Origin of the sequence: Sorangium sp. So ce887, from assembly GCF_051521455.1 — a bacterium.
In the GTDB taxonomy this organism is placed as follows: domain Bacteria; phylum Myxococcota_A; class Polyangia; order Polyangiales; family Polyangiaceae; genus Sorangium.
On record NZ_CP150354.1, the window covers coordinates 10580687 to 10811372 of the forward strand.

Sequence of the window (230686 nt, forward strand, 5' to 3'; positions counted from 1 at the left end):
CTCGATCGCGGCGGAGCTCAGCTCGTGGATGGCGTGCGGCCGCGACACCGCCGTCCAGAGCGAGGTGTCGTGCGCCGTCGCGTAGGCGCCGAGCTTGGCGACCGCGGCGTCGCCGACGCCGCGCGCCGGGTAGTTCAGGATGCGCCTCAGCGACATCTCGTCGTTCGGGTTCATCGCGACGCGCAGGTAAGCGATGAGGTCCTTGACCTCCTTGCGCTCGAAGAACTGCTGGCCGCCGATCATCCGGATCGGGATCTGCCGCTCCTTGAGGGCCGACTCGATCGCGGCCGCCTGGAGGTTCGAGCGGTAGAGCACGGCGATGTCCTTCGGCCGCGCGGCTTCGCGCTCCAGGAGGCGCTGCGCCTCCGTGGCCACGAAGCTCGCCTCGACGTCGGGGTCGGCGCAGATGATGGACCGCACCGTGTCGCCCTCCTCGCGGGTGGCGATGAGCGACTTCTTGTGCCGCCGGGCGCCGGACTTGGCGAGCACCGCGTTGGCGACGTCGAGGATGGGCTTGCGCGAGCGGTAGTTGTGCTCGAGCTTGACGACCTTCGCGCCCGAGAAGTGCTCCTCGAAATCGAGGATGTTGCGCACGTCGGCGCCGCGCCAGGCGTAGATCGACTGGTCGTCGTCGCCGACGACGCACACGTTGCGGTGCTCTCCGCAGAGCAGGCGCAGCAGCTCGAGCTGGGCGCGGTTCGTGTCCTGGTACTCGTCGACGATCACGAAGCGGTAGCGCATCCGCCAGCGCTCGAGGACGTCGGCGCGCGCCTGCCAGAGGCGGACCACCTCGCAGATGAGGTCGTCGAAGTCGAAGGCCTGGAACGAGCGCAGCGCCGCGATGTAGCGCGGGTACACGAGCATCGAGATCTCGTCGTAATCGTCGATGCCCTTGCCCTGCCGCTGCGCCTCGGCCCACGTCTCGGCGTCGAGGAACGCGTTCTTGGCGTTCGAGATGCGAGAGAGGATCGCGCCGACGTCGTAGCTCTTGCCGGCGCGGAGCTCGCGGAGGATCTCGCGGATGACCCCCAGCGCGTCGGACTGGTCGAAGATGGCGAAGGAGCCGCCTCGCAGGCCGAGGGCGCGGGTCTCGGCGCCGAGCACGTCGAGGCCGAAGCGGTGGAAGGTGCAGACCTTGAGCTCGCGCGCGACCTTCGAGCCGACGAGCTTGCCGACGCGCTCGTGCATCTCGGCGGCGGCCTTGTTGGTGAAGGTCATCGCCAGGATGGAGCGCGCCGAGACGCCGCGATCGAGCAGGCGGGCGATCCGCGTGGTCACGACCCGCGTCTTGCCGGATCCGGCGCCGGCGAGCACCAGCATTGGCCCGAGCTCGTGCTCGACGGCCGCACGTTGAGACGGGTTCAATGAGCTCGACACCGTGCCGTGGACTAGCCCGGAGGGCGCCGGAGCGGGAGCTTGATTTTACCGGAGCGCGGCGCTGGCGCGGAATGCGGCAGGAAAGGCTCAATGTCCCGGTGGCGTGGCGAACTGCCCCGGGAACGGGTTCGCCTCCCGGCGGCGCCGGACGTCATCGAGCGTCCAGGGCGCCGTGCCGCGCTCGTGGAAGAGGGCCACGCCGATCACACCGACGTTCCTCGTGTCGCCGTGCTTCTGGTTGGCGTAGGAGCCGCGGACCGAGCCGAAGCGGAACGCCGCGACCGTGTCCTGGCTCTGACGGAAACCGTCGATCTCGAGCTCGCCGTGGGGATCGACCAGGTAACCGCGCTTGCCGAACGCCGCGGGCTGGCCGTCCATGACGTCGAGGCCGTCGACCGAGACGACGCACTCGACCCGGTTCGGCGTGAGGTTGCGCAGCACGATGCTGTAGCGCTGGCCGGCCTCGCCGACGACGTGGCTCGTCTCGCCGGCGACGAAGCCGCTCAGGAAGCCGCCGCCCTCGCCGCGCAGCCCGATCGCGACGGCGCCGCCGGCGAGCGTGAAGGCCTGCGGCGACGTGCGGCGGAAGCCGGACGCGCTCGCCATGGCGCGGGCCCCCTCGGCGTCGTTGTAGAACAGGCTCGCGGCCACGAACGGCCGCGCGACGTCGGCGCGGACGAACGGCGCGGTCGAGATGCGGGACACGCGCGTCTCGCCCCACTCGGTGCCGAGGCCCGGGCGGTCGATCGGCTCCGGGGCGACCTGGCGGCTCGGCGCCTTGCGCGCCGCCCCCTCGGCGCGGCCTTCGCTGTGCGTGGACGAGGGTCGCTCGAGCTCGGCGGAACGCGCCATGGGCGAGGCCTCGGGCGGCGTCGGGGCCGGCGCGCCCGGATCGGAGGCGGCGCCGTCCGAGAGCCCGGGTGCGCCGGAGGCGGCGAACCCGGGAGCGCTGGCGGTCGCGCCTGCGCCCTTCGGCGCGGAGTCCGCCGGCCGCGTCGCGGTGCTGCCGCCGCACGAGGCGGCGCCCGCGAGGAGCGATATCGCCAAACAAGCCAGCCCGATTCGTCGCGTCCGGTTCATGGTCCCTCCACTCCGCATTGCGGCGTCGACAGGAGAACGGGCTCGACGAGGCTACCTTACAGCCGAGCGCGCCTGCGCCGCGGCGTGCGCGGACCGCGGCGCAGGCGCGGGGAGATCGCCCGCCGCGATCCAGCGCTGCGCGAGCGTGAGCCCGAGCGCGGCGGACGCGAGGGCGAGCGCGCAGACGCCGAGGGCGGCGGCGCGCGACGCGGCGCGCGCGACGTGCTGCGCCGGGCATGCGCGCTGCTTCGAGCGCGCCCGCGGGCGGCGGGGGAGGAGCGCGGCTCCGGCGCCGCCGCGGCCCGGCGAGGCGAGCGGCGGCCGGCGCTGCGCGGCGGCGGGCGCGACGGCGCGGGCGCCCGCGAAGGCGTCGAAGGCGGTCGGGGTGAGCTCCGTCGCGCTGGCCGCCGGCGCCGCGCACGACGGCGCTCCGTCGTGCAGGCGGCGCACAGCGGCCTCCATGTCAGCGGCCGTCTGGAAGCGATGCTCGGGCGCCTTCGCGATGGCGCGAAGGATCAGCGGATCGAGGGCGGCCGGGATGGGCTGCGGCGCGAAGCGCGACGGCGGGGGCGGCTCTCGCTCGCAGTGGGCGAAGCGGAGCTCATCGCGCCGGCCGCGCAGCTCGTCGAACGGGCCTCGGCCGGCGACGAGCTCGTAGAGGACGAGGCCCATCGCGTAGATATCCGCGCGCGGATCGATCGGCCCGGCGGCGTATTGCTCGGGCGCCATCGTCCTCGGCGTGCCGATGACCGCGTCCGGGGCGGTCAGCGAGGCGCCGGCGTGGAGGAGCTTGGCGACGCCGAAGTCGAGGACCTTGAGCGTGCCGTCGTCGCACAGAAACAGGTTCTCCAGCTTGAGGTCGCGGTGGACGATGCCGGCCGCGTGGGCGAGCGACAGCGCGGAGAGGGCCTGCAGGACCAGGCGGAGCGCGGTCGGGACGGCGATCACGCCGAGGCGCGCGAGCTCGGTCCTTAGGTCGCGTCCCTCGAGCAGCTCCATGGCGAAGTAGGGGCGGCCGCCTTCGGTGGTGCCGAGATCGAACACCTCGGGCAGGCTCCGGTGGCGCAGGCGGGCGATCGAGCGCGCCTCGGCGCGCATGCGCGCCGAAAGATCGCTGCGGCCGGCGTGGATGCGGTGCAGCAGCTTCACCGCGAACCGGCGGCCGAGCTCGCGGTGCTCGACCTCGTACACCTCGCCCATGCCGCCCTGACCGAGCAGGCGCACCACGACGTACGGCGTACCGGGGAGCGATTCGCCCTCGATGAGCGCGCGGAGCGGCCACGCCTCCTCGGAGGGCTCGACCTCGCCCAGCGCGCAGAGCAGCCGCGCGCGTTCGGAAGGCTCCACCTCGCCGAGCGCGTGGAGCGGCCGCGCGCGAGGAGCCTGCGGCGCGCGCAACGCGCCGCCCGCGTACAGGAGCGTGCGGCCCTCAGCGGACGCGCCGTTCATCGCGCCCCTCCGTCCGCGAGCTGCGCCCGCGCGCTGCCCGCGCCACCGGGCGGCGCGGGCCGCCCCGGGTCGTCGTGAGCGGGCGTCTCCCTGCCTCCGTCTTCTCCCTGCGCCTCCGCGAGCGCGGCGGCCATCGCGTCCGCCGTTTGCCAGCGGAGCCCCGGGTCCTTCTCGAGGGCGCGCGCGACCGCGTGGTCGAGCGCCGGAGGTACCCAGAGGAGCGAGCGGAGCCGCGGCGCCGGCGTGCTGAGGTGCGCCCGCATCACCGCCATCGAGTCGACCACCGGAAACGGCCCTCGCCCGGTGATCGCCTCGAACAGCAGGAGCCCCACCGCGTAGACGTCGGTGCGCGCGTCGACCTCCTCGCCCCGGATCTGCTCGGGCGACAGGTAGCGCGGCGTGCCGAGGACGTTCGAGCCCGTCGGCGGCTCGAGCGCCTCGCAGCTCACCTTGGCGATGCCGAAATCGATCAGCACCGCGTGCTCGGCCTCGGGCGCGCCGGACGCGCTCTCCAGGTCGGCCGCGCCCTGCTCGGCGCCGCTCGCCTGCACGAGAAAGACGTTCGCCGGCTTGATGTCGCGGTGGACGATGCCGGCGCGGTGGGTCGCGGCGAGCCCGCCGAGCACCTGGATGGCGATGCGCACGGCGGTGGGCGCCGCGAGCGGTCCGTGCGCGTCGAGCCGCTCGCGCAGCGTCTCACCGAAGAGGCGCGGCATGACGAGGAAGGGACGGCCGTCGCTCGTCACGCCGACCTCCTCGACCTTCACGATGTGCGGGTGGCTCAGCGCCGAGAGCGCGCGCCCCTCCTGGACGAGGCGCGCGCCGACCTCGCTCGACCCCTCGTGCATGGCGCGGAGCAGCTTGAGCGCGCGCAGCTGGCCGCGGCGGCCCGTCACCTCGAAGACCTCGGAGCACGAGCCTGCCCCGATCCTCCGGAGCAGGCGGTAGGAAGTCCCCGGGAGCGGCTGTCCGTCTTTCTTCTGCACCATGTCCGTCGACCTCCCTCGCGGGGGCGCGCGGCGGAGCGCCGGCGCCTTCGTTCGGGAAGGGAATCGTCGCTCTCGCGGCGGGAGTTGCGCGCAGAAACCGCTCAGCTCATCAAAAAACGCGCAATCAACGGATGTGCAGTGGGGCGCGGCGGGCCGTTCAGGGCTGTACAGGGGCGCGGCGCGCGCTCAGTGATAGAGAAACCACCGGACGCCCGGCTTGATCTCCATATGGTAATGGTCGGCGTGCGGCGCGTTGTAATTGGGCGTCAGCACGTACGTGAAAATCCCGAGATCCGCCGCCTCGCACACGATCGACCGGAGCTCGCGCGCCTCGGGGAGCTCGGGCTGGGGCGCCCCCTCGCCGCAGGTCTTGTCCCCGATGCGGCCCTGGAAGTGGCGAGCGACGCTGATCCAGGTGCCGTCGCGCTTCTTGAGCGCGCCGACGTCGATGGCCAGGCCCGCGGGGTGACGCGTGCCGGGCGGAGCCCACGCGCCGCGGGGCTTCTGGCCAGCGTCGCTGCGCAGCGCGACGTCGCCGCGGGGCTTCTGGCCAGCGTCGCTGCGCAGCGCGACGTCGCCGCGGCGCTTGGCCGGAGACGCCGTGGCCCGGGTCGACGCCACGGGCTTGCGGCGGGCGGCGCGGCGCGCGCCGGTCTTGCCGGCGGCCTTGACCGGCGCACTGCGCGCGGCGGTCGTCCGCGCCGCTTTGCCCGGAGCGCTGGACGCCGCGCTTCGAGTGGCCGCCGTCGCGCCCTTCTCCTTCGCGCCGTCCTCCGTCGCGCCCTTCTCCTTCGCGCCGCCCTCCGCCGCGCCCTTCTCCTTCGCGCCGCCCTCCGTCGCGCCCTTTTCCTTCGCGCCGCCCTCCGCCGCGCCCTTCTCCTTCGCGCCGCCCTCCGCCGCGCCCTTCTCCTTCAGGCGTCGCGGGCGCTCCTCGGGCGCCTTCGAGGTCCCGTCGAGCGCGCCCTTCTCGCCCAGCTCGACCGGCGGTGCAGACCTCGTCGATTCCTTGCGAACGTCGCTGTCCGCGGCCTTTGCCTGCGCGGTCCCGTGCCCGTGCGCTCCCTCGTCGTCGCCCCCCCCGCGGCCCGGCATCGGCACGTTGGGTCGATACATCGTGTAATGGACGACCTCGTCGATATCGTGCCGCGAGAGCACGGCCGCGAAATCGTCGAGGGCGAGCGCAAGGCGCGCGTCCAGGATCTCGAACATGCTCGTCACGCGCTGCTCGGGCGGGAGCACAGAATGGAAGTACACGCCGTTCAGCCGGCCCGTGAGCCGGATCGGCGCGCGCACGCCGGGCGCGTGGTCGACCCTGAGGTACAGGATCTTCCGGCGATCCAGCTCGGCCAGCGCCTCGTCGTCCGTCATGTTGGCGTAGCGGTACGCCGGGGAGGCCTCGGCGACGCTCGCCGCCGGTGTCATGAGGAACGGCGATGCGGCCAGCGCGGGCGCCGGACCGAGCGCCACAGAGGACGCAAGCAGCGCGCAGGCCAACGGCTTCAGCAGACAGCGAAGTCGGGAAAACGCCACAGCGGCCGCACTCTAACGTGACCGGGCGGGAAGGCCAGAAAACGGGCGATGGCTGGACCTGTGAGCAGCGCCGGCGCGCGAGCCCGCCGCGCTGGCCGTCGCGCAGCGCCGGGCTCGCGGTTACGCTGGGCGCGCGCGGCCGCGACGCCCGCGGCGCCGCCATCCCCGCGCGTATCCCTCCGCGACGAACACGCCTTGCAACCGCCGACGCCCATCGAACCGAGCCACGACGTGCACCCCCGAGCCGGCGCCGAGGCGCCCGGCGCGCCGGCCGACGTGGACGCCGCGGGCGCGCTCCACGGCGAGCGCCCACGGCCGCCCGAGCCGACCGCCGCGCGCACGCTCCTCGCCGCGGCCATCACGACCGCCGCCGTGACGGCGGTGTCCTACGCGGCGCCGAAGAGCTACGCCGGCACGCTCGTGGGCCTCACGTTCCTCGCGGCGACGTTCTGGCTCGTGCTGCGGTACGACGAGGTGACGATCCGCGCCCACGGCCTGTCGCTCGGGGGGATCCTCGAGCCCGTGCCGCTGTCGGCAGAGCGGCTCGCCCGCGCCGCGCTCCACGCCGTCGCCTGGGCCGCCCTGGCCGCCGCGCTCGTCTTCCCGCCGTTCTGGCTCGGCTACCGGATGTACTGGGGCGTGACCTCGCCGTTCGTGCTGCGCCCGCCGTCCGCCGACGAGATCGCCGCGCAGCTGCTCGTGGTCGCGCTGCCCGAGGAGGCGTTCTTCCGCGGCTACCTCCAGAGCGCCCTCGACCGCGTCTTCCCGGCGCGCGTCCGCGTCCTCGGCGCGACGCTCGGCCCGGCGTGGCTCATCTCGTCGGCGATCTTCGCGCTCGGCCACGTGCTCACGATCCTGCACCCCGCGCGGCTCGCCGTGTTCTTCCCCGCGCTCCTCTTCGGGTGGCTGCGGGCGCGCACCGGCGGCATCGGGGCGCCGCTGCTGTTCCACGCGGCGTGCAATCTCTTCTCCCTGACCCTCGCCAACGGCTACGTTCAATCGCCGTGAGCACCTCGTTCGACGAGACGGCGCCCGGCCCCGCGCGCAGCGCCGTCCCGCCGGCGCAGCAGGACGGCGCCGCGCCGCGGGACGGCCGCGCGGTGCGCCGGCGCGCGGCGCTGTTCGACATGGACCGCACGCTGCTGCGCAAGGAGACGGCGAGCCTCTACGTGAAGTACCAGCGCCAGATCGGCGAGGCGACGGCGCGCGATCTCCTGAGGACCCTCTACTGGGTCGGGCTATACACGCTCGGCATCCTCGACGCCGAGAAGGTCGTCGAGCGGGCGCTGATCGCGCTCCGTGGCGTGCCCGAGACCGTCCTCGCGGCCCGCTGCGACGACTGGTTCCGGCTCCACGTCGAGCCGCACATCGCCGACGCGGGGCGCGAGGCCGTGCGGCGGCACCAGGCGGCAGGAGACCTCTGCGCCATCGTGACCGGCGCGTCCCTCTATGCCTCGCGCCCGCTGGCCAGGCGGCTCAGGATCGAGCACCTCGTCGCGAGCGAGCTCGAGATCGACGAGCGCGGGCACTTCACCGGCCGCGCCGCGCCCCCGCTCTGCCTCGGAGAGGGCAAGGTCGCGCGCGCGGGGGCGCTGGCCGAAGCGCAGGGCTTCCGGCTGGAGGACGCGACGTTCTACACGGACAGCATCAGCGATCTGCCGCTCCTCGAGCTCGTGGCAGAGCCGGTCGCCGTGAACCCCGACCCGCGGCTGCGCCGCGTCGCCGAGCGGCGGGGCTACCGGATCGAGCGCTGGTGAGGGCGCCGCGCGCGCCGTCGCCTCACGCGGGCGGCGGTCGAGAGCCCGGCGGCGGCCGCGAGCCCGGCGGCGGCCGCGACGTCGGCGAGCCCATCGAGGGCGGCGGCTGCGAGGTGTGCGGCCCCAGCGGGAGGCTCGGGCGGGAGAGGCTCGCGCGGGTGTTGACCGCCCAGAGGACGAACGCGGCGACGACCGGACCGATGAAGATGCCTGCTGCGCCGAACAGCTCGAGCCCACCGAAGATGGAGAGCAGGGCGATGAGCGGGTGCATCCCGCCGTGCGAGCTCTGGACCCACGGCCGGATCACGTTGTCCGAGAGCCCGACGAGGACGGCCGCGGCGCACATGCCGATGCCCCCGCCGATGCGCCCGATGACGAACAGGTAGATGGCCGCGCCCAGCGTCACCGGCGTGGTGCCGATCATGGGGACGAGCGAGAGCAGCGTGGCGAGGAGGCCGAGCAGGAAAGCGCCCGGGACCTTGCAGGCGAAGAGCGCGATCGTCGTCAGCGTCCCCTGGACGGCCGCCGTCGCGAGCAGGCCGAGGACGGCGCCGTTCACCGTGTCCTGGATCGAGGCAAAGAGGACGTCGGTCTCCTCGTTCCTGAACGGCGACTGCTTGAGCAGCCAGCGCAGCAGCAGGCCGCCGTCGCGGAGCAGGTAGTACAGCGCCACGATGAACAGGAAGGCGTCGACGATCGTCTGCGGCACCGCGGCGACCATGCCCCCCGCGAAGCCCGCCATCGAGCTGCCCACCCGCTGGAACAGGTTGCTCACGTACGCGCGGACGTCGTCCCCGGACAGGCCGGCCCTGTTGAGGAGCCCCGTCAGCCGCCCGTCGTTCAGGAGGCCCTGGACGCCCTCGATGGTGCTCGACCAGTCCCGGGAGAAGAAGCGGCTGATCGAGGCAGAGGCCTCGATGATGATCACCGCGAGCGGGATGCACACGAGGATCACCACGCTGACCGTGGAGATCGCGGGCGCGAGCTGGCGGAAGCGGCCGAGTCGAGGCGCGAGGCGGCGCTGGAGCGGGGAGACGAGGAGCGCGACCAGGCCGCCGAGCAGGACGGGGACGAGCAGCCCCTTCACCATCCAGAAGAACAGCGCGATGAGCCCCGCCCGGAGGGCGAACGACAGCCATCGATCGGACTGGGTATCTTGGTTCATCGCCGGTTGCGCTCGCCTGTTACGCCGCGCTCAGCGGCGCGCTGGGCGCCAAGGTAGGGTGGGCCCCCGGCAACCACCAGCGATTTCCGCGTTGCACGAGCGCAGCGCGGCGGTTCCGGGATACAGTCAAGCTCGGCCGACGACCGCGGAGGCTCTCGGCAGCCTTCACCGCCGCGTCAGCTGGAGGGAGCGAGCATGAGCACGAGCGGTGGCGGGGTTCCGCCCGGGGGCGGAAGCTGGGGAAACGGAGGCGGAGGCTGGGGAAACGGCGGAGGCTGGGGCTCGAGCCCTCCGGGCGGCCAGGGCGTGGCGCCGGGCGGCGGCGCATCCTCGGCGGGCGGAACCCCGCCGCCGGGCGGGGGATACCCACCGCCGGGCGGGGGATACCCGCCTCCTGGCGGAGGATACCCGCCGCCAGGCGCAGGATGGGGCGCACCGCCGGGAGGGCAGGGCGGGCCGCCTGGGGGCGGCTGGGGCCCGCCGCCTGCTCACGGCAGCGGACCGCCCCACCCCGGCGCGATGCAGCTCTACTCCGACAAGGACCAGGCGACAGCCTTCCTGCTCGCGGCCTTTCTCGGGATCTTCGGCGCCGACCGCCTCTACCTCGGCCAGACCGGCCTCGGCCTCCTGAAGCTGTTCACGTGCGGCGGTTTCGGATTCTGGACCCTCATCGATCTGGTCCTCATCGGCACCGGATCCATGCGAGACGCCCAGGGCCTCGTGCTCAAGCGCGACGCGCCCGTCGGTTATCCGACCAAGAGCCAGTCCACGCTCTTCTTGCTCTCGTATTTCCTGGGGACCGTGGGCGCGGATCGCTTCTATCTGGGACAGACCGGGCTCGGCATCGCCAAGCTCTTGACGTGCGGCGGATTCGGCATCTGGTCGCTGATCGACATGCTCATGATCGGCATGGGCCGCTTCCGCGACGCCGAAGGCAACTCGCTGCGGTTCGAGCGCTGATCGCGAGGCAGCGCGTCGCCAAAGCTCGTTCCTGGTTCCCTGATGGGAAGAATCAGGACCACAGAGAGGCACAGAGGACACAGCGTGTCTTTATTCTCTCCTCTGTGCCTCTGTGGCTTCTTCTCTCACGAAACCAGGGACGTGCTTAATCGATGCGATACTCGAGAGCCGAGACGGGCGAGCTCTCTCCCTCGCGCGCCGTCACTCCAGCGCAAGCATCCGCACCGAGCGGGGCACGAGACGAACCTCGAGCGCCCCTCGCCGCGCCTCGAAGTGCGCGTCGTCCAGGACGTCGCGCGCGCGCGACGCGCTCACGGTGACGCGCGCCACCACGTCGGCGTCCCCGGGGTTCAGCAGGAAAAGCACCCGCGGCGTGCCGGACGCGTCCTCGTGCAGCGTGGCGAACACGCTGTCGGGATCGCACGCGAAGGTCGGCAGGCCGAGCGCGTCGATGGCACGCGCCACCGCGGAGTCCGCCGCAGCCGGGTCGTCCTGGAGGAGCGCCGGCAGGTTCTGCCCGGGGGCGAGGAGCCGCCGCAGGTCGTACGGCTGCGGGAGCGGGCGGAAGGCGCCGTCGAACGCGGGCTCGCGCGGGCCGAGCGTGATCAGCGTCCCCTGCCCTGCCGTCGCCTCGAGCCACGCGAACAGCTCCGGGCTCAGGCCGCCCGAGGTCGCGCAGATGACCCAGCGCGCCCCCACGAGCGAGATGTCGCGATCCTCGCCCCCCACGTGCGCGTAGGGGACGCCGCGCGCGTCGAGCGCCTCCTCGAACGCGCGCACGAACGTGTCGGGCTCCACCGCGAGCGGGTAGCCGAGCCCGAGATCGTCCTCGAGGCAGCGGTCGCGCGCGCCGAAGTTCATGATCGAGAAGAAGGCCCCGGTGAGCGGGCCGAAGGCGTGCATCACGCGGGTGAGCCGGCGCTCGGTGCGCGGCGTGACGATGCGCACCGGCGCCGGGCGGCGGAGCGCGTGAAACCTCGTGGCCTCGAGCGCCATGGCGAGCTTCCGCCAGAAGGCGGCGAACGGGCGCGGGCGGCCGTGCGGATCGATCGGCGCGCCGATCCAGCGATCGCGCTCGACCGCCATGTAGATGTTGTATCCGCGCAGCCCGTAGGCGAGCGCGGCCATCATCACGAAGATGCTGTCGCGCTCGTCGAGCGGCGGGAAGAACGGCGGGAAGCCGGCGCCCATCTCGCACGCGAAGGGCGGCAGGGAGAGCGCCTCGCAGCGCACGGCGAGCTCGCTCGTCCGGCGGGCGATGATCTGGCGGCTGCTCGGGCTCGCGACGCTGTAATAGTCGAGGCCGACGAGGTCGACGACGCGCGAGATGCGGGCCGGGTTGAGCGGCGTCGCGTCCTGGCCCATCGGGAAATTGTGCATCGTGGGCAGGCCGTCGAGGCCGGCCGCGGCGAGCGCCTTCGCGAAGCGGCCCATGGCGACCTCGAGGAGGTGCTCGTGGAACTCGCTCCAGTCGAGGTGGCGCGCGAGATCGGCCGGCGCCTCGGCGTCGAACGCGACCGGCGGCGTGATCTTGGCGAACCGCAGGCCGCCCTCCTCGACGGGCGCGCGCTCGCGGGCCACCGCGCGCAGGAGCGCCGCGCCGGCGTCCTCGGCCGCGGCGCCCTCCAGCGGGGGATCCGCCCGCCGCGCGTACGCGCGCTGGAGCGCCTCGATCGTCCGGTACTTGTCGCGCAGGAAGTCGCGGTACAGGGAGATCGCGTCCGGGTGGTAGTCCTGGTCGTACGCCCCGTCGCGGAAGTAGAGCGCGCCCTCGTTGTCGATCTGGAGGAGCACGATCGGCCCGTCCGGATAGAGGTACGGCTTGAGCACCGGGGCGAGCGCGTGGAAGTAGCGGGCGACCTCGTCGTGGAATGCGTTGCTCGCGTAGCTCGGGACCGGGAACCCGTAGGGGAGCATCGGGAGCACGACCGGGTTGTTCCGCGCGGAGCGGGCCTGGCAGCTCGGGTCCCAGATGACGCGCTCGGGGATGCCGAAGCAGGTGAGCTCCGCGTTGATGTGCGGGCCCGGGCGGGCGATGACGTAAAAGCCGAGCTCGTGCGCGAGGCGGAGGAAGGCGCCGACGTCGCGGCGCAGATCGACTTGGCCGAAATCGAACTGGCCCGGACCGGTCTCGTGAACGGCCCAGGGCACATAGATGTCGATCAGATGAACGCCGAGCGCCCGCGTGGCCTCGAGGCAGGCGCGCCAGTCCGACGGATCGAGGCGCCAGTAATGCAGGCTGCCGGCGTACAGCGGGACCAGCTTGCCGCCGATGTCCAGGCCGCCCGGGACAAGGCGCACCCCTCGCGTGAAACGGTCCTCTGGAGAGCTCGAGTCCTGCGTCGTCGCCACGCGCGCGCACACTAGCAAGGATCGCAGGGAGATCGATACCGCCGCGTGCGGCCGGGCGAGCGCGCGCCCGTCGAGGAGGGCGGCCGCCGCTCGGCGCGCAGGTCAGCGCAGCATCGAAAGCGAGCTTGCCACGAAGTCGTAAACGGGCCCCCAGTAGACGCCGAGCAGCAGGGTCGGAACCGCGAGCGCGCATGTCGTCGCGCCGAGCAGCGGCCGCACGGCGACGGGCTCGGTGCGCTGGCCCTTCTCGAGGTACATCGCGCGGAGGACGCGCGCGTAATAGAAGAGCGAGATCACGCTGTTCACCACGCCGACGATCGCAAGGACCCAGCGCCACGCGCCCCCGGCGGTGAGCAGCGCCGAGAAGAGGTAGAACTTGCCGACGAAGCCGGCCGTCGGGGGCAGGCCGGTGAGCGAGACAAGGAACACGGCCATCGCCGCGGCGACGAGCGGCGCGCGGCGCCCGAGCCCCCGGAAGGCGGAGAGCGTCTCGTCTCCGCCGCTCTGCTCGGCCACGGCCATCACCACCATGAACGCGCCGAGGTTCATGAAGCAGTAGGTGACGATGTAGAACGCGATCGCGGCGACGCCGGCGTCGCTGAACACGGAGAAGCCGAGCAGCATGTAGCCGGCGTGCGCGATGCTCGAGTAGGCGAGCATGCGCTTCACGTTCTCCTGCCCGAGCGCCGAGAGGTTGCCGACGGTCATGGTCGCCATCGCGAGGCACCCGGCGAGCACCGGCCACGGCGTCGCGACGGCCGGCGACGCGCTCCCGGCGCCGAGCGCGTCCGAGAAGAAGCGGACCAGCACCGCGAAGCCGGCCGCCTTGGGTCCGACCGAGAGGAACGCGGTCACCGGCGTCGGCGCGCCCTCGTACACGTCCGGCGTCCACATGTGGAACGGCGCGGCGCTGATCTTGTAACCGAAGCCCGCGAGCATGAAGGCCGTGCCGACGAAGACGACCTCGGGCACCTTGCCCTGCTGCGCCGTGAGCGCGGCGATCCGGGCCGCGCACTCGCCGAGGTGCATCGACGCGGTGATGCCGAAGATCCAGCTCATCCCGTAGAGCATGATCCCCGACGCGACGCCGCCGAAGATGACGTACTTGAGCGCCCCCTCGCTCGATCTCGCGTCGTTGATCTTGAAGCCGGCCAGCACGAAGCTGATCACGCTGACGAGCTCGAGCGACAGGTAGATGAGCAGCAGGTGGCGGCTCGCCGCCATGAGGTTCATGCCCAGCGAGAGCACGAGGATCAGCGTGAAGAACTCCCCCTGGTCGCGGCGGAGCTCGGGCTCGACGCCCGGCCCCCGCGGGGGCACCGAGAAGAGGACGATCGCCCCGGTGACGAACGCGAAGATCACGCGGAACAGGTTGGAGAAGCGATCGAACGCGAGCAGCCCGTGAAAGAGCTCGTGGGGGCCGGCGTCCTTCGCCAGGAAGTAGGCGCCCATGCCGCCCGACCAGGCGAGCGCCGCCAGGCTGATGACGACGAGGCCGGCGATCTTGAGGCGCGCCGGCGACGCGAGGTCCCACACGACGAGCAGCAGGACGGCGGCGATCAGGCCGAGCTCCGGCGCGAAGTACGCGAGGCTCGCCACGTTGTCGAAGGTGCGGGTTTCCACGGCTTATCTGGCGCTGGCGAGGACGCCCCGGCCCGCCGCCGCGCCCGCCTCCGGGGCGGCCGCGCGGGCGGGCGCGCCGCTGTCCACGCCGGGCGCGCCGGCGATCTGGGACGGCCCCGGCCTGTCGACGAGGCGGTGCACCTCGAGGGCCCCGCGATCGATGAGGCGGAGGAGCGGGCGCGGCCAGAAGCCGAGGAGGAGGACCAGCACCGCGAGCGGCGCGATCGACGCGATCTCTCGCCCGTTGATCTCCGGGAACTTCCCGCCGAACGGCTCGAGGTACTTGCTCTGCCGCCACGAGGCACGGAACGTGCCGAGGAACATCCGCTGGAGCGCCCAGAGGTGGTAGGCCGCGGTGAGGATGACGCCGACGGCGGCGAGGATCGTGAGGGCGCGGTAGCGCGGGAAGGCGCCGATGAAGGTCAACGCCTCGCCCCAGAAGCCGGACAGGCCGGGCAGGCCGAGCGACGCCATGAGCGCGAAGCCCATGAACGCCGTGTAGAGCGGCATCTCCGAGGCGAGGCCGCCGAACTTGTCGATGTCGCGCGTGTGGACGCGGTCGTAGACGACGCCGACCAGGGTGAAGAGCATCCCGGTGATCAGGCCGTGGTTGAACATCTGGACGAGGCAGGCCTGGATGCCCTGCGGCGTCATCGCGCCGAGCGCGAGCAGCGCGAAGCCCATGTGGCTGACGGAGGAGTAGGCCACGAGCTTCTTCAGGTCGCTCTGCGCCATGGCGCAGAAGGCGCCGTAGAGGATGTTGATCACCCCGAACGTCGCCATGGCCGGCGCGGCCCACTGCGTCGCCTCGGGCAGCAGGGTGAAGTTGATGCGGAGGATGCCGTAGGTGCCCATCTTGAGGAGCACCCCCGCGAGGATCACGCTGATCGCCGTGGGCGCCTCCACGTGGGCGTCCGGCAGCCAGGTGTGGAACGGGAACATCGGGATCTTGATGGCGAACGCGACGAAGAGCCAGATCCAGACCACCTTCACCGCGGCGACGCCGAGGATCTCGAGACCCTGCGCCGCCCAGGCGACGCGCGAGAGCTCCGGGATCGAGAAGATGCGCTCGGTCGCCTGGCCGTCGACCAGGTAGGTGTGGCCGGCGTTCAGGTAGAACCAGATGAACGCGAGCAGCATGAAGACGCTGCCGGCGAGCGTGTAGAGGAAGAACTTGATCGCCGCGTACTCGCGCCGCGGGCCGCCCCAGATGCCGATGAGGAAGTACATCGGCAGGAGCATCACCTCCCAGAAGACGAAGAAGAGAAACAGGTCGAGGGCGATGAAGACGCCGAACATCCCCGTGACGAGGAGGTTGTACATCGCGAAGTAGCCCTTGAGCTGGTCATGGACGCTGTAGCTCGCGAGGGCGCCCACGAACGAGATCAGCGCCGTCAGCAGGACCATCGAGATCGACACGCCGTCGACGCCGACGAAGTACTCGACGTTCAGCGAGCGGATCCACACGCCGTGCTCGATGAACTGGTAGCCGTCGTTGCCGTCGGCGCGCGTGAAGCTCCGGTCGAACTGGGCGTAGAGCCACCCCGCGAGGACGAGGTTCACGCCCATCAGCACGACCGTCATCAGCCGGAGCTTCCGGTCGTCCTTGTAGCGCAGGAGGTGCGCGAGGAAGATCGCGACCACGCCGAGCAGCGGCAGGAACGTCAGGATCGACAGGATGTGGTCGCCGACGAAGCCGAGGCCGCGCCCGCGCTCCGCGTGGATGCCCATCGCCAGGGTCCGCCCCGGCGCGACCGCGCCGGCGGCGACCGCGTCCGACTCGACGATGACGTGCCCGTAGAGCTCGCGCGCGCGCACGCCCTCGGTCCTCCACCGGACCACGACCTTCCGGCGCGCGCCCGGCGGGAGGCTCGCCGCGGTGCCGCCGCCCTCGAGCTCCGCGCTGACGCCCGGCGGGACGCGCGGGTCCTCGGGCGACGTGCGCACGATCACCCGCGTCACCTTGAGGGGGCCGTCACCGCGGTTCTCGATCGTGAACGAGCCGGCATAGTCCGGCCCGCTCGCGGCGAGCTCGACCGGCGCGCCGGGCGCCTCCGCGCGCAGCGCGATCTGGCCGCGCGGCTCGAGCGCCCGCGGCGCATCGAGGGTCTGCGCCGCCGCGGGCAGCGCCGCGCCGAGCACGAGGGAGAGCGCGGCCAGGAGGGGAATCAGGAGCTTCATCGAGGTGGACCTGGCCGGGCTCGCGACGGCGACGCCACGGCGCGTGTTGACGAAGGAGAGGTTCGACATCCGCCGTTCACCGCAGGAAGTAATGAACGATGCTGATCAAGGCGACCCCGCCCAGGAGGAAGTAGACGTAGCTCTGGATGCGCCCCGTCTGCAGGGTGCGGAGCCTCGCGCCCGCGCTCAGCGTGCCCTCGGCGACGAGGTTCACGACCCCGTCGACGAGGTACGTGTCGATGGCGCCCGTGACCCAGGCCGCGGCCCGGGCCAGGACCGCGACCCCATTGACGATGCCGTCGACGATCCACCGGTCCATCTCGGCGAAGAAGAGGCGCAGCGAGAGGACGGCGCGCACCACCGTGGCGCCGTAGATCTCGTCGACGTAGTACCTGTTCGAGAGGAGCCGGAAGCCCGGGAACCGCCGCTCCTCTTCCGCCCAGCGCGCGGAGCGCCGCTCGCCGTAGCGGGCGCGGGCGCGCGAGAAGGCGAAGATCGCGCCGCCGACGGAGAGCGCCATGAGCGCGAGCTCGAGCCCCAGCCCGTGGCGCCGGAACGAGGCGTCCGCGTGGGCGAACACCGGATGGAGCCACGCTTCGAGCAGGGGCTCGCCGTGGCCGCCGACGAAGTGGCTGGAGAAGCCGAACACCGCGCCCGCGCACGTCGACAGGACCGCCAGCACCGCGAGCACCCAGGTGATCGCCGGGGGCGACTCGTGGACCTGGGTCTCGATCTCCTTGCGGGCGTGCGGCCCCTCGAACGTCAGGTAGTAGCTCCGCCACATGTAGAACGAGGTGCAGAGCGCCGCCGCGAGCCCCATCCCGTAGATGAGCAGCCCCGGGATCGGGCCGGTGTTCTCGGTGCCGAACGCCCTCCAGAGGATCTCGTCCTTGGACCAGAAGCCGGCGAAGAACGGGATGGGCGCGGCGGTGATGGCGAAACAGGCCACCTGGTACGTCCGCGCCGTGAGCGGCATGACGCGGCGGAGGCCCCCCATGTTGCGCATGTCCTGCGCCGCGGCCTCGTCGTGCTCCACGGCGTGCATCCCGTGGATCACCGAGCCGGAGCCGAGGAAGAGGCAGGCCTTGAAGAAGGCGTGCGTCATCAGGTGGAACACGGCGGCCCAGTACGCCCCGACGCCGACCCCGATGAACATGAAGCCGAGCTGACTCACCGTGCTGTAGGCGAGCACCTTCTTGATGTCGTACTGGAAGAAGCCGATCGTGGCCGCCAAGAGCGCCGTCGAGGCCCCGATCAGCGCGACGACCCCGCCTGCGACCGGGCTCAGCGAGAACAGGAAGCTGAGGCGCGCGATCAGGTAGACGCCGGCCGTGACCATGGTGGCGGCGTGGATCAGCGCGGAGACGGGGGTCGGGCCGGCCATCGCGTCGGGCAGCCAGACGTGGAGCGGGATCTGGGCGCTCTTGCCGGCCGCGCCGACGAACAAGAAAAGGCAGGCCAGCGTGATCAGCGCGACGCCCCACACCGTCTTCGACTCGAGCGCATCCTTCAGGAACGCCTTGCCGCCCGCGTCCTTGATCAAGAGCTGGTCGTGGATCTCGCGGAACGTCACCGTCGAGCCCACGGTCGCCAGCACGACCTCCTTGCCCGGCTCGACGCGCATCCGCTCGATCGCGGCGATCTCGATGCCGTCGCCCCCGACGACGGCGCCGTCGCCCGGCACGATCACCACGGAGTGCACCCCGGCGTCGATCTCCCTCCGGATGAAGGGAGATACGCCGAACGGCCGCGGGTTCGAGGCGAGCTGCGCGGCGTCGGCGATACCGAGGTACACGCGCGCGCCGGGGTGACCGGTGAAGGTGAGATGGCCCTTCGCGCCGGCGCGCGGCGTCCTGCGCTCGCCCGGCTTGCCCGTCGGCCCGCCGTTCGTCCCGGCGGCGGCGCCGTGATCGCCGCGCGCCTCCGCGGCCACCGCGATGAAGCGCGCCCGGTAATCGGACAGGAACCGGCCGTCGTCGAGCCACCTGGCGCCGAGGCCCCAGAAGAGGAGCATGAGGCCGCACACGAAGCCGAAGTCGCCGATCCGGTTCACGACGAAGGCCTTCATGCCGGCAGAGGCCTTCTTGTAGTCGCTGTACCAGAACCCGATGAGCAGGTAGCTGCAGAGGCCGACGCCCTCCCAGCCGAAGAACATCACGATGAAATTGTCCCCGAGGACGAGGAGCAACATCGAGAAGACGAAGAGGTTCAGGTACGTGAAGAATCGCCAGTACGAAGGGTCCGCCTCCATGTACGACGCGGCATAAACGTGGATGAGCGCGCCGACGCCGGTGATGATCAGCGTCATGAGGCCGCTCAGCGGGTCCATCAAGAACGCGAAGTTCGCGTCGAGCGACCCGATGCGGACCAGCTGCCAGGCGAAGCTGTAGAGAGCGCGTTCCCCCGGATCGAGCCCGGCGAGCTGGATGAAGTTCGCGAGCCCGAGGGCGAAGGCGCCCAGCATGGCGCCCACCGCGACGAGCGTGACGCCGAAGCTCCCGATGTGGAGCCGCTTCGACAGGCCACCACCGAACGCGCTCCGCTGCAGCGCGCGGCCGAACAGCGCGTTCGTCACCGCGCCGAGCAAGGGCAGGAGCGGGATCCACCAGAGCGGCGTCAGCGACGCGTGGACGTGCGTGACCTGGCCGGAGTAGTCGGGCATCGTAGGGTCAGCCGGTGAGAACGTGGGCTGGCGCGCGCGCTCTGCGCTGCGAGACGCGGCGCGACAGCGGGACTGTCGGCTCTGGTGACTCCCCCGCGAAGCCGGAGGAGCCGCACGTTAATGGAGGGCCAGAGGGCGGGTCAATACCTCCATCGGACCCGCACCGGGGCGAGACGCGCCGTTTCTCCGCGCGTCTCGCACCTCGGGCGAGGTCATCCGTCGGTCGTCCGTCGGTCCTCGTCCTCGCCCGCCGCGCCGCTGTTCGGCGGCGGCGCCGCGCCGCCGAGCTGCGTCGCGCGCCGGAGCGCGAGCCACAGATCCCGCCTGCCCTCTCCGGTGATCGACGAGAAGCCCACCGCGCGACGGAGCGCGCCGCCCGCCGCCCGCGGCGCCGCGGCGGACACCTGGTCGAGCGCGCGACGGACCGACGAGCGAGGCACCTTGTCGATCTTCGTCGCCACGAGCAGCAGCTCCACGGGCCGCCGCGCGACGTCGCGCGACGCCTCGACGAAGCGGATGAGCTCGAGATCGTCCTCCTCGATGCCCCTGCGCGCGTCGACCAGGAGCAGCACCGCGGCGAGCGTGATGCGCCCGCGCAGGTATCCCTCGATCAGCGACGCCCACGCCGCCTTCTCGGACTTCGAGCGCCTCGTGAAGCCGTACCCCGGCAGATCCACGAGCTGGAACACCACGCCGTCGCGCGCCCGGGCCTCGTAGAGGTTGATCTGCCGCGTCGAGCCGGGGTTCGAGCTCGTCCGGACGAGCCCCTTGCGCTCGACCAGCGTGTTGATGAGGCTCGACTTGCCGACGTTCGAGCGCCCCGCGAACGCCACCTCGGCGCTGACGGGCGGAGGGAGCGACGCGAGCGAGCCCGCGCCGGCGACGAAGGAGGCGTCGACGATCTGGAACGGATCGAGCTGCCGCTCGGCGCGCGCCGGCGGAGGAGCAGCTTGAGGCTTGTGTGCGCGGCGGGTGGTCACTTGGATCGGGGAGGTTGGAACTGCGGCTTGCACTCGTCGCACTGGCAGAGCGAGCGCAGGTACCGGAAGGTGTAGATCCCGGAGTCGTGCTGGTCTCCCCACGTGAACTGGATCGCGTAGTTGCCGACCTGCTCGATCTCGCGGACGTTCAGATCGCCTCCGGGCACGAAGTTGATCGTGCCGCCATGCCCCTGGCAGCTCGCGCACGGGCAGTACCCGCGCAGGATCTCGTGCGGAAGGACGCTGCGGTGGCCGTCAGCCCAGTGGATCTCCATCACGCGCGCTCCGTGCGGCGCCTTGAGCTGCGTGGGTGTGATCTTCGGATCCTGCGGCATCGTATCCTTCCAGCGGACGGCAGTACCACGCCGATCCGGCGCTGCAAAGCGCAGCGGGGCCCCGGCCGCACGCCGCGCGTCTTTTCGCGCGGTCTTTTGTTGTGATCGCCTGTGATCGCCTGTCCTCGCCTGTCCTCGCCTGTCCTCGCCTGTCCCCGCGGCGGCCACCGGCCCCGGCCGCCGGCCTCGCCGCGCCTCCCGGGCGCCCCGAGAGCGGCGCGCGGCCGCGGCTACACGGCTACGCAGCTACCCTACGGCGACGGCCCGCGCCTCGACCGGCGCGAGCGTCGCCTCGATGCGCTCGAGGAGCCTCACGACCGCGGCGCCCTCGTCGAGCGGCGTCAGCGGCGGCGCGCGGTCCTCGACGCAGCGGAGGAAATGCTCGATCTCCACCGAGAGCGGCTCGCGCCACGGCACCTCGAGCTCGTGCTCCTCGACGGGCGCGAGCGCGTCGCGAGCGCCGACCACCGCGCCGCGCCCGTCGAGGAGCACGAGCCGGTCGGGCGCGCGCACGTCGTCGAAGACCGCGACGCGCGCGCTGCCGGCGAGCCGCAGCCGCCGCTCCTTGGTCGGGCTCGACGAGCAGAGCTCGATCTGCGCGGCGAGGCCGCTCTCGAGGCGCGCCGCCAGCGTGACGTGCTCGCCGCCCGGCGAGAGGTGGGCCCGCGCCTCGACGAGCGGGCTCGGGTCGAGGGCCGAGAGCACCGAGAGGTCGTGCGGCCCGAGCGTCCAGAGCGCCGAGCGGGCCCCGCCCAAGGCGCCGCCCGTCGAGAGGCGCGCCGCGCTGAAGCTCACGAGATCGCCGAGGCGCCGCTCGCGCGCGAGCGCGACGAGGTGCACCACCGAGGGGTGATAGCGGAGCAGGTGGCCGACCATGCCGATCCGGCCGAGCGCCGCCGCTCGCGAGGCGCAGCGGTCGGCCTGCGCCGCGGAGAGGGCCAGCGGCTTCTCCACGAACACGTCGGCGCCGGCCTCGAGCGCGCGCAGCGCGAGCTCGCCGTGGCTCGACGGCGGCGTCGCGACGAGCACCGCGTCCACGCGCGCGGCCAGCGCCTCGTCGACCGTGCGCACGAGCCGCGCCCGCGGGGCGAGCGCGCGCGCCCGCGCGAGGCGCCCACGGTCGACGTCCGCCACCGCGACCACGCGCGCCCGCGCGTTCTCCGACAGCGCGCGGAGGAGCTTCTCCCCCCACCGCCCGCAGCCCACCAGCGCCACGCGGACGCTCACGGCGCCCCCGGCGCGGCGGCGGACTCGGCCGGCAGACGGGTGAGCTCGCCGAGGACCGCCTCGCCCTCGCGGTTCCCCGGGTGGATCGACGGACCGTTGATGTCGACAAGGAAGTCGTACGCCGCGCGCGGCTCTCCCTCGATCGTCGCGCGCACACGGACGTGCTGGAAGCAGGCCGACTCGGTGGCGGTGCTCCACACAGGCGCCTTGCCCGGGTGCCGCGCGCCGAGCGCCTCTGGCACGCTCCGGCCGCCCTCCGGCCGGTACTGCTGCACGATGCCGAGCGCCGCCCTGCGATCCGAGGCGTTGAACCGCGACTGCACCTGGAGGACCACGCCGGCGGCGACGGCGCTGGTGCCCACGAGCAGCAGCGTCCGCATCGCCTTGCCGTAGTCCATCCGCGAGCCGTATAGCCCCGGCGCCCGGGGAGAGCCAGCCGGAGCGCCCGGGCGACGCGCCGCCTAACCCACGAACGACCCGAGCCCGCGGAACCTGCGGTACCGGTCGTCCACGAGCTCCTCCGGGCTGAGCCCGTCCATCGACGAGAGCGTCGTCCAGAGCGCCTTGTCGAGCCGCACCGCGGCCTCGTCGTGGTCCTGGTGCGCGCCGCCGGTCGGCTCCTCGACGATGGTGTCGACGACGCCGAGCTGCAGGAGGTCCGGCGCGGTGATCTTGAGCCGCGCCGCGGCCTCGTCGGCCCGGGACCCGTCCTTCCAGAGGATGGCCGCGCAGCCTTCGGGCGAGATGACGGAGTAGCAGCTGAACTCGAGCACCAGCACGCGGTTCGCGACGCCGAGCGCCAGCGCGCCGCCCGAGCCGCCCTCGCCGATGACGGTCGCCACGATCGGCACCCCGACCCGCGCCATCGCGGCGAGCGCGGAGCCGATCGCCTCGCTCTGGCCGCGCTCCTCGGCGCCGATGCCCGGGTACGCCCCCATCGTGTCGATGAACGTCAGGATCGGGAGCCCGAACCTGTCGGCCATCTCGTAGAGCCGTATCGCCTTCCGGTAGCCCTCCGGGTTCGGCATCCCGAAGTTGCGCTTCACGTTCTCCTTCGCGCCGCGCCCCTTCTGGTGGCCCACGACCACCACGCTCCGCCCGTGGTACGTCGCGAGCCCGCCGACGATCGAGCAGTCGTCGGCGAAGCGCCGGTCGCCCTTCAGCTCGACCCAGTCCGTGAACAGCCGCTTGATGTAGTCGAGCGTGTACGGCCGGTTCGCGTGCCGCGAGAGCAGCACCTTCTGCATCGGCGTGAGCCCGGCGAAGATCTCGCGCGCCAGCCGGCCCGTGTTGTCCTCGAGCTGGGCGAGCTCCGGCTCGAACCGCGGGTCGGCCGCGGCGAGCGACCGCAGCTCCCGCACCTTCTCGATCAGCTCTGCGACAGGTTTCTCAAAAGGTAGAATCGAAGCAGCCACGGCGCGGACCCTAACGCTGCAGCGGGCGGACGGCTACGGGGCTGTGCTGCCGCGCCGCATCGCGTCGTTCACGCTCGCACGCTCGCGGGCACCCACGCGCGCGCCTCGCCCGCCCGGGGCGGAGGCGCCGCCTCCATGGCGCTCATTCCTGGGCGGCGTTGGTCGGCTCGACGTTGGCGAGGGCGTTGGCCGGGACCTGCGCCATCGGCCGGCTCCGGATCACGTTGTAGATCGGGATCGGCTTGTCCTTGCCCTTGACCTTGGCGGGCTGGAGCTCCTCGGTCTCGAACCTGCCCCCGAGCTGCGCGTACGTGGTCTCGCTGATGACGATCTGACCGGCCAGCGCGATCGAGCAGAGCCGCGCCGACGTGTTCGCCACGTCGCCGATCACCGTGTAGCTGAGCGCCTTCGAGCTGCCGATGTACCCCGCGACGAGCGGCCCGGTGTGGATCCCGATGCCGACCGCGAGCGGCTGCTCGTCCCGCTCGAGCCGCTCGCGGTTGAACTCGCCGAGCACCTCGCCCATCTTCAGCGCGCACTCCACGCTGCGGACCGCGTCGTCCCGGTGGGCGACCGGCGCGCCCCAGAGCGCCATGATCCCGTCGCCCATGAACTTGTCGAGCGTGCCCTCGAACTGGAAGAGGGTATCGACCATCCGCTCGAAGTACTGGTTCAACATCACGACGAGCTCCTCCGGCTTCTTGCTCTCGGCCATGCGCGTGAAGCCGCGGATGTCGCTGTTGAAGACGGTGCACTCCTCGACGTGCTGGCCGCCCTGCTTCACGGCGAGCTGACCGCTGAGGACGCGCTCGGCGATGTTCGGCGAGAGCAGCCGGCGCAGCTGCTCGCGCGTGACGATCTCGTTCTCGATCTTCTTCCCGAGGATGTTGATCTCGATGAACATCGCCGCCTGGTAGGCGATGGCGGTCACGAGCTCGAGGTCCTTGGGCTGGAACTGGGCGAGCGTCTCCGAGTCGAGCCAGAGCACCCCGAGCACCTCGTTGTTGTGCTGGAGCGGCGCGACGAGCGGGGCGACGATGGCCGAGCTTATCCGGTTCAGGATCATGCTCTTGCCCTTCGACGCCGCGAAGTCCATCGCCGCGTCGTGCGTCAGCACCGCGGCGCGCTCGTGCACGACGTGGTTCAGGATCGTCGAGGACACGCTGATCGGCGCCGTCGTCCCGTCACGCCGCTGCATGGCCTGGGGCGTGAGCTCGCCGCTCTCGTTGCGCAGGAAGATCACCCCGCGGTCGGCGCGGATGAACTTGAAGACGCTCGTGAGGATCTTCTCGAGGAGCTTCGTCGTGTCGCGCTCGGCGGCGATCTCGCGGGACAGCTCGTGCGACAGCCGCAGCCGCTCGTAGTCCGCGCGCAGCTGGTTCATGTCGTTGGCGATCCGGTCGAACGCCAGGAACCCCTTGTCGACCGCGGCGATCTGCGTCCCGATCTGGCGGGCCTGATCGTTCACGTCGATGCGGGTGCCCTGCGCGACGTACGAACCGCCGTGCGCCCCCGAGCGCCCCGGCAGCGGCGCGGTCCCGCCCGGCCCGGCGACCAGCGGCGGCGCATACGGCGGCTGCCGCGTCACCGGCGGCGCCGCCGGCGTGCCCGGCAGCGGCGCCGGCTGCTGCTGGCGCGCGTACGGAGGCTGCGCCGGCGCCGGATAGGAGGCTCCCTCGCGCGGCGGGTGTCCGTAACCCCCCGGAGGCTGCGCCGGCACCGCGCCCTGGTGGTTGACCGCGGGAGGCCAACCCGGGACGAGCGGCGAAGCGACCGGGGCGCCCGGGTCGTCGAAGCGGCCGCGCGTGGACCCCAGCGCGATCTCGTCCCCGTGCTTCAGCGGCGCTTCGCCCCGGACACGCTCGCTGTTGATGAACGTGCCGTTCAGGCTCCCGAGATCGCGCAGGACGAAGTGATCGCCCCGCTGCTCGATGATGCAGTGCTCCTTCGAGACGATCTTGTCGAGCAGCTGGATGGAGTTGTTCGGGTGGCGCCCCAGCGAGTTCACGGGCCGCAGCTCGATCGCCTGCTGGCCCTCAGCGGTCTGCAGGATGAGGCGGGCCATCGGTTCTGGGAGATTACTCAGCCGAGCACGGACCGACAATCTTTCCGGGCGGAGTCCAGCACCGGCCAAGGTAAGCGACCGCGCAGATCCGCGAGAACGCGCTCGGGCCCGGCGCGATCGCCCAGGGCGGCCTCCGACGGCAAACACTGTTCAATTGATCAGTATTCCAAGCCGGGATCCGTGTGGAAGTGTCGCCTGGAACGGCTATGCGCCCACGGGCCGCCGCGTTAGTCGGCCGCATGGATTCCGTGTACCTCCTCGCGATCGATCAGGGCACCACCGGAACGACATCTCTCCTCATGGACACGGCGGGCGCGACGGTGGCCCGCGCCACGCGCGAGTTTCACCAGCATTTCCCGGAGCCCGGGCTCGTCGAGCACGACCCGGAGGAGATCTGGCAGAGCGTTCAGGACGCCGTGGGCGAGACGCTCCGGGCGGCGGGCGTGGCCGGCAGCGCGATCAAGGCCATCGGCATCACGAACCAGCGCGAGACGACGCTCGTCTGGGACCGCGCGACCGGCCGGCCGATCCACCGCGCGATCGTGTGGCAGGACCGCCGGACGGCGGCGCGCTGCGCCGAGCTCCGCGCCGCGGGCCACGAGCAGGCGGTCGAGGAGACGACCGGCCTCGTGCTCGACCCGTACTTCAGCGGCACGAAGCTCGAGTGGATCCTGGACAACGTGGCCGGCGCCCGCGCGCGCGCCGAGCGCGGCGAGCTCTGCTTCGGCACGGTCGACAGCTTCCTCGTCTGGCGCCTCTCGGGCGACGTGGCCGGCGGCTCGCCGGTGCACGCGACCGACGTCACCAACGCGTCGCGCACCCTGCTCATGAGCCTCGCGTCGCTGAGCTGGGATGACGCGATGCTCGCGATGCTCCGGATCCCGCGCCCGCTCCTGCCGGAGATCGTCGGTTCGGCGGGCCGCGTCGCCGCGACTCGCGGCTTCCCTCACCTGCCCGACGGCATCCCGATCGCCGGCATCGCCGGCGACCAGCAGGCGGCCCTCTTCGGCCAGGCCTGCTTCGCGACGGGCGACGCCAAGTGCACCTATGGCACCGGCGCCTTCGTCCTGGCCAACATCGGCGATCGCCCGCTCCGGAGCCGCTTCGGCCTGCTCACCTCCGTGGGCTGGAAGATCGGCTCCGAGGTGGTCTTTGCGCTCGAGGGAAGCGCCTTTATCGCCGGGGCCGCGGTGCAGTGGCTCCGCGACGGCCTGGGCCTCATCAAGAGCGCGGCGGAGGTCGAGGCGCTCGCCCGCAGCGTGCCCTCCAGCGAGGGCGTCACGTTCGTCCCGGCGCTCTCCGGCCTCGGCGCGCCCTACTGGGATCCGGACGCCCGCGGGATCATCTCCGGGGTGACGCGCGGCACGACCGCGGCGCACCTCGCCCGCGCGACGCTCGAGGGAATCGCGCTCTCCGTGACGGATCTCGTGCAGGCCATGGCCGACGACCTGGGCCACCCCGTGCGCCGGATGCGCGTGGACGGCGGCGCCGCCGTGAACGACCTGCTCATGCAGTTCCAGGCGGACGTGGCGAACGTCGCTATCGAGCGCCCCACCGACCTGGAGACGACGGCGCGCGGCGCCGCAATGCTCGCCGGCGTCGGCGCCGGCCTCTTCCGGACGAAGGAGGACTCGGCCCGCATGTCCCGTGTCGGGCAGAGCTTCCAGGTCGCGATGAGCGAGGCGGATCGCTCCTCCCACCTCCGCCGCTGGGCCGACGCCGTCGCCCGCGCGCGCTCGCAGCGCGAATGATGAAGCGCCGATTCTCCGAATTTTCACGCTGTTTTCCGCTTGAACCAGGTCTTCCGAAGCTCGCTCCCGAACCGTCATCGCGCCCCGGCTCGGCGGCCGAACGGGCTTCCGGATCAAGGAATCAACCCTAGGTTGCGAGAGTTAGGCCCAGAAGCCCCCAACCAGCGTAGAGTGCTATGACGACGGCGCATTTCCGTTCAAACTTGGTGCACTTGAACCGAGGCGCGCGGCCAGCCCACCGCCGCCTCGCTGCTTTCGATGGAGACGAGGAGGACATGCCGACTACCGAGAATGCTTCAGCCGGCGGGACGGCCGTTCGCGACATCCCGATCGACTGGGAGGCGCTGGAGGACGCCTTCGAGAACAACGCCCCAGAGGTGCACTCGTACCTGCACCTCGGCACGGGCGACGTGCTGCGAGTGGTCGACGGCGTGGCCGATCCGCAGATGCACGCGCGCATCGCGGCCGATGCCAACTACCTCCGGATCGATCCCGTGAGCTCCCGCGAGCAGTACCGGTGGATGGAGCGCTACATCCCGATGGTGGAAGACATGGAGCTCCAGGCGAAGCTCAGCCAGGCGATCGACGGCAAGGGCGCGTTCCGGCGCTTCAAGGATGTGTTGATGTCCTACGGCCCGGAGCGGGAGCGCTGGTTCGCCTTCCGGAGCGAGCGGCTGCGCATCTTCATGGAGGCGTGGCTGAGCGCCCACGCGCTGAACCCGGTCCCCCGCCCGCTCTGGGTGCCGGAGGCGCCGGCTCGCCCGGAGGCGGCCGCGCCCGCGACCCCTGCGGTCGAGGCGCCGCCGCACGAGCGCGAGCGCGAGGAGGTGCGGGAGCCCCGCCGCGGCAAGAGCGTGGAGAGCCTGCGCAAGAACCTCCGCGACATCGCCGAGGCGCTCGGCCCGCGGGATCTCGACACGCTCACGGCGTTCGCGGAGTTCCTGAAGGCGCGCCGCGCGGCGCGCTCGTTCGCGCACCACTACCACGAGGCCCAGGGCCCGGCGGACGAGGAGTCCGGGCCCGCCTCGCAGGAGATCGCGAGCGAGTCGCGCAGCGACACGGCGTGAGGGCGCGCCGCCGGCGCCGCGATCGCGGCGCCGGGGCGCTGGCCTGAGGGTGGGTACGGAAGAAACGGAGGGGAGCGGCGGCTTCGATCGCCGAGCGGTCTAGAAGTACCAGTCGGTGCGCGCGCCGATGTACTGGCCGACGTTCGACCCGGTGGTCGCCGAGGCGCCAACCCGCGCCAGGTAGCCGGACATCGCCTGCTCCTTCGCCGCGTCGTTGTAGATGGCCAGCGAGTAGATGAGCTTGAAGTGCGGCCGCGCGCCGACGCTCAGCTCGCCCGTCGGCACGAGGGTCGGGACGACCGAGACCTTGACCGCGGTGCCCAGGTCGCGCTCGCCGTCCTTCCGGCCCTGGAACGAGGCCTCGACGACCGGGTGGAAGTTCTTGTGCGCGAAGATCGTGGCGTTCGCCTGGACCGAGAAGTCCATCTGCTTCTCGAGGAGGGGGTCCGCCGGGGTAGCGGCGCCATCGGCCTCGTACGCCGCCTTCGTGTAGTGGAAGGTGGCGAGGCCTTCCAGGGCGACGGCGTCGCCGAAACGGAAGCCGAGGTGCTCGACCGCCTCGATGCCGAACGAGCCCGCGAACGTGCCTTCGTCGTTCGGGGCGCCCCAGGTCTGGTACGTCTTCGCGCCGCCGGCGGCGCCGTTGGCGATGCCGGTGCCGAAGCGCACCGCCGTGTCGCTGAAGTTGCCCTGGCCGAGGCCGAGGTGGAGCTTCGCGCCGATGACGCCGCCGAAGTCCGCCGGCGCGGTCTCGGGCACGGCGAACCCCTCGCTCAGCTTCGCGGCCGGCAGGACGTGGAACTCGCCGTGGACCTTGACGTGGTGCTTGGCCTCACCGCCGAACTCCGCCTTGTAGTTGCCGGCGAAGATGGTGCGGAAGCGCTCGAGGCTCCCGCCCGGCGCGTCCCCGTTCACGTCGACGTTGTAGGGGGGCGTGGTGGCTCCAAAGCCCCGATACCCGAGGATCGCGAGCTGCAGGCCGCCGTACTTGATGCCGCCGCCCTGGCCGCTGAGGTCGTCGAGGTAGAAGTAGTCGCCGATGGGCGCGTACTGCTCGCGGAAGAACTTCGCGCCGCCCCAGACGCTGAGGCCCGGGACGAGGAAGTTGCCGGCCTCGATGTACGCCTGGTTGAACTGCACCGTGATCGACTGGCCACCGTTCGAGGCCGGCTGCATGAACGGCCCGCCGTACTGGTTCCAGATGGCGAAGGTCATCTCGGACTTGACGTAGAAGTCATCCGGCGTCGCGCCCTTCACCACGTGCGCGACGAAAGACGGCTCGGAGTAATCGCCCTCTTCGTAGCGGCCGCCGATGCCGTACTGGAGCAGGTTCAGGGACGCGCCCTGGACGTTCTGCCCGTAGACCGGGGACCATGCCATGCCGAGGCGTGAGTACCAGTGCCACTCGAAGTTCTCGCTCCCCACCGCGTGGGCCGACTTCGGCGCCGCCGTGAGGCAAATGGCGGAGACGGTGACCAGCCCGAGGGCTCGGACTGCGGCGCGCCGACCCGCGATTCGCATGCTGGGAACCGACGACCTGTCTCTCTTAAGTGATGTCATCGAACGACGCTCCTATCCATGTCTCTGGAGTGTGCTTGTGGTGATGGGGAGGTGATTTGGCCAGATGGCCAGCGGGGCAGAGGAAGCGGCCTATCAAGAGAATCTAAGGTTGGCTCTGTGCGACAGAGCCGCCCGCTGCCACACACGTGGGGCTCGCGGGGGGCACAGTTAACAGGAACGTTCTGTTCATGTCAAAGGTCTCCGAAGCACCCACAGCAGTTTGTTGCCTTCCGCGATGCGTTATTATTAAGTAACCGAAATCACTTGTGTTAGCCCAACCTCGGCCGCTCCCTGGGCCAGGAGCCGAGGCGCAGGATGACGCGTTGCACCAAAAGCAGCTCGATCTGGATGAAGCGCTGCCGAAAGAATTTACGCGGCGCCTCGCACGTTGCGGGGAGTGCGGCGCGCGCGATGCGGACTGGAAGGCTGCATTCGCGAGCCTAGGCGACGCGGGTTTTCGTGCGGCGGCGGAGCCACGTCGAGCGCCCTGGCGCGGATTGTTTCGGGACCTCGAACTTGGTTTTTCGTTTCGAGGCACCGAGGAGCGTCATTGACGATCGCGGGCGCGCCGCGCGCGGCGACCGCGAGAGGCCCCTGCGCGCGCGCGCAGGGCCGGGCGGCGCCGCGCGGCCGCGGGAGAAGCCCGCTCTGGGTACGCAGTATAACGCAATGCGCCGTAACAGCGTAGCGCGCGACGCAGATCGCGAGCGGGTCAGTCGCGACTGCAGTGCAGCGTGGGGTGGACGCGTTTTCGTCCAGGAAGGGCGTTACGCGGTCGCCTCGATACACGTCATGTCGTTCGCCGTGTGCGGGCGGCGGCGCTCGGAGGACAGGCACGGTCCCAGGCGCGCGGGCGCATTGGCGCGGATCGCTGGTCGGGAGGGCCTGTTGCGGGCCGCGCCGGGCGCTCAGCACGCGTCGGCGACTGCGACGCTCACGTCGGTGCTGTCGAGCAGGCGGTTCCAACCGATCTCGTCGAAGAGCTCTGGCAGGCCGTGATTCGTTGTCCCTCGATCTCAAGGGATAGAGTCTACCTGCGTTGTCGCTCCTGCTTGCTTCGAGCAGCCCGGCCCGTGCCCCGTGGGCTCTGTACCTGCCGCAGTCGCTGTAGGCGCTCTCTGTAGGCGCTCTCTAGACGCGGCGTCCTTTCGCTCACGCGTCACTCGCGCGCACGCGCTCGCGTGCTCAGCGCGCGGACACGATGCTCAGGGAGACCCGGGCCCGCGCGTTCTGGTAGTACGTGTCGAGCGCCTGGGCGAGCCGCTGTGCCACGTACCAGCGCTTCAGCGCCGGGGCGACGTCCTCGTAGCGCTGCTCCTTGAACGGCGTGGCGCCGGAGCGCAGGACGAGCTTGAGCTCGAAATCGCTGGGCTCGAGCATCGGCGCGACCATGCGGTCGAGGTACAGGCTCGCGCGCGCCTGGCGGCGCAGCAGCGCGTCCAGCTCGTCGGAGCTCACCCCCTCGGCGGCCGCCGCGGCGAGGAGGCGCGCGCGGCCGCGGGCGCGCAGCTCCAGCGCGAACCGGGCCGCCTCGGCGCGCTGCGCCACCTCCACCGAGGTCGGCGCCGGCGAGATCGGCAGGCTGGCGAGCAGCGTCTCGGCGATGTGCCGATCGAGCGCGGCGCGGACGTGCCGGTCCCGGTAGAGCCCGGGCTCCGCGTCGGGATCGGCGAGCGCCTCGATGCGCGCCTCGAAGGCGAGCTCCCGCTCGAAGATGAACTGAGGACGACGCACGCCGCCCGTCTCCGGCGCATGCCAGCGCACGACGACGCGGTCGAGCGGCACGGGAGCCGCCGCGGGCGCCGGCGGCGCGACCGCGGCGCCCTGACCGTGGGCGCTCCGCACCGGCAGTGCGAGCGCGAGCAGCGCGGTCAGCGTCGAGAGGAGCCCGAGGCGGCGCACGGCGGCAGGCTAGCGCAAACCGCGCCGCGCGTCCCAGGCGCAACCACGGCTCGCGGCAGGATCGTGGCGCAGCTATAGAAGGGAAATATGTACAGGCAGTTCGCGCTCGAGGGCGAGGTCCACGCCTCGCTCGACTGTGTGCCGCTCTCGGTGCGGCGGAAGCTGGACCTCGCAGAGCTCAAGATCTCGCTCGCGGGATGGCAGGCGCTGTCGCGCGCGGAGCGGCTCGCCCTGTGTCACCTGCCGGTCGACACGGACGAGGAGCTCACCGTCTACGCCGACGTGCTCCGCGGCTTCGCGGCGCGCGCCGGGGTCGACCTCACCCCCCTCGCGGGCGCGCCGGTGCGCCGCGCCGCCTGGGACGCGGAGAGCGTCAGCGCGCGGCTGCGCGAGCGGCTCGGCCCGGACGGCGCGCTCGACGACGCCGCGCTCGGCCGGCTGGCGGGGCTGACCGAGGAGGAGCGCTACGCGATCGTCAAGCTCGCCGATCCGAAGCGCGGGCCCGAGAAGCTGCGCGCGCTGCTCGGCGAGCTCGGGCTGCCCCGGGGCGACGGCGGCGAGGGGCCGTCCGGCTGAGCCGCCGCGCGGCGCCGCCGTCGCCGCTCGAGCCCATGCCCGCCGCGCTGACCTCCGCCGGGGCGGAGCGTCAGCGCGTCGCGCTCACCACTTCACCATGACCTTCGCCGGGTTGACCTCGGCGGTGACGCGGGGGACGTCGACGAGCACGTCGAGGAAGTCGCTGCCCGGCTGGCTCATGTCGAGGTGCGCCGCCTTGGGCTCCACGCGCGCCATGATCGAGTCGGGGTTGACGGCGCTCACGTCCTCCGGCGTCCCCGTGATCCTCACCTGCACCACGGCCGGCGCGACCGTGGCGCGCGGGATCCCGACCACCTCGACCTTGCGATCGAAGGTCCGCGTGGCGAGCTCGCGCCCGATCTCGAGCGTCGCCATCACGCTGTCGACGTCGTACGTCACGAGCTTCGGCGGCCGATCGAGGGCGAGCTGCCGCTGGTAGGTGCCCTCCGTGAGCCCGCTGATGTCGAACGGCGCGGTGCGCGCGAGCTGCATCACGTCGACCACCGAGCGCGGGCCGCGGGCGTTGACCGCCGGCGGCTCGACCGAGACCATCCCCTTCACGAGGAACCCCTGCGCCGCGTCCCCCGTGCGCGGCACGTGCACCGGGATGGCCCGCACGACCACGTCGTCCCAGCTGAGCTCGATCGTCGACGGGTAGATCTGCTCGACCACCAGCCCCGCGGGCACGTGAAAATCCGAGGGCTCGAGATCGTAACGCGTCACCGTGCCGTCGCGGAGGTCGAGCCGCAGCGTCCCGAGGCTCTCGGCGCGCAGGTCGTCGAGCTGGGTTCGCGGGCCCTGCACCGTGATCGCGACCTCGTTCGGGATCTGCGTCATGAGCTGCCGGTTGCTCGACTCGGGCGGGAGGATCGAGACGACGCTGAGCATCAACGTGCGCTGCGCGTTCTCCGCGCCGTGGATGAAGGCGTAGAGGCACAGCGCGAAGGTGATCGAGAGGAGCTTGAGGCCGAGGTTGTCGAGCAGCGCCGAGCGGAGCGCCTCACGGATGCCGGCGAGCGTCATGGCTCATCTCGCGGAGGCATCCCCTCCGCGCTCCCCTTGGACGCGGCGGTCGTCGCGACCTGCCCCGTCGGAACGAAGGTGCGCTGCGATGGAACCGGGGAGTCCGTCGCGGCCGCCGCGGTGGCGTCGACCAGCGCCGGCCGGCCGCGCTCGGACGGGCGATCCCCGTCCTGCGAGGCGGTGGTGCTCCCCGGGCTCCGCGCGTCGGCGCCGGACCCCGCCGCGGCGCGGAGGTCGGCGCTGGACCCCGCCGTGGAGCGCGCCTCGGCGCCCGAGCGCATCGGCGTGGAGGTCGACATCCGCGCCACCGGCCGCGCGTCGGCCTCGGCGGGCGGCTTGATCATCGACGACGTCTTCGTGACCGGCGCCGCGGGCTTGGCCTCCATCGGCGCCGGCTTCGCCGCGGCGGGCTTGCCGGGCTCGCTCCCCTGCGCGGCGGCGCCTTGCGCGGGGCTCACCGCGGGGCCGCGCGACGGCGGCGTCGGCAGGCTCGTGCGGCCGCTCTGGGCCACCTTCTTCGCGAAGCGCCGCCTCCGCGACGAGCGGCCGAAGAGCCCGAGCAGTGCGTGCCGCAGCGACTGGCCGTCCAGGTTCGAGACGATGTTGCCGCTGAAGCAGAAGCTGATCGTGCCGCGCTCCTCGCTGACCACGACCACGACCGCGTCGGTCTCCTCGGTGATGCCGAGCGCGGCGCGGTGCCGGGAGCCGAGGCTCGCGTCGAGGATCTTGGTCTCTGGCATCGGGAAGAAGACGCCGGCGCGCGCGATCTTGAGGTCGCGGATCAGCACCGCGCCGTCGTGCAGCTTGTTCACCGACTCGGGGACGAAGAGCGAGACGAGCAGCTCCCGGGTCACCACCGAGTCGATGTGGATGCCGTCGCTCTTGACGAACTCCAGCACGTTGGCGTCCTGCTCGAAGGCGATGATCGCGCCCATGCGGTGACGGGCGAGCTCGGTCGCGGCCGCGACGACCTCGTCGATGACCCGCGACTGCTGCTCGCGGCCGCTCGTGAACCAGTTGCTGCCGCCCACGCGGATGAGGGCGCGGCGGATGTCGTTCTGAAAGACGACGACCACGATGAGGATGATCGACGAGAGCAGCCACGAGAGGAGGTTGAGGAGCGTTGTCAGGCCGAAGATCTTCGCCCCGAGATAGATGAGGAAGACGATGCCGAGCCCGAGGCCCATCTGCATCGCGCGGGTGCCGCGCAGCACGAGCAGCGCGCGGTAGACGACGTAGGCGACGATGAAGATGTCGACGAGGTCCCGGATGACCTGCGTCGCCGGCCTCGCCGAGAAGAGGCGGAGGAACCCCTCAACCATCGCCGCGCGCCCCCTGGGCGAGGGGTGCGCCGGCGCCGCGGCTGTCGCCCGGGCCCGCGCGCTCGATCGCGCGCATCACGTCGAGCGCCTGGCGCACGGGGCCGACGTCGTGGACGCGCACCGCCGCGGCGCCGCGCGCGGCGCAAGCGAGCGCGGCAGCGACGGTGCCGCCGAGGCGCTCCGGCGGCGGCGCGAGCGCGGCGCCCGCGCGGTCGCCCCGCGCCGAGGCCTCCGCCGCCGCGGCGCGCGCGAGGAACGACTTGCGGCTCGGCCCGACGAGCACCGGAAAGCCGAGGGCGCACAGCTCGTCCAGCCTGGCGCACAGCTCGAGCGACTGCCGCGCGTTCTTGGCGAAGCCGAGGCCCGGGTCGAGGACGAGCTCGCCCTTCGGCAGGCCCGCCTCGAGCGCCCGCTCGGCGGCGCGCGACCACTCGCGCGCCACGTCGGCGACGACATCGCCGTAGGCGTCGTCCGGGTAGGCGGAGAAGCCGGCCATCGCCGACATCGGGCCGCGGCTGTGCATGAGCACGAGCGACGCCCCGCGGCGCGCGCAGAGCGCGCCGAGCTCTGCCGCGCTGTCGAGCGAGATCGTGTTGACCACCGCCGCGCCGTCGTCGAGCGCGCGCGCCGCGACGACGGGAGAGGTCGTGTCGACGGAGACGACGGCCCCCCTCCTCACCGCGTCGCGGACGCTCCCGCCGATGCGCGCGATCTGCTCGTCATCCGCCACGGGCTGCGCACCCGGCCGCGTCGATTCCGCGCCGATGTCGATCATGTCTGCCCCCTCGGAGAGCATCGCATCGATCTGCGCGAGAGCCGTCCCTTCATCCGCGAAGAAGCGACCGCCGTCGGAGAACGAGTCCGGCGTGCGGTTCAGTACCCCCATGATCACCACGCTCCCGCGGCGTTCGAGCAGCATGCGCAGCGGGGACATTTCCTGTGGGTAGCAACTTTTGCGCCGAACGGCAATTGTCTGCTCGAATCGATGTTTACCGGGAGCAATTGGAACATCGTGAGGGGAGTCCGGCGTCGCGCTCGGCGTCGCTGGCGTGGCCGGCGGGCGTGCGCCGGCGTTGGACGGCGCGCCGGCGCCGACATTCGGCGCCCGGGGTCGCGCTCCGCGCGACGCTGACTCGGCCGCGCTTCTTTGCTAGGGTCCCGCCCACACCTTGACATCGGCGACCGCCCGCGGCCGTCGGTGGCGGCGGGGCGACGCGCGAGCGCGCCCCGTCAACCGTTTCTCAAGCTGTATCCAGCGGACGAGACCGAGCGGTTCCATGCTGCGCACGCGTATCCGGGCAGGTCCCCTCGCCGGCTTCGTCTTGAGCGTCCTCTTCGCGGCGCTCTTCGCCGTGCTCTGCGTGGGCGAGCTCTTGATCCCGTCGCTCGCGCCCGAGATGGGCGAGCCCGCGCCGTTGACGCTGCGGGTCCCGTACGGGCCGCGGATCGTGCGCGACACGCACGACGGGAGCTTCACGCTCTCGTACGAGCACGCGCGCGTCATCGTGCCGCGCGGCACGGTCCTCTCGGAGCACAACGAGGACCACGACGCCGCGATGGCGTACGAGACGGTGCGGCGCATGCGCCAGCCCGGGCTCGGCGCGCGCGTCGCGAGCACGTACGTCATCTATCTCATCGTCTGCCTGATGCTGACGGTCTACCTGCGTCGCTTCGGGCAGAACCGGGTGCGGCTGCTGCGCACGCAGGTGGGCATGTTCGTCCTGATGACGGGCTCGCTCATCGTCGCGAAGCTCCTGTTGCTCTTCACGGCGCTGCCCGAGTTCTGGATGCCCGTCGCCGCGCTCCCGCTCTGGGTTGCGATCGCGTTCGATCGGCGGACCGCGTTCCTCGTCGAGGTGGGCGTCGCGTTCATCGCCGCGTCGCTGCTCCGGTTCGACGTGGTCCTCCTGTCGGTGCTGCTCGTGCGCGGCATCGCCGCGACCATGTTCTTCTTCAAGCGCAAGGGCTCGCGGCAGCTGCTCGTCGCAGGCAGCCTCGCGGGCCTCGCGGGCGCGATCGGGTTCGTCGCGCTGACCGTGCTGTTCGAGGGCGGCTTCGACCTCGTCGCGGATCTGAAGCGCTGGCTCGGGTCGAACGTGCTGGCCTGCATCGGCGGGGGGTTGATCGTCGGTGTGCTCGGGCGGGGCCTCAGGGAGCCGGCCGAGCGGGCGATGGGGCACGTGCCCCGCGACAAGCTGCTCGACCTCACCGATCTGGAGCAGCCGCTGCTCAAGAAGATGGCGGCGGAGGCGCCGGGCAGCTGGGAGCACGCGCGCGCGATGGCGAACCTCGCCGAGGCGTCGGCCGCGGCGATCGGCGCCGACGCCCTGCTGACGCGCGTGGGCGCCTACTATCACGACCTCGGCAAGACGGTGCAGCCCAAGTATTTCATCGAGAACCTCGCGCCCGGCGAGCGCTCGCCGCACGAGGATCTCGATCCGGAGGTGAGCGCCGACGCCATCATGGCGCACGTCGTGATGGGCACGAAGATCCTGCGGGAGGGCAACATCCCCGAGCCCGTTGTCGAGTTCGCGTACACCCACCACGGCACGCAGGTCGTCGAGTATTTCTGGCACAAGTGCGTCGAGCAGGGGAACCCGAAGGACCTGACGCAGGAGCACTTCCGTTACCCCGGCATGAAGCCGCAGACGAAGGAGACGGCGATCCTGATGCTCGTCGACTCCATCGAGGCGGCGTCGCGGACCATCTGGCCGCCCGAGCACAAGAAGTTCGAGGAGATGATCCAGCGCGTGATGTTCTCGAAGCTCGCGTCCGGCCAGCTCGATCAGTCCGGGCTGACGATCGAGGACCTGCGCATCATGACGAGCCGGATGGCGTCGACGCTGGTCAACATGTACCACGGGCGCATCAAGTACCCGTGGCAGCGCGAGAGCGATCGCGCCGGGCACACGCCGGCGCCGCCGACGGCCACGCCGCGCCCCACGACGCCCACGCCCGTGCCGCCGTCCGGCGCGGTGGGGCGGGACGGGAGCGCTGCCCCGCCGCCCGCCTCGACGGCGCGGGGCGCGGCCGCGGCGGCGCCCGCGGTCAGAGACGACGCCGGGGGGGCCACGAAGGACGAGAGCCCAGCGGAGTCCGTGCGGACGCCGAAGAAGACGCACTGAGCAGGCCGCGCGGCTCGCGCGGAGGCGCGACGGCCTGCCCCTTGAAAGGACGGTCCGATGCCCCCGACGATCGAGCAGAGCTTCATGAAGGCCCTCTTCCACGGCATCATCGCCGAGGACATCATCTTCCCGTACCCCGAGCTGCCCGCCGAGGAGCGGGAGGCGACGTCGATGATGCTCGACAGCGTGCGGAGGTTCTTCGCGTCGAGCGTCGACAGCACCAAGATCGATCGGGAGCAGGCCATCGACCCCGGCCTCCTGGCCGAGATCAAGAAGCTCGGCCTGATGGGCCTGCAGGTCCCGTCCGAGCACGGCGGCGTCAACCTCAGCAACATGGCGTACGCGCGCGTGATGCAGGAGGTCGGCGGGCTCGACGCGTCGATCGCCGTCACGCTCGGCGCGCACCAGTCGATCGGCTTCAAGGCGATCCAGCTCTTCGGGACGGAGGAGCAGCGGCAGCGCTACCTCCCGAAGCTCGCGACCGGCGAGTGGATGGCGGCCTTCGCGCTGACGGAGCCGGGCGCCGGCTCCGACGCGGCGGCGATCAGGACGCGCGCCGAGGTGTCGGCCGACGGCTCGTACTACACGCTGAACGGGTCGAAGATCTGGATCACGAACGGCGGCCTCGCCGATGTCTTCACGGTGTTCGCCCGGACCTCCGCGCTCGAGGAGGGCAACAAGCCGAAGCTCACGGCCTTCATCGTGGAGCGGGGCATGGGCGTGAAGAACGGCCCGGACGAGCACAAGCTCGGGATCCGGGGCTCGTCGACGACGGAGCTCTTCTTCGAGGACGTGAGGGTGCCGCGCGAGAACGTGCTCGGCGACGTCGGCAAGGGCTTCAAGGTGGCCGTCGAGGTGCTCAACAACGGGCGGCTCGGGCTCTCGGCGGGGTGCGTGGGCGCGTGCAACACGCTCATCCGCCTGGCGCTCGACAGGGTCCAGGAGCGGCGCGCGTTCGGCCGGAGCATCGGCGATTTCGGGCTCATCAAGGACAAGATCGCGACGATGCTGGCGCACACGTACGCGCTCGAGTCCATCACCTACCTCACGGCGAGCCTCGTCGACGCCAAGGTCCCCGACTTCTCGATCGAGAGCGCGATCTGCAAGGTCATGGGGAGTGAGACGCTGTGGTTCGTGGTCAACGAGACGCTCCAGATCGCGGCCGGCATCGGATACATGCAGGACTATCCCTACGAGCGGCACCTGCGCGACGCGCGGATCAACATGATCTTCGAGGGGACGAACGAGATCCTGCGCTGTTTCATGGCGCTCTCCGGGATGAGCGGCCCGGGCAAGGCGCTCGCGGACGTGGCGAAGGCGATGCGAGAGCCCATCAAGGGCTTCGGCCTGCTCAGCGACTTCGCGATCCGCAAGGCGAGGTCGGTGCTCGGGCGCGAGCGGATGTCGAAGGCGCACCCGCTGCTCAGCCGGGAGGCGGTGATCTTCGAGGACTACACGGCGGAGCTCGCCACGCACAGCGAGGACATGCTCCGGAAGCACGGGCGCGAGATCGCCGAGATGCAGTATGCGCAGCGCCGCATCGCGGAGATGGTCATCGACCTCTACTGTATGGCCGCCTGCATCTCACGCACGACTCGGGCCATCGAGCGGCGCGGCGAGGAGGGGGCGCGGCGTGAGATCGATCTCACAACCGTGTTCACCGGCATGGCGCAAAAGCGGCTCAGGCAGCATGTTGCGGACTTCCAGAAGAACGACGACGAGCTGCGCAAGGCCATCGCGGTGCGAGCCTATGCGGATCGCGCCTACCCGTTCGATATTCTCTGATCGCCTCCCGGCGCACCTCGGCTGACATCCAGTTACATGGAGTCACCTCCAGGGACACGAGCGCCGCGCCGCTCCGGCGCACGCCGTCGACGCGCTCGCCCGCGCATCCAACGCAAGATGCGTATCGAGCGAGTCCGAACGATACGCTCCGTTTCGGGAAGTTTTCACCGCACGACCTGGACGGATTGCGATATCATCTACTGGGAGTAGCGTTGGCGTAGACGCTTCGACAGGAATCGGGTGATCACTTGTCCCAGGCCTGGGCATTGGGTGGCAGGGGCGGAGCCATGAAGGAGACTGCTGAAGGTCGGGCCGTCATGGAGAAGTATCGCCTCGAGCGCAGGCTCGGCGGCGGTGGCATGGGCGACCTCTGGCTGGGCTTTGACATCAAGCTCAGGCGGCGGGTGGTCATCAAGTTCATCCGGAGCTTCGCCGCCACGGAGCCGGAGCTGGTCGCCCGCTTCGAGCGTGAGGCGCGCGCGTCCGCCCGTGTCCGGAGCCCCTACGTCATCGAGACGTACGATTACGGGGTCGATCGCGGCTGCGCGTTCATCGTCATGGAGTACCTCGAGGGGGAGGACTTGAACCGCCGCCTCGAACGGGAGCCGAAGCTCCCGCTCGCGCAGGCGGCGCTCCTGTTCACGCAGCTCGGCAAGGCGCTCGATGCGATCCACGCCGCGGGGGTGATCCACCGCGATCTGAAGCCGGGGAACATCTTCCTCACGTGCTCGGGCGGCGATGAGCTGCTCAAGGTGCTCGACTTCGGCGTCGCGAAGTCGTCTTGCTCGCGCGACCGGATCACGAAGACAGGCATGGTCCTCGGGACCCCCCGGTACATGAGCCCCGAGCAGACCATGGCGCCCAGGCAGGTCGATTACCGGAGCGATCTCTGGTCGATGGCCGTGATCCTCTACCGCGCGATCACCGGCCAGTGTCCTTTCGCCGGCACCAACATCAATGAGCTGGTCAGGCACATCTGCCAGACCTCGTTCCCCAGGGCCACCGAGCTCGCGCCGGAGCTCCCACCCGGGGTCGATGCGTTCTTCTCCCGGGCGTTCGCCTTCGATCCCGACGCGCGGCACCAGTCGGGCAGGGAGATGATGGAAGCGTTCACCGCGCTCCTCCCTGCGCAGACGCTGGCCTCCATGCGGTCGCTGGAGGCGCTGCGCGCGATCCCCGGCGCGCCGCCGTCCGAGCGGAGCGCCATCATCAAGCGGGCCGCGCTGGGCGTGCCCGCGGCCCCGCCTCGCTGCGCCATGGATCAGACGACCATGGCCGCCATGCTGGCGACACCGGCGAACGATCTCGGCGGCGCGCCGGAGACGGGCGAAGCCGACCCCGCCCCGGACGACCGGCAGAGCGAGGTCGTGCTGGACAGCCGTGTCCTGCCGCCGCTTCGGGTCCCCTGGCTGGTCGCGATCGCGCTGCTCCTCGCGGCCGCTTCGGTCGTTTGCCACAGCATGGCCCAGGGCGCGTCCTGGTCGCCGGATACCGCGGAGAGCCCGGCGTCGATGGCTCCGTGACCCGGCGGGGCGTCGCGCGCCCGTCGCGGCGGTCGCCGCGCCGACCTCGCGACGGCGAGGCGGATCGCCAGGCGCTGTCGGCCCCACGTGATGACGTGCGGACCGCGCCTTAGCGCGCGTCGGTCTTGGGTGCCTCGGTGATGCCGGACATCCACCGGAGCCTCGGGGCGCCCTCGTCGATCCAGCGGTCGCGCACCCGGCGCGCGAGCTCGGGGTGCTCGCTCGCCTTCACGGCCAGCACGGACACGAGGCACGTCCCCGGCCACGACTCGTAGACGGCGATCGCTCCGGCGTACTCGTCGCTCGCGAACACCGACGCGATGCTGCCGTCGAGGACCTTGAACACGAGCGGCCGCACCTCGCCGTCGATCTCCTGCGTCGTCCGGATGATCTGCGCCTCCCCGAGCCGCACGCCATAGCCGTCGGCGAGCGCCGCGTTCTTCGCCCAGAACTCGTCGAGGCAGCTGTCGGGATCGCTCGGCCCCGCGGTGCTCGAGTAGAGGACCGTCAGGGCGGCGTAGTGCTCGTCGCCGTACCGGAAGGTCGCCCGCGTCGGATGGCTCCAGACCCGCACCCGGCGCCAGCTTTGCCAGTCGACAAGCGGCACCTCGAGCGTGTTGAACCGGTCCCGCCGCCTCCCCCACGGCTCGGCCAGCAGCCGCTCGAGCGCGGCCCGCTCGGGGTCGGCCGCGTCGCCCCCCGGGTTCTCGCGGGTGATCGACGCGGGCGTCGGGGGCAACCCCGGCGGCCTCGACGGGGGGGTGCTGCTGCAGGCGGTGACGGCGAGGAATGCGAGGAGAGGGACCGCCGATGCGGTCCCCCACCCTGTGGAAGAGCGCGCGGTCGGCCTGGAGCAGAGCATGGGCAACACGAGCCTCGGCAAGCGGTTCTCAGCGACGGCAGTCCCGCGAGCGGATCCCGCAGCGCCGCTACAATCGGACCTCGCGCATCGCGATTTTATTCTTGTCGAAGACGCCCAGCCCGAGCTCGCCCGCGATGCGGATGTACGAAGGCTCCCGGCTCGCCTCCTTGAGCGTGGGCAGCCCGTTCTCCTTGCGCCATGTCTCGACCACGCCCCAGCCGATCACATCCATGGCGACCGGATCGGTCGTGGCGTACACCGACTCGTGAAGGACGCGCCGCTTCGGGTTCTTGTCGAGCGGGCCCTGGTCGTAGATGAGCTTGAAGCCGTCCGTGATGTGCAGGCGGACACGGCTCTTCACGACGTCCTGCGCGTAGAGCTCGGCGATCTGCGGGCTCGCGGTGTGCTGGTGGAAGGCGTGCGGGTTGATGGTCGCGCCGTGGGTGATGTTCTTGAGGCAGCCGGTGTAGCCGCAGATCGAGTGGTCCTTGATCAGCGAGACGTTGATCACCGCGGTCGCCTCGGTGAAGGGGCGGACGAACTTGGTGGGGATGCCGAAGACCGTGATGCTCGGCATCACCGCGTCCTTGTTCTCGTGCACCGCGGCGCGGATCCCGTCCGGGAACTCGGCGGCCGGCTTGGCGGTGCGGTCGGCGCAGCGGGTGCCGGCGAGGAACGAGGGGTACTGCTCGAAGATCAGGACGTTCTCGGCGGGGACGCCCGCCGCGATCACCCCGCGCACGATCTCGAGCACGAGCTCCTTGTTGGTGGCCATGGTCGCGCCCTTCTGGCCGGCGATCCCGTTGGCCTTGATCGCCACGCGGTCGTCCTTGTGGACGAAGCGGCCGAAGGCGGCGCCGAGATCGCTCTTCCCGGTGAGCTCCGCCATGGCCCGCTCGAGCATCACCTTCGCCGCGGACGCCTCGGGCCAGAGGCCGTTCGGCTGCATCGAGTTCGACTTCGTGACCTTCACGATCTTCCCGGGAATGGACAGCGGCGTGAAGCCGGGGGGCGGCGTGGCCGCGAGGCTCGGCGGCGCTTCCGCGAGCGCCGCGGTCGGGCCCAGGAGCACGGCGCCCGCGGTGCCGGCAGCGAGGCCGCCGAGGAAGGCTCGGCGCGAGCGACCCCCAGGGCCGGGATCAACAAAGCGACGGGGATCGTGGGGCATAAGACCTCGTGGTGAGCGCCTTGCGGCGGGGTGGATGCCACCGGGTCGCCGGGCGACCGGGGCGCTGATAGTAGCCGAGCTTCTCGCTCGAGACACGGCGCCCGTCCTCCCCCGGGGGCGCCGGCCTGCCGGCGGCGGCGCCCATCCCCCGGGGGGCCGCCAGAGCTCCCGGAGGCGAGTTCGACCCTACCGTGCGCCTCCGCCATGGCGGCGCCACGCCGGGGGGCGCCGGATGCCCGCGATTTGCCGGAGTTTCAGGGGATCGCGCGCCGGCATGCCGCTCGCTTGGCGGCGTCGCCGAGGAGACGAACGCCGCTCGCGTGCGCGGAGGCGACGTCCTTTGCACCAGGAAGGAGGCGCGGCACGATGCAAGCGACATCGAAGGGGACGGGCTCGCCCGACGGGCGGGCCGATGCAGGGCAAGACACCGAGGCGTGTCCCCCGTGGCGGGAGCGGGCGCTGGCAGCGCTGAAGGACTCGGCCTGGACCGCGCTGGGCGGCAAGGTCGCGGCGTACGTCGCGGGGTTCTTCGCGCTTGCGCTCGTGGGTTCCGGGCACGCGCTGAGCCTGCTCCCGGAGCGCCCGGCAGATCCGGCCGCCGGGCTGGCGATGGTGGCCGGCGACCCGGCGCCGTTCGGCGCCGCCGGGAGCCCGACGCCCCAGGCCACCGCCGCGCCTGCCGCCGACGCCGGGGCCGCAGCGGCAGAGCCGCCGTTGGCCGGCGATGGCGGAGCGAGCGCTCCGGCGGGCGGCGGCGTGACCGCGGACGGAAAGATCGTGCTGAACCTCGCGACCGAGGCGGACCTCATGCGCCTCCCGGGCGTCGGTCCGGCGAAGGCGGCGGCGATCCTGGCGCTCCGCGCCAAGCTCAAGCGTTTTCGGAAGGTCGACGACCTGCTGCGGGTCAAGGGGCTGGGCCGGCGGTCCCTGAAGCGGTTGAGGCCGCTCGTGCTCGTCGATCCACCTTGATTCAAGCATTGCACCATCGAAGCGCGGCTCGCTCTCCCGGTCGCACCGCACCTCGTGCACCGCAGGAGCCTGCCAGGACCGGTGAGCGCGGCGAGCGGCGGATTGCGCGGAGCTCCGCCTGGCGCCCGCGGGCGGCTCCGGACTCATGACCTGCGAGCACGCCGGGCTGCGCAGAGTCGATGTTTGATGACGCGGAGGCCCTGTGCGGACACGGCGGGAGCCGCGGCCTGGCGAGCTCTCGCGCTGGAGCCCCCTTGCCCTCCGAGGGCGCTCGGGCACACTGCGCCGCGATGCACGTCCACTTCGTCGCCGTCGCGGGCACCGGCATGGGTGCGCTGGCGGGGCTCTTCCGGGCCGCGGGGCACGAGGTCTCGGGGTCCGACGTCTCCTTTTACCCGCCCATGGGGCCGGCCCTCGAGCGGTGGGGCATCCGGCTCATGACCGGGTTCGACCCCGCGCACCTCGACCCTCGGCCCGATCTCGTCGTGATCGGCAACGTCTGCCGCCCGACGAACCCCGAGGCGCGCGCCGCGATCGACGGAGGCCTGCGGGTGACCACGATGGCGCACGCGCTCGCTGACCACATGCTCGCCGGCCGCTCGCCGCTCGTCGTGGCCGGCACGCACGGCAAGACGACGACCAGCTCGATGTGCGCGTGGCTCCTGCACGAGGCCGGCAGGGATCCCGGCTTCCTCATCGGCGGCCTGCCGAAGAACTTCGAGGCGAGCTTCCGCCTGCCGCGGAGCGCCTCCTCGGCGAGCGACCGCCGCGGCCTGCCGCTCCTCAACGAGGCGGGCGCCGATCGCCGCAGGACGCCGTTCGTCGTCGAAGGCGACGAGTACGACACCGCCTTCTTCGAGAAGACGCCGAAGTTCTGGCACTACCGACCCGAGGTCGGCATCGTCACGTCGGTGGAGCACGATCACGTCGACATCTACCCCGACGCCGCGTCGTACGAGGCGGCGTTCCGCGGGTTCGTCGAGCGGATCCCGGAGACGGGGCTCCTCGTGGCGGCCGCGCACGATCCGCGGGTCGTCGAGGTGGTGTCACGGTCGGCGCGCGCAGAGGTCGCCTGGTTCGCGCTCGAAGGCGACGACACGCACGGGAAGCCGCCGCACTGGCTCGCCGCGCCCGCGGAGGCCGGCGCCGACGGCCAGTCGTTCGATCTGTACGCCGGCGGCGTCATGGCGGGGCGCGTCGCCCTGCAGATGCCGGGGCACCACAACGTGCGCAACGCCGTCGCCGCGATCGCGGCCGCGGCGCAGGGCTTCGGCGTGCCGCTCTCGACCGTGACCGCGGCGCTCGCCAGCTTCGAGGGCGTGCGGCGCCGGCAGGACCTCCTGTTCGAGGCGCGCGGGGTCCGCGTCTACGACGACTTCGCGCACCACCCGACCGCCGTGGACGAGACGCTCCGCGCGCTCCGGTCCCGGCACCCGGAAGGCGCGCTGTGGGCGGTGTTCGAGCCGCGCAGCGCGACCGCGTGCCGCGCCCTCCACCAGGAGCCCTACGCGCGCGCCTTCGGCGCGGCCGACCGCGTCGTGCTCGCGCCGCTCGGGCGGCCGGACATCGCCGCGGGCGAGCGGCTCGACCTCGACCGGCTGGTGCGCGACCTGGAGCAAGCGGGCAGGCGCGCAGAGACGGCGGGCTCGGTGGACGAGATCGTCGCCGCGATCGCGCGCGACGCGCAGGAGGGCGACACGGTCGCGCTCCTGTCCAACGGGGCGTTCGGCGGCATCTACGACAAGCTCCGCGGCGCGCTGTCGGCGAGGTCGAGATGATCGGGCGCGGGCCAGCGGAGCTGCTCGAGCTCTCCGGGATCGCGCTGCGCGTCGCCGAGGAGGCAGCGGCGCTCGTGCAGGCCGGGTTCCGCGCGGACCCGCGCGGCCTGCGCGTGGAGGAGAAGGCGCCGCGCGATCTCGTGACCCAGTTCGACCAGGCGAGCGAGGACCTGCTCGTCGCGCGGCTCGGCGCGCTCACGCCGGGCATCGCCGTCGTCGGCGAGGAGCAGAGCGCCGCGCGCGCCACGGAGCCGCGCGGCGGGCTCGTCTGGTACGTCGATCCGCTCGACGGCACGACGAACTTCGTCCACGGCCACCCGTTCTGGTGCGTCTCCGTCGGTCTGATGGAAGACGACACGCCCGTCGCCGGCGCCGTCGTCGCGCCCGTGCTCGGGATCCGCTGGACGGGCTTCCGGTCGCGCGAGCCGCAGCCGCGCGGCGCCGCGCCGGAGCGGCCCGCGACCGCCGGAGAGGCGCGCCGCAACGGCGAGCGTTGCACGGTCAGCGCCACGGCGTCGCTGGACCACGCGATGGTGGCGACCGGCTTCCCGCCGGTGCGCGACCGGGCTCCGGACAACAACTTCGACGCCTTCATGACCGTCAAGCGCAACGCTCAGGCCGTGCGGCGCTGCGGCAGCGCGGCGATCGATCTCTGCATGGTCGCCGACGGGACCTACGACGCCTACTGGGAGCGCCGGCTCCACGCCTGGGACGTCGCCGCCGGGAGCGCGATCGTGCGCGGTGCGGGCGGCGTGATCACCGCGCTCGACGGCGGCCCGCCGGACTACCACGCAGGCGACATCATGGCGTCGAACGGCCTCGTCCACGATCCCATCGTTGCCCTCTTCTCGCATCCCGGCCCGCCGACCCGCTAGGCGGCTCGACGGCCGGCTCAGGGCCAGCCGTAACGCGCGTCGGGCGCTCGCGCAGGAGCGGCGTGAACACGAGGGGGCTACAGACGCAGCAAGCGCAACAAGCGCGACAAGCGCAACAACAAACGACAGCGACGCTCGCGAAGCGAGAAACGCAAAACGTCGGCACCGTGCGGAGGAGCGGTTGACTGAGCCGCCCAGGGAACTATCCTATGGTCGTTCCCTCTGCCGACTTCGTGAGGCGTTGGACGATTGAATCCCGAGTAAGCGAGAACCAGGGAGCCAACAACGATACCGTGGTGAGCTAGGCCCGGAACCATTCACCGGGAAGCCTGAAGCGGTACTTAGGCTCCCACCTAGCAGCGATGCTAGGGGTTCATGTCCTTCTGCCCACGTCCTCGGCGGTACGGAACATCTCTCCCCTGCGGGCCGCCCACGCGGCCCGCAGTTTTTTTGTGCGCGCGACACGCGCTGTGCCCTCGACATGGGTCCAGCGGTCGCCGCACCGCGGCGTCGCCGGGGGGGCGCGGCGCCGGCGTGCGGACCACGGCCCGGCTTTTGTTTCCGTTCTCATCCCCCTTCCGGTAGCTTCGGGCCCGCGATGGACACGAGATCCCCTCGATCTGCAGGAGCGCAGCACGACGAGCAGCGCCCGCTCGCCGGCGCAGCACGGTTTGGGTCGTCGAGCCACCGCGGGCGCAGCACCCCCGGCCGCTCGCGCTTCCTGCGGCGTCTTGCCCTGACGCTCGCGATCCTCACGGTGCCCGGGGCGGCCCTGGCTGCGGTGACGATCAAGGGCAGGACCACGGGCATGCCCAAGCTCCTGAACCCGGTCTGGAACGAGGCCAAGGACCCGAAGGCGAACCGGTACACCTTCCGCGAGCCCTCCCCGACCGTCCGCGCGGATGTCCGGGCGCTCGTCGGCTACGTCCCGAAGGAGCTGTGCGTCGTCGCGCTCGGCGAGAAGGGCGAGCCGCAGCAGACGCCGCGAACGGTCGTCATCTCGGGCGGCCGCACCACGCCCGTGACCCTCGTCGTCGCCCCGGGACAGCGGATCCAGTTCGAGAACCACGATCCGTTCCCGCACAAGATCCACGACGTCGGCAGCAAGGCGCTCCCGCCGATCGAGATCGCCGCCGCAAAGACCCGCGCCTGGACGCCGCCGGGGCCAGGCAAGTACGAGATCCGCGATCAGCTCGCCCCGAGCGTCCGGTCGTGGATCGTCGTCGAGCCGAAGGCCGTGGCGAGCGCCTACCCGGATCGTCAGGGGAACTTCGCCATCGAGGTCGAGGCCGGCACGTACACGCTGCAGGGCTACTTCAACGGCGAGCCGGTCGGAAAGGCCGTCGAGGCCGTCGTGAAGCCCGGGCCGGAGCAGCAGCTCCTCAGGGAGCCGGTCGTCGTGGGCGAGGCCGGTGGACCGAGCGCGGAGGCAGGAAAGTAGACCATGCTGCTGTCGCGTTTCTGGTACGGGGTGCTCGCGCTCGCGCTCGGCGCCGCGATCTTCGTCCTCTTCGTCGCCGCCCAGCTCTACAACCGCTCGAGCCACCGCGCGATGAGCGAGTCGCTCAGCGCCGACTCCAGCGCCGTCGAGTGGTTCCTCAACGACGACGCCCGGAAGCGATCGAGCGCGCTCATCCGCGTGGCGCTGACCCCGGCCCTGCGGACGGCGCTCGCCAAGTCGTCGGCCGAGGCCAAGCCGGGCGCCGACCTGCGCGAGAAGGCCCGCGCCGCGCTGCGCAGCGCGGTCGCCGAGGTGCCGCCGGAGCTCAAGTTCGATCACGTGTGGGCCGTCGACGCGGCCGGCCGGGTGGTCGCGTCGGTGGACTTCGAGCACCGTGAGGACTGGGAGCTCGGCGGCTACCCGGTCGTCGCCGACGCCCTCCACGGCTGGATCCGCGACGACGCCTGGGTCTGGAAGGGCCGCATCCTGCGCGTCGTGGCGCGCCCCGTCGAGCAGGACGTCAACGGTGAGCCGGTCGGGGCCGTGATCGGCGCCAAGATCATCGACGACACCTTCGCCCGCGCGGTCACGAAGCGCACCGGCACGGCCGTCGGCTTCTACGCCGAGGGGGCGCGCGTCGCCTCCGGCGCGCCCGAGGGGTTCGACAAGGCAAACCTCGACCAGATCACGCAGGATCTGAAGCTGCTCGACGACAACAAGGACTACGTCGAGAAGGGGCGCTCCGAGGTCCGCGTCATCGGCAAGCACCTCGGCGTGGTGTACGCGCGGCTGCCCGGCGAGGCGTGGGAGCTCGGCGCCGGCTACGCGGTCGGCCGCCTCGCGGCGTCGGTCGACTCGCCGCTCAACTTCCTCGACAAGGCGAACAACGACGACAAGAGCCAGGTGCCCACGGCGCTGATCCTGGCGGGCATCCTCGCCCTGGCCGCGATCGGGCTTGTGTTCTCGTTCCTGGAGCACACGCGGCCGCTCCATGTCTTCCGCAACGAGGCGACGCGCTTCGCCAAGGGCGAGGTCGACGTGCTGGCGCCGAGCCGGTTCCGCGGCGCCTACCGGAAGATCGCGGCCGACATCAACGACGGCGTCGAGAAGGTGGCCGCGAAGGGCGGCGCGCCCAGGAAGGCCGCCGACCTCGAGCAGGTGCTCGGCCCGATCCCGGCGCAGCCGGCGATGAGCGCGTTCTCGGTGCCGCTCGGCCCCGGCGAGCCGCGCCCCGATTCGCGCCCGTCGTACCCGAAGCCCATGGTGAGCCCGCGCAGCCCGACGCGGCGGCCTGGCTCGCACCCGCTCAGCGGCCCGCCGCCGGCTCGCGAATCCGAGGAGCCGGTCGAGGCGATCGAGGAAGTCTCGGACGCGAACATCGCGCTCCCCTCCCATGGCCCCCCGGGCGCTCCGGGGCGCCCGCCGCCGCCGCGGCGCCCGCCGCCGCCGCCGCCGCCCAGGGCGCCGGCCGCGCCCGCCCTGGCGACCACGCTCCCTGAAGCGACGAGCGCGCCGGAAGCGCCGGCCGCGCGGCAGGACGGCGCGGGAGATCCGGACGAGCTCACCGAATGGAACGCCGTCTACGAGGAGTTCCTGTCGGTCAAGCAGCAGTGCGGGGAGCCCACGAACGCCCTCACCTTCGACAAGTTCAAGGGGACGCTGCAGCGCAACAAGGACGCGCTCGTGGCGCGCCACAACTGCTCGCGCGTGCGCTTCACGGTCTACGTGAAGGACGGCAAGGCGGCGCTCAAGGCGTCGCCGGTGAAGTAGCCGCCGAGGGATCGCCGCGCGGAGACGGAGGCCCATGAAACGAGGAGCTGCGGGCGCCGCGGGCGCCGCGTTCGCTGCGATGGTGGCCGCCGGCGCGGCGCGCGCGTCGTCGGGGCTCGACTCGCCGGACATCGGGGTGCTCCAGCTCGGTCGCGGCGGGGCCTGGGTCGCGCGGGCCGACGATCCGCTCGCGGCCTACTTCAACCCGGCGGGGCTCGCCGCGCAGAGGAGCAGCGCGCACGGCGGCGTGCACTTCATCCAGCTCGCGCAGTGCTTCACGCGCCTCGGCCCCGATGGACAGCCCGTCCCGCCGAGCTACACGACGGCGATCCCGGCGCCCGGCAGCGAGGGCGGCCCCGACCCCGAGGTGTGCGCCGAGGGCGGCCTGTTCCCGAACCCACAGCTCGCCGCGACCCTCCGCGTGAGCGACGCGCTCGCCGTCGGCGTCGCGGTGCTCGGCCCGCACGGCGTCGGCGAGCGGTCCTGGCCCGAGTCGCTCCCGTACACGCACCCGAGCTTCGGCGAGATGACGCAGCCGTCGCCCCAGCGGTACCTGCTCACGTCGCTCGACGCCCTGATGCTGATGCCGACGCTCTCGGTCGGCTTCACCCCCGCGGAGGGGGTCTCGATCGGCGCCGGCTTCATCTGGGGCATGGCGGTCCTCGATTTCGTCAACTTCGCCGAGGCGACCTCGGCCCCAGGCGGCGACGACTTCAACGCGCGCGGCGATCTGCGCACGCGCGCGAAGGCGGACGATCTCTTCATCCCGGGCTTCGTCCTCGGCGCGCGCTGGGCGGCGACGGCGCACCTCGACCTGGGCGCGTGGTTCAAGTGGCAGGACGCGGTGCGCGCGGAGACCGACCTCACCATCGAGTCCCGCTACTGGACGCCCGCCGGGGTCAAGAACGCGGACCCCTGCAAGGGCGAGCCGCCGGGGTGCAACGTCACCGAGGAGCGGAGCGCGGGCGAGCTCACGATGCCGATCCCCATGGAGGCGAAGCTCGGCCTCCGGTACCACAGGCCGCGCGCCGGCGCCCTGCGGGCCGCGCGGTCCTCCGCCGCCGAGCCCCGCGTCCGCGACCCGATGGTCGACGACCTGTTCGATGTGGAGCTCGACTTCACCTGGGCCAACAACAGCGCGGTCGATGCGATCGAGGTCCGGTTCCGCGAGGGCATCCCGGTGCGCGGCACGGTCGTGGGCACCGTGCCGCCCAACGCCGACGTCCCGCACCGCTGGCGCGACGTCTTGGGAGTCCGGCTCGGCGGCGATTTCGTCGTGCTCCCCGATCTGCTCGCGCTGAGGGCCGGCGGCTTCTTCGAGACGAAGGGGCAGGACGACGCCGATCTGAACCTCGATTTCCACCTCGGCTATCGGGTCGGCGTCGGGGCCGGCGTGACCACGCGCGTCGGCCCGGTCGACATTTCGGCGGCGTTTCAGCACACGTTCTTCGGCCCGCTGGACAACGGCGGGAAGGGGCGCATCAAGGCCGTATCCGGCGCTGTCCCGAGCGGCTACCGCAGCATCCAGAGCGTGAACGGCGGCCGCTTCGAGAGCAGCCTGGACGAGTTCGGTCTGAGCGGAACGATGCGCTTCTGAACGGGCGGCCGCTCGGCGCGGAGGCGGCAGAACGCGCGGCGCTGCAGCGCGGCGGGGGGGCGCGGCGGAGCGCCGGGGCGGTCGACGCGGAAGGCGGTCGCGCCTATAAGATGGCTCCACCATGAGCGAATCGAACGTCCGTAACCTGGTCATCATCGGCTCCGGTCCTGCCGGGCTCACCGCCGCCATCTACGCGGCGCGCGCCAACCTGAAGCCGCTCCTCATCGAGGGCTTCAGCGCCGGCGGCCTGATCCCGGGGGGCCAGCTCATGTTCACGACCGATGTCGAGAACTACCCCGGCTTTCCCGAGAAGATCACCGGCCAGGAGCTGATGCAGCGCTTTCGCGACCAGGCCGCGCATCAGGGCACGGAGATCGTGACGGCGGACGTGACCCGGGTCGAGCTCACGGGCCACCCGTTCAAGGTGTGGGTGGATGACACGCTCTACCTGACGAAATCGGTGGTGATCGCGACGGGCGCGCGCGCCAACTACCTCGGCCTCGAGAGCGAGGAGAAGCTCAAGAACAAGGGCGTCAGCGCCTGCGCGGTCTGCGACGGCGCGCTCTTCCGCGGCCAGGACGTCGTGGTCGTCGGCGGCGGCGACACGGCGATGGAGGAGGCCTCCTACCTGTCCGGGCTCTGCAGCAGCGTCACGCTGGTGCACCGCCGCGACGAGTTCCGGGCGTCGAAGGCGATGATCCAGCGCGTGACCGAGAACCCGAAGATCAAGATCCTCTACAGCCACGTCGTGGAGGAGGTGCTCGACGTGAAGGCCGACATGGTGACGGGCGTCCGCGTCAAGAGCACGAAGACGGGCGACAGCCACCTCGTGCCCGCGGCGGCCATGTTCGTCGCGATCGGCCACACGCCGATGACGGATCTCTTCGTGGGGCAGCTCGAGACGCACCCGAACGGCTACCTGAAGACGGTCCCGGGCTCGACGCGCACGAACATCCCGGGCGTCTTCGCCGCGGGCGACGTGCAGGACTGGAACTACCGCCAGGCCGTGACGGCCGCCGGCACGGGCTGCATGGCCGCGCTCGACGCGGAGCGCTGGCTCGCGCAGCAGGGCGGCCACTGAGGGACGGCGATGGTTGAAGCGCTGCGCGAAGAGCTCGCCGATCTGACCGCCTCGGTCCGGGCGTTCCTGGAATGGCACGCAGCGACCGGCGCGGACGGGCTGCCGGGCCATCCTTCAACGCTCCACGAGGCGCTGGGCGCGTCGTCTCCGGACGGCGGTCCGCCGGCCCCTCGCCGCTCGGAGCGGGGTTTCGCCGGGCTGGATGCGCCTTCACCGCCGGCATCGCGCGGGGGCAGCGGCGCGGCCTTCGCGCCGCCGGCGCAGCGCAACGACGCCGGCGGCGTCTCCCCGCCGCAGCCGGAGCAGCGCTCCGCCGCTGCCGCCGCCTCCCCGCCGCAGCCGGAGCAGCGCTCCGCCGAGGTCCAGGCGGCGCGGTCTCCGGTGCAGGCGCAGCGGGGTCCCGAGCCGTCCCCCCGCCCTGCCGTGAGCGCCGCCTCGGCGCCGCGCGCGAACGCAGCCCAGCCGGTCACGCCGGAGGAGCGCGTGACGCGGCTCGCGCTCCTCGCGGAAGAGGTCCGCACCTGCCAGAAGTGTCCGCTCCACGAGGGCCGCACCCACGCGGTGTTCTCGCGCGGCAGCCCGCTCTCCGAGATCGTGTTCGTCGGCGAGGGGCCCGGGGCGGAAGAGGACCTGCAGGGGGAGCCGTTCGTCGGCCCGGCCGGGCAGCTGCTCGACAAGATGATCGCGGCGATGGGGTACCAGCGCGACGGGGTCTACATCTGCAACATCGTGAAGTGCCGGCCACCGAAGAACCGCAAGCCCGAGCCGGCCGAGATGGCGGCCTGCAGCCCCTACCTCGCGTCCCAGCTCGCGCTGATCAAGCCGAAGGTGATCGTGGCGCTCGGCGCCACCGCGGTGCAGGGGCTGATCGGCACGACCGAGGGGATCACGAAGCTCCGCGGGACATGGAAGCTCTACAAGGGCTCGATCCCGATCATGCCCACGTTCCATCCGGCCTACCTGCTGCGCCAGCCGAGCGCGAAGCGAGAGGTCTGGAGCGACCTGAAAGAGGTGATGCGCCACCTCGGCAAGAGCGCGCCCGACCGAGGCTGACGTGACCGCGTGCGCTTCCGGGCGCGAGGCCCCGGCGGCGCATCCGGCCGAGCCGTCATCGCGGCTCTCGGCCGTGCGCTGCGCGCTGGCGCTCCTCGGCATCCTGCCCTGGTGCATCGCCCTGGCGCGGAGCCACCTGCCGCTCGGCGAGCTCGGCGCCGCGCTCGATCGCCTCTTCGTGCCGATATGCCACCGCATACCCGGGCGGTCCCTCGCGCTCGAGGGCGTCGTGATGCCGCTCTGCAGCCGCTGCGCTGGCATCTTCGCCGGCGTCGCGGCGGGCGCCGCGATCGCGCGGCCTCGCCTGGGGATGGCGACGTGGCGCCCGATCCTCATCGGCCTCAGCGCGTTGATGGTGCTCGACGTGGCGACCCAGGATCTCGGGTTGCGCCCGGTCTGGCATGCCACCCGCCTCGCCACAGGCCTGGCCTTCGGCTACGCCGTGGCCGCGGCGTTCCTCACGCGGCTCGCTCGCCGCCCGGGCTGAACGCAGCTCGCCTGGCGCCCGGGCCGAGCGCTATTTCCGGCCCCCCATGGCCCTGCACTCGTGCACGGGGCCCTTCGTGGCATGGCGAACACACTCGCTGTACGCCGCGACGCCATCCTTCCACTTGCCCGTGTCCTGGAGCGCCGAGCCCAGGTAGAGATAGGGCAGCGCGTCGGTCGGATCTGCCGCGATGGCCGCGCGAGACGCCTCGATCGCGTCCTTGTACCTGCCGCGGTTGAGGAAGCTCAGCGCTTCCTTCTTCAGCTTGCCTGCGTCCTCAGGGCTGACCGCGGGCGCCGCGGCCTTCGCGGCCTCGGCTGCCTCGGCCGTCTCGGCCGCAGCCTTCTCGGCCTCGGCCTTCTCCGCGGCTGCCTTCTCCGCCTCGGCCTTCTCCGCCTCCGCGGTCGCCTTCAGCGGATCGGGAGCGGCCTCCGCCCCCTTTGCCGCGGCCTCCGTCCGCGCCGGCTCGGCCTGCGCAGGCGCCTTCTCCCGTGCGGGAGCAGGATTCCCTGCCACGGCCAAGAGCTTCGCCTCCATGTGCGCCGGCTTCGAAGCAGGCGCTGCCATCGCGACCGGCGCAGGCGAGGACGGCTTGCCCGAGAGCACCGACTTGGCGACCACCGCGACGGAGATCACCCCGGCGAGCCCCGCGACCGCCGCGACGATCCGGCGAAGGCGCGCCCGGCGGGCGAGGGTCTCGGGCGACAGCTGATGCACCACCACGAGGCGCTCGTCAGCGTGCTCGTCGGGATGGCTGGCCACCTCGGTGAGCGGCGGGAACGACTCCTCCTCGCGCCGGAAGAACGCCGCCGTCGGCGAGGAAGGGTCAATCAGATCGAGCGCGTCCGAGTCGGGCGACGGCTCGTCGGGTGAGGACGCCGGGCCTGCCGGCGGCTCCGAGGCGCCGGCTCGTTCAGACGCGGTCGACGGGTCGGAATCCAGCGCCTTGAGAGGCGTCGCGTCGCTCGTGCTGCGTGGAGCGGCCGACGGCGCGGCGGGCGCCTCGGAGATCCTCGAAACAGCGGGCGCCTCTTCAGCCAACCGAGCAGCGGGCGCCTCCGTGGCCAGCGGAGCCGCGGCCACTCGGACAACCGACGGGGCAGCGGGCGCCGGCGCTACCGACGGGGCACCGGGCGCCGGCGCTACCGACGGGGCATCGGGCGCCGGCGCTACCGACGGGACAGCGGGCGCCGGCGTTACCGACGGAGCGGCAGGCGCCTCGACGGCCGGTGGCGCAGCGGTCGCACCGACCTCGGCTGCCGGCGCAGGAGCAGCGGAGAGCTCCGCAACCGCCCCGGCGGCGACGTCCTGGCCGCTCGCCACCGGCTGCGCCGCATCCTGGGTCGCGAAGGCCGGCCCCTCAGGCGCCGCCGACATGCGGGGCTGAGAAGCCCGAGGACGGAGGCTGCGGCCCCTGTTCGCGCGGGCCGATGCAAGAAGTCGCTTCGACATGTCCGAACCATCCTCCCGTGATCGTCACGCCCCCGATGGCGCAGGGGACCGGCGACTCGCCCTATTCATGATCCAGGCCGGCCCCAACGGCGAGCGCCCGCCCGCGGTTTCCGTGCGCTCGCAGCACCCCCCGTGTGCCGGATCGTGCCGCGCTGCCCTGCCCCGCCATGCCCGCGCGCAACGAGACCCCACAGAGCCTCTCCCCACAAGAAATTGACAGTCTTCTCGCAACGGCGCGCGCCGGGCGCCGGGCGCACCGGACGTTCCTTCCGGCGGACGCGCCCCTGAGGGTGCGGCGATCCAGGGTGATGGAGCCCCCGGCGCCGCGCACGTCAGCCTCCACCGAGCTGCACCGGCCGCCCCGCGACCGGGGCAGCGCGGAGCAGGACGAGCGTGTCGAGCTTCTTCTTGGCGTCGGAGCCGATGATCGTGCCCGCCAGGTTGTGCGCCATCTCCCAGGGCACACCGTCGTCCGCGGAGAAGAAGGCCACCGTCGCGCTGCACGCGGCGATGTCCTTCGTGAGCTGCTCGCCGGTGTGCGACAGATCCGGGCCGGCGAGCCCCTTCCGCTGGCGCTTGCCCATGCCGCCGCCGAACGGCCAGATCGCCGTCGCGAGGTCCTTCAGCACCATCGCGCTGACGGCGCAGGCGGGGGGCTTCGACACGCGCCCCTCCGGCACCACCGTGATCTCCTTCGGGAGGTCGTCGCGGCCGTCGGTCTTGATGATGACCTTCGGCGCGCCGGCCGCGCCGAGCTCCGTCACGACGGCGGCGACCGCGCTCGGCTTCGCCTTCTTGTCGGCCAGCAACGTGACGGGCTTGCCGTCGATCGGCAGCGCGCGGACCACCTTCGCGAGCTTCTCGGCCCCGTCCTTCTGCGCCAGATCCACGCGCTGGCCGAGGTAGGGGCCCATGGAATCGACGAGCAGCTCGGGCATGCCCTTCGGCTTCGGCGGCTCGGCGGGCGCCTCGACGACCGGGGCCGCCGTGGCGGCGGCGCCGGGCTCGGACGGCTTCGGCGCGCTCTCGCACGCCGCCGCGGCCAGGATCAAGCCGGCGACGGCCGCGAGGCGGGGCAAGGCGCCGGAACGGAGGCAGGAGGCTCGCATGGCGCAGCAGTGTAACCAACCGGCCTGGCTCCGCGCACCTCCGCTGTGCGAGAGTTCGCGCGATGGCTTCACCGCTCGTCGAACGGCTGGCTCAGCTCGGATCGTCCGCTCGAATCGCCGTCGAGGACGACCGGGGGCCGACGACCTTCGCGGCGCTCACGGAGCGAGCCCTCCGCGTGCGCGGCGCGCTGCTCGCCGACAGCGGGCGGCGCGGCGTGGACGGGCGCGCGAGCCCGAGCTCCCTGGCATCCCTGGACGGGGAGCGGATCCTGCTCCTCGTGCCGCCGGGCGCGGCGTGGATCTCGGCGTTCCTCGGCGCCATCCTCGCCGGCGGGATCGCGCTGCCGCTGTCGCCCCTCTATCCGCCGGCAGAGCTCGAGTGGCTCGCGAGCGACGCCGGCGTGCGGCGGATCATCGCCGGAGATCATCGCCGGAGACGAGCTCGCCGCCGTGGTCGCCCCGATCGCGCAGGGCCGCGCCGTGCTCCGCGTGGAGGACCTCGAGCGCGCCGCCCCGGGGCCGGAGGGGGCGATCTCCGACATCGCCGCCGACGATCCGGCGCTCCTGCTCTACACGAGCGGCACGACCGGCAAGCCGAAGGGGGCGCTCCTCACGCACCGCAACCTGGCCGTGCAGGCGGAGCTCCTGCGCGCGGCCTGGGGCTTCTCCGAGCACGACGTGCTGCTGCACGCGCTGCCGCTGCACCACCTCCACGGCGTCGCCATCGCGCTCACGACGTCGCTGCTCGCGGGCAGCGCGACGAGGATGCTGCCGCGCTTCGACGCCCAGCGCGTCGCCGCCGAGATCGCGCGCCGCTCCGCCACGGCGTTCATGGCGGTGCCGACCATGTACCAGCGGCTGTTCGAGCAGCTCGACCGCGGCGACGCGCTCGGCTTCGCCGCGGGGGCGCGGGCCCTCCGGCTGGCGACGAGCGGCTCCGCGGCGCTGCCGGTGACGCTGGCCGAGCGCTGGCGCGACCTCACCGGCACGATCCCGCTCGAGCGCTTCGGGATGACCGAGATCGGCGTCGGCATGAGCAACCCGCTCGATCCGGGCGGCCGGCGGGCAGGCTGGGTCGGCTCTCCGCTGCCGACCGTCGAGGCCCGCATCACGGACGACGCGGGCAACGCGTCGGAATGGGCGCCGGACGAGGTGTCGGGCGAGGCGGTGGCGCAACGCGGCGGCGCCGCGGTCGCGCGGGGCGAGCTCTGGATCCGGGGGCCGAGCGTCTTCAAGGGCTATCTCGGGCGCGAGGACGCCACCGCCGCGGCCTTCCAGGACGGCTGGTTCCGCACGGGCGACGTCGCGGAGCGCTCCGGCGACGGGTGCTTCCGCCTCCTCGGGCGGACCTCGGTCGATATCCTCAAGAGCGGCGGGTACAAGCTGTCCGCCCTCGAGATCGAGGAGGCGCTGCGCGAGCACGGCGCGATCGCCGAGGTCGCGGTGATCGGCGTCCCGGACGAAGCATGGGGCGAGCGCGTGGTCGCGGTCGTCGTCGCCGCGCCGGGGCGAGAGGCGGAGTGCGCGACCGGACCGCTCCGCGCCTGGGCGAAGGAGCGGCTCGCGCCCTACAAGGTGCCGCGCGAGTCGATCGTCGTACCGAGCCTGCCGCGCAACGCGATGGGCAAGGTCGTCAAACCGGAGATCGCGAAGGCGATCGCGGCGGGCATGTCCGGCGGAAGGGCCCCGAGCGCGCGGTAGACGTCGCTTGACCGAGGCGCTCCGCTCCGGCCTACTCGGCCCCGATGCAGCCTGCCACCTCCATGGGCCCCGCCGCGTACGGCGGCCTCGCGGTTCAACCCTTCGCGCACCCCACCTACACCATCAAGCGGCCCTTCTGGTCGCTGCTCGGCCGCAAGTTTCACGTCTATGCGCCCGACGGTTCCCTCGTGTGCTTCGTCAAGCACCCGCTGCTCAAGCTGCGCCAGGAGTTCACCCTCTTCGCCGATGAGTCGGAGTCGCAGCCGCTGCTCACGATCCGATCGCGGCAGGTCATCGCCCTCAATCGATGTCTGGACGTCCTCGACGCGCGCACCGGCGAGCGGGTCGGGACCCTCCGCTCGCGCGGCCTCAAGTCGCTCCTCCGCGACACCTGGGACATCCTCGACCCCTCGGATCAGCCGGTCGGGCTGATGCAGGAGGACGGCGCCGCGCTGCTCCGCCGCATGTTCCCGCTCCTCACCGGCAAGTGGCATATCGAGCTCCAGCAGCAGGAGGTCGCGAAGGTGACCCAGGTGTTCCGGTTCTTCGTCAAGGAGTTCACGCTCGACCTGTCGATGAACCAGGGGAGGGTCGACGCCCGGTTCGCCATCGCCTGCGCCCTGCTCGCGCTCATGGCCGAGACGGCGCGCGAGTCCGGCTGAGTCCGCGCCCCCGCGGGCGTCCCCCGGCGGCCTCCGCCCGCCCGATCGCCGAAACTTGGCCCCTTTCGGCGAGTTCTGCGAGGTTGCCGCGCGATGCGCCTCGATCCTGTCTCCCGCCTCGATGTCGCCTCCGAGGAGGGCCGATCGCCGTCCCCCCCTGTGCCTCCGTCCGGCATGATCCGCTTTGCCCCGAGCGGGCAGGGCGCCGACTCCGAGCGTGAGCTCAGGGCGCGGCGCTTCCTCTGGGCGAGCGCCCCGGCGGCGCCGGACGGGCAGCTCCGCGCGGCGCTCGACGAGGCCGTCGAGCTCGCGCTGGCGATGCGCGGCGCGCTGCCGCCGCGGGTCCAGGCAGGCGACCCGCTCGAGGCGGTGATCGCCGACCAGATCTTCCGGGCGAGGGCGCTCGGCGCCGCGGGGCTCGCCGTCGCCCTGCCACGGCTCGCGGGCGGCGCGCGGGGCGCGCTCCCTCCGGAGGACAGCGCGACGCTCCTCGCCTGGCTCGGCGCGGCGCGCGAGGCGCCGGTCGCCCTCGTCTTCGACGAGGACGACAGGTCCGCGCAGGTGCTCGCGCCGGTGCCCCTCGCGGACCTCGTCGCGAGGAACGCGCTCGAAGGGCCCGGCGCCATTTCCCACGTGCGCGCGCCGGCGCGCAGCCTCGCGGCGCGCGAGCCGGAGCGCAGCCTCGCGGCGCGCGAGCCGGAGCGCAGCCTCGCGGCGCGCGAGCCGGAGCGCAGCCTCGCGGCGCGCGAGCCGGAGCGCCCCGTCGGGCCGGCGCAGCAGGGCGCCGCAGCGCTCGCCCCGGACGAGGCGCTCCCGGCCGAGCCGACAGCGCCCGGAGCGCCGGCGCCGCCCTCCGCCGAGGGGAGGACGGAGGCGAGGCCGCGCGGCGTGCTGCCCCCCCGCTCGTCGAGGATCCGCCGCCCGGACGCACCGGCGGCCGTCTTCTCCGCCGGGAGAGGCCCAGGCGCCGCGCCGGCGCACGGGGCGGGCTCGCCGCCCGCCGCGAACGAGACGCTCGCGATGGCCCTGGCCAGCGCCGATCCGGGCGCGCCGGCCGAGGCGCGGGGCGCGGCAACGACGCTCAGACCACCGCGCGCCGCGCACGAGGCCGCGCCGAGCGCGCACGCCGCGCCGATCCTCGACGCCGCCCAGGCGGACGCCGACGCGATGCCGCCGGCGCGGACGGAGCGGAAGGCGCCGCGCAACCGGGTCCTCAGCGCGGCCGAGTGGAGAACGCTCGCCGTCGAGCTCGACAACGCCCGCGGCCCGAAGCCGGTCCGGGTCATCGAGCAGCTGTTCGCCACCCACTACACGCCGCTGCTCGGCGCGACGCTCGCGGGCGAGACGGACGCGGCCGTGCGCGGCGTGGTCGACAGCTGGAGGACCAGCTTCGAGCACAGCTACCGGGAGGCGTTCTCGGCGCTGCGCGTGACCGGCAAGCGGCCGCCCATGGTGTTCGATGCGCCGGACATCGCCGCCCGCATCGGCCGGCTCAACGGGGCGCGCGGGGTGAAGCTCCTGCTCGTGGACGCGATGCGCTTCGACCTCGGCGAGCGCGTCGCCGCCCACCTGAAGGAGATCTTGATGGATCGGGCCATCCTTGTGGAGCGCTCGCTGCTCTGGGCGGCGCTGCCGCCCACGACGACGGCGCAGATGTCGCTGCTCGCCCGCGGGCCGGACGGGCTCCGCGAGACGATGCCCCCGACCGAGGCGGAGCCCGCCATCGCCCGCGGGCGCGCCGTGGCGACGCTGCGGCGCGAGCGGGTCGGGTCGCGCGAGCTGATGAAGCTCGACCTCGTGGAGGCGCGCCTGCGCGCCGCGGGGCCGCCGCTCGCCGAGCGGATCGAGGCCATCGCGGAGGAGGTCGCCGACGTTGTCGCGCGGTTCATGGCCAGCCTGCCGCCGCGGACCCTGCTGCTCGTGTTCGGCGACCACGGGTTCCGCATGACGTCCATGGGAGACGGCAGCGCGACCGGCCCGGCGTCGCAGGGCGGAGGCTCACCGGAAGAGGTGCTCGTCCCGGCGCAGGCGTGGCTCGTCGGCGGCGTGCACTGAGCGACCGCGGCTTCAGGTCGATCCGTGCCGGCGCGGCCGGCGCTGGCCGGCGCGCCGCGCCGGCCCATCAAGCGGCCGGCGCGCCGCGCGGGCCCGTCGCCGCGCGGGCCCGTCAAGGCGATGTGCGGTAGGGGCCTCCCGTCCCCTCGCTCCGCGCCTTCGGGCGGAGGAGCCCCGTGAGACGGGTCGCGACGAGCGCCCCGGCGCCGATCAGCGCGACGGCCGCGCAGAGCGCGCCGCCGATGTACGGGATCGCGCTGACGATCAGCACGCCGAGGCAGCCGATCGCGAGGTGAACGTAGGGGTTCTTGGTCCGGTGACCGAAGAGCCCCGCCCCCGCCGTCTCGAGCACGGCGCAGCCGCCCGCGACCACGGCGACGACGGCGAGCAGCAGGCCGATCACCGCGAACGGCACGCCGATCAGCGTGACGCAGAGGGCGACGGCGATCGCGAGGGCGCCGAGGACGCCCACCACGCCGAGCGCGAACGATCGCATGGGCCGGGCGGCGATCTCGACCTTGAGCGTCTCCATGCGCCTCGGCCAGAGCGCCAGCATCACCGCGCCGAACGCGAACAGGAACGCCGTGCGCGTCACCGCGTGGCCGGCCCTGCGCGCGAGCGTGGACGCTCCCTGCGCGCTCGCTCCGTCGCCTCCCGCGGGGCTCAGATCGTTGTTCACGTCGCCCCGGATGCGCGCGCGCTCGCCCCGGTGGAGCGGGCCGCCCACGACGTCGACGTCGCCGTCGATGCGGGCTCCGTCGGCCACGGTGAGGGGGCCGCCCACCGTCGACACGTCGCCGCGCACGCGCGCGCCCTCGTGGAGGTGCGTGGAGCCGCCCATCACGTCGATGTCGCCGGTGACGGTGCCCCACACGTCGAGCGAGCCGCCGATCACCGACACGTCGTTGACCACCTCGCCCTTCTCGACCCGGAGGCTGCCCCCGGTCACGAACCGATCCCGGCCGCGCGAGGAGGGCGGCGCCTCCTCGGCGTCCTCGTCCTCCGCGTCGCCGGGCGACGCCGAGGGCGCGAGCGCCGCCGGGGGCCCGGGCGCGGGCGTCTCCGGTGCCAGCGTCGGCTGCGGCGTCGCCGGGGCCGGGGCGATCGCGATCAGGTCACCGTCACGGGTCGCGACGTAGCTCCCGTCGGCGAGCAGGAGCTCCAGCACCCGGTCCGCCGGCTGGTCCTTCACGTGGAGATCGACGGCGTTGCCGGGCGGCACGTTGAGCACGAGGCTCCACCCGGCCGCCTGGGCGACGCGCTTCAGCGCTTCGCTGCGCGGCTCGTTGCTCAGCTCGACGCTCACCTTCGGCTCGACGTCTGGCCAGGACCCCTTGCGGAGGATCTCCGCCGTGGCCGCGCCGCTGGTCGAGACCCCCAGCGCGGCGCCCAGCGCAGCGGCGCCGAGGCGCGAGGAGGAAAAGAGACGAGTCGAGACGATGCGCATCACATCCCTCCGTTCAGCGAGAGCTGGTTTCCCCGGGTCCACGCGACACCGACCCCCACGAGCAGGAGCAGCGCCGCCGAGAGCCATGGCAGCGCCGTGAGCCACCCGGACAGGGCCCCGCTCCCCGCGAAGGCGCAGCCGATGCTCACCACCACCGAGCAGGCGTGCCAGAGCCCCGCCCAGCCCTCCCGCAGGCCGCCGGCCCCGGCCACGAGCGACGGCGCCGCGCCGAGCGCCGAGATCGCCAGGGCGAAGGCGAGCGCGGGGACCGGCAGCGGGGCGCGCGCCGCGGCGGGCTCCCTCGCGCCGCCGGGCGCCGCCTGGGCGCGCAGCAGCTCCCCCGCGCGGAGCGACAGGAGCGCCGCCTGGCCGAGCTCCGCGGAGCAGCACTGGCAGCGAGCGACATGCGCGAGCGCGCCCTCGGGCAGGATGGCCTCCTCGCCGTCGCCGAGCGCGGTGAGCGCTATCTCGGTCAGATGGCCGTCGGCTTGCCACACGAGGTCCGGCGCGAGCTTGTCGTCGTTCTGCATCATCACTCCCCGAGCGCCTCGGCCAGGCAGCGCCTGCCTCGCGCGATCCACGTCGCCACCGTCCCGAGCGGGATGTCGAGCCGGCGTGATATCTGCTGGTAGTTGAGCCCTTCAACATGGAAGGCCAGGAGCGCGCGGCGCTGGGGCTCGGCCAGCTTCTGCAGGGCCAGCTCGATCCGGCAGGCGCGCTCGGTCTGCGCGGCGCGCTCCTCCGGCCCGGGCGCCGGATCCGCCACCGAATCGAGGAGCTCGCCTTGCTCCTCGGCGCTCGCCTCCGGGAGCGCCTCGACGCGCCGCGTGCGGCGGCGGCGGCGCAGCACGTCCAGCGCCACGTGACGCGCGATCCCGAGCACCCAGGGGCGCAGCGGCTCGCCGTCGCGGAGGCGGCTGCGCCCCTCGAGGGCCCGGGCGAGCGCCTCGTGGGTGCAATCCTCGACGTCGGGGTGGTCGGCCCGCTCACCGAGCACGCAGGCGATCGCCGCGCGCACCACGGGCCGCAGGGCGGCCGTCTCGTCGAAAGACGCCCCCACCGTCACAAGCGACGCCGCGGGCAGCCCGTCGGACGCTTGGAAAGACGGCGGCGTGGTGGCTGGAATCATGCTGGACCCAGACAATTCGCGCGGACCCTCCCCAAAATTTCACGGGCGGGTCGAGAATGCGCCAGCCGCATCGAGATGGCCGAGGGCCGCCGCGGTCGGAGCGAGCGCATTCTTCGTTCCTGGACGGCCACCCTCGGTTCCTGGACGGCGCTCCTCTCTTCCTGGACGGCGCCCCTCTCTTCCTGGACGGCGCCCCTCTCTTCCTGAACGGCGCCCCTCTCTTCCTGGACGGCCACCCTCGGTTCCTGGACGGCCACCCTCTCTTCCTGGACGGCCCCCCGCCCTTCCTGGACAGCCACGGCGGTGTCACGGCGCCGCACGAGGGCTACGGGCAGGGGGCTGCTCCGGGCGCGAGGAACGCGATGAGCTCGGGAAGCACGAGCGCCGGGTCCTCCAGGTGCGGCGCGTGGCCGAGCGGCACGATGCGCAGCGTGGCGCGAGGGATCGCGGCGGCCGCGGCGATGCCGAGCGGCGCCGGGAACACGTCGTCGCGCTCGCCCCAGAGCACCAGCGTCTCCGCGTCGATCTCGCCGAGCCGCGCGAGGCGATGGGGCACGGGGCCGACGGCGGGGAACAGCGCGTTGAACGCGGCGACGGGCGCGACCCGGCCGTCGGGCACGGCGTAGAGCTCGCCGTGCAGGGCCGCGAGGCGCTCGCCGAGGGGCGTGGGCCGCGGCGGGTGGATGCGGCGGAAGAGCGCGGCGCCGAGCACCCGCGCGAGGCGCTCCGGCGGGGCGCGGAAGTAGGCGCGGCTCCGGGCGGTCATGACCGGCCCGACCCCCATCGCGCCGAGGAGCGCGAGCTTCCGCGGACGCACGCGCCTGCGGAGCGCGATCTCCGCCGCGACAAGCGCGCCGAGCGAGTGACCGACGAGCGCGGCGTCGCCGAGACCCAGCTCGAGGAGGAGCTCCTCGACCGGATCGGCGAAGAAGCGGAGGCCCTCCTCGAAGCCGCCACCCTCGAACGGGGGCGACGAGGCGTGGCCGAACCCCGGCAGATCCACGGCGACGACGCGGTGGCGCCGCGCGAGCTCGGGGAGCAGCGGGAACCACGTCGTCGCGGCGTTCCCGCGGCCGTGCAGGAGGACCACCGGCGAGCCGCGGCCGCCCTCGAGGTAGCGGAGCGCCGAGCTCAGCGCGGCGCGGCGGTGCACCGCGAACGGCGGCTCGCCCGCGGCGAGCTCCGCGAGGATCGCGCTCTCGGCCGGGCCCAGGCGGGAGACGACGGCGTGGACATTCGTCACGGGCGCTCCCCGTAGCGCGATCGATACGGCGCGGAAATGCTGCAGCCCGCAGGGCCGCCGTCGCGCGCCGCCCCTGCGTCAGTACCGGCTGTGCCCGGGCCCGAGGATGAGCTGCATCTTGGACATGGGCTCGAACCCCTCGACGTGCGGCGGGTGGTGACACTGCGTGACGCAGCTCTCGGGCGCGGGCGAGAGCACGATGAGCCCCTTCGTCTCGGGGTCCTTCGCGTGCAGCGAGCCCGGGCCGTGACACTCCTCGCACTGCACGTTCTGCAGGGAGGCGTTGTGCGTCACCGTGGAGCCGCCCGGCTTGCCGTAGCCGGTCACGTGGCAGCTCACGCAGTCGAGGTTGTACTCCTTGAAATCCTGCTGGAGCGTCGCGTAGGCCCGCGCGTGCGCGGTGCCGTCGAAGACCTTGCGCTCCTCCTCGTGGCAGTTCGTGCAGGCGTCGATGCCGATGTAGCTGGCCTGGCCCTTCGCCGGAGGCTCGGGGACGCGATCCGCGAAGGCCTCCTTGTTGTGGGCGTTGACCCGCTTGTAATAGGCGAGCAGCTGCCCGGCGACCTCCTTGTCGGCGCCGAGCTTCTCGCGCACCTCCACCGAGCTGTAGCGGAAGAAGCTGCCGGTCACCTTCGTCTCCGCCGCCTCGAGCTTCGCCTTCTCGGCCCGGAGCTTCTCCAGATCGGCCTTCCGATCGGCGACGTCCTTCTCGGCGACCGTCTTGCTGCCCTCCCAGCCGTTGAGGCGGATCTCGAGCTCCCGGATCCGCGCCGACAGGCTGATGAGCTCCTCGGCCTTCGCGACGCCGCCCGCGTCGGCGAACACGAGCGGGCCGTCGCCCTCGCCGCGAACGAAGAGATCCACGACCGCCACCGACTGGAGGTGGTTCGGCGTCTCCACGACCAGCGTCGTTCCGATGAGCACCGGCGGCTTCGGGCCGTCGTTGATGTCGCCGCGCTCGCTGGGCTTGCCCAGCACGAGCACGTGCAGCTCCGGCGCGTTGTCCGCGAGCCGCAGCGCCTCGCCCCGCGGCAAGGCCGCGAGCCCCACGAACACCGTCGCGCCCTGCTTCTTCGCCTCCTCGACGCCCGCCTTCACCGCGTCGATCGCCGGACCGGCCTTGACGCCCTCGGGATAGGCGCCGGTGCGGCCCTTCGGGTCGCTCACGCCGATGAGGCCCACCTTCACGCCGGAGACGTCGCGCACCACGACACCCTGGACGCCCCCCGCGCCTTCGAGGTTCCTGGCGAGCAGGGCCGCCCCGGCCTGCGCCTTGTACTTCGCGAGCGCCTCGGCGCCGAGCGCCCAGTCGTTCTCGCCGGGCGCCCACGCCGCGAGCCCGATCTCCTTCGCCGCCAGCGCCATCGCCTCGGCCTTCCAGGCGTCCTGGGAGCGGCGCTCCGGCTTCACCTCGGGCTCCATGAAGAGCATCGGCCCCGCGCCGACCACGAGGCGATCCGGCGCCTCGTCGCGCTGGCTCTCGATGAGGGCGGCGAGGTGGTCGATGCCTCCGAGCTGGTCCTTCGTGCAGCCGCACGGCTCCAGCGCGCCGGCCACGGTGCTGAGCACGTAGAGCCGCACCGTCGGCCGGGTCGCGTCCGCATCGGCGCCCGCCTCCGCGCTCGCGGCGCCCGTCGCAGGGGGCTTGCACCCCTGACAGGCCGCCACACCGGCGGCCGCGGCGATCGCGAGGAAAGGAATCAAGAATGCGTATCCCCGACGCACTCTGCGAAGAAGCAAGCGCTTCATGCCCGCGCTATAGCACACGGGCCCGGGCGCACCGGCGGAGGCCGCGCCGAACGTCGGCGACGTGCTCAGAAGCTCGTCGGCGCGAAGGGCAGGACCGTCTTCAGGTCGGCGTCGTTGAACCGGAGCTGCAGGCCGATGAAGTAATCCCGGCGATCGGTGTTCAGGATGTCGTCCATGCCGCCGAGCAGCCACAGCTTGCGGATGAACTCGTAGGCGAGCGCGACCCGCCAGCGCGGCGACAGCTCCTCGCCGAAGCCGAAGAGGTCCTGGCGGAGCTCGAACCGGTCGTCGAGCAGGTGGAGATCGAGGCCGAGGCCGCCCGTCGACTCCTTGATGCCGAACCGGCCCGTGAACGGGCCCATCCGCTTCGCGAACTGGAACGAGAAGCGGAAGGCGTTCGTCGTGATCGTGCGGACTTCCCGGTAGTGCGCGGGGTCGTTCGGGTTGGTCGTGTCGACGTCGATCTGCTGGAAGTCCGTCTTGCCGCGCGGGTCGTTCACCAGCTCGACGACGTAGTACTTGTCCTCGGTCGGCTGGAGCCTGAGCTCGACATAGCTCTTGATGGTGTTGGCCAGGAAGTTGTAGTCGGTCCGCAGCCCGACGACGGTCTGAAACCGGCTGATCCCGCCGACGAGCTCGCCGACGTCCTGGACGACGGTCTCGACCTCGTTGATCAGCGTCTCGTCCTTGGTGAGGCGGCCGAGCGTCCCCTCCCCGCGGTCGACGCGCGCGGCGATGCTGTCCGCGTGCTTCAGCGCCGACTCGAGGTTCTCGGTCGCGCGGCCCACCCGCTCCGCGGCGCTGCGGAGCTCGCCGGGCTTCCCGTCGCGGCCGGGCACCTCGGCCGCGGCCGTCATCGTGCGGATGTCGCGGCTCACCTGCTCGACGTTGCGCAGGATCTCGCGCAGGCGCGGGCCCGACTCGCCCGTGATCTGGTTGATGTTGCTGATCGTCTGCGTGACGCCCGCGCGGTTCTCGCGCACGGTCGCGTTCATCTGCTCGGTGACGTCCGCGAGGTTGTCGAGGATCTGCGCGAGCCGCTCCTGTCCGTTCTCGGAGCCGACGGTGTTCTTCAGGGTCTCGGTGACGGTCTTGACGTCCTTCAGGATCTCGGCGACCTGCCCCTGCATCGACTGGATCGTCGGCTCGTCGATGTAAAACAGGACCCTCCCCTCGTCGGGGATGCGCGGCTTGCCCTCGGTGCCGGGCGAGAGCACGACGAACGACTCGCCGATGAGGCTCGTGGCGCGCTTGCCGATGGCCGCGTCCTCGTAGAGCGGGACGTCGGGGCTCATCTTGATGTCGATGCGCGCCTGGCCGTTGTAGAGCGAGATCTTGTCGACGACGCCGACCTGGATGCCCGAGATCATCACCCGCGATTGCGGGGACACGCCGATGGCGTCCGGCAGCGTGGCCCAGACCCGGTAGCCGTTCCCGCCGCCCACATCGCGCGAGACGAAGCGGTACCCGCCGTAGGCTGCGCCTGCGAGCACGATCGTCATGACGCCGACCTTCGCGGCCTTGGAGACCTCAGCCATCCTGCGCGACGCCACGCTAGCACGAGCTGACCGCGAGACCGCGCGGCTTTCGTCTCGATCGCCTCGATGCGAGGAAGCGCGCATCCGACAGGCGCGCGCCTGTTGGATGCGCGCCTGTCGGATGCGCGCTGCGGGGCGGCAGGAAAGAGGCGCCGGGTCGGGAAATCTGCTAGCCGAGGCGCATGAGGTCGTGGTGGGCCGCAGGGGTGTTCGGCGCGTCACTCACCTTCGCCGGGGCGGCGGCAGCGGAGCCGCCGGCGCTCACGTGGGCGGCGACCACGCGATCGCCGCAGCCGACCGCGGCGCTCGCGCCGGAGATCGCCGCGCTCGCGTCGCGCTGCGGGAGCGCGGACACGGCGCTCGCCGACGTCGCCCGGCGCAACGTCGAGCGGCAGCTCCAGGGAGGGGAGATCATGCCGCCCGATGAGCTCGCATTCACCCTGCGCGCCGCAGGCGCGCCGCACGCCTGGCCGCGGGGCTGGTCCATCTCGGGCCGAGGGCTCGGGCCGGCGGACATCGGCGCGCGGCTCGACGGGTGGATCGCGGGCTGGACCGCGCTCGGGGTGCGGCGATGCGGGGTGGCCCAGGCGAAGAAGCCGGATGGGACGGTGATCGTGGCCGCGGTCGGGGTGGACGCGCTCGCGGATCTGTCGCCGCTGCCGACGAAGGCGCGGGTGGGACAGTGGGTGACCCTCGAGGGGACGATGCGCGTGCCGGCGACCGCGGCGAAGGTGGTGCTGCTGGGGCCGCGGGGCGCGCCCAAGACGGTGCTGAGCTCGCTGTCGGGCGCGCGGCTCCGCTCGAGCTTCGCGGTCGACCAGCCGGGGAGCTGGCTCGTGCAGGTGCTGGCCACGGTGTCGACCGGGCCGAGGCCCGTGCTGGAGGCGATGATCTTCGCGGGGAGCGCCCCGCCGGGCCGCTTCGTCCGCGCGACCGCGCCCGGCGAGGAGGCCGCGAAGGGCGCGCAGGGCGACGAGCACGCGATGCTGCGGATGATGAACGCCGCGCGGGCCTCGGAGCGCCTGCCGGCGCTCGCGCGCGACGCGGCGCTCAGCGCGCTGGCGCGGGCGCACTCCGAGGAGATGATCAAGGCGAAGCTGGTGGGCCACGACGTGGGCTCGGGCGACCCGGCGGTGCGCCTCAAGGCGGCCGGCTACCAGGCCACGATCGCGGGAGAGAACGTGGCCAGCTCGAGCACGACCGAGGGAGCGCACCGCGCGATCTGGGCGAGCCCGTCGCACCGGGGCAACCTGCTCGAGCGGCGCTACGGAAGGACCGGCGTGGCCGTCGTGCGCGACCCGAGCGGCCGGGTCTGGGTGACGCAGCTGTTCGCGGGGTGACCGCGGCCGTCAGGCGGTGGCAGCGCCGGGTCAGGCGCCGCCGATGCTCTCGACGGAACCGGCCGAGCGCCGCCGGCGCGTCCGCGAGCCGGCGCTCGGCTTCCAAGGCGAGCAGGCGCTCGGAGCCCGGAGCCGCCAGCCCGCGGCCTCGCCCGGTCTTCGGTCGGCTCGCCCGGGCGGCCGCCGTTCCGCGCGTGTATCCTTGCACGCGATGGCTGCACGCCCGCTTTACGTCGGTATCGACCTCGGCACCACGAACTCGACCGCGGCCGCCTTCGACGGCGAGAAGGTCACCCTCGTCAGGAACTCCCAGGGCGCGACGCTCACCCCGAGCGTGGTGCGGATCGACGCGCGCGGGACGACCACGGTCGGCGCGCGCGCGCGCCGGTTCCTCGAGAGCGATCCGCAGAACACCCGCGCGGAGTTCAAGCGGCTGATGGGGACAGCCCAGCCGATCGAGTTCGCGGCGGCGAAGGTGACGAGGAAGCCCGAACAGCTCGCCGCCGAGGTGCTCCGCTCGCTGCGCGCCGACGTCGCCGAGCACCTCGGGGCCCTGCCCTCGTCGGCGGTGATCTCGGTGCCCGCGCTGTTCGAGCTGCCCCAGAGCTCGGCGACCTCGGAGGCGGCGCGGCTCGCGGGGTTCGAGCGCGTCGAGCTGATCCAGGAGCCGGTCGCCTCGGCGCTCGCGGCCGGCTGGACGGCCGAGGAGACCACGGGCAGCTGGCTCGTCTACGACCTCGGCGGCGGGACCTTCGACGTCTCGCTGCTCGAGACGCGCGACGGGCTGCTCCGCGTCGTCGGGCACGACGGCGACAACTTCCTCGGCGGGCGCGACTTCGACTGGGCCATCGTCGACTGGGCGCTCGCCGAGATCGCGCGCGCCCAGGGCGTCACCGTGAGCCGCGCCGACCCGCGGCACGCCGCCGCGCTCCGCAAGCTCAAGCTCGCGGTCGAGGACGTCAAGATCGAGCTCACCCGCGCCGAGGACGCGGCGCTCGCGATCCCCGCGGCGTTCGAGGTGGACGGCGCGCGCGTCGACGTCGATCTGGTCCTGCAAAGGTCCACGCTCGACGCGCTCTGCGCGCCGATCATCGACCGCTCGATCGAGGTCTGCAGGCGGCTGATCGCGGCGCACGGCCTCGACGCGTCGCAGCTCGCGCGCGTCGTGCTCGTGGGCGGACCGACCGTGATGCCGGCGCTGCGGGCGCGCGTCAGGGACGCGCTCGGCGCGCCCTTCGGCGAGGGGCTCGACCCGATGACCCTCGTCGCGCAGGGGGCCGCCATCTACGCGGCGACCGCCGGGCTCGACGCGCGGGTATCCGCCTCGCGCGGGCGGGCGAACGAGGGCAAGGAGGAGGGCCGGCGGCTCTGGCTCCAGTACCCGGCGATGTCGTCCGACCTGACGCCCCACGTGGTGGGCCGCGTCATGGAGGGGCCGGGGGCCGCGCCCGAGCGGATCCGGCTCGCGCGCGAGGGCGACGGCTGGACGAGCGCCGAGGCGCCGCTCGACGCCGAGGGGGCGTTCGTGGTCACCGTCGACCTGCTCCCGCGCCGGCCGAACGTGTTCCGCGTCGAGGCGACCGCGGCCGGCGGCGCGACGGTGCCGGTGCACCCGCAGGCGATCACCATCGTCCAGGGGCTCACGATCAGCGATCCGCCGCTGTCGCGCACCGTCGGGGTCGCGCTCGCGGACAACTCCGTGCGGGTCTACTTCGAGCGGGGCGCGCCGCTGCCGGCCCGGCGGACGTTCGTGCACCACAGCGTGGAGAGCGTGCCGAAGGGCTCCGGCGCGTGCGTGCTGAAGATCCCCATCGTGCAGGGCGAGCTCGACGTCGCCCACCTCTGCCGCGTGGTCGGGAACCTCGAGATCGACGGGAGCGGGCTCACCCAGGCCCTGCCGGCGGGCTCGGCGATCGAGCTCACGCTCGAGCTCGATCGGGGCGGGCACCTGTCGGCGCGCGCGCTGATCCCGTCGCAGGGGCTCGTGTTCGAGCGCGTCGCGCACCTCCTCGTGCCCGAGGCGGCGCCCGAGGTGCTCGACGCCTCGCTCGCCGCCATGCGCGAGCGGCTCGCCTCGGTGCGCGAGAGCGCCCTGCGCAGGGACGCGCCGCACGCGCTCGGCAAGGTCACCTACGTCGAATGCGCGCTGGTCGAGGTGGAGCGCGACGCGGCCGCGGCGCGCGGCGGCGACGCCGACGCCGGGCAGAAGGCGCGCCGCGCGCTGCTCGAGCTCGACGTCCTGCTCGAGCAGGCCGAGGCCGACAAGCGCTGGCCGGAGCTCGAGGCCGAGGCGCAGGCCTCCGTCGCGAACGCGTCGGTGTGGATCTCGCAGCTCGGGTCGAGCACCGAGAAGGCGCTCCTCGAGGAGGCCGCGCAGGGCGTGGCGCGGGCGCGCGCCGAGAAGAACCAGGTCGAGCTCCAGCGGCAGCTCCGCCTCGTCCGCAACCTGAGCAGCGCGGCGTTCCAGCGGCACCCGAAGGCGTGGGTGTGGATGTTCGAGGACGCCGCCTCCGAGGCGCACCAGGCCTCGGATCTGGTCCGCGCGCAGAAGCTCGTGCGCGACGGGCGCGGCGCGGCGGAGCGCGGCGACACGGCCGCGCTGCGGGCGATCACCGAGGAGATCTGGCGCCTGCTGCCGATCGACGCGCAGAAGCGCAGGCTCGGCCACGAGTCGGGGGTGCGGTGATGGACGGCGCGCTCGGGCGCATCCGCGACAACCCGTTCTACGTGCTCGGCCTGCGGCCGAGCGCGAGCCGCGCGGAGGTCGAGCGCGAGGGGCAGAAGCTGCTCGGGATGCTCGAGCTCAAGCTCGCGAGCGCCGCGACCTACCCGACGCCGGTCGGCCCCGGCGCGCGGACGGCCGACAAGGTGCGCCAGGCCATGGCGGCCCTCCGCGACCCGGAGCGGCGCCTCGCGCACGAGGTGTGGGCGCGGCTCGATCCGAGGCCCCCGCCGGAGGACGACCTCGACGACGACCTCGGCGAGCTGCCGCCGCCGGAGCCGCCCGGCGAGGATCCGCGCGCGCCGTGGCCGGAGGCGCTGGCCGCGCTCGGCTGGAGGGCGCGATGAGCTGGGGCCTCCTCCTGGCCCTCGCGATCGCCGTGCGGATGATCAGCGAGGCGACCGCGCGGAGGGCCTCTCCCGGAGCGCCGCCGCGCCCCGGCGCGCTCGGCGCGGGCACCTGGCACGCCGCCGTGCGGCTCGTCCTCGCGCCCGCGGCCGTCGTCCTCGCGATCGGCCTCGCCGCGGGTCAGCTCTGGTGCGCGCTGCTGCTCGCGCCGCTCGTGCCCTTCATCGCGCCCTGGCTCGTCGCGCGATACGCGTTCATTCCGCTGGGATTGCCGCGCGTCGCCTACCACGTGACGCTGCTCTCGGACTGGACCTGGCGCGCCGACCGGAGCGGCGGCGCGGCGCTCGCGGCGGCGTGGGCGCTCTGCCGCGCGCGGAAGCCGGACCCCGCAACGGAGGCCTGGGTCAGCGAGCGGATCGAGGGCGCCGGCGAGCGCGGCGGGGCGGCTCCCGCGGCGCGCCCGGAGCCGCTCCGCGGGGCGGGCGTCGTCGCCGGCGCGATGCTCGCGGCGCACCGAAGCGACCTGGAGGGCGCGCGGGCGCTCTTCGACAGCGTCGCCGGCTTCGATGAGCGCGCCTGCCCCCGCGAGGCCCGCCGCATCGCCGCGGGCTGGCTCGCCGCCGACGCGGCCTCCCGCGGCGACTGGACGGCCGTGCTCGATCGCGCGCGCGAGGGGCGCGGCCGGGCGCTGTCGCTGCTCGGCGCCGTCGCCGCGCGGGTGCTCGGCGAGGAGCCCGCGCCGGGCGCGCTCGAGCTGTGGCTCCGCTGGCTCGCCGCGCCCCGCCGCCGCGCCACGCTCCCGCTCTTGCGCCGCGCCCTGGCCGCGGGCGAGGGCGCGGCGCGCCCGGAGCCGGAGGAGCCCGAGCCGTGCGCCGCCAAGGTGGCCGAGGGCGACCTGTGGAGCCGCGCGGTGCTGCGCCACGCGACGCTGCTGCTCCGGCCGCGCGGCGAGGTCTCGGGCGACGAGCTCCGGCGGCTGGGCGGCGCGTGGGACGCGGCGCTCGACGACGAGCGCGCCCAGGCCGAGCTCCGCGAGCGCGCGCTGTCGCTCGGCGCCTCGGGCGCGCAGGCCGCGCTCGGCCCGCTCGCGCGCGCGGTCGAGGAGGACCTCGCGGCGGCGCTGCGCGCGGCGCGCGTGCCGCACACGGCGTGGGACGACCTCGGCGCGACCCTCGGCCGCACGCGCCGGCGCCTCCGCGACGAGCTCCTGTCCGAGGTGGAGCTCGCGTGCGACGCCCTGCGCCGCCGCGTCGACGAGAAGCGCGAGCTCCCGGCGCTCTCGGAGTGGCGCGAGTGGACGTCGCTGCGCGCGCAGTACGAGGCCGCGGCCGAGCTCGTCGGCACGGAGCTCCGCCGCCTCGCGTTCCCCAAGGTGCACGCCGACGTCTGCCACGCGGCCGTCTGGCTGTTCAACGCGCGCAAGGAGCGCGCGATCGCGAACGCGATGTTCCGGTGGCTCCTCGCCGAGGCCGAGGCGCTCGAGGACGCGCGCCTCGCGGGGCTCCAGCGCGCCAACGTCGGGTGCGGGGTGTGACGCGGAGGTCACGCCCGCGCCGCGCGCCGGGGCGCGGGCGAACCGCCTTGGCGCAGCCGGGCTGACCGCATGATCGAGCTCGACAAGCTCACGAAGCGCTACGCCGGCACGATCGCGGTCGACGGGGTCTCGCTGCGCGTCGAGGAGGGCGAGCTCCTCGTCCTCCTGGGCGGCTCGGGCTCGGGCAAGACGACCACGCTCAAGATGGTGAACCGCCTCATCGAGCCCACGTCGGGCGCGATCCGGATCGGCGGGAAGGACATCACCGGCGAGCCGCCGCACGCGCTGCGCCGGCGCATCGGCTACGTCTTCCAGCGGCTCGGGCTGTTTCCGCACCTCACCGTGGCGGAGAACATCGGCGTCACGCCGTCGCTGCTCGGCTGGGACGCGGCGCGCATCCGGGCGCGCGTCGACGCGCTCCTCGAGCTCTGCGAGCTCGATCCGGCGGCCGTGCGCGATCGCCGCCCCGAGCAGCTCTCGGGCGGCCAGCAGCAGCGGGTCGGGGTCGCGCGGGCGCTCGCCGCCGAGCCCAGGGTGATGCTCCTCGACGAGCCGTTCGGGGCGCTCGATCCGCTGACGCGCGACCGGCTCCAGCAGTCGTTCCTGGCGATCCGGCGGCGGCTCGGCCTGACCGCGATCTTCGTGACCCACGACCTCGTCGAGGCCCTCCTGCTCGGCGACCGCATCGCCGTGATGCAGGGCGGGCGGCTCGCGCAGGTGGGGACGCCGCGGGAGCTCATGACCGCCCCCGCGGACGAGTACGTGGCGCAGCTCGTCGGGACGCCGAAGCGGCAGGCGGCGGTCATCGATTCGCTGCTCCGGGAGGGGGAGCGCCGGCCGTGAACGAGCAGCTCGCCCTGCTCGCCGGGCGCCTCCTCGCGCACCTCGAGCTCACGCTCGTCGCGCTCCTCGTGGGGACGGGCGTCAGCGTGCCGCTCGGCGTGCTCATCTCGCGCACGCGCCGGCTCGAGCAGCCGGTGCTCGCCGTCGCGAGCGTCATCCAGACCGTGCCCAGCCTGGCGCTGCTCGCGTTCATGGTGCCCGCGCTGGCCGCGATCGGCGCTCCGAGCATCGGCTACCTGCCGGCGCTCATCGGGCTCGTGCTCTACAGCGTGTTCCCGGTCCTCCAGAACACGGTGGTGGGGCTCTCCAGCGTCGATCCGGCCCTGATCGAGGCGGCCGAGGGCGTCGGCATGACGCCGGGCCAGCGGCTCCGCCGCGTGGAGCTGCCGCTCGCCATGCCCGTGATCGTCGCCGGCATCAGGACGGCCACGGTGTGGACGGTGGGGACCGCGACGCTCTCGACGCCCATCGGCGCGGAGAGCCTCGGCAACTACATCTTCAGCGGGCTGCAGACGCGCAACACGACGGACGTGCTCGTCGGGTGCGTGGCGGCGGCGGCGCTGGCGCTCGTCCTGGACGGCACGGTGAGGGCGCTCGAGATCGGCCTCCGCCGGCGTCGCCGGGGGCTCGTGGCGGCGGCGATCGGCGCGCTCGTCCTGCTCTACGCGATCGCGGCGGTCGGCTTCGCGCGGGGGGCGCTCGGGGGCGGCGCGCGGCGGATCGCCATCGGATCGAAGACCTTCACCGAGCAGTACATCCTGGGCCGCGTCCTCGCGGGGAAGATCGAGCGGGACACGGGGCTGCCCACCGAAGCGGTGGAGTCGCTCGGGTCGATGGTGGCGTTCGACGCGCTGAGGACGGGCCAGATCGACGCGTACGTGGACTACTCCGGGACGCTCTGGGTGGCGGTCATGAAGCGGAGCGACGCCCCGACCGACCGGGCCGAGGTGCTCCGCGGCGTGAAGGAGTACCTGCTCGAGGAGCACGGGATCGTGGTCGCCGCGGCGCTCGGCTTCGAGAACACCTACGCGCTCGCGATGCGGCGCGAGCTCGCCGAGCGGCTCGGCGCGCGGACCCTGAGCGATCTCGTGCCCGCGGCGCGATCGATGTCGATCGGGGCAGACTACGAGTTCTTCCAGCGCGCCGAGTGGAAGACGGTCGAGCAGCGCTACGGGATCGCGTTCGCGAAGCAGCGCAGCATGGATCCCTCGCTCATGTACGAGGCCGTGCGGGCGGGCGAGGTGGACGTCATCAGCGCGTTCTCGACGGACGGGCGCATCGTGTCGTTCGACCTGCGCGTGCTCGAGGACGACCGGCGGGCGATACCGCCCTACGACGCTGTCGTCCTCGCGAGCGCCCGGCTCGCGCGGGAGCACCCGGAGGTGATCGAGGCGCTGCGGGGGCTCGAGGGCAAGATCGACGCGGAGCGGATGCGGGAGCTCAACGTGGCCGTCGACGAGCAAGGGAAGTCCCCCGCCGAGGTGGCGGAGGCGCTGCTGCGGGGGCTCTGACGGGCCGGCGCGAGCCCGCCCCGCTCACCCGCCGCTCCGGTCGCCCGGGGGCGCGTCGCCGCCCGGCGCCCCGGCGCGCGGCCGCCTGAGCGTCACCAGGCGCTCTTCCTGGAGCGGCTCGGGCTGGATCGTGCAGTGGGTGAGCGCGTGCCGCTCGCGCAGCCGCCGGCTCACGGCCGCGGCCACGTCCGTCCCGTGGTGGCCCTTGGCGAGCACCACGTGCACCGTGAGCACGTTGAAGCCGTCGGAGATCGACCAGACGTGCAGATCGTGGAAGTCGAGCACGCCGGGCACGCTCCGGATCGTGTCCTCGACGTGGGCGAGATCGATCTCGATCGGGCTGCCCTCCATCAGCACGCGGGACGTGTCGCGCACGAGCCGCCAGCCGCCCCAGAGCACGAGCGCGCCGATGCCCGCGCTGATCGCCGGGTCGGCCCGCGTCCAGCCGAAGGCGAGGATGAGCACGCCGGCCGCCATGGCGCCGACCGAGCCGAGCGCGTCCGACAGCACGTGCGCCAGCGCGGCCCGCGTGTTGATGTTGTGCCCGCCCTCGCCGGTCGAGAGCAGCACCGCCGCGACCACGTTCACGAGCAGCCCCAGCGCCGCGGTGATCGCCAGCGCCTCGGCGTGCACCGCCTGCGGCTCGCGCCACCGGTGGACCGCCTCGAAGAAGATCCAGATCGCCGTCAGCGCCAGGGCGATGCCGTTGGCGAACGCCGCGAGCACCTCGGCGCGCCGGAAGCCGTACGTCCGCGCGCGCGTCCGCGCCTGCGCGGCGATGCGCTGCGCGATGATGGCGAGCCCGAGCGCCGCGGCGTCGGCGAGCATGTGCCCCGCATCGGCCAGGAGGGCGAGGCTCTTCGACCACCACCCGACCGTCGCCTCGACGACAAGGAACGACGTCGTGAGCGCGAAGGCCGCGATCAGGCGCCGGAGCGGCGTGCCCCGGTGGTCGTGGTCGTGGTGCCGCGGGTCGCCGTGGTCGTGACCGTGATCAGGGTCGTGACCGGGCGCGCGGGGGTGGCCGTGCTCGTGCCCGTCGCCGTGCCGAGCGCCGCGCCCGTGCGGGTGCTCGTGGGCGACGCCCTCGTGCTCGTCGGGCATCTCCATCGCAGCGCCGGCGCGGCTCACACCCGCTCGATGAGGGTCGCCACGCCCATCCCTCCGCCGATGCACAGCGTGATCAGCGCGGTCGCCTTGCCGGCGCGCTCGAGCTCGTCGAGCGCCGTCCCGATCAGGCAGGCCCCGGTCGCGCCGAGCGGGTGGCCGAGCGCGATCGCGCCGCCGTTCACGTTGACGCGGTCGAGGTCGATGTCGAGCTTGCGCGCCGTCTGCAGCGGCACCGCCGCGAACGCCTCGTTGATCTCCCAGAGATCGATGTCGCGCGCCTGCATGCCCGCCTTCCTGAGGGCCCGCTCCGACGCGGGCGCGGGGGCCGTCAGCATGATCACCGGCTCCGCCCCGGCCGTCGCCGCGGCGCGGAGCCGCGCCCGCGGCTTGAGGCCGTGCGCCTTCACGTAGTCGCCCGACGCGAGCAGCACCACCGCCGCCCCGTCCACGATGCCGCTCGAGTTGCCCGCCGTGTGGACGTGCTGGATCGACGTCACCTGCGGGTACCGCGCGAGCGCCAGCGCATCCACGGTCTCGCCGCCGGGGCCCATCGGGGTCGCCCCGAGGCCGGCGAACGCCGGCTCGAGCTTCGCGAGCGCCTCCATCGTGGCCCCGGCCCGCGGGTGCTCGTCCCGGTCGAGCAGCGGCTTGCCGTCGAGATCGACGACCGTGAACAGGCTCTTCGCGAACCGCCCCTCGCGCGCGGCCCGCTCGGCCTTGTGCTGGCTCTCCAGCGCGAAGCGATCGACGTCCTCGCGCGAGAAGCCCTCGATCGTCGCGATGAGGTCCGCCGAGATGCCCTGCGGCACCATCGCCAGCTTCTTGCGGAGGGCGAGGTTGTTCCCGTCGAGGGGCGCGCCGTCCGAGCCCATCGGCACGCGCGACATGCTCTCGACGCCGCCGCCGACGGCGACCTCCTGCTGGCCGGACATGACCCCCATCGCCGCGAAGTTGACCGCCTGCGCGCCCGAGCCGCAGAAGCGGTTGACGGTCACGCCGGTCACGACGTCCGGCCAGCCGGCCGCGAGGACGGCGGCGCGCGCGAGGCATGCCCCCTGCTCGCCCGCCTGGGTCACGCACCCGACGACGACGTCCTCCACGTCGTCCTTGCGGATCCCTGTCTTCTCGGCGAGGCGATTCAGCGCCTGCGCGAGGAGCTCCTGGGGGTGCACGCCGGAGAGCGCTCCCTTGCCTGCCTTGCCGCGCCCCCGCGGCGTGCGAACGGCATCGACGATGAAAACGTCTCGCATGTCAGGCCTCCCGCGCTCGGTGTCCGGCCCGTCCTTAGCACACGACCCGTTCCCGGGGCAGCCCGCTCGCGCCGGGTCTCGGTGGACCTGAACCGGCGCGGATCGGCTATGCTCGCCGCCGATGACGGACCGCTCGCAGCGCATGGTTTGGGTCGATCTCGAGATGACGGGGCTCGACGAGAGCTCGTGTGCGATCGTGGAGATCGCGACCATCGTCACGGAGCCCGACCTGACCGTGGTCGCCGAGGGGCCGTGCCTCGTCATCCACCAGCCCGAGGACGTCCTCGCGGGGATGAGCGACTTCGTCCGCGATCTCCACGAGCGCTCGGGGCTCCTCGCGCGCATCCGCACCGCCACGCTCTCCGTCGGCGACGCCGAGTCCGAGACGCGCGCGTTCCTCGAGGCGCACTGCGACAAGGGCACGGCCGTGCTGTGCGGCAACTCCGTCTGGAAGGACCGCGCCTTTCTGCAGCGCTACATGCCGGATCTCCTCGCCTTCCTGCACTACCGCATCGTGGACGTGTCCACCCTCAAGGAGCTCGTGCGCCGCTGGTACCCGACGCGCTCCGCGCCCAAGAAGCGCGAGATCCACCGCGCGCTCGACGACATCCGCGAGTCGATCGAGGAGCTCAGGTGGTACCGGGCGAACGTGTTCCAGCCGCTCCCGGGCGGCGAGCTCCGCTGAGCGGGCACGGCGACCCGCCATGCGCTCGAGCGCGAGCGCATCCCCGAGCTCGCAGCGCATCCCCGAGCTCGCAGCGCATCCCCGAGCTCGCCTCCCTGCACGCGCCCCCGCATGCCCACCCGGGAGGCGAGCTGCGCGCTCGACTGCCGTCCGATGTCCTCAACCGTCCGAGGTTGCTCCCAGCGGCCGACGCATCCGCGTTGACGGCAACGAGGAGAAAAATATCGGCAACATGAGAAAACTAGATCGATCGAGGGAATGCATTTAGTAGGGTGGCCATGCGTCCAGGCCTCCGGCACGAGGTCTGCGGCGCGGACGCCCCGGCGGCCCCAATCCGCCGGGGTGTCGTTTGCCAGCCGGGCTGCGGCTCGCCTCAGAAAAGCTGGTCGCCGTACCACCGCTGCCCGGGGCTGCGGTTGACCTCCACGGCCGGGGTCGCGGCCATGGACGCGGGCCCGGCGCGGTGTGTCACGCGGGACCTGAGGGCTGGCCTCTCGACGGCAGGGCTCACCGCCTCGGGAGCGCCGGGATCGCAGTGCACCGGCGGGGCCAGCGCGGAAGCGTGCTCCACATCACCTGAATGAGCCGACGGATCGGCCGGCTGCGGGGACGGCGCCCCGCGGCGGGCGATGTACGAGCTCAGCGTCACCGCGACGCCGGCGCTCGCCAGCGCGACGATCAGGAGCGCCCCGCCGAGCCGCAGGAGGCGGCGGCGCCAGCGCGGGGCGGCGATCTGGACCGCGGGGTGCCGCATGGCCTCGGGGGGGAGGGTGCCGGTGGGCAGCGTGTTGCGCGACGCCGGGGCGGGCACGCTCCGTTCGGTGTCCGGCGGCGGCGCCTGGGCTCCGCCGGCGAGGGGCGCCGGGTCGACGAAGAGCAGCGGTCGCACGGCGGTCATGAGCTCCTGGACGGTCTGGAAGCGCGCGTCCGGGTCCTTCGCGAGCGCTCGGGCCAGCGCCTCGCTCACCGCGGCCGGCACGCCCTGGAGCGGCGGCGGCACCTCGTCCAGCGCGCACACCTCCAGGTCGTCGCGCCCCTCGAAGGGGCGCCGGCCCCCGAGCACGCAGTACAGCAGCATCCCGAGCCCGTAGACGTCGGTGCGCTGGTCGATCGCGCGTGCATGCGTGTCGTCGAAGAGCTCCGGCGCCCGGTACCGCGCCGCATCCGCCACGGGGTCCGCGGGCGACCCGAACAGCCGGTGCAGCCCGAAAGCCCTGAGGACGGCGGCTCCCTGGCTGGTGATCCCCACCGTGTGCGGACCGACATCCCCGTGCGCGAGGCCCAGCACGTGCGCCGCGCCGAGCGTCCGCGCGACGTCGACGCCGATGTCGTACACGACGGCGCGGAGCCGGGGCAGCAGATCCTCCACCGAGGGATCGTCGCTCGGCTGGGCGGCAATCCACCCGGCATTGCCCTCCATGCCGCCCGCGATCCCAGGCACGATGCCGTGCATCGCCGGAGGCAGCGAGAGGAGCCGATCGAGCTCGCCGCGGAACGCCTCCGCGTCGAGGCCGACATCCTCCTGGACATAAAGCGTCACCTCGCGGCCGTCCGCGTCGAGCGCGCGATAGGCCTCGGCCGGAGCCGGTGAGTCCAGGCTGGCGACGATGGTGTACCCCGCGAACTCCTGGCCCAGGATCACCATGGGCCCTCCGCCGCGAGCCCCTCGAACGCAGCGGTTTCCACCCTTCCGCGCGGAGAGACAGCAGAGCGAAGCGCGACCTGCGATGTTGGATCAACCCAAGAAATTCTGCTCACTGCGTCGGACCTCCGGCACGAGGTTCGAGTCCATGACACCCCCGGACACCGCTCGGGGAACATCGATTGGCGCGAGGGTAACAGAGGTCACCGGCGCGCGGAAGCCGTCGCCAGCCCGGATCGAGGATCACGAAGCGAGCGAGACGGCGGGCTCACTTTCCGGAACGACGGCTCGACGACGGGGTACGCCCGGAAGCGGCCCGCTCCGGCGGGCGCGACCTGGGCGGAGCCGCCAAGCGAGAGCGCTCGGCATCCTCGCCGGCCAGGGCGAGCATTGCTTGCTTTCTCGTCGAATCGTCAGGCTCCATGAGCAGAAAGAGGATCGCGTTCTGGAGCGTCTCCTGGGCCTGGTCAAAGAGCTCTGCCACGACGGACGCGACCGGGCTGCGCCCGTCGCCGGGCAGGAGGAGGCGCGGCTCGCACTGGAGCCCCTGGGCGATGAGGCCGAGCGCGCCGATCCCGAGATCCCGCTCGCCTCGCTCCACCTGCCGCAGGTACGTGGCCGAGAGCTGCGCGCGCTCGGCGAACTCCTGCATGCTGAGCCCGCGGAGCCTCCGGAGGATGTGGATCGCCTGACCGACCTCCCTGGGGAGCGTGTCGCGCATAGGAGCGCGAGCCTAGCAGGCAGAGCTCGCCCGAGCCGGCGAGAAGGACCCGGGGGCGCTACAGGTACCCTTCGGCCTGCAGCGCGAACATGCGCGCATAGCGCTGGCCGCGGGCGACGAGCTCGTCGTGGGTGCCCTCCTCGACGATGCGCCCGCCGTCGAGGACGAGGATGCGGTCGGCCATGCGCACGGTCGGGAAGCGGTGCGAGATGACGATCGTCGTCCGCCCCTTGGACAGCGACCGGAACCGCTGGAAGACCGCGTGCTCGGCCTCGGCGTCGAGCGCCGCGGTCGGCTCGTCGAGCACGAGGATGTCGGCCTGCTCGCGCATGAAGGCGCGCGCGAGCGCGATCTTCTGCCACTGCCCGCCGCTCAGCTCGACGCCGTCCTTGAACCAGCGCCCGAGCTGCGCGTCGAGGCCCCCGGGCACGGCGGTCACGACCTCGTCCGCGCCGCCCTCGGAGACCGCGCGCTCGATGCGCGGCTCGTCGACGAGGTGCTCGAGGCTGCCGAGCCCCACGTTCTCGCGCAACGTGAGCTGGTATTGGTTGAAGTCCTGAAACACGACACCGATCCTCCGGCGGAGCGCGTCGAGCTCCCAGGCGCGGAGATCCTTGCCGTCGAGCAGGATGCGCCCCTCGGTGGGCTCGTAAAGCCGCGTGAGCAGCTTGATGAACGTCGTCTTGCCAGCGCCGTTGTGCCCGACGAGCGCCAGGCTCTGCCCGCTCGGGATATGGAGATCGATCCCCCGGAGCGCCCAGCGCGACTGGCCGGCATACCGGTAGCCTACGCCCTCGAACCGCACGCCCCGCTCGAGCGCGCCGTCGTTCAACACAGAGGGCAACACAGAGGGCAACACAGAGGGCGACACCGCGGGCGACACCGCGGGCGCGCCGCCGCTCGGCAACGCGGGCGGCACGTCGGTCGGGATGCTCAAATACTGAAAGAGATTCGACATGTAGAGGTTGTGCTCGTACATGCCGCCGACGCCGGCGAGGACGGCCTGGAACGCCTGCTGGCCCTGGCGGAAGGCGGCGACGTAAAGGACCATCTCGCCGAGCGAGAGCCGCCCCGCCGCGGCGGAGACCGCCATGGCGCCATAGCAGCCGTAGAACGCGGCGGTCCCGAGCAGCGACAGGCCATAGGACCACCCGGCGCGGCGGACCGCGAGGGCGCTGTCCTCCCGGTAGAACGACGCGGCGAGCGCCCTGTACCGCTCGAGGAACATCGGACCGAGCCCGAAGAGCTTCACCTCCTTGGCGTGGCCGTCGTTGGCGAGCACGTACTCGAGGTAATTGAGGCGGCGGGCCTCGGGAGAGCGCCAGTTCCGGAGGCGGAACGCCGCGCCGGAGAAGCGCGCCTCGGCGACCGTGGCCGGGATGGCCGCGAGGACCAGCGCGAGCACCGCGAAGCCGCTGAAGCTGACGAGCATCGCGGCGTACCCCGCGAGCGTGATCAGGTTCTGCACGAGGGAGAAGCTCTCGGTCACGATGGACGCGGGGCGCGACGAGGCCTCGCGCCGCGCGCGGGTGAGCTGGTCGTAGAACTCGGAGTCCTCGAAATGGCGGAGCTCCAGCGAGAGCGCCTTCTCGAGGATCAGCGCGTGGATGTCGTTCGAGAGCCGGGCGCCGAGCAGCTGCCGCGTCAGCGAGAGCCCGCGCTGCGCGAGCGCGAGCGCGGCCACGAGGCCGAGCTCGACCGAGACCCACACGAGCGTCGCGCGCTCGTCGCGGGCGACCACCGCGTCCATGATCGTCTTGCCCACGTAGGCCACCCCGAGGGGCAGCACCGCCGCCGCGAGCGTGAGCGCGCCGAGCGCGAGGCTGGCCGCCTTCGACGAGCGCCAGACGAGCTTGAGCGTCCGCGGGGTGTAGGCAAAGCTGTCCCGCAGGCGGGAGAGACCGAGCATGAGGGCGGATTCTAACCACGCCGCCGCGCTCCGCCCGCACAGGCCCGCGCCGCCGGTCACGCCTGGCCGCAGGGAGGGCGCGCGGACGGCCGCGGTGGCGGGCGCGCGCCGGGCGCGGTATCTCGGGGGCTCCGAACCAGGAGGTTCTGCATGTCGAGCATGTCCAATTTGACGATAGGCTACGGAGCGCTGCTCACAGCGCTCGGCGTCGGCGGCTTCGCGGCGACGAGCGCGCCGACGGCGCTCATCCCGGCCGGCTTCGGGGTTGTCGCGCTCGGGCTCGGCCTGCTCGCGAGGCAGGAGAAGTACCGCATGCACGCCATGCACGCGTCGGCGCTGGTCGGCATCCTCGGCTTCCTCGGCTCCATCCGCGGCCTGTCGCAGCTGCCGGCGCTGCTCTCCGGCGGCGACGTGGCGCGCCCGCCGGCCGTCATCGCCCAGTCCCTGATGGCCATCTTGTCCGCGGGCTTCGTCGCCCTGTGTGTGCGCTCCTTCGTCGCGGCGCGCCGCGCCACCGCCCGCCCCTGAGCGCGGCGCGCACCCCCGAGAGCGCCGCCTGGGCCGGGAGCCCAGGCGCCCTCGCAGAACCCCTCTCCCCCATCACCCCCGAGCCAGGGCGCTCCGAGCGATCCTGTCGGCCGCGCGCTCCACCGGCGCCGCCGGACGATCGGCTCCTGTCGAATCCGTAGAGAACGGCCGGTGCGGCGCCCCCTGCGCGCCGATGAGCTCCCCTCCCCTCCCCTTACTCTGCACGTCCCATCTCCGCATGTCCATCTCCGGGCGTCGGATCCAGACTCCGCGCCGCCGGCGAATCTCTTCATGTCGATTATTTGGCAATCTGATCCAGCAGTCCGGAATGCTAGAAATCCGCGCGCAAACGGCCAGATCGGTGCCCTCGATGGCCGTGCATGATGTACTGTCGTCGTTACCAGGCCATCAACTACGAGAAGAGCGAGCACCATGCTTCGACGCATCATTGCATTGGGGCTGACGGCGCCTTTTTTCCTGTCGTGCGGGGAGGATGGTGCCATCATGATCTGGAATTGCAACGAATGCCCCGAGAGCTGGACCTGCACCGAGAACGCCTGTATCCCGCCTCACTGCAGCAATGGCATCCAGGATGATCATGAAGGCGAGACCGACACCGACTGCGGCGGTTCGTGCGGGGCTTGCCGCTTCGGGGCCTCCTGCGAGACGGGAATCGACTGCAAGGAGGGCGTCTGTCGCCTCGGGGCGTGCCAGGCCCCGACGTGCGTGGACGGCGTGGCGAACGGCTTCGAGACCGGCGTCGACTGCGGCACGCGCTCGTGCCCGCTCTGCCCCGCGGGCGAGGGGTGCCTCGCCGGGGAGAACTGCGGGTCCGGCGTGTGCAGGGAGCGTGTCTGCCAGGAGCCCTCGTGCGACGACGGGGTCCTGAATGGAAGCGAGCTCGACGTGGACTGCGGCGGGGCGTGTCGGGCCTGCCGGTAGCGCGAGGAGCGCGGCGAGGCGACCGGGGCCCGCGGCGCTCGCGACGCAGCAAGAGGCCGATGCGACGGGGGAGCGCCTCCTGCTTCAGCGGGGATCGACGGCGGGCGCGGTCTCCAGGCTCACCGTGCCGCCGGTCGCGATCCAGCGGAATCCGTCGATGAGCGCGGTGGAGTCGAAGCGATCGTCGCCGGTGTCGAACAGGATGAACCGGAGCGAGATCTCCTCGCCGCCGCGCACCGGCGCCCGGGTCTTGAGCCACCGGGTGCCGCCGTCGTGGCGGGGGCTGAAGCCCGTCCCCACGAGCTCGCCCGAGCCGAGCGGGCATCCGTCGCAGACATCGAAGAACGCGATATTGACGCTGACCGGCCTGCCCTCCCCGTCGAACGAGAGATTGCCGTTGTACGATCCGGGAGGCGCCGGCGTGGCCAGCGCGACGAATTGGTCGTTGAAGTCCTCGCAGACCCACTCCGGATATTCGTACGTATAGAACTTGAAGAGGAACTCGTAGCCGGTGGCGTTCCGCGGCGCGCGGAGGACGACCTCGAGGCCGATGTCGTCGTTGATGAAGTCGGAGGGAGGACAGTCGGGGTTGTCCTGGGGGAACCCGGGCGGCGCGGCGCCGGCGCCGTAGCTCGAGCAGCTCTCGGACCAGCAGGCGTCCGGGTGGTCGGGCAGGCGGGCGCGCCCCGTCGAGAGCGCGAGCAGGCGCGCGCCGCCCTGCACGCGCACGTTGGGCCCGAACCCGTCGAAGAGGCCGACGGCGGGCGACCGCGCCGCGGGCGAGCCGTCCCCGCGGACGTACCTCGCGGAGAGCACGCCCCAGCGCACGTCCTCGCGGGAGGTGAACGCGCAGAGGTCGATCGCCCTGGCCCCGTTCGCCGGATCGAAATCCTCGAGCGAGAGGCCGTCGTCGCAGGGAGGTGCGACGTTGTCGATCGCGCCGTCGCAGTCCTCGTCCGCCGGCGCGGGGATCTGGCCGCTCGCGTCGGGCTCGGTGACCTCGACCTCGATCGCGCCGGGGTTCACATTTCCATCGACATCGTTGCAATCGCCGCCCGCGGGCGTGAACCCGTCTCCGTCGCTGTCCGCGTTGGGGTCGGTGACGGGACCGGCGCCGTCGCTGCCCGACCCGGGCCCACCAGGCTCGTCGAGCCCGCCGGAGTCGTCCTCGCCGGCGGTACCCGGCGGCCCCGTGCGCCCGTCGCCCGCGCCGCCCTGCGCAGACGAGCCCCCGACCGCCGAGCACCCGAGCGCGACAAGGAGCACCGCCAGGGCGGCGACGCCGGGAGCGGGGGGAGCGAGCCGTCGTTCAGTCATGCTGCACTTTGCCACGAGGTCGGCCTCGAGCCCGAGCCCGCGCGCAACCCCGGTCGGGCTCAACCCCGGTCGGGTCGACCGGTCGACCTCAACCCCGTCGGGTCGACCTCAACCCCGGTCGGGTCGACCTCAACCCCGGTCGGGTCGACCTCCGGTCGGGTCGACCTCAACCCCGGTCGGGTCGACCTCCGGTCGGGTCGACCTCAACCCCGGTCGGCCGCGTTGTCGGCCGCGTTACATCCGCTCCGGAGCCTCGATCCCGAGCAGGCCGAGGCCCTTCGCGAGCACCTCCGCCGTGAGATCGCACAGCGCAAGGCGCGAGCGGCGCACCTCGTCGGTCTCGGCCCGGAGCACCGGACAGCGCTCGTAGAAGGTCGTGAACGAACCGGCGAGCTCGAACAGATAGACGCACAGCCGGTGCGGCTCGAGCGTGGCGGCCACGTCCTCGAGCACCGCGCCGAACCGGAACAGCTCCAGCGCGAGCGCCCGCTCGGCCGGCTCGCCCAGCGCGATCCCGGCACCGCGCGGCGACTCCACGCCCGCCTTCCGGAAGATCGACCGGATGCGGGCGTGCGCATACATCAGGTAAGGCGCCGTGTTCCCCTCGAACGCCAGCATGCGATCCCAGTCGAACACGTAGTCCTTGATCCGATCGCTCGAGAGATCCGCGTACTTCACCGCCCCGACGCCGACCGCCCGCGCCACCGCGCCCGCGGCCTCGACGTCGAGCTCCGGGTTCTTCTCCCGCACCACCTTCGTCGCGCGCTCCACGGCCTCGTCGAGCAGATCCGAGAGCTTCACCGTGTCGCCGCTCCTCGTCTTGAACATCTTCTTGTCGGCCCCGAGCACCGACCCGAAGGCCACGTGCTCGGCCCGCGCCGGCGGCCTGAGCCAGCCCGCATCCCGCGCCGTCGCGAAGACCATCGCGAAATGCTGGCTCTGCGGCGCGCCGACGACATAGATGAGCCGCTGCGCGGAGGCCGTCGTGAGGCGGTGGCGGATCGCCGCGAGATCCGTCGTGGCATAGCCGTAGCCTCCATCCTGCTTGCGCACGATGAGCGGCAGCGGCTCGCCGCCCTTGCCCGTGAAGCCCGCCGGGAAGACGCAGAGCGCCCCCTCGCTCTCGCGCGCCAGCCCCTTCTGGCCGAGCTCCGCGAGGACATCGACGAGCATCGGGTTGTAGAAGCTCTCGCCCGCGAAATCGGCCTCGGTCAGGGTCACGCCGAGGCGGCGGTAGACCGACTCGAAGTAGCGCGTCGACTCGCGAACGAGCTGCCGCCAGAGCCCGAGGGTCTGCTCGTCGCCGCCCTGGAGCCGCACGACCCGCCGGCGAGAGCGCTCGGCGAACGCCGGGTCCCCGTCGAATTTGGCGCGCGCCTGCCTGTAAAACGCGTCGAGATCGCCGACCGAGAGCTCCTGCGAGGCGGCGGCCTCGCCGAGATCGAGCATGTGCTCGATCAGCATGCCGAACGGCGTGCCCCAGTCGCCCAGGTGGTTCTGGCGGATCACCCGGTGGCCGAGCGCCTCGAGCACGCGCGCGAGGGCGTCGCCGATGATCGTGCTGCGCAGGTGACCGACGTGCATCTCCTTCGCGGCGTTGGGGCCCGAGTAATCGACGATCACCGTCTCGGGCTGCGCCGCGGGCGCGATCCCGAGCCGCCCGCCGCCCGCCGTGTCGGCGAGCTCGCGCGTCAGGTAAGCGTCCTCGAGCGTCAGGTTCACGAACCCCGGGCCGGCGATCTCGACCTTCCGGCAGATCCCGCCGAGCTGCAGCGCCCCCACGATCGCCGCCGCGACCTCGCGCGGCGGCCTGCCGAGGCGCTTGGCGAGCGCCATGGCGGCGTTCGCCTGGTAGTCGGCGTGGCTGGAGCGGCGCAGGGAGGGATCGGTGGCGGCGTGCTCGGCGCCGAACACGGCGGTGATCGCCTCCTGGAAAGCGCGGGAAAGGGCGTGGACGGGATCGGCCATGGCGCATCCTTGGCCCGAGCGCGCGGCCAATTCAATAGGCAAGCCGGCGCTCCACGGCCGCCCCGCGGAGCGGCGCGCGCGACGCGAGCCCCGGCGCGACCGTCTCGGCCGAGCGCTCGAATCCTCGCGCGGTCCTCACGCGGTCGACGCGCGTCGACCGCGCGGCAATCGACGGATCCGCCGATGGAAGCGGGCCTTCCTGCGCGCGCGCCGGCGCGGCGCGCGGCGGCGATCCCCCTTTGACAAAAATCGGGCGAGGTCGGACAGTTCACGCCTCCCGTGAGCGCCTCCCCGCCCCCCGCCCCCGGCGATCCGCCCCCCGCCGCGAGCGACGCGCCCGCGGAGAGCGCGGCGGCCCAGATGGTGGGGGCGATCCTCTCGGACCGGTACCGGATCGTGGAGCTCGTCGCGACCGGCGGGATGGGCGCGGTCTACAAGGCCGAGCACCTGCTCCTGCGCAAATGGCTGGCGGTGAAGCTCCTCCTGCCCGCAGCGCAGGGCTCTCCGGAGCTCACCGCGCGCTTCGAGCGCGAGGCGATCGCCGGCGCGCACATCCAGCACCCGAACATCGCGTCGGCGACCGACTTCGGGACCCTCCCCGACGGCGCCCGGTTCCTCGTGCTGGAGTACGTCCGCGGCACCACGCTCGATCGCATCATCAAGAAGGGCCCCCTGTCCGCCGCGCGCGCCGCGGAGATCGCGCGGCAGATCGCGGCGGCGCTCGCCGCGGCGCACGAGCGCGGCGTCATCCACCGCGATCTGAAGCCGCGCAACGTCCTGGTCGAGCACGGCACCGACGCCGTGAAGCTCATCGATTTCGGGCTGGCGAAGGTGCCCCTGGAGCGCTTCTCCACGACCGACGCGCAGAGCGGCGACGCGCGGCCAGAGCCCGCCCGCATCACGCTGAGCGGCATCGTCTTCGGCACGCTCGCGTACATGGCGCCGGAGGCGGCGCAGGGCATGGAGGCCGTCGACGAGCGCTCCGATCTCTACGCGCTCGGGCTCATCCTCTACGAGATGCTCGCCGGGAAGCACCCGTTCGACGCGATCGTGCCCGTCGAGCTCTTCCGGGAGCAGTGCAACACGGCGCCGCCGCCGCTCCGTCTGCGCGCTCCCGGCACGACGGTGCCGCGCGAGCTCGAGGCGCTCGTGATGCGCCTCTTGCGCAAGGACCCGGCGGAGCGCCCCGCGACCGCGCGCGCGCTGCTCGCCGCGCTCGACGCGGCCGTGCCGAGGTCCGAGGCGCTCGGCCTCCTCCCGTGGAAAGAGCCGCTCTCGAGCGGGGCGTGGCCGCTCGGCGATCCGCTGCGCGCGCTCCAGCCCGCCACGCCGCCCGAGCCGCCGGCACGGCAGGACCGAGCCACCGCGACCGGAGGCGCGGCGGCCGGCGATCCCGCAGCTGGCGGCGTTGCAGCCGGCGGCGCCGCGACCGGGGCGCTCGGCGCGCCGCGCGCGACCGCGGGCGCGGGCCTCGCTGCGCCCGGGAACGAGGCGCGCGGGGCGGCGGAGCGACGGCCGCGGCCGCGGAGGGGCGCCCGGGGCTGGCTCGTCGCGATGGCCGCGGTGGTGGCGGCCGGCGCGGCGGGCGCGGTGCTCCTCGGCCGCCTGCCGGCGGGCGCGCCGGCGCCGGCGGTCGCCCCGCCGGAGCTCCGGGAAGCGACCGCCGCGATGCACGCGCCGACCGCCGCAGCGCCGGCCGCCGCGGTGCCAGCGGCCCTCGGCGCACCTCCGCCAGCCCCCCCGGTGATGCCGGCCGCGAGCGCATCGGTCCCCGGGCCGGCCGGCTCCGGGGCGGCGCCGACCGCCGGGGCGGCGCCGGTTGCGGGCGCGGCGCTCGCCGGTCCGGGGCCGCTCGACGGGGCGGAGCTGCCGGCCGAGCGGGAGCGCCTCGTGGGGGCGGTCCAGGCGAAGCGGTGGGAGGACGCGGAGAGCGCGCTCTTCGTGCTGCTCGAGAAGGATCGCTCCGCCTTCGAGCAGCGCGACGTGATGACGGCCGCGGCCGCCGTCGCGGTGAAGAGCTCGTACCGGATCGACGGCCGCGCGGACGCGATCTTCGAGGCGCTGGAGAGCCGCCTCGGCGAGGATGGCCTCGACATCGCCTACGAGATCGTGAGCGGCTACGGCGGCACGCAGGGCGGAAAGCGCGCGGCCGCGCTGCTCCGCCGCCCCGAGGTGCTGGAGCGCGCGAGCGTCCCGCTGCGCATCGCCGTGGCGCTGCGCGAGGCCCCCTGCCGGCGCAAGCCGGCGCTCTTCGAGCGCGCGGCGCTCGAGGGGGACGCGCGCGCGCTCGTGTTCCTGGAGATGCTCCGCTCGTCGCAGTGCCAGCCGCGCATCGGGCAATGCTGCTTCCACCACCACGCGGGGCTGGAGCGCGCGGTGCGCGCGCTGCGCGACCGGCTGCGCCACTGACCCCGGCCGCGCCCGCGCGGATCCCGCTGCGCCCGCGCGGCCCGGGATCCCGGCGGGACACGGACCCTCCCCGACGGCCGCCGAGATGGGCTACGCTCGCGCCCCCGGTCCCGAGCGCCCAGCAGGAGGCCAGAGCACGGCAGCGGACGGCGCGCGGCGCGGACGACAAGGACGAAGGAAGAGGAATGAGCGACAAGACGAATGAGGAGATCTACAGGGCCTATCTGCTGGCCTATGCGTGCAGCGGCGACACGTCGAAGGTCGCGGTGCTCCAGGACGCGCGCCCGCTGACCGCGACGGTCGCCGCCGCGTTCGCCCTCGCGGAGCGCGACCGCCACGCGGGCGAGCCGCCGGACACGTGGGACTCGCTGACCGAGCGCCTGCAGGCCATGTTCGACGAGTTCGATCCGCACGGGTACGACCTGGCGAGCGGGGACGACGACGAGCCGCTCGACGAAGAAGAAGAAGACGGCGACGAGCCGATCGCCTCCTGAGCCGCGCCTCCACGGCCGCGGCCTCCCCTCGCGCTGCGGCGGCTCCCGGGCAGGCACCGGGAGCCGCCGCCCGCTCACCCCGCGAGGGTCGCGCCGTTCGAGGCGATGACCTCGCGGTACCAGTGCGCCGAGTCCTTGAGCACGCGCTTTCCCGTCGGATAGTCGACGAAGACGAGGCCGAACCGGTGCTTGTAGCCGTGGGCCCACTCGAAGTTGTCGAGGATCGACCAGTGGAAATAGCCGTTCACGACCGCGCCCTCGGCGATCGCCCGGCGGAGCTCGATCAGGTGGCGCGCCATGAAGTCGATGCGCTGGGGGTCGTGCACCTTGCCGTCGAGCGAGATCCAGTCCCGGGTCGACAGGCCGTTCTCGGTGATCACGATGGGGCGCCTGTACCGCTCGTAAAAGAACCTCGGCCCCCAGTAGAGGCACTCCGGGGTGACCGACCACTCGAAGGCGGTGATCGGATGTCCCACGGGGTGCGGCACGACCTCGGCGGCGCCGCTCGCCCCGGCGCGCACGGGGACTCCCCAGTAGACGTTCACGCCGCAGAAATCGACCGGCTGCGCGATGATCTCCATGTCGCCGCTCCGGACCTCGGGCAGCTCCTTCGCGAAGAGGCGGAGCCCGTCCTCGGGGTACCTGCCGAGGAACACGGGATCCATCCACCACGTGTTGGTCCACGTGGTGCGGGCGTTCACCGCCCACGTGGCCGCGCGCGCGGCCTCCAGATCCTCGGGTGACGGGCTGGCGGGGTATTTGACCTGAGCGACCGGCGCATAATAGACGTTGCACTTCCCCGGGCTCGCCGCGCGGATGGCCTGCACCGACCTGCCGTGCGCGAGCAGGACGTGGTGGCACACGCGCAGGACCTCGGCGAAGCGCAGCCGGTCGCCGGGCGCGTGGCGACCCTCGTAGTGGCCGGCGCCGGCGAACACCTGCGGCTCGTTGAGCGTCATCCAGTCCTTCACCCGGTCGCCGAGCTTCTTGACCACGACGCTCGTGTACTCGGCGAACCACTCGGCGCTGTCGCGGTTCAGCCAGCCGCCCTTGTGGTAGAGCGCGAGCGGGAAGTCCCAGTGGAACAGCGTGACGTGCGGCTCGACGCCCGCCTCGAGCAGCGCGTCCACGAGCCGATCGTAGAACGCGAGCCCGCGCTCGTTGACGGCGCCCGTGCCCTCCGGCAGGACGCGCGGCCACGAGATGCTGAGTCGATAGGCGCGGAGGCCGATGTCGCGCATGAGGGCGACGTCCTCCGGATACCGGTGGTAGTGGTCGCACGCGACATCGCCGGTGTGGCCGTTCCACACCGCGTCCGGCTTCCTGCAGAACATGTCCCACACGGACGGCCCCTTGCCGTCCTCGTGCGCGGCGCCCTCGATCTGGTACGACGCCGCCGCGGCGCCCCACAGGAACCCTTCCGGAAAGCCCTCTTCGCTCTGTGCTCGCGTCATGGTGGCCGCCACCCTACCAAAGGCGGCCGAGCACCGCGACGTCAGCCAGCGTCTCGCGCCTCGTAGCCGGCCTCGCGCACGGCCGCGAGCAGGGCTTCGGCCGTCGCGCTCCCCTCGACGACGGCCTCTCCACGCTCGAGGCTCACCTCGTTCACCCGCGTGACGCCGGGGACCTTCGCGAGCGCCTTCGAGACCGCCTGGACGCAGTGGCCGCAGGTCATTCCTTCGATAGCGAGTCTGCGCATCTCCCCCCTATGCCCGCGCGAGGCAGCAGCGTCAACGCGGGCGCAGCACGGTCAGCGCGGGCACGCCGGGCACGCCTGACCGCCGCAGTCGACGCCGAGCTCGCCGCCGTTCCGCAGGCCGTCGATGCACGTCGGCTCCTCGCACACGGCCGCCCAGCAGACGCCGGCCTCGCAGTCCGCGCCGGTCGCGCAGCCCTCGCCCGGCGGACAGGGCGACCACGGACCGCCGCAGTCGACGCCGGTCTCGGAGCCGTTCCGCACGCCGTCCGAGGTCGACGGGCTCTGGCAGGTCCTCGGGCTCCCGAGGCACACGCCGGAGATGCAGTCCTGCGGGACGGCGCAGAGCGACCCGCTCTCGCAGGGTCGCCTGCAGATGCCGCCGCAGTCGACGTCGGCCTCGTCCGGATCGCGCCGCAGGTTGATGCAGTGGCTCGGCGCGCAGAAGCCCCCGCCCTGCTGCGCGCCCACGGTCGGGACGCAGATGCGGCGGGGCCCGCACTGGTCGTCCTCGACGATGCAGTCGAACGGCTGCGCCTCGTAGCAGATCTGGTCGACCTTGTAGAGATCCATGAGGCTGATCCCGTTGTCGAAAGGCACGTGGACAGGCCTGTTCTCCGCCGAGCAGACATCCGAGGTACACAGGTTGCCGTCGTTGTAGACGTCGGCTGGATCCGCCCTGGAGACGACCTCTCCTTCTTGCGTGCACTCCAGCTGCGCGCAGTCGCCGCGCAGCTGGGAGAACAGCGGGCCCGGGTAGATCTCCACCTGGCACACCCTGTCCACGCACTGCCCGACGCCGCAGCGGGAGTCCGGCGGGCCGGCGCATTTCGCGTCGTTGTCGCACGCCGTCCCGGCCGTCCCCGGCGCGCAGCTGAACCAGCCCTCCTGGCACTCGCTGCACGGCCGGCAGGCAAGAAAGCAGTCAGGCGACGTGTCCTCGGGCCCGCAGCACAGCGTGTGGCCCTCCTGGACGCAGGTACACTCGTTGTCCGTGCACTCCGTGCCGGGCGCGTACTCGGTGTCCGATTCACAATCGGCGGTCGACTCGCACCTCCCTCCCAGCTGGCTCATCCGCTCGCAGGAAGAAATCGCCACGACGATGAGAAATATGGAGGCGAAAATGTAATGCTTAAGAAACCTGTCCATGCGTCCAGTCCTCCGGCACGAGGCCATGGCGCCAACACCCCGACGGCCCCAATCCGCCGTGATGTCGCTTCCAACTGGGCGAGGATCCTACTCGGACCCGGCGCAGATCTGCCAGCCCTGACGACAGTTTTCGCCAACTCGGATCCGCCGGGCAGGAGGCGCCAACGTGGTTACGGGCGCGCGCCTCGTTCCATTTCGGATTCAGGCGCTCGTGGCGGATCTCGGCGGCTGCCGCGCTTGCGCCGGAGTGAAGAGAAGAACCACAGACGCACAGAGGGAGAGAGGGAGATTCTATATCTCCTCTTCTCTCCCTCTGGGTCTCTCCCGGGCGGGCGCGCACGCGCCGCAGCGGCGCGCTACGGCGGGCTTTCCTGGAGCACGCCGTCGGGCACGAGGCGGAGCGAGCGCACCGCGCCCTCGCGCGCGAGCAGGACGGCGCCGAGCAGGCCGGCCTCGCTGCCGAGCGGAGAGGCGACCACCGGCACTTCCCCGGCGCGGACGGCGTGGCGCGGCAGCTCCTCGCGCAGGCCGTCGATCAGGATGTCGGGCGCGGCGAGCATCTCGCCGCCCAGCACGATGAGCTGGGGATTGAGCAGGTTCAGCAGGACCCCGATGCCGCGCGCGAGCTGCGCGCCCGCCTCGCGGAAGATCGCGCGGGCGCTCTCGTCGCCGGCGAGCGCCGCGCTCGCGATGTCGCCGACCGCGTGCGGCCGGGAGAGCGCGGCGAGGTGGGGAGAGCGCGCCGACGCTTCCTCCGAGGCGCGCCGGAGCGCCATGACCGAGGTGAACGTCTCCAGACAGCCGCGACGGCCGCAGCCGCAACGCGGGCCGTCCTCGGCGATGCGGCAGTGGCCGATCTCGCCGCTGTACCCCTGCATCCCGAAGAACAGGCGCCCATCGACGACGAGGCCCGCGCCCACGCCGAGCCCGACGTACAGCCACACGTACGAGGCGTGCCCCCGCGCGGCGCCGAGCTCCCCCTCCGCCACCGCCGCCGCCTGAGGCAGGTTGTACACAGAGACCTGCATGCGGAGCGCGCGGCTGAGCTCCGCGCGCACGGGGAACCGCTCCCAGCCCAGGTTGGGCGCAAGCACGCAGATGCCGCTCGGCCGCTCGATGAGCCCGGGCATGATGGCGCAGGCGCCGCGCAGCCGCTTCCGCGGCACCCCGCTCAGCTGCAGCACCTTCGGCAACAGCTCGACAACGTCGCGGACCGTCCGGTGCGGATCGCGCAGGACGGTGGGCTGCTCCAGGCGCGCCCGCATCCGCCCGCGCGCGTCGGCCACGGCCACGGCCGTCTGCTCGACGCCGATCTCGATACCGAGGAACGCCGCGCTGTCATCGTTGAACTCGAGGAGCCGCGCCGGGCGCCCGCCGCGCGACTCGGCCCCGACATCACGGACGCTGCCGCTCTCGAGCAGCTCCTCGATGATGGCCGAGACCGTCGGCTTGGTGAGGCCGCTCAGCCGCGCGAGGTTCGTGCGGGAAATCGGGCCGTGCTGCTGCACGAGGTCGAGGACGAGGGAGCGGTTCAGCTCCCGAGGGGTGCGGTTGCTAGCCGTCTTGTCGTTCGCACGGACCATCGAGCAGACCGAGACTTAGCCGTTCTCACGCGGTGAAAGCAAGGGGCGTCACCACCGCGCGGCCAGGAAACGCGCGCGGGGCCCCGCCGGTCATCATCCTCCTCCGCCAACCCGCGCGCGAGCGCTCCCGGTCGCCCTCGCCTCCCCGCGTCGTTCTCCACCCTTCTCCACCGGCTTACTTCCGTTGATTTCCTCCTCGCTCACCGCGCACCACTGCGCTCCACACCCCCGGCACCCGCGGATCGCCGGAGCAGTTATGTCAGCACCACACGCGCTGTGACCCCGAAAACGACCACGGCCTCGGCGGCGCCCCTCCAGGTCTCGCGCGTAGCAAACTGCCTCGCAGCAAGGGAAGGAATCGTACGATGAGCACCCCCGTGTGGCGGAACGCCTCATCCTCGCGTGTGAGGTGGGAACAGGGTGTACGCGCGGTGTCCTCGCCGTCCGACCCGTCCGGAGCCGACGATCGCCGCGCTCCGCGCTGCCGTGACGTTGCAAAGTTCAGCGACGAGCGGGCTCATCTCTTCTCGCGGGGAACGCTGATTGCAAACGGCCCACGCGGGAGGCGACCAGACGCTGAGTCGATGAGAGCTGACGGCGTGGATGAGTGAAGGAGAGCGATCGTCAAGGCGCTGGAGTGCGGACGTACCGACGCACAACCGCCCCAGGTCGGGCGTGGGCTCGACGACATGGAGGATACGGCGACATCGCAGAGAGACGCGAGACGCAGGGCAGCCGTGGCGCGAGGGCCGGTCGGCGCGCTCTCTCAGGGGCGATTGACGGGTCCTTGACCGGGTCCTAGCAACCGCCTGCCTGGGATAGCAGGCCGAGGCAGCTCGCCCGGCGGTTCGGCGTCGCCCTGCTCGCACGCGATTCGCATTTCCGAGGAGACGCCCGGAGCGCTGGGCCTGTCTCTTCACGAGGAGTTTGCACGATCATGAAGATGGCAGATGTTCTGGGTGCTGTTCTCGCTGTAACGCTCGCTGGCTGCACGGCATCATACGACAATGCCGAGGCCGAGGATCTAGAGGAGACCGGGACAGTCGAGGGTGCGATCAGGCTGAGCGACGTGGCGGTCGTCCCGGCGTATTTCGATCACGAGAACCGCTTCACGGTGGACCGCGAGCGATCGGTTCATGCGCACTTCACGAGCCACCCGGGCAGGACGATCACGCTCGAGCTGCAGTCGATCGCCGGGGGCAGGAACGCCGCGGTCGACTTCAAGCTCCACGAGGTCACGCGCGACGGGAGGCTGAGGCACGTCCGGCGGGCCAGGGGCCCCCGGGGGCAGGCGATCTCGACGTGGGAGAGCCGGGGCACCGGGGCGTATGTCGTGCAGATCCTCTCGCCGCGGACGCTCGTCGAGGTGGAGCTCCGGCTCTCCTGCGGCGCCGACGTCTGCTCGCCCGTGGCGCAGCCGGGCGACATGTGCGCCGGCATCGCGGGCATCCGCTGCGCCGAGGGCCTGTATTGCGACTTCGCCCCCGAGGCGAACTGCGGCGCTTACGACCGCAGCGGCACGTGCGAGTTCGTGCCCGAGGCGTGCAGGGAGGACTACGATCCGGTCTGCGGCTGCGATGGCCGGACGTACGGCAACGACTGTGTCGCGGCGACGGCCGGCGTCTCGGTGAGGAGCCTCGGGGAGTGCGGTCCCACGGTGGTGGGGCTCGGCGAGAGCTGCGGCGGCTTCACCCTCGGCGGGCTGCGCGTGTGCGGCGAGGGGCTTTACTGCAAGTACGCGCCCGACGCGATCTGCGGGCGCGCGGACGCGGCCGGCAGCTGCGCGGACAAGCCCGAGGTCTGCACGAAGGAGCTCGCGCCCGTGTGCGGCTGCGATGGCCAGACCTACTCCAACGCCTGCATCGCGGCCGCGAGCGGCATGTCCGTCGATGTGCGGGCCGCGTGCGACAGCGCACCTGTGGAGTGAGCGACATCGGCGCGCCGCTCTCCGCGCCCGATCACGCGTCCCTTCCGGGCGCCTGGCCGTAACGATGCCGGGCGCCCAGCTCGACGACGCCGGGCGCGCCGGGCGCTGAGGAGCGCCGCTAGAGCACCAATATCATGTTGAAATCCGGAGAATTTTCACAGGGAGGCGGGGAGGCGGGGAGGAAGAGAAAAAAGAATCTCTCCCTCTCGCCGTCTCTCGCTCCCCGCCTCCTCGCCTCCCTGTGAAATTCCTGCTTTTTTTCGGGGTTTCAACCCGGTTGTCGCTCTAGTACTACAGCCGCACCTCGACATCGATCTGGTTGGACCCAGGATCCGGCCATGGATCCGGGGGCAAGCGAGCTGCCAGCAGCGGCCGCGTGGGACGCGTTGGCAGCAGATTTTGAGGCCTTTCACGCGCGATTTGCGGCGCTGTTCGCGCGCAGCGAGCCGCGCGAGCAGGCGATCAAGTACGTGCGCTCGCTGATGGGTCCGGCAGCGCGGCGGAACGGTTGGCAGCTGGCCGAGGCCATCGGGGACCCGACGCCCGATCGCGTGCAGCGGCTGCTGTACAGTGCGGACTGGAGCGCGGATGCGGCGCGCGATCTCCTGATGGACTTCACGATCGAGCAGTTCGGCGATCCGCAGGGCATCGGCGTACTGGACGAAACGGGCTTCCTCAAGAAAGGCACCAAGTCCGTCGGCGTGGCGCGGCAATACAGCGGGACGGCAGGCAAGATCGAGAACTGCCAGATCGGTGTGTTCCTCAGCTACAATGGCCCACGTGGACATGTGATCCTTGATCGTCGTCTTTACTTGCCAGAAGCGTGGTGCAGCGATCCGGAGCGGAGGCAGGACGCTCACGTTCCGGAGGATGTCGCGTTCCAGACCAAGCCGCAGCTGGCGATGCAGATGCTGCATGGCGCCTGGCAGCGAGGTGTACCGATGGCGTGGGTCGCCGGCGATGAAGTCTACGGGGACGACCCCGTGCTTCGCGACGGCATCGCCGCGCAGGGCCATCGGTATGTTCTCGCGGTCGTCTCGAGCACGCCGGTGTGGCCCGAGCGACCCGAGGTCGCGGAACCCCCTACCGAACGCGAACACCCTCGTGGTCCGCTCCGCACGCGCCCTCGTCTTGCACCGGGCGCGCCACACGCCTCCACCGTGGCAAAGGTGGCGGCGCAGTGGTCGCCGCAGCAATGGCATCGCCTTGCCGTCCATCAGGGCGAGAAGGGACCCATCGAGTACGACTGGGCCCGCGCGCGCGTCGTCGACAGCCGTCGGCGCTTGCCGGCCGACGAGGTCTGGCTACTGGCCCGCCGCTCTGTTTCGAAGCCGTCGGACGTGGCCTACTACCTGTCCAACGCCGAAGCCGACACGCCGCTGACAACGCTCGCGCACGTGGCCTCCACGCGTTACACGATCGAGCAGTGCTTCGAGGAGGCGAAGGATGACGTCGGCCTCGACCACTACGAGGTCCGCTCATGGCCGAGCTGGCATCGGTACATCACGCTCGGGATGATGGCCCTTGCGTGGTTGGCTTTCGTACGCGCGAAGCTTCCCGCGGAAGGCGCCTTCCCGTACGCCCCGGCGATGAACCCCGAGCTCGTGCCCAAAGCGGCGCGCCCGGGGCCGGGGAAGAAGGCCAAGTCCATGCGGGAGACGGCGCTTGACGCGTCGGGGGAAAAAAGCCTGCCGCGCCCGAAGAAAGCGACGGTCCGCCGACGCTGGCGCCCTGGAGCATTCCCGAAGTCCGTCGCCTGATGGAGCTGGTGCTTCCGCTGCCCGCCCATTCGCCCGAGTTCCGCTGGGCATGGTCGAGGTGGCGACGCCGAAAACGCGCCCAGGCTCGCGCCTGTTGCTACCGGCGCCGCCGCCCCCGGCCGCTTGCCCGAGCCCGGGCTCCCTAACCGCGGCTGTAGTACTAGATCGTCTCCCAGCGCCCGCTCTCGGCGGAACGGTAGAGCGCGTCGATGACCCGCATGTTGCCGACCGCGACCTCGATCGAATTCTCGACGGGGCCACCCGTGCGGATGGCGCGCGAGAACGCCTCGCTCTGCAGGTGGTACTGGTCGACGGCGGGGATCGAGGTGACCTTGGCCGAGCTGCAGTTCAGCGTTGAGCCGTCATCGAGGAAGAGCTTGCACGGCTGGTCGGCGGGGGCGTTGACCGGAATCTCGATCTCGATGCGGCCCTTGACACCGAACGCGTTCACGCGCTGGTAAGCCACCGCCTGCGTGCTGCACGTGAACGTCATGTGCGCGCCGCCGTAGTCGAGCAGGCCCGAGGTCAAGCGATCGGTGCCGAAGTCGGGATCGCGGGCGATGAGCGCCATCGCCCGCGCGGGCTCGCGCCCGAACAGGAAGCGCGACGTGTTCACCGCGTAGCAGCCGATGTCGTAAAGCGCGCCGCCCCCGACTTCCTTCCTGTTGCGGATGTTGGCGGCGTCGCGGTTGAAATACGAGAGCGCCATCTGGACGCTGACCAGGTCGCCGATCTGGCCGCTTCGCACCCACTCCCTGGCCTGCTGCCACTGCGGGTGGTTGCGGATCATGAACGCTTCGGTGATCAGCTTGCCCGTTTCGCGCTGGACGGCGACCAGCGTCTCGGCTTCTTTGGCGCTGAGCGCGATGGGCTTTTCGCACAGGACGTGCTTGCCGGCGCGGGCCGCGCGCGCCGTCCACTCCACGTGCAGGTGGTTGGGCAGCGGGTTGTAGATGGCATCGATCTCCGGGTCGCCGAGCAGCTCTTCGTAGCTGCCGTACGCTCTGGGGATCCCGAACGACTGCGCGGCGGCGCGTGCCTTGCCGAGGTCGCGCGATGCCAGCGCGGCGAGCTGGGTCAGGGGCCCCCGCTTCATACCGGGCAGGCTGACATGCATCGCGAAGTGGCTCACCCCGAGAACGCCCCAGCGCACAGGGGTGAGGGTTTCGTCGGGCTTCGGACCTTGGGCAGATGTGGACATGGGCACCTCGCTGCTCGCGAAGCTAGAGGCCCACGGCGCGTCTGTAAACGCCCTCCACGCCACGATCGCAGCGCGTTCGAGGAGGCGCTGCGCCGCGCGCTGCACCCGAGCTGACGCGGAGCAGCTCCGTTGTCGCCCAGGCTCGTCCCCGAGTCCGCACGCTGGATAGGCCCCGGGGTCGGCGCCTCGACGAGACCTCCCGCGCGACGCGCGATTCGGGAGGGGCTAGGGCTCTCCCCCGGCGCTCCCCTCGCCGTGCCGGTGCGCCCGCGCCCGCCGCTCCCGGTTCTTCGCCACGCGCGCCGCCCGGCTCGCCAGGAGCTCCGGCGACGGCTTGCGCCCGCGGTGCGGCGCCTGCTCGGCGTGGTGCTCGTCGAACGACCCCGGCTCGCTGCCGAGCTCGAAGATCGCGACCTCGCGCTGGCCGCGCTCGCCGAGCCGCAGCGGCATCACCGCCGCGCCGATCCCCGCCCCCACGTAGACCGCCCCCTGGCCGGGCTCCCCGCGCTGGCGCGTGCCGTAGAGGCCGTGGATGTACCGGTGCCCCGCGATCTTGCCGATCGAGAGCTCGTGCAGGCGCGCGACCGTCACCTGGCCCGCGTGCGTGTGACCCGAGAGCACAAGCGGGATGCCGTGACGCCAGAGGCCGTCCGCCTCCTCGGCGATGTGCGACAGGCCCAGCGTCGGCAGGTCGCGCCGCATCCCCTTCACCGCCTTCTCGCGCGACGCGTGGCCGGTATAGGCGTCGTCGAGCCCCACCACCTGGAGCCGCTCGTGGCCCAGCGTGATCACCGTGCTCGCGTTGCAGAGCACCGCGACGCCGCCCCGCTCGAGCGCGCGCCTCACCGCGTCGGCGCCCGACCAGTGATCGTGATTCCCGAGCACCGCGATCACCGGCGCCTCGAAGCCGCGCACCACCTCTTCCAGCTGATCGAGGTAGAGCTGGCTGTGACACACGAAGTCGCCCGTGAGCACGACCAGATCCGGCCGCTGCTGGTTCGTCAGCGCCACGGCCGCGCGCTGCACCCGCACCGACGTCACCCGGCCGACATGCTGGTCCGTCAGGTGGGCAATGCGAAGCGACGACAGCTGCTCCAGGTAAGCCGCCGGCCCGGCGAAGCGCCGGAGGCGAATCCCCAGGGTCGGGTCCGCTTCCCCGGCATCCGGCACCCCACCCGAGGCGTCCGCGCCTCGCCTGAAGAGCCCCCGCCACCGCTCCCTTGCATCCCTGGCAGGTACTGCGTCGCTCACCGTCGCCGAGTGTACGGGTGAGGTTGAGTGGCCGCCACCTTTTCTTTCGTCGAAGACGCCTTGATGCCGGGGAGCGCAGCAATCGGCCTACCGGCCTGCCTGCCGCCGGCCTGCCTGCCTGCCCGCGACAACCCTGGAAAACTCCGCGCTCGTGCGACTCGGGCCTCCCTCATCGAGCCTGAGCTCGGCGGATCAGGTCGCGATCGATGGACGCCAGGGTGGGACAGCCCGCGAGCGCCATGGCGATCGACAGCTCGTCGCGCAGGCCCGCCAGCACGCGCGCGACCCCCTCGCCGCCGAGCGCGGCGAGTCCCCACAGGACTGGCCGCCCGACCAGCACCGCGCGGGCGCCGAGCGCGAGCGCCTTCAGCACGTCCGTACCCCACCGGACACCGCCATCCATCAGCACCAGGCACCGCCCGGCGACCGCATCGGCGATGGCCGGGAGGACCTCGATCGTGGCGGGGGCGCCGTCGAGCTGCCGCGCGCCGTGGTTGGAGACGATGACGCCGGCCGCGCCGGCGCCGAGCGCGCGGACCGCGTCGTCGGGCCGGACAATGCCCTTGAGCAGGAAAGGGAGCCTCGTGATCGAGCCGAGCCACTCGACATCGCGCCACGTGAGCGAGGCGTCGTGTCGCGAGGCGACGTAGGCCGCGAGCAGAGAGCCCTGCTCCGCGGCCGGCGCGGCCGCCACGGCGTCGACGAGGTTCGCCATCACGAGCCCCTCGGGCAGCGCGAAGCCGTTGCGCACGTCCGCTATCCGGCGGCCGAGGAGCGGTGTGTCGACGGTGAGCATCAGCGCCCGGTAGCCGGCCGACTCGGCCCGCTCGACGAGCGCGCGCGTGAGGCCTCGGTCCTTGTGGACGTAGAGCTGGAACCACTTCGGCCCCGGAGACGCCTCCGCGACCCCCTCGAGGCTCGTCGTCGAGAGGGTGGAGAGCGTGAAGATGGTGCCGAGATCGGAGGCCGCCCGCGACGAGGCGAGCTCGCCGTCGGGGTGCGCGAGGCGCTGATAGGCGGTCGGCGCCACGAGGATGGGGAACGGCACCGTCGTGCCGAGCAGGGTCGTGCTCATGTCCCGCTCGGCCACGTCGACGAGGACGCGATAATGAATCTCGAGGCGGCGGAAAGCGGCGCGGTTCTCCCGGAGCGTCCTGCCCTCGTCGGCGCCGGCTCGGTAGTAGTCATAGGCCATCTTGGACAGGCGCGCGCGCGCTGCGCGCTCGAAGTCGTCGACGGTGAGCAGCGACGGGGCGGGGCGAGGGTCTTGCACGGCGATCTCCTGGAGAGCCCGGCGATGCGTCCAGTCAGTCGCAGGCGGGGAGCTGAGCGCTCGCGGGCTGGGCTCCAGCCTTGAGGTCGAGCATCGCTTCCACGGTGGAGCCGTTGATGTCGGTGGCGCGGACATGGTACGGCGCAGGCCCCATGTCCCCGTCGCCGACGAGGAAATAATTGTACGACTGTCGCGTGGCCGTCTGCCACGTGCCGTTGATCTCCACCTCCACCTTCTCGATCGGGTGCGCGTGGCCCTCGACGACGATCTCGTTCCAGTACCGGTTTGTCGCGTCCTTGAGTCGGAAGGTGACGGGATCCGTCGCCGGGCACGGGATGTACCGCCAGGAGATCTTCCCGGCGGCGCCGCCGTTGGTGGTCCCGAGATACCCCTCGCGCTCCTCGCCGATCTGGAGAAAGGCGTTCTTGCTGAGATCGATGTGGCCCTTCACGCACTTCGGGTTCGTGGCGATCGGGCACTGGTCCACGACCATGGCCTGCACCTTGCGCCCGTCGTCCCGGGAGACCTCCACGCACGCGCCGCACATCCCAGCGCTGTCGTAGTCCGTGGTGTTGATGGCGGCGAAGTACTGGCCTCCACCGAAGGGGACGTGCGCGACGACGTCCGGGTTCCGCCCCGTGATCTGGTAGCTGCAGTTCACCTCGGTCGAGCCCATGTCGAGCGTGTAGAAGGTGATGGAGCCGTTCGCGGTCTCCGCGGGATAGTTGCAGCTCACCGACGGGCCGCCCGTCCCCGTCGTGGTGGTGGCGGTGGCGGTGGTCGTGGCGCCGGGATCGCCGCTGCTCGTCGAGGCGCCGCCGGTCGTCGCGGAGCTGCTCGGGCCAGCGCCGGTGCCCGTCGTGGCGCCGCTCGCGCCCCCGGCGCCGGCCGCGCCCGCGCCGCCCTCCCCGCCGGCCGCGGTCGAGGTGCTGTCCGTACCGCCGGCGTCGCCACCGCCGTCGCCGCCGCAGCCGGCAGCGCCGAGCGCGATCAGCGACAGGAGCGGCCATAAAATGCCCGTGGGCACGCAATCCAGCTTCATCTCGGCTCCTTAAGATTTATGATAGGGATGGATCCGCGAGTCGACGCGACTGGCTTACGCCAGGAGGGCCAACCGCGCAACAGCCTCGGCGCGCCGCCGACCGAGGAGAAAAGGGCCCTGGCGGACGTCGCGCGACCTGCGGGGCAGTGGCCTTGCGGACTGCCATGTTCAAACGCGGCAGCGGGCCTCACGGCCCCAGGGCGCGCTGCTCGATGAAGGTGCCGGCGCCCGTCGTGTACGCGATCCACAGCGAGCCGTCGCGATCCGCCTCGATCGCTACGTGGTTGAACGATTTGCCCTCCACGGCGAGGCAGCGCGGCTGAAACCGCCCTTCGCCGTCGAGCTGGCCGAGCTCGAGCGCGTGCCGCGACCCGGGCTCGCGCGCGATCGGCCGGACCCGGGCCACGTGGATCGGGGAGACGCCCCGCGTGGCCGCGATGGGCGCAGGGCTCAGCCCGTTGGGGTAGAGCGACCACGCCGCCGGCATGTCGTCGCGCGGCGCCTCGTCGATGCGGATCGCCGCCATGCCGAACGCCGACATGTCCCTGGCCGCCGGGAGGAGCACGTACGCCGGACCCCCGGCGCCGACCGCGAGCGCGCCGCCCATCCGCGACTCGCCCGCGTCGCCGACGAACAGCACCGCGTCCGGCCCGAGCTCGATCTTGCCCTCCGGCGTGAGGCCGAGCGTGCGGGCGTGCACCGGCGTCAGCGCCGAGCGCGCGTCGATGTACATCGCGAGCGCCCCGCCCTTCCACGGCGACAGCGCGACGAAGGTCGCGCCGCTGCCCTCCTCGGAGAGCGGCACGGCGGGCCTGTCGTCCAGCACCGCGAAGGCCTGGGTCACGACCCCCTCGGTGGTCTTCCGATCCGAGAGAAAGGCGAGGAGCGTGTGCCCGCCGGGCAGCGAGACGGCGGAGATCTCCGTGCCGCGACGCCCGGCGCCGATGGGCGGCCCCTCCGCTCCCCAGAGCGGGGTCCTGCGGATCGTGCCGCCGTGATCCATGCAGAACACGAACCGCGAGGCCACCGTGCACGCCGGCCAGGAGGCGCGCGCCGGCTCTCCGCCGGCGGCCCCGGCGTCGGGCGCGGCCTCCCGGGGCGGCGAGGCCGGCGCAGCGAGCGCGCCGAGCGCCTGCGCGGCGTCCCGGGGCGGCGAGGCCCCCGCGGCGAGCCCGAACGACGGCGCGGCGAGCCCGCCGAGCGCCGGCGCGACGTGCTGCGCCACGCCGTCGCGGTTGAAGATCACCCGGAAGTCGGCGCGCGCCGCCTCGTCCGGGGTCCACAGCAGCGCCGGCCCGCGGAGCGAGAGCGAGAGCGGCCCTCGGCGCAGCTTGCAGCCCGCGCCAGGAGCCGCCGATGCCGCGTCCGGTGCCGCCGCATCCGCCGCTGCCGCGTCCACCGTCGCCGCGTCCACCGTCGCCGCGTCCGCCGCTGCTGCGTCCGGCGCCGCCGCGTCCGCCAACCCCGCGTCCAGCGACGACGCGCTCGCCGCGCTCGCGGTGGACGCAACGGAGGGCGACGGCCCGGCAGCGCCCGCGTCCGGCGCCGGCCCGGCGCCCGGAGCCCCCGAGCCGCCACGGCAGGCGGCGAGCGTTGCCAGCACGACCGCGCACGCGCGCAGGGGCGGAGAGCTCATCACCGCAGCCCGACGCCGAGCCGTGCCAGGATGTTCCCCGGACAGGTGGAGGCCCGCGACCATGATGTGGAGACGCGCGATCCTGACAGCCGCGCCGAGCATGTGTCGGGCCTACTGCTCGAGCACCGTGATCGACCGGTCCCAGTACGACGCGACCGCCGCCCGCGCGCCGTCCTTCGAGACCGCCACCGCGCACGCGCCCTTGCCGGTGGGCAGCGACGCGACAACCCGCGGCGGATCGCCCGCGATGACCGCCACGCCGCTGCCTTCCGGCGGCCACTGGGTCCCGCCGAGCGCCACGAAGAGCGTCTTCCGATCGGGCGACGTCACGCCCGTCCGCGGGACCCCGCCGAGCGGGAGCGTGCTCTTCACCGTCATCGTCGAGAGCTCGATGACGCTCGCGGTCCGCGCCTCGGCGTTGAGCGTGATGCCATACCGGTCGTCATCGAGCAGGAAGCCCGCTGTCGGCCCGACGCCGACGGGCGCCTTCCGCGTCTCGGTCACCCCGGCGACGCTCAGCAGGATCGCCGTGTTGGACAGCCGATCCGGGAAGAACACGGCGCCTCCATCCCGGGTGATGTCGCCCTCGCGCGGCTCGCGGCCGACCGCGATGCTCCGCCGCGTCGCGCCGAACGGCGACTCGCTCGGGTCGAACAGGTCGATCCAGGCGCCGGCCGGCCGGCCGGCGTGCGTCAGCGCGCCGAGCGCCGCGATGTAGGGGCGCCCCTCGGCCTGCACGAGGAACAGCTGCCCCGTCGCGTGCGGGAGCGTGATGTTCGCGAGCCGCACCCCCGTCGGCAGCTCGAACTTCGTCACGCGCTTCGTGTCCGTCGTCGCCGCGACCACCGTCCTGCCGTCCGGCAACGCCACGATGTCGCCCGGCGTCCGGCCGACGTCGAGCAGCACCGGATCGCGGTCCCACGCGGTCGTGTCCATCACCGGGATCCGCGCGGCGTCCTCGTGCCGCAGCACCGCGACGTAGCGGTCGAACAGGAGCCGGATGTGGTCTCCCTGCGCTGGCATCGACGCCTTGTGGACGATCTCGCCGCTCTGGAGCGTGTACTCGCGCAGCGAGGCGTCGTCGGCGCTGACGTAGATCGACGTGCCGCTCGGGTTGAAGACGACGTCGAGCGGGTGCACGTCCCCGATCCGGATCTCGCGGGCGCGCCAGCGGCCCTTCGGATCGAGGGGCGGCGGCGGCGCCGGCTCCGGGCTGTCCGGGCCGAACGCCGCGGGGTTCGGCGCCTGGTCGGACGCGTCGACCGCGCCGGCGCCCTCCGGCGTGAGCGCGGTCAGCGGCGGGGCCTCGCCGACGGGCGACTTCAGGCTGGTCAGGGTGGCGATGATCACGGCCGCGACGCCGCACGCCACCGACACCGCGGCCCGCGCCAGGCGCGGCTCGCGGCCGGAGAGCGAGGCGGACGACCCGCGGGGACGCTCGCCGAGCCACGCCTTGCAGGCGCGGCACTTGCGCGCGCCCTCGACGATGCGGGCGCCGCAGCTCGGGCACGGGACGCGACGCTCGCTCATTGCAGCACCCACGCGACCTTGGCGCGATCGCCGAACACGAGCGCCGAGCCGCCGTCCGGGGCGAGCCGGATGCGCGTCGGCTCGCCGCCGAGCGGGTGGACCTTCGCCGCGTAGCTCTTCAGATCGACAAGCGCCACCGAGCCCCCGCCGTCGCCGCTCAGCGCCACGACCGCCTGCGTCCCGTCCGGCGCGATCGCCATGTCGAGCGCGCGGCCGGGGAACGTGACGGCGCGGATCAGCTCGCGCTCCGACAGGTCGAAGATCTGGAGCGCGCGCCCCTCGTTGCACCGCACGACGGCGCGCCGGTCGATCCGGACGAGCTCGATCTGCTCCGGCTCGCGGCACGTCGTGATGCGCGCCTCCTGCCGCACCGCGCCCGACGGGAGCCAGGTGAGCGGCACCAGGGTGTTCTCGGCCCGGAGGGCGACGAAGGCCGCCGAGCCGTCCGGGGCCATGAGCGCGCCGACCGGGTCGCCCACCATCGAGGTGCGCACGCGATCCTGCTCCGAGCCGAGCCGGCTCGGGTCGAACGGATAGGCGACACCACCCGACGCCGGCTCGCGCTGGCCGTGCAGCGGGAGCTGGCCCGTCGTCGTGATCGCCCGGGTGCCGCTGTCGTCGACGGCCACGGGGCCCACGGCGTCGTCGCCGAACTGGATGCGCTCGATCTCCGCGTGGTACTCGGTCGCGAGGATCGCCACCGCGTGCGCCTCCGGCAGCGAGGCGAGGGCGCGCCGGCCCGAGGCGCCGACCTGGATGTCGCCCACGGCCTCGCCGAGCTCGATCGTCTTGAGCAGCCGCGTCGTGGCGGCGTCGATCACGTAGATGCGCGAGGGCGACGTCGCGTAGACGACCTCGCCCACGCGGTGGAGGCGCCGCACGTTGGGCGCCTCGGTGACGAGGCTGAGCGCCTCGCCGGTCCGCGAGCTGCGCACCTCCAGGCCGGAGGACAGCGCGACAGCGAAGCGGTCACGGTCGAGCGGGAGCGCGTCGAACGCGTCCTTGGGCAGCGAGAAGGGCCCGGCGATCGAGGGCGCGTCGACGAGGTGGCCGACGTCGTTCGGGCGCTGCCAGACGCAGCGGCCGAGCTGGCACGACTCGCCGCTCCAGCACGGCGCCCCGCACACGGGGGTCGGAGGAGGGACCGCCGTCGCGGCCCGGGACGGCGCGAACCGGTGGGGCGCCAGGTAGCGCAGCGCCCCGCCGGTGCTGATGAGCCCGAGGATGGCGCCGATCGTGACGAGCGGGCGCCAGTGCAGGGAGAGCCAGCTCGCGTCCGGGGCGGCGTCGGGGATCGAGGGGGCCCGCACCGAGGGCTTCGGCCCGTCGGTCGGCTCCCCGCACTCGGGGCAGAGGACGACCCCGGCGGCGATGCGCTCGAGGCAGACTGGACAGCTCGCCGCGCCGGCGGCGGGCGACCGTCGCGACGGCGGCTCGATCCACTGGGCGGGCAGCGGGCTCGCCTCGGCGGCGTGAAAGGCCTCCTGCGCGTCAGCGGCGCTGGAGCCAGGCTCGATATCGCTCCGCGTCTCGTGATCCACTGCGCACCTGCGTCTCTTCCGTGACGAGCGGTCCCCCCCGAGTACTCCGAGTGTGCCCGGATGTCGAGTCCCTCGTGGCGGCGCAGCCGGCGCGGCGACGCGGGCCCGCCGCCGCGAACGGAGGACGATCGTGGAGAAATCGCGCTGCTGCCGGGAAGGCCCGCGGCGCGCCGAGGGTTGCAGGGGGGCTCAGGCGAGCGTGGCTGTGGCCGCCAGCTCAGGAGTCGGCCGGCGGCCGCTGGATCGCCGAAACATCGGTGTAGTCGGATTGCCCGACGGGCTCGCGACCGTCCTTTGGCGCGGACGGCGAGATGCCGGCGGGCCGGTCCGCATACGCCTCGTCGCCGGGCTCGGCGTCGGCGTCGTCGTCGGGCGGCGCGCTCGGCGGATCGAGCCCCGGGCCGTGCCCGATGTCCTCCGCCGGCACGTCCTGCGCGGCGCGCTCGCCCGCCCCGGTCTGCGCGGCCGTCCGCTTCGCGGCGTCTCGCTGTTGATCGCTCATCGTAGCTTCCTCCTTCCGCATTCCGCGTCTCGCGTTCAACAAGCAATCTAGCACCCACGCTCGCGGGCGCTCCCTGCGGGCGAAGCGCGCTCGCAGCGCCGGACACAGCCGTTCATGCGCGGTCGAGCCCGGTCCTTCGAGTTCGGCTGTGCAGCGTGCGCTGTCCACCGGCGTCGTCCGTGCCCCGCGCCGGCAGCCTGCGCCGAGCGAGCCCTGGCAGCCGCGACGGCCCCCCGGGCGCCGACGAGCCGGTTCAAGCGCCGGTTCAACACCGGTCCTCGTCGCCATGAGCCATGAGAAGGAACGACTGTATGGGATCAAACAATTTTGACCCTTGGTCGCGCTGCCCTCTGGCGATGATCGCTCAGCGAGCGGCGATGGCAGAAAATGCCAGCCTCAACACATGGAAATGCGCCTCTGCTGCGTAAGATTCCACCGGATGACGCATTACGTCAGCACACAACCAGCGTGCCCTCGTGCTATTTTGCAGCCCGGGGTATCGGGACGGCATCTTAAGGCGAGGTTGGCAATGAAGAAGACACTTGGTTGCTTGGTGGCACTTGCGTTCGTGGGCTTGCTGGGTGCGTGCGGAGCGACGAACGACGGCGAGCCGAGCGGAGGCAACACGTCGTCGGGCGGCTCCGGCGGCCCGGGGGGATCTGGCGAGCCCGGGGGGACCACTGGATTCGATGAAAGCTTCGGCTCGGTCAATCCCAGCACCAGCGCCGGCAGCGGCGGCGGCGGGGGCCCTGGCGAGGGGGATCAGACACAGGGCGAGTCGTGCGACGGCAGGTTCACCGGCCGCGTGCGCGACTTCAAGGTCGATCACCCGGACATGGAGCCGCAAGACTCCGGCAAGTGCGTCGGCTGCGACGACCACGAGATCGTCACCGACGCCCTTGGAGAGGACCAGAAGCCCGTCTACGCCGGCGGGCCCGAGGGCACCAGGAGCACGACCGGCAAGGCGGCCTTCGACATGTGGTTCCGCGACATGGAGGGGGAGAACATGCCGATGAACATCACGCTCCAGTTCGAGGACCCCGACAACGACGGCGTGTGGTCGTACAACAACCGGGCGTTCTTCCCGATCGACGATGCGCTGTTCGGCAACGAGGGTCTGGAGCACAACTACCACTTCACCTTCGAGATGCACATGGGCTTCGAGTACAAGGGCGGCGAGCGGTTCACGTTCGCCGGCGACGACGACGTCTTCACGTACATCAACGGGCAGAAGGTCGTCGACCTCGGGGGCGTGCACGTCGAGCAGACCGAGGTCGTCGACCTCGACACGCTCGGGCTGGAGATCGGGCAGAAGTATCAGCTCGACTTCTTCTTCGCCGAGCGCCACGTGACCGACTCCCATTTCCGGATCGACACGTCGATCGAGTTCATCGACTGCGGCGTCGTGGTCAACTGACGCCGGGGACCGAGCTCGACCCGAGGACCGCCGCGAGCATCAGCAGGTGGCTTGCGGTGTTCGCGAGGCAGTGGACCCACAGGGATATCCTCAGGTCCTCCTTGCGCCACGTGGCCCATACCGTGGGCAGGAAGTAGCAGATCCTGGAGAGCACCTGCCAGGGCGACCACAGGTGGTAGAGGGCGAAGAGGACCATGTTCAGGACCGGCGCCCACCTTCCGAGGTGTGAGAGCCGGGGCAGCAGGTAGCCCCGGAAGTAGAGCTCCTCGACCACAGGCAGGATCAGCCCGCTCAGGACGAGGGAGACCAGCAGCGTCGTGACCGCCACGGAGGATGCGTGGCCCGCGAGGAACTCCCCGGTCCCCCCGACGCCGACGAAGTACCGCTCCGGCACCCAGAAGAAGAGCCTCTCCAAGAGCCAGAAGTCGAGCGGGGCAAGGCTTGCCCCGACGGCAAACGTCCAGACGAGGAGCGCGGCCACGAGCGCGACGAGGACGCCCCGCCGCGTCGGGCTCCCGCGGTAGAGCACCACTCCCTCGAGGGAGGGCCGCCCATTTTTCTTCCATCCCAGGTAGAGGAGCAGCCCGAGCTCCGCCGGCACGAGCGCCAAGGACATGGCGACCACGATGCCGAGCAGCGGAGGGTAGCCGAGGGCGTCCGCGACGGGGGCCGCCACAAGCATGTAGGCCGCCCCGATCAGGACGCCCGGGACGAGGTGCAGGGCCACGGAGAGCGGGACCGTGTGCTGCCTACCGATCCAATGCCCTGCAAGCCCCCCGACCTGGGCGTCGCCCGTCCCCCCGTTCGCCACAGCGCTCATCCGCCCGCTCCCTTCGCTCAAAGACCTGACCTGCACCGAGTCGACCCCCTCGTCCGTAGGTCTTCAGATAGGAGTGAACGCTACGTTGCGTTTTTCATTACGTCAACGACATCGGCCCGCATAACTGCTTGTTTCTCAGATAAATATCGATATCGTTGCAATGACATGTGAGCAAACGCAACCTCGGTCCCATCGGTCGTTGCAATGTGCTGAGCGTGAACGCACACTGGACCGACCCTTGGGCCACAGGAGGCAGGCACGGATGCCGGGAGGCAGGCTGACCCACCAGGACCGCCAGCACATCGCCGCGGGATTGGTCGAAGAGCTCGGGTACGCCGAGATCGCCAGGCAGCTGGGCAGGCCAACCTCCACCATCAGCCGAGAGGTGGCCCGGAACGGCGGACCTGACGGCTACCGGGCAGACCAGGCCCACCAGGCCACCGGGCGGCGCGCCCGCCGACGCAAGCAGGCCCCGACCCAGGAGCTACCGGCCGCGGTCGAGATCTACGGCCGCGACCCGGACGCAACGCGCGGCTTCGTGGAGCAGTTCGCGGCGCTGATGGTCCAGACAGGGCTTCCACGGATGGCGGCCCGGGTGCTCGCCTGTCTGGTCACGACCGACTCTGGCGCCCTGACCGCCGCCGAGCTGGTTCAGCATCTGTGGGTCAGCCCCGCGTCGGTGTCCAAGGCCATCGGCTATCTCGAGGGGCTTTCGTTGGTCCGGCGCGAACGCGATCCCCGGCGGCGGGAGCGCTACATCATCGACGACGACGTCTGGCTCCGGACGTGGATGACGAGCTCTCGAACGAACGCGATGTGGGCCGATGCCGCGGAGCAGGGAGCCGCGATCTACGGCGCCGGCACACCCGCCGGAGCGCGTCTGAACCATATGGGCCAGTTCTTCGCGCGCCTCGGCGAGGACATGGCCGGCGGCCCCACCGAAGCCGCCATCGACGACTCGCGCACCGTGCTCGCCGCGCTCGTGCACGCCGGCGAAGCGCTCACCGTGGACCAGCTGGCCATCGCGTTGGGCTGGCCGCCGAACCGCGTCACCAACGCTCTGCACGACGCCGAACGACGCCCGGACATCACCGACCCTGTCGCGCTCCAGCGCGCCGAGCCCGACGCCTACACCTTCACCGCCAGGCCCGACCGGCTCACCACAAGACAACGCGAGGCGCTCAGAGCCTGTCCGGCAGCTGAGTAAGTGCAACTGGAGTACTAGTCCTGGCAGGCGAACTGCGGGGGGAAGCTCTCGAGCACGGCGCAGTCGTCGCCGCACTCCAGGTGACAGTCCATGCAGTCGTGGTACGCGGCCTGGTCGGACGTGGCGACCTGGCCGACCAGGGCGTCGCACGCCGCCCTCGCCTCTTCCTGGTCGTAGCCGCCGCCGCAACCGAGCACGGCGCCCCCGAGCGCGCCCGCGACGAGGACCGCGACGACCCACGAATCTGCTCTGCTCTTGCTCATGATGCTCCCTCTCATTCTGCGCAGGTGAATGTCTGCGGGCAGGCCCCCGACGGCTCGCAGGCGTCGCCGCACTCCTCGTAGCAGCTCACGCACGCGTCATGGCTCTCGTCGGTGGCGCAGGACGGCACCGCGGCGCGCAGCTGATTGCAGCGCTGCTGCGAGTCCTCCGTCGAGAGCCCCCCGCAGCCGGACGCGAGCGTGACAAGCGAGAGCAGCACCGTGCCAATACCCAGTCTTCGAGCCATGGTCGCCTCCCTTCGAGCTCCCCGAGCGTAACCGAAATGCCGCGGTGAGGCGCGGCTTTCGGCGCCGCGCGCTCAGTCTGCCGGCGGCGCGGGCCGCGCCGGCCGCGCCATCGGGGCGAGGCCGTACGTGCCTGCGCCGCTCACCTGGATCCACGCGCGCATCACCTGGATGGGGCGCCCCGCCCGCGCCACGGCGGCGGCCGCGTCGTCGAGGTCGCGCGCGCACGCGGCGTGCAGGTCGTCGGTCGTCTCGTGATCCTCCGCCGAGCGGCGGATCCAGACCGCGGTCGACGGCATCGCCGCGCCCTCGTGCCTGTCCTGCCAGCGCCTGCCGACGAGGTGCGCCCGGAGGAGCTTCCGCGCGTCCGCGGGGGTGTCCGGGTGAAGCTCGTAGACCATGGTCGCGATGAATGACCTCATGCGCCCGAGCCTGCCGGAGCGGGGCCGGCCCGTCCAGGAGTCGGGCGCTGGGCCGCGCGCGGCGGCTGGAACGGCGGCTGGCGCAGCGGCCGGAGCAGCGGCGGCTGTTCAGCTTGCTTGAGCGCCTGGTTGCATCCGAGCGTGAGCGCGCTTATGCGGTGATGGCCAGCGGCCATGTTGCGCCCGAGGGTCCCCATGATGCTTGATGAACGCCTCGGCGAGGTCTCTCGGAGCATCTGGTCTGCTCTCACGACGGTATCGCGAATGATAGAGCTCGCAGTTGCGAAGCCATATCGGCCCACATGCCCTTGTCATTCCGATTGAGCAAGACCGAAGATCACTTTGCAGGGGGCAGCCTGCGCAATCGAAACAAGCTGCTCAGTCGTCTTTTTCCGGCTTCGCGCACGATGACTTCGCAGCTTGGTTTTTCTGCTCTGACGATTGATATCAACGGGTCCGTGGTCTTGCTGGAATCTACGATCACGCCTCCGCCAGCCCGAACGATGCTGGCGATTGGTAGTGCTTGTGCTTGCTCGCTCGCCCCTGCTGATGGGCTCTGCGCGTCGCAGACTCGGACCCGGGGTCGGCCCCATCGACTGGGTGCCCGCCTGGTACCCGCCGTGGAGCTCCGTGGAGCCCCATACCCTGGCGTCACCCGCCGCGCCCGCTTCCGGTGGCCCCGCTCGCGCCGGGCCACCCCAAATCCAGCGTCGTCAAATCTATCAGGTCACACGCAGGGCACACAAATAGCAGAAGCCACAGCTCTCGCCGTGTCTTCTGGTGGAGGCGCCGGGAATCGAACCCGGAGCTGAGTCTGCGGGCCGCATGCGCGAAAGACATGGCAGACGCCGCGTCTGAGGCCTCGGAACGGTGTCATAGAGCATCGAGGGCTCGAGTCCTCTCGTACCCTCTCGTGGAGCCCCGTGCCCCGGCGTCGGGCACACCGAGGTCACACGGCGTGACGAATCCGGGAAGCTGGCCGGAATCTAATGGTGGGAGGCGGCTGATCCGGCCCCGCGGTCCCCGCTGCATGAGCCTGGCACGCCGTTAGAAATCCAGTATGGCTGCAACCACCCGAGAGACGACTCGATGCCCTCAGTAACCCATGAAGCCCTGGTGGAGCTGTTCAAGAACCGGCCGACGCTGGCCGCCGAGATGCTGCAAGACGCGCTCGGCCAGCCGGTCCCGGCCTTCACGGAAGCGCGCGTCGAGTCCTCCGACCTGACGGAGGTGATGCCGTCGGACCGGAGGGCGGACGTCATCGTCGTGCTGCTGGTCGGCGAGCAGCAGCGGCCCGCGATGGCGATCGTCGTCGAGGTCCAGCTCGGCGTGGACCCGGATAAGCCCTACGTCTGGCCGGTGTATGTCACCCAGTCCAGGGCCCGGCACCGCTGCCCGACCCGACTGCTCGTCGTGACGATCGACGCGGCTATGGCGCGGTGGTGCTCGCGGCCGATCGACACGGGCCACCCCGGCTGGATGCTGACGCCGCTGGTGCTCGGGCCCGAGGGCGTCCCGGTCGTCACGGACGCCGAGCAGGCGAAGGAAGCGCCCGAGGTGGTCGTGCTCTCGGCCATGGCGCACGGGCAGGGTGAGGCGGCGGAGGCGATCGGCGTGGCGTTCCTGGCGGCGGCAGCCGGGCTCGATCAGGAGCGCCGCGACCTGTACGCGGACGTGGTGCTATCCTCGCTGAACGCAGCGGCGAGGCGGACGTTGGAGGCGATGATGAAGAGCGGATACGAGTTTCAGAGTGAATTCGCGCGCAGCTACGTGGCGAAGGGTCGGCAAGAGGGGAGCGTCGAGACCAAGGCACACGACGTGCTCGCCGTCCTCGAGGCCCGCGGGTTGGAGGTGCCCGCCGAGGTGCGGGAGCGCATCCTCGCGAGCACCGACCTCGCCGAGCTGGAGGGCTTGCTCCGTCGTGCCGCGGTCGTCAGCAACACCAGCGAGCTCCTCGCCACGACCGCCTCCTGAGCGCGCAGGCATCGGGAAAAGGCGTCGAGCGCGCCTCCCGCCCCGTACCTTCGAGAGCTGGGCTTCTCCGACCAGGCCCACCTGACGCGGCTCTTCAAGCGCGAGCTCGGCGTGACTCCCGGACGCTACGTGCGCAGTCGCCCCCGGTGACGCGAAGCACGTCCAGGCCATAGGAGCCCAGTTCAGCTCGCTTCTCTGCCCGGCGTCATCCGCGCACTCAGGGATGAAATCTTTTCCCCTCTTCCCCTTGCGTCCCTTGGCCCTCGCGGTCCTCTTCCCGTCTGCCGATTTTCTCGGGATTTTGACGCGATCGCTGCTCTAGCATGGCGCCGATGTCGCTCGACCCCCGGCACATCCTGCCCATCGCGGACCGGCTCCACGCGGAGCCCGGCTACGCGGGCCGGGATGTGACCATCGCCTTCATCGACGCCGGCTTTTACGCCCACCCGGACCTCGTCACGCCGCGCAGCCGCATCCTCGCCTACCACGACATCTCCGCCCCCGAAGCGGACCTCTCCGCGCTCGAGCGCCCTGACGTCTCGTCGTGGCACGGCATGATGACCTCGGTGGTCGCCGCGGGGAACGGCGCGCTCTCGGACGGGCGCTTCCGCGGGCTCGCCTGGGAGGCGAACGTCGTGCTGGTCAAGGTCGGCTCCGCGCACCGCATCGTCCACGACGACATCCGCAAGGGCATCGCGTGGGTGATCGCCCACCGCGAGCAGTACGGGATCCGCGTGCTCAACCTCTCGTGCGGGGGCGATTACGAGGAGTCGTACCTGACCGGCAGCCTGTCACGCGCGGCCGACGACGCGACCCGGGACGGCATCGTGGTCGTGGCGGCCGCAGGCAACGCCGGGCACGATGCGGCGCACAGCGTCCTCCCGCCGGCCAGCGCGCCGAGCGTCATCGCGGTCGGGGGGCTCGACGACGGGGGCGCCGGGGACCGGACGTGGCACTACCACTCGTCGTACGGGCTCACCCTCGACGGGCTGCAGAAGCCGGAGCTCATCGCGCCGGCGATCTGGCTGGCGGCGCCCATCCTGCCCGGGACGCCGACCGCGGCGCAGGCGCAGCTCCTGTCGCTGCTCGACGGCGCGCCGGACGACGAGCTGCCGGGGCTGCTCGTCGAGCACGCGTGCGTCGATCCGGACCTCGACGCCGTCGCCGGGCGCGAGCCGTACCTCGTGCGCCAGCTCGCGGCGGCCAAGCTGCGCGACCAGAAGGTGATCTCCGGCCACTACAAGCACGTGGACGGGACGAGCTTCGCCGCGCCCATCGTGAGCAGCGTCGTGGCGCAGATGCTGGAGGCGAACCCGCGCCTCTCCCCGCAGCAGTGCCGGCGCATCCTGATGAAGACCGCGCGCGGGCTGCCCGGCATCCCGCTCGAGCGGCAAGGCTGGGGCGTCGTGCAACCCCGCGCGGCCGTGGCCGCGGCGCGCGCCGCCTGAGCGGGGCCGCCCGGCACCGGTCGCAGCGCGCGCCGCTCCTCCAGGTTGAGCGCCGGAAAGGCAGGCCACCCTGCCCGGCTGCCGGCACCCCGGCGGAGCCCTCGAGCACGGACGACGGCACGAAGAGGCCCCGGAACCGTGCGTCCACAACACATCGGCGATCGCCTCGCGAGGGCGCAAACGCGGCCGCGAGGCCCGCACGCCGCCTCATCGAGCGCCCCCGCCGGCGCCGGGCGCGCGTCCTCGGGCGCGCACGCCCGGTCCCGGACGCGCGCCCGAGCTCGATCATCGTCAGCCAGACGCGGCCAGCCTGGGGGAATACCTTGCGTACCCCGTCGCCGGCCGGTAGCTTCCGAAGCGCCTCAAGGCTCGTTCGTCCTCGACCTCTGATCCGGCCGCCTGCTGCAACGTGGTTGCCTCTTCCGAACGTGGGGTGACGGCTGGTCGTCGGGGAGTGTTTTCGCGTGCGGCCCGCGGCACGATCCGGGCCGTTTGCGAGGGAAGCGGGGATCGTGCAACGGGATTGGCGGCAGACATGAGCAAGCGGCTTTATGTGGGGAACCTGGCGTTCCATTCGACGGAAGACAGCCTTCGCAGCGCGTTCGAGGCGGCAGGTGTCGAGGTTCTGTCGATTCAGTTGATGACGGACCGGATGACCGGGCAGTCTCGCGGTTTCGGCTTCGTGGAGGTGGGCGATGCCCAGGCGCAGGCGGCCATCAACGCGCTGCACGGCAAGGACCTCGACGGCCGCACGCTGACGGTCAATGAGGCGCGCGAGCGCACCGGCGGCCCCGGCGGCGGGGGTAGCGGTGGCGGTGGCGGCTTCCGTGGCGGTGGCGGCGGCGGAGGTGGCGGCCGTGGAGGCGGCGGCGGCCGAGGAGGTGGCCGCGGCGGCGGCGGCGGCGGCGGGCGCGACCGCTGGTAACCCCAGCGCGATAGGGGCCCCCCGGCGCACCGCCGCGGGGGCCCGTACTGCGTCCTCTGCATCGGCAACATCGACGACGCGGGGGACGGCCATGCCGGAGAGGCGCCCCGGGGACGCCAGGAGACGCGAGGACCTCGCGCGCTCCCGGCGCCTCGGCGCGCTGTCTCTTCGGGCCGACGTGCGCGCTGGGCCCGCGCGCCGGGGATCCCTTGCGGGATCCCTGACGGGTGGAGCTAGCTGGCGCGCTGCGCCGCGGGGCGGCGGAACGGCGAGCGGCCGGCGAAGACCTGGCCGTCGCCGAGCGCGTACGCGATCCGGAGCAGCTGGTTGTACTTCGCGACGCGATCCGAGCGGGACGCGGAGCCGGTCTTGATCTGGCCCGCGTTCGTCGCGACCGCGAGGTCGGCGATGAACGTGTCCTCGGTCTCGCCCGAGCGGTGCGAGATGATCGACCGGTAGCCGCCCTCGCCCGCCTGGCGGATGCAGTCGAGCGTCTCCGTGACCGTGCCGATCTGGTTCAGCTTGATGAGGATGGCGTTCGCGAGGCCGTCCTCGATGCCCTTCGCGAGGCGCGCCGGGTTCGTCACGAAGAGGTCGTCGCCGACGAGCTGGATCTTCTTGCCGAGCCGCTCCGTGATCAGCCGCCAGCCCTTCTCGTCGTTCTCGGCGATGCCGTCCTCGATCGACACGATCGGGAACGCCTTGCAGAGCTCGTCGTAGATGGCGACGATCTCCTCGCGGGTCTTCTGCTGCTTGTCGAAGGTGTACCGCTCGGTCTTCGCGTCGTAGAACTCGCTGAGCGCCGAGTCGAGCGCGACGCCGACGTCCTCGCCGGGGCGGTAGCCGGCGGCCTCGATGGCGCGCACGACGTACTCGAGCGCCGCCCGGTTCGACGGGAGGCGCGGGGCGAAGCCGCCCTCGTCGCCGACGGCCGTGACCATGCCGTCCTTCTTGAGCAGCCCCTTCAGGGTGTGGAAGATCTCGGTGCCCGTGCGCAGCGCCTCGGCGAACGACTGCGCGCCGTAGGGGACGATCATGAACTCCTGGATCTCGAGGCCGTTGTCGGCGTGCATGCCGCCGTTCAGGATGTTCATCAGCGGCGTCGGCAGGACGCGCGCCGAGGTGCCGCCGAGGTAGCGCCAGAGCGGTAGGTCGACCGTGTCCGCGGCGGCGCGGGCGGCGGCCATCGACACGGCGAGGATCGCGTTGGCGCCGAGCTTCGACTTGTTCGGGGAGCCGTCGGCCTGGATGAGCACCTGATCAAGCTCGGCCTGATCGAGCGCATCCATCCCGAGGACGGCCGGACCGAGCACGGTCTCGATGTTCTTCACCGCGGTGAGCACGCCCTTGCCGAGGAAGCGCTTCTTGTCGCCGTCCCTGAGTTCGACGGCCTCGTGCTCGCCGGTCGACGCGCCGCTCGGCACGGCCGCGCGGCCCGTGCCGCTCAGCGTGGTGACCTCGGCCTCGACGGTGGGGTTGCCGCGCGAATCGATGACTTCGCGCGCGATGACGCTCTGGATCTCCGACATGACCTCTCCTCAAGGGACCGCTTCCTCGCGACCCCGGCAGCTCTCGAAGGGGGCTCGAGAAGCGGCGGGAGCATAGGCGCGCGCCCCCCCGGTTGTCGACGCTCCGGTGCACCTGCGGCGCACGGCGCCGCCGGGCCGCGGGGCGCGCCTCGCCGTTGACACGGGGCCGACACGCGCCTGGACGGGGCCCTCGCCCCACCGATCCGGGCGCGAGCGCAGGTGCGCACGCGCGCCCGGGTCGACGGTCGGTGCGCGCCTGGCGTAAGCTCGCGGCCGCGTGGAAACCTCCATCGGCGTCTTCGGTGAGGAGATGCTCCTCTGGCTCTGCATGCTCCGCCAATCGCCGCGGCGGCCGCCGGCCGATCACGTGCTGCGGCAGGCGAACCTGCTGCTCGAGGAGCTCAAGGGGTCCAAGCTCGCGCGGGAGATGCCGATCGCCTCGGTCGACGACGGCATGTTCGCGCTCGCGGCGTTCGCGGACGAGCTCGGGATGTCGCTGCCGGACCTGCGGCCGGTCTGGGCCCAGCGCCCGCTCCAGGCGGCGCGGTGGATGACGAACAACGCGGGGGTCGAGTTCTTCGAGCGGCTGGAGCGCGTCCGCAAGGGCCCGCTCGTGGTGATGGCGACCTACGCCTGCGTGCTCGGGCTCGGCTTCCGCGGCCGCTACGCGCTGCCGGGGCAGAACCCCGACGACCTGCTGCGGATCCGCCGCGACCTCTCGCTGAGCCTCGGCGTGGATCCGGACCGGGACTGGAGCGGCGGGGTGCTCCGGCCGGCGAGCGTCGAGGGCGTGGCGGTCCAGCACCTCCCCAACCTGCCGCTCTGGCAGTCCGCGCTGGTCGGGCGGACCCTGGCGGCGCTCGTCGCCGTCGCCGGCGCGGCCGCGATCGCGTGGACGATCGCCCAGAGGGTCGGATGAGCGGCTCCTTCGTCTACGAGCTGGCGAGCGTCCACGCGCTGGTCCAGCAGGCGAACCCGGACAGCGACCAGGGGATCTACGCGGTCCCCTGCTACCTCGTGCTGGGCGAGCCCGGCTCGGGCCGCTCCACGGTGATCCGCTCGATGAACCTCACCTGGTCCCCGGGCGGCGCCCCGCTCCCGATCGGCGTGCCCGGGGCGCGGTGCTCGTACTGGCTGGCGAAGGAGGCGCTCTTCATCGAGCCCGAGGCGTCGGTGCTCGGCCCGCGGCGGGAGCCGGCCGAGCTCGCGCAGCTCTGCGACGAGCTGCTCCGCTCGCGGAAGCGCGAGCCGATCGACGGCATCCTCCTCGTCCTGAGCATCGCGGAGTTCATCGAGCTCGACGAGCCGGGGATCGAGGCGTACGCGAACCGCATGCGCGCGTACCTCATCGAGGTCGGCCGCGCGCTGCGCGCCGACGTGCCGGCCTACGTGGTGCTGTCGCGCTACGACACGCTCTGGGGCTTCGCCGAGGTGTTCCAGTGGACGCACGAGCGCGGGCGCGAGGAGCCGTGGGGCTTCACGCTCCCGCTCGAGACGAGCCCGGACAACGCGGTCCCGCGGATCCTCCAGGAGCTCGAGGGGCTGAACGCGCGGCTGGAGTCGTACTGCCTGGCGCGGGTGAGCTCGGAGGACCCGCCCGACGCGCGGATGCGGGCGTTCCAGCACCTGGCCGAGGTGCGGGCGCTGATGGCGCGGCTGCGGCAGCTGTTCGGGGCGCTCGCGATGGCGAACGCGTTCGAGCGCGCGCCGTGGCTCCGCGCGGTGGCGATCGGCAGCGCGCTGCCCGGCATGGGGGACCGGCTCCGCGCGGGGGCGACGCGGTTCATCAACATGGGGCTGGCGCAGCCGCCGAACGCGGCGGTCGCGCCGCGGCCCGGGGGGCTGCCGATCCACGCGACCATGAGGGCGGTGGTGCTGCCGGAGCGCGACATCGTGCCGCTCCGGCCGCGGTGGCGCGACGACCGGTTCACGCTGTTCTGCTTCGTGGGCGGGCTCTTGCTGCTGCTGGCGGCGGGGGTGACGGAGCTTGTCCTGAGGCAGCTGGGGTGATCGGCGTGGCTCAGGGGGCCCCCTCTCCGCGCCGCGCCTGCTGAGGCGGAGCGCCGCCCGCAGCAGCGCCGCCTGCGCCGAGCGTCCGGTTGACAGGGCGTGTGGACGGTTCATACCGCACGCTATGGGGGGGCGCGTCCCACGTACGGAATCGACCTGCCGTTCAGTGTGCTCGCTGCATTGCGCCCGGGCGCGCGCGATGCGGACGGGCCGTAGCGGCTGCAGCGCGAGGCTCCCGGCGCGGAGCTGTCCAGGCGGGACCGGGGCAGCGAGCGCAAGGACAGCCCGATGACACACGCTCCGATCCAGCCGAGAACAACGCACATCAGAGGGCATCACATCACGGCGAAGACCGGCGAGGGCGCGGGCTCCGCCACGTACCGGGCGCGCCGCGACGCCGACGGGCTCGAGGTGGCGGTGAAGATGCTCTACGCCGATTACACGCGGATCGGCGACATCCTGCGCTTCAAGCACGCCTACCGCGTCATCGAGCGCATCGACTCGGCGAGGGTCCTCAAGGTGCACGCCGTCGAGGAGCACGGGGATGGCCTGATGCTCTTCACCGAGTATTTCCCGGGCGCCCCGCTGTCCGCGACGATCTCCGCGGCGGCGACAGGCGAGCTCGACGCCTGCGCGGCGCTCGACACCGTGATCCCGGTGGCCGAAGCCCTGGCCGACATCCACCGGCTCGGCCTCGTCCACGGCGACGTGAGGCCTCCGAACATCCTGCTCGGAGACGGCGGTCAGGTGAAGCTCACCGGCTTCGGGGTGGATTCCCTCGTGACGCGCGAGAAGGAGGCGATCTATTCCCACCGCGTCCTCTCGGAGGTGCTCCCTTACGTGTCGCCCGAGCAGACAGGCCGCATGAACCGCGGCGTGGACTACCGCACCGACTTGTACTCGCTCGGTGTCGTGCTCTTCGAGATGCTCACCGGGCGGAGGCCGTTCGAGGCGATGGACCCGCTCGAGCTGATGCACGCCCACATCGCCGTGGAGCCCGTCCCGCCGTCGGAGATCAACCCGGAGGTGCCCGGCGCGCTGTCCGCCATCACGATGAAGCTCCTCAGCAAGAACGCTGAAGACCGCTACCAGTGCGCCGAGGGGCTGAGGGCCGATCTGGAAGAGCTCCGGTCGCGGTGGCGAAGCGGCGGCGAGGTGGGGGCGTTCAGCCCCGGCCAGCGCGACAGGAGAGACCTCTTCCGGCTCCACCAGAAGCTCTACGGTCGCGAAGGGGACATCCAGGCGCTCATCGATTCATTCGACGACGTGCTCCGGGGAAAGCGCACGATCGTCCTCGTCTCGGGCTATTCGGGCATCGGCAAGTCGTCGCTCGTGCAGGAGATCCTGAAGCCGCTGGCCCGCGAGAAGGGCTATTACATCAGCGGGAAGTACGATCAGTACAACCGCGACACGCCGTACAGCGCCATCGTCCAGGCGTTCGACGCGCTCATCAAGCAGCTCCTCTCTGAGAGCGAGGAGCGGATCACGACGTGGCGCGGCGCCATCCTGGACGCGCTGGGGAGCAACGGGCAGGTCCTCTGCGATGTCCTCCCGTCCTTGAAGCACGTCATCGGCGAGCAGCCGCCCGTCCCCGCGCTCGGCCCGGTCGAGTCCCAGCATCGCTTCATCCTCTACTTCCAGAACTTCGTCTCCGTGTTCGCCCGGCACGCCCACCCGCTGGCCCTGTTCCTCGACGATCTGCAATGGGTGGACTCGGCCAGCCTCAGCCTGATCGCGAGCATCCTCGCGAAGGAGAGCGTGGAGTCGCTCTTCTTCTGCGGCGCTTACCGCGACAACGAGGTGAGCCCTACCCACCCCTTCCTCGTCGCGCTGGAGGAGCTCGAGAGGAGCGGCCTCGGGGTGCGGAGCATCGTCCTCGAGCCCCTCGCCCTCGCCCACCTGATCGAGCTCGTCAACGACAGCCTCCAGATCAGCGACGGAGGCGCCCTCGCGGGCGCGGTCCTGAAGAAGACCGGAGGCAATCCGTTCTTCGTGAAGCAGTTCATGAGGCACCTTTACGACGCGAAGGTGCTGGTCTTCGAGCCGGCGAGCGGCTGGGGCTGGGATCTGCAGCAGATCGGGCGGCTGGAGTACACCGACAACGTCCTGAGCCTGATGACGGAGACCCTCCGGCGCTTGCCGCAGGCGACGCAGCGGGTGCTCCGGCTGGCCTCGGCGATCGGGAACACGTTCGAGCTGGACGTCCTGAACACCGTCAGCGAGAGCGCCCCCGAGGAGACGTACGCGAGCCTCGACCACGCCCTCGGCGAGGGCTTGATCGTGAGCGCGAACGAGCAGATGCGCTTCGCGCACGACAAGATCCAGGAGGCCGCGTACTCGCTGATCCCGGGGCGCGACAGGCCGGCGTTCCATTACCGGATCGGGCGGCTCTTGCTCGGCAAGCTGCGCTCCGACACGGGGCACGACCTGTTCGACGTCGTCAATCACCTGAACAGCGCGGGCGAGCTGATCCACGCACCGGAGGAGCGCATCGAGTCGGCCAGGCTCAACCTGAAGGCCGCCGGGCGAGCCGAGGAGTCGGCGGCCTTCACCGCGGCCCTGAAGTACCTGGAGCACGGCATGGCCATGCTGCCTGACGACGCGTGGATCTCCGATTACGATCTGGCGTTCGTCTATCACACGAAGAAGGGGTTGCTGGAGTCGCTGTGCGGGCGGCACGACGACGCGCTCGCGACCCTCACGGGCACCTTCGACAGGGCGGCGGGGCGCCGTCACAAGACGGAGGTGCGGCGCCTGAAGATGAAGGTGGAGATCCTGAAGAACGATCTGCCTGCCGCCATGGACGAGGGGCTCGTCGCGCTCCGCGCGTACGACATCCACCTGCCGCCCTATCCGGACGACGGCGCGCTCGCCGCCGAGCTCGATCGGACCCTCGCGATGATCGGCGACCGGCCCATCGCCTCTCTCGTCGATTTGCCCGCGCTGGACGACCCCGAGATCGCCGCCTTCCAGGACCTCCTTCAGGAGATGTTCTCGCCGACCTACCAGCTCGGCACGAACAACTTCGGCATCACGGTGATGAAGGCGCTCCAGAGCTCGCTGAGCCACGGCATCTCGAAGAGCTCGACCTACGCCTACGTGAATTTCGGGACGTTCCTCTGCGCCGGGCTCGACATCGAGAAGGGCTACGAGTTCGGGCGGGCGGCGATCCGCCTGAACGAGCGCCACCCGGACGCGAAGACCGAGTCCATGCTGTGCAACATGTGGGGGGCGTGGGTCCAGCACTGGATGGACACCTACGAGAGCTCGAAGGCCTCCCTGCGCAAGGGCATCCACGCCGGCATCGAGACGGGGCAGTACATCTGGGCCTTCTACAATGCGTGCAACGCGAGCATGAACGGCCTGCTTCGCGGGGCGCACCTCCACGACGTCATCGAGGAGGCGAGGCTGTACGTGCCGCTCTGCAAGCTCGACAAGTTCAACACGATCACGTGGATGGTCGGGGCGGTCGCGCAGCTCTGCGAGCACCTCGGCGCGCCGTCCGGGGGCGACTGGACGCGCGGCGCATGGGTCGACATCGACGCCGTCGCCGAGGAGGCCCGGCGCATCGACAACCGAGCGTCCCTCTACTTCCTGAACATCTTCAAGGTCCTCGCCGGCGTCTTCGAGGGCGCGTACGAGGAGGTGGCCGGGCTCTGGGGCTCGACCGATCCGGGCAGCCTCGGAATGCTCGCCGCGTGGCACGCGAGCCCTTGCTATTATTTCTACGGCGGCCTGGCCTCCTCGCGGGCCGCCGGGACCGCCGCCCCTGCGCTCAGGGAGGTGTACCTCGCGCGGCTCAGGGAGTGCGTGCGCAAGGTGGAGTCCTGGGCAGCCCTCGGCCCGGAGAGCCACCGTCACCGCGCCTTGATCCTGGAGGCCGAGCTCGCCCGAAGCGAGCAGCGCGAGGACGCGGGCGCCCTGTACGATCTGGGGATCACGGCCGCGCTGGAGGGTCAATTCCCGCACGACGCGGCGCTGGCCAACGAGCTCTGCGCCCGCCATTACCTCGATCTGGGCAGGACCTTCGTCGCGTGTGCCTACATGGCCGAGGCGCACAGGCTCTACGGGCGCTGGGGCGCCGCGCGGCCGATGCGTCGCCTCGAGAGGGACTTTCCGCACGCGCTCCGGCCGGAGGCGATGCGCAGGCAGGCCGCTTCGGGGCCTGCCCCTCCGTTCGACGCCTCGCACGCCCCGCACGCGCCGCACCCGGAGCTCGACGTCACCACCGTGCTCAAGGCCTCGCAGGCGGTCTCGGGCGAGCTGATCCTCGACCGGCTCATCGAGACGCTGCTGACGATCGTGGTCGAGCACGCGGGCGCCGAGCGAGGCCTGCTGATCCGCCCCCGCGGCGCCGAGCACGAGATCGAGGCCGAGGTCGTCACCCGGCGCGACCGGGTCGAGGTCGCCCTCCGGCAGGCGCCCATCGCGCCGGCCGATCTCCCGCTCGCCATCTTCCACTATGTGATTCGCACGCGCGAGAGCGTGATCCTGGACGACGCCGCCGTGCCCAACCAGTTCTCGGACGACGCCTACGTGCGCGAGCGGCGCCCCCGCTCGGTGCTCTGCCTCGCCATGGTGAAGCAGGGCACGCTCGTGGGCGTGCTCTATCTGGAGAACAACCTGACCCCGCGCGTCTTCACGGCGGATCGGATCGCGATGCTGGAGCACCTGGCCTCCCAGTCCGCCATCTCGCTCGAGAACGCTCGCCTCTATACCCAGGTCCAGCAGGAGAACAGCGAGCGCAAGCGGGCGGAGCAGGCGCTGCGAGAGAGGGAGGCGCGGATCCGGCGCCTTGTGGAGTCCAACATCATCGGGATCGCCTTCTGGGACCTCGACGGCAGGATCACCGACGCGAACGACGCGTTTCTGTCCATGCTCGGCTACGACCGGCAGGAGCTGGTCTCGGAGAAGATCCAGTGGTCAGCGAGCACGCCACCGGAGTTTGATGCGATAACCCAGCGGGCGCTCGACGAGATCCACTTGACGGGTCAGTTCCAGCCTTTCGAGAAGGAGTTCTTCCGGAAGGACGGCAGCCGCGTCCCGGTGCTGCTCGGCGGCGCGCTATTCGAGGGATCGGACAACCAGGGGGTGGCCTTCTTCCTTGACGTGAGCGAGCGCAAGCAGGCGGAGGAGCGCCAGAGGCTCCTGCTGAACGAGCTGAACCATCGGGTGAAGAACACGCTGGCGATCGTGCAGGCGATCGCCGTGCAGACGCTCCGCATGGCGGACTCGCCCGGGGCGTTCACGGACGCGTTCCTGCCCCGGCTCCTGGCCCTGTCCCAGACCCATAACCTGCTGAATGAGACCTCCTGGCAGGGCGCCGGCCTCCGCGACATCGTGTGCGCCGAGCTGGCGCCGCACGCCGGCGGCGACGCCGAGCGCGTCCGTGTGACCGGCGAGGACGTGCGCCTCCGGCCGGAGGCGGCGGTGACGCTCGGCATGGCCTTCCACGAGCTGGCGACCAACGCGGCCAAGTACGGGGCGCTGTCGCAGCCGTCCGGCCGCGTGGCGGTCACATGGAACGTGAGCGCACAGGGGAACGAGCTGCTGCTCCGCCTGGAATGGCAGGAGACGAACGGACCACCTGTCCGGCCGCCGCGCCGCAGGGGCTTCGGCTCGCGCCTGATCGAACGAGACCTGCAGCGCCAGCTCGCCAAGGAAGTGCACCTCGACTTCCTGCCCGAGGGCGTGCGCTGCGTGATGTACCTGCCGCTGGAGCGCGTGATCGCAGGATGATCCCGGATCCGGAGAGCCCGAACGAGCTGCAGGGGCTGCGTATCCTCATCGTCGAGGACGAGCCCATGATCGCCTCATCGCTGGAAGATGTCTTGACCGATCTCGGCTGCGTGGTGATCGGCCCGGCGTTGAACATGCGGGACGCGATCCGCCTGGCCCGCGAGGCGGAGATGGATGGGGCGAGCCTGGACATCAACATCGCCGGCGAGAAGGTCTATGCCGTGGCCGACATCCTGAGAGAGCGAGGCATCCCGTACGTGTTCATAACCGGGTACGGGAAGGCAGGGCTGCGCGAGTCCGATCTCAGCCGCCCGGTGCTGCAGAAGCCGTACAGCCTCAACCGTTTCGTCGAGATCGTCCTGCGGTGGCGATAGCCGGGCTCCCGGGCGCGGCGGTGGCCGGATTTGAACATGAAGGCGGGAAGGCGGGAAGAAAGGATCAAGGATCTTCCTGCCTTCCTGCCTTCATGTGGAATCTCTCTGAGCAGATGACCGCATCACCGGCAGACGGGCTCCTCGTGGCTTTTTGCTGCGGCGCGTGCGTGGCCGTGTGGCCTCGCACGGCAGGGGCGCATCGCATCGGCGTGCCCTTTCGCGAGGGCGATGGCGGCATTACATTTGCTATGGTTCCTGATTGAAAGGAGGTTCCCATGGCGGAACAGCAGCGTCAGCAGACGGGTCAAGACGTTCCTGTGGCCAGGTCGCAGCAGGGCAAGCCCAGCAGCCAGGCGACGGGCCAGACATCGTCTCAGGAGGCCGGTGGTCAGTCCACCGAGCTGCAGCGCCAGCAAGGGGGTGGTCAGCTGGGGCAGTACGGCGCGGCGGGCGGGATCTTCAGCCCGTTCACGATGATGCGCCGGGTGATGGAGGACATGGATCGCATGTTCGAGGACTTCGGCATCGGTGGGATTCTGTCGCCGTTCAGGCAGTCCCGTGCGATCGAGCAGGGCGGCGGGCGGGGTCTCTCGTCCTTCGGTGGCGGCCTCTGGTCGCCGCGCATCGAGGTGGGCGAGCGCGGCGGGCAGCTCGTCGTGAAGGCCGATCTCCCGGGCGTGACGAAGGATGACATCCGGGTGGCGCTCCAAGACGAGGCCCTGATCATCGAGGGTGAGCGCCGGCAGGAGCAGCAGGAGCAGCGCGAGGGCGTGAGCTACAGCGAGCGCAGCTATGGTTCGTTCATGCGCTCCATTCCGCTGCCCGAGGGCGTGCAGCCCGACGACGTGGACGCCAGGTTCGAGAACGGCGTCCTCGAGGTCTGCCTCAAGCTGCCGCAACAGCAGCAGCGCGGTCGCACGGTAGAAATCAAGGCCGGCGGCGGGTCCACGGCGCAGATGGCCGGCGGACAGGGGACGAGCGCGGGCGGCGGCCAGACGGCGCCCGAGAAGGCGAATCGGCCCAGCTGAACGGGCCTGTGTGCCGGGCAAAGGGGATCGAGAAGGTGACGCCGGCGGCGGGGCCGGCGGAGCTCACGGCGCGCCAGGCGCTCCGGCAGCCGCGGCCGCCGCTCCCCTGCCCCCACCGAGGATCGCGAGCTCGGTCTCGATCCACCGATCGAGCTCCCCCTGCAGGCTGAACAGCGCCAGATCGAACTCCCGCCCATTGACGACGATGAACGGCGTCCCCGAGAGCCCGGCGCGGTCGGCCTCGGCCTTGTCGCGCGCGATCACCCTGGCGGCGGCCTCGCCGGCCATGTCGGCGCGGAAGCGGGCCATGTCGAGGCCGACCTTCTGCGCATAGCCGAGCAGGTCCTTCTCCTCGAGCCGCTGCTGGTTCTCGAACAGGAGGCGCTCCATCTGCCAGTAGCGGCCCTGCGCGTGCGCCGCGATGGCGGCGCGCGCCGCGGGCTCGGCGTGCGCGTGCGACCGCAGCGGATACACCTTGTGGACCAGCCGGACGTTCGGCGCGTGGCGCTCGAACACCTCGTCGAGGAGCGGGACCGCGCGGCCGCAGGAGGGGCACTCGAAGTCCGACCACACGACGATCTGGACCGGCGCGCGCTCCGGCCCCCGGGACGGTGAGTCGGCGAGGTCGATCTTCTTCACGTTCGGACCGAACCGCACGCCGTACGCGGCCTGCGCCTCGGCGGCGCTCGCCCCGCCGCGGATCTTGTCGGCGACGAGCTGCGCGGCCGGCACGCAGGCCGCGCAGGGGCGCGACTCGCGGACGCACTGCGCGAGCGACACCGCCTGATCGGAGCAAGGCGCGTAGAGCTGCGAGACGAGCTGCCACCACGTGTGGCGCTCGCGGCGGACGAGCTCGGTCGTGTTCACGCCGGGCAGCTCCTCCGGCTCGCCGCCGGAAGCGTCGAGCGGGGCGGCGCCGGGCGGGCCGGGAAGCGGGACCGAGGAAGCATCCGCGAACTGGGGATCTTGCCGCTCCGCGCCGCCGCATGCGGCGAGCGCGGTGAGCGCGGCGAGCGCGAGCCGTCGTGCACCTGATCTCGGAATGAACACGCGCGGATGCTACACCGCCGCCGCGGCCGAGCCAGGTCGAAGCGCCGCCCGGGGCCCACGCGCCTCCCCCGCAGGCGCTCACGACGCCGCGCCGGCGGCGCACGCCCGGCGCCGCTGCCCCCTCAGAAGGCGCCGCCGAGGCCGAAGGTGGCACGGTCCGGCGCGAGGCCGACGTGCGGCGCGAGCCGGAGTCGCGGCGAGCGGAGGCGGATGTAATCGTAGCTCTCGGTCGTCGTGGGCTCCTCGTGCTGGAGGACGGCGATGTCGATGATGTTGGCCGTGAGCAGCCCGAGGCTGCTGCCGATGAGCATGCCAGCGATCTCGTCCCACCCGCGGCTGGAGTCCGAAGAGCTGCCGATGAGCAGGCCGACCATGCCGCCGCCGAGCGTGCCGCCGGCGTTGAGGCCGAGGCTGGCGAAGCCCTTGCCGAGGTGGCCGTTGGCCCAGTGGGTGACCGGACCGCCGAGCACGAAGGCGCCGGCGGCCAGCCAGGCGAGCGGCTCGTTCTCCGTGGCGACGGCGAGGGGCACGAGCCCGAGGGTCCCGCCGAGCACGATGAGGTGCTGCCAGCCGTACCAGACGCGCTTCGGCCTGGGCTGCTCGAGCGCGGGAGCGCTCCCGGGCTGCCACGGGTAGGGGGCCAGGCTCCTCGACCACTCCGGGGGCGGCGGGGGAGGTCCGGGCGGCGAGACGCCGGCCGGCGGCGCGGCGCCGGGCGCCGGCTGCATGGCGGCCGCCTGCGCCGCCGTGAACACCACGGTCGCCGCGCAACCGAGCCGCAGCACCTCGCGAAGCATGCCTGTCATCCAGCGCCCCTCTCTTCCTTCTCTCACCCCTTGAGCCCCGCAGCCTCTTCTACTTCCTTTCGCTCGGCTGCTGCACTCAAATCCGGGCCCGCATCCACGCGAGCGGTGAGGGACGGCCCCTCCGGCGGCGCGCGCCGTCAGACCCAGCGCCGCGTCGACCGAGCGTAGGTCTCGTACGCAACGCCGAACCGGGCGCGCATTCGCCGCTCCTCGAACGCGATGTACCAGCGATCCACGACCGCGACGAAGACGGCCGCGAGCAGGAAAGACGTCGCCGCGCCGCTCAGCATCGACATGCCCACGGCGGCGAGGCCCATCCCGAGGTACATCGGATTCCTGGACCACCGGAAGAGCCCATCGGTCACGAGCCGCGTGGGCTCGGCAAAGGTGTTGATCTCCGTCGCGGCCCGCGCGAACTGCGCGCGCGCCGCGATCGCCACGGCGACGCCGGCCGCGAGCGGCAGGAGGCCTGACAGTCGATACGGCGCCGGGAGCACCGACGCGCGCGGCAGGAGGGCGTGCGTCAGCCACATGAACGCCACCACGACGAGAAGGAGGACCGGCGGGAGCAGATTGCGCGGGAATGCATTCGAGGTGATCATGAGCCGCCAGTCTAGCGATCCGCAGGATCACGGTGACTCGCGTTGGGAAGAGCGACGATGAAGAGCCCGCAGAAGCCGCGCAAAGAGCCTCGCCAGGCGCGCTCACGCTTCCTCGTCGAGACCATCGTCGAGGCCGCAGCTCGCGTTTTCGACGCGCACGGCTACGACGGGGCGAACACGAACGAGGTCGCCAGGGTCGCGGGGGTGAGCGTCGGGTCGGTTTACCAGTACTTCCCGAACAAGGACGCCCTCGTCACCGCGCTCCACGAGCGCCACGTGCGCCACATGGTGCGAATCCTCGACCAGGTCGACGCGGCGGCCGGCGCCCTCTCGCTGCGGGAGGCGACGGAGAGGCTCGTCGCGAGGAGCCTCGAGGTCCACCGGACAGAGCCGCGCCTGCAGCGGCTCCTCCACGCCGATCTCCCGACGCTCGAGCAACAACGCGCGCTGAGCGAGGCCAGCCGGGCGGTCCTCGACCGCACCCGGCAGCTGCTGTCGCGCCATCGCTCCGAGATCGCCCAGCCGGATCTCGATCTCGCCACCTACGTGGTCCTGCGCATGTTCGAGGAGCTCGTCCACGCGGCGGCCCTCGATCCGCCCCCGGGCGTCGAGGACGGCGCGCTCCGGCGGGCGATCTCCGACGCGCTCCTCGGCTACCTCACGCTCGCCGCAGGACCGGCGCGGGCGGCGAGCCCCGCGGACCGACCGTAGCGTGACGCACGCTCCTCGCGGCGCGGACGCGCGCGCGACGCCGGGCCATGCGGCCACGCTCTGTCCCTGTCGACGATGGGCGTGCGACAACTTGCCACATATTCCGCGCACGGCGGCCGTGCCTAGATGTCCTGCATCGGGCAGCCGGCGAACGCGCGCAGCGCGTTCCTCGCGCGCGGCCCATTCCTTCGGAGGCAGGACGACCCTCATGAGCCAATCGCCGGGATCCACCTTGCTTGCGCTGGCGCTCGCCAGCTTCGCCGCCTTCGCACCGGCCTGCGGTGACGACGACGGCTCGCCCCCCGGCGCCGAGCCCTCCGCCGGCACCGGCGGCTCCGGCGGCGAGTCCCCCGCCGGCACCGGCGGCTCCGACACGGCGGGCGCAGGCGGCGCGCCCGTGGACGACGAGGACAGCGACCACGACAGGGACGGCGTCACCCCGCGCGCGGGCGACTGCGACGATTTCAACAACACCGTCCACCCCGGCGCCGAGGAGCGGAGCCTCGATGGCATCGACTCGGACTGCGACGGGTCCGACGCGCCGGCCAAGACGCTGGTGTGGAGCGCCGACCCAGCTTCCGATTTGGTGGACGCGCTGGCCCTCATGGACGCGGACGGCGACGGCCAGATCTCGCTCGACGAGTTCTCCGCGGCGTGCGCCGAGTCCGCCATGCTGGCGGGCACGGCGCGCCCCGGCATCGTCCAGGTCCACGCGTCCTGCTCCGGGACGAACAGCTGTCGCGGCATGGTCTATCAGACATGGAACGAGCTCTACGAGCACTCCTGCCGCGCCGTGAACGGCTGCTCGGGCTGGAGCTGCGTGGAGACCGCCGAGGACCAGGATCGAGACGGCCCCGCGGCGTTCGACGCCGCGACGTGCGACTCCTGCCACAGCGGCCCGGAGGGCACGTTCCACGTGAAGGTGCCGCCCGGCGAGGACGTGAGCGCCTTCCTCGCCGACTTCTGGGACCGCCGCTCGGATCTGTTCCTGCAGTCCATCATCGCGTTCGGGATCGACGGCGCCACCCCCGAGGGCACCGCCTACTCGAACATGCCCGGCTCCTATCACCTGCTCTCGCGGTCCGAGATGGACGGGCTGATCGCCTACCTGCGCACCCTGACGCCCGAGGGCGAGAACTTCGAGCAGCTGCCGACGGCAGATCCGATCGACCCGGGCAACTAGCCGGCCGATGAGCGCGCCGCGAGACGCCGCCGGCGATCGGGCGCCCGGCGCGCGATCCTCCATCCCGCGCGAGGCGCTCGGCCTCGGGCTGCGCCCGCCGCACCACGAGGCGATCGAGCGGCTCCGGCCCCGGCTGGGGTTCTTCGAGATCATCGCGGAGAACTACCTCGGCGCCTCTCCATTGCCCCGGGAGCGGCTCCGGCGCATCGCCGAGCGCTACCCGATCGTCGCCCACGGCGTCTCCCTGAACCTGCTGGGCGAAGCCCCCCTCGACCGGGATCACCTGTCCCGGCTGAGGGATCTGATCCAGGAGCTCCGCATTCCCTATTTCACCGATCACCTCTGCTGGACGGCGTTCGAGGGCGTGACGCACCACGATCTGCTCCCGGCGCCCTGTGATCCAGAGCTGATCCCCTACGCCGCCGGCCGCGCGTTCGAGGTCCAGGAGGCCCTCGGCGTCCCCTTCGGGATCGAGAACCTGTCTTCCTACGTCGCCTGGGAGCGCGACACGGTGCCGGAGTGGGTGTTCTACCGCCGCGTGGTGGAAGAGTCCGGTTGCTGGGCCATGCTGGACATCAACAACGTAGTCGTCTCCAGCAAAAATCACGGATTCGATCCACGCGAATACCTCGACAGCGTGCCCTGGCACCGTGTCTTGCAGGTTCACCTGGCCGGCCACCAGGTGCTGCCCTCGGGCCTGCGGCACGACACGCACGATCGTCCGGTCTGCGACGAGGTGTGGTCTCTCTACGAGGAAGCGTGGCGCCGGGGCGGCCCGTTCCCGACGCTCCTCGAGTGGGACGCGGAGATCCCGCCCTTGTCGGTGGCGCTCTCGGAGCTCGACAAGGCGCGGCAGGTGCGGTCTTCATGAGCCCGGGAGGCGGAGATCCTCCGGGCTGGCTGCGGGAGATCCAGCGCGACTTCACCGCTGTCCTTCGCGCGCCGCTCGACTCGGATACGGGGCGCTTCGAGGAGCGGCAGGAGCTGTATCCCGCGCGGCTCGTGGCGCAGCTGAGGAGCGGCCCCGGGGGCCCCGCTCCGGCGGAGCGGCTCGCGCTCTATCACCGGCAGTACTGGATGCGGCTGTTCACCGCCCTGCAGACGAGCTTCCCCCGCGTGTCGCGGGCGATGAGCTGCTGGCACTTCAATCACCTGGCCGCGCTGCACCTCGCCGAGCGCCCGCCCCGCCACGCCGACCTCGACGAGGCAGCCCGCGGGTTCGCGGAGCGGCTCCACCGCGCCCTCGAGCGCCTCGAGGACGCGGGCCCCCGCCGCCCGCCGGAGCGCCCGCCGCACGGAGACGCGTGGTGCCGGCGGCTCCAGCTCTCCCGGGCTCCGCTCGCCATGGTCCGCCAGGCGCGGTGCATGGACGAGGCAGAGCGGCACGCCTACGAGTCGCCGTTCGAGGGGCTCTGGCGACCGACGCCGGAGGAGCTCGCCAGGCTGGCGCTGGGCGAAGCGCGGCTGCGCTTCGCTGTGTCGTGCACGCTGGCCCAGGAGGACTGGGACCTCGCCCGCTTCTCGCGGCTCGCGGGGGCCGATCAGGACGAGGGCGCGCCCGCGGCGATACGTCGCCATCCGTCGACCCGGACCTGGGTCTTCGCCCGGAGCGCCACCGGCACGACCACGACGTCCGTGGATCCGCTGTTCGCCCGCCTGCTCGACCGCTGCCGGGAGCTGCCGTTCGGGCAGGCGCTTGCCGCCGTCGAGCAGGGCTGTACGGCGGCGGAAGCAGCGCAGTTGCGCGCGAACCTGCAGGGCTGGATCGCGCTCGCCCTCGCGAGCGGCTGGTGGGCGGGCCTCGCCGGCGCCGAGCCCCGCGCGCAGGAGAGCCCGATCGACGATCCGAGCCGGGCGTGAGCCTCCGCGGCTACCCGAGCAGCGACGCCGCGACGCGCGGCGCCTCCCGCGCCGGGCACCCCATCCAGCCCGAGAGCCGCTCCGCCGGCTCGCCGCTCGCGAGCGCGCGGTGCACCCGCTCGGCCACGTCCGCGCGGAGCGCCCGCGTCCCGAACACCGGGTAGCCGATCGCCGCGTACGCCCTGGGATCCACGCCCCGCGCGACGGGCACCGACACGGCGCCGGGCGCCGGGCACGCGGGCACGCAGCCCCGGCCGAACCAGGCCGCGCACAGCGCGAGGCGGCGCTCCAGCGCGCCGCGCCGGAGCAGCTGCTGCACGTAGATCACGCGCTCGCCCACCTCGATGCCGCGCGCCTTCAGCAGCGCGAGGTCCTCCGGCGCGAGCTCCGCGATCTGCTCCTCCGCGTCGCGCGCCGCCGCCGTCCCGAGCCCCTGCTCCAGCTGGTAGACGATCCCGCGCGCCGCGCCGGGGAGCGCGCGCACCTCGGGCGATCGCAGCGGCCCGAGGAGCTCCTCGACGAGATCGCGCGCGAACGCCACGAGCCGCCGGAGGACGCGCGATCGCGCCCCCGCGCCGAGGTCCTCGATCTCCGCGAGCCGCACGTCGGGCAGGAGCAGCGTCGGGCCGCGCGCGAGCTGCCCGAGCGGCTGCTCGCCGTCGGCGATCCGCCCGCCCGCGTCCACGGAGAAGCGCTCGTGCGGCGCCCCCACGATCGCCTCGACCCAGCGCGCCCGGTCGTCCTCGGGCGCCGTCGCCGCCGGCCCCGGCGCGAGCAGCGCCCGCAGCGCCGCGATCCGCGCGAACGGGTGCCCCGCCTCCACCGCCGGCGGCGGCTCCGCCTCGGCCCGGCGCGGCGCGGGGCGCGCGCCCGACGGCGCCCGCGCGCCCCGCACCGCGCCGCCGCCCCGCTCGACGAAGCGCTGCACGAGCCGCTCGTGGAGCGCGTCGCTCAGGCGGTCCTCGATCGCCCGCGTGCGGTCCTGCCACGCCGCCGCGTCGCGGACCCAGCGGCCGTGGTTCGAGATGTAGGTCCACGTCCTGATCGACGCGATCCGCGTGATCAGCGTGTCGATGTCGCCGCCCGCGTCATCGATCTCGGCCACCCGCGCGGCCATCCAGTCGGTGTCGAGCGCCGCGCTCGGGCCCGAGAGCTGCCCGTAGATCTCGGCGAGGAGCGCGACGTGCGACTCGAACAGGAGCTTGCGAAAATCGGGGATGCGGCAGACCTCCCAGAGCAGCCCCACCGCCTCGCTGCCGCGCGCGCGGGCTCGAACCGCCGGGTCCCCGGCGAGCCGCGTCAGGGCGGCCGTGTCCTCGGCGTCGTCGACGAGCTTCAGGCTGCGGGCGCGCGGCCGCTGCCGGAGCGACGCGAGGAGCGCGTCGATCGAGCTCCGATCGAGCTCGCTGCTGCGCCAGAGCAGCCGCCGCAGCGGCGGGAAGCGGTGCGCCTCGATGGCGGCCGCGACGCCGTCGGGGAGCGACAGCGGCGCGACCGTGCCGAAGGTCCCGTCCGCGAGGTGCCTGCCCGCGCGGCCGGCGATCTGCGCGAGCTCGGCGGGGTCGAGGTCGCGCACGTCGCGCCCGTCGAACTTGCGCAGCGCCGCGAACGCCACGTGGCGCACGTCGAGGTTGAGCCCCATGCCGATCGCGTCGGTCGCGACGAGGTAGTCGACCTCGCCCGACTGGAACAGCGCGACCTGCGCGTTGCGCGTGCGCGGCGACAGCGCGCCGAGCACGATCGCGGCGCCGCCTCGATGCGCGCGCAGCCGCTCGGCGATCTCGTAGACCTGGGCGGTCGAGAACGCGACGACGGCGCTGCGCGGCGGCAGCCGCGAGAGCTTGCCGGCGCCGGCGCTCGCGAGCCGCGAGAGCCGCGGGTGCTGGACGACCCTGGCGGTGGGCACGAGCTCGGTCATGAGGGGCCGCATCGTGTCGGCGCCGAGGAACCACGTCTCGCGCCGCCCGCGCGAGAGGAGCAGCCGCTCGGTGAACACGTGGCCGCGCTGGTCGTGCGCGGCGAGCTGGATCTCGTCGATGGCGAGGAAGTCGACCTCCAGATCGGTCGGCATCGCCTCGACGGTGCACACCCAGTAATCCGGCCGCCTCGGCACGCGCTTCTCCTCGCCGGTCACGAGCGCGACGCGGGCCTCGCCGACCCGGGTGGTCACCCGATCGTAGACCTCGCGCGCGAGCAGCCGCAGCGGCAGGCCGATCATGCCCGAGTCGTGCGCGAGCATGCGCTCGATCGCTCGGTGGGTCTTGCCGGTGTTGGTCGGGCCGAGGACCGCGGTGATCGGAGAGGCGTCCACCATGCCGCGCGCAGCTTAGTACCGCGACAGCGGACCGCTCGCGCTCGGTCTTCGTCGCGTCACCGCGCCCGTGGCATGATGGGGCGAGATGCCAGCCGTTGTAAGAATCGCGACACTGGGCCCCGCCTCTGCTAGACCCCGGGGGCCCGGACGCATGGACACTCGGACGCGGAAGGCTCGTACGCATGCTGTCGCTTGAAGCGGGGAGCGTCGTCGGTGGGAAGTATCGCCTGGAGCGGCCGCTGGCGGGCGGCGCCATGGGCCTGCTCTGGGTGGCGCGGCACCTCCAGCTGGAGGTCGAGGTCGCGATCAAGTTCATGATGCCGCAGCACGCCGACTCCCCTGTCGCGCGCGCGCGGTTCGAGCGCGAGGCGAAGGCGTCCGCCCAGCTCCGGACGCCTCACGTGGTCCACGTCTACGATTATGGGCTCGAGGGCGACACGCCCTATCTCGCGATGGAGCTCCTCGAGGGCGAGGACCTCGCGGCGCACCTCGGGCGCCGCGGGCGCCTCACGCCGGCCGAGACGCTCGGCATCATGAGCCAGGTGTGCAAGGCCCTCCGCCGCGCGCACGAGGTGGGGCTCATCCACCGCGATCTCAAGCCGGCGAACATCTTCCTCGCGCGCCAGGGCGAGGAGATCGTCAAGATCCTCGATTTCGGGGTCGCCAAGACGATCGGCACCGGGGTGGCCGCCGACGCGACGAAGACTGGCACGCTCATCGGCTCGCCGCATTACATGAGCCCGGAGCAGGTGCGCCGGAGCAAGACGATCGACTTTCGCAGCGATCTCTGGTCGCTCGGCGTGATTATTTTTCAATGCCTGACGGGCCAGCTGCCCTTCCCCGGCGAGGAGCTCGGCGACGTGCTCGTGGAGATCTGCACGGGCGACATCCCGGTCGCCTCGCAGCTCACGCCCGAGCTCTGGCCCGAGCTGGATCGTTTCCTGGAGCGCGCGCTCAAGCGCGAGCCCGCAGAGCGCTTCCAGAACGCGAACGAGCTCGCCCGTGCGTTCGCCTCGGCCGTGCAGCGCACGGCGGTCCCGGAAGCGCGCGACGCGCTGGATTCCGCCGAGGCGCTGGCACAGGGCGGCCTGCTGGCTCACGGCAGCGCGCCGGCTCACGGCAGCGTGCCGGCTCACGGCGGCGCGCCGGGCTCCGGCGGCGCGCCGGCTCACGGCGGTTCGCCGGGCTCGGGTGGTTCGCCGGGCTCGGGCGGCACGGTGGCCCTCGATGACGCGGTGGTCCCCGGCGGCACGGTGGTGGCGGGAGGAGGGACGGTGGTCGCGGACCGCATGCGGGTCCCGGGCGGCATGCCAGGCCCGGGCGGCACGCTGACGGCGGGCGGCACGCTGGAGGCCGTGGGAGGCGCCCTGCCCCCGCAGGTGGACCGCCGCTCCTCGTCGTCGCGGACGCTGCTCGCCGTGGCCGCCAGCGTCCTGACGGTCGGCGTGGGGATCGCCGCGGTTGTCCTGCTCCTCTCGCCTGCTCCGGACCTGCCCGCCACGCCGGCGGCGACGCCCTCGCTGGGCGCCACGGAGGCCGCCGAACCGCCCGCCCTTGTGGCGGAGGAGCCCGCTCCGCCGCCTCCAAGCGCGAGCGCTCTCCCCACCGCCTCGGCATCGGCGGTCCCGGCCGCCGCGGACCCCTCCCCGACCGCCGCGGACTCCTCCCCGGCCGCCGCGGACCCCTCCCCGACCACCGCCGACTCCTCCCCGGCCGCCCCGGCCCCCCCACCCGGCGCCGCGAAGGCCACCCTCAAGCCGGCGCGCCCGCCCGCCAAGCGGCCCTCCCCGGCCACGCCCTCCAACAAGGGCGCTACCGAGAAGGATCCCACCTTCGGCTTCTGAACGAGACGAATGCCCGGGATTCCGCTGTTCGCCGGCTTCCGGGGCTGCGTGCAGGCCGACGCGTCGAGCAGCTCGCGGAGGCTCACAGCGCAGTCCTCGGCCACCGTTCCGTCGCCGCCGCGCACGTCGGCGGCCGGATCGCGACGCAGCAGGTCCTCGTCGCCCGCGTCGCCGCCGCCCACCCCCAAGCGCAGCGCGTCGCCGTCTTCCCCGCGATGCTCGGCGTGACGACGTGGCGCTTCATCGCGACGCACGAGGACGCTTACGCCGCCGGCACGGTCGACCTGCTCGGCGGCGCGCCGACCGAGGAGCGCCGGGTCGCGCGCGCGCCCAGCGGCCCTGTCCCCGCCCGTGGTGAGGAGCGCGCCCCGGCGGGCGCGGGCGGCGTCTGAGCCGGCGCGCGCGGCGCGACGCGCCCGTCCAGCGCGCCCCGGCGGGCGCGGGCGGCGTGGTAGCGGCGGCCGAGCTCGAAGGCGGCGGCGAGCCGGGTCGCGTCGAACAGCGCGATCTGGGTGCGCTCGGCAAGCGCGGCGGGAGAGAGGCGGCCGAGGGAGGGGAGAGCGGCCGTGCCGAGGATGCGCGGACCGACGCTGGGCAGGCCGAGCACCATCTCGAGGAGGGCGGCCTCGGTCGCGGTTGGCAGCTCGGCCGCCGTCTCGATGGGGGCGCGGCTTCGGGCGCCGTCCCGCGTGGAGGAGAACTCGGCAAGCCGCGACAACCTGAACAGCCCCGCCGCTGATCGGCCGGGTCGTTGCAGGGGCACTCCTTCGCTTCCGAGGGGTAGGGCATCGAGGGCCCGCTCGCGCCTTCGTCCGGTGTAGCGACCGAACGGTCCTGCGCTGGCCTCCTTGACAAGGTGGGGCATCCTTCGGATACGCTATCTTTCCACGATGCATGGGGGCGGCACGTGGGGGTGGGGTCGGAGTTCAAGGCGCTCCACGCGGAAGCGGCGATCAGCGGTCGAGAGGACTGATCACGCCGAGAGGGCCGCGGTCGACGATGTGGGTGTAGACCATCGTGGTCCGCACATCCTTGTGGCCGAGCAATGCGTCCGAAGCCCATCAACGGGGATACGTAGTTATGCAGCGGCGGCCTATCTCCGGAGATGCGAAGATAGCCTGCGGAAGATCGCGACCTATCCTCGGGAATACGAAGATCTGCCATGGGGCGCCGCGACTCATCTGCGAGAATACGGGGATAGGGCGCCACTGTTCGCAGCCTACATGCGAAAACGCGAAGATATGTCGAGCAGCACAGCTGATTGCGACGTTGGGCCGGCAGAACGTTGCGCGGCAGGAGGCTGATTCGATATGTTGTTCGGGGATCGGCTGGACTTCGCCATCGAAGCGGACGAGGAGCCCAACCTGGAGCCCCCGAGCGCGGTGTGGGGGCGCATGTGCGTCTGGTGTCGCGGGGTGGCCCTCGGAGACCTCGGGGAGTCGCACTGTGCGCTGTACTCGGCTTACCTCTCTTTTCGCTGGCTGCCCTCCAACCTCGACCGCCTGTGGTCCGAGAAGCTGGCCGGGCTGGACGACATCGCTGCCTGGAACTTCCTCGACGGGCTATTGTACGGCCATCATGGAGACGTCGAAGTGCCCGATACTCGAACGGCCGAGGAGCACCGCCGGGACTGGGCGTTCTGGAGCGCCCACAATTTCCTGACCAACTGGGGCGAGCAGTTCAACGGGTGCAAAGCATTCATCCTCTGTCCGCCCGACGGCTCGGTTCGCATCCTCTCTCGCGAGCTACCCGGGCACATGGGCCGTGGCGTGGATGTGTCGCGGGCCGGGCTCGTTGCAGCCGTCGAGGGGTTCACCCGCTGGTTCGAGCAACAGGCGCGGCGTCTGGAAGGCGGTCGGGCCTAATGCATGCCGATGCGGCCCAACAAGGGCTTGCTGACCGACGCGTGGGTGCACTGCGCGCACCCACGCGCGGCAGAAGCCCAGGGCGTTGGGCAGGCTGCGAATGACCATTTTCGAGCCTCAGCTTCGTCGTACTGGTCGCCCTCCATGGATACGTGGCGACTCGTTCACGGAGGGCTCCCAGGACCGCGAGGCAATCCATGAGCATGCATTATTCTCATCTGCTCGTCCCGCTCGATCCGGGTTTGGCCTTCAAGGCGGAGGCGATGACGGCGTTTCTCGAAGCCGCAATGAGTGCTGAGTTCGTCGGGAAGAACCCCGAGCGGTTTGTGCGGACGGACCCCGAGCCCGTTGGGTCCTTCGTGTTCACTGTGTCGCGCGGGATGCCCAAGGCCGGCAAGGATCGCGGGCGCAATCCGGGATCGTGGCTGCGTCCCCACTCAGCGGAGGAGCTCTGCCATTCCCTGGAGAATGATGACAACGTTCAAGCTACGATCTGGAGCGAGTTCCGACCGAAGCGACCGCCTCTGCTTGCGCTCGAAGCGCTTCAAGACGGGGCGCGGTTCGACATGACGCAAGCGCAGTTCGACGACGTCTACTACGTCGCGATCACATGCCATCGTACCCAGGTGCCCGTGTCGATGTCCGCCGACCGCTACTCCGAGGACGCGGCGCTCGAATTCGGAGCGCGCATGGCTCTCGTGGACGTTCCGCCGTATGCTATCGCCAATTACCCATACAAGGCCGGGCACATGGAGATCGCCGGAATCGCTGCCGCTCGATCATGGGTGAGCATCACCTTTGGCAACTACGTTTTTCCGCCTGCCCAGCTCTTCGAAGACCTGTTCTCGCGCGAGGGAGGTCTTCCATTCGCTGTGCCCGACCTCACGACGCTCGCCGAGCGATGCCTCGGCTGCGATCTTCGCCAAACGTGCCATTGGTGCTGACGTGCCTCCCCGTGTCCAGAGATCCGGCTCCGCAGCTGCCCAACCAGCGCAGCAGCCGACGCCGCTACGCGGCGCGGCGCGGCTGACCCACAGGTCGTTGGACAGCATGTTTTCGAGCGAGGTAAGGCGCTGATGGAGGCCGGAATCACGCTGCTGACGTCCCCAGACTTGGCTACGTACGTGGACCATCGAATCCGCCAATCGCGCGAGTCCGGTCAGGGTGGGACGCCACCGTCGCACTTCTTCACTGCCGACGAGGGACCAACGGCGGAGAGACTGCGTGCTGAGCGCGCGGACGGGTGGAGCAAGCCAGTGTCGGATCCCTGTTGGCTGCGAACGTGGGGTGCCTGGGTGGACGGAGCCCTTGTTGCACATATAGAACTGCGCGGGGCGACGTACAGGGCAGCTCTTCATCGCGCTACGCTGGGCATGGGCGTGGAGCGCCGTTTTCAGCGAGCAGGCATCGGAACACGGTTGATGGAGACGGCTCTTGCCTGGGCACGAGCGGAGGCGTCACTTCACTGGATCGACCTCGGGGTCTTCTCTGACAATCATGCAGCCCTGTGCCTCTATGACAAGCACAGCTTCAGCGAATGTGGTCGGGTCGACGATGCGTTTCGTATCGATGACAGAAGCATCACCGCGCTGCAACTGCGCCTTCGAATCAAGGGCTACGCACCTTGAGCCAAGGTTCTCTTCTCGATGTACGATGCTGTCCAACAAGCCGATGGATCCGACGGGCCTTCGGCCCGCGGCTCATCGGCCATCCGTTGCGCAGGCGGAGCGGCGCGGGACGCCGGGGGGCGACCCCCTCGACGTCGCCAGGGATCGGGGACATTTCGCCTGCCGCACAGGGATCGAGCATGCGGAAGACGGTGAGCTGCGCGGCGTCGGCCCCCCTCCGCGCGCGCTTCCGGGATGCCCCGCTACCTCTGCCCGCGACGGCGCCGCGAGAGGGAGAGGCCAAGGAGCGCCGCGGAGAGGAGGGCGACACCGCGGCCCGAGCAGGCTGCCTGACCGACGCTGCACGCGGCGGCGGCCGACGGCTCCTCGTCGGGCGCGCCGGTGCCGGTGTGCGTTGCGGCTCGCGGATCGCGAAATGACGCCGGCGAGGCGTCCGGCTTGTGGAGGAGGTCCCCCGCTCGCGTCCATGGATCCAGGGGCTCGCCCGGGGCGAGCGCGGTGAGCGTGAGATCGTACCGCTCCTCGTCCTCGGCGTCGACGGGCGCCGCCTCGCCGGGCGACGCGGCGAGATGGAAGGCCGGCGCCTCTGTGCTCGCCACCTTGAACAGCGTGTCACCGAGGGTCACGTACCAGTCCCCATCGAACCAGCGCCCGTGTCCGAGGTCGCTGCCGATCTCCTCCGGGGCGGCCCCAGGCCGCCCGATATAACGCTTCTTGTTGTTGAGGAACATGACCTCGCCGGTATCGCTGATGCCGTCGTGCCCGACGCGCAACTCCTGCTGATCGAACTGGCTCGGCGTTGCGAAATCGCTCAGCTGGTACTCGTCGCCCGCGGGGGTCCGCAGCCACACCTGGTTGACGGCCCCGTCGCGCTTCAGGTAGGCCGCATACCCTGCGTGCAGCAGCAGCCCTGCAGCATCGCCGGTCCTGGAGTCGCCGAGGAACACCTCCTCGCCATCGGCCGTGTAGAGGTAGCTCGAGCTCACCGGTCCATTCCACCACCGGCCGGCGACGTTCGTCCCGTCGGTGATCGGCCGTTGCACGTAGCCAGGATGGCTCCCGAGGCGGATCTCGCCCGGCCCGTGGATCCACGGCTCTTCATACGTGCTGTAGTAGATGCCGCCAGACGCCGCGATGTCCGCCTGGAACTGCGACGCGCTGCCGGGATCGAGCCCCAAGCTCGTCGCGATGCCTGTCGATATCGTGTGCACGATGGTCTCGTCGTCGTCGGCCCCCGTCCACAGAAACGTATCGCCGTTGACCGCGTCGAGCCGCCCCTTCCTGCGCGTCTGGTCCCGCGCGCCGTCTTTCCACATGAAAATGTATCCGTACCAAGCTTGCATGACGACGCCGGACGGCGTGAGCGCCCCCTGACCGGGCTTGTGCATCCACTCATGGTGGAGCGTGAGCTCCGCGAGCCACGTCACCTGCTGAGTCATGCGATCGACGACGCCGACCTGGAGCCCGTGATCGATGAACAGGACGCGCGTCGCGTCGAAATCGATGATGGCGCCGGGGGTGCGCTGGACGGCGGTGAGCTTCGGGCTCCGCTCGACGTAGGCGCGCGGGAGCGACCCGTCGTAGAGGACGGGCGCCCCGCCGATCGGCGTCCCGCTCCAGGCGGGTCCCACGCCGTCCATGGCTTCGAGCCTGACCGTGAGCACCTCGCCCGACTGAAGCGGCGATGACAGGTATTGCAGCACGTCCATCCTCCCTGGCACCGACGACGGGACGCCCACCAGCACCTCATCGCGCACCTGGCTCCGGACGCGCGCCTTGAACTGCGTGCAGGAATAGGGAGGGACCCCGACGCACGTCGCAGCGATGCGGGTGTCCCCGGTGAGCGCGCGGTTTGGCCGCGGGCTCGTCACCCAGACTCTGGGCGGCGCGTACTTGTGCACGGTATACTGCTTCGTCCGCGCTTGTCCGAGCTTGTCGTACGCGATGAACGTCAAGGTGTGAGGGCCGTAGGGTACCGTGCTCGTGTCGATCTTTGCGTAGTAACGATGATTGTAGTCGTTGAATGTGAGCGGGGTCGTCACCCCTGCGTATTCCGCTTCGACGAAGGAGACATCTTCGTACGGTATCGCGGCGATGCTGACGTCGATGGTGTTGAGATCGGATATCGCGCTCTTGTAATCTTTTCTCCAGGTGGTTCGCCCATAAAACTGGATTTGGTCCAGGACCACCTCTGCCAGCGCGGTCGTGGTCGAGAGCAACATCCACGATGCAACGGCACAGCCGATGAGCGTCCGAGAAGAATGCATGGGGCCTCCATGGGTAGCACGAGGCTCTGATGCAGCCGCGGCTCGCCCCATTCAGCCGGCCGGGCTCAGATCTTCGCGGTCGTCAGCCAGTGGGGGTTCTTCGTCGTACCGTCGAACCGCTCCGTGGTCTTGAACTGCTCGTGCTCGCCCTTCGCCCCGAGCGGGGCGGTGCGCGCGAGGATCGCGGAGATGCGCTCCTTGCTGAGCGGCTGGAACGTGTACGCCGCCCGGATCGCCTGCTTGAGGACACCCAGGGTGTCGCAGCCGGTGATGACCACCGAGGTCGGCAGGCTCATGGGATAATGCAGGCAGTCCATCGGCGAGACCACCCCGGTCTTCGCGATCGCCCCGCTGGCGAACGGCTTCATCCCAAGCACCCCGATGCCCTGCTGCGTCAGCGCCGGGAGGACCTTCTTCTCGAAGCTGCGGTAATGGGGATCCAGGACGTTGAGCGGCATCTGCACGGTGTCGAGCGGGACGCCCTGCCGCTCCGCCATCTTCAACATGGCGAGGTGGATGTCCGGGTCCTTGTGGCCCGTGAAGCCGATGAACCGGATCTTGCCGGCCTTCTTCGCGGCCACGAGCGCCTCCATCGCGCCGCCCGGCCCGTAGATCTGCTCGGGATCGCTCATCCGGATGATCTCGTGCATCTGCACCAGATCGATGACGTCGGTGCGCAGCCGTCGGAGCGACTGCTCGAGCTGCGCCTCGGCGGACGCGCGGTCGCGGCCGTCGAGCTTGGTCATCAGGAAGGCCTTCTGCCGATATCCATCCTGGAGCGCCTTGCCCATCCGCTCCTCGCTCTCGCCGTCGTGGTAGTCCCAGCAGTTGTCGAGGAAGTTGACCCCATGGTCGATCGCGAAGCGGACGAGTCGAATGCTCTCCTGCTCGTCCTCCGGGATCGCCATGTGGTAGCCGCCGAGACCGATGAGGCTGACGTTCACGCCGGTCCGCCCGAGAGGCCTCGTCGGCATCACGCCGCCGGCCGGCAGCTCGACGTCCTTCTCCCCGGGCGCCCCGGGCGCAGGCCCCTGAGGCGGCTCCTGGGAGCCCTCACCCGGAGACGTGGCGTTTTGCCCCACCTGCGCGCTTCCTGCGCACGCGCCGAGCGCCACGCCTGCACCCACGGTATGAAGAAATGCCCGCCGGGAAGGCTGCTTCGTCATAAAAGGCAACACTCCTTTTGAAGACGAAGCCCATGTGCAGTCGGTGTGCCACCCGGCCCGGGCGCGGCGCAACGCGGGCGCCGTGCCCGGCTTGAGGCCCCCTGCCCAGGACGGCAGATGCGCCGCTCAGGCCTTGAGATCGTCGAGCTCGCCGGGCTTGCCGAACGAGCCGAAGTTCGTGATCGGACCCCCGCCCTCCTCGGTGCAGCCGACCGCGTTCGCGAGCGTCGTGAGCAGCTGGTTGTGAGGCGCGTCCTCGTCCTGCAGCGTGTCCGGCTCCCGCGTCACCTTGATGTACTGCCCCATCTTGAAGTAGCCGCCGCAGCTCCCCGCGATGAGGTACGGCAGGTCGCGGAAGTCGTGGACCTTGCCGTTGGAGACCTCGTTCATGAACACGACAGCGCTGTTGTCGAGCACGGTGGCCCCGCCCTCGTCGTAGCCCGCGAGCCGGTCGAGCAGATAGACATACTCGCCGATGTACCAGCGATCGATGTCGTGAATCATCTCCTCGTAACCGTCGACGGCGCTCCCTGAATCGTCGTCCTTCGTGTTCCCGTGAGAGAGCTTGTGGTGGTTGTACTCGTGGCTCATCCCGTCCCACTTGAAGATGGGCCCGTGCGCGCCCGAGCCCCACTGCAGCGTCGCCGACCGCGTCGCGCCGGTCGCGATCGCCAGCGCGAGGACGTCCATCTGCATCCGGCCGATCTTCTTGAACTCGGCGTCGAACGACACCGTGGCCGGGTCGATCGCCTCCATCTCCGCCGTCCGCTCCGGCGGGAGCTCGCGCGGGATGACCCCCGCGTTACCCATGTCCACCTCGAGGTCGCGCACCGTCTGGAAGTGCATCTCGAGCTTCTCGCGATCGGCCTTGCTGAGCTTCTTCTTGAGCAGGCCCTCGTACTCGGCCCCGACAAGGTCGAGCACGCTCTCGCGCCGCCTGGCGAGCCGCACGAGCGCCTCCTCGTCGAGGTCCGTCACGCCGATCAGGTCCTTGTAGGCGAGCCACGGGTTGTTCTCGCCGCTGACGGGCTGCTCGCTGCCGCTGTACGAGATGTGCCCGCGCACGTTCGGCGTCTTCGCGCCGACCATCAGCGTGAGCGCGGGCGTGCCCGGCGGGTTGATCCTGTTCGCGATGAACTGATCGAGCGAGATCCCCGCGGCGTACTGGCTGCCCTGGACGAGCGGCTGCGCCGTGAGCTTGCAGCCCATCCCCTTCGCATGATCGTCGCCCGCGCTCGGATCCCACCCGAAGCCGCGCGGCGCCATGTGAATGCCTCGCGGGATCAGGAGCCTGTCCCGGTACGCGGCGAGGGGCGCTATCGCCCGGTCCGCGCCGAACGACGCGGCCGTCAGCGCGCCGTACCGCGTGCTCGGGAAGAACCTGTCCATGTTCACGCCGTTGCACATGAAGAAGGCGATGAACCGGCGCGGCGTCGTCGCCGGATCGGCCTTGGCGTCGCGCGGGCGCAGCGACTCGAGGAACGGGAGGCCGAGCATCACCCCGCACGCGCCTCGCAAGAACGTTCTGCGATTCATTGGTCCACCTCTTCCACGGCTCGATACCTGAACGTCTTCGTCTGCGTGAGCGCGACGAGCAGCTCCTTGATGTTGTACCCGGACGCGCCGAGCCTCACGTCGAGCTCGTCGATCGTGCACGCGTCCTCGCGCGACAGCTGGCGGGCGTTGCCGTAACGGTACCAGTTCGTCAGATAACACCGCTGCGCGACCGGGCTCTCCGCGAGCTGCGTCACGAAATCGATGGCGCCGTCGAAGCGCATCTCGGTCTCCCCGACCGTCATCGTGCCTGTCGCGTCGATGGGCTCGCCGCCCTCGTCGGCGCGGTACCGCCCGACCGCGTCGAAGTGCTCGAACGCGAAGCCCGGCGGGTTGATGATGTCGTGGCACGAGCTGCACGACGCCGGCGACGTGTGCACCTCCACCTGGTCGCGCGTCGTCCTGATCTCGCCCTGGAGGGGCGGCAGCTCCGTGTTGATGTTCGCCGGCGGGTCCCGGAGGTCCGCGCAGAGGAGCTGCCGCTGGATGAACACGCCGCGGTGGATCGGCGAGCTCTTGTCGAAGAACGCGTGCGAGCTCAGGAAGCCTGCCTGCGTGAGGAGCCCTGCCCGCACCGCCGGATCGAGCGGCGTCTCCACGAGCTCGCCCGTGAACGACCCCTCCACGCCGTAGATCGGGGCGAGCTTGTCGTTCACGAACCCGACCGACGAGGTCATCAGCGTCCGGTAGTCGCCTTCCATTTCGAGGATGACGTGCCGGATGAACTCCTGCGTCTCGGCCAGCATGGCCGAGGACACGCTGGCGTCGAAGCCCTCGTAGAGCGCGGGATCCTTCGAGAGATCCGCGTAGCGGCTCATGTGGAGCCACTGGCGGTGGAAGTCGGAGAGCGCGCTCACCGCCCTGGAGTCGGCGAGCATGCGCCGCGCCTCGGCCTCGATCCCCTCGGGCGTGCCCAGCGCGCCGCCCGCCGCCGCCGCGAGGAGCGCGTCGTCGGGCAGGCTGTTCCAGAGCAGGTACGAGAGCCGGGTCGCGACCTCGTGGCCGTCGAGCGGGATGATCTGCTCGCTGTCGAGCTCCTCGCTGAGCTCGACGCGGTAGAGGAAATGCGGCGACTGGAGCATCGCCTCGATGACGTGGCGGATCCCTTGCTCGAACGGCGTGCCCGAGTCGAAGAGGCCATCGCCGCGCGCGTAGGCGGCGACGTACGCCTCCTCCTGCTCCGCCGAGAGCGGCCTCCGGTAGACGCGCTTGCCGAGCGCCTGGATGAGCTGCCGGGCGCACGCGGCGCCGTCGCCCTCCGGCGCGCACGGCAGGACCTTGCCGAGCACGGCCTGGTCGACCACGGCGTCGGCCGCGATGGCCTCCGCGGCGCGCCGGTAATCGCGGGCGAGGCGGTCGGAGACGATGAGCCCCTTGGCGTTGTTGTCGAACCCCTCGAACGCCGGGTCCGCGAGGAACAACGCCGAGGCCTTCATGTCCTTGCCGAAGAGATCCCGGATCGTGTTGTCGTATTGCGCGTGCGTGAGCCGCGTCAGGCGCGGGGTCGGGCCGGGCGCGGTGACGCCGGGCGCGCACTGGACCTCGGCGCCCGGATCATCGACCGGGCCCGGTCCGCCATCTCCAGTCGGTCCCGAGCACGCGGCCGCGCTGGAGAGCGCGAGGGCCACGAGCAGCATCCTCGGGGTGCTTCGGTTCACGGGCAGCTCCCTTCGTGAAGAGCTCGAGGATGTAAGAAGTTACAAGCTCTTCAAGCGAAAAGCCTATCGGGCGCAGGCGTCCAGCGTCAACGCGAGGCGACCGTGCGACGGGCTTTTCCCACGTCTCCCACGTCTCCCACGTCTCCCACGCATTTTCTGGATCCGTTCAGCGGCGAGAGCTCGGCGTGGCCATGACGCGCCGCGCCCGGGAGGACGCCGCGGGTGGGTGCCGGGGAGAGCTGGTTCTACGATTCACGAGATGGCGCCTGTTGGCGCAGGGCGGGAATGCCGGCGTTCACGGCGCGGGCGTGCTCGGCTGACACCTGCCCTCGACACAGACCGCCGTCATTCCTTCCGGAAACACGGGCGCGCAGGGAGGGCACGCGCCGAAGCCCTCGGGGCAGACGATGGCGCGCAGATCCGCGCTCTGGTTGAGGGCGACGATGCCTTTCCCGCCGCACTCCTCGCAGCACCCGACGCCGTCGCGCAGGGCGCAGTCGGTGTCTTGCGTGCACTCCGTCAGGGGGGATTCGCGCACGTCGAGGACGACGCAGCGCCCGCTCTCGCACGCGGCGGTGAAGTACTGGGAGGTGCGCTCGGCCTCGCTGACCTCCTGGCACGGCGAGCACGACACGTCCACGCACATGGTGGCATTCCAGAAATCCGTTGTCGCGTCGCGGTGGATGGCGACGAACGCCTGGGCGTCGACCCCCGGGTCGCACGCGGCGCAGCAGCGCGGCGAAGCGAGGACGCAATCGCCCGCCGCCTCGCACATATCCATGTCGGGGACGGTGTCCTGACAGGCCTCCTGGCACGCCTCGAGCGACTCGAAGCGGTTCTCGTTGCCCTCGCAACCACCATAGGTGAACGGAACGCAGACGCCGGTGCTGGGGTCGTGCCAGTAGCTCGGGAACGCCCCGTCGCAGGGCCCGGTCTCCTGCGGCAGCGCACACCGGTTCGGCAATTCGCCGCTGGCCGTGCTGGTCGTGACCGAGCCGCCGCCGCTGCCCGCGACCGAGCCGCCGCCGCCGCCCGGGTCCCCGCCGCCCGAGCCGCCGCCGTCCTCCGCGCCGATGCAGCCCGCCGCGAGCAGGAGAGAGGTAAGCAAGCCAAGACCGAGGGATAAGCGCCGATGCGTCCCGGAGGCATTGCAATCGGCGTGCCCTCGGCCGCCCGAGGAAAAAGCAACAGATCGTAGGGTATTCATCCGTACTCGATGGCATGCCAGGTGGCGGTGTGCCAGGCGGCGCGGCACACCGTGACGACGTCGTCGAGGTCCGGCGCGCCCGTCACACGGTGACGTCGAGCGACGGGAGCTGCTCCCGGAAGAACGCGTTGTACTTGGGGTCGTTGTACCGCTCGTACTCGATCACGAAGGGCGTGAGCTGGCTGACTCCACCCTTGTAGCGGATGGTGAGGGCCATCGGCGTGACCTCGCGGTAGTTGCTGGCCTTCGGCAGGTCGTCGTTGGTCTTCCCGCCCGCGGAGAACAGGGTGAGGAGCACGCCGTCCGGGTCGTCGTAGACGACGCGGAAGCCCTCCGGGATGCGCTCGTGGCCGCGGATCAGCGTGGTGCAGCCGAGCTTCTGCATGAAGCTCTTGAACTGCCGCTTGCCGAAGGGAAAGCGCGCGGTGGACTTCTGGAGCTCCGCGGGGATGGTGTCGACCTCGCTCGGGTCGCTCCAGAGCATCTGGAACCGGATCTCGGGGTCGTTGAGCGACGACACCGACGTCCACCGGGCGGCGAGGGTGTCGTCGCGCGGGATCCCCGCGTGGACGAAGAGGATGCGATCGAAGACGAGCATGTTGGGCAGCGCCTCGAAGAGGCGCATGTACGCGGCGAACACCTCGTTCGGGGCGATGGCCGCGAGCGAGCTCATCGCCTCGGAGGGCCGCACCGGCGCGAGCACGCGGCCGTTCAGCTCGACGTAGTACTCGTGGTTGCCGCGCAGCACGAAGACGTTGTCCGGCGCGGCGAGGAAGAGCTGCATCACCGTGCGCAGGATGCCGTTGTAGCTGAACCTGCCGCGATCGATGTAGTCGCCCAGGAACACGAGCAGGATCCGCGGGTTGTGGGCGGGGTCATCGCGGTGCGCCTGCAGCTTGGCGAAGAAATCCGCCTGCATCAGCGCCGCCTTGAGGCACGAGTAGCAGCCGTGCAGATCGCCGATGACGAGGAGCTCGACCTCGTGCGCGGGGTCGGGCGAGGCGACGTAGATGTGGCCGTCGAGGAACGGCGCCTGCCCGGCGAAGCCCGCGAGGTCCGCCGCGCCGTCGAGCCGGCCCGCGCCGCGCGCGCGCTGCTCCGCGAGCTTCTCCTCGAACCGGCGCATCAGGTCGAGATCGACCTTGGACTGCTCGGCGAACGTGGCCGCGTCGGTCGCGTAGTCCCACTCGAACGCCTTGAAGAACGGGTGATCGACCTCGCGCGCCTGCTTGCGCGTGGCCGGATCGATCACCACCGCGCCCTGCTCGATGGTCTCGATGTCCACGTCGTCGATCTCGGTGGGGGTCGAGAGCAGCGCGGAGAGCTCGTCGCGGAACTTCTGCTCGCTCGGGTGGACGACGCCGTCGGCGAGCATGAGCCCGTCGACGGTCGCGAGCAGCGCCTCGCGGTTGACCTCGTCGAAGCCGTCGAGGAGCTCGAAGCAGCGGAGCTTGACCTTGGCGAGGACGAAGTCCTTGGGGTCCTCCCCGTCGGAGACGCTCTCGGTGAAGTGGCTCTGGATCTGGTGATCGATCTCGGAGAACACCTCGTGGAAGTGCGTGGTCCACCGCGCGATGACGTCCTGGTCCGCCGGGGCCTCGCCGAGGGCGTCGCGCGCGCGCTGCTGGACGAGCTCCTGGATGTAGCCGCGGATGAAGGACTTCTCGGTCGGATCGAGCTCGCCGTCGATGTACCCGAACCCCGTGAGATAATAGATGATGGCGTGCATCTGCTGCTCAGCGATGCGTGGATCAGGGCTGAACGACATCATCAGGCAGCTCTCCTCTCGCGGTGGGGCCCCAGGGTAGCGCAAGACGAGCGCGACGCGTCTCCGGGCGCGCACGTCACGGGCGCAGGAACGGGCGCGCGTCACGGCGCGCGGGCGGCGCGCATTACGGCCGTACGGGCGGGCGCGCGACACGGCTGTACGGGCGGGCGCGTCGCGGCGGCGCGGGCAGGCGCGTCATGGCCGCGCGGGCGGGCGCGTCACGGCCGCGCGGGTGGCCCGATGCGCTCGACGAAATCGCGGATCCGCGCGCGATCGGCCTCGGAGAGCGCGTGCCCCGGGGGCGGCATGGTCCGCTCGCGGACGACCCGATGCGCGATGGCCTCCCGGAGCGACGCCCACGCCGCGCGCGTGGAGAGGTCGACGCCTCCCTCGCCGCGCGGGAGGTGACAGCGCGCGCAGGCCCGGTCGAACACGGGCGCGATGTCGCCCCAGGCGGGCCCGGCGCCGTCGTCGTCCGCGGCGAAGCGCCGGAGGGCGCCCGACGCGAGCAGCCAGACGTCGCCGCTCGGCGAGCCGACGAGCCTTGCGGCCTGCGGGACGCGCGCGCCGCGGGTCGCGCGCGCGCCGGCCTCGTCGAGCACGCCGAGCTCGCCGCCGTCGGCGAACCACACGCGATCGCCGGAGACGGCGAGCCCGTGGAGCGCCGCGCTCGCCCGCAGCCGGAGGCGCAGCACGCCGGCGCCGTCCTCGGCGTAGAGCGCCGCCGGCGTGGCCGCGAGCAGCGCGCCCGCGCCCGTCACGGCGAGGAGCGGCGCGGGGCCGTCTGCCGCGAGCGGGTACGATCGCAGCGCCCTCGCGGCCACGTCGAGCGCGAGGAGCCCGTCGCTGCCGGGCGCGAAGGCCACGCGCCCCCCGCCCGCCGCGAACGCCGCGAGCGGCCCTGTCGCGTAGCGCGTGACGCTCTCGCCGTCCGCGACCGCGATCTCGCCGTCCAGCGCGAAGGCGGCGCCGCCGTCGAGGCCGAGGCCGGCCGCGGCCCGGACCGCGGCGCGCTCGAGGCCATAGCGATCGGAGACGAGCTCGAACGCCCCCTGGCCCGGCAGCCTGAGCAGCCGACCCTCGGCGTCGACGCCGACGATCCACGTGCCGTGGCCGTCGGGCGCGGGCAGGGCCGCGGCGCTCACCCAGCGGTGGGTCGCGCGCTCCACCCGGTCGAGCGCGCCGTTCACGAAGACCGCCGCGGCGCCGTCGTGAAACAGCACGACGCGGTCGCCGTCGTCGGCGACCGCGCGGACCGGCCCGAGCCCCCCCGGGGCGGGCCAGACGACCGGGCGCACGACGAGCGACGGGCGCGGCGCCGCGGCCTGGGAGGCGCAGCCGGCGAGCGTGAGCGCGAGCGAGGCGCAGCCGGCGAGCGTGAGCGCGGCGAGGGACGCCGCTCGGCGCAGGAGCGTCACGGCTGCCGGAGCAGCTCCGGCACCACCTCGCCGTCGCGCACGTGCTCGCGCGGGGGGATGCCGAAGGCGAACAGGAAGGTGGCGAGCAGGTCCGGCGGGGCGATCGGCCTCGGCCCGCGCTGGAACGCCTTCGCCGGGGCGGGCAGGAGCTGCTCCGGGTCGGTCTTGCCGAACGAGAAGCCCCCGCGGAAGCGCGGGGAGATCACCATCGCCGAGTTGTTGGGGTAGTGGTCGCGGCCCATCGCGGTGTTGAGCTGGGGCGTGCGGCAGAAGTCGCTCGTCACGAGGAGGTGAGTGTGATCCGAGAGCTTCTTGCCGGCCCGGGTCGGGTGCGGGGTCCTGTCGAGCGAGCCGAGGAGGGCGGCGATCAGGTCGAAGAGCTCCTGCTGCGTGGCCGCGTGCTGGCGGTAGTTGCTCGTGTGCGTGTCGAACCCGTTGCTCGCGAAGCTCACGCAGCGGACCACGTTCCGCCGCATGGCCTCGATCGCGAACGCGGCGTTGACGGCCGCCTGCCTGGCGAAGCGGGCCCTGTGGTTGAACTCCGGGTGCGCCTGGATGAGCTTGCCCCTGGAGAACACCTCCTGGAGCTCGGCGCTCAGCATCTTACCCAGCCCTTCCGCCTGGATGGCGAAGCCGTTCAAGGCGTCGGTGTAGCTCGATCGCGCGGCGAGGGTCCTGGCCTCCTCGGAGAGGAGCGCTGTCACCGCGGCGCGGTCCTCGTCGGTGTCGTACTGGCGCGCGCGGGACAGCGAGCGGCTGATCGCGCCGACGTCCCCGACCATGAGCGGGGCGGCGCGCCGGTCGAGGCGGTCGCCGACGAACGCCGAGGGGAACTGCACGGAGACGACGGGGAAGGTCTGGCCGGCGCCGAGCGCGCTGGCGCAGATGGCGTCGACGCTCGAGGCCACGACGCGGCCGCCGCTCAGGTGCCTCCCGGTGGTCGCGAAGGCGGTGCCGTCGGGGTGGCTCACGGTGTTCATCGCCAGCCCGTTGATGATGCACAGCCGGTCGTGGAGGTCGGCGAGGCCGCCGATGCCGGGGCCGAAGGCGAGGCTCGATCCCTTCGGCGTGACGTGCGCGAAGCTCCTCGCGCCGCCGGCCGCGGGCGCGTCGACCCAGAGGCGGAGCGGCGCCGTGTCGGTGTTGTCGGTCGTCGCCGGGCTCACGAGCCCCTTGCTCTCGTTCCGCGGGTCGGCCCAGAGCGTCACGTCCCAGCCGCCGGACGCATGGATGAAGAGGAAGAACTCGTCCTCCGCGGCCTTGCCCTGCGCGGCGAGCGCGCGCGCCGGCAGGCCGAGGACGCCGGAGAGCGCCGCGCCCGCGGCGGCCTGGAGCAGCGCGCGGCGCGGGAGATCATGACAGCGGAGGCAGGGGTCATGACGGGGCATCGCGGGTGGTCCTCAAGATATCTTCTGGCGCCGCCCGCGCCCGCACGATCCTGCCACGAACGCGCCGGCCAGCGCGTGCACCGGCGCTGCACGAACGAGCTCATCGGGGTCGACTCACCGCTCTCCCCAGCCATCACGCTCCGTGGCGAGCGCGGCGTCGAGCTGGTCCTTCGAGAGAAGGCGATCGGGGTTGTCCTCGCGCCACGCATCGACGGCCCGGCAAGCGGCCAGGAGCTTCTCGTTGCCGTCAGCTTCCACCGAACGCGGCGCTCGCTGCTCCTGGACCAGTACGATGACCTCGACTTCTCCTTCCGGCACATCCTCCGGAAGGCTGATCTCGACGCGTCGCGACCTGGGAACGTGGACAGTGAGCTTGTGCGCGTGCATGGACTTGCGCTTGGAGCATACGCCGGCGCCATCCGCCCGGCTCGACGCCACGCGACCTGCGGCAGCAGCCCGCGTGGATGGACAGGTGAGCGAGCCCGTCTGCCAGCTCATCCCGGACGCCAGCCAGCGGCTCGGGCGCGCGTGCCGGCGGTCGCTGGGCACGCTCCACGGAGCTGCTGGGCACGCTCCCCGGCGCTGCTGGACGCGTTCCCGGAGCTGCTGGGCACGCTCCCCGGCGCTGCTGGACACGTTCCCGGAGCTGCTGGGCGCGCTCCCCGGCGCTGCTGGACACGTTCCCGGAGCTTCTGGGCGCGCTCCTCGGCGCTGCTGGACACGTTCCCGGAGCTGCTGGGTACGCTCCCCGGCGCTGCTGGATGCGTTCCCGGGGCTGCTGGGCGTGTTCCCCAGCGCTCCCCGGGCGGCTGGCGAGCTCGAAGGTGCGCTGGTGTCCCCCTTCGCTTGATGCCACGCCACCGCGTCCGGCGGACCGCGGGTGCCGGCACATCCGGCCTCCCCAGCCACGGGCCGCTCGACAGGCTCCTCAGGCGTCGTCGCTCCGCGTGGGGTAGGCCAAGCGCCCCAGACGAGAGATGAGATCCTGGAGGAAGGCCCGCAGGTCCGGGACCGGGATATCGCCCGGGATGGAGGCATCATCGCCGATCTCGATCTCCGAGAGGATCCACGCCAGAGAAGCAGGCGTCACTCCACCATCCTTTTGCTTGGCGAGCGGCAGCGCGTCCTCCAGTTTGTAGCCGGCACGCTCCAGCGCATACACGTCGACCAGATCGCGGATCTCCGAGCGGGATAGCAGCGTGCAGAGCTTGTTCGCGAAGATTTCCTCCGGCGGATCGACCCGGATGTCGCCGAAGAGGCGCTTCTCCGGGTAGGCCTGGAAGGCGCGATCGACGACCAGATCGACCATGACCCGGTCCTTGCCCCGCTTCACCAGGCGGCGGCGAAAACTGGGCGCTGTCTCCTTGTTCTCGATCGCGCCGCCGATCTCCTGCGCGACCGCTCGCAGCGCCTCATCTGCATGATCGAGATCCACCGAGGTCGTGAAGAGATCCAGATCCGCCGTTCGCCGGTGATGGAGGTGAAAGCCGGCGAGCGCCGCGCCCCCCGTCACGAAGAACCGCCTTTCGCGACGGAAGAAGGCCGCGAGCACCTCCTCCTGCAGCGGGCTAAGCAGGCTCTTGCTCAAGTAAACCCTCCTTGTGCCATAGCTTCAGCAGAAACTCCCAGAAGCGCTTGCGTCGCCCGAGATGCCGGGCCAGCTGGCTGAACCGCGCCGCGACCTCTTCGGGCGTGGTGAAGCGCCAGACGTCCGGGTCCTGAGCTTCGCGCAGGATCTTACCGAGCAGCCGGTCGCGCTCGGGCGGTGAGGCGCTGCTCAGCCGACGCCGGACCTCGCCGACGGGGATGGGATCGTCCCAGAGAAAATAGGGGATGGCCTGATCGTCATCGAGATCGCTGGAGAGCGGTGTGGCCAGCTCCGGGTCGCCGGGGCCGATCGGTGCCTCGGAAGTGCTGCGCGGATCCGGGGCTGCTCGGCTTGCAGATTCGGGCTCGTCGGCCCCGATAACGCTGCCTGAACCGGGCAAGGATACGACGTCGATCCTCAGGTCGCTAACGCTCGGGTCGCTCATGACCGCGAGCCAGAGCCAGTAGCGAAGCGCAGATGGCGCGTCCCTCGAGAGAGGGTCGATGATCCCGGGGGCGGGCTCACGGAACAGCCTGACGCTCCAGACGAGGCGTTGACTCCGGGCGTCCAGCGCTCGCTCAAGGGCGCGGCGCCTGACCACCAGCGCCTTCTGCCACGTGATTTGTTCCGTGGAATGATGAGAATAAATGGCCTGTGCGCGCCCTTCGCGATCCATGAAGCACCAGTTCGCTCCTCCTCCCACGGGCCTCGCCTCGACGAGGCCGAGGAGGCCGCGGAGCCATCCGGCCGGGAGCCTGCAGGACCTCCCGATGCCACGAGGCCCATTGTAGCCGGCCTCAACGGAGGCGCTCATGAGCTCGACCGTTCGACCGCTCACCGGGATCGGGTACGTTCCGATGCGTTCTTCCGCCCAGGGAGCCCACATGGCCTCCGCAGGATCGACACCATGACATCCCGACTCGTCATCCTGGCACAGGCGAACGAGAGTCGATGTGTCCACGGAGCGCGCATGAGCCGCCAGCAACCCGACGTCGCGCCCTGCCGTCACGGCGGATCCGATCCATAGGGTGGAGTCGGCCTGACTTTCCCGTTCACGTGCGCGAACTTCTCCCCAGAGGGTGATCCACTCGTCTTCTTCGTCCCGTCCAAGGCGCGGGGCCGCGCCTCTCGGAATGCGAAGCCACGGCTCGATCGCGGGAGGCGGGGCCGTCGTCACCCACTCAATGGCTCGATCCACTTGATCCTGGGAGCGTAGAGCGCACGGGGAGACCAGGCCGTCATCCGCCCGGAACACCCATGGCTCCTCATCCCCGGAGGACTGCAGGGCGGCATCGCTCGACGGATTGGGATCGAGCAGGTCGATGAGCACTGGATCCACAGGCGGCTCGATCAACCCGTTGGCCCCGCCGAGCACGTCCGCAGGCGCGCGCGCCGCGAGATACGCTTGCAGCTGACGGCAGCCGGTCCTGATGTACTTCTCGGCCACCGTACACACCGGGCTCACCTCCGCACGTACCCTGGCATCGCCGCAGTACCGCGCGATCGCCACATCCATCCCGACGGTCGCGACCGACCCCTCGTCACGCGAGTCGCCGTAGAACTCAGCCTCATTCCAACCCACCGCGCGCAGGTGTGCCACGAGCGCACCGAACGCGAACCGAAGCGGAGAGAGCGCGGGGAGCTCCGCATGCTCCGCATGCGCGCGCAGGATTCCGTAGGCGCGCGGGTCAAGCCGCGCTGCCTGCGCCGGCGACCACATGTGAAGATCGCTCGTGCCCCGATACCGGAAGAACGGATCGATCGCCGGAGGCACGACGTACCAGGCGAATCTCGTCGAGACGGGCTCCACCCCGTGATGATCGCTCGCCGCTCGTGCGGCCTCGACGTCAATGGGAAGCGTTTCCCCGGTCGGCGCATAGAACCGACGCGCGCGCTCGAGGATGACAGGATCCACGACGACGCCCACGGCGCGCGCGCGCTCGACGATGCCGCGCGCTGCATGAAGCACCGCAAGATCCTCGCGGCGATGTGAGGCGTCCGGGGCGAGCCAGTGCTGGTCGACCCACCCGACGAGCCGCGCCAGGCTCGGATCAGCGCCGGTCAGGCAGGCGGCCCCAAAGGCCACCATCGAGACGTCCTCGGCCATTTGAGGATCATTAGTGCGAATCACCAGATCCAGCCACCGGATGAGCTCGCCGAGCTCTCTCGAGGCCCAACGCGCCAGCTCGGCGCGGAGGCTTCTGCGCCAGGCCGTGACCACCGACGTGAGCGCCCAGGCCAGGAGCAGCGGCGGACCGTCCGCCGGGTCGTCTTCCGCGAGCGTGAGCGCCTCCAAGGCCCGATCGCCGCTCCCCTCCCACGGCTGCCCGCTGTCTCCGGGCAGATGCTGCGGACCTGACCAGAACTGGTCACGCCTCGCCGGCAAGAGGGGCAGGAGCGCCTCATGGACGAAGCGGGGACCGAAAGGGTGCGTCACGTCCCGAGCCACCGGCACGCAGAGCTCGACCAGCACCCGCCGGCACGAGGGCATGCTGGCCCGCAGCCGCTCGAGCACCCATCCGTGGTAGGTGCGGGCCGCGCCGTCATCCACCGCGGCGATAGCCCGCAGCTCCAGGCGTTCGATCTCCTCCTGCGGCAGATGATCGCGCCAGAGACCCGAACGAATCAGGCTGATACCCTTCTGCGCGAGCAGGATCGCCGTCTGCGTCAAGGCGTCGCGCCGATCCCGCAGCACCTCGGGGAGCGGCGGCTCCTCGCCTCGTGCCAGCGCGTCCTGCGCCGCATCGCATGCTCGGCGGGCGATCAGGTGGTCGACGAGGGGCTCGAACGCCAGCTCGACATGCTGGACCGGCGGACGGAGATCGCCCGACTCGGCCGCCCACTCGGTCACGAGACCGTGCTCCTTGGCCTGATCGAGCAGCCAGTGGGTGTCGTCGATCGAGAGCTCCTGCGCCGGCGGGACCGCTGCGCGAATCACTGCCACTGCGTCGTCACGGCTCATGGCATCGCCCGTCATGCGGGCCTCGGCGATCGCCGTGAGCGCCTCTCGCAGGGGGACACGCCGGCTCCCCCCGCGCCTGTCTCGCAGCGCTTCTTCGATGCGCCGGAGCTTCTCGCCGAGCAGCGCCGTGAGGGACACGTCCTGAGGCCGAGAGCCCCAGGCTGCTGGAGGCGCTGGCACCTGGCGGCGCAGCTCGCAGTAGAGCCGCACGCTCAGGGGCTCCCGGATCGCCCACCGAACTCGCCTGTCCGGGAGCGCTATCTTCATCGCTCGACAGGTTTCCCGCAGCAGCGTCTCGACCTCGCCGCCCGTGGGGAGCGCGATCTCGTGGAAGAGGTCGACGCGTAGACGACCCAGGATCGCCTCGCGGCTGGCCGTTCGCAGGGTGACCGCGACCCGCACGCGGGGGTGGCGCTCGAGGTGCGTCGAGAGCTCGCCGAGCAGCTCGGCCCAGCGGCGGTGCTTCCCCGACTCCTCCAGACCATCTATCGCGATCAGAAAGCAGACCGGCTCGGGCTCCACCCCGTCATCGTGGCCCGACGCGGAGCTGGACGGTTGGGCCGAACCCTGGACGTCAGCGGCGTCATACGGGGTTTGCACCGACCTCCGCGCCCGTCGCACATCCGCGCGCGTCGCCGTTGCTTCCATCGCATTCAGGATCTCGGAGAGCCGGGAGCGCGGTTGATCCAGCGCCTTACGAAGGATCACGTCCCACCCGTCCTCGACAGGGCAATCCCAGGCGCGGAGGATCACCGCAGGCATCCCGCGGCTCAGACGCTGCTCGACCGCATGCGCGAGGCCATAGGTCTTCCCGACGCCCGGCGCACCGACATAGGCGCCGAGGAGCCGCGCTCCGCGCCCGCGTGCCCATGCAGCGCGAAGCAACGAGGAGGGATGCCCTATCTCGTCGACACAGCGATCCAGGTGCTCGCGGATGGCGCGCGTCGGGATGTGGAGGAAGCGGTCGCGTTCGAGATCGCGGAGCACCGTGGCGAGCCGCCGGAGGTGCTCCTCGTCGTGCTCGCTCGGCTCCATGGGCTCCGGGAGGGGTGTGGCGTGACAGAGCGCGTGTGCCAGCGCTTTACCCGCATCGACCATGCGGCCCAAGGCGTCGAGGGCTACCCCGCGGAGCTGCTCCGCGTCGGGGACATCGCGCCGGAAAGTCGACAGCCGCTCCAGGCGAGCCACGTCCTCGCGAAGCGCCTCCAGCTTGGTCGTTGCCTCCTTCACATAGCGGAGGATCTTCGCGCGCGCTTCGGGCTCCCCCAGACGAAGCGCGAGATCTTCCTCCAGCCGGCCGGTTGCGTGCAGGTCCGGATCGTAGCGCACGTTGTTGAGCCAGCCACGGCATGCGGCCTCGAAGCGCTGGGTCAGATCGTTCAGTGTGAGGACGCTGTCGGTGAACCAGTACGCGTGCAGCCCCTCGTTTTCGTTCTCGCCGAGCAGAGCCTCGAGCTTCGCCCTGTCCCACAGAGCGACTTCAACGTTCGGCGCAATCGCTGTCGCCTTGGCGATCCAGTCATCCCACCGCGCCCGTTCTGTCTCCTCCTTGCCTCCGCGATCGTCGGTCAGAGCACGGGGCATGGCGACACAGTAGCGCACGAGGCTCGGGCGTACGTTAAGTGCCCGCAGAAAGGAGTGGTGAATCTGATCGATCCGGTTTCGATCGAGGCGTCCGGAAAAACACTTCGCCTGCAGGCCTACGATCTTCCCGGACGCCAGCACGGCGTACGCGTCCACGCCGCCATCGCCCCCCCGCCCGTCGGGGATCCGGACCTCCCGGAGCTCACCCGCGTACTCCTTCCGGCACCAGCGCTCGAAGAGCTGGCCGGCGAAGGCCTCGAAGGCTTCGGGCTCGTCCTTCCCGTGCGCGTCGAACCGGCTCCAGTCCATGCCTCTCGTGAGCAACATGCCCCTCAATGCCCCCCGTGCGCAAGCCGGCCCGAGCCGCTTCGACCCCGCGCGCTGTCTCGGCGCCGGGCGCGAGCGGCTCGGTGGTCGAGGTCGGCGCTCGCGAGAGCGTCGCGTCGTGCTCACGACCCCGGCCGAGCAGGCGCCCTGCGCGCTCTACCGATCCAGCGGAGTTTCCGTCCCAGCCATGCCAGAGCGAACGGGGGCGCTGCCGGATGTCTAGGACGACAGGAGACCCCGCGGCGCGCCCTCGTGCCAGCCGGACGTCAATACAGGTGAAACTCCGGGTGCCGCACGAGCCCGTAACACACCGCGGCCCACCCCGCCTCGCCCGGCGAGAACCGCGACTTCGGCGCGCCCTTCGCGCGGTGCCGCGCGACCGTGCCCTCGTAGAGCGCGAAGAACCTCGCCTCCCGGTCCGGCGGCGCGAGGCGCGCCGGGTAGCTCAGGAACGTCCGGTGCAGCACGTCGAAGCGCGGGGCGAAGGCCGCCGCGTCGAGGTCCTGCGCGGGGAGGTCGAAGGCGAAGATGAGCCGGCGCTCGATCGGGACCGGCGCGCTCGCCTTGAGGTCGTGCTCCAGGGCGCGGTCGCAGAGCGCGATCCCGAGCCGCTCGAACGCCGCCATCATGAGCGCGTTCGTCTGCGCGCCGCGCGGGAGATCCAGGCCGTGATCGGGGAGCCCGAGCGCCGTGAGGTAGTCTTCCCAGGTGTCGAAGAGCGCCGACTTGTCGTCCCCCCGCGCGCGGCGCTCGACCTCGGCCGGCGACAGGCCGCCGAAGAGCCGGAGATACGTCCTCAGGTACGCCTCGGCCGGGATGAGCCGCAAATCCTGCTTCGGGTTACGGCTCTGCGCGACGCGCCCCGTCTCCCGGAGCGGCGCGGCAGGCCGCGGCGCGACCGCCTCCGGCGGGGCGCACGCGCCCGCCACCGCGGCCATCCCGGCAAGGGCGAAGGCCCTCACCCGGCCGCGCATCACCGCGCGCCCCCGACGCGCGCTGCACCGCCGCGCTCGGCGCCGCCGCGCTCCAGCGCAGGCCGCACGTTGCTCGCGCGCGCATAGGCCGGCGCGCGGACGATCGCCTCGACCAGAGGCCGCATCCGGTAGCCGCGCGACACGAACCGCTCGCGCAGCGCGCGGAGCAGGGCCCCGTCCTCGTCGCGCAGCGGCCGCCCGAGGAACGACTCGGTGACGCGCTCGACGGCGCACGACGCGAACTCGGGCATGCGCGTGAGATCGGCCGCGGCGCCGGCCGGGCCGCGCTCGGCGTGCTCCGGCGAGGCATAGGCGCCCCGGAGCACGCCGCGCTCCCGGCTCGAGAAATCAGGGTCGTAGAAGCGCTGGCACGCCTGGCCCGTCTTGCCCTCCGCGTTCAGCTTGCAAACAGGGTTCTCGATCGGGAACCGGGAGGCGGGGAGATAAGTCCACGTCGTCTCCTCCACCCGCGTGAAATACGCCGCGAGCGGCTCCAGCGTCGCATGACAGCTGGAGCAGCCCGGCCGGACCATGAGATCGGGCTCGTTCGACGGCGGGAGCTCCGCGTGCTCGGCCGCGAAGCTCTTGCACAGGAACGCGCTGTAGAGCGCGGCCGCGCGCGCGCGGCGCGAGGCATACTTCGTGAGGAACACAGGCGTCGTGACGATCCCGGCCGCGCGCGGCCCGCGATCGGGGATGAATGTCCAGTCGGAGACGTCGTGCGGCGCGACGACCGGCGGCACCGCGCCCGACAAGAACAGGGGCGCCTCGTCCTCGCGCATCGCAAAGGACTTGTGCAGCCCGCAGCACGCCGCGGGCGCGCTCGATCGATAGAACTGCGCGAGCGGCCCGTTGATGAACGTGTAACGCCCGGTGAGGATCTCCCGGAAGTCGCGGTCGGCCCGGAAGACGTGCTGCATGAGGTGAATCGCCTCCTGCGACCACCAGAACCTGTTCCAGCCGGAGGCGGTGTGCGGCGCGGCGCCGATCGGGGCCTCGATGCCGAGCGGGACATGGGCCGGCAGCGCGAAGGCGCGCGGATCCCTGCCGGAGTTGTCGCCCGGCAGGCAGTGCTCGAGGCCGATGCCGCAGCCGCAGTCGACGCTCATCGCGAAGGCGAGCGCGCTCCGGCACGAGATCGGCTCGCCCCGGTGCTCCCTGGCATAGCGATCCTCGGGCACCGGCGGGCGCGCGCGCCCCGGAGGCAGCGGAGCCCCCTTGGGCAACGGGGGGATGTCGCTCGCGTAGATGCGGCCGACCTCGGCGGTCTGCGCCTCTTCCTTGCAGACCCGGACCTCGACCGTCGGCGTCTTGCCGTCGGGCTCGACCAGGAGCTGCGGCAGCGGGACATAGGCGCTGTCAGGGTCCTTCCACCCGGCGCCGTAACGCTGCGTCGGCACGACCGAGAGGTAATCGCGGTAAAGCCAGAACGGGCGCACGACCGTGGTCCGCTCGTCGAGCAGCCGCTGGGAGATGGGTTTGGGCGTCCCCGTGAAGCCGGCGAAGCTCCCGCGGAGCCCGCTCTCGGCCTCGGAGAAGCAGAAGTCGCCGTCGATCAGCGGGAGCAGGCGGCGCTGGTTGTAGCGGAAATAGACATAGAGCCGCTCGCCGTCCGGGCCGAGCACCTCGGCCCGGCGGAGCGTCGTCTCCGGCGGCGCGAACAGCCCCACCGGGCCGAGCTCCAGCCGCAGGACATCCATGTAGAGGCGCGTGAGCCGCTCGACGTAACCCGGGCCGTCGAGGTGGCGCTCGATCCACGCGTCGAGGTCGAAGCCCGGCGATTCCATCTCCGCGAGCTCCTCGCGCGTCGGGAGCCGCCCCCTCAGGTCGAGCGAGAGCGCGCGGTAATACCGGTACTGCTCCAGCGTCGGCGCGGCGCCCCCCGCGGCGGCGGACGGCGGCGCGAACGAGGCCGCCGCCGCCGCCGCGAGCAGCGCCGCCCCGGCAAGCGCGCCGAGCCCCCTCATGCCTCCTCGACCCCGCCCGCAGCGCTCGCCGGCGCCGCCTCCTCGCCGACGCCGGGCGCCGGCGCCGCCTCCTCGCCGGCGACGGGCGCCGGCGCCGCCTCGCCGGGGAGCACCCCGGCCATCAGCATCCCGAGCTCGGTCCGCGAGACAGCGCCCGCGTCCCGCGTCGCCACGATCCCGCCCCGGTACATGACCGCGATCCGGTCCGACAGCGCCAGGATCTCGTCGAGCTCCGCCGACACGAGCAGCACCGCCGCCCCCGCGTCGCGCGCCGCCACGATCTCGCGGTGGATGTGCTCGATCGACCCCACGTCCACGCCCCGCGTCGGCTGGCTGGCCACGAGCAGCTCCACGGGGCGGCTCATCTCGCGGGCGAGGATCACCTTCTGCTGGTTGCCGCCCGAGAGCGCCGAGACAGGCGTCCCCGGGCCGGGCGCGCGGATGTCATAGGTCTTGATCAACCGCCGCGCGTTCTCCTCGCGGGCGTCGTCGCGGAGCACGCCGCGCACGGCGAACGGGGCCCTGTGGTAGGTGCAGAGCACGAGGTTGTCCGCGACCGAGTACGAGAGCACGAGCCCGTGACGCTGGCGGTCCTCGGGCACGTGCGAGACGCCGCGCTCGATGAGGGCGCGGGGCAGCGCGCCGGTGACGTCGCGGCCGCGGAGGAGCACGCGCCCGTCGCGCGCCGGCGAGAGGCCCGTGACCGCCTCGACGAGCTCGGTCTGGCCGTTGCCCTGCACGCCGGCGATCCCGAGGATCTCGCCGGCGCGCACCGAGAAGCTCACCTCGCGGACCGCGTCGCCGCCCGACCCGCGGCGGCCCGCGACGCCGAGGCGCTCGACCTCGAGCACGACCGCCTTGGGGCGCGCCGGGGCCTTGCTCACCTGGAGCACCACCTCGCGGCCGACCATCATCGCCGCCAGGCCGCGCTCGTCGGTCTCGGCCGGGATCGCGGCGCCCACCACCTTGCCCGCGCGCATGACCGTCACCCGGTCCGCGACCGCGAGCACCTCCCGGAGCTTGTGCGTGATGAACAGGACCGAGACCCCCCGCGCCGTGAGGCCCCGCAGCACGCGGAACAGCTCGTCCGCCTCCTGCGGCGTGAGCACGGCCGTGGGCTCGTCGAGGATCAGGATCTCCGCCTTGCGGTAAAGCGCCTTGAGGATCTCCACGCGCTGCTGCACGCCGACCGGGAGGTCCTCCACGCGGGCGTCCGGGTCGACGTCGAGCCCGTAGCGCGCCGAGAGCCCGCGGACCTCGGCGCTCGCGCTCCCGCGGTCGAGCAGGCCGCGGCGCACCGGCTCGGCGCCGAGCACGATGTTCTCGGCGACCGTGAACACCGGGATGAGCATGAAATGCTGGTGCACCATGCCGATCCCGAGCGCGATCGCGTCGCTCGGCGACCGCAGCGAGACGGGGCGCCCGCTCCGGCGGAGCTCCCCCTCGTCCGGGCGCACCAGCCCGTAAAGGATGTTCATCAGGGTCGATTTGCCGGCCCCGTTCTCCCCGAGCAGGGCGTGGATCTCGCCCTCGCCGAGGTCGAGATCGACCCGGTCGTTCGCCAGGACGCCGGAGAACCGCTTCGTGATCCCCCGGGCCTCGAGGACGGCCTTCACCGCCGTCCCTCCGGCTCGTAGGGCTGGCCGTCGGCGGCCGGCGGCGTGGTCTTGCCGATGACGCCGGTGAGGATGAGGAGCGTCAAGAGATACGGCACGAGCCCGACGACCGACGACTGCTGCAGGAAGGACCACGACGGCGGGATCTGGTCGCGGAAGAGCTGGAGGTTGATCTGGAACGCCTGCGCCGCGCCGAAGACGAGCGCCGCGGCCCACGAGCCGAACGGCGTCCAGTCGCCGAAGATCATCGCCGCGAGGGAGATGAAGCCGCGCCCGTTCGTCATCATCGGCTCGAAGGACGGGACCGACTCCAGGGTGAAGTACGCCCCCCCGAGCCCCGCGATCGCGCCGCCGATGACGACGTTCACGTAGCGCACGCGGACCACGTCGATCCCGACCGTGGCGGCGGCGCGCGGGTGCTCGCCCACGGCGCGCGCGCGCAGGCCCCACCGCGTGCGGAACAGCACGAGGTGCGTGAGCCCGACAAGCACGACGGCGGCGACGGCGATCGGCTGCTGCTCGAACACGGGGCCGACGACCGGGAGGTCCGCGAGGAGCGGGACGTGGAGGCGCGGCAGGACGCCGGGCGCGTGGGGCACCTGGCCGCCGAACGCGCTCGCGGGCCCGAAGAAGAGCTGTCGGTTGAAGAAGCCGGTGAGCCCGACGGCCAGCAAGTTGATCACCGTCCCCGCGAGGATCTGGTCCACGGAGAAGGTCACCGCAAGCGCGGCGAGCAAGAGGCCCAGCAGCGCGCCGGTCGCGACCGCGATCACGACGCCGAGCAGCAGGCTCGGCAGCGGCGGGATGCCCAGGACCGCGCTCGCGTAGATCGACCCGAACCAGCCCGAGAACGCCGCCGCGAGCATCATCCCCTCGATGCCGAGGTTCACGACGCCGGAGCGCTCGCAGAAGACGCCCGAGAGCGCCCCGAGGGTGAGCGGCGTGGCCACGGCGAGGGTCGTGGCCGCCATGCTGGCCACGATCGTCAGGGGCGGCACCTGCGACGCGCCGACGAGCACCACGACGAGGACCAGCACGCTGACGACCACCGCGATGAATGCGTAGCGTCGATAGACCATCTTCGCCCTCTAGCCGCCCCACCCGCGCGTGAGCACGAGCCGCTCGCCGCGGGCGCGGACGCGGTAGATGCGGCGGACCAGGGTGTCCGCCGCGACGAAGAGCAGGATCAGCGCCTGGATGACCGAGATCACGTCGATGGGGACCTGCGTGAGGTACTGCATCCGGGTCGCGCCGCTGCGCATCGCGCTGAACAGGAGGGCGGCGAGCACCGTCCCGCCGGGGTGCGCCTTGCCGAGGAGGGCGATGGCGATCGCGTCGAAGCCGTAGCCCTGCGAGAACCCGAGCTCGTGCCGGTGGTGCAGCGCGCTCACCTCGATGGCGCCCGCCACCCCGGCGAGGCCGCCCGAGAGCGCCATGGTCACGATCACGGTGCGGCCGACCCGCACGCCGGCGTAGCGCGCGGCGTCCGGGCTCTGCCCCGCGGTGCGGATCTCGAAGCCGAACGCCGTCCGCTGCAGCACCCAGCCCACGAGCGCCGCCGCGAGCAGGGCGAGCGGGAAGCCCCAGTGCAGCCGGAAGCCGTCGACGAGCACGGGGACGCGCGCGCTCTCGTCGATGAGGGGCGTGCGGGACAGCACGTTGGCCGCCGTGGGATCCTTCATCGGGCCGTTCAGCAGGAAGCTGACCGCGTTGAGGGCGACGTAGTTGAGCATGATCGTGCTGATCACCTCGTGTCCGCCGGCGCGCGCCTTGATCCACCCGGGCACCGCGGCCCACAGCCCGCCGGCCAGCGCGCCGAGGAGCAACGTCAGCGGGACGTGCAGCGCCGCGGGCAGGCCGCCGCCGACGAGCCGCGGCAGCCAGTGGCCGGCCCAGGCGGCGGACAGCGCCCCGAACGCGAGCTGCCCCTCGGCCCCGATGTTGAACAGGCCCCCTCGGAAGGCCAGCGAGACCGACAGGCCGGCCAGGATGTACGGCGTCGCCCACACGAGCGTCTCGCTCACCGCCCGCGGCGACCCGAACGCGCCCTCGAGCATGCCGGCGTAGGCCTCGAGCGGGTTGCCCCCGGCCAGGGCGATGAGGACGCCGCCCAGGACCATCGCGGTGAACACCGAGAGGGCCGGCAGGAGCAGCGGCGCGAACAGCCGGTTCAGCTTGTCTCGCATCCTCGGCAGCTCGGGGCGATCACGGTTGCCCCTTGGCGTCCTTGGTGGGCGGCACCGTCGTCTTGAGCGTCCCGTCAAGGAGCCCTCTCCGGAGCTCCTCCATCTTCGCCTTCACCTCGGCCGGGACCTTGCTGTCGAGATCGTGATACGGCGCGTACCCCGATTTGCCCTCGAAGTTCCCGGCCGGCAGCTTGCCTTCCTTGGCCATCTTGACGAGGTCGAAGGTGCCCTCGGTGATGAGCTTGACGGCGCTGGAGAGGAGGACCTTCTGGGCCTCGGGCACCGTGTAGTACTGATCTGTGTCGACGCCGATGGCATAGACGCCCTTCGTGGCCGCGCCGAGCAGCGCGCCGTTGCCCGTCTTGCCGCCGCCGCCGAAGACGATGTCGATGCCCTTGTCGATCATCGAGACGGCGGTCGTCTTCCCCCACTCGGGATCGGTGAACGTCTTATCGAAGCCAACGTCGTTGTGGTAGACGACGCTGATCTCGATGTCCGGCTTGACGTGGCGCGCCCCGGCGCGGAAGCCCTCGCCGAAGCGATAGACGGGCGGGACGGCGTCGGTGGCGAGCACGGCGCCGATCTTCCCCGACTTGGTCATCATCGCGGCCAGCGCGCCGACGAGGAAGCCGCCGTGGTCCTCCGGGAAGACCAGGCCCACGACGTTCGGCTTGGAGGTCGCCTGGAACTGGTCGATGCCGATGAACTTGACGCCCTTGAACTGATCGGCCGCGGCGTGCGTCGCCTCGGTGAGCCCGAAGCCCGACGTGATGACAACGTCGTACTGCTCCTCGGCGAAGGTCCCGATGTTCTTTGGGTAATCCTTCGGATCCGTCGTCTCGATGTACTGCGTCGTGGCGCCGAGCTCCTTCTGCGCTCGCTGGATCGCCTCCCAGGCCGACTGGTTGAACGACTTGTCGTCGATCTTGCCCATGTCGGTGACGAGGCCCACGCAGAACACCTCGGGGCTCGCGCAGTCCGCCCTCTTGCTGCGGGTGCACGCCGGGAGCGCGCTGGCGAGGGCCAGCAGGACCGCGATCGCGAGGCGCCGCTTCTTCAACATGCCGGATCTCCTTGTGGAAGGCCGCATTGGACACCGGGCAGCGCACCAAGGCAACCCGGCGATCGAGCTCATGCGCGCACCTTTGCGCACATCGACCCGGCGGACCGAGCCGATGTGCGCAGAAGATGGCGCGATCGAGGAGCAACTTTTTTTTGCTGGGCGTTGTCACAGCCGATCGGTGGCGCCCGACATGCGACGGGGCGCGCCGACGCAGCCTGCCCGAGGAGGTCCTTCCATGAATGGTCCCGCCGTTCGACTCACGCTTTTTTGTGCGCTCATCGCGTCCGCCCTCGTCCCTTCGGGGGACGCGTCGGCCTGCGGTGGTGAGGAGATCATGCCCGCGATCGATCACCGGGTGATGGGGGTCGCCCAGGCCGAGCAGGCCCTGCGCGACGGCCGGGTCGCGGCGGCCGCGGGGAGCGTGATCCGGATGTTCCCCGAGATCCGGCGGATCTCCCATGACAGGGACCCGCTGCTCAACCGGGCCTTCCGCGTCCTCGCCGTGGCCACCGCGCGCGCGGACGGAGCGCTGAAGGTCCGCGCGGAGCTGCCGCGCGAGCTGCTCGAGACGTGGGGCGGGGCGTCGGCCGAGGAGCGCAAGGCGAACGTCGACTGGTCGATCCGCGCGCTGCGTCGGCTGAACGAGCAGCGGAAGAACGAGCCCGCGCTCCAGACCGACCTGGGCGAGGCGCTCGCCAGGGCGCCGGAGCACCGCGGCGAGGCGCTGCAGCTGCTCGCCGGCCTGGCGGAGAAGGACCTCCTGGCGAGCCCCGAGGCGTACGCGGCGCTGGCGCGGCTGCGCGCGCTGTCCGGGGACAGCGCGGGGCACGACGCGGCGGTCGGCCGGTGCGAGACGATGGCGAAGGACACGGCCCTCTGTAGAACGAGCCGCGCGATCGACCCGCGCCCGCAGAGCTGACGCCGATGCGCGCCCGTCCGCTGCTCGCCGCGCTCGTCGCGCTCGCCTCGGGCGCCGCCGCGTGCACCTCCGAGGACGCGCGGGGGCCCGAGCCCGCCGCGCCGCTCTCCGCGGGCGGCGGCGTCGCGGCGGCCGCTGCCGGCGCCGCGTCCGCCGTCAGTGCGGCGCCCGCCGGCGACCCGGGGCGCGGGCAGCGGCTCGTCGCCGAGTACCAGTGCAACCGCTGCCACGACGGGACCGGGCAGGCGCCCGCGCCGCGCGACGCCCACTGCGTCCAGTGCCATCAGGACATCGCGGCGGGGCGGTTCCAGGCGCCGGCCGCGGCGATGAAGCGGTGGAACGAGAACCTCGTGCAGCTGCGCGACGTCCCGTCGCTCGCCGCCGCCGGCGACCGGCTCCGGCGCGACTGGATCCGCGGGTTCCTGCTCTCGCCGCACGACCTCCGCCCGCGCCTGCACGCGACGATGCCGCGGCTCGCGATCGGGCCCGAGCAGGCGAGCGACATCGCGGCCTACCTCACGCGCGATCGCCGCGAGCGGCCGCGCGAGCCGCTCGGGGGCGCGAGCGCGGCCCGGGGGCGCGAGCTCTACGAGGCCAAGGGGTGCGGGACCTGCCACGCCTTCACCGGGGCGGCCGGGCTGACGGCGGTCGCGCCGGTGAAGGCGATGGAGAAGGAGACGCGCGCCGCGGTCGCCCTGGCGCCGGATCTGCGGCACGCGCGCGACCGGATGGAGCCGGCGGACCTCGTCGCGTGGGTGCTCGATCCCGGGGCGATCAAGCCGGGCACGCCGATGCCCCAGGTCCCGATGTCGCCCGCCGAGGCGCGGGACCTCGCGGCCTTCCTCGTGACCGCACAGCTCTCGCCGCGAGCGCCGGCGAGCGCGCCGGCGAGGCTGCCGCCGCTGTCGCGGCGGGTGACCTACGACGAGGTGGACCGCAGGGTATTTCGCGGCACGTGCAGGCACTGCCACTCCGAGCCCGACTACGCGCTCGGCGACGGCGGGCCGGGGAACACGGGCGGGTTCGGGTTCAAGCCGCGCGGGCTGAACATCGCCACGTACGAGGGGATCGCGGCGGGCTACGTCGACGATCAAGGCGAGCGGCGGAGCGTCTTCTCCCGCGGGCCGGACGGCGTCCCGCGCCTTGTCGCCGCGCTCCTGGCGCGGCAAGCGGAGGAGGCCGACCGCGCGGATCCGGCGGTGCGCGGGATGCCGCTCGGGCTGCCCGCGCTCGGTCCGGAGGAGATCCAGCTCGTCGAGAGCTGGATCGCGCAGGGGCGCCCGCAGTAGCGGCGCGACGGGGCGCAGCGAGGCGAGGCGAGGGACCGGCGTCAGGCGGGGATGCCGGCCTGTCACGCGCGCCCGGCCGCCCGCAATTGCTCCTGACAGGTGTGGACGACCGCAGTGAGAGCGACCCCTGCGCCGTACGGCGTCGATGGATGGACTACGCGGCGAGCGACCGGGGCCGGGCGATCGCGAAGGCCGGTTCGACGTTGCCGGTTGCCGTGGTGCCCACCTTGCTTTCACGGCGACACCGAGGAGCTGGCCGATGTCTCGGTGGTCTCAACGTGCTCAGCACGCGGGCTCGCCTCCGAGCGGCGGGGGCAACGCGCATCCGATGAAGATGTCCATCGGCAGGCGCCTCTCCCTGCTCGTGCTGAGCCAGCTGCTCCTGGCCGCCCTGGGCATCATCACGTCCATCGTCGCGTTCAAGCGGCTGACCGCCGAGGCCGCCTATCTGCGTCACTACATCTTCCCGCCGCTCGTCGTCATCAGCACCGGCATCGAGTCATCGAACGCGCTCTACGCCCTGCTCGCTCGGCCCTCATCGGACGTCTCGGAGGACGCCCGGAAGCCGATCATGGGGCTCCGATCCTTCATCGATCGGTACCAGCAGGACTGGTTGACGGCGACCTCGACCCTACCGGACGCCGGCCAGCTCCGCGCCGCGCTCAAGCGAGCCGGGGAGCTCAAGCTGCTGGAGAAAGAGCGCCAGGCGGTGAACATCATCGCCTCCGTCGTGACGAGCCTCGAGCGCACGACCGGGCTCGTCGGTCCGGCGCCGGCCGCGCCCGCCTTGCGGCGCACCGACGTGGAGGACCTCAGCGCCGCCCTTGTCCAGCTGAACAAGATCAACCTGCGCTACATGGAAGTCGCTTACGGCGCCTACGACGACAACCGGCGGCTCATCCTCCTCCTTTTCCTGGCCGTCGGCCTCGGGGGTATCACGGCGGCGTCGCTCTTCGGCCTCGCCGTACGCCGCGCGATCGCGCCGCGCGTCCGCCGGATGGTGGCCGCTGTCCAGCGCTTTCGCGAGCGCGGCGTCTACGAGCCGCTCGGGGATTGGGGCGACGACGAGCTCGCCGTGCTCGCCCACACGCTGAACACGAGCTTCAAGGCCATCGCCGAGCGCGACAAGGATCGCGACCGGTTCCTCGCCGTCGCCGCGCACGAGCTGAAGACGCCGCTCACCATCATGAAGGGGTTCTCGCAGGTCGCGCTCACCCACCGGCACGACACCGCCGTCCGCGAGCGCGCCCTCGCGATCATCGATCGCCAGACGACGCGCCTCGGCCGCCTCGTCCAGGATCTCCTGTGGTCGGCGCGCATGTCCGGAGGCGAGCTCCCCTTCAAGCCCGAGGCGATCGACCTCGAGGACCTCGCCCGCCGCGTGATCGGAGAGCTCGAGCTCGCGGCCAAGGATCACATGATTCACCTGGTACCCCGCGGAGACGCGCAACTCCTGGGCGATCCCGAGCTCCTCGAGCAGGCCCTCTGGAGCCTGCTCGTTCAGGCGGTGGCGGTCGCGCTGGAGCACGAGCCGGTGCTGATCACGATCGACGCCGCCTCCGCCTCGCGTGTGCTCATCACGATCGAGGTCCGGGGCGGGAACGATCTCCCGGAGGACCTCGAGAAGCTGCTGGAGCCCTTCGCCGTCGTCGCGTTCGAGGGGCGGCGTGACGAGCCGCGCAGCACGGGCATCGGCCTCTACCTCGTCCAGGGGATCGCCCGGCTCCACGGCGCGAGCTTCTGGATCGAGCGGAGGCCCGGTGAACTCATGGTCTTTTCGCTGGAACTCCGACGCTAGCTGGCAGAGGGAACATGCTGCGAAACCGCGTGCTGGTGATCGACGATGACCCTGATTTCCGGGAGCTCATCGCCCTCAGCCTGAACGAGTGGGGGCTCCAATGCATCCAGGTCGCCGACTGTGCCCAGGCGCTCCCGTTGCTCGAGCGCGAGCGCGACCGGCTGCGGGTGGTGCTGTGCGACTACTTCATGCCCGGGCTCTCTCCCTGCGATTGCGTGAAGGCGATCCGTGAACGGGTCGATCCGGGGGTGTGCGTGGTGCTCGTGAGCGCGGCGGTGGACATCTCGGAGCTCGCCGCGGACCTCGGGCTCGCGCGGTTCCTCGCCAAACCCTTCGATCTCGACCAGCTCCACGACGCGGTGCTCGGCCCGCGCGCGCCCTCGGCGTGAGCGGCCGCGCGAGCAGCGCAGCTGGATCGCGCGATGGCGCCCGCAGGTGCGGCGCCGCCCGTGGTAGGCTCCCGGCCCGCGCACGCGCCCGCGCACGCGCACGGGCGGATCGCACGAGGTGCGGCTTGCGGAGGACGGCGTCATGACAGGGCAGCTTCTGGAAGAGGGCTTTACCACGCTCGGAATCGACCCGCGGCTCACGTGGCGCAACCCGCCGGCGCGCTGGGCGGTGGATCCGGAGCGGAGCGTGCTCGTGGTCGAGCCCGGCGCGAAGACGGATTACTGGCAGCGGACGCACTACGGCTTCCGCACCGACAACGGGCCGTTCCTCTTCACCCGCACAGGCGGCGACTTCGTGATGACCTGCCATGTGCGGTTCCGGCCCGCGCACCAGTACGATCAGGCAGGGCTCATGGTGCGGATCGCGGCGTCGTGCTGGCTGAAGACGTCGGTCGAGTTCGAGCCGGACGGCCCGAGCCGGCTGGGCGCGGTGGTGACGAACGCGGGCTACAGCGACTGGTCGACCCAGCCGTTCCCCTCGGATCGGCGCGAGATCTGGCTGCGCGTCCGGCGGGAAGGGCCGGATTACATCGTCGAGAGCTCGGACGACGGCGGGGCATGGACGCAGATCCGCGTGGCCCACCTGCACGAGGACGACGGCGCGCGCGAGGTGGAGTGCGGCCTCTACGCTTGCAGCCCGACGGGCGAGGGCTTCGTGGCGGAGTTCGACCTGCTCCGGATCGCGCCGGGGCGCGCGGCGTGAGCCCCCGCGGCGCGGGCCCCCCCGTCCTCACCGGCCGGCGCTGACAGCTCAGCCGGCCGGGCAGCGCAGCGCCCCGTCCGCGGGGACGGGGGCGGCCTGAGCGTCCGGCGCGGGGAACTGATTGCGGAAGGTGAACGCGCGGGGCGTCGGTCCGTGCTGGCGCAGGTGATCGAGCCGCTCCTCGGCCTCCGCCACGGTCGGGATGTGCCCGGCCGGGATCCACCACAGCACCGAGATGGCCTCTTTCATCGAGACGAACCATTCCCGGCGGCGGCGCATCACGGCGGCGTGCTCCGGATTGCGGAACACGAAGTCGGACAGGGCCTCTGCCGATTCCCATACCGACATGTTCACGAGGATCCGGTCGTCGCCGAACGCCCGCACCGCGGTGGCGTCGCCGCCGTAGGTCTCCAGCCGCCACACGAACCCCGGCGCGGCGTCGGCCAGCGCGTTGACCGGGGCCAGCGCCGACACGAAATCGGCCAGCCGCGCCGAGCCCAGCGGCTCCAGCGGCAAGGCGATGTTGACCTGCGCGAGGTGGTGGGAAGGCATCCAGGGAGGATACCATGCCCCGGTGATGGGCCGCATCCAGCTGCGTGCGGGGGACGTCTCGCGGCTGCGCGAGCGCGTGCTGCTCACTTGTTACGGAGAGTCTTCATCGCACCGGCCCACGCGAGCAGCTGGTCGAGCAGCTTGCCGACGGACGCCTCGTGGCGGGGGTTGGGCTTGAACACGCTGAAATTCTCGAAGTCGTCGAACAGAGAGAGCGTGACCTGCGCGCGGACGTCCGCGACCTGAAGCTCGGCCATCACGAGCCGGAGGTGCTCGACGGCGCGGACCCCTCCCGCGCTGCCATAGCTCACGAAGCCAGCCGCCTTGTTGTTCCACTCCTTGTACAGGTAATCGATCGCGTTCTTGAGCGCACCCGAGGTGCCGTGGTTGTACTCCGGCGTGACGAACACGAAGGCGTCGAACGAGTCGATTTTTGCCGCCCACGCCTTTGTGTGAGGCTTCGTGTACTGCCCCATCGACGGGGGCGCCGGCTCGTCGAGCAGCGGCAGGTCGAAATCCTTGATATCGACGAGCTCGTAGTCGGCGCCGCCCTTCTTCGTCGCCACGCCGTGCGCCCACTTCGCGACGGCCTCGCCGTTGCGGCCCGGCCGCGTGCTCCCCAGGATGATCGCCACCTTCAACATGTCTGCGCTCCAGGCAATGGCCCCTCTCCGATCGAGCCAACGGGCGGCGTGAGGCTCATTCCCACGACACCCCGGTGGAGAGGAGGGACCGTTCGAGGCTACTACCAGCTCGAGGTAACTCCCCGCCAGGTTTCGCACCAGCCAGGTTTCGCGTGAGTCGCGTGGTCCGCGTGGGTGCACATCCCGTACCGCCCACGTGTCGCATGGGCCGGCCGGAGCGTAGCAGGCAGAACAGTGATGCTGGCGAGCTCGACCGCGTCACGGCGCGCGCGGCGATGAAGCAGCAGCCTTGGCCCTGCGAGCGAGGGTCACATACTTGATGAGCAGGCTGATCGCTGACCACAGCGCGAGCACGGCGAGGGGCCAGGCGAGCAAGCGCGGAAAGCACAGGGCGACCGCCGCGCCGCCGAGGAGCAAGAGCGCTCCGCCGAGCAGGATCGCGCCGTCGGCCGCGCCGAGGACACGGCGGTTCGTCATCGCCGCGCCCACGGTGTTCGCGAGGCGCAACGCGCCCGCGGCGGAGCGCCCGGTCCCGGCTCCCTGCAGGCGGCGCTTTCTGTCGTGGCGCGCGCGACGCCGCGCGTGGAGGACGATCTCGGTCGCGCCGCGGAGATCTTCCTCGTACTGCGCCTGCATGCGCCCGGCGAACTCCTCGTCCTCGATCGTCACGTCGATCTCGCAGTTTTCCAGCCAGCTCGCGACGTTGAGGTTGCTCGATCCCACGCGCGCCCAGCGGCCGTCGGCCACCGCGGTCTTCGCGTGGAGCATCGAGCCATTCCACTCGTAGACGCGCACCCCGGCTTCGAGCAGCGGGCGATAGCCGGCCCGCGACAGCGCGCCGATGGCCGGAACATCGCTCGTGCCGGGGACGAGCAGGCGCACGTCCACGCCATCGCGTGCCGCTGCCGTGAGCGCCTGGACGTATGGCGCGACGCCGACGAAGTACGCATCCGTCAGCCAGAGTGTCCTCTGCGCCAGCGCGGCGACCAGCTGATCGAGCCGGTAGAGCCCGGTCGTGCTCGGCAACTTCGCCACAACGCGCAAGTCCACATGGCCGACCGCCGGCGGGATCCCTGCGAGGACAGGCAGATCGGCGGGCAGGCTTTCACCGAGGCTCGCCCAGTTGTCGGCGAAGGCATCGGCGAGCGCGCGCACCGCAGGCCCCCGCACGGCGATGCCTGTGTCGCGCCACGGCGGCACGCCGCGCGCCGCATCGCCGAGCCATTTGCCGCTGACGCAGACGCCGGAGACGAAGCCGACCTCGGCGTCGACGACGAGCAGCTTGCGATGATCGCGCGCCACCCAGCCGAACGGGCTGGTGAAGCTGAACGGGTTGTAGGTGCGGACCTCCCCGCCCGCCGCGCGCAGCTGGGTCCAGAAGTGGTCCGTCGACGCGCCCAGGCACCCGAACCAGTCGCGGACCACGCTGACGTGGACGCCCGCCGCGGCGCGCTCGCTGAGCGCGTCGCGGAGCTCGCGCGCCAGCGCGTCGTCGTCGAAGATGTAGTTCTCGAGCAGGATCGAGGTGCGCGCGGCCCGTATCCCGGCAAGCCAGGCGTCGAAGTTCGCTCGGCCGTCGATCAGCAGATCGACCGTGTTGCCACCGATGAGCGGCGCGCCGGCGACGCGACTGAAGGTCTGCCGTGCGACGGCGCGCAGCGGTGCGTTCGTCGGGGGGATGCGTGCGGGGACGCGAGCGGCGACCATGGCACACATTCAATGCCAGAGTTTCGGTGCCCCGTCGCGCGCCGCGGCGACGATGTTCCCCCCGGGCGGGCCTCCACGTGGAGGGGGCGAGCCACGTGAGGGCCTCGACGTCCAGGCCGGTCAGGCCCCTCTCCACGGCGAGATCATCGACCCTCGGCGCGCAGGAGGGCGCCGCTTCACCTTGGCGTGCACGCCTGCGAGAGCTGCAAGAGCGGTCCCGGCGTACAGGTGTCGAGTCCCAGCTTGAGCTCCTTGACCAGACGGTCGAGGTTCTCCAGAGGCGCCGGTGCGTTCGGGTACTCGTACTGGTGCGATGTCAAAAGGTCGTCGCGCTGCAGGCTCACGCGGGTCGCGCCGCCGTCGGCGCAGTCGGGGCAACCGTAGCGCGCGTCGAGCGGCACTCCGCCCAGCGCGCCCTCGGCCTCCGCGACGTGGCGCGACCCTTTGTCCGTCAGCGTCGCGGAGTTCGAGCGGCGGCAGTCCCCCTGGCGCGTGCAGGCCTTCAACTCGAGCGCCGCACCGTCTCGGGACACCGTCGTGATGCACTCGCCCGCGCAGAACCCGAAAGAGAACTCCGTGGAGAGCCACACCCCGTCGGCCCCCGGCGCCGCGCCTAGCTGCTGCTGTGCAGACGCTTGCTCCTCCCCGGAGCTGGCAATGCAACCGGCGCCGAACGAGAGACCCAGGACCAAAGCAACGACGCTGACCCTCGTGAACGTTTTCATGCCCTACACTGAAGCAACCACCATGCCCGAGCGGGCACATCTCCAGCGGCCAGCGCTCTGCCGCACACCGAGCTGAGCAACAGCGGAGTGACTCCCCTGAGCTCAGGAGGATATCGAACAGGCCAACCTGTGGCTCGGTTCGACACATCTCTCACGGCCTGCCACAGGCCTTCAGACCTCCACCGCCCGAAGACGACCCCGAGCCGAGCGGCCAGTTGGAGTTACCCACCGTCGGAGTCGGTGGCCACCGGCTCGCCTCTCCCGCGGACACAACGCCGGCGCCTCAGCCGCCCGGATCGCTCGGCTCATGGTCGGACCCCGAGCGGCACCGCATCACCATGTGGATCTCGTTGCCCTTCTCGTTGTGCCGCACCTCGTCCATGAAGGTGCGGATCAGCATCAGGCCGCGGCCGCTCGGCTTGTCCAGGTTGGCGAGGTCGGTCGGGTCGGGCAGGTCGCGCGGGTCGAAGCCGGGGCCCTCGTCGCGCACCACGTAGGTCGCCTCGGTCCGCGTCTCCCGCGCCATGACGTGGACGCGCCGGTCCCGGTAGGGGCTCTCGGTCCGGCGCCGCTCGACGAGCGCCGAGAAGGCGCTCGGATCCTCGTCGAGCAGCGTCGAGCTGACCTCGAGGTTGCCGTGCACGATCGCGTTCACGAGCGCCTCGCGCAGCGCCACCGCGACCTGGATCCGGCCCGTCTCGTCGCACAGGCGCATCCGGCCCAGGCTCTGCTCGATGTGGCCCACAAGCGCGGGCACCTTCGCCACGTCGTTGTCGAGCTCGAACTGGGACTCGGTCGCCGTCAGGCACGAGAGGAGCTGCTGCTCGCGCCGATCGAGCCGCGCCACCGCGAGGACGTTCTCGACCGTGTTCACGAGCTCCGCCGCGAGGTTCCGCTTCGCGACGTAGCTCGCGGCGCCGCGCCGGAGCGCCTGCACCGCGATCTCCTCGCTGCCGTGCGCCGTCATCAGGATCACCGGCAGGTACGGGTGCTCGCGGCGGATCGCCTCGACGAGCTCCAGGCCGTCCATCTCCGGCATCTGGAGATCGGTCAGCACGATCTCGGGCATCACCTTCGCGATCGCCTGGAGCGCCTCGACGCCGTTCTCGGCGTACATGGGCTCCATGCCGGCGCGCTTCTTCAGCAGGCTCCCGGAGAGGCGCCGATCCATCGGGGAGTCGTCCACCACGAGCACCCTCACCATCGCGTCACCTCGCCCTCGGAGCGCCGCTCATGCTGCACCGTCCGCCGGCGGCGCGGCGTCCGCCGGCGAGGCCTCGCGCACGAACGCGGCGAGCTCGGGGATCAGGCGATCGACCTGCGCCCGCAGCGCGAACTGCGCCTCGGCCAGGCTTCCGAGCTCGTTCGCGCGCGCCATCTTCTCCAGCGCGAAGGCGGCCTCGAACGCGCCCCGCGCGCCGAAGCTGTCGACCCCGCCCTTCAGGCTGTGCGCCGCCCGCTGGAGCCTGCGGGCGTCGCCGGCGGTCACCGCCTCGTCGATGTCGGCCATCCACCGCGGGCACTCCTCCAGGAAGACCTCGGCGAGCTCGCGCAGCAGGTCGGCGTCGCCGCCCGTCCGCTCCAGCGCCCGGGTGCGGTCGAACATCGGCCGGCTCGCGATCGAGGAGGGCGTGCCCTGCGGCCGCTCGTCCGCCGAGCGGGTGCTCGGCGGCCCGCTGTCGACCGACGATGAGGGCACCGGCGAGTACGAGCTCGGCGCGCCGAGCGACAGGCGCGCCGGGTCCTCGACCTCCAGGGAGGAGGGCCCGGCGGCGAGCCGGTCGATCATGTCGTAGAGCTCCTCGACCTGCACCGGCTTCGACACGTAGCCGTCGAAGCCCGCCCGGAGGCAGCGCTCGCGGTCGCCCTTCATCGCGTACGCGGTCACGACGATGAGCGGCATGTGCCCGCCCTCGCGCCGCTCGCGCGCGCGGACGACCCGCGCGGCCTGGAGGCCGTCCATCTCGGGCATCTCCACGTCGAGCAGGGCCACGTCGTACTGGCCGGTCGCGATCTTCTCGACGGCGAGCCGGCCGTTCTCGACGATGTGCACGTGGTGGCCCTGCCGCTCCAGCCAGCGGCGCATCAGCTTCTGGTTGATCGCGTTGTCCTCGGCCACGAGGACGCGCAGGCCGCGGGCGCGCGGCCCGGGCGCGGCGCGGCGCACGTCGGCCGACCGGAGCGCGCTCCGCGTCGGGACGCCGAGGGCGTGGAACACGGCCTCCTGGAGGTGGGACGTCTTCACGGGCTTCGTGACCATGGCGAAGACGCCGAGATCGCGGCAGCGCGCGGCGTCCGCCTGCGCCGACGTGGAGCTGAGCATCATGAGGGTGCGCCCCTTCAAGATCTCGCGCCGCCGGCAGTGCTCGACCACGGCGAAGCCGTCGACCTTCGGCATGCGGGCGTCGACGATGGCGAGGCCGAACGAGGAGCTCGGCCCGACCGCGTTGCCCCCCGGCTTGCCCCAGGGCAGCGCCCACACGCCCGAGTCCTCGGAGAGCGCCGCGATCGCCGCCGCCCCCGAGTCGACCGCGACCGGCTTCATCCCCCAGCCCTCGATGGTCTCCGCGAGGATGCGCCGCGCGGTCGCGTTGTCGTCGGCGATGAGGACCCGCGTGCCGAGCAGATCCCGCGGCATCTGCAGGCGGCGCGACCGGGCGGCGCCGTCGAGCGCGCGGACCTGGAGCGTGAAGTGGAACACGCTGCCCTTGCCGACCTCGCTCTCGATCCAGATCTTGCCGCCCATCATCTCGACAAGGCGAGCGCAGATCGTGAGGCCGAGCCCCGTGCCGCCGTACTTGCGGGTGGTCGAGCCGTCCGCCTGCGCGAACGCGTCGAAGACGAGCCGCTGCTTGTCGGGGGCGATGCCGATGCCCGTGTCGATCACGCGCACGTGGAGCACCAGGGCGTCGCCGAGCGCCTCGCCCGCGTAGAGGCTGGGCGCGCTCTGGCGGTCCGCGCCGGCGTCCTCCTCGGCGGTGACGGGCGCGCGCGAGTCGACCTCGGCGCGGACGACGATCTCGCCGGCGTCGGTGAACTTCACCGCGTTGCTCACGAGGTTCACGAGGACCTGGCGCAGGCGCAGCGGGTCGCCGACGAGCGCCTCGGGCACGTCGGAGCCGACGTCGTAGGCGAGCTCGAGCCGCTTCTCGTGCGCGCGGAGCGCGAGCGTCTTCACGGCGTCGCCGATGATCTCGCTCGGGTCGAAGACGACGGGCTCGATCTCGAGCTTGCCCGCCTCGATCTTCGAGAAATCGAGGACGTCGTTGATGATGGCGAGGAGCGCGTCGGCCGAGATCTTGACCATCTCGAGGTACTCGCGCTGCTCCTGGCTGAGCTCGGTCTGGAGCGCGAGCGACGTCATGCCGATGATGCCGTTCATCGGGGTGCGGATCTCGTGGCTCACGCTGGCGAGGAACTCGCTCTTCGCGCGGCTCGCCGCCTCGGCGGCCTCCTTGGCCTGCTGGAGCTCGGCCTCGACCGCCTGGCGCTGCATGAGCAGGGCGCGCAGGCTCGCCGAGTGCTCGCGCTCGTTCTCGAGCGAGGCCTCGCCCATGGCGTCCGCGCGGCGCTTCGCGATGCTCGCCATCACCGCCATCGCGGGCGTGGTGACGGCGAAGACGATGACGCGGAGCAGGTTGTCTTCGTGGTACGAGAGCGGCGCGCCGGGCTCGGAGAAGTAGAGCGCGAAGTAGACGCACGAGACGAGCGCGGAGACGATGCCGCTCCACATGCCGCCGCTGAACGCCGCGAAGACGATGACCATCGAGAGGATCGCCGGCGGGTTCGGGACGCTCCAGTCGAGCGCGGCCTCGAGCGTGGCGACCGCGACGATGACGAGCAGCGCGAGCAGGGGCCCGAGCAGCGGCAGCCAGACCTTCTCCCAGGAGGGCCGGCCGAGGCGCCGCTGCAGCACGGCGGGGGCCGGCAGGAAGGTGCCGCGGCCGTCGAGATCGCCGCCGAACGACAGGCGAGCGTCGCCGCCGAGCGACGGGCGCGCGTCGCCGCTCAGCGAGGGCCGGGCCTCGCCGCCCTGCGAGGGGCGGGGCTCCGCGTGGGGGGTCCCCGGCGCGGCGGCTGGCGAGGGAACCTCGGCCTTGGGCATGGCCTCCTGGAGATAGCGGGGTCGCGATCGGGCGTCCATGGGCGCGAGGGTGGGGTCAAGCGGACGGGTGCGCCGGGGCGGCAGGGGGTAGGCGGGGGGGTGCCGCGCGACCCCGAGCGCCGCGACGCCGCCGAGCAGCGCGGGTCGCGCCGCCGAGGGGCGCAGCCGCTCCGGCGGACCGCTCCGCAGGGGCGCGGCCGGGTCGCGCGCTGGCAGGCTCACCCCTCCCTCACCCCTTCACGCCGCCCGTCGTCAGCCCCGCCACGAGGTGCCGCTGCACCAGGTAGAACGCCCCCATGACCGGCAGCGACACGAGCAGCGCCCCCGCCGCGAACCGCTCCCACTGCGCGTCGTGCTCGCCGATGTACCGCTGCAGCACCACCGGCAGCGTGAACATCTCCTCCTTGGAGAGCAGCGTCGCCGCGAGGATGAACTCGTTGTACGCCGTCATGATCGCGAACAGCGTCGTCACCGCGATCGCCGGCCGCGCCGCCGGGAGCACCACCCGGAGGAAGGCCTGGAAGCGCGTCGCCCCGTCGACCATCGCCGCCTCCTCCAGGTCGACCGGGATCGCCTCGAAGGCCGCCCGGAGCTGGAAGATCGAGAACGGCACCGCCGTCGACGCGTAGCAGAGCACGAGCCCCGTCCGCGAGTTGAGCAGGCCCAGCGCGTCGAGCAGGAGGTACAGCGGGATCGCGCTCGCCACCGTCGGGAACATCTGCGTCGCGAGCAGCGCCCGCAGGCCGCGGTCCTTGCCGGCGAACCGGAAGCGCGCGAGCGCATACGCCGCCGGGACCGCGATGGTGACGCCGACGGCCGCGGTCGCGAGCGCCACGACGACCGAGTTGGCGAGCTGGCGGGGGAACAGCCAGATCCGCTCGCCGCCCACCTTCTGCGACGTCGTGACCACCGCCTCGAGGTGCTCGAGCGTCGGCTGGTTCGGGATCGGCAGCACCTCCGGCACCGGCGGGCGCACCCCCGAGAAGGCGATCGAGGCGACCCAGAGCACCGGGTACAGCGCGAACGCGACCGCCGCGAGCAGCGCGACGTGCACCGCGATCGACTCGACCGGAGAAGGCTTGCGCGTCATACGGCCTCCGTCGCCGCCACCGGGGCAGGCGTAGACCCGTCCGCCGCCCCGCCGCCCCGCGGGAGGATCGACCCGGGCGTCCGCCGCCGCCAGCCCGACGCCCGCGTGGCGAGGGTGAGCAGCAGGAAGATGAGCACCGAGTACGCCGCGGCATAGCCGTACTGGGCCTCGCGGGTGAACGCCCACCGGTACGCCTCGGAGACGAGGATGTCCGTGGTGCCGTCCGGATCGCCGCCGGACACGAGGAACACCACGTTGAACATGTTGAACGTCCAGATCGCGCCCAGCGTGACCGCCGGCGCGAGCACCGGCCGGATCAGCGGGAGCGTTATTTTCCAGAGACGCTGCCAGCGCGAGGCGCCGTCGACCTCGGCGGCCTCGAGCACCTCCTCGGGCACGGCGGTGAGCGCGCCGAGCGTGACCACCATCATGAACGGGAAGCCGAGCCAGACGTTGGTGGTCACGTTGGCCGTGAACGCGGTCGTGAAGCTCGAGAACCAGGCGATCGGCGCGATGCTCGTCCCGAACGCGGCGTTCACCGCCTCGATGAGGCCGGTCACGGCCCCGAACTGGCGGTGGAACATGCCCTTCCAGGACAGCGCGGTCACGTAGCTCGGCACGGCCCAGGGCACGATGAGGAGCACCCGGTAGACCGCGCGGAGGCGCAGCGTCGGGCGGTGCAGGAGCAGCGCCAGCGAGACGCCGAGGAGGACGTGAAAGAAGAGGTTCACCGCCGTCCAGAGCACGGTCACCGCGAGCACGAGGTAGAACGAGCCGCTCGAGAAGAGCGGCCCGCCGCGCGCCGTGAGGATGCTGATGAAGTTGGCGAGGCCGACGTACCGGAGGCCCTCGCCGCTGCCGGCGAAGAGCGACGTCGCCGCGCCGATGACGAGCGGCACGAGCACGAGCACGCCGATCGCGACGACGGCGTGCGCGACGTACCTGTAGGCCGGGAGCGATTGCCGGAGCGTGGGGCCGCGGACGGCGCCCTTCGCGGCGGAGACCCACCGGAGCACGAGGACGAGCGCGAGCGCGCCGAGCGCGACGAGGAGCGGCGCCGGCGAGGCGGGCGGGGGCAGCGGCCGGCGCACGTCGTCGAACCGGTGCTTCGCCTCGGAGAGCGCGACGTCGGGGGGCGCGTCGCCCCGCAGCACCTTGCGGATCGCGCGCGCGGACGGCTCCCAGGTCGAGCGCATCGCGGGCGAGGTCGGCATCGGGATGGCGACCTTGGCCTGCTCGGTGAAGGCCGCGATGAAGGCGTCGTCGGCCGGGACCGCCACGTCGTTCCGCACCGGCGGCGTGCGCGCGACCTCGAGCCGCGTGGCCGCGGCCGCCGTCCCGGCGAGGTGGCGCGCGAGCGCCCGCGCCTCGGCGCGCTGCGCGCCCTGGGGCGAGAGCATCACCGCCTCGACGGTCATGAACGGCCGCATCGGCCGGCCGGTCTCGCGCACCTTCGGGAGCGGGACGACGCGCGAGCTCCGCTTCGCCTCGTCCTCGAGGCCGCCCACGAACCACGGCCCGCTGATCACGAACGCCGCGCGGCCCGCGTTGAACAGGTCGGTCACGAGCGCGCCGTCCGCGTCCTCCGGGACGACCCGCCGCGCGATCAGCGAGCGGACGAGCTCGAGCGAGCGCTCCGGCCCCGGGCCGAAGAGGCCGAACTGGTCGTCCTCGTCCAGCATCGCGCCGCCGAAGGCGGCGAGGATCGGCATGTGCGCGTAGGCGTTCGACGCCTCGTACACGAGCGGGTACACGCCCTGCGGCAGGGTGCCGGCGAGCGCCGCGATGTCCTCGAGGAAGGCCGGGGCCTCCTGGACGAGCGCGGTGTTCATGTAGAGCGCCATGCACTTCTGGCTGATCGGCAGGCCGAGGATCTCGCCCCCCAGCCGGACCGCCGCGAGCGCCGGCCCCTGGAACACCGCCTCGCCGTCCGCCTCGAGCGCGTCGCCCACGGGCGCGACGAGCTGGCGGGCGTGGTAGTCGCCGAGCCGCTCGTGGGCGTCGATGAACAGGTCGGGCCCCTGGCCCCTCGGGATCGCCGCCTGGAGCTTCGAGGCGTAGGCGTCGAACGGGACGGCGAGGAGCTCGACCTCCTCGCCCTGGAAGGCCGCGACGATGGCGCCGAGGGCCCTGGCCTCGTCGTCGCGGTAGGCGTGCCAGAGCCGGATCGGCGCCGCGACCGCGAGCGCGGGCACGAGGAGGACCAGGGCCAGCGCGGCGAGCGCGGGGCGACGGCGGCGGCGGCTCGGCATGGGTCGACTCACGCCTCCCGGAGGGTCAGCCCGGAGTCCGCATCGAACAGGTGCACCTGGCGGAGCGCGATCGTCACGGTGTCCCCCTTCGCCACGCGCGTCGCCGGGTCGAGGCGCGCCACGAACGGCGCCCCCGCGACGGTGCCGTGGGCGTACGACTCGGCCCCGAGCGCCTCGACGATCGTCACCTGGAACGGGGCGCCGCCCTCGCCCGAGGCGAGATCCACCTCGTGCGGGCGCACGCCGACCGTCACCCGCCGCCCGGACGAGAGGGCGCCCGGGAACTCGGCCGGGTCGACCTCGACAGCGAGCTCGCCCTGGGCCGCGACCCACCGGCCCTCGCGGCTCTCCATGCGCGCCTCGACGAAGTTCATGGCCGGGCTGCCGAGGAAGCTCGCCACGAACTGGGTGCGCGGCCGGGCGAACACCTCGAGCGGCGGCCCCGACTGCTCGACGACGCCCTTGTTGAGCACGAAGATCTCGTCGGCGAGCGTCATGGCCTCGACCTGGTCGTGGGTGACGTAGACGCTCGTCGCGCCGAGCCGGTCGTGCAGCTTGCGGATGTCGACCCGCACCTGCGCGCGCAGGGCGGCGTCGAGGTTCGAGAGCGGCTCGTCGAACAGGAAGAGCTGCGCCCGCCGCACGATGGCCCGGCCCATGGCGACGCGCTGGCGCTGGCCGCCGGACAGCGCGCGGGGGTGCCGGTCGAGGAGCGGGCCGAGGCCGAGCATCTCGGACGCCTCCTTCACGCGCGCCTCGATCTCGGCGGGCGGCGTCTTCCGGAGCTTCAGGCCGAACGCGAGGTTCTCGCGCACCGTGAGGTGCGGGTAGAGGGCGTACGACTGGAACACCATGGCGATGTCGCGATCGCGCGGCTCCAGCCGCGTGACGTCGCGCCCGCCGAGCGCGATCGAGCCGTCGTCGGCCTCCTCGAGCCCGGCGAGCAGCCTGAGCAAGGTCGACTTGCCGCAGCCGCTCGGGCCGACGAGGACGGCGAACGAGCCGTCGGGCACGTCGACGGAGACGCCGCGCAGCACGTGGGTCTGGCCGAATCGCTTGTTGAGTCCGCGCACTTTGACAGAGGCCATATTCTAAAGACTCTCGAAGAGGGAGGAGGGCTTCTGGGGGTCAAAGACCCTGGATGACCTGGTCTTCCGGGATGAGCACCGCTCCGCTCACCGGCGGCAGCTTGACGGTGACGGCGCCGTTCGCGCCCACGCTATATGTCGTTTTCTCGGGCGAGAGCACGTCGACGAGCACGGTCCCCGGCCGGAGCTCGGTCGTCATCGCCGCCCCCTCGAAGCTCGTGGAGCTCGGCTTCCCTGGGTGCGTGTTCAGCACGACGAGCGCGTAATCGCCGTCGGACTCGCCCCGCTCGAAGGCGAAGATCCCCGCGTCCTCGTCCCCTTCGCCCGTCCGCTCCGTCGACCAGCGCACCGTCTGCTCGCCGACCGTGAGCGCCCGGTAGCCCCTGCGCAGCGCCGTGAGCCGCTTGATCCACCGGAAGAGCGGGTGCTGGGTGTCGTAGCCGCTCGTCCAGAGATCCTCGCGGTTGGCCGGGTCGTTGCCGCCGCTGAAGCCCTGCTCGGTGCCATAGTAAAGGCACGGGATGCCGTCCTCGGTGAAGAGGAACAGGAGCGCGTTCCTCAGGGCCGCCTCGGGGTCGGCCTGGAAGGGCGAGACGCCCGGGCCGTCGTAGAGAAAGCGCGGGACATCGTGGTTGTCGATGAAGTTCACAAGCGTCTTCAGCGGCGGCAGGCCCGTGCCGTTCGCGTTCGGCTTCGCGCCGTAGTTGGCCTCCCGCGCCGCCCAGAGCTGCTCGATCCGCCGCGTGCCCTGCGCGTCCCGGAAGACGTCGCGGAAGGCCTGGTAGTACTGGGAGAAATAGAAGACGCCGTCGACCATATCCCCCGTGATCGGCGCGGCGCCCGGACAGCCCCCCTCCGCCTCGCCGCCGTTCTCGCGATCGAGATCGCCGCCGAGCGCCTCGTCGTGCGGGTGGGCCGGGACGTCGTGCCTCGTGAAGCTGCCGATGAGATCGTCCCTGCCGTCGAAGGCCTCGCCGAACATGAAGAAGTGGGTCTTGCCCTTCTCCTTCAGCCGCAGCCGGACGTTCTGCGTGAAATAGCGCCAGAACTCGTGCTCGACGTGCTTCAGCGTGTCGATGCGGAACCCGTCGACGTCGGTGAGCTCGACCCATCGAACGAACACGTCGACCATCGTCCGCTTCACGTCGCAGCGGGCCGTGTCGATGTCCTTGAGCCCCCCCGGGAAGTCGCCGTGCACGAGCTGGTCGACGTCGTCGAAATCGAGGATGCGGCCCTTGCGGTTGTAGACCTCGGGGTCCTGGAAGAGCTCGGGCTGCGGCGGGAGGTGGTTTGTCGCGGGCTCGTGGCGAAAGACGATCGGCGCCGGGCCCGACGCGCCGAGCGACGTCCGCGCCTGGACGCCGCGGGGGTCGAAATCGGGGTCGTACTCGCTCACGTGCACGATCTGCGACTGCCCGCCCTTGCCGCTGCCGTGGACGGCGTCGTCGGGGAGGCCGTTCTGGTTGATGTCGTAAAAGAACAGCTGGCCGACGTGGTTCGCCACGATATCGAGGATCACCTTCATCCCGCGGCCGTGGGCCGACGCGACGAGCCGGCGCAGCGACGCGAGGTCGCCGAAATGGGGGTTCAGCGCGGTGAAGTCCTGCGTCCAGTAGCCGTGGTATGCGTCGAAGCCGGCGTCGGTCTCGACGTTCTTGACGATCGGCGAGATCCAGAGCGCGGTGACGCCGAGCTCCTCGAGGTAGGGCAGCCGGTCCTCGAGCCCCTTCCAGTCGCCGCCGTGCCACCTGCCGAGCGCCGACGAGACCCGGGTGTTGTTACCCGCGTCGCCGTCGGCGAAGCGGTCTATCAGCACCTGATAGATGATCTCCTCCCGCCAGTCGCTCACGTGCACCGCGAGCGAGACCTGCTGCGCGAGCCCCTCGTCGAGCTGCATGCACCCCGCCGCGGGGAGCGCGAGGAGCGCGGCCCCGGCCACCCCGGCGAGGGCCGCCGTTCGCGCCGTTCGCGCGATTCGCCAGACAATTCCGTGTTTCAGCGCTCCCTGGCCGGACTCCTGAAGGGCGGAGCTGAGGTGTGTCGATCGCTGCGGGTCCATCGTAACCAACCTTAGCTCGGGGCGTTGAACCACCACCCCGAGATGGCCGCGGCCTCATCGGGCAGCCCGGGCCGGGCGACCGCCGTCGACGGAGGGGCCGCCTCTGCGGCTGGCGGCGGCGGTGGATTCTGGGTCTCTCCGGCAGGTGCTTCAGGCGCATCAGGCAAAGCCGTAGTATCGGCAGGATTCTGCTGAGCCGCAGAGCGCAATGCGCACCCCAGCAGCGACATGGCCACCAGCGCGGCCACGACGCGATGCTCCCCCGCCCTCAACGCGCCTCGCACGGCGCGAACGCTACACCGGCGGCAGTGGCCGGGTCCACGATTTATGGACCTGGCAAGTGGGTTTTGCGACGCAACACAACGGACGCATACGCCCTCGCCGCGCGGCGATGAATGAGCCGGGGCGCACGGCCACGGCCGAATCACGCGTCGCGCGCGCCGACAGCCGACAGAGGCCTCCGGCAGCGCCCGAACGCGTGTGCTCTGGCCCCCCTGTCTGCGTGACACTCTCGTGAAGTCCAAGGCGCCGTTGCGAACCCTGTTGTTTCACCACGGACACGAGCGACGCGAAATATCGTTTCGTTGACGGTCCCCGCGCAGCATGGCACCGTCATAATCGTGACCTTCTCGGCGCCTCCCGACCTCGATCTGGCGAAGGCCAGCGCCGGAGAGCACGGGCGCCGGTTCCAGGCGGGCGGGACAGTAGGCGACGGCGCGATCTATATCGAGCGCTCCGCGGACACGGAGCTCTTCGAGGCGCTGCTGGGCGGAGAGCTCTGCTATGTGCTGTCGACCCGGCAGATCGGGAAATCCAGCCTGCGACTCCGGGTCTCGACGCGGCTCCGCGCCGAGCAGGCGGAGTGCGCGAGCGTCGATCTCGGGGCGCTCGGCACCGACACCACCACGCCGGTGGGCTGGTACCTCGGGATCGCCTCGGAGATCGCCGAGCAGCTCGGGCTGGAGCCGCCGGACGAGTTCTGGGATGCGCACTGGCACCTCGGGCCGGTGCACTGCTGGCTGCGCTGGCTCGAGGACGTCGTGCTCGTGGAGATCTCCTCCAAGATCGTCCTGTTCATCGACGAGGTCGACGCCACGCTGTCTCTTCCCTTCTCGCGGGACGACTTCTTCGCGGTCATCCGGGCGTGCGTGAACCGGCGCGCCGAGCGCCCGGCCAACGCCCGGCTGACGTTCTGCCTGCTCGGGGTGGCGGCGCCGTCGGAGCTCGTCTTGGATCCGGCGCGCACGCCGTTCAACATCGGCCGCTCGATCCGGCTCGACGACTTCACCCGCGCCGAGGTGCGGGAGCTCCGCGCGGGCCTGGAGGGGCTCGTGCCCGACCCCGACGCGCTGCTCGACGCGATCTTCGCGTGGACCTCGGGGCACCCCTACATGACCCAGCGGCTCTGCGCGGATCTCGTCGGAGAGCGGCGCGGCCTCGGCGTCGACGAGGCCGTGGAGCGGCGCTTCCTGGACCCGGGGCGGACCGAGGACCCGACCCTGCGCCACGCGGAGCGGTGCCTGGAGGCGCACGGGCCCCACCACGCGCACGCGCCGAAGCTCCTCCGCCTGTACAAGCAGCTGCTCGACGGCCACCCGGTGCCCGTGGACAGCGGCGATCCGGTCCAGGTGCTGCTGCGGCTGTCGGGGCTCTCCGCCGAGCGGGCGACGGCCGCGGGCGCGCCGTCCCTCGACGTGCGCAACCGCATCTTCCGCCGCGTCTTCGACCGGGCGTGGGTCGGGTCGCGCGAGGCGGAGCGGGGCGTCACGGAGCCGCTCGTGCGCTGGCTCTCGAACGGGCGGAACGACGATTTCCTCGTGGGCGGGGCGGCGCTCGCGGAGCTCACGTCGTGGTGCGACGGGCGGTGCGACATCTCGGCGGAGGAGCGGGCGTTCCTCGCCGCCTGCGCGCGGGCCGAGGGCCAGAAGCGGTCGATGCGGCGGCTCCTCACCGTGCTCGCCGTCGCCGTCACGCTGCTCGGCGGCCTGATCCTCGTGCTCCTCTGGCAGATGGGAGAGGAGGAGCACGCGCTGCTCCGGGCGCAGCAGGAGTCGCGCGAGAAGGACGCCCGCCGCCTCGCGGCCCAGTCGGCGAAGGAGCTGTCCGACGGCCTGCAGGCGCGCGCGCGCCTGCTCGCCGTGGAGGCAGGCCTCGCCGCCAAGGCGAGCGGCCGCCCCGCGGGCGCCACCGTGGTGCAGGCGCTCGGCGACGCCGTCTGGGGCCCCGCCGTCCGCCAGGAGGTGCTCGGCGGGCACGGCGGCGCGGTCCACGACGCGACCTTCAGCCCCGACGGCCGCTTCGTGGCCACCGCCTCGGCGGACGGGGCCGCGCGGCTCTTCCGCCGCGGCGCGCGCGACGAGCCGGTCGTGCTGCGCGCGCACGACCCCGGGGGGGTCGTCGCCGTCGCCTTCAACCACGACGGGAGCCGCCTGGCCACCGCATCGACCGACGGCACGGTGCGCCTGTGGCACCCCGACGGCCGCCAGGACGGCGCGCTCCGCACCCGGGACGCCGCGCCGGCCAGCGTGGCGTTCAGCCCGGACGGCAGCCGCGTTGTCGCGGGGACCACGAACGGCGCGATCTACGTGTGGCGCCCCGGCATGGGGGACGAGCCGCCGCTCGTCGTGCCCCTGGGCGAGCGGCTCATCCGGCGCGCGGTCTTCAACCACGACGGCACCTGGATCCTCGCCACGGCCATCAGCGGGACGGTCTACGTCGTCCGCGCCGACGGGCACGGCGCCCCCGCGGCGCTGAAGGGGCACGGGCTGGGCGTCGAGGGCGCGAGCTACAGCCCCGTGGACGACCGCATCGTCCTCGCGGCGGGCGACGGGACGGCGCGCATCCTCCGGCCCGGCCACCGCGAGCCCCTCGTCCTCCGCGGGCACCAGGGCGCCGTGCGAAGCGCCGCCTTCAGCGCCGACGGCACGTCGGTCGTCACGGCCTCGGCCGACGGGATGGCCAGCATCTTCCGCTCCGACGGCAAAGGCACGCCGACGGTCCTCCAGGGCCACGAGGGGACCGTGAACAGCGCCGCCTTCAGCCGCGATGGCAGGAGCATCGTCACCGCCTCGGACGACGGCACCGCGCGGGTGTGGTGCCTCGACGCGCCGGGCGAGCCGCTGCTCCTCCACGGCCACACAGGGCCGCTGACCGGCATCGCCGTCAGCCACGACGGCACCAAGATCGCCACCGCCGGGACCGACAAGACCGCCCGCATCTTCCGCGCCGACGGCTCGGGCGAGCCGGTCGTGCTGCGCGGGCACGCGGAGCACCTGCTCAGCGTCGATTTCAGCCCCGACGGCAATCGCCTGGTCACCGGCTCGGCCGACAAGACGGCGCGGGTGTGGCGCACCGACGGAAAAGGCCAGCCGGTCGCGCTCGGCACCCACGACGACCGGGTGGTGGGCGTCGCGTTCAGCCCGGACGGCACCAGGATCGTCACGACCTCGTGGAACGGCATCCTGCGCGTGTTCGAGGACGGGGTCCCGGGCGAGCCGGTCGAGCTGCGCGACGAGCGCGCGGGGCTGCTCAAGGCGGCGTTCAGCCCGGACGGCAAGCACATCGTGGCGACGTCGGGGCCCAACGTGAAGGTGTGGCCGGCGGACGGCCGTGGGGTCCCTCGCGTCCTCCCGTCGGGGTACGAGGACCGCGCGATCGCCGCGCTGGCGGTGAGCCCGGACGGGAGCCACATCGCGATCGCGGCGCTCGACGATGTCGTGCGGCTGCTCCGCACCGACGGCCAGGGCCAGCCGCTCGTCCTGAGCGGCCTCGGTGCGTCGGTCCGGACCGTGTCGTTCAGCAGCGACAGCGCGCGGGTGGTGGCCGTCTCGAGCGACGGCATCGCGCGGGTGCTCCCCGTCGACGGGCAGGGCGAGCCGATCACGCTCCGCGCCGGGGGGGTCACGCTGACGGACGCGGTGTTCAGCCCGGATGCCACCCGCGTCGTGACCGCCACGAACGACGGCGCCGCGCGCGTCTTCACGATCGCGGCCGAGCCGCTGATGACCCGCGCGTGCGCCTACGCCGGGCGCAACTTCACGCGCGAGGAATGGGCGCTGCTCATGCCCGACATCGACTACCGCGTCACCTGCCCCGAGTGGCCCGGCGCTCCCGAGCCGGACGCCGGCGCCGCGCCCGAGCGTGCGCTGAAGCGGTGATCGTGGGTGGCTGTCCGGGGTTGTCCGGAATGGCCCCCTATCGCCCATTGTCGGCTGCACGCGTGAGTCGCACGCAGCCTCGCTGCCACCTCACGAACGCTTCGCCCACCTTTGTTCCGTGGGGGCGGACGACCGTGTCCTGGTTCGCGCTTGCACCGGGAACCATGTATGCTCGGCCTGGCTTACTCGCCCTCTGCCGCGCACGGCGCGGCCCCTGTCCGCCGCCCGGTCTATGGCCCCGCTCGACCCGCACGCCGAGGAGCCGAACCTCGTAGATACAGCCGCTGCGCGGATAGGGACGGCCCTGAACGCCAAGTGGCGGCTCAACGACCTGCTCGGCGTCGGCGGCATGGGCGCGGTGTTCGCGGCGACCCACCGCCGGGGCTCGCGCGCCGCGGTCAAGGTCCTCCACATCGAGTTCGCGCGCAATGCCGAGCTGCGCGATCGCTTCCTGCGCGAGGGCAAGATCGCGAACCGGGTCGATCACCCCGCGCGCGTCGCCGTGGTCGAGGACGACCTCAGCGACCGCGGGGAGCCGTTCCTCGTCATGGAGCTGCTCACGGGCACCACCCTCCAGCGGCTGGCGAGCGGCCATGGCGGCACCCTCCCCGTCGCGCAGGTGCTGCCCGTGTTCGACGTCGTGCTCGACCTGCTCGAGAAGTGCCACTCGATCGGCATCGTCCACCGCGACATCAAGCCGGCGAACATCTTCGTCACGAGCGCCGGCCACGTGAAGGTCCTCGATTTCGGCATCGCCCGGATGCGCGACCCCGAGCGGCAGGCGACGCGCGCGGGGCTCACGTTCGGCACGCCGGCGTTCATGTCGCCCGAGCAGGCGATGGGCGTGTCCGGCATCGACGGCCGGTCGGATCTCTGGTCGGTCGGCGCGAGCCTGTTCACCCTGCTCTCGGGCAAGCGGCTCAACCGCGGCCGGAGCGAGTCCGAGTCCTATTTCCTCGCGGCGACGCAGACCGCGCCGTCGATCGCGACCGAGGTCGCCGACCTGCCGGTCGAGATCGTGGCGTTCGTCGACAAGGCGCTCGCCTTCGAGCGCGGGAGCCGGTTCCAGAGCGCCGCCGCGATGCGCACCGAGCTCCGCCGGCTGAGCGCCGCGAACGCCGCCGGCCAGCTGACCCCCTCGCGCGAGAAGAAGGCGCCGCGCGTGCTCGTCCGCGGCAACGACGCCATCGACGAGGAGCAGGAGCCGCCGTCGACGGCCGTCGTCGAGCAGACCTGCCAGCGGCTCGTCGGCGTCTGGAAGCAGCTCGCGCTGGTGCTCAGCAATATCCGCCAGTACGGGTGGAACCACCCGCATGTGAACAAGGGCATCCACTTCGCGTTCGACGAGATCACGCGCACGCTGTCGCAGAACCCGCTCGGCGTCCGCTGGGAGGTCACCCCGAGCGCGTTCACCTCGGGCGGCCAGCCGATCTGGCAGCCGGACAGGCCGCCGTTCGATCGCATCCCCTACCAGCTCTTCGCCGACGGCATCCGGAGGATCCAGATCAAGGCCGGCATCACCGAGGCCGAGCTCCGCGACTTCGCCGCCATCCTGCTCCGCGACCAGAGCTTCGGCATCGGCGAGGACGACGACGCGGTGACGGCGCTCTGGGACCGCCGCTTCGAGCACATCGCCTACATGGCGATCGATCAGTTCGCCGAGGGCGACGTCGACCTGGAGGATTTCGAGGAGCAGTGCCGCGAGATCGCGGTCGGGGCGCGCGCCCTCGCGCAGATCGAGAGCCTCTGGGACGAGAGCTCGCTCGCGGGCAGGGCGCTGCAGAGGAACGTCGAGGCGGCGCTGGCGGAGACGGGCGCGGCCGCCTCGGCGCTCGCCGTCGACCCGCTGACCCGGAGCACCCTCGGCGCCCAGATCGCGCTGCCGTCGGAGCAGTGGACCGAGCGCTACATGGAGGCGTTCGTCGACGGCTACGTCGACGCCGTCCGGCACGGCGACGCCGATCGCATGACCGGGGCGCTGACCGCGTGGACCGCCGACCAGATCGTCCTGCACAGCTACGAGCTCGCGTTCGAGGTGCAGACGATGCTCCGGCGCGCGTTCTCCACGCGGCTCGAGGGCGTCCAGCGCGGCGGGGCGGGCGCGGCGAACAGCCGGCGGAGCGCCGCGCTGCCGCAGCTCATGCCGCGCGCGATCGACAGGGCGCTCGCGCAGGCGATGTTCCCGGTCGAGGCGCTGAAGGCGATCCTCGACGACCTCGCGACGACCCACCCGGAGGAGCCGGCCGCGACCGGCGCCGCGGCCGCAGGCGTCGCGGCGCAGCCCGGCGCGGGCCGGGGCGCGGCGCAGCCCGGCGCGGGCCGGGGCGCGGCGCAGCCCGGCGCGGGCCGGAGCCTGGCGCCGCTCGACCCGGCGATCGTCGAGGGGCTGGCCCACGCGCTCGACGCGCTCGATGACGGCTCGCTCTTCAGCGCGGCCTGCCAGTGCCACGGCGCCATGCAGTCCGAGCGCCTGCGCGAGATCCTGTTCGCGTACATGCGGCGGTGGGCGCCCGGCCGGGAGGCCGAGCTCGGGGACCTCGTCTCGCGCGCCCCGGCCCCCCTCGCCCTGACGCTCATCCAGCTGCTCGCGCAGCTCAAGACCCTCGAGGCGCTCGCCGCGCTGGAGGCCGGCTTCGCGAGCCCGCACGTCGAGGTGCGCATCAGCGCGCTCGCCGAGCTCCCGGACGCCGCGGGCAGCGAGGGCGCGACCGGCCCGGGCTCCGCCGCCGAGCGCGTCCGGGAGGAGCTCCAGAAGCTGCTCGACGACCCGGCCCCGCCGGTGCGCCGCGAGGCCCTGCGCCTCATCGGCAAGCTCGGCGTCCTCGCCGCGGGCCCGACGCTCGTGCGGCGGATCGTCGCGCCGTCGTTCCACGACCTGCCGGGGTCGGAGCGGCGGCAGTGGCTCGAGACCGTCGCGCAGCTGAACCCGGCGCGGGCCGAGAAGCTCGCGATCGAGCTGCTCGAGAAGCGCCAGCTCATCCCCTCCGAAGCGATCGAGCAGACCCGCGAGCTGGCCGCGCACTTCCTCTGCCAGGCGCGGAGCTACGAGGCGCTCCGCGCGGTCAAGGAGGCCACCAAGCCGCGCTGGTGGAACACCCCGCCGGTGCGCGACGCCGCCGCCCGCGCCGCGGTCGCGATCGCCGCGCGCCTCGTCGCGCCGACCCGCCCGAGCGACCGCCCGCTGGCATCGCTGCCGTCGCCGCGCTCCCCCGAGGCGAGCGCGCCGCCATCCCGCGCGGCGCGCTCGCGCTCGCCGGTCTCGGTCCGGCGCGCGAGCCAGGGCGGACCGCTCAGCCTGCCGGACCAGCTCGAGCCGTGGAGCACCCCGCGCCCGGGCTCCGTGGGCGGCGACGCCGGCCGGCCCGCCTACAGGCCGCCGATGGTCTCGTCGGTGCCCTCCTCGACAAGCTCCGTCTCGGCGCCCCCCACCTCCGCGCCGTTCAGCAGGCGCGGGCCGCCGCCGCCCTCCGCCGCCGCCGCGTCCACCCCGACCGCCGCGCCGCCCCCGATGCCGCCCTCGATGCCGCGCCCGGCCTCGCCGCCGCGGTCCCCCACCCCGCCCACCGGCGCCGGCGCCTCACCGTACAGCGCACGGCAAGGCCCCGCGCCGTTCACGCTCGGCCCGCCGGCCCGCCCCGCGATCGAGCCGGCGCCGAGCAGCGCGGTGCCGTCGACGAAGCCGGCGCCTTCGCCCCGGGGCGGGAGGAAGCCGTGAGCGAGGAGAAGGCCAACCTCCACGAGATCACCGGCGACACGGCGATCTCGGGCGTGAAGGCCGACGGGCGGCGCCGCGCGGCGCTCGGCCTTGTGCAGATGATCTACCGGCTCGCGAAGGCGTGCCTCCTGCACAGCGACTCGAACCAGGCGGTGCTGTCGCTCGTCCCGTCCGCGATCGACAGCATCGTCCAGTTCTGCGAGCTGTCGGGGAGCGAGGCCGCGACGCTCGTGTTCGCGGGCAACACGCTCTTCATCAACGGCCAGATGCTCCGCGCCTCGCGCGAGACGTACGAGGTCGCCCTGGAGCTCGGCAGCTTCTTCGAGGCCTGCGACGTCTCGGAGCTCGTGCTCGACAAGACGGTCCGCCGCGCCGAGCTCGCCGCCTTCGCCCGCCTCCTCGCGGACGCGCAGCGCGACCGCAGCATCGCCGCGCGGCTGCTCCAGTCGAGCCTGCGCGGCGTCCGGGTCCGCAAGCTCACGAACCCGTTCCCCGGCGGGGCCATCGAGGGCGACGGCACCCGCATCGGCCGCATCAGCCGCACCTACGCCGCGGCGATCCTCGTGATGCGCGGGTTCTACGCGGCCCTGCGCTCGTCCGAGGCGGTGCTGCCGCAGCGGGTGAAGCGCGTCGCGCAGAAGCTCGTCGCCGCGGCCGAGGAGGACGCCCGCCTCCTGCTCTCGGTCGCCGCGGGCAAGGTCGCCGACCCGGACGAGGCGGGCCTCAGCGTGTCGACGGCGATCGTCGCGCTGGGCATCGCGCGCCAGCTCACGAGCGACAGGCGGATGCTCGGGAGCCTCGTCACGGCGGCGCTCCTCTACGACGTGAGCAGGCTGCGGCTCACGGGGGCGCTCGCGGGCTCGGCCGGCGACGAGGAGCCGGCCGCGCGCTCGCTGCTCGAGCGCAGCCTGAGCGACGACGAGAAGGAGCGGCTGTCCGCGAGCGCGGCGGTCATGCTGACGGCGCTCGGCAAGCTGCACACACCGTCGATCACGCGCACGGTGATCGCCTACGAGGCGCTCTCGCTCCGGCCGGGCGGCCGGCAGGGCCCGCTCTACGGCGGCCGGCGCAGCCCCACGGTGCTCGCGCGGATCCTCGCGGCCGCCCGCCAGTTCACGGAGCTCCGGGCGGCGCCGTTCCCGGTGCTCGATGGGTCGTCGGGCGGCGGCTCGTCGCTCGACGCCGTGCTCCAGCGCATGCTCTCGGGCGCCGAGAGCGCGACCGACAGGGCGATCGGCAAGCTGCTCATCGGCGCGCTCGGCATCATCCCGACGGGGACGTTCGTCCAGCTGAGCACCGGCGAGCTCGGGGTCGTCCTCGCGACGCCGTCGTCGCCGGCGTACTTCGCGCAGCCGCCGGTGCGCATCCTGTTCGACGAGCAGGGTCACCTCCTCACCGCGCCGTTCGACGTCGATCTCTCGCTGCGGGCGCCGGGCGCGGAGCCGTGCTTCATCGTCCGTCCCGTCGAGGTGGAGCCCCACCACGAGCGGGCGATCCGCGCGGCGTTCGGCTTCCGCTCCGGGAGGGGCGCGGCGGGCGTGGAGTCGCGCGTGACCGGGGCCGCGCCGGTCCACTTCGGCGATGAGGTCCCGCCGACCGAGCCGGGCGACACGCTCGCGCCGCGCGCGGTGCGCCCGGCGGAGGAGGGCGTGCGCTCGTCGCAGGGGCGCAAGGACGCTGCGTGGCTCGGCAGGCCGCTTCCGGGCTCCGCGCAGGCCGCGTCGTCCCCGACCAGCGTGCAGCCCCGGCAGCTTGTGTCGGCGGATCGCCCGCCGCCGGTCGAGCGGGGTCGCGACGAGAACCTCATCTCGACGCAGCCGCCTCCCTCGACGGCCGCGGCGCGCGCGGCGATGGCGGTCCCTCCTCCGCCGCGGCTGCCGCGGGACTCGCGGCCGTTCGGGCAGGTCGCGTCGACGAGGTACGCCGTGCCGGTGCCCGAGCCGACGCGCCCGTCGCGGCGGACGGAGCGCCGGGAGGACGCGCCCGCGCGGGACCCGGGCGTGGGCCAGCTGCCGACGATCGGCCCGCCGGCGGGGTTCCCTGTGTCGCGGAGGCCGGGCGATCTCCGGCTCGGCCCGACGACGCACCGGTCGGATTCCCGGGTCGATCCGGAGGATTGCGACTGGGACGACGAGCTGCCGACCATCGATCCCCCGCCGCCGCCGCCGCCGCCGACCTCGAGGAGCCCCTCCTTCGCGGCCGGGCGCATGCCCAGCTACGCGCCCGAGCTTGCGCCCAGCCCTGCGCCGGGCCGCGCGCCCAGCAACGTGCCGGGCCGCGCGCCCAGCAACGCGCCGGGCCGCGCGCCCAGCAACGCGCCGGGCCGCGCGCCCAGCAACGCGCCGGGCCGCTCCCCCAGCAATGTGCCGGGCCGCGCGCCCAGCAACGCGCCGGGCCGCGCGTCCAGCCACACGCTGGACCGTACCCCCGGGGTTGCGCCGGATCGCGCGTCCAGCCATGGGCTCGACCGTGCTGCTCCCAGCTACGCGCCGGAGCCTGTCCCGACCGAGCGGAACGCATCGCGGAGGTTCTCCAGCGGCGCCGGGTCAGGCCCGAGCCTGGAGGACGCGGACCTCACCTGGACCGACGAGCTGCCGACGCTGGATCCCCCGCCGCCGCCGAGCACGGAGGAGCTGGAGCGCGACCGGCTGCTCGCGGCCTACCTGGCCGAGCGCACGCCGTTCCCGCAGATGGGGCTGCACGAGGGGAGCACGGCGCTCGGCGAATCGCCGGGGCCAGCCGATCCCGAAGCGAGCGGCCTGTGGCGCAGCGGCTCGCCCTCCCAGCACGCGCCGCCCGACTCGCGCGCGACGCCGCCCCCCAGCTCGAGCCCCTTCGGCGCGACGAGGCGCCCGCCGCGCGCGCCCATCCCGCGGGAGGAGCCGGACGACGACGAGGGCCCTCCTCCGGCGCCGGAGCGTCGAGACCGGTGACGGCCTGGCAGGCCTGGCACGGCGCGACGAGCGCTGCGCTCGCGGCGCTGCTGCTCGTCGCGCCGGCGTGCGGCGACGACGTGGAGCCCCCGCCGGGGGAGCCTGACCCGCCGGTCGAGGGGATGTGCAAGCTCGGGTACCTGGGCGAGGAGGGGGCGCCCATCCAGATCGAGGTCATCGCGCTCGACTCGAGCGGCGCGGCGCGCCCGGTGAGCGACGGCGACGGGGTGGACATCATCATGCCGCCGCAGGGCGGGCGGGTGATCTTCCTGGGTGTCCGCGCGACGAACCTGAGCGCCTGCGGCGTCCAGCTCTCCGGCTCGCTGCGCGACACCGAGTCCGGACGGGTGATGTCCGAGTCGAGGACGGTCAACCTCAAGCCGACCGGCGACGGCTGGGGCGCGAGCGTCGACGCCGACATCTCGACGTTCGCGAACGTGGGAGTCTGCCAGAACAACTGGTCGAGCCGCGACATCTTCGATCAGGACCACGAGATCGAGGTGCAGGTGAAGGACGGGGAGGGCCGGACGGCGCGGCAGACCCTGCGGGTCCGGCCGGCGTGCAACGAGCCCGAGCTCGAGGTCGAGTGCCGCTGCATCTGCAAACACGGGTACATCCTCGGCGAGGCGTGCGAGTAGGCCGTCGCGCTGCGGAGCCCGCGGCGGAGCCCGCGTGGGTGACCGGCTGCCGGCCAGAGCGAGGCGTCGGTCTCGCCCGTGACGGCGCAGCCCCCGCGCTTTACACGTCGAGGTCCTTCCACCGCCTCGATCGCCGCGAGAAGAGCAGCATCCCCACGAGCGACGCGACCCCGACCGCCGCGAACGAGTACCAGATCTCGTAGGGTTGATAGGTGTCCCAGAGCAGGCGCGTGGCCTCGGTCGCGTCGATCTGTAGCACCTCCTGGAGCTTCCGGAAGGCCTCCTGGCGCGACACCCCGAGGAGCTCCGGGAGCGACGCCACGTCGCCATTCCAGGACTTCCCCTTGGCAAAATCGGTCTTCTCGGCGAGATAGCGCAGGGCCAGCGTGGCCTTCTCGCCGCGCGTGCCATACAGGATCCCCGCCATCTGCGCGCCGATCGCCGGGCCGATCGCCGCCGGGATGTTCACGTAGCCGAGGTAGAGCGCCTTCTTCCCCTTGGGCGCGATGAGCGAGAAATACTCGCTCTTCTTCGGGCCGGTCAGCATCTCTCCGATGGAGAAGAGCAGGATGCCCAGGAAGAGGACATAAAGCGATGACGTGGTCCCGGAGACGAGGATACCGCCGATGGCGACGAGGATACCCAGCGTCATCGCCGAGAGCACCTTCATCCTCGCCACCAGGTACGAGAAGGGGACCAGGAGGAGGACGATGCACACCGCGTTCACGTTGAGCACGTTCTCCTGCTTCAGCTGGACCCCGCGCGGATCCTTGACGTCGAGCCAGGAGGACGGGAGCCAGGGGTTGTTCTGCACGAACGAGGTGCTGCTGATCCAGTCCGTGTAGAAGTTCGGCATCAGGTCCCAGAGCTGGTACATCATCAACCAGAACCCCGAGAGCAGCAGGATCACGGTGATGAGCCGCGCGTCCCAGATGTTCTTGATGGTGTCCTTGAAGACCCGCCACGCATCGGCGGTCTTGTCGGCGCCGGAGTCGACCTCCCGGTAGGTGAACAGCATCAGGAAGTTCAGGGAGATGATGGCGGCGCAGCCGTAGAACACCCACGGCCAGCCCATGCCGTGGAGATAGCCGGCGAGCGGCGGGCCGATCGCCGCGCCCACGTTCACGAGCCAGTAGAAGAGCCCCCAGCCGACCGACGAGTTCGACTTGTCCATCGACTGCGCCAGCGTGCCCTGGATCCCGGGCTTGAAGAGGGCCGTGCCGGTCGCGAGGACGACCACGCCGAGCAGAAAGCCGGTGAAGCTCCGCTGCGTCGCCATCAGCAGATAGCCGATGATCTTCAGCCAGACCGTGATGAAGATCGTGCGCTTGTAGCCGTACCGGTCCGCGTAACCGCCGGTGATCATGGGGAGCAGCGACTGGATGAGGGCCCAGACCATGTATATGGTGCCCTTGTCCCGCTGGCTGAAGTGGAGCCCCCCAGGCTCGTCGGCCTGGGCGATGTAGATGGGCATGACCACGCGCACGCCGTAGTAAGCGAGCCGTTCCCACATTTCCATGGTGCAGCCCATCCAGAAGGAGCGCGGCAAGCTCCTGATGGTCTGAGCAAAGGAGAGCTTCGGCGGGACCTCGGTGGCCGGCTCGCTCACGACTGCATTCGTCATTTCATGCTCCTCACGCCCCACGCGCCGCTGGCGGCGCGCCGGCCCTCGTACCACACCGAAAGCGGCACACATATCGGGATCACGAGCGCGATCCGCGGCCCTCCGTCGCAGACGGTGACCAGGCTACCCCCGGAGAGGATCGGTAATTCAATTCACGAGTCGACACTGAAGCTCATCGAGCAGGCTGGACCGTGGAAGCGGGAGCCGGACCGTGTTCGCCACGGCGGGCCGTACCCCTCGCGATCCGCGGCGAGCGGGTGCATCGCCACGGCGCGGCGCGCTCCACGACCACCGCCCGCCCCGGGATCGGGCAGCCGCCGCCCCCTCATCGAGCCGGCGGCTTGCCTCGCAGACCGCCCGCAGGGCAGGCGCCCGCTGCGCGGCGCTCCAGCTCGACCGCCGGCGAGTCTTTGCCTGCCGCCGCGTCCTGGTGGTAGGGCAAACCGGTGATGCACGCGCGGCGAAGCGGCGATCGATCCGGCGAGACCACGCTGGAGCAGGCGATTGCGCGCTTCCTCACCTACCTCACGGCCGAGCGACGGGCGTCGCGCCACACCGTGGCCGCCTACCGGCGCGATCTCGAGCAGCTCGCCCGCTTCGCCCGCGAGAAGGCGGCTGCGAACGCCGATCACCGCCCCACGCCGGCGCGGGGCAAGGCGCTGGCCGCCAGCAAGGCGCTGGCCGCCAGCAAGACCGCAGCTGCCAGCAAGACCGCAGCCGCCAGCAAGGCTCCGGCCGCGCGCAACGACATGGCCGCCCGCGACGACACGGCCGCGAGCGAGGAGACGGCGGTGGAGGACATCGACGTGCTCCTCCTGCGCAGCTGGCTTGGCTCGCTCGCGCGCACCCACGCGCCCGCCTCGATCGCGCGCAAGGTGGGCGCCGCCCGCTCCCTGCTCCGGTTCCTGGAGCGGCGCGGCGAGATCGACAGGAACGCGGCCGCCCAGCTCGTCCTGCCCAAGGTCCGGCGCCCATTGCCGACCTTCCTCGACGTCGACGCCGCCGCCGAGGTCATGGAGATCCCCGGCGCCGAGACGGCCGAAGGGCTCCGCGACCGCGCCATCCTGGAGACCCTCTACGGCGCCGGCCTGCGCGTCTCCGAGCTCTGCGGGCTCGATCTCGCCCACGTCGACCGGCAGCCGGCCGACAGGGCCTCGGCGCGCGTCATCGGCAAGGGCGACAAGGAGCGGATCGTCCCGCTGGGCTCCCACGCCCTCGCCGCCATCGAGCGCTATCTAGAGCGGCGCGACGAGCTCGCCGATCCGACGACCGGCGCCCGCGACCCCCGCGCGCTCTTCCTGTCCCGCCGCGGCGCGCGCATCGGCGTGCGCCGCGTCCAGGCCCTCGTGCAGCGCTACGGCGCGCTCGGCGCCGGCCGGGCCGACCTGCACCCGCACGCGCTCCGGCACACCTGCGCGACCCACCTGCTCGACGGCGGCGCCGACCTTCGTTCCATCCAGAAGCTGCTCGGGCACGCCTCGCTCGCCACCACGCAGCGGTACACGCACGTGTCGATCGATCACCTGCTCAAGGTCTACGACGCCGCTCACCCCATGGCGCGGAAGCGGAGCCCGGCGTGATGCGCCCCCCCAGCTCGCCGGGGCCCGCGGTCCCGACGCTGGCCCGCGCGTGGGCAGGACGGCTCGCCAGGAGCGCCCTCGGCGCCAGCGTCTTCGGCGTCGTGGCCGCGTCGCTCGACGCCGGGTGGGCCCTGACCGGCGCCGGCGACGACCCCGCCTTCCAGCTCGCGACCTACCTCGCCGACGTCGGGGTGTTCGCGCCGGTCGCGCTCGCCGTCGGCCTGCTCGGGGGCCTCGGCGCGGTCGTTGTCGACCCGTCGCACCCGCCGTCGCCGGCCACGCTCGTCGGCTCGCTGCGCGTGCGGGCGATCGGCCGGCCCGCCGACATCGCGGCGTTCGTGCCGCTCGCTGTGCTCGCGGCCTTCCTCTGGATGACCCTGTGCGCGCACCTCGCCCGCGCGCTGCTCGGGCTCGAGGCCGCCCCGCTGCTCGTCGGCACCGCCGTGGCCGCGGGCTCGCTCGGCCTCGGCCTCATCGCGGGCCTCGCCGTCCTCGCCCTGACGCCGCCGCTCCGGCGCACGCTCGCCAACGCCAGCGACGGGCGGCCGGCCTGCGTCGACCCGGCGGTGACGGGCGGCGTCGCGCTCGGGATCGCCGCGTCCCTGTTCGCGCTCGGGGTCGCGACGGGCGGCGTCTCCGGCGAGGGCGGCTTCCTCGGCATCTACGGCGTCTTCAAGCGCCCCGAGCTCGACCTTCGCGCGCCGGCGCTCCTGCTCGTTGTCGCGCTCGCCGCCTTCCTCGCGCCCGCCGCCGTCCGGACGGTGCGCGCCCCCGTCGCGCTCCTCGTCGCCCTGCTGCCGCTCGCGCTCACCGCGCGCGCCGCCCCGGTGCTCAACGCGCAGCCCGCGGTGGGCCAGGCGCTCGAGCGCGGCGCGCCCGTCGGGGGCAAGAGCCTCGCGATCCTGCGCCGCCTCGCCGACCGCGACGGCGACCGCTCGGCCGCGCTCTTCGGCGGCGGCGACTGCGACGACCGCGACGCGCGCGTCCACCCGCTGGCCGAGGAGATCCTCGACAACGGCGTCGACGACGACTGCTCCGGCGGCGATCTGACGGCCGCGGCCCTCGCCGCGCTCGCCCCCGCCCCGAAGGCGGCCGCGCGCGCCGAGGCGCCCGCGGCGCGCCTGCCGGCGGACCTGAACGTCGTCTTCATCACGATCGACACGCTCCGCTGGGACCTCGGCTATGCGGGCAACCCGCGGCCCGTGTCGCCGAACCTCGACGCCCTCGCGGCCCGCTCCACGGTGTTCGAGCGCGCGTACGCGCTCGCGTCGTACACGGGCAAGAGCATCGGCCCGATGCTCATCGGCAAGTACGGGAGCGAGACCCACAGAAACTGGGGTCATTTCAACAAGTTCGGCGAGGAGGACACGTTCGTCGCGGAGCGCCTGAAGGGGGCGGGGGTGCGCACGATGAGCGTGCACGGGCACCGCTATTTCGGCAGCTTCGGCGGGCTCGATCGCGGCTTTGACGTGGTGGACATGTCCGCGGCGCCGCCCGAGGGGGCGCCGTGGGACGTCGACAACAAGGCGACGAGCCCCGCGCTGACCGACGCGGCGCTGCGGCTGCTCGGGTCGCCCGAGAACACGGGCGGGCGCTTCTTCCTGTGGGTCCATTACCTCGACCCGCACGCCGACTATCTCCGGCACAAGGACGTGCCCGACTTCGGCGCGGCGTCGCAGCGGGACCTCTACGACGGCGAGGTGGCGTTCACGGACAGGCACATCGGCCGGCTGCTCGACGCGATCGCGGCGGCGCCCTTCGGCGGGCGCACGGCGTTCGTGGTGACGAGCGATCACGGCGAGGCGTTCGGCGAGCACAAGATGTTCCGCCACGGCTTCGAGCTGTGGGAGGAGCTCGTGCGCGTGCCGCTGCTCGTCCATGTGCCGGGCGCGGCGCCGTCGCGGGTCTCGGCGCGGCGCAGCCTCATCGACGTCGCGCCGACGCTGCTCGACGTGATGCGGGTCCCTGGCCCGGCCGAGGGCGCGCCCGCGACCGACTTCCTGTCCGGCGCGTCGCTCCTGCCCGACATGTTCCTCGCCCCCGGCGAGCAGGCCGCGGCGCGCGACGTGCTGATCGACATGCCGGCCGGGCCGTACAACGACGCGCGGCGGTCGTTGATCCGCGGCGACATGAAGCTGACGATCTCGGGCGGCGCCCGGTTCGAGCTCTACGACCTGGCGGGCGACCCGGAGGAGCGGAAGAACCTCTGGGGGACGCCGGCGGCGAAGGAGATCGAGCCGTATTACGCGGCGGCGCGGGCGCGCCTCCGCGAGATCCACGTGACCGGCGCGCGGAAGTGACCGGCGCGCGGAAGTGACCGGCGCGCGGAAGTGACCGGCGCGTGGGGGCCGGCGCGCGGGGGCCGGCGCCGAGGTGACCGGCCTGCGCACGTGACGCGCCGGTGACCGGCCGCGCGGCGCGTCGCCGAGCCGGTGGCCTGGCGCGCGGCGGCCTCGTCCGATCTCCGCGGCGGACGGACCCGCGCGCGCGATCACGCCGAAAATTACTTGCGTATACGCAACCAATGCGTAATCAATAATATTGTGAGTAAGCAAAAGGTCCTGGGCTCGCCGATCGAGCAGTTCGCGCGGATGATGTTCTCGCGCATCATCGCGGGGCTCGCGCGGACGTTGCACGAGGAGGACTTCAGCGTGGCGCAGGTGGCCGCGCTGCACCTCGTCGATCAGGAGGGCGCGATGCGCGTCACCGCCCTCGCCACGTCGCTCGGGCTCTCGGCCTCGGCCGGGAGCCGGCTCGCCGATGGCCTTGTGCAGCGCGGGCTCCTGGCGCGGGAGGAGGATCCCGAGGACCGGCGCGCGAAGACGCTCGCGCTCACGCCGCTCGGCCGCCGCTTCGTCGACCGGGCGAGCGTGGAGCGGGTGCGGGTGATCATGGAAACGGCCAGGTCGCTGCCGGAGGAGATCTCGGCGGCGATGCTGACCGCGGTCCGCGCCTTCCGGCGAGAGTGAGTGTCTTTCATCGAATCTCGCGTGAGGCGTGGTGTGTGAAACCCCTTGTGGAAAGAGGAGGTCAACATGGATATCGTCGTGCTTGAGTCTCATGAGATCCCGGCCGCGCTCGGCGCGCTCCGGGAGGTGGCCCTGGCCGACGGCGCGCTCGCGCCCGCGGAGCGCGGGGTCCTCGAGGAGATCGCGGCCCTGCACGGGGCCCGCGTCGACGTTGGCGACGTTGGCGCGCTGCCGCGCGTCGCGCCCGAGGCGGTGGCCCGCGCCATCCCGGATCGGCACCGGCGCAAGCGCCTGGTGCAGCTCGCGCTCGTGACCGCGATGGCGGACGGCGAGGTGACGGAGGCCAAGGTGGACGCCGTGGAGGCTCTCGGCCGAGCGCTCGGCGTGCGCGAGCAGGGCGTGGGCGTGCTCCGCCTCGTGGCGCGCGGCCACAGGCGGCTCGCCCAGGCCGCCGTGAGGCGCCGGCTCCTCGGCTCGTTCATCCGCGAAGCCATGGACGAGGCAGGCCTCTCCGGTGTGCGCAGGCTCATCGGGCCCCTGTTCGGCGCGGGCGTCGAGGATCGCGCGCGGGCCCTCCGTTACAAGCAGCTCGGGCTCCTGCCCGAGGGCACGTTCGGCCGGGCGTTCTGGGAGCATTGCACCGCGCGCGGCTTCCTGTTCCCCGGCGAGAGCAGGGACGCGATCGCCGAGCGCATGGTGTTTCACGATCTCGGCCACGTGCTGGCGGCGTACGACACGGATCCGGCGGGCGAGATCCAGGCCGGCTCCTTCCAGGCCGGGTTCATCCGGCGCGACGGGTTTTCCTACCTGATCTTCGTGCTCCTGCAGTTCCACCTCGGGATCCAGATCACGCCCATTGCGGCGCCAGAGGTGGGCTTCTTCGAGGCGCGCAAGGTGCTGCGCGCGGTGGCGCGCGGCGCGGCCTGCAAGGTCGACCTGAGCGATCGCTGGGACTTCTGGGACGTCGTCCACCTGCCGCTCGGCGAGGTGCGCGCGCGGTTCGGGATACCGCCGCTCGACGAGATGGGGGCGCGGCGACAGGCCGCCTGAGCGGCGCGCCTGCGCGACGTGCAGGTGACGGCTGTCGGGACCGCGGGGGCCGCGTGCTCGCGGCGCCTGGGCGGCGCCTCTCATCGAGGAGCGTCGCGGCCTACAGCCTCGGCAGCGGTACGCCAGCCGGCTACATCCCGGCCCCCGAGCGCATCGGCGATCGCGCGCTCGTGCACGTCGCCCTAGCTGCGCCCATCTGATAGTGTCCACGGGGGAGCAGCAACGGCGTGCGAGGTTACGTCGGCAACACAGATTTCGACTGGTACTCCTTCCTGGTGGCGCGCCCGGAGCTCCAGGAGGTCAACTTCTGGCAGCCGTCCGGCGGTCGCAAGTTCGCTGCCGTGGCGCCGGGCGAGCCGTTCTTCTTCAAGCTGAAGAAGCCGCACTATGCCGTCGCCGGATTCGGCTGGTTCGCGCGCCACGTCATCGTCCCCGCAACACTTGCGTGGGAGGCGTTCGGCGCCGGTAACGGTGCGCCTGACTTTGCGACGATGCTGGCGCGGATCGCCAAGTACAGGGCGGATGGAGGGAGCAATCCGCACACCTCGCTCGTCGGCTGCCTGATGATCGCGCAGCCGGTGTTCTTCGAGGAGCGCCTCTGGATCCGGCAGCCGGCAGACTGGGAAGCAAACATTGTTCAGGGGAAGACCTATGACGTGACGCACGGGGAGGGGCGGCGCATCCTCGAGGCATGCCTGGACCGGTCGCGGCGCAAGCAGCTCGGCGCCGCCAGCGCGCCTCCGGCAGCGGCCGTGCTTCAGGCCCGAGAGCAGACCGAGCGGTACGGCGCGCCGCAGCTCGTACGCCCGCGCCTGGGTCAAGGGACGTTCCGTCTCTCGGTGACCGATGCCTACGCGAAGGCCTGCGCGGTGACCGAAGAGCATTCACTCCCCGTCCTCGAAGCCGCTCATATCCGGCCTTACTCGAAGGAGGGGAGCCATGAGGTGGAGAACGGGCTCCTGCTCCGCACGGACATTCACCGGTTGTTCGATCAGGGCTATGTCACCGTGACCCCGGAGCACAGGTTCGAGGTGAGCCGGCGCCTTCGCGAGGACTACTCGAACGGACGCACCTACTACGCGATGCACGGCAAGCAGATTTGCGTGCCGAGCCGAGCTGTCGATAGGCCATCCAAATCGTTGCTGTCCTGGCACAATGAAAACGTGTTCCTTGGTTGATAGGGCGAGCTCGGTCTTCACGGCGTTCCTGCTCGTCCTCGCGCTCGGGCTGGCGTCCCCCGTGGCGTGCGCTGAGCGAGCACCCTCCATGATGACGAGCTGCGCTGGGAAGAACGTCTCATCATCAAACAGCATGCTCGATGAGAGGGTCGGCGGCATCAACGGGAGTGCGCGACAATACACGGTCGGCCGGGTCGGGCGGGATCGCCCGCTTGTAGAATCCGTCCGCGGTTCGTGGCAGAATAGCGCCCCTCACGACGGAGGTGGCCTTGGCTTGCGGGATTGAGCTGGATCGTTCGCGCTATCCGCTCGTCGTGATGCGGGCCGGCGAGGAGTATACTCAAGACGACTGGGAAGCGCTGATGAGCGGCATAATTCAGCTCATCGTCAAGGGCCCGTTCGGTCTGATCAACGACACGCGCGGCAGCAGAATGCCAAACGCCATGCAGCGGCGCTCGGTCGCGCAGATGTACGTCGACTACGAACGCCAGACGCGCGCGCACATGCTCGCGTCCGGTATCATCGGCAATTCCAGCCTGGTGAACGGTATCCTGACCGCGCTCAACTGGATGAAGCCTCCCCCGCACCCCGTCAAGGTCTTCTCGTCCATCACCGACGCGGAGCGCTGGGTGCTCCAGCACTTCAGCCCTGATCTCCGCCGACAGGTCCTTGCGCAGGGCGTCCAGCGCCTCGTCGGCTAACAGCGCGCCACCGGCCCGCATCGTTCTCCCCCGCCCCGTTCTGCGGCAGCCTCTCCCCGCCCCATGAGCGACCTCCGCCAGCCCGCCGAGACCCGCCTCTGCCGCCGTCCTCGGGTGGCCCGCCGTCGCCGCCCTTGCCGCCGTGGGCCGTCGTGAGCTCGCTGTCGCGCACGGTCACCCGGGCGTGAAGCGCGAGGACGCCGACGGTTGCATGTCCGTTCGCTCCCCCGCGGCCGACGAGGAAGGGCGACGGCGCGTAGATCGCGGTGGATGATTTCCCACGCTGGGCGCGGTCATCCTCCCGGATCGGTGGAGGCCGGCGCCGAGGCCCGGGACGCTGCGCATTGCGCAAGGCGCCGCCCAGCTTGCGCGGGTTGCTGCGCAATTGGCGCAGGGCCGGCCCGCGCTCGTGCCTCTCGGCACCGCGTCCGCGGAGCATTTCGCCCGGTTCGGCCGTCGATGCGCGTCGTGGCACGGAGCGTGTTTAGATGCCGGCCGTGGGGCAAGCGGGCATCCCCGGGCGACGTCTCGCGACGCGCAGCTGGGTGTCCCAGTCGCTTCAACCCCTACGGCCCTGCGCCGAGTCAGGCCCGGGGGGATCAGCGTCAAGATGGGTATCCTCAGACACCTGGGGCCACAAAGGATCGCACCATGACCGACAAAATGCACCGGCTCCTCACCAACAATCCTCGTCGAACGTACCGCGCCGCGTCGCTGCTCGCCGCGGCGTTCATGATGGGCTGCGGCGCCGAGTCGACCGACGCGGACGACGCCACCCCGCTCGACCAGCCCTTGGCTGCCGGCGGGCTGCGCTTCGCGAGCGAACACGACGCCCTCGGGTGGGTCGCCCAGCGGGCCGAAGAGCTGGAGATGGGCGCCACGACGGTCGAACGGGACGAAGACGGCCGGATCATCCGGGTGGCCGGCGTGTCGATCGGCTCGCCCGACGAGATCGCCCTGACGAAGGCGCGATGGATAGGCGAGCTGGGGGGCGCCGACCACACGGTCGAGATCGCGGGGGAGCGCTTTCTCCTGGAAGACCCTGAGTCCGAGGTGGGGGTGGCGGCGGCCGCGCTCTGCAACGGCGGCCTCTGCACGCAGGACGAATCGTTCAAGAACGACTACGTCTTTTATCGAGAGCTCGGCAGCCGCACCTCGGTGACGTCAGGGGGGTTCGAGACCCAGCGCAAGACACTCCAGGGCACCGGGGAGTACGAGTGCGTGGACCTGCCGGGGCCCCTGCCCGTCACCTGCAACGGCTACTGCTATTATTCGGCCGGCTGCCCTTCGGGTTTCACGCAAGAGAGCTCCGTCGGCTACCCCACGTGCAGGACGACCTGCGTCGGCCAGGTGCGAAACGTGACGCTCTCGATTTCCATCGCGGGCTTCGAGTTCTTCGAGTCGAGCGGCATTCTCGTCCCCTCGATTCCGGAGCGGAGCGGCTCGACCCACGATTCGAGCCTCGAGGTCAAATACTGGGAGTATGGCATCGGCATCGACTCCGTGATCTCCGACGCCGACGGCCTGTGCGGCTCTCACTCGACGTCGGGCCCGGACGGGTTCGTCGTCGCCAGGAGTCACTGGGGTAGCGTGCCCAGCGCTTGCCTGTAGCGCTTGCTCGGAGCTCGCGGCCGCAGGTCCGGCGCTCCCGCGCTCGCCCGCGGCGCTCCCGCGCTTCGCCCCTGGCGCTCCTCGCCGCGCTCTCCCCCCGCCCCGTTCTGCGGTAGCCTCTCCCCGCCCATGAGCGACCTCCGCCAGCCCGCCGAGACCAGGTACGAACACGAGCTCGCCGCCCTCGCCGCCGAGGACACGGCGCCGAGGCCGCCCGGGTGGCGCCTCTCGCCGAGGGCCGTCGAGACCTACATCCTCGGCAGCGACAAGCCCGTCGGCGGCGTCGCGATCACCCCCAAGTACATCGGCGATCGCGCCCTCGTGCAGGTCGCCCTCGCGACCCTCGCCTCCGACCGCGCACTGATGCTCGTCGGCGAGCCGGGCACCGCGAAGAGCTGGCTCTCCGAGCACCTCTCGGCGGCCATCAGCGGGACGAGCGCGCTCGTCGTCCAGGGGACCGCGGGCACCAGCGAGGAGCACGTCAAATACGGCTGGAACTACGCCCTCCTCCTCGCCGAAGGGCCGTCGCAGAAGGCGCTCGTCCCCTCGCCCATCCTCCGCGCCATGCGCGACGGGCGGTTCGCGCGCTTCGAGGAGATCACCCGCACCTCGCCGGAGATCCAGGACGCGCTGATCTCCATCCTGTCCGAGAAGCAGATCGCCGTCCCGGAGCTCGACCAGGTGGCCTCCGCCCAGCGCGGCTTCAACCTCATCGCCACCGCCAACACCCGCGACCGCGGCGTCAACGAGATGAGCGCCGCCCTCAAGCGCCGCTTCAACTTCATCACCGTCCCGGTCGTCGACGACCTCGAGCAGGAGATCCGCATCGTGCAGAAGCGCGAGGCCGAGCTCCGCGGCGACTACCAGGTCGGCGTGGAGCCGCCGGCCGAGCTGGCGAAGCTGCTCGTCACGCTGTTCCAGGAGCTCCGCGCCGGCGTCACGAAGGACGGCAAGACCAAGGTGAAGGCCCCCGGATCCGTCCTGTCGACCGCGGAGGCCATCAGCGTGCTCTTCAACAGCGGCATCCTCGCGCAGCACTTCGGCACCGGGAAGGTGACCGCCGACGACCTCTCCCGCTCACTGCTCGGCGCCGTGACCAAGGAGGGCGGCGAGGACCTCAAGGCGGTCCGCGAGTACTGCGAGACGGTCGCCAAGGGGCGCACCGGGCTCTGGAAGGAGTTCTACGCCGCCGCCAAGAAGCGCCTCGCGCCCTGAAGGAGCCCCGATGGACCTGGCCCGGCTCGCCGCTGTCCACCTCTTCCCGGTGCGTCACCACTCGCCGCGCTCCAGCGCGACGCTGCGCGCCTACCTCGACGAGGTGCGCCCGAAGGCGATCTTCGTCGAGGGCCCGAGCGACGCGACGCCGCTCCTCGAGGCGCTCGTCGACCCGAAGACCGTCCCGCCCGTCGCGATCCTCGGCTACCGCACCGACGGGACGCCCGCGTCGTCCCTGTGGCCGTTCGCCGCCTACTCGCCCGAGTACGTCGCCGTGAAATGGGCCTTCGAGCACGGCGTGCGCGTCGAGCTCATCGACGTCCCCGTCGGCATGACGCTCGCGCCGTTCGAGGGCGCCCCGGTCGGCCACGACGACGTCGAGGACCCCGGCGGCCACGAGCGCGAGAGCGAGGCGGAGCGCGGCGGAGACGGCGAGGGCGAGGGCGACGACGGCGCGGCGGGGGCGCAGGAGAGCCTCTACGACGCGTGCGCGCGGGCCCGGGGCTTCCGCTCGTTCGAGGAGTTCTGGGAGGCCTCGTTCGAGGCGCCCCGCTACGAACCCGGGCCGTTCCGCGATGCGCTCCTCGCGTACGCCGACCTCGTGCGCGGCGACGGAGACCGGCTTGTCCACCGGGCACGCGACGCGTACATGGCGCGGTGCATCCTCGAGCGCATGGGGCCTGACCTCGCCCCGCACGAGGTCGCGGCCGTGCTCGGCGCGGCGCACGCTGCGGCGTTCGTGGCGCGCGACGTCGATCCCGCGCTGGAGGCGCGGCTGCCGGCGCCGGTGCCGTGCGCCGTGACGCTGATCCCGTTCAGCTTTCCGCGGCTCTCCGAGCAGCTCGGCTACGGCGCGGGCAACCGGGCGCCGCAGTACTACCAGCGCGCGCACGACGCGGGCGGCGACTTCCGGCGCGCCACCCTCGAGGTGCTGATCGACTTCACCGAGCACCTCCGCCTCCGCGGCTTCATGGCCTCGCTCGCCGACACCATCGAGGCCTTCCGCCTCGCGGTCACGCTCGCCGAGCTCCGCGGCAAGGCGGAGCCCGGCCTCGACGAGGTGCGCGAGGCGACGATCGCCACGATGTGCCGCGGCGACGCCACGCACGTCGACGGATTCCTGTGGCCGGCGGTCATCGGGCGCAACGTGGGTCGCGTCGGGGGCGGCATCGGGAAGAACTCGCTCCAGGAGGAGTTCTGGCGCGAGGTGCGCGAGCGCAGGCTCCCCGCCACGGACGCGCCCGAGTCGTTCCGGCTGTCGCTCACCAACGAGGTGGAGGTCGGCACGAGCGTGCTCCTGCACCGGCTCCGCATCGCGAAGATCCCCTACGCGGCCTACGCCGGCGCGCGGCGCGCCGGGGGCGCGGGCGCTCGTGGACGGCGGCGCGGCCAGGCGGCGCAGGAGACGCCGCCGGACGAGCTGCTCGGGCAGCTCAGCGAGACCTGGGAGGCGCAGTGGACGCCGGCCACCGACGTTGCGCTCGTCGAGAAGATCGTCCTCGGCGACACGCTGGAGCAGGTGGCGACGCGGCTGCTCGAGGAGGACCTCGCGGCGTGCCACACGACCGGCGAGGCCGCTGACGTGCTCTTGAACGGCGTGCTGGCGTCCAGCGCCCGCGCGGTGGCCGCGGCGCTCAGGGCATGCGACCAGCTCGCCGCGGGCGACAGCGATCTGCCGTCGCTCGCCAGGGCGTGCCGCGCCTTCGCGGGGCTCGCGTCGTTCGGGTCGTCGCGGTCGCTGTCGTCGCTCGGCGACGGGGTGATCGCGCCGATGCTCGAGAAGACGTTCGCGCGCGCGGTGCTGCGCGTGCACGGCGGCTGCACGGGCAGCGACGAGGCGGTCGCCGCGGCCAAGGAGGCGCTGCGCACGCTGCACGACGTGGCGCTGTCGCAGCCGATCGTCGACCGCGCGGCGTGGCTCGCCGCGGCGCGAGAGCTCGTGGACAGCGACGCGGTGAACCCGTCGACGTCCGGCATGGCCTGCGGGCTGCTCTACCTGGCGCAGGCGATCGACGACGCCGAGGTGGCGCGGATCGTCGGCCTGCGGCTCGGAGGCGCGACCCCGCCCGAGGCGGCGGCGTCGTTCCTGGCCGGCTTCCTCGAGGTGAACGCGCTCGTGCTCGTGAAGAGCCGCCCCGTGGTCGAGGCGCTCGACGCCTTCCTCGGGGGCATCGCGCCCGAGCGCTTCAAGGACACGCTTCCGGTCCTGCGGCGCGCGTTTGCGGCGCTCGGGGCGACCGAGCGGCGGTACCTGCTCGAGAACGTGCTCGCGGCGCGCAAGCTCGGGGACAAGGCCCGCGCCGCGCAGGCCGTGCTGCTGGAGAAGGACCGCGAGAAGCTGAAGGAGATGAGCGAGGACCTCTCCCAGGCGATGGACGATTTGGACGATCTGCTCTGACGGCGGGCTCTAGAATACCAATCATGTTGAAACCCGGAGAATTTTCACAGGGAGGCGGGGAGGCGGGGAGGAAGAAAAAAAAAGAATCTCTCCCTCTCGCCGTCTCTCGCTCCCCGCCTCCTCGCCTCCCTGTGAAATTCCTGCTTTTTCTCGGGGTTTCAACCCGTTTGTCGCTCTAGCGACGCGACCCGCCCACGAGGTCGCCGACCTGGGCCACGCCATCACAGATCTCACGTGGGAGGAGGGTTGGAATCCGACCACCACTGCCCGCGCGATGAGATCGTCTGGAAGCCAGCACACTGGAGCGTTTCCGAGAGCTGCCTGCCCAGGGAGCTGATGGCCACGACATCGAGCCCCACCGCCTCTCGTGCTCTCTCGACCAGCGCGAGCGCCCGCTCGCTCGTGTCGCAGCGAGCCACACAGAGCGGCGCTCCGATCGGCGGCGCCATCTCGCGGATCCAGAGGCCCTCGCCCTCGAGGCTCGACACGAGGGGGTCCGTGCACTCGCGGACGGGTCGAAGCCCGAGCCGCGCTGCGATGAGCCCTCGCCGCACGGGCACATCCAGCGGAAAAGCGAGCGCTATGTCGAGCTGCTCCGCCGCCGCGAGACCGTCCTCCACCGCGTGGCTCTCGAGCCATGTCGCGCGCGGATCCGGGCAGGTCGCGCCGACTCTGCTCAACGTTGCGCCGACTCGACACAAGGTCGCGCGCCGGCGCTGCTCTACGTAGCGTCGCTCTTCTCCGAGCGTCCGCCTTCGCCGGCTACGCGGTCACGCGCGAGCTGGACGCGCGCCGCATCCAGTGGGCGGCCGACGATCTGATCCCGAATCGCCCCGCGCTGTCCCGCTGGCACCCCGACCACGCCGAGGCGTTCGCGGCGTTCATGGCGGGGCGCGGCGAAGCCCTGACGCGACGCTTCCAGTCTCACCTCGATACCGGAACTATACTCGCGTCGTGCCCACCGCCGACGAGATCATGAAGCACCACGAGCCCGCGCCCGATCGAGACCCATGGGTGAACGGCCCACCCGAGCCTCGGCCGATCGTCATCGTCGACTACGACGAGCGCTGGCCGCGGCTGTTCGACCTGATAGAGCGGAAGATCGGCGCCGCCCTCGGCGACGCCGCGCTCGCGATCGAGCACGTCGGCTCGACCTCGGTGAAGGGGCTCCCCGCCAAGCCGACGATCGACGTCGACCTCACCGTCGCCGATCCCACGGACGAGCTCGCGTACGTCCCCGCCCTGTCGAGCGCCGGATTCACGCTGGTCATCCGCGAGCCGGAGTGGCACGAGCACCGGTGTTTCCAGCTCGCCGAGCCGAGCAGCAACGTGCATGTCTTCGGCCCCGGCTGCCCGGAGGTGATCCGGCACCGCATGTTCCGAAAGTGGCTCACGGATCATCCGGAGGATCTCGATCTCTACCGCCGCGCGAAGCTCGCGGCCGCGGCCGAGATCTCGGCGGGAAGCAGCGTGGTGATGGACTACAACAAGCGCAAGGAGCCCGTGATTCGCGCCATCTACGAGCGGATGTTCCGCGCGCACGGCCTCCACCGCTGACGGCCGGCCGGACGGCTCGCGCATGGGATCGTCGTCCCCGAGGGCGGCTTTGCGGCACGCGCCCACCAGGCGAAGAGGTCGATCGTCCTGCGCGTGAGCGCTCCCGCGCCGTGGGCAAAGCGCGAAACGACGGAGGGGATTACCGCTACCACGAGTGCTTCGAGCGCTTCCGCATCGGTCCCGAGAGCGGGCGCCTCGGCACGGCGGATTCCCTGAGCGTTCCGTTGACCTGGACGGCCTGTGCTCGTCCCCCATCGATCCGTTCACCGTCGAGCAGGGTTTCACGTACCCGGACGACACGGCGATCGCGATCGCAGTCGACTGACGTCGCGACGTCGAGCGAGCCCGCAGCGCAGTTTGGGGACCGTAGGCACACGGCCGCGGTCGGCTCACTCCTCCTGGCCGGACCGCGACCACCCGCCGAGCCTGACGCCAGGCGTCCGCTCCAGGAACGCCCGCACGCCGGGCGGCGGGGACGCCCACGCCGCGAGGCGCGCCGGCGTCCTCGCGATCGGCACCACCGCCGAGCGCGTGTAGGAGCTCCATTCCCCGTCGCCGCAGGCGTAACAGGCGGCCCGCGCGAGCTGCGCGGTCAACCGGAGCGACCCCCGGGCGTCGTAGGCTGGCGCGATCTGCACGAGCTCCGGGGCGTTCCGCTCTTGCCGCGCGGCCTCCACGTCGTCCTCGTTCTGGTCGAGGAGCACCTCGGCCGCGCTCTGCAGCGCGGGCACGCCGGGCACCTCGGCGAGCAGGTCGACAGCCGCGCCCCTCTCGGCGTCCCACGCCATGAACGCCACGCCCTCGAAGCCGTGCGCCCCGCAAAGGTCGGTGTACGTCCGCTCCTCGATGAACAGGTACGGCCCCACGCTCCCGACCAGCGCGGTCGTGTGGTGGATCTCGTTGCTCTCGTCCCCGTCCGGCGGCGTGATCACCTCCTGCCGCTCGCTCTTCCCGCGGAGCACGAGCTCCCCGCGCATCGCCGTGCCCTCGCCCGGCTCGCGCATCCCCCCGAGCCCGAGCTCGCAGGCCGAGGTCGCCACCTGCTCCGCGCGCACCTCCCATTGCCACTCCCCTCGCCGGGTCGCCACGACGATCCCGGGCTCCTCGCGGATCACCGCGCCGCCCTCGGCGACATGCCAGGTCCTCGACGACCCGTCGCGCGCGCTGCCCCAGACCAGGACCACCCCGCCGGACGCGGCGTTCCCCGCCGCCTGGGCCTCGGACGGGCGCGAGGCCGGCGCGAGCGGGATCTCGAGGGGAACGGGAGGTACGGGCTGCGGCCGAGCGGCACAGCCGGAGATCAGCGTCAGCAAAGCGATCAGCGCAGCAGATCGAGAGCACGGCATGCCAGCCCGGAGGAGCACGGCGCGTGCCGCGGAGCGGTGCCTGGAAAGCCCGGGCCGCGCCGACGGCATGTGTCGTCGCGGGCCCACGCCGCGTGGCAGGCCGACCCCATCACGGGCCGGATGGCGGCGTATCGCGGGGGCGGCCGGAAGCTCGGCCGTCAGATCGACGACCCGCCGCACGCCTGCTTCCTGACCGGCCCGGCCGCGCCCGGGCCCGCGACCGGCTCGCACGCGACGGCCCTCTCGATGGCGGCGCGGAGCCAGCGGTGGCCCTCGTCGCCCTCGGAGCGTTCTGGCCAGACGAGCGTCAGCGTGTAGCCCTTGATCTCGACCGGACACGGCCGCACCACGAGGTCGAGCTTCCGGGCCAGCGCCCCGGCGACCCGCGCGGAGACGGTGAGCAGCAGGTCGGAGCCGGAGAGGATGAAGGGCGCGACAAGGAAATGGGACACGGTCAGGGTCACCCGCCGGCGCAGTCCCCGCGCTGCCAGCTCACGATCGATGACGCTGTGGTCGTCCCCGTGCGGCGAGATCATCAGGTGCTCACAGGCAGCGTAGCGCGCCGCGGTGAGCGCCTTCCGGGACGCCGGGTGGCCTCGTCGCATCACGCAGACGAGCTGCTCGGCTACGAGCAATGTGGACCGACAGCCGTCGGGCACCGGCCCGCCCCGTCCCAGCTTGGCGTCGAGCTCGCCGCGGCGCAGGAGCTCGGCGAAATCCGCCGGGATGTTGCGGCACCGCAGGTTGACGTGCGGCGCCTCGGCGGCGAGGAGCCTGGTCAAGGGCGGGAGCACGAGCAGCTCGAGGTTGTCGGTCGCGACGAGCCGGAACGTGCGCCTCGAGCGCCCCGGGTCGAACCGCTCGACCGGACTGAAGACCTGCTCGAGACGCTCGACGGCCTCCGCTGCTCTCGGCGCCAGATCCCGCGCGCGCGCGCTCAATGTCATCTGTCTGCCGACCTGGACGAGCAACGGATCGCCGAAATGGGCGCGCAGCCGCGAGAGCGCGTGGCTCATCGACGGCTGCGTCACGCCGACGCGCCGCGCGGCGCGCGTGACGCTCTTCTCCTGGAGCAGAGCGTGCAAGGCCACGACGAGGTGGGTGTCCACCGATTGCAGGCGCATGGTCGATGGATAGCACGCCAACCCATAGATACCATCTATGCCATGGCGCGCCGACCGTCGATTGGACGGCAGGCCCACGGGCGCGTATCCCTGCTCTCCGGATGGCTCGTGCCGCCGCACGGAGCGCCCCCGGCCCCCAACCCAGGAAGCTGCCATGATCATCGAGTACATTCGCTACACCATCCCCGCGGACCAGGAGCAGGCGTTCCTGTCCGCTTATCGCGACGCGGCCGCGGAGCTGCGCGGCTCCGAGCATTGCCTCGACTACGAGATCTCCCGGTGCATCGAGGAGCCGGCGAGCTTCGTCGTCCGCATCCGCTGGGACTCGATGGAAGGTCACCTCCAGGGGTTTCGCAAGGCGGCGTCGTTCCCGTCGTTCTTCGCCAAGGTGAAGCCGTTCTACGAGCGTATCCAGGAGATGAGGCACTACGCGTCGACCGACATCACCGGCGCGGGGGGCGGCGCCGGCGGCTGATCGATCGCGGGGTCGACGGGAGCTCTCCTGGCTTCGCGCAGGCCATCGTGCGATGCTAACCCGCACAGGCCCCATGCACCCGCTGATCTCCATACACGCGGAGGGCCCGAGGACGGGCAGCTCTCCCCTGCAGCCCTCTCCGCGGCGACAGCCCAGGCGCTCGGCGCCCTGGGCACGCGAGCCCGCCGCGACTCTCCTCATCATCGTCGTGGCGGGCGCCGCGCTCGCTGCCTGCTCGAAGGGCACCGGCGCGCCGAAGGGACGCGAGGCAGCGCCGGAGCGCGACAGCGCCTGCGCGGATCCAGAAAAGCCCAGGGCGTACTTCTATCCTGCGGAGAACCGGACGGACTACGCGCCTGACGACCCCTGGAAAGACGGCTGCGCCCTGCTCGTGCCAGATCATCTGTTCTGCTGCCCGGAGAAGATCCCCGAGAAGCCGAGGTGATACGGCACACCGAAGCGGCCCCACCTGCCCGGCTGGGCAGGGAAACCCGCCGGCCCGCGATACTCGTCGCGGGCCGCCGGTGCGCACCATGGATCGCAGCCACCCCCGAGGCGCAGCTCGGCTTCCGGTAGTGCACGTCGGCCTGCCACCCCAGGCCGGCGCCCACGACGGCTTCCCCCGCCCCATCCGGCCGCGCGCCCCGGCGGCGTCGCGATCGATCGCCTTGTGCCCGGCAGCTGCGATCCCTATTCTGCCCCTGTGCAGCTCGCACGCAAAGCGCTAGCGGCCGCTCGCTGCGCGCGCCCCTGGACGGCTTATCGGGCGTCCGCCGGACAGACCCGCTGGACAGCGCGCGATCCCCTCGACACATCGCCCCGATGAGCGCCCGCAAGCCCGGAAAAGCCCCTCCGCCGCCCGCCCCCGCCGGCGCGCCGGACGACCTCACCGACAGCGATCGCGACGCGCTCCTGCGCTGGCGGCTCGCGCTCGGCGCGGAGGCCGAGCGGGTCGACCCGCGCCTCTCGCTCGGCGGGCTCGGCGGCGCGGCGCCCGCCCTCCACGTCGACCCGCGGCGGCTCGGCGACCTCGACAAGGCCCTCTCGTTCATCTACGACGAGCGCGCCGGGAACCTCGGCGGCTCGCGGCCGTACGTGCCCGAGTGGCTGTCCGCCGTGCGCGAGTTCTTCAGCCACGACATCGTCGCGCTCGTCCAGAAGGACGCCATCGAGAGAAAGGGGCTGACTCAGCTCCTCTTCGAGCCCGAGACGCTGCCCTTCCTCGAGAAGAACGTCGAGCTCGTCGCCACCCTCATGAGCGCGAGAGGCCTCATCCCCGACGCCGCCCGGGAGACCGCCCGGCAGATCGTGCGCGAGGTCGTCGAGGAGGTGCGGCGCGCGCTGGAGTCCGAGGTCCGCACCGCCGTCCTCGGCGCGCTGCGGCGGAACACGACGAGCCCGCTGCGCGTCCTCAGGAACCTCGACTGGAAGCGCACCATCCGCAAGAACCTCAAAGGATGGGACGCGGAGCGGCGCCGCATCGTCCCCGACAAGCTCTATTTCTGGGCGAACCAGACGCGAAGACACGAGTGGGACGTCGCCATCCTCGTCGACCAGTCGGGCTCGATGGGCGAGAGCGTCGTCTACAGCTCCATCATGGCCGCGATCTTCGCGTCGCTCGACGTCCTCCGCACACGGCTCCTCTTCTTCGACACCGAGGTCGTCGACGTGACACCGATGCTCGTCGATCCCGTCGACGTGCTGTTCACGGCGCAGCTCGGCGGCGGCACCGACATCAACCGCGCCGTGGCCTACGCCCAGGCGAATTTCATCGAGCGCCCCGAGAAGACGCTGCTCATCCTGATCACCGACCTCTTCGAGGGCGGCAACGCCGAGGAGCTCGTGGCCCGGATGCGCCAGCTCGCCGACAGCAAGGTGAAGTCGATCTGCCTGCTCGCGCTGTCCGACAGCGGCAAGCCCTCGTACGACCACGAGATGGCGCAGAAGCTCGCCGCTCTCGGGACCCCCTGCTTCGGCTGCACGCCGAAGCTCCTCGTGAAGGTGGTGGAGCGGCTGATGAGAGGACAGGACCTCGGCCCGCTGCTCGACGCCGAGGCGCGCTAGCGAAGCCGCGCCCTGGACATCGTCGGTCGCGTCGGCCGCGTCGGTCGCGTCAGCGCGCGCGACGGATCGCGTTGGCGGTGCGCTCGTCCGTCCGCCGGGCGGCGGCGCGCTTTCGCGACGTGGCGCCCCGGGCAGCGCTCGCGGAGACCCGACGGCGGGTACCGGCCGCGCGAACCACCGCTTCGAGCGAGGGTGACTGGCCCATGAGAGAGCCAGTGCTGATCGAGGGGCCAACTAGGCTGATAGAAAGTTTCACTTGAACTACCGATGTGGTGGCGGACCGTTCACGTCGCTCAGCGGAGGGCTCGTCAACCTATAAACTGTTTCGATCTTTTACGCAGCGTCACGGTGCGGAGATCACGAGCCCTGAGCGCCCGTCCGGACGTGAACTTGTCCACCCGGGAGATCCACTCGCCTTCCGCCGTCTCACGGCGGACGCACGCACACACCCCGGAGGCACGAAGGCACGGGTCTGGGTTCGCTCCGTGCCTTCGTGTCCCCGGGGTGATCGGCGAGGGACTGCCCCGGGAGGTTGCACCGGGCGCTCTGTCACCAACATGTTGCACGATGCAGGCCAACGAGGGCTGGATGCCGGCATCGCCCGTTTTCGCGCGATGGCCGTGGGCCGCCTTTCATGGTTGAAACCACCGGTTGCAACCATGGTGCAACCGAACGGCGTCCCTGCCTCCGGGGGCGCCTCGTGGCCTCAAGAGAGTGCCTCTCAGCCGGCAGGACCGGTCAGCGATGATCCAGGGCGCTCGCCCAGCGGCCCCGACGATCCAGCCGCGCGGGGCGGGAGCGGCAACGCCACCTGGAACCGCGCCCCCATGCCCGGCGCGCTCTCGACCTGGATGCTCCCGCCGTGGGCCCTGAGGATCTGGTCCACGATGTACAGGCCGACGCCGAGGCCCCCGTACGAGCTTGTAGGCGCCGCCCGCTCGAAGCGGCCGAAGATCCGGGCGATGTACTCCTGGGCGATCCCGATGCCCTGATCCATCACCTGGAGCACCGCGGACTTGCCGTCGGCCGAGATCCGCAGCTGGATCGGCTTGCCGCGACCGTACTTGATGGCGTTCATGAGCAGGTTGGTGATCACCTGATCGATGCGCAGGCGGTCCCACCGGCCGACCGCCGCCTCCGGGATGTCCAGGTCGAGCGAGCAGCCGGCGCGCTCCAGCTCGATTTCGAGGCGGCTCGCCACATCGCGCGCCACGTCGCACAGGTCCACGTCCTCGAGGCTCAGCTCGAGCTGGCCGCTGTTGATGCGCGTCACGTCGAGCAGCGTGTCGATGAGCCGCGTGAGCCGCTCGATCTGCCCCTCCGCCTGGGCGAGCTTCGCGAGCACCTGCTCCGCCGGCAGCCCGCCGTCCGCGCGGCCGAGGGCGCGGATGAGGCCCTGGACCTGCAAGACCAGCGCGCTGAGCGGCGTCCTGAGCTCGTGCGAGGCGACCGCCACGAAATCCTCGCGGATCTGCACGGCCTCGCGCGTGAGCCGCAGCAGGCGGGCGTTCTCGAGGCAGAGCGCCGCGCGCTGGGCGACGTCGAGGGCGACCGCGAAATCGGGGGGCTCGAAGCGCTCCCCCGGCTCCACCCAGACCATGCTGAGCGCGCCGAGCACGTTGCCGCGCGTGACGAGCGGCACGCACAGGTAGCTCATGGCCCCGATCTCCTGGATCACGGCCGGATCGTCGATGTCGAGCGCCCTGGCGACGTCGCGCGGGGCGCACTCGACGCGCAGGTCGGGGCGGCCGCTCGTCAGCACCGCGCCCACGCCCTCCTCGGTCAGGGGGAGCTCCCGCGGGGCGAACCGCGCCGCGAACCGCGCCGTCTCGCGCGCCCTGTGGGCGGCGGCGAGCCTGCGCGCGCCGCCCTCCCTGCGCAGGTCGAGCACGCACCAGGTGCAGATGCGCTCCGACGCGAGGCGCACCAGGGCCGCCGCGACGCTGTCCTCGTCGAGCGACGCCGAGAACGAGCTCGACGCCTCCGCGAGCAGCTCCGAGCGGCGCACCGCGGACTCGGCCTCCGCGCGGGCCGCCCGCTCGCGCGTCAGGAGGTGAATGCGCTCCTGCTCGTGACGCTTGCTGTCGTCGATATCGGTGAAGCTGCCGAGCCAGCCGACCACGCGCTTCCAGACATCCCGCTCCGGGACCGCATGGCAAAGGTGCCACCGGTAGACCCCCTGACGGGACCTGAGGCGACACTCGCCCTGGAGGGGCTCGCCGGACTCGACGCAGCGCCGCCACTTGCTGACGAACTGGTTCAGGTCGTTCGGGTGCACCGCGGCCTGCCAGCCCCAGCCGCGGAGCGCCTCGAACGCGAGCCCCGTGTACTCCAGCCAGCGCGAGCTCACGTAGTCGACGCTGCCGTCGAGCGTCGCCGTGAAGACGCACTGCGGGATGGCGTCGGCCAGGTTCTGGTACCTCGCCTGGGCGGAGCGCCGGAGGTCCTCGACCTCGGCGTCGCGCCGCCGCTGCTCGGCCTTGCGCAAGAGCTCCGCCTGCTCCTTGATCTGCTCGCCACGCCGGTGGAGCTCGACGAAGACGGCGACCTTCGCCTGGACGACCTCCGGCTCGAGCGGCTTCAGCAGGTAGTCGACGCCGCCGACCGCGTACGCCTTGTAGATGGCCGAGAGGTCGTCCGTCGCCGCGGTCAGGAAGATGATCGGCGTGTGGCGCGACCGCTCCCGCTGCTTCACCAGCGAGGCCACCTCGAAGCCGTCGATGTCGGGCAGCCGCACGTCGAGCAGGAGGACCGCGAAGTCCTCGGACAGGATCCTGAGGAGCGCGTCCTTCCCGCTCGCGGCGGTCACGAGGCGATAGCTCTCGTCGACAAGGATCGCCTTGAGCGCCGCCAGGTTCTCGGGCTGGTCGTCGACAAGGAGGATGCTGGTCGTCTCTGGCGCGGAGGACACCGTGCGGCTCCGTGGCTCAATCTGGCCGCAGCCAGTGCAGCATGACCGACATCAGCCGCCCCTCGTCCACGGGCTTGGCCACGAAATCGTTCAGGCCGGCGTCCAGGCACTTCTGCCTGTCCTCCGGCATCGCCTTGGCCGTCACCGCGATGATCGGCAGCTCGTTGAAGCGGGGATCGCTCCGGATCTCGCGCGTCGCCTCATAACCGTCGAGCTCGGGCATCATGATGTCCATGAGCACGATGTCGATGATCGAGTCGGCCTCGCGCAGGAGCTCGATGCCGTGCCGCGCGTTCTCGGCCAGGAGCACCTGCGCCCCGCGCCTCTCGAGCAGGCTCGTGATGGCGAAGACGTTGCGCGCGTCATCGTCGATGACGAGCACGTTCCGCCCCGTGAGCGCGACCGAGGAGGAGCCGTTCGTGAGCAGCGGCGCGATCGGCTCGGGCAGCTCGGCGCGCGCCGGCTTCATGGCCTTCTGCTCCGGCCGCTCCGCCGGCAGGTAGAGGGTGAATTTGCTGCCGAGCCCGGGCGTGCTGTTCAGCGAGATCTCGCCGCCGAGCAGGCTGGCCAGCTCCCGGCTGATCGTCAGGCCGAGGCCCGTGCCGCCGTAGGTGCGGCTGGTGGAGGCGTCGGCCTGCTGGAACGCGTCGAAGATGAGCGTCTGCTTCTCCGCCGGGATGCCGATGCCCGTGTCGGTGACGGCGAACGCCAGGACGGTCTTCGCCTTGATGAGCGTCTCCCGCTTGAACGTGAGCCCCCGGCTGGCCACCTCGATCTCGAGCGAGATCCGCCCGGACGACGTGAACTTGAAGGCGTTCGACAGGAGGTTCTTCAGGATCTGCTGGAGCCGCTGCAGGTCGGTCATGATCGTCGAGGGCACGCCGGTGGCGACCCGGACCCAGAACTCGAGCTCCTTCTGCTCCGCGATCTGCCGGAAGCTCCGCTCGACGTACTCCGCGAGCTCGGACAGCGACACCCGCTGGGTCTTCACGTCGATCTTGCCGGCCTCGATCTTCGACAGATCGAGGATCTCGTTGATGAGCTGGAGGAGGTCCTGCCCCGCGGCGGCGATCGTCTTCGCGTACTCGACCTGCTTCGGCGTGAGCGTGTGCTCCTCGTTGTCCGCGAGGATCCTGGCGAGGATGAGCAGGCTGTTGAGCGGCGTCCGCAGCTCGTGCGACATGTTCGCGAGGAACTCGGACTTGTACTTCGAGGTGCGCGACAGCTCCCTGGCTTTCTCCTCCAGGGAGGCGCTGGCGCGCGCGATCTCGCGGTTCTTGATCTCGAGCTCGGACGCCTTCTCCTCCAGCTCCTGCGAGCGCGAGCCGAGCTCGGTGTTGGACCTCTGGAGCTCCTGGAGCAGCTCCTCCGTCCTCATGCTGGCGCCGATCATGTTGAACACGACGCCGATCGACTGCGTGAGCTGCTCGAGGAACGTGAGGTGGATGGGCGTGAAGTTCTGGAAGCTCGCCAGCTCGATGACCGCCTTGAGGCCGCCCTCGAAGAGCACCGGCAGGACGCAGATGTTGCGCGGCGGCGCGTCGCCGAGGCCCGAGCTCACCCGGATGTAATCGTCCGGCAGATCCGTGACGACGATGCTCTTCTTCTCGAGGCCGCACTGCCCGACGAGCCCCTCGCCCAGCGAGAACCGGTTGGAGATGCCCTTGCGCTTCTGGAATGCGTAGCTCGACGTGAGCTTCAGCGTCGGGTTCTTGTCCTCGGACTCCAGCACGTAGAAGGCCCCGTGCTGCGCCGAGACGAGCGGGGTGACCTCGGACATGATGAGGCGGGAGAGCGCCTCGATCGTCCGCTGTCCGGCCATCATCCCGGAGAAGCGCGCCAGGTTCGTCTTCAGCCAGTCCTGCTCCTGGTTGGCGCGCGTCGTGTCTCGCAGGTTCGAGATCATCTGGTTGATGTTGTCCTTCAGCTGAAGGACCTCGCCCTGCGCCTCGACGGAGATCGCCCGCGTCAGGTCGCCCTTGGTCACGGCGGTCGCGACCTCGGCGATCGCGCGCACCTGCGTGGAGAGGTTGCCGGCGAGCTGGTTCACGTTGTCGGTGAGGTCCCTCCACGTGCCGGCCGCGCCGGGCACCTTGGCCTGGCCGCCGAGCTTGCCCTCGATGCCGACCTCGCGCGCGACCGTCGTCACCTGCTCGGCGAAGACGCGCAGCGTGTAGGTCATGTCGTTGACGGTGTCGGCCAGCGACGCGATCTCGCCCTTGGCCTCCAGGGCCAGCTTCTGGCGCAGGTCGCCGTTCGCGACCGCGGTCACGACCTTGGCGATGCCGCGCACCTGCGAGGTGAGGTTCGAGGCCATGACGTTGACGTTCTCGGTCAGGTCCTTCCAGGTCCCGGACACCCCGGGCACCTGCGCCTGGCCGCCGAGCTTGCCCTCGGTGCCTACCTCGCGCGCCACGCGCGTCACCTCCGCGGCGAACGCGCGCAGCTGATCGACCATCTTGTTGATGGTGTCCTTCAGCTCGAGGATCTCCCCCTTCGCCTCGACCGTGATCTTCTGGGACAGGTCGCCGCTCGCGACCGCCTTCGTGACGAGGGCGATGTTGCGCACCTGGTTGGTCAGGTTGCCGGCGAGCTGGTTCACGTTGTCGGTGAGGTCCTTCCACGTGCCGGCGACGCCGGGCACCTGCGCCTGACCGCCGAGCTTGCCGTCCGTGCCGACCTCGCGCGCCACGCGCGTCACCTCCGCGGCGAACGCGCGCAGCTGATCGACCATCTTGTTGATGGTGTCCTTCAGCTCGAGGATCTCCCCCTTCGCCTCGACCGCGATCTTCTGGGACAGGTCGCCGCTCGCGACCGCCTTCGTGACGAGGGCGATGTTGCGCACCTGGTTGGTCAGGTTGCCCGCGAGGACGTTCACGTTGTCGGTGAGATCCTTCCACGTGCCGCTGACGCCCCGCACCTCGGCCTGCGCCCCGAGCTTGCCCTCGGTGCCTACCTCGCGCGCCACGCGCGTCACCTCCGACGCGAACGCGCGCAGCTGCTCCACCATCTTGTTGATGGTGTCCTTCAGCTCGAGGATCTCGCCCCGCGCCTCGGCGGTGATCTTCTGCGAGAGATCGCCCTTGGCGACGGCCGTCGTCACCAGGGCGATGTTGCGCACCTGGTTGGTCAGGTTGCCGGCGAGCTGGTTCACGTTGTCGGTGAGGTCCTTCCACGTGCCGGCGACGCCGGGCACCTGCGCCTGACCGCCGAGCTTGCCGTCCGTGCCGACCTCGCGCGCGACGCGCGTCACCTCCGCGGCGAACGTCCGCAGCTGCTCCACCATCTTGTTGATGGTGTTCTTCAGCTCGAGGATCTCCCCCTTCGCCTCGACCGTGATCTGCTTCGACAGGTCGCCGTTCGCGACCGCCGTCGTCACGACCGCGATGTTGCGCACCTGGTTGGTCAGGTTGCCCGCGAGGACGTTCACGTTGTCCGTGAGGTCCTTCCACGTGCCGCTGACGCCCCGCACCTCGGCCTGCGCCCCGAGCTTGCCCTCGGTGCCCACCTCGCGCGCCACGCGCGTCACCTCCGACGCGAACGCGCGCAGCTGCTCCACCATCTTGTTGATGGTGTTCTTCAGCTCGAGGATCTCCCCCTTCGCCTCGACCGTGATCTGCTTCGACAGGTCGCCGTTCGCGACCGCCGTCGTCACGACCGCGATGTTGCGCACCTGGTTGGTCAGGTTGCCCGCGAGGACGTTCACGTTGTCCGTGAGGTCCTTCCACGTGCCGCTGACGCCCCGCACCTCGGCCTGCGCCCCGAGCTTGCCCTCGGTGCCTACCTCGCGCGCCACGCGCGTCACCTCCGACGCGAACGCGCGCAGCTGCTCCACCATCTTGTTGATGGTGTTCTTCAGCTCGAGGATCTCCCCCTTCGCCTCGACCGTGATCTGCTTCGACAGGTCGCCGTTCGCGACCGCCGTCGTCACGACCGCGATGTTGCGCACCTGGTTGGTCAGGTTGCCCGCGAGGACGTTCACGTTGTCCGTGAGGTCCTTCCACGTGCCGCTGACGCCCTGCACCTCGGCCTGCGCCCCGAGCTTGCCCTCGGTGCCTACCTCGCGCGCCACGCGCGTGATCTCCGAGCCGACGGTCTGCAGCTGCTGGACGACGTCGTTCACCTCGTCGGCGATCTGACCGATCGTCCCCGGCACCTCGCCGATGCCGACGCGCGCGGAGAAGTTGCCCGCCTTCACCGCCTTGAGCACCTCCAGGATCGCCTGGAGCTGCATCTCCCGCACATCCAGGTCGGTCCCGTCGGCGCCGCGCCTGCGGGACGGCGGCTTCTTCTTGCTCGCGCCGCTTCCGCTCTTGTCCTTCGAGCTCGCGGCGATGTTGTTCGGTTGCATGAGTACCTTCCTGAGGACGAGTGCGCGCCTGGAAATCTCGATCCCGCCTGGGCTGTTCAGGCCTCGACGAGGCCGGGGAAGGGCGGCGTCACGAGGCCTTTGTGCGCCGACCTCTCACGATTTGCCGCGGCGCAGGACTTCTTCGACCTGTCGCTGGAGACGAGCGTGCTCGATGTCGCGAGCGCGGCGCTCGAGCGCGCGCCGCATGCGAGAGCTTAGCTCATCGGAACGGAAAGGTTTCGAGAGGTAATCGGAGGCGCCGACGCGGAGGGCGCGCATCCCCGTTTCCACGGAGCCGAACGCTGTGATGGCGATGATCGCCAGGGACGGGTCGTGCTCCTTGGCTCGCGCGATCAGCTCGATGCCGTCCATGCCCGGCATGCGGATGTCCGTGATCAGCAGCTCAAACTTGCCGGACGGGAGCAGTCGGAGGCCCGACAGAGCATCGGCGACGTGCGTCGCCTGGTAGCCGTGGTCCGTTGCGATGTCAACGACGAACCGGCCAAGGTCATCGTCGTCCTCGACAATCAACACGTTCGGTGACCTCGAGCTCATCCTTTCTGTCCTTCCTCTATGCCCCCTGTGCTCGCCACCCGATTCATCTCCGGGTTCGCCTTCAACCCCACGGCTGGGCTCGTCTTCATGCCCACTGCCGAGCTCGCCCCCGCGCTCGCTTTCCTGCTCTCCGGTGAGCCGGAGGTGATCGTGGGTAGGATGACCCGGAAGAGCGCCCCGCCGGTCGGCGAGGAGGCGACCTCGACGGATCCGCCCGCCTCCTGGACGATTCCCTGGACGATGGCGAGGCCAAGGCCGCTCCCGCCGCGGGTCGCCTTCGTCGTGAAGAACGGCTCGAAGATCTGGGGCGCGTCCTCCGCGCGGACCCCGGGCCCCGCGTCCTCGATCTCGAAGCACACGGCGCGAGAGCCCGCCGGGCCCTCGCACTCGTGGAGCACGCGCACCACGAGCTCGCCTCCGCCGTCCTGGGCCTCGATGGCGTTCAGGCACAGATTGAACACCACCTGAAACAGGCGATCGGAGTCGAGGGCGACGCGCGCCCACGCGCCGCTGTCGCGCGGGCACAGGACGCTCGTCTCGATGTCGCGCTTCCTGCACTCCGGGCCCAGGAAGGCGACAACGTCGTCGATCACGCGCCGGAGATCGCTCTCCTCCTGCTGCGACCGCGACGGCCGAGCGAGGGAGACGAGGCGGGAGACGACACGCGTGATCCGCTCGGACTGCCGCGCGATCGTCTCCAGCTCGGCGCGCAGGTGCTCCGGGCACCCGGGCAGGTCGGCCGCGCGGCGCGCGCGGCCCTGGATCACGTTGAGCGGCGACCCGATCTCGTGGCCGAGCGACGTCGCCACCTGCCCCGCGGCGGCGAGCGCCTGCGCCTGCTGCAACCTGCGCTCCACGTTCACCCGCGCCGCCTCCTCGCGCTCGGCGCGCTCCCGGGCTTCCCGCAGCGACCGCGTCATCGTGTTGAAGGCATGGGCCAGACGCGACAGCTCCTCCGCGCCCTTCTCGGGCACGGCCGCGTCGAGATCCCCGCTGGCCACGCGCTCGGCCCCGGAGAGGATGGCCCTCGCCGGGAGCGCGACGGTGAAGCGCCCCACGAGCCCGGCCACGATCGCGCTGACCAGCAGCAGCACGACGCCAGTCGCCGCCAGGCCCTGATTCAACGTGTCCTCCAGCACCTCGATGTAGTGGCGGTCGCGCACCAGGACGGCCACCAGGGGCGGATTGGCGCTGCTCGGCTGGATGGAGACCGTGCGGATCAGCACCGATTGCCCGACCAGACGGGCGGGCTCCTCGATGTCTCCGCCCTCACGGAACGACCGATAGGCGAGCTCCTCGAGGCGCTCCGCCTCCCGCTTGACCCCCTCCGTGATGAAGACCGCCTCGCCTTCCCTGGTGAACGCGGCGACGCCCAGGATGCGCTCGGCGCTCGCGAAGTGCTCCGCGCGCCGCCGGACGAGCGCGATGTCCTTGCGCTGCAGCGCGCTCTCGACGAACGCCTGAAGCAGGGTGGCGTAGTTGCGGAGCTCCGCCGTGGCCTCGTCCCGCAGGACCTGTTTGCGGTGCGCCGAGGCGAACACGCCATACAGCAGGATCGCCATCGCGATCGGGACGACGAGCGACAACCAGAACTGGTGCGCGAGCCTCATCCCCGCGGGTCGGCGCTGGTGCTGCAGGGCCATACGAGGATCCCCCGCGGCGCCCAGAGGACGCCACCGCGTTGACGCTCCGCGTCATCGGCGGGTTCCGATCGTGCGAAGCCCTCGGATCACATCACCATTTGCCCCGATCGGCAAGGCCTTCCTGGAGCTCGACAGAGGCATTCATCGCGCGACCGCGCGATACGAGCGCTCGACATCAGGCTCGCCCTGAGCAGAGCACTGGATCCGGCGGACGCCTCCGTGATCTCCGTCACGCGTCCTTGCGT

Annotated in this window: 171 protein-coding genes and 4 pseudogenes (2 of these 175 cut by a window edge); 78 read left to right on the plus strand and 97 right to left on the minus strand. The window is 71.8% G+C overall.

The features are described from left to right. The 5 genes from WMF36_RS39600 to WMF36_RS39620 form a co-directional block, all read right to left on the minus strand. Positions 1-1377 carry the 5' portion of an ATP-dependent helicase gene (locus tag WMF36_RS39600; protein WP_437576015.1) on the minus strand. 741 nt of this gene lie to the left of the window's left edge, so the window shows 1377 of its 2118 coding nt (coding positions 1-1377); it begins with the start codon at positions 1375-1377; its stop codon lies off the left edge, out of view. A gap of 87 nt (positions 1378-1464) precedes the next feature. Continuing rightward, positions 1465-2457: a hypothetical protein gene (locus WMF36_RS39605; RefSeq protein ID WP_437576016.1), complete on the minus strand. Its 993-nt coding sequence runs from the start codon at positions 2455-2457 to the stop codon at positions 1465-1467. 51 nt (positions 2458-2508) lie between these two features. Next, complete coding sequence (locus tag WMF36_RS39610) at positions 2509-3906, minus strand: serine/threonine-protein kinase (RefSeq protein ID WP_437576017.1); 1398 nt, start codon at positions 3904-3906, stop codon at positions 2509-2511. Continuing rightward, positions 3903-4895 (minus strand): serine/threonine-protein kinase, encoded by a 993-nt coding sequence (locus tag WMF36_RS39615; protein ID WP_437576018.1) that lies wholly within the window; start codon positions 4893-4895, stop codon positions 3903-3905. Before WMF36_RS39615 ends, WMF36_RS39610 begins: the two co-directional genes overlap by 4 nt. Before the next feature lie 186 nt (positions 4896-5081). Further along, positions 5082-6389 carry an extensin family protein gene (locus WMF36_RS39620; RefSeq protein ID WP_437576019.1) on the minus strand — a complete coding sequence of 436 codons (1308 nt, stop codon included), beginning with the start codon at positions 6387-6389 and terminating at the stop codon, positions 5082-5084. Between the two features lie 231 nt (positions 6390-6620). On the opposite strand from WMF36_RS39620, the gene mrtC reads away from it, so the two are divergent. Continuing rightward, the gene (gene mrtC / locus WMF36_RS39625; protein WP_437576020.1) at positions 6621-7433 is read left to right on the plus strand and encodes a myxosortase MrtC; all 813 of its coding nucleotides are present in this window, start codon (positions 6621-6623) and stop codon (positions 7431-7433) included. Then, entirely contained in the window at positions 7430-8182 is a 753-nt protein-coding gene (locus WMF36_RS39630; protein ID WP_437576021.1) for an HAD family hydrolase, read from the plus strand. The genes mrtC and WMF36_RS39630 overlap by 4 nt, the downstream gene beginning before the upstream one ends. A 22-nt stretch (positions 8183-8204) precedes the next feature. Here the strand turns inward: WMF36_RS39630 and WMF36_RS39635 are convergent, their stop codons facing one another. Further along, the gene (locus tag WMF36_RS39635) at positions 8205-9347 is read right to left on the minus strand and encodes an AI-2E family transporter (RefSeq protein ID WP_437481741.1); all 1143 of its coding nucleotides are present in this window, start codon (positions 9345-9347) and stop codon (positions 8205-8207) included. A gap of 519 nt (positions 9348-9866) precedes the next feature. On the opposite strand from WMF36_RS39635, the gene WMF36_RS39640 reads away from it, so the two are divergent. Next, positions 9867-10307 carry a TM2 domain-containing protein gene (locus WMF36_RS39640; RefSeq protein ID WP_437576022.1) on the plus strand — a complete coding sequence of 147 codons (441 nt, stop codon included), beginning with the start codon at positions 9867-9869 and terminating at the stop codon, positions 10305-10307. A gap of 201 nt (positions 10308-10508) precedes the next feature. Here WMF36_RS39640 and WMF36_RS39645 read toward each other — a convergent pair whose 3' ends face one another. The 10 genes from WMF36_RS39645 to WMF36_RS39690 form a co-directional block, all read right to left on the minus strand. Next, positions 10509-12659 (minus strand): beta-galactosidase, encoded by a 2151-nt coding sequence (locus tag WMF36_RS39645; protein WP_437576023.1) that lies wholly within the window; start codon positions 12657-12659, stop codon positions 10509-10511. A 102-nt stretch (positions 12660-12761) separates the two neighbouring features. Next, a complete protein-coding gene (locus tag WMF36_RS39650; RefSeq protein ID WP_437576024.1) occupies positions 12762-14282 on the minus strand; it encodes an NADH-quinone oxidoreductase subunit N in 1521 nt (506 codons plus the stop codon). A 3-nt stretch (positions 14283-14285) separates the two neighbouring features. Beyond that, positions 14286-16532, minus strand: a complete 2247-nt coding sequence (locus WMF36_RS39655) for a complex I subunit 4 family protein (protein WP_437576025.1) — start codon at positions 16530-16532, stop codon at positions 14286-14288. Positions 16533-16539: 7 nt separating this feature from the next. Continuing rightward, positions 16540-19125 carry an NADH-quinone oxidoreductase subunit L gene (locus tag WMF36_RS39660; RefSeq protein ID WP_437576026.1) on the minus strand — a complete coding sequence of 862 codons (2586 nt, stop codon included), beginning with the start codon at positions 19123-19125 and terminating at the stop codon, positions 16540-16542. A 212-nt stretch (positions 19126-19337) separates the two neighbouring features. Beyond that, the gene (yihA, locus tag WMF36_RS39665) at positions 19338-20105 is read right to left on the minus strand and encodes a ribosome biogenesis GTP-binding protein YihA/YsxC (RefSeq protein WP_437576027.1); all 768 of its coding nucleotides are present in this window, start codon (positions 20103-20105) and stop codon (positions 19338-19340) included. Further along, positions 20102-20440 carry a gamma-butyrobetaine hydroxylase-like domain-containing protein gene (locus tag WMF36_RS39670; protein ID WP_437481748.1) on the minus strand — a complete coding sequence of 113 codons (339 nt, stop codon included), beginning with the start codon at positions 20438-20440 and terminating at the stop codon, positions 20102-20104. Before WMF36_RS39670 ends, yihA begins: the two co-directional genes overlap by 4 nt. Before the next feature lie 246 nt (positions 20441-20686). Continuing rightward, positions 20687-21667, minus strand: a complete 981-nt coding sequence (locus WMF36_RS39675) for a Gfo/Idh/MocA family protein (protein WP_437576028.1) — start codon at positions 21665-21667, stop codon at positions 20687-20689. After that, positions 21664-22065: a hypothetical protein gene (locus tag WMF36_RS39680; protein WP_437576029.1), complete on the minus strand. Its 402-nt coding sequence runs from the start codon at positions 22063-22065 to the stop codon at positions 21664-21666. The genes WMF36_RS39675 and WMF36_RS39680 overlap by 4 nt, the downstream gene beginning before the upstream one ends. Positions 22066-22128: 63 nt before the next feature. Further along, positions 22129-23082: an acetyl-CoA carboxylase carboxyltransferase subunit alpha gene (locus WMF36_RS39685; RefSeq protein ID WP_437576030.1), complete on the minus strand. Its 954-nt coding sequence runs from the start codon at positions 23080-23082 to the stop codon at positions 22129-22131. Positions 23083-23224: 142 nt separating this feature from the next. Further along, positions 23225-25147, minus strand: coding sequence for an adenylate/guanylate cyclase domain-containing protein (locus WMF36_RS39690; RefSeq protein WP_437576031.1), 1923 nt, complete (start codon positions 25145-25147; stop codon positions 23225-23227). 239 nt (positions 25148-25386) lie between these two features. On the opposite strand from WMF36_RS39690, the gene glpK reads away from it, so the two are divergent. Both glpK and WMF36_RS39700 read left to right on the plus strand, forming a co-directional pair. Continuing rightward, positions 25387-26898 (plus strand): glycerol kinase GlpK, encoded by a 1512-nt coding sequence (gene glpK, locus WMF36_RS39695; protein ID WP_437576032.1) that lies wholly within the window; start codon positions 25387-25389, stop codon positions 26896-26898. A gap of 275 nt (positions 26899-27173) precedes the next feature. Then, entirely contained in the window at positions 27174-27965 is a 792-nt protein-coding gene (locus WMF36_RS39700; RefSeq protein ID WP_437576033.1) for a UPF0158 family protein, read from the plus strand. Positions 27966-28064: 99 nt separating this feature from the next. Here WMF36_RS39700 and WMF36_RS39705 read toward each other — a convergent pair whose 3' ends face one another. Then, positions 28065-29486: a carbohydrate porin gene (locus tag WMF36_RS39705; RefSeq protein ID WP_437576034.1), complete on the minus strand. Its 1422-nt coding sequence runs from the start codon at positions 29484-29486 to the stop codon at positions 28065-28067. A 362-nt stretch (positions 29487-29848) separates the two neighbouring features. On the opposite strand from WMF36_RS39705, the gene WMF36_RS39710 reads away from it, so the two are divergent. Then, complete coding sequence (locus WMF36_RS39710) at positions 29849-30079, plus strand: hypothetical protein (protein WP_437576035.1); 231 nt, start codon at positions 29849-29851, stop codon at positions 30077-30079. Positions 30080-30710: 631 nt separating this feature from the next. Here the strand turns inward: WMF36_RS39710 and WMF36_RS39715 are convergent. After that, a complete protein-coding gene (locus WMF36_RS39715; protein WP_437576036.1) occupies positions 30711-31427 on the minus strand; it encodes a hypothetical protein in 717 nt (238 codons plus the stop codon). Between the two features lie 87 nt (positions 31428-31514). Between WMF36_RS39715 and WMF36_RS39720 the strand changes: the two genes are divergently transcribed. Continuing rightward, the gene (locus WMF36_RS39720) at positions 31515-32003 is read left to right on the plus strand and encodes a nitrate reductase associated protein (RefSeq protein WP_437576037.1); all 489 of its coding nucleotides are present in this window, start codon (positions 31515-31517) and stop codon (positions 32001-32003) included. Between the two features lie 84 nt (positions 32004-32087). Here WMF36_RS39720 and WMF36_RS39725 read toward each other — a convergent pair whose 3' ends face one another. From WMF36_RS39725 to folP, 3 genes are read right to left on the minus strand one after another with little or no spacing between them, the layout of a single operon-like run. Continuing rightward, entirely contained in the window at positions 32088-33026 is a 939-nt protein-coding gene (locus WMF36_RS39725) for a CdaR family protein (RefSeq protein WP_437576039.1), read from the minus strand. Then, positions 33023-34348, minus strand: a complete 1326-nt coding sequence (gene cdaA, locus WMF36_RS39730) for a diadenylate cyclase CdaA (RefSeq protein ID WP_437576040.1) — start codon at positions 34346-34348, stop codon at positions 33023-33025. The genes WMF36_RS39725 and cdaA overlap by 4 nt, the downstream gene beginning before the upstream one ends. Next, a complete protein-coding gene (gene folP / locus WMF36_RS39735; protein WP_437576041.1) occupies positions 34341-35282 on the minus strand; it encodes a dihydropteroate synthase in 942 nt (313 codons plus the stop codon). Before folP ends, cdaA begins: the two co-directional genes overlap by 8 nt. Positions 35283-35625: 343 nt before the next feature. Here folP and WMF36_RS39740 point away from each other — a divergent pair, with 343 nt between their 5' ends. From WMF36_RS39740 to WMF36_RS39750, 3 genes are all read left to right on the plus strand, one after another. Next, complete coding sequence (locus tag WMF36_RS39740; protein WP_437576042.1) at positions 35626-37473, plus strand: HDIG domain-containing metalloprotein; 1848 nt, start codon at positions 35626-35628, stop codon at positions 37471-37473. A gap of 57 nt (positions 37474-37530) precedes the next feature. Further along, positions 37531-39258, plus strand: a complete 1728-nt coding sequence (locus WMF36_RS39745) for an acyl-CoA dehydrogenase family protein (protein WP_437576043.1) — start codon at positions 37531-37533, stop codon at positions 39256-39258. Positions 39259-39575: 317 nt separating this feature from the next. Beyond that, positions 39576-40781, plus strand: a complete 1206-nt coding sequence (locus WMF36_RS39750; RefSeq protein ID WP_437576044.1) for a serine/threonine-protein kinase — start codon at positions 39576-39578, stop codon at positions 40779-40781. A 109-nt stretch (positions 40782-40890) separates the two neighbouring features. Here the strand turns inward: WMF36_RS39750 and WMF36_RS39755 are convergent, their stop codons facing one another. Next, a complete protein-coding gene (locus tag WMF36_RS39755) occupies positions 40891-41520 on the minus strand; it encodes a hypothetical protein (RefSeq protein WP_437576045.1) in 630 nt (209 codons plus the stop codon). A 190-nt stretch (positions 41521-41710) separates the two neighbouring features. Further along, positions 41711-42811, minus strand: coding sequence for a DUF362 domain-containing protein (locus WMF36_RS39760; protein WP_437576046.1), 1101 nt, complete (start codon positions 42809-42811; stop codon positions 41711-41713). Between the two features lie 366 nt (positions 42812-43177). On the opposite strand from WMF36_RS39760, the gene WMF36_RS39765 reads away from it, so the two are divergent. From WMF36_RS39765 to WMF36_RS39805, 9 genes are all read left to right on the plus strand, one after another. Then, a complete protein-coding gene (locus WMF36_RS39765) occupies positions 43178-43780 on the plus strand; it encodes a ComEA family DNA-binding protein (protein WP_437576047.1) in 603 nt (200 codons plus the stop codon). A gap of 290 nt (positions 43781-44070) precedes the next feature. Continuing rightward, entirely contained in the window at positions 44071-45558 is a 1488-nt protein-coding gene (locus tag WMF36_RS39770; RefSeq protein WP_437576048.1) for a UDP-N-acetylmuramate--L-alanine ligase, read from the plus strand. Beyond that, positions 45555-46433, plus strand: coding sequence for an inositol monophosphatase family protein (locus WMF36_RS39775; RefSeq protein WP_437576049.1), 879 nt, complete (start codon positions 45555-45557; stop codon positions 46431-46433). Before WMF36_RS39770 ends, WMF36_RS39775 begins: the two co-directional genes overlap by 4 nt. Positions 46434-47031: 598 nt before the next feature. Next, the gene (locus WMF36_RS39780; protein WP_437576050.1) at positions 47032-47874 is read left to right on the plus strand and encodes a hypothetical protein; all 843 of its coding nucleotides are present in this window, start codon (positions 47032-47034) and stop codon (positions 47872-47874) included. 3 nt (positions 47875-47877) lie between these two features. Further along, the gene (locus WMF36_RS39785) at positions 47878-49644 is read left to right on the plus strand and encodes an MXAN_5187 family protein (protein ID WP_437576051.1); all 1767 of its coding nucleotides are present in this window, start codon (positions 47878-47880) and stop codon (positions 49642-49644) included. 34 nt (positions 49645-49678) lie between these two features. Then, on the plus strand, positions 49679-51241 hold the full coding sequence (locus WMF36_RS39790; protein ID WP_437576052.1) for an OmpP1/FadL family transporter: 1563 nt from the start codon (positions 49679-49681) through the stop codon (positions 51239-51241). Positions 51242-51362: 121 nt separating this feature from the next. Beyond that, positions 51363-52322 carry a thioredoxin-disulfide reductase gene (gene trxB, locus WMF36_RS39795; protein WP_437576053.1) on the plus strand — a complete coding sequence of 320 codons (960 nt, stop codon included), beginning with the start codon at positions 51363-51365 and terminating at the stop codon, positions 52320-52322. Positions 52323-52331: 9 nt separating this feature from the next. After that, positions 52332-53375, plus strand: coding sequence for a uracil-DNA glycosylase family protein (locus tag WMF36_RS39800; protein WP_437576054.1), 1044 nt, complete (start codon positions 52332-52334; stop codon positions 53373-53375). 1 nt (position 53376) lies between these two features. Further along, positions 53377-53862 carry a DUF2085 domain-containing protein gene (locus WMF36_RS39805; protein WP_437576055.1) on the plus strand — a complete coding sequence of 162 codons (486 nt, stop codon included), beginning with the start codon at positions 53377-53379 and terminating at the stop codon, positions 53860-53862. A 30-nt stretch (positions 53863-53892) separates the two neighbouring features. Here WMF36_RS39805 and WMF36_RS39810 read toward each other — a convergent pair whose 3' ends face one another. Beyond that, complete coding sequence (locus WMF36_RS39810) at positions 53893-54903, minus strand: tetratricopeptide repeat protein (RefSeq protein ID WP_437576056.1); 1011 nt, start codon at positions 54901-54903, stop codon at positions 53893-53895. A gap of 743 nt (positions 54904-55646) precedes the next feature. Then, positions 55647-56423: an ExbD/TolR family protein gene (locus tag WMF36_RS39815; protein WP_437576057.1), complete on the minus strand. Its 777-nt coding sequence runs from the start codon at positions 56421-56423 to the stop codon at positions 55647-55649. Positions 56424-56485: 62 nt separating this feature from the next. Here WMF36_RS39815 and WMF36_RS39820 point away from each other — a divergent pair. From WMF36_RS39820 to WMF36_RS39835, 4 genes and pseudogenes are all read left to right on the plus strand, one after another. Beyond that, positions 56486-56791: pseudogene (locus tag WMF36_RS39820) on the plus strand (AMP-binding protein); the annotation flags it as partial. Between the two features lie 82 nt (positions 56792-56873). Next, entirely contained in the window at positions 56874-58124 is a 1251-nt protein-coding gene (locus tag WMF36_RS39825; RefSeq protein WP_437576058.1) for an AMP-binding protein, read from the plus strand. Positions 58125-58168: 44 nt separating this feature from the next. Then, the gene (locus WMF36_RS39830) at positions 58169-58786 is read left to right on the plus strand and encodes a hypothetical protein (RefSeq protein WP_437576060.1); all 618 of its coding nucleotides are present in this window, start codon (positions 58169-58171) and stop codon (positions 58784-58786) included. Positions 58787-58879: 93 nt separating this feature from the next. Next, entirely contained in the window at positions 58880-60841 is a 1962-nt protein-coding gene (locus WMF36_RS39835) for a hypothetical protein (RefSeq protein WP_437576061.1), read from the plus strand. 112 nt (positions 60842-60953) lie between these two features. Here WMF36_RS39835 and WMF36_RS39840 read toward each other — a convergent pair whose 3' ends face one another. From WMF36_RS39840 to WMF36_RS39865, 6 genes are all read right to left on the minus strand, one after another. After that, positions 60954-62288 (minus strand): hypothetical protein, encoded by a 1335-nt coding sequence (locus WMF36_RS39840; RefSeq protein WP_437576062.1) that lies wholly within the window; start codon positions 62286-62288, stop codon positions 60954-60956. Next, positions 62288-62821, minus strand: coding sequence for a hypothetical protein (locus WMF36_RS39845; RefSeq protein ID WP_437576063.1), 534 nt, complete (start codon positions 62819-62821; stop codon positions 62288-62290). Before WMF36_RS39845 ends, WMF36_RS39840 begins: the two co-directional genes overlap by 1 nt. Further along, complete coding sequence (locus WMF36_RS39850) at positions 62821-63417, minus strand: RNA polymerase sigma factor (protein ID WP_437576064.1); 597 nt, start codon at positions 63415-63417, stop codon at positions 62821-62823. Before WMF36_RS39850 ends, WMF36_RS39845 begins: the two co-directional genes overlap by 1 nt. A gap of 325 nt (positions 63418-63742) precedes the next feature. Beyond that, positions 63743-64660: an alpha/beta fold hydrolase gene (locus WMF36_RS39855; RefSeq protein WP_437576065.1), complete on the minus strand. Its 918-nt coding sequence runs from the start codon at positions 64658-64660 to the stop codon at positions 63743-63745. A 78-nt stretch (positions 64661-64738) separates the two neighbouring features. After that, positions 64739-66364, minus strand: coding sequence for a multiheme c-type cytochrome (locus tag WMF36_RS39860; protein ID WP_437576066.1), 1626 nt, complete (start codon positions 66362-66364; stop codon positions 64739-64741). A 110-nt stretch (positions 66365-66474) separates the two neighbouring features. Continuing rightward, positions 66475-67947, minus strand: a complete 1473-nt coding sequence (locus tag WMF36_RS39865) for an MlaD family protein (protein ID WP_437576067.1) — start codon at positions 67945-67947, stop codon at positions 66475-66477. Positions 67948-68129: 182 nt separating this feature from the next. Here WMF36_RS39865 and WMF36_RS39870 point away from each other — a divergent pair, with 182 nt between their 5' ends. The 6 genes from WMF36_RS39870 (at position 68130) to WMF36_RS39895 (ending at position 76245) form a co-directional block, all read left to right on the plus strand. After that, positions 68130-69287, plus strand: coding sequence for a CAP domain-containing protein (locus WMF36_RS39870; protein WP_437576068.1), 1158 nt, complete (start codon positions 68130-68132; stop codon positions 69285-69287). A gap of 211 nt (positions 69288-69498) precedes the next feature. Further along, on the plus strand, positions 69499-71973 hold the full coding sequence (locus WMF36_RS39875; protein WP_437576069.1) for an Hsp70 family protein: 2475 nt from the start codon (positions 69499-69501) through the stop codon (positions 71971-71973). Beyond that, on the plus strand, positions 71973-72356 hold the full coding sequence (locus WMF36_RS39880) for a hypothetical protein (RefSeq protein WP_437481789.1): 384 nt from the start codon (positions 71973-71975) through the stop codon (positions 72354-72356). The genes WMF36_RS39875 and WMF36_RS39880 overlap by 1 nt, the downstream gene beginning before the upstream one ends. Continuing rightward, the gene (locus WMF36_RS39885) at positions 72353-73891 is read left to right on the plus strand and encodes a hypothetical protein (protein WP_437576070.1); all 1539 of its coding nucleotides are present in this window, start codon (positions 72353-72355) and stop codon (positions 73889-73891) included. The genes WMF36_RS39880 and WMF36_RS39885 overlap by 4 nt, the downstream gene beginning before the upstream one ends. Positions 73892-73960: 69 nt before the next feature. Further along, positions 73961-74734, plus strand: a complete 774-nt coding sequence (locus tag WMF36_RS39890) for an ABC transporter ATP-binding protein (RefSeq protein ID WP_437576071.1) — start codon at positions 73961-73963, stop codon at positions 74732-74734. Then, a complete protein-coding gene (locus WMF36_RS39895; RefSeq protein ID WP_437576072.1) occupies positions 74731-76245 on the plus strand; it encodes a glycine betaine ABC transporter substrate-binding protein in 1515 nt (504 codons plus the stop codon). The genes WMF36_RS39890 and WMF36_RS39895 overlap by 4 nt, the downstream gene beginning before the upstream one ends. Positions 76246-76269: 24 nt before the next feature. On the opposite strand, the gene WMF36_RS39900 is transcribed toward WMF36_RS39895, so the two are convergent. Beyond that, positions 76270-77376 carry a cation diffusion facilitator family transporter gene (locus tag WMF36_RS39900; protein ID WP_437576073.1) on the minus strand — a complete coding sequence of 369 codons (1107 nt, stop codon included), beginning with the start codon at positions 77374-77376 and terminating at the stop codon, positions 76270-76272. Beyond that, a complete protein-coding gene (locus WMF36_RS39905) occupies positions 77373-78605 on the minus strand; it encodes an acetyl-CoA C-acetyltransferase (RefSeq protein ID WP_437576074.1) in 1233 nt (410 codons plus the stop codon). Before WMF36_RS39905 ends, WMF36_RS39900 begins: the two co-directional genes overlap by 4 nt. Positions 78606-78726: 121 nt before the next feature. Here WMF36_RS39905 and orn point away from each other — a divergent pair, with 121 nt between their 5' ends. Then, positions 78727-79290, plus strand: coding sequence for an oligoribonuclease (orn, locus tag WMF36_RS39910; RefSeq protein WP_437576075.1), 564 nt, complete (start codon positions 78727-78729; stop codon positions 79288-79290). A gap of 373 nt (positions 79291-79663) precedes the next feature. Here orn and WMF36_RS39915 read toward each other — a convergent pair whose 3' ends face one another. The 3 genes from WMF36_RS39915 to WMF36_RS39925 all read right to left on the minus strand — a co-directional run bounded on the left by WMF36_RS39915 (position 79664) and on the right by WMF36_RS39925 (position 83562). Beyond that, positions 79664-80935, minus strand: a complete 1272-nt coding sequence (locus tag WMF36_RS39915; protein WP_437576076.1) for a serine/threonine protein kinase — start codon at positions 80933-80935, stop codon at positions 79664-79666. Positions 80936-81200: 265 nt separating this feature from the next. Further along, complete coding sequence (locus WMF36_RS39920) at positions 81201-81653, minus strand: helix-turn-helix domain-containing protein (RefSeq protein WP_437576077.1); 453 nt, start codon at positions 81651-81653, stop codon at positions 81201-81203. 58 nt (positions 81654-81711) lie between these two features. Continuing rightward, on the minus strand, positions 81712-83562 hold the full coding sequence (locus tag WMF36_RS39925) for an ABC transporter ATP-binding protein (protein ID WP_437576078.1): 1851 nt from the start codon (positions 83560-83562) through the stop codon (positions 81712-81714). 150 nt (positions 83563-83712) lie between these two features. Between WMF36_RS39925 and WMF36_RS39930 the strand changes: the two genes are divergently transcribed. Beyond that, positions 83713-84090 carry a hypothetical protein gene (locus WMF36_RS39930; RefSeq protein ID WP_437576079.1) on the plus strand — a complete coding sequence of 126 codons (378 nt, stop codon included), beginning with the start codon at positions 83713-83715 and terminating at the stop codon, positions 84088-84090. A 504-nt stretch (positions 84091-84594) separates the two neighbouring features. Beyond that, positions 84595-85032, plus strand: a complete 438-nt coding sequence (locus WMF36_RS39935; RefSeq protein ID WP_437576080.1) for a hypothetical protein — start codon at positions 84595-84597, stop codon at positions 85030-85032. An 84-nt stretch (positions 85033-85116) separates the two neighbouring features. Here WMF36_RS39935 and WMF36_RS39940 read toward each other — a convergent pair whose 3' ends face one another. Both WMF36_RS39940 and argS read right to left on the minus strand, forming a co-directional pair. Beyond that, positions 85117-86349, minus strand: coding sequence for a choice-of-anchor L domain-containing protein (locus WMF36_RS39940; protein WP_437576081.1), 1233 nt, complete (start codon positions 86347-86349; stop codon positions 85117-85119). A gap of 234 nt (positions 86350-86583) precedes the next feature. Then, positions 86584-88317, minus strand: a complete 1734-nt coding sequence (argS, locus tag WMF36_RS39945; RefSeq protein ID WP_437576082.1) for an arginine--tRNA ligase — start codon at positions 88315-88317, stop codon at positions 86584-86586. A gap of 279 nt (positions 88318-88596) precedes the next feature. On the opposite strand from argS, the gene WMF36_RS39950 reads away from it, so the two are divergent. Continuing rightward, on the plus strand, positions 88597-90726 hold the full coding sequence (locus tag WMF36_RS39950) for a protein kinase domain-containing protein (protein ID WP_437576083.1): 2130 nt from the start codon (positions 88597-88599) through the stop codon (positions 90724-90726). A gap of 185 nt (positions 90727-90911) precedes the next feature. Continuing rightward, entirely contained in the window at positions 90912-91220 is a 309-nt protein-coding gene (locus WMF36_RS39955; RefSeq protein ID WP_437576084.1) for a hypothetical protein, read from the plus strand. A gap of 74 nt (positions 91221-91294) precedes the next feature. Here WMF36_RS39955 and WMF36_RS39960 read toward each other — a convergent pair whose 3' ends face one another. From WMF36_RS39960 to WMF36_RS39975, 4 genes are all read right to left on the minus strand, one after another. After that, a complete protein-coding gene (locus WMF36_RS39960) occupies positions 91295-92674 on the minus strand; it encodes a GH1 family beta-glucosidase (RefSeq protein WP_437576085.1) in 1380 nt (459 codons plus the stop codon). A 41-nt stretch (positions 92675-92715) separates the two neighbouring features. After that, positions 92716-92919: a CopZ family metallochaperone gene (locus WMF36_RS39965; RefSeq protein WP_437576086.1), complete on the minus strand. Its 204-nt coding sequence runs from the start codon at positions 92917-92919 to the stop codon at positions 92716-92718. A gap of 51 nt (positions 92920-92970) precedes the next feature. After that, entirely contained in the window at positions 92971-94065 is a 1095-nt protein-coding gene (locus tag WMF36_RS39970; protein WP_437576087.1) for a hypothetical protein, read from the minus strand. Positions 94066-94421: 356 nt separating this feature from the next. Further along, positions 94422-95648: an ROK family protein gene (locus WMF36_RS39975; RefSeq protein WP_437576088.1), complete on the minus strand. Its 1227-nt coding sequence runs from the start codon at positions 95646-95648 to the stop codon at positions 94422-94424. 1069 nt (positions 95649-96717) lie between these two features. Between WMF36_RS39975 and WMF36_RS39980 the strand changes: the two genes are divergently transcribed. Then, entirely contained in the window at positions 96718-97575 is an 858-nt protein-coding gene (locus WMF36_RS39980; protein ID WP_437576089.1) for a Kazal-type serine protease inhibitor family protein, read from the plus strand. Positions 97576-97913: 338 nt separating this feature from the next. Continuing rightward, positions 97914-99335 carry an IS701 family transposase gene (locus WMF36_RS39985; RefSeq protein ID WP_437575267.1) on the plus strand — a complete coding sequence of 474 codons (1422 nt, stop codon included), beginning with the start codon at positions 97914-97916 and terminating at the stop codon, positions 99333-99335. Between the two features lie 160 nt (positions 99336-99495). On the opposite strand, the gene WMF36_RS39990 is transcribed toward WMF36_RS39985, so the two are convergent. From WMF36_RS39990 to WMF36_RS40025, 8 genes are all read right to left on the minus strand, one after another. Next, on the minus strand, positions 99496-100536 hold the full coding sequence (locus tag WMF36_RS39990) for a Gfo/Idh/MocA family protein (RefSeq protein ID WP_437582013.1): 1041 nt from the start codon (positions 100534-100536) through the stop codon (positions 99496-99498). Between the two features lie 225 nt (positions 100537-100761). After that, on the minus strand, positions 100762-101787 hold the full coding sequence (locus WMF36_RS39995) for a metallophosphoesterase (RefSeq protein WP_437576090.1): 1026 nt from the start codon (positions 101785-101787) through the stop codon (positions 100762-100764). Positions 101788-101956: 169 nt separating this feature from the next. Then, positions 101957-103060, minus strand: coding sequence for an alpha-hydroxy acid oxidase (locus tag WMF36_RS40000; protein WP_437576091.1), 1104 nt, complete (start codon positions 103058-103060; stop codon positions 101957-101959). 34 nt (positions 103061-103094) lie between these two features. Beyond that, on the minus strand, positions 103095-104102 hold the full coding sequence (locus WMF36_RS40005; protein ID WP_437576092.1) for an expansin EXLX1 family cellulose-binding protein: 1008 nt from the start codon (positions 104100-104102) through the stop codon (positions 103095-103097). Positions 104103-104289: 187 nt separating this feature from the next. Then, positions 104290-105738: a hypothetical protein gene (locus WMF36_RS40010; RefSeq protein WP_437576093.1), complete on the minus strand. Its 1449-nt coding sequence runs from the start codon at positions 105736-105738 to the stop codon at positions 104290-104292. Between the two features lie 111 nt (positions 105739-105849). Next, positions 105850-107268: a YncE family protein gene (locus tag WMF36_RS40015; RefSeq protein ID WP_437576094.1), complete on the minus strand. Its 1419-nt coding sequence runs from the start codon at positions 107266-107268 to the stop codon at positions 105850-105852. After that, positions 107265-108809, minus strand: coding sequence for a YncE family protein (locus WMF36_RS40020; protein WP_437576095.1), 1545 nt, complete (start codon positions 108807-108809; stop codon positions 107265-107267). Before WMF36_RS40020 ends, WMF36_RS40015 begins: the two co-directional genes overlap by 4 nt. A gap of 217 nt (positions 108810-109026) precedes the next feature. Beyond that, positions 109027-109311 carry a hypothetical protein gene (locus WMF36_RS40025; RefSeq protein WP_437576096.1) on the minus strand — a complete coding sequence of 95 codons (285 nt, stop codon included), beginning with the start codon at positions 109309-109311 and terminating at the stop codon, positions 109027-109029. Positions 109312-109840: 529 nt separating this feature from the next. On the opposite strand from WMF36_RS40025, the gene WMF36_RS40030 reads away from it, so the two are divergent. Then, on the plus strand, positions 109841-110728 hold the full coding sequence (locus tag WMF36_RS40030; protein ID WP_437576097.1) for a fibro-slime domain-containing protein: 888 nt from the start codon (positions 109841-109843) through the stop codon (positions 110726-110728). On the opposite strand, the gene WMF36_RS40035 is transcribed toward WMF36_RS40030, so the two are convergent. Further along, complete coding sequence (locus WMF36_RS40035) at positions 110721-111548, minus strand: CPBP family intramembrane glutamic endopeptidase (protein ID WP_437576098.1); 828 nt, start codon at positions 111546-111548, stop codon at positions 110721-110723. The genes WMF36_RS40030 and WMF36_RS40035 overlap by 8 nt on opposite strands. Before the next feature lie 262 nt (positions 111549-111810). On the opposite strand from WMF36_RS40035, the gene WMF36_RS40040 reads away from it, so the two are divergent. Next, positions 111811-112755: a MarR family transcriptional regulator gene (locus WMF36_RS40040; RefSeq protein ID WP_437576099.1), complete on the plus strand. Its 945-nt coding sequence runs from the start codon at positions 111811-111813 to the stop codon at positions 112753-112755. Between the two features lie 14 nt (positions 112756-112769). Here WMF36_RS40040 and WMF36_RS40045 read toward each other — a convergent pair whose 3' ends face one another. The 3 genes from WMF36_RS40045 to WMF36_RS40055 all read right to left on the minus strand — a co-directional run bounded on the left by WMF36_RS40045 (position 112770) and on the right by WMF36_RS40055 (position 113683). Beyond that, positions 112770-113018, minus strand: coding sequence for a hypothetical protein (locus WMF36_RS40045; protein WP_437576100.1), 249 nt, complete (start codon positions 113016-113018; stop codon positions 112770-112772). A gap of 11 nt (positions 113019-113029) precedes the next feature. Next, entirely contained in the window at positions 113030-113263 is a 234-nt protein-coding gene (locus WMF36_RS40050) for a hypothetical protein (RefSeq protein ID WP_437576101.1), read from the minus strand. Between the two features lie 72 nt (positions 113264-113335). After that, positions 113336-113683: a hypothetical protein gene (locus tag WMF36_RS40055; protein WP_437576102.1), complete on the minus strand. Its 348-nt coding sequence runs from the start codon at positions 113681-113683 to the stop codon at positions 113336-113338. A gap of 1089 nt (positions 113684-114772) precedes the next feature. On the opposite strand from WMF36_RS40055, the gene WMF36_RS40060 reads away from it, so the two are divergent. From WMF36_RS40060 to WMF36_RS40075, 4 genes are all read left to right on the plus strand, one after another. Then, positions 114773-115657 carry a hypothetical protein gene (locus tag WMF36_RS40060; protein WP_437576103.1) on the plus strand — a complete coding sequence of 295 codons (885 nt, stop codon included), beginning with the start codon at positions 114773-114775 and terminating at the stop codon, positions 115655-115657. Positions 115658-115714: 57 nt separating this feature from the next. Continuing rightward, the gene (locus tag WMF36_RS40065; protein ID WP_437582014.1) at positions 115715-115807 is read left to right on the plus strand and encodes an AraC family transcriptional regulator; all 93 of its coding nucleotides are present in this window, start codon (positions 115715-115717) and stop codon (positions 115805-115807) included. Positions 115808-115989: 182 nt separating this feature from the next. Further along, positions 115990-117105, plus strand: coding sequence for a S8 family serine peptidase (locus WMF36_RS40070; RefSeq protein WP_437576104.1), 1116 nt, complete (start codon positions 115990-115992; stop codon positions 117103-117105). Between the two features lie 535 nt (positions 117106-117640). Beyond that, the gene (locus WMF36_RS40075) at positions 117641-118030 is read left to right on the plus strand and encodes an RNA recognition motif domain-containing protein (protein WP_437576105.1); all 390 of its coding nucleotides are present in this window, start codon (positions 117641-117643) and stop codon (positions 118028-118030) included. Between the two features lie 233 nt (positions 118031-118263). Here the strand turns inward: WMF36_RS40075 and eno are convergent, their stop codons facing one another. Further along, entirely contained in the window at positions 118264-119559 is a 1296-nt protein-coding gene (eno, locus tag WMF36_RS40080) for a phosphopyruvate hydratase (RefSeq protein ID WP_437576106.1), read from the minus strand. Between the two features lie 277 nt (positions 119560-119836). Between eno and WMF36_RS40085 the strand changes: the two genes are divergently transcribed. From WMF36_RS40085 to WMF36_RS40105, 5 genes are all read left to right on the plus strand, one after another. After that, positions 119837-120478, plus strand: a complete 642-nt coding sequence (locus WMF36_RS40085; RefSeq protein ID WP_437576107.1) for a DotU family type IV/VI secretion system protein — start codon at positions 119837-119839, stop codon at positions 120476-120478. Then, positions 120475-121569, plus strand: coding sequence for a type VI secretion system protein (locus WMF36_RS40090; RefSeq protein ID WP_437576108.1), 1095 nt, complete (start codon positions 120475-120477; stop codon positions 121567-121569). Before WMF36_RS40085 ends, WMF36_RS40090 begins: the two co-directional genes overlap by 4 nt. A gap of 288 nt (positions 121570-121857) precedes the next feature. Further along, complete coding sequence (locus WMF36_RS40095; protein ID WP_437576109.1) at positions 121858-127308, plus strand: AAA family ATPase; 5451 nt, start codon at positions 121858-121860, stop codon at positions 127306-127308. After that, positions 127305-127682: a response regulator gene (locus tag WMF36_RS40100; protein ID WP_437576110.1), complete on the plus strand. Its 378-nt coding sequence runs from the start codon at positions 127305-127307 to the stop codon at positions 127680-127682. The genes WMF36_RS40095 and WMF36_RS40100 overlap by 4 nt, the downstream gene beginning before the upstream one ends. 275 nt (positions 127683-127957) lie before the next feature. Continuing rightward, a complete protein-coding gene (locus WMF36_RS40105; RefSeq protein ID WP_437576111.1) occupies positions 127958-128710 on the plus strand; it encodes an Hsp20/alpha crystallin family protein in 753 nt (250 codons plus the stop codon). A gap of 63 nt (positions 128711-128773) precedes the next feature. On the opposite strand, the gene WMF36_RS40110 is transcribed toward WMF36_RS40105, so the two are convergent. The 3 genes from WMF36_RS40110 to WMF36_RS40120 form a co-directional block, all read right to left on the minus strand. Beyond that, a complete protein-coding gene (locus tag WMF36_RS40110) occupies positions 128774-129760 on the minus strand; it encodes a DsbA family protein (RefSeq protein ID WP_437576112.1) in 987 nt (328 codons plus the stop codon). A 122-nt stretch (positions 129761-129882) separates the two neighbouring features. Beyond that, entirely contained in the window at positions 129883-130566 is a 684-nt protein-coding gene (locus WMF36_RS40115) for a hypothetical protein (RefSeq protein WP_437576113.1), read from the minus strand. Positions 130567-130703: 137 nt separating this feature from the next. After that, on the minus strand, positions 130704-131168 hold the full coding sequence (locus WMF36_RS40120) for a methyltransferase family protein (RefSeq protein WP_437576114.1): 465 nt from the start codon (positions 131166-131168) through the stop codon (positions 130704-130706). 57 nt (positions 131169-131225) lie between these two features. Here WMF36_RS40120 and WMF36_RS40125 point away from each other — a divergent pair, with 57 nt between their 5' ends. The 4 genes from WMF36_RS40125 (at position 131226) to WMF36_RS40140 (ending at position 134922) form a co-directional block, all read left to right on the plus strand. Beyond that, positions 131226-131879: a TetR/AcrR family transcriptional regulator gene (locus WMF36_RS40125; protein WP_437576115.1), complete on the plus strand. Its 654-nt coding sequence runs from the start codon at positions 131226-131228 to the stop codon at positions 131877-131879. 208 nt (positions 131880-132087) lie between these two features. Continuing rightward, positions 132088-133062, plus strand: a complete 975-nt coding sequence (locus tag WMF36_RS40130) for a MopE-related protein (protein ID WP_437576116.1) — start codon at positions 132088-132090, stop codon at positions 133060-133062. 7 nt (positions 133063-133069) lie between these two features. Further along, positions 133070-133933 carry a DUF692 domain-containing protein gene (locus WMF36_RS40135; RefSeq protein ID WP_437576117.1) on the plus strand — a complete coding sequence of 288 codons (864 nt, stop codon included), beginning with the start codon at positions 133070-133072 and terminating at the stop codon, positions 133931-133933. Then, positions 133930-134922, plus strand: a complete 993-nt coding sequence (locus WMF36_RS40140; RefSeq protein ID WP_437576118.1) for an HvfC/BufC N-terminal domain-containing protein — start codon at positions 133930-133932, stop codon at positions 134920-134922. Before WMF36_RS40135 ends, WMF36_RS40140 begins: the two co-directional genes overlap by 4 nt. A 10-nt stretch (positions 134923-134932) precedes the next feature. Here WMF36_RS40140 and WMF36_RS40145 read toward each other — a convergent pair whose 3' ends face one another. Continuing rightward, complete coding sequence (locus WMF36_RS40145) at positions 134933-137236, minus strand: helicase-related protein (RefSeq protein ID WP_437576119.1); 2304 nt, start codon at positions 137234-137236, stop codon at positions 134933-134935. Positions 137237-137418: 182 nt separating this feature from the next. Between WMF36_RS40145 and WMF36_RS40150 the strand changes: the two genes are divergently transcribed. Beyond that, positions 137419-139080 (plus strand): serine/threonine-protein kinase, encoded by a 1662-nt coding sequence (locus WMF36_RS40150; RefSeq protein ID WP_437576120.1) that lies wholly within the window; start codon positions 137419-137421, stop codon positions 139078-139080. Positions 139081-139501: 421 nt separating this feature from the next. On the opposite strand, the pseudogene WMF36_RS40155 reads toward WMF36_RS40150, so the two are convergent. Together WMF36_RS40155 and WMF36_RS40160 are read right to left on the minus strand one after the other, a co-directional pair. After that, a pseudogene (locus WMF36_RS40155) lies at positions 139502-139690 on the minus strand (JAB domain-containing protein); the annotation flags it as partial. A gap of 343 nt (positions 139691-140033) precedes the next feature. After that, positions 140034-140126, minus strand: a pseudogene (locus tag WMF36_RS40160) (tyrosine-type recombinase/integrase); the annotation flags it as partial. Between the two features lie 264 nt (positions 140127-140390). Between WMF36_RS40160 and WMF36_RS40165 the strand changes: the two are divergent. The 3 genes from WMF36_RS40165 to WMF36_RS40175 all read left to right on the plus strand — a co-directional run bounded on the left by WMF36_RS40165 (position 140391) and on the right by WMF36_RS40175 (position 142573). Then, positions 140391-140945 (plus strand): hypothetical protein, encoded by a 555-nt coding sequence (locus tag WMF36_RS40165; protein ID WP_437576121.1) that lies wholly within the window; start codon positions 140391-140393, stop codon positions 140943-140945. Between the two features lie 197 nt (positions 140946-141142). Further along, complete coding sequence (locus WMF36_RS40170) at positions 141143-141889, plus strand: hypothetical protein (RefSeq protein WP_437576122.1); 747 nt, start codon at positions 141143-141145, stop codon at positions 141887-141889. Between the two features lie 132 nt (positions 141890-142021). Further along, complete coding sequence (locus WMF36_RS40175; protein WP_437576123.1) at positions 142022-142573, plus strand: N-acetyltransferase family protein; 552 nt, start codon at positions 142022-142024, stop codon at positions 142571-142573. Between the two features lie 242 nt (positions 142574-142815). Here the strand turns inward: WMF36_RS40175 and WMF36_RS40180 are convergent, their stop codons facing one another. The 17 genes from WMF36_RS40180 to WMF36_RS40260 form a co-directional block, all read right to left on the minus strand. Then, complete coding sequence (locus WMF36_RS40180) at positions 142816-144840, minus strand: hypothetical protein (RefSeq protein ID WP_437576124.1); 2025 nt, start codon at positions 144838-144840, stop codon at positions 142816-142818. Positions 144841-144905: 65 nt separating this feature from the next. After that, positions 144906-146006 carry an aldo/keto reductase gene (locus WMF36_RS40185; RefSeq protein ID WP_437576125.1) on the minus strand — a complete coding sequence of 367 codons (1101 nt, stop codon included), beginning with the start codon at positions 146004-146006 and terminating at the stop codon, positions 144906-144908. 126 nt (positions 146007-146132) lie between these two features. Continuing rightward, on the minus strand, positions 146133-147542 hold the full coding sequence (locus WMF36_RS40190) for a DUF1552 domain-containing protein (protein ID WP_437576127.1): 1410 nt from the start codon (positions 147540-147542) through the stop codon (positions 146133-146135). Continuing rightward, complete coding sequence (locus WMF36_RS40195) at positions 147539-149218, minus strand: DUF1592 domain-containing protein (RefSeq protein ID WP_437576128.1); 1680 nt, start codon at positions 149216-149218, stop codon at positions 147539-147541. Before WMF36_RS40195 ends, WMF36_RS40190 begins: the two co-directional genes overlap by 4 nt. A gap of 295 nt (positions 149219-149513) precedes the next feature. Then, entirely contained in the window at positions 149514-150326 is an 813-nt protein-coding gene (locus WMF36_RS40200) for a BPTI/Kunitz domain-containing protein (protein WP_437576129.1), read from the minus strand. A 181-nt stretch (positions 150327-150507) separates the two neighbouring features. Then, positions 150508-152196, minus strand: coding sequence for a metallophosphoesterase family protein (locus WMF36_RS40205; RefSeq protein WP_437576130.1), 1689 nt, complete (start codon positions 152194-152196; stop codon positions 150508-150510). Positions 152197-152411: 215 nt separating this feature from the next. Beyond that, on the minus strand, positions 152412-153611 hold the full coding sequence (locus tag WMF36_RS40210) for a c-type cytochrome (protein WP_437576131.1): 1200 nt from the start codon (positions 153609-153611) through the stop codon (positions 152412-152414). Then, on the minus strand, positions 153608-154999 hold the full coding sequence (locus WMF36_RS40215) for a DUF1501 domain-containing protein (protein ID WP_437576132.1): 1392 nt from the start codon (positions 154997-154999) through the stop codon (positions 153608-153610). The genes WMF36_RS40210 and WMF36_RS40215 overlap by 4 nt, the downstream gene beginning before the upstream one ends. 114 nt (positions 155000-155113) lie before the next feature. After that, complete coding sequence (locus WMF36_RS40220) at positions 155114-155497, minus strand: hypothetical protein (protein ID WP_437576133.1); 384 nt, start codon at positions 155495-155497, stop codon at positions 155114-155116. Between the two features lie 430 nt (positions 155498-155927). Then, a complete protein-coding gene (locus tag WMF36_RS40225; protein WP_437576134.1) occupies positions 155928-156587 on the minus strand; it encodes a nucleotidyl transferase AbiEii/AbiGii toxin family protein in 660 nt (219 codons plus the stop codon). Continuing rightward, positions 156568-161460, minus strand: a complete 4893-nt coding sequence (locus WMF36_RS40230; protein WP_437576135.1) for a hypothetical protein — start codon at positions 161458-161460, stop codon at positions 156568-156570. The genes WMF36_RS40225 and WMF36_RS40230 overlap by 20 nt, the downstream gene beginning before the upstream one ends. Before the next feature lie 266 nt (positions 161461-161726). Next, entirely contained in the window at positions 161727-162422 is a 696-nt protein-coding gene (locus WMF36_RS40235) for a hypothetical protein (RefSeq protein ID WP_437576136.1), read from the minus strand. A gap of 11 nt (positions 162423-162433) precedes the next feature. After that, a complete protein-coding gene (locus WMF36_RS40240; protein WP_437576137.1) occupies positions 162434-164401 on the minus strand; it encodes a DUF1585 domain-containing protein in 1968 nt (655 codons plus the stop codon). Further along, positions 164398-166017 (minus strand): ABC transporter ATP-binding protein, encoded by a 1620-nt coding sequence (locus tag WMF36_RS40245; RefSeq protein ID WP_437576138.1) that lies wholly within the window; start codon positions 166015-166017, stop codon positions 164398-164400. The genes WMF36_RS40240 and WMF36_RS40245 overlap by 4 nt, the downstream gene beginning before the upstream one ends. Next, positions 166014-167096, minus strand: coding sequence for an ABC transporter permease (locus tag WMF36_RS40250; RefSeq protein WP_437481927.1), 1083 nt, complete (start codon positions 167094-167096; stop codon positions 166014-166016). The genes WMF36_RS40245 and WMF36_RS40250 overlap by 4 nt, the downstream gene beginning before the upstream one ends. A 9-nt stretch (positions 167097-167105) precedes the next feature. Then, positions 167106-168203 (minus strand): ABC transporter permease, encoded by a 1098-nt coding sequence (locus tag WMF36_RS40255; RefSeq protein ID WP_437576139.1) that lies wholly within the window; start codon positions 168201-168203, stop codon positions 167106-167108. Positions 168204-168222: 19 nt separating this feature from the next. Next, entirely contained in the window at positions 168223-169266 is a 1044-nt protein-coding gene (locus WMF36_RS40260) for a BMP family lipoprotein (RefSeq protein ID WP_437576140.1), read from the minus strand. Between the two features lie 235 nt (positions 169267-169501). On the opposite strand from WMF36_RS40260, the gene WMF36_RS40265 reads away from it, so the two are divergent. The 5 genes from WMF36_RS40265 to WMF36_RS40285 all read left to right on the plus strand — a co-directional run bounded on the left by WMF36_RS40265 (position 169502) and on the right by WMF36_RS40285 (position 174424). Beyond that, the gene (locus tag WMF36_RS40265) at positions 169502-170185 is read left to right on the plus strand and encodes a hypothetical protein (protein WP_437576141.1); all 684 of its coding nucleotides are present in this window, start codon (positions 169502-169504) and stop codon (positions 170183-170185) included. Positions 170186-170190: 5 nt separating this feature from the next. Further along, positions 170191-171474 (plus strand): c-type cytochrome, encoded by a 1284-nt coding sequence (locus WMF36_RS40270; protein WP_437576142.1) that lies wholly within the window; start codon positions 170191-170193, stop codon positions 171472-171474. A gap of 328 nt (positions 171475-171802) precedes the next feature. Next, the gene (locus tag WMF36_RS40275; RefSeq protein ID WP_437576143.1) at positions 171803-173272 is read left to right on the plus strand and encodes a sensor histidine kinase; all 1470 of its coding nucleotides are present in this window, start codon (positions 171803-171805) and stop codon (positions 173270-173272) included. A 14-nt stretch (positions 173273-173286) separates the two neighbouring features. Continuing rightward, positions 173287-173661, plus strand: a complete 375-nt coding sequence (locus WMF36_RS40280; protein WP_437481941.1) for a response regulator — start codon at positions 173287-173289, stop codon at positions 173659-173661. Between the two features lie 142 nt (positions 173662-173803). After that, entirely contained in the window at positions 173804-174424 is a 621-nt protein-coding gene (locus tag WMF36_RS40285; protein WP_437576144.1) for a DUF1349 domain-containing protein, read from the plus strand. A gap of 48 nt (positions 174425-174472) precedes the next feature. On the opposite strand, the gene WMF36_RS40290 is transcribed toward WMF36_RS40285, so the two are convergent. From WMF36_RS40290 to WMF36_RS40335, 10 genes are all read right to left on the minus strand, one after another. Beyond that, positions 174473-174976, minus strand: a complete 504-nt coding sequence (locus tag WMF36_RS40290; protein WP_437576145.1) for a DUF3291 domain-containing protein — start codon at positions 174974-174976, stop codon at positions 174473-174475. An 83-nt stretch (positions 174977-175059) separates the two neighbouring features. Next, positions 175060-175620: an NADPH-dependent FMN reductase gene (locus WMF36_RS40295; protein ID WP_437576146.1), complete on the minus strand. Its 561-nt coding sequence runs from the start codon at positions 175618-175620 to the stop codon at positions 175060-175062. A gap of 258 nt (positions 175621-175878) precedes the next feature. Next, the gene (locus WMF36_RS40300; RefSeq protein WP_437576147.1) at positions 175879-177327 is read right to left on the minus strand and encodes a phospholipase D-like domain-containing protein; all 1449 of its coding nucleotides are present in this window, start codon (positions 177325-177327) and stop codon (positions 175879-175881) included. A 176-nt stretch (positions 177328-177503) separates the two neighbouring features. Further along, positions 177504-178052, minus strand: coding sequence for a hypothetical protein (locus WMF36_RS40305; RefSeq protein WP_437576148.1), 549 nt, complete (start codon positions 178050-178052; stop codon positions 177504-177506). A 283-nt stretch (positions 178053-178335) separates the two neighbouring features. Then, positions 178336-179256 (minus strand): response regulator, encoded by a 921-nt coding sequence (locus WMF36_RS40310; RefSeq protein ID WP_437576149.1) that lies wholly within the window; start codon positions 179254-179256, stop codon positions 178336-178338. A gap of 27 nt (positions 179257-179283) precedes the next feature. Next, positions 179284-182379 carry a response regulator gene (locus WMF36_RS40315; RefSeq protein WP_437576150.1) on the minus strand — a complete coding sequence of 1032 codons (3096 nt, stop codon included), beginning with the start codon at positions 182377-182379 and terminating at the stop codon, positions 179284-179286. Positions 182380-182386: 7 nt separating this feature from the next. Next, on the minus strand, positions 182387-183247 hold the full coding sequence (locus WMF36_RS40320; protein WP_437576151.1) for a sugar ABC transporter permease: 861 nt from the start codon (positions 183245-183247) through the stop codon (positions 182387-182389). Then, positions 183244-185499 carry an extracellular solute-binding protein gene (locus WMF36_RS40325; protein WP_437576152.1) on the minus strand — a complete coding sequence of 752 codons (2256 nt, stop codon included), beginning with the start codon at positions 185497-185499 and terminating at the stop codon, positions 183244-183246. The genes WMF36_RS40320 and WMF36_RS40325 overlap by 4 nt, the downstream gene beginning before the upstream one ends. Before the next feature lie 8 nt (positions 185500-185507). Further along, positions 185508-186587 (minus strand): ABC transporter ATP-binding protein, encoded by a 1080-nt coding sequence (locus WMF36_RS40330; RefSeq protein WP_437576153.1) that lies wholly within the window; start codon positions 186585-186587, stop codon positions 185508-185510. 40 nt (positions 186588-186627) lie between these two features. Next, the gene (locus WMF36_RS40335; RefSeq protein ID WP_437576154.1) at positions 186628-188526 is read right to left on the minus strand and encodes an alpha-amylase family glycosyl hydrolase; all 1899 of its coding nucleotides are present in this window, start codon (positions 188524-188526) and stop codon (positions 186628-186630) included. Positions 188527-189266: 740 nt separating this feature from the next. On the opposite strand from WMF36_RS40335, the gene WMF36_RS40340 reads away from it, so the two are divergent. The 4 genes from WMF36_RS40340 (at position 189267) to WMF36_RS40355 (ending at position 200089) form a co-directional block, all read left to right on the plus strand. Then, a complete protein-coding gene (locus WMF36_RS40340; protein ID WP_437576155.1) occupies positions 189267-192803 on the plus strand; it encodes an AAA-like domain-containing protein in 3537 nt (1178 codons plus the stop codon). 232 nt (positions 192804-193035) lie between these two features. Then, complete coding sequence (locus tag WMF36_RS40345; RefSeq protein ID WP_437576156.1) at positions 193036-196518, plus strand: protein kinase domain-containing protein; 3483 nt, start codon at positions 193036-193038, stop codon at positions 196516-196518. Further along, on the plus strand, positions 196515-199451 hold the full coding sequence (locus WMF36_RS40350) for a hypothetical protein (RefSeq protein WP_437576157.1): 2937 nt from the start codon (positions 196515-196517) through the stop codon (positions 199449-199451). Before WMF36_RS40345 ends, WMF36_RS40350 begins: the two co-directional genes overlap by 4 nt. Beyond that, positions 199448-200089, plus strand: coding sequence for a hypothetical protein (locus WMF36_RS40355; protein WP_437576158.1), 642 nt, complete (start codon positions 199448-199450; stop codon positions 200087-200089). The genes WMF36_RS40350 and WMF36_RS40355 overlap by 4 nt, the downstream gene beginning before the upstream one ends. A 100-nt stretch (positions 200090-200189) precedes the next feature. Here WMF36_RS40355 and WMF36_RS40360 read toward each other — a convergent pair whose 3' ends face one another. Further along, complete coding sequence (locus tag WMF36_RS40360) at positions 200190-201713, minus strand: MFS transporter (protein ID WP_437576159.1); 1524 nt, start codon at positions 201711-201713, stop codon at positions 200190-200192. A 449-nt stretch (positions 201714-202162) separates the two neighbouring features. Between WMF36_RS40360 and WMF36_RS40365 the strand changes: the two genes are divergently transcribed. From WMF36_RS40365 to WMF36_RS40405, 9 genes are all read left to right on the plus strand, one after another. Then, complete coding sequence (locus WMF36_RS40365) at positions 202163-203293, plus strand: tyrosine recombinase XerC (RefSeq protein ID WP_437576160.1); 1131 nt, start codon at positions 202163-202165, stop codon at positions 203291-203293. After that, positions 203293-205593 (plus strand): sulfatase-like hydrolase/transferase, encoded by a 2301-nt coding sequence (locus tag WMF36_RS40370; RefSeq protein WP_437582015.1) that lies wholly within the window; start codon positions 203293-203295, stop codon positions 205591-205593. The genes WMF36_RS40365 and WMF36_RS40370 overlap by 1 nt, the downstream gene beginning before the upstream one ends. A 243-nt stretch (positions 205594-205836) precedes the next feature. After that, positions 205837-206262: a MarR family winged helix-turn-helix transcriptional regulator gene (locus tag WMF36_RS40375; protein ID WP_437576161.1), complete on the plus strand. Its 426-nt coding sequence runs from the start codon at positions 205837-205839 to the stop codon at positions 206260-206262. Between the two features lie 78 nt (positions 206263-206340). Next, positions 206341-207312 carry a hypothetical protein gene (locus WMF36_RS40380; RefSeq protein WP_437576162.1) on the plus strand — a complete coding sequence of 324 codons (972 nt, stop codon included), beginning with the start codon at positions 206341-206343 and terminating at the stop codon, positions 207310-207312. A 227-nt stretch (positions 207313-207539) separates the two neighbouring features. Then, positions 207540-208490: an HNH endonuclease gene (locus WMF36_RS40385; protein ID WP_437576163.1), complete on the plus strand. Its 951-nt coding sequence runs from the start codon at positions 207540-207542 to the stop codon at positions 208488-208490. A gap of 269 nt (positions 208491-208759) precedes the next feature. Beyond that, a complete protein-coding gene (locus tag WMF36_RS40390) occupies positions 208760-209191 on the plus strand; it encodes a hypothetical protein (RefSeq protein WP_437576164.1) in 432 nt (143 codons plus the stop codon). A 651-nt stretch (positions 209192-209842) separates the two neighbouring features. Further along, positions 209843-210802: a hypothetical protein gene (locus WMF36_RS40395; RefSeq protein ID WP_437576165.1), complete on the plus strand. Its 960-nt coding sequence runs from the start codon at positions 209843-209845 to the stop codon at positions 210800-210802. Positions 210803-210931: 129 nt separating this feature from the next. Then, on the plus strand, positions 210932-212017 hold the full coding sequence (locus WMF36_RS40400) for an ATP-binding protein (RefSeq protein ID WP_437576166.1): 1086 nt from the start codon (positions 210932-210934) through the stop codon (positions 212015-212017). 10 nt (positions 212018-212027) lie between these two features. Continuing rightward, positions 212028-214415, plus strand: a complete 2388-nt coding sequence (locus tag WMF36_RS40405) for a DUF5682 family protein (RefSeq protein WP_437576167.1) — start codon at positions 212028-212030, stop codon at positions 214413-214415. Positions 214416-214645: 230 nt separating this feature from the next. On the opposite strand, the gene WMF36_RS40410 is transcribed toward WMF36_RS40405, so the two are convergent. Continuing rightward, positions 214646-215095, minus strand: a complete 450-nt coding sequence (locus WMF36_RS40410) for a hypothetical protein (RefSeq protein ID WP_437576168.1) — start codon at positions 215093-215095, stop codon at positions 214646-214648. Between the two features lie 86 nt (positions 215096-215181). Here WMF36_RS40410 and WMF36_RS40415 point away from each other — a divergent pair. Both WMF36_RS40415 and WMF36_RS40420 read left to right on the plus strand, forming a co-directional pair. Continuing rightward, a pseudogene (locus WMF36_RS40415) lies at positions 215182-215301 on the plus strand (short-chain dehydrogenase); the annotation flags it as partial. 68 nt (positions 215302-215369) lie between these two features. Beyond that, positions 215370-215972, plus strand: a complete 603-nt coding sequence (locus tag WMF36_RS40420; RefSeq protein WP_437576169.1) for a GrpB family protein — start codon at positions 215370-215372, stop codon at positions 215970-215972. 389 nt (positions 215973-216361) lie between these two features. Here WMF36_RS40420 and WMF36_RS40425 read toward each other — a convergent pair whose 3' ends face one another. Together WMF36_RS40425 and WMF36_RS40430 are read right to left on the minus strand one after the other, a co-directional pair. Next, positions 216362-217285 carry a hypothetical protein gene (locus WMF36_RS40425; RefSeq protein ID WP_437576170.1) on the minus strand — a complete coding sequence of 308 codons (924 nt, stop codon included), beginning with the start codon at positions 217283-217285 and terminating at the stop codon, positions 216362-216364. A gap of 191 nt (positions 217286-217476) precedes the next feature. After that, complete coding sequence (locus WMF36_RS40430) at positions 217477-218442, minus strand: LysR family transcriptional regulator (RefSeq protein ID WP_437576171.1); 966 nt, start codon at positions 218440-218442, stop codon at positions 217477-217479. Positions 218443-218596: 154 nt separating this feature from the next. Between WMF36_RS40430 and WMF36_RS40435 the strand changes: the two genes are divergently transcribed. From WMF36_RS40435 to WMF36_RS40445, 3 genes are all read left to right on the plus strand, one after another. Continuing rightward, positions 218597-218917, plus strand: a complete 321-nt coding sequence (locus tag WMF36_RS40435; RefSeq protein WP_437576172.1) for a putative quinol monooxygenase — start codon at positions 218597-218599, stop codon at positions 218915-218917. Positions 218918-218990: 73 nt separating this feature from the next. Continuing rightward, the gene (locus WMF36_RS40440; protein ID WP_437576173.1) at positions 218991-219362 is read left to right on the plus strand and encodes a hypothetical protein; all 372 of its coding nucleotides are present in this window, start codon (positions 218991-218993) and stop codon (positions 219360-219362) included. Between the two features lie 377 nt (positions 219363-219739). Then, positions 219740-220981, plus strand: coding sequence for a VWA domain-containing protein (locus WMF36_RS40445; protein WP_437576174.1), 1242 nt, complete (start codon positions 219740-219742; stop codon positions 220979-220981). A gap of 721 nt (positions 220982-221702) precedes the next feature. Here the strand turns inward: WMF36_RS40445 and WMF36_RS40450 are convergent. The 5 genes from WMF36_RS40450 to WMF36_RS40470 form a co-directional block, all read right to left on the minus strand. Next, a complete protein-coding gene (locus WMF36_RS40450) occupies positions 221703-223892 on the minus strand; it encodes an ATP-binding protein (protein WP_437576175.1) in 2190 nt (729 codons plus the stop codon). Between the two features lie 16 nt (positions 223893-223908). After that, positions 223909-228243: a HAMP domain-containing protein gene (locus WMF36_RS40455; protein ID WP_437576176.1), complete on the minus strand. Its 4335-nt coding sequence runs from the start codon at positions 228241-228243 to the stop codon at positions 223909-223911. Between the two features lie 114 nt (positions 228244-228357). Continuing rightward, positions 228358-228798: a response regulator gene (locus WMF36_RS40460; protein ID WP_437576177.1), complete on the minus strand. Its 441-nt coding sequence runs from the start codon at positions 228796-228798 to the stop codon at positions 228358-228360. Next, entirely contained in the window at positions 228795-230441 is a 1647-nt protein-coding gene (locus tag WMF36_RS40465) for an ATP-binding protein (RefSeq protein ID WP_437576178.1), read from the minus strand. Before WMF36_RS40465 ends, WMF36_RS40460 begins: the two co-directional genes overlap by 4 nt. Before the next feature lie 229 nt (positions 230442-230670). Continuing rightward, positions 230671-230686, minus strand: the 3' end of a protein-coding gene (locus WMF36_RS40470) for a winged helix-turn-helix transcriptional regulator (RefSeq protein ID WP_437576179.1). It continues 425 nt past the right edge of the window; the window shows 16 of its 441 coding nt (coding positions 426-441); its start codon lies beyond the right edge, outside the window; it ends in the stop codon at positions 230671-230673.

Bases quoted from the DNA above. Each gene is read 5' to 3' on its own strand.
- WMF36_RS40275 (WP_437576143.1), top strand. From the start codon at position 171,803: ATGAAGATGTCCATCGGCAGGCGCCTCTCCCTGCTCGTGCTGAGCCAG.
- WMF36_RS39850 (WP_437576064.1), bottom strand. From the start codon at position 63,417: ATGATTCCAGCCACCACGCCGCCGTCTTTCCAAGCGTCCGACGGGCTG.
- WMF36_RS40095 (WP_437576109.1), top strand. From the start codon at position 121,858: ATGACACACGCTCCGATCCAGCCGAGAACAACGCACATCAGAGGGCAT.
- WMF36_RS39885 (WP_437576070.1), top strand. From the start codon at position 72,353: ATGAGCTGGGGCCTCCTCCTGGCCCTCGCGATCGCCGTGCGGATGATC.
- WMF36_RS39670 (WP_437481748.1), bottom strand. From the start codon at position 20,440: ATGCCGCAGGATCCGAAGATCACACCCACGCAGCTCAAGGCGCCGCAC.
- WMF36_RS39835 (WP_437576061.1), top strand. From the start codon at position 58,880: ATGCGCCTCGATCCTGTCTCCCGCCTCGATGTCGCCTCCGAGGAGGGC.
- WMF36_RS39610 (WP_437576017.1), bottom strand. From the start codon at position 3,906: ATGAACGGCGCGTCCGCTGAGGGCCGCACGCTCCTGTACGCGGGCGGC.
- WMF36_RS39800 (WP_437576054.1), top strand. From the start codon at position 52,332: ATGGTTGAAGCGCTGCGCGAAGAGCTCGCCGATCTGACCGCCTCGGTC.
- WMF36_RS40040 (WP_437576099.1), top strand. From the start codon at position 111,811: ATGCCGGGAGGCAGGCTGACCCACCAGGACCGCCAGCACATCGCCGCG.
- WMF36_RS39775 (WP_437576049.1), top strand. From the start codon at position 45,555: ATGATCGGGCGCGGGCCAGCGGAGCTGCTCGAGCTCTCCGGGATCGCG.
- cdaA (WP_437576040.1), bottom strand. From the start codon at position 34,348: ATGGTTGAGGGGTTCCTCCGCCTCTTCTCGGCGAGGCCGGCGACGCAG.
- WMF36_RS39935 (WP_437576080.1), top strand. From the start codon at position 84,595: ATGATCTGGAATTGCAACGAATGCCCCGAGAGCTGGACCTGCACCGAG.
- WMF36_RS39875 (WP_437576069.1), top strand. From the start codon at position 69,499: ATGGCTGCACGCCCGCTTTACGTCGGTATCGACCTCGGCACCACGAAC.
- WMF36_RS40035 (WP_437576098.1), bottom strand. From the start codon at position 111,548: ATGAGCGCTGTGGCGAACGGGGGGACGGGCGACGCCCAGGTCGGGGGG.
- WMF36_RS40015 (WP_437576094.1), bottom strand. From the start codon at position 107,268: ATGAGCGAGCGTCGCGTCCCGTGCCCGAGCTGCGGCGCCCGCATCGTC.
- WMF36_RS39635 (WP_437481741.1), bottom strand. From the start codon at position 9,347: ATGAACCAAGATACCCAGTCCGATCGATGGCTGTCGTTCGCCCTCCGG.
- WMF36_RS40145 (WP_437576119.1), bottom strand. From the start codon at position 137,236: ATGGTGGACGCCTCTCCGATCACCGCGGTCCTCGGCCCGACCAACACC.
- WMF36_RS39740 (WP_437576042.1), top strand. From the start codon at position 35,626: ATGCTGCGCACGCGTATCCGGGCAGGTCCCCTCGCCGGCTTCGTCTTG.
- WMF36_RS40185 (WP_437576125.1), bottom strand. From the start codon at position 146,006: ATGACGAAGCAGCCTTCCCGGCGGGCATTTCTTCATACCGTGGGTGCA.
- WMF36_RS39865 (WP_437576067.1), bottom strand. From the start codon at position 67,947: ATGGCTGAGGTCTCCAAGGCCGCGAAGGTCGGCGTCATGACGATCGTG.
- WMF36_RS39960 (WP_437576085.1), bottom strand. From the start codon at position 92,674: ATGACGCGAGCACAGAGCGAAGAGGGCTTTCCGGAAGGGTTCCTGTGG.
- WMF36_RS40285 (WP_437576144.1), top strand. From the start codon at position 173,804: ATGACAGGGCAGCTTCTGGAAGAGGGCTTTACCACGCTCGGAATCGAC.
- WMF36_RS39985 (WP_437575267.1), top strand. From the start codon at position 97,914: ATGGATCCGGGGGCAAGCGAGCTGCCAGCAGCGGCCGCGTGGGACGCG.
- WMF36_RS40215 (WP_437576132.1), bottom strand. From the start codon at position 154,999: ATGCCCCGTCATGACCCCTGCCTCCGCTGTCATGATCTCCCGCGCCGC.
- WMF36_RS40180 (WP_437576124.1), bottom strand. From the start codon at position 144,840: ATGCATTCTTCTCGGACGCTCATCGGCTGTGCCGTTGCATCGTGGATG.
- trxB (WP_437576053.1), top strand. From the start codon at position 51,363: ATGAGCGAATCGAACGTCCGTAACCTGGTCATCATCGGCTCCGGTCCT.
- WMF36_RS40305 (WP_437576148.1), bottom strand. From the start codon at position 178,052: ATGAAAACGTTCACGAGGGTCAGCGTCGTTGCTTTGGTCCTGGGTCTC.
- WMF36_RS40300 (WP_437576147.1), bottom strand. From the start codon at position 177,327: ATGGTCGCCGCTCGCGTCCCCGCACGCATCCCCCCGACGAACGCACCG.
- WMF36_RS39785 (WP_437576051.1), top strand. From the start codon at position 47,878: ATGCTGCTGTCGCGTTTCTGGTACGGGGTGCTCGCGCTCGCGCTCGGC.
- orn (WP_437576075.1), top strand. From the start codon at position 78,727: ATGACGGACCGCTCGCAGCGCATGGTTTGGGTCGATCTCGAGATGACG.
- WMF36_RS39655 (WP_437576025.1), bottom strand. From the start codon at position 16,532: ATGTCGAACCTCTCCTTCGTCAACACGCGCCGTGGCGTCGCCGTCGCG.
- WMF36_RS40090 (WP_437576108.1), top strand. From the start codon at position 120,475: ATGAGCGGCTCCTTCGTCTACGAGCTGGCGAGCGTCCACGCGCTGGTC.
- WMF36_RS40295 (WP_437576146.1), bottom strand. From the start codon at position 175,620: ATGTTGAAGGTGGCGATCATCCTGGGGAGCACGCGGCCGGGCCGCAAC.
- WMF36_RS40120 (WP_437576114.1), bottom strand. From the start codon at position 131,168: ATGATCACCTCGAATGCATTCCCGCGCAATCTGCTCCCGCCGGTCCTC.
- WMF36_RS40240 (WP_437576137.1), bottom strand. From the start codon at position 164,401: ATGAGGGGGCTCGGCGCGCTTGCCGGGGCGGCGCTGCTCGCGGCGGCG.
- WMF36_RS40060 (WP_437576103.1), top strand. From the start codon at position 114,773: ATGCCCTCAGTAACCCATGAAGCCCTGGTGGAGCTGTTCAAGAACCGG.
- WMF36_RS39660 (WP_437576026.1), bottom strand. From the start codon at position 19,125: ATGCCCGACTACTCCGGCCAGGTCACGCACGTCCACGCGTCGCTGACG.
- WMF36_RS40165 (WP_437576121.1), top strand. From the start codon at position 140,391: ATGTTGTTCGGGGATCGGCTGGACTTCGCCATCGAAGCGGACGAGGAG.
- WMF36_RS40290 (WP_437576145.1), bottom strand. From the start codon at position 174,976: ATGCCTTCCCACCACCTCGCGCAGGTCAACATCGCCTTGCCGCTGGAG.
- WMF36_RS40345 (WP_437576156.1), top strand. From the start codon at position 193,036: ATGGCCCCGCTCGACCCGCACGCCGAGGAGCCGAACCTCGTAGATACA.
- WMF36_RS39745 (WP_437576043.1), top strand. From the start codon at position 37,531: ATGCCCCCGACGATCGAGCAGAGCTTCATGAAGGCCCTCTTCCACGGC.
- WMF36_RS39970 (WP_437576087.1), bottom strand. From the start codon at position 94,065: ATGGACAGGTTTCTTAAGCATTACATTTTCGCCTCCATATTTCTCATC.
- WMF36_RS39605 (WP_437576016.1), bottom strand. From the start codon at position 2,457: ATGAACCGGACGCGACGAATCGGGCTGGCTTGTTTGGCGATATCGCTC.
- WMF36_RS40230 (WP_437576135.1), bottom strand. From the start codon at position 161,460: ATGTTGCTCACGAGAGGCATGGACTGGAGCCGGTTCGACGCGCACGGG.
- WMF36_RS39815 (WP_437576057.1), bottom strand. From the start codon at position 56,423: ATGCGAGCCTCCTGCCTCCGTTCCGGCGCCTTGCCCCGCCTCGCGGCC.
- WMF36_RS40280 (WP_437481941.1), top strand. From the start codon at position 173,287: ATGCTGCGAAACCGCGTGCTGGTGATCGACGATGACCCTGATTTCCGG.
- WMF36_RS40115 (WP_437576113.1), bottom strand. From the start codon at position 130,566: ATGACAGGCATGCTTCGCGAGGTGCTGCGGCTCGGTTGCGCGGCGACC.
- WMF36_RS40050 (WP_437576101.1), bottom strand. From the start codon at position 113,263: ATGGCTCGAAGACTGGGTATTGGCACGGTGCTGCTCTCGCTTGTCACG.
- WMF36_RS40460 (WP_437576177.1), bottom strand. From the start codon at position 228,798: ATGAGCTCGAGGTCACCGAACGTGTTGATTGTCGAGGACGACGATGAC.
- WMF36_RS40125 (WP_437576115.1), top strand. From the start codon at position 131,226: ATGAAGAGCCCGCAGAAGCCGCGCAAAGAGCCTCGCCAGGCGCGCTCA.
- WMF36_RS40190 (WP_437576127.1), bottom strand. From the start codon at position 147,542: ATGAATCGCAGAACGTTCTTGCGAGGCGCGTGCGGGGTGATGCTCGGC.
- WMF36_RS39840 (WP_437576062.1), bottom strand. From the start codon at position 62,288: ATGCGCATCGTCTCGACTCGTCTCTTTTCCTCCTCGCGCCTCGGCGCC.
- WMF36_RS40255 (WP_437576139.1), bottom strand. From the start codon at position 168,203: ATGCGAGACAAGCTGAACCGGCTGTTCGCGCCGCTGCTCCTGCCGGCC.
- WMF36_RS40140 (WP_437576118.1), top strand. From the start codon at position 133,930: ATGAGCCCGGGAGGCGGAGATCCTCCGGGCTGGCTGCGGGAGATCCAG.
- WMF36_RS40435 (WP_437576172.1), top strand. From the start codon at position 218,597: ATGATCATCGAGTACATTCGCTACACCATCCCCGCGGACCAGGAGCAG.
- WMF36_RS39640 (WP_437576022.1), top strand. From the start codon at position 9,867: ATGCAGCTCTACTCCGACAAGGACCAGGCGACAGCCTTCCTGCTCGCG.
- WMF36_RS39990 (WP_437582013.1), bottom strand. From the start codon at position 100,536: ATGTCCACATCTGCCCAAGGTCCGAAGCCCGACGAAACCCTCACCCCT.
- WMF36_RS39925 (WP_437576078.1), bottom strand. From the start codon at position 83,562: ATGCTCGGTCTCTCCCGCCTGCGGGACAGCTTTGCCTACACCCCGCGG.
- WMF36_RS39750 (WP_437576044.1), top strand. From the start codon at position 39,576: ATGGAGAAGTATCGCCTCGAGCGCAGGCTCGGCGGCGGTGGCATGGGC.
- WMF36_RS39760 (WP_437576046.1), bottom strand. From the start codon at position 42,811: ATGCCCCACGATCCCCGTCGCTTTGTTGATCCCGGCCCTGGGGGTCGC.
- WMF36_RS40130 (WP_437576116.1), top strand. From the start codon at position 132,088: ATGAGCCAATCGCCGGGATCCACCTTGCTTGCGCTGGCGCTCGCCAGC.
- glpK (WP_437576032.1), top strand. From the start codon at position 25,387: ATGGATTCCGTGTACCTCCTCGCGATCGATCAGGGCACCACCGGAACG.
- WMF36_RS39975 (WP_437576088.1), bottom strand. From the start codon at position 95,648: ATGGTCCGTGCGAACGACAAGACGGCTAGCAACCGCACCCCTCGGGAG.
- argS (WP_437576082.1), bottom strand. From the start codon at position 88,317: ATGGCCGATCCCGTCCACGCCCTTTCCCGCGCTTTCCAGGAGGCGATC.
- WMF36_RS40440 (WP_437576173.1), top strand. From the start codon at position 218,991: ATGCACCCGCTGATCTCCATACACGCGGAGGGCCCGAGGACGGGCAGC.
- WMF36_RS40405 (WP_437576167.1), top strand. From the start codon at position 212,028: ATGGACCTGGCCCGGCTCGCCGCTGTCCACCTCTTCCCGGTGCGTCAC.
- WMF36_RS40025 (WP_437576096.1), bottom strand. From the start codon at position 109,311: ATGAGCGATCAACAGCGAGACGCCGCGAAGCGGACGGCCGCGCAGACC.
- WMF36_RS40045 (WP_437576100.1), bottom strand. From the start codon at position 113,018: ATGAGCAAGAGCAGAGCAGATTCGTGGGTCGTCGCGGTCCTCGTCGCG.
- WMF36_RS40430 (WP_437576171.1), bottom strand. From the start codon at position 218,442: ATGCGCCTGCAATCGGTGGACACCCACCTCGTCGTGGCCTTGCACGCT.
- WMF36_RS40330 (WP_437576153.1), bottom strand. From the start codon at position 186,587: ATGGCCTCTGTCAAAGTGCGCGGACTCAACAAGCGATTCGGCCAGACC.
- WMF36_RS40150 (WP_437576120.1), top strand. From the start codon at position 137,419: ATGCTGTCGCTTGAAGCGGGGAGCGTCGTCGGTGGGAAGTATCGCCTG.
- WMF36_RS40260 (WP_437576140.1), bottom strand. From the start codon at position 169,266: ATGTTGAAGAAGCGGCGCCTCGCGATCGCGGTCCTGCTGGCCCTCGCC.
- WMF36_RS39920 (WP_437576077.1), bottom strand. From the start codon at position 81,653: ATGCGCGACACGCTCCCCAGGGAGGTCGGTCAGGCGATCCACATCCTC.
- WMF36_RS40365 (WP_437576160.1), top strand. From the start codon at position 202,163: ATGCACGCGCGGCGAAGCGGCGATCGATCCGGCGAGACCACGCTGGAG.
- WMF36_RS39690 (WP_437576031.1), bottom strand. From the start codon at position 25,147: ATGGCCCGCCTCATCCTGCAGACCGCTGAGGGCCAGCAGGCGATCGAG.
- WMF36_RS39930 (WP_437576079.1), top strand. From the start codon at position 83,713: ATGTCGAGCATGTCCAATTTGACGATAGGCTACGGAGCGCTGCTCACA.
- WMF36_RS39955 (WP_437576084.1), top strand. From the start codon at position 90,912: ATGAGCGACAAGACGAATGAGGAGATCTACAGGGCCTATCTGCTGGCC.
- WMF36_RS39765 (WP_437576047.1), top strand. From the start codon at position 43,178: ATGCAAGCGACATCGAAGGGGACGGGCTCGCCCGACGGGCGGGCCGAT.
- WMF36_RS39700 (WP_437576033.1), top strand. From the start codon at position 27,174: ATGCCGACTACCGAGAATGCTTCAGCCGGCGGGACGGCCGTTCGCGAC.
- WMF36_RS40400 (WP_437576166.1), top strand. From the start codon at position 210,932: ATGAGCGACCTCCGCCAGCCCGCCGAGACCAGGTACGAACACGAGCTC.
- WMF36_RS39845 (WP_437576063.1), bottom strand. From the start codon at position 62,821: ATGATGCAGAACGACGACAAGCTCGCGCCGGACCTCGTGTGGCAAGCC.
- WMF36_RS40005 (WP_437576092.1), bottom strand. From the start codon at position 104,102: ATGAAGCTGGATTGCGTGCCCACGGGCATTTTATGGCCGCTCCTGTCG.
- WMF36_RS40395 (WP_437576165.1), top strand. From the start codon at position 209,843: ATGACCGACAAAATGCACCGGCTCCTCACCAACAATCCTCGTCGAACG.
- WMF36_RS40325 (WP_437576152.1), bottom strand. From the start codon at position 185,499: ATGCCGAGCCGCCGCCGCCGTCGCCCCGCGCTCGCCGCGCTGGCCCTG.
- eno (WP_437576106.1), bottom strand. From the start codon at position 119,559: ATGTCGGAGATCCAGAGCGTCATCGCGCGCGAAGTCATCGATTCGCGC.
- WMF36_RS39720 (WP_437576037.1), top strand. From the start codon at position 31,515: ATGTACAGGCAGTTCGCGCTCGAGGGCGAGGTCCACGCCTCGCTCGAC.
- WMF36_RS40075 (WP_437576105.1), top strand. From the start codon at position 117,641: ATGAGCAAGCGGCTTTATGTGGGGAACCTGGCGTTCCATTCGACGGAA.
- WMF36_RS40250 (WP_437481927.1), bottom strand. From the start codon at position 167,096: ATGGTCTATCGACGCTACGCATTCATCGCGGTGGTCGTCAGCGTGCTG.
- WMF36_RS39615 (WP_437576018.1), bottom strand. From the start codon at position 4,895: ATGGTGCAGAAGAAAGACGGACAGCCGCTCCCGGGGACTTCCTACCGC.
- WMF36_RS40070 (WP_437576104.1), top strand. From the start codon at position 115,990: ATGTCGCTCGACCCCCGGCACATCCTGCCCATCGCGGACCGGCTCCAC.
- WMF36_RS40310 (WP_437576149.1), bottom strand. From the start codon at position 179,256: ATGGTGAGGGTGCTCGTGGTGGACGACTCCCCGATGGATCGGCGCCTC.
- WMF36_RS40270 (WP_437576142.1), top strand. From the start codon at position 170,191: ATGCGCGCCCGTCCGCTGCTCGCCGCGCTCGTCGCGCTCGCCTCGGGC.
- WMF36_RS40105 (WP_437576111.1), top strand. From the start codon at position 127,958: ATGGCGGAACAGCAGCGTCAGCAGACGGGTCAAGACGTTCCTGTGGCC.
- WMF36_RS39830 (WP_437576060.1), top strand. From the start codon at position 58,169: ATGCAGCCTGCCACCTCCATGGGCCCCGCCGCGTACGGCGGCCTCGCG.
- WMF36_RS40220 (WP_437576133.1), bottom strand. From the start codon at position 155,497: ATGAGCTGGCAGACGGGCTCGCTCACCTGTCCATCCACGCGGGCTGCT.
- WMF36_RS39680 (WP_437576029.1), bottom strand. From the start codon at position 22,065: ATGGACTACGGCAAGGCGATGCGGACGCTGCTGCTCGTGGGCACCAGC.
- WMF36_RS39770 (WP_437576048.1), top strand. From the start codon at position 44,071: ATGCACGTCCACTTCGTCGCCGTCGCGGGCACCGGCATGGGTGCGCTG.
- WMF36_RS40175 (WP_437576123.1), top strand. From the start codon at position 142,022: ATGGAGGCCGGAATCACGCTGCTGACGTCCCCAGACTTGGCTACGTAC.
- WMF36_RS40170 (WP_437576122.1), top strand. From the start codon at position 141,143: ATGAGCATGCATTATTCTCATCTGCTCGTCCCGCTCGATCCGGGTTTG.
- WMF36_RS39965 (WP_437576086.1), bottom strand. From the start codon at position 92,919: ATGCGCAGACTCGCTATCGAAGGAATGACCTGCGGCCACTGCGTCCAG.
- WMF36_RS39940 (WP_437576081.1), bottom strand. From the start codon at position 86,349: ATGACTGAACGACGGCTCGCTCCCCCCGCTCCCGGCGTCGCCGCCCTG.
- WMF36_RS39915 (WP_437576076.1), bottom strand. From the start codon at position 80,935: ATGGTGATCCTGGGCCAGGAGTTCGCGGGGTACACCATCGTCGCCAGC.
- WMF36_RS39870 (WP_437576068.1), top strand. From the start codon at position 68,130: ATGAGGTCGTGGTGGGCCGCAGGGGTGTTCGGCGCGTCACTCACCTTC.
- WMF36_RS40030 (WP_437576097.1), top strand. From the start codon at position 109,841: ATGAAGAAGACACTTGGTTGCTTGGTGGCACTTGCGTTCGTGGGCTTG.
- WMF36_RS40010 (WP_437576093.1), bottom strand. From the start codon at position 105,738: ATGAGCTCTCCGCCCCTGCGCGCGTGCGCGGTCGTGCTGGCAACGCTC.
- WMF36_RS39790 (WP_437576052.1), top strand. From the start codon at position 49,679: ATGAAACGAGGAGCTGCGGGCGCCGCGGGCGCCGCGTTCGCTGCGATG.
- folP (WP_437576041.1), bottom strand. From the start codon at position 35,282: ATGTCCCCGCTGCGCATGCTGCTCGAACGCCGCGGGAGCGTGGTGATC.
- WMF36_RS39705 (WP_437576034.1), bottom strand. From the start codon at position 29,486: ATGCGAATCGCGGGTCGGCGCGCCGCAGTCCGAGCCCTCGGGCTGGTC.
- WMF36_RS40135 (WP_437576117.1), top strand. From the start codon at position 133,070: ATGAGCGCGCCGCGAGACGCCGCCGGCGATCGGGCGCCCGGCGCGCGA.
- WMF36_RS40265 (WP_437576141.1), top strand. From the start codon at position 169,502: ATGAATGGTCCCGCCGTTCGACTCACGCTTTTTTGTGCGCTCATCGCG.
- WMF36_RS39890 (WP_437576071.1), top strand. From the start codon at position 73,961: ATGATCGAGCTCGACAAGCTCACGAAGCGCTACGCCGGCACGATCGCG.
- WMF36_RS39725 (WP_437576039.1), bottom strand. From the start codon at position 33,026: ATGACGCTCGCCGGCATCCGTGAGGCGCTCCGCTCGGCGCTGCTCGAC.
- WMF36_RS40205 (WP_437576130.1), bottom strand. From the start codon at position 152,196: ATGATGTCGTTCAGCCCTGATCCACGCATCGCTGAGCAGCAGATGCAC.
- WMF36_RS39880 (WP_437481789.1), top strand. From the start codon at position 71,973: ATGGACGGCGCGCTCGGGCGCATCCGCGACAACCCGTTCTACGTGCTC.
- WMF36_RS40465 (WP_437576178.1), bottom strand. From the start codon at position 230,441: ATGGCCCTGCAGCACCAGCGCCGACCCGCGGGGATGAGGCTCGCGCAC.
- WMF36_RS40055 (WP_437576102.1), bottom strand. From the start codon at position 113,683: ATGAGGTCATTCATCGCGACCATGGTCTACGAGCTTCACCCGGACACC.
- WMF36_RS39780 (WP_437576050.1), top strand. From the start codon at position 47,032: ATGGACACGAGATCCCCTCGATCTGCAGGAGCGCAGCACGACGAGCAG.
- WMF36_RS40100 (WP_437576110.1), top strand. From the start codon at position 127,305: ATGATCCCGGATCCGGAGAGCCCGAACGAGCTGCAGGGGCTGCGTATC.
- WMF36_RS40445 (WP_437576174.1), top strand. From the start codon at position 219,740: ATGAGCGCCCGCAAGCCCGGAAAAGCCCCTCCGCCGCCCGCCCCCGCC.
- WMF36_RS40370 (WP_437582015.1), top strand. From the start codon at position 203,293: ATGCGCCCCCCCAGCTCGCCGGGGCCCGCGGTCCCGACGCTGGCCCGC.
- WMF36_RS40455 (WP_437576176.1), bottom strand. From the start codon at position 228,243: ATGCAACCGAACAACATCGCCGCGAGCTCGAAGGACAAGAGCGGAAGC.
- WMF36_RS40360 (WP_437576159.1), bottom strand. From the start codon at position 201,713: ATGACGAATGCAGTCGTGAGCGAGCCGGCCACCGAGGTCCCGCCGAAG.
- WMF36_RS40320 (WP_437576151.1), bottom strand. From the start codon at position 183,247: ATGACGCGCAAGCCTTCTCCGGTCGAGTCGATCGCGGTGCACGTCGCG.
- WMF36_RS39905 (WP_437576074.1), bottom strand. From the start codon at position 78,605: ATGCGAGACGTTTTCATCGTCGATGCCGTTCGCACGCCGCGGGGGCGC.